This is a genomic window from Rhodanobacter glycinis (assembly GCF_900114325.1).
Lineage (GTDB): Bacteria > Pseudomonadota > Gammaproteobacteria > Xanthomonadales > Rhodanobacteraceae > Rhodanobacter_A > Rhodanobacter_A glycinis.
Window position 1 is genome coordinate 1 of the sequence record NZ_FOSR01000005.1, and the last position, 230,686, is coordinate 230,686.

Sequence of the window (230,686 nt, forward strand, 5' to 3'; positions counted from 1 at the left end):
AGGCGTTACGGATGGCGGCCATGGGTTTACGCCGCAGCCAGACCGCGCTCGGAGCGTATCACCGGCGCATGCTGGCGCGGGTGGAGAAAGCCAAAGCCATCACCGCGACGGCGCACAAGCTGGCGCGATTGATCTACACCCTGCTGACCAAGGGCGAGGCCTACGTCGATCAGGGGCAGACCTACTACGAGGAGCGGCATCAGCAGCGCGTGGTACATCAACTCCAAAAGCGCGCTGCCATGATGGGCTACAACCTCGTACCGATTCCGTCCGCCCCATGAAACAGACAAGCAAAACAAGGGGTTATTTTTCTGTTTCTGAAGAGCAACGAAGCTCAGCTAAAAAAGACCGTTCGCGCTGAGCGTAGCTTGCGGTGGCAAGCGGAGTCGAAGCGCTTGCAGGCCATCACCCTTCGACTCCGGCCCTGCGGGCCTACGCTCAGGGCGAACGGTGAGGCGTTGGCTGAACCTTGTCGCTAGTTTGGAGAGCTGGGAACCGGGGAGTCGGTCAGGTACCGTGGCAAGGGGTAACGGAGTGCGGGCTTTATCGATGGCGCAGGCGGCCCACGACGCTACGCGTGCGCAGCGAAGCCAGCCGGGCTATCGTGCCGCTCTGATCGCGAAGAAAAGCCATGGCGAAATGCTGCGACCCATCGCGACAGTGAATCCGAATGATCCTCTCTGCCGCATCGGTGAAGAGATCGGGGCAGTCCAGCAGCGGTTGGAGCCAACCATGTCTGACAAGGGGGCGGAGTGCACTTCCATGGAAAGTTGACCTTGATGCTTGCGCCCATGATCAGGACATGGCGCGGCATGACGGTCCGGCGTCTCGGCGTGGCCTTTCTTGCGGTTGGCCTGCTGGCCTTGGGTGGTTGCGCCACCGCGCCGCCTCGCGACAGCCAGAACATCTGCCAGGTCTTCGCCCAGTACCCGAGTTGGTATCGCGATGCGCGGGCGACGCAGAAGCGCTGGGGCACCCCGGTCAATGTGCTGATGGCGTTTGTGCGAAGGGAGTCCGACTTCCGTGCGAAGGCGCGTCCGGCCCGGCCATGGTTCCTGTTCATTCCGCTGCCGCGCCGGTCGAGTGCCTATGGCTATGCGCAGGCGCAGGACCCGGTGTGGAAGGAATATCGGAAGGAGAACGGCCACTGGTTCAAGAGCCGCAAGCGCATGGGCAGCTCGCTCGATTTCCTTGGCTGGTACACGGACCGCATCCATCGCGAGCTGGGTATCTCCAAGTGGGACCCGAAACACCTGTATCTGGCTTATCACGAAGGCATCGGTGGTTATCGCAGCGGCCAATGGCGGCATGATCGCCACTTGCTGCAGACTGCCGATGAAGTCGACCACCTGGCTCGCGAGTACGGCGCCCAACTGCGGCGCTGCAGATAGGCCGGCGAGTAACGACAACGCAGGTGCGCGGCGTGCTCAACCGGGCTATCGTGGCGCCCTGATCACGAAGAAAAACCATGACGAAAAGCTACGACCCGCCGCTGGCCACGAACCCGCATGATCCCCTTTACCGCGTCGACAAGGGGATTCGGGCAGCCCAGCAGCGACTGGATGCCGCTATCGACGCGAAGCGGCATCACACCAGCCAGAACCTGGCCCACGAAGTGATCAAGGAGGCCCGCGAAGGACTGAAAAAGTCCGAGCTGCTGCGCGTGCTCAGGATCAAGGAACTCGCGCGGAAGGCGGCGGAGATCGCGGCAGCTCGAAAGTAGGGAAGCGCAAAAGCGGGCGCAAGGCGGGAAAGAGCCTATGCTGCAAGGCATTGACCCGGAGGGACTTATGTCATGGCCGATGTTTCCGGTACGACAAGCAATGGCTTTGCGTACGAGGGGGAATACCAATTGCCGACGGCGGGCCGCGTCCTCTGGTCGGTGACGTTCCGCAAGGACGGTGATTTCGCCGGCATCCGACATGGGGTTGTGCGTGGCCTGCAGGATGCCGACGCGGCTGGGCTGGACGAAGCGGTGAGGCGCGATATCGAGTCGACGTGGACGATGTCGCGCTGACGCCGGGTGGTCATCACCGACTCGGGTCTGCTTATTTCAAGGCAGGGCTATCCTCGCACCCTGCACACTTTTTCGCGTAGAGCAGCTGCATGTCCCTCAAAGCCGATTTCGAACTGATGGCCCGCTACAACCAGTGGATGAATGCGCGCCTCTACGCGCAGGCCGCGGCACTGGACGAGACAGAGCTGCAGGCGGATCGCGGTGCGTTCTTCGGCTCGATCCTGGCCACGCTGGCGCATATCCATGCCGCCGACGCGCATTGGCTGCGGCGCTTCGCCAACGCAATGCCCGGGCTGGCTTCGCTGGACCCGGTACGCGCGATGCCGTTGCCCGAACTGGTTCGCGGCATCGTGTTTCCCGATTTCGCCACGTTGCGCGCGGACCGTGAAGCGCTGGATACGGCCATCATCGCGTTCACCGTCGAAGCCATCGACGACGTGTACGCGCAGCCGCTGAGCTATACCAACAGCGCCGGTGAGTCGCATACCAAGCCGGCCGGGCTGGTGCTGCGCCATGTCTTCAACCACCAGACCCATCATCGCGGACAGGTCACCACCTTGTTCAGCCAGTTGGGCATCGATGTCGGCGTCACCGACCTGTCGGCCCTGATTCCGGAATGCGCGGATTGGATCGGCCATGACAAGACTGGATCCGCTGGCCTGGCATCAGGTTAGCGGTAGCCGGTGGAGCGGACGCCAGGGGCTACCAAAGCGAGGGGTACAAGTTGTCTAATGCCCGCTGGCAACGGACACATGGATGGGGGAGTCATGTTCGGGCTATTTCGCAAGGGGCCGTTACTCGACACCGAATTGAGCCAATGGCAGTTCGACTGCTTTGAGTGGCTGCTTCAACACTCCACCGCCAGTGGTAGCTCTTGGCGGCGACCACTGATCTTGCCCACGCCGCAGTTCTTTCCTCACGATGGCTCGAGCGGGCATGCGTTTGCAGAAATGATTTTCAATCGGGTGAAGATGCATGCGGGCATGGCGGATTGGCCATGCGTGCTGCAGTACCAGCAAGCCGACCCCAACACCATAGTGTCATCACAGGCATTCGTGCAGGGAGCGCCGGCATCACCGGCCGGGACATTTCGTGCGTTGAAGGAAGGTGGGGCCCTGATTACCTATAACCCCGAGCAGTTACGCGATCCCATGTCGCTGGTCGCCACCTTGGCGCATGAGTTGGCGCATTACCGCACGGTGGGGCTTCCGGAGCCGCCACCCGGCGGTTGGGAGGTTTGGGAGCCAGCCACTGATCTTGCCGCCGTATTTCATGGCTTCGGGATCTTTCTCGCCAACTCGTGCTTCAACTTTCAGCACTTCCGTCACGGCAAGGCGGAAGGTTGGCGCTGGCGGCAACAAGGCTATCTGACAGATGTTGAGGTGCTGCACGCGCACGCCATTTTTTCCGTCCTGCAGGGTATCGATCCAAGCGAAACGTTATTTCATTTGAAATCGGCCCTACGCGGTATCTTCAAGCGTGTGTACCGGGACGTGAGGGCGAATGAAGACGCCGTGCGGCATTTGCTGGCCACCGTGACAGCCAAGGCAGGATTGGCCCCGGTTGGGGCGAGCCCGTTGACTCCGAACGAGCCCGCCGGAGCGACTTCGTCGTAGCGACGCCTACAGGCAATCGGATTCTCCATCGTCGCCGCGAATGACGCCAATACTATGGAGGGACGCCATTCGCGGCACAGCCTTGCGGTACGACCTTCCGGCATACTCAATGCTTGTGCTTTTTCTCCGCCTCGCGCTGCTTGTCGGCGGCCTTGCCCACGGCATGCTGCAGCTTGCCGGCATTCTTCTCGATGTTGCCTTCGACCTGCTTGCCGATATTGCCGGTGACCTTGCCCACCGTCTCCTTGATGGCGCCTTTGACTTCGTGCTTCGTGCCTTCGGTACGATTCTTGTCCACGCGTATTCTCCGGGGGTTCGACTGCGTCATCGCAGACGCTTTCCGTTTTACGCAGATACCGGTAGCCACCTCGTGATGCAGGTGTGCGCAGCACGTTGACATGTTGGCGTTCATCCGGCGCGTATTCATCGTGGAGGGGGACACGCATCGTCGCGACCATGGCTTTGGTCATGGGTCCCTCGCGCGTCAATTGGTTAGGATCGGGGTTCGCCTACCGACGAGTCCGCACTGATGAAACATTCCCTCGCTCTCGCCATGGTCATGGTCCTTGCCGGTTCCATGTCTGCCTGTACCGATGCCACCGACACGGATGCCGATGCCGGCAAAAGCCGCGCCACGCAACCGCTGGCGCAAGCCGGCGCCGCTGCCGCGGAAGCCGGCAATCCGTTCTTCGTGGAAAGTCCGCTGCCGCTGCATTACCCGCAGTTCGACAAGATCAAGGATGGCGATTTCGCGCCGGCCTTCGATCGCGGCATGGCCGATCACCTGAAGGAAGTGACCGCCATTGCCGACAACGATGCGGCGCCTAGCTTCGACAACACCATCCTGGCGCTGGAGAAATCCGGGCAGATCCTGCATCGCACGTCCACCGTGTTCTTCAACCAGGTGGGCGTGGATACCAACGATGCGCGCAAGGCGATTCAGGCCGAGTACGCACCGAAGCTGGCGGCGCATCGCGATGCGGTGATGCTGAATCCGCAGCTGTTCGCGCGCATCCAGACCTTGTACGACACGCGCAATCAGCTGGGCCTGGATGCCGAAAGCGTGCGTTTGATCGAGCGTTACCACACCGATTACGTGCGCGCCGGCGCCAGGCTTTCGGATGCCGACAAGACGCACTTGAAGGAGATCAACGGCACGCTTGCGAAACTGGGCGCTAGGTTCAGCCAGAACGTGCTGGCCGAGGTGAACGATTCGGCCGTGGTGGTGGATACGAAGGAACAGTTGGCCGGCCTGACCGACGAACAGATCGGCGCCGCCGCCGAAGCCGCCAAGGCGCGCGGGTTGGACGGCAAATACGTGATCGCGCTGCTCAACACCACCGGCCAGCCGCCCGAGGCGCAACTGCAGGATCGCGCCGTGCGCGAACGCCTGTACCGGGCTTCGGTGGCGCGCGGCAGCCGCGGCAACGCGTACGACAACACCGCCATCGTGTCGCAGGTACTGAAGCTGCGCGCGGAGAAGGCGAAGATGCTCGGCTATCCCACTTACGCGGCTTACGTGCTGGCGGATGAAACCGCCAAGACGCCGGAGGCGGTCAATGCCATGCTGACCCAGTTGGCACCGCCGGCCGTGGCCAATGCCAGGCGCGAAGGCGCCGTGCTGCAGGCGATGATCGACAAGGAACAGGCCGCCAAGAGCCAGCCCACGTTCCCGCTCGAAGCGTGGGATTGGGCGTATTACGCCGAGAAGGTACGCGCCGAGAAATACGATTTCGACGAAAGCCAGCTGAAGCCGTACTTCGAGATGAAGAACGTGCTGGAGAACGGCGTGTTCTACGCCGCCGGCCAGCTCTACGGGCTGAGTTTCAAGCAGCGCACCGACCTGCCGGTCTACAACCCCGACGTGCTGGTGTACGACGTCTACAACGCCGATGGCAGCCAACTGGCGATCTTCATCGCCGACATGTATGCGCGGCCATCCAAGCGCGGTGGCGCGTGGATGAATTCCTATGTCGAGCAATCCGCGCTGACCGGCAACCTGCCGATCGTGGCGAATCATCTCAACATCACCAAGCCAGCCAGTGGCCCGACCCTGCTGACCTGGGACGAAGTGACCACCGCGTTCCACGAATTCGGCCACGCGTTGCACGGCATGTTCTCCAACGTGAAGTACCCGTACTTCAGCGGCACCAGCGTGCCGCGCGACTTTGTCGAATTCCCCTCGCAGGTCAACGAAATGTGGGCCGACTGGCCGAGCGTGCTGGCCCATTACGCCAGGCATTACCAGACCGGTGAGGCGATGCCCAAGGCACTGCTGGACAAGGTGCTGGCCAGCTCGAAGTTCAACCAGGGCTTCGCCACCACCGAGTATCTCGGCTCGGCCATGCTCGACCAGAGCTGGCACCAGGTCGGTGCGGACAAGATCCCCGAAGCCGATGGCGTGATGGCGTTCGAGGCCGCTGCGCTGAAAGCCAACGGCACCGACTACGCCGCCGTGCCGCCGCGTTACCGCACGCCGTACTTCAGCCACATCATGGGCGGATACGCGGCCGGCTATTACGCCTACATCTGGTCCGAAGTGCTGGACGCGAACACGGTGGAATGGATCAAGGCCCACGGCGGCCTGACCCGCGCCAACGGCGACCGCTTCCGCCAGGCCTTGCTGTCGCAAGGCGGCAGCAAGGACGCGATGCAACTGTTCAGCGATTTCGCCGGCCACGAACCGCAAATCCAGCCGCTGCTGGAGCGCCGTGGACTGGATGCCGCGACGGTGGATTGATGGTTTCGCCACTCGCCGTCCGGTTCGGGTGGCGAGTGGCGGCACTGCGGAGCCGGAAAGACATCACGGAGCACTTTCAGATGGCCATTGCTGCAACGGCGAAGGGACCCGCATCCTATTTTCCTTCCATCGAGAAGACCTATGGAAAACCGGTGGCGCACTGGTTCAAGCTGCTGGACGGTGTTTCCGACAGGAAGCACATGGAGCAAGTCGCATTTCTCAAGACCGAGCACAAGATGGGCCATGGCCACGCCAATGCGCTGGTAGCCCACCATCGCGCGCAGCGCGACGGCTGACCAAAGTTCGTTGCGCGAGCCTGCCGGCAAAGACGTGACACCGAGGGGCCGTGCATCAAGGCGATGAATGTCGCCGAAAGTTATTGCGACTCGTTGCGCGCGCCCGTCACAATTCCGGCTTCGTCAGGGAGCGATGCCGCGCAGATCATGCAGCAGCTGATCAACCTATTCCTCGTGATCTTCGGTGTGATCGGCATCGGCATCGGTCTTGCCACATGGCGCGATGCTCCGGTGGTGGCATTGCTGTCGCTGGCGTCTGGTGTGGCAATGGTGGTGTTGGCGTATGTCAGCGACCGTCGCCGCGAGCAACGTCGGGATGCACGCAAGCGTGCCGTCATCCAGCGCAGCGTGGCCGAGATGTCCCGGCGTTCGTGGGGTGCGGGGGAGTCGTTGCAGGTGCGCGCAGGGGCTCGCCCCATACTGGCTGCTGTGCTTGTCACCGTGACGGGCGCCGGGTTGTTGTACGTGGGACTGACGGAAACAAAACTGGATGCGATGCCTTTCATCGGTATCGTGGCCCTTCCGCTTGGTTTGCTGCTGCTGGCACGCGCCGTGCCCAGTATTGGACATCCCGCGCTCGAGTTGACGGCACTCGGCTTTGCCACGCCACTGAATGGCAGGATCGCCTGGTGCCATGTTTCCGGTATCTGCCTGCACACGATCACCGGACGTGGTGGAACCGAAAGCTACTGGATCAGGTTCCGGGTGAACTCGTTCGCTCGTGCGGCACCGCGTATTCATTGGACCGATCGTCTGTTCGCGGCGTTCCATCAAGGTGCGCTGGCCAAGGGTGTGGTGAGTGTTGCATTGCCCAACGCGGAGCATCACCCGCAAGCGATATATGCCGCGGCACGACAGTTGTGGACCGAGGCGACGGGTCGCAACGATACGTGGAACCCGCTGCTGCCGGAGGCCTACAACAAGGCGCTGGGGCGGCTGGGCGAGATCAGCGAAAGGATGAGTGGGCAGACCTTGCGCGATCCACGAGAGGTGGCTCAGGATCAGGAACTGTTTGATCGCGATATGCAATTTTTGCAGCGTGAACAGAAGCGCCTGCTGAACCGTCATCGCTATGCCGTTGCCGTCATGCTGATGGCCATGGCGTTGCTGCTGGTGTGGCCATGGATAAGGACCTGGTTGCGCTTCTGATTCCGGAATGACGTTGCGAGGGCCACGTGCCTGCGCAAGCCGCGCCTGTTGTCCTGGCGGGCGCGCATGCTTCGCGGGATCCGGCAGCGTATTGGCGCGCCGGGGTCCGTGGTCAAGCGTGGATTTCGCGTTCGATCCGTTCCCGCTCGAAGATGCCGCAAATCACGCCGAGGTCCGTGCTGGCGTCAGCATCCAGCACGAGCAGATGGCCCATCGTCGAGCCTTCGAATGTCTTGCGGATATCGCCGATGCGCGAGCGCTGTACGTCGGAAAGACGCAGCGCCGGAACATGCTGGATGGGCGTCATGACATCGGCCACGGTGACGTTGCCGTGGCGACAGTTCAGATGGCAACCGGCGTCATGCAGAAATTGCACGGGGCGCGGCCCATGGATGTCGTGCAGCGTGATGATTCCGGCGATGTGCTCGCCTTCGGTCGCCAACAGGGTGTGGGTTGCCGCATGGTGCATTTCGATCAGGGCATCGCCCAGGCGTTTGCCGGATGCGATGGATGCAGGCGTGGTGTCGCGGAAGTCCGTCATGAGAAGCGTCGCGGAGTCCGATTCGGCCAACGCGTCGGGAAGCGGTCGAGGCCGGGAAGAAGCCGGCAGGGCAGCTTGCATCGGCAGAACCTGAAGTGGGCGATACATCATGGGTTTTCTCCATTGGCATGCGGCTGGCAAGACGGCGTCTTGCGGGGAGCAGCGGCCACCCCATTAGCCGGTCCGACCCCATCATTCGTCCAATGGATTGTCTCGATGAATTTTATAGGCGGAAGCTATGCATCGGCATGCTCTCGTGCGTAGCGCGACGGCGACAGGCCGACGTGGCGGGTGAAGGCGGTACTGAAGGTGCTGGCCGAGCTGTAGCCGACGCGTTCGGCGATGTCGGCGATGGCGTCTTCGCTCTTGCGCAGCAGTTGCTTGGCCAGCGCCATGCGCCAGGCGAGCAGGTAGGCCATCGGGGCGACGCCGACGGTGCGGCTGAAGCGCTCGAAGAAAGCCGAGCGCGACAGTGCGGCTTCCCGCGCCAGTTGCTCGACCGTCCATGCGCGGGTCGGCTGTTCGTGCATGGCACGCAACGCCAGCGCCAGTCGCGCGTCGGCCAGCCCGCGTACCAGTCCGGGTGAGGCGCTGGTACCGGCAGCGGAGCGCATGGCTTCGATCAGCAGCACTTCCAGCAGCCGCGCCAGTACCACGTCACGGGCCGGGCGTTGCGCGCGCGACTCCTCACCCACCAGCTTTACCAGCAACGCCAGCCGTCGCTCGCCGCGCACGTGGACGAGCTGCGGCAGCAGCGACACCAGCAGGTCGGCATCGGGCGAGTCGAAGCTGCAATGACCCACCAGCATGTGCATGTCGGTCGGGCCCTCCTGCGTGCCGATGCGGAACAGGCCATGGCCCTGTGCGACGGGCGTGGATTCGATGCCTGCCGCCGGCGGTTCGAGGCTGGACATCGCCACGCCGTGGGCGGCAGGGACCAGCGCGAAGTCGCCCGCCTGCAGTTCGATCGTCGCGTGTCCGTCGATCGTGGCGCGACAGCCGCCTTCCAGCACCACGCAGTAGAACGGTTGCCCCGCATCCGAACGACGGATGTGCCAGCGACCGGCGCCGACGACCGCTTTCGAAAACCGGGCGCTCGGCTGCAGCAGCGTGACCACGTCGGTCAGTGGATCAATCATGCCGGACTCTCGCCAAGGAAACATGGACGTTCGATTGTAGTGAGTACGGCGATGGCGGCCTATCGTCGGGTTTCCCCATCCACCCGTACCTGAGGAATCCCCATGCAGACCATCCTGATCACCGGTTGTTCGTCCGGCTTCGGCCTGGAGATCGCCCGCCATTTTCTCGACCGCGACTGGCGGGTGATCGCCACCATGCGCACGCCGCACGAGGACGTGTTGCCGTGTTCCGAGCGCCTGCGCGTGCTCGCGCTCGATGTCACCGATCCAGCGAGTATCCGGCAAGCCGTCGAGGCGGCAGGACCGATCGATGCGCTGGTGAACAACGCCGGCATCGGCGCCGGGGCACCCTTCGAGCTGACGCCGATGACGACGGCACGCGATGTGTTCGAAACCAACCTGTTCGGCACGATGGCGCTGACCCAGGCAGTGGTACCGCAGTTCCGGCAACGCAAGGCCGGCGTCGTGGTGAACGTGACGTCGAGCGTGACCCTGAAGACGCTGCCCCTGGTCGGCGTGTACACCGCGAGCAAGGCCGCGGTGAACGCCTTCACCGAATCCATGGCGCTGGAACTCGAACCCTTCGGCGTGCGCGTGCGGCTGGTGCTGCCGGGGCGTTCGCCCGAAACCCGCTTCGGCGACAACGCGCGATCGCACATGCATGGCATGGACCACCCGGCCTACGCCGAGTTGGTCGAAGACGTGCTGGCGCGGATGCGCGATACGTCCGGCCCGCTCACGTATTCGACGGATGTCGCGGAAGCCGTGTGGCGCGCGGTGACCGATCCGTCGTCGCCCATGCGCATTCCCGCCGGCGAAGACGCGATGGCCTGGGCTGCGAAAGGCTGATCGTCGCGGGCTCCGCTCCAACGCGAAACAGGGCAGGGCACGCGTGGCCCTGCCCTGTTCGAAAGCGGTTGCCGGAAGCTGGGCCATGCCATTCGACGGTTTCCGCCAGCAGCCCGGAAGACAGCGGTGCCTCAGCTTGCGGCGACGCCGGAGTAATCCATGTGCTTGAGGTCGGTGATCAGGTCCGGGCCGGTGGGATGCCAGCCGAGCACCTTGCGGGTCCATGCACTCGATGCGAGCAGGTCCATGGCGGCAAACATGCCCATCGAGCCGAAATGCCCAGCCGCGTCTTCGGCGGAAATCGATTTCACGGGTACGCCGAGGCCGGCGCCGATGACTTCGGCGATGGTGCGCACCGGAATGCCTTCTTCGGCAACGGCGTGATAGCGCGCCGGTTCGCGGCGCTCGATGGCCAGGCGATAGAGCCGCGCGACATCGAGCACATGCGCACTCGGCCAGCGGTTGCGTCCTTCGCCGACGTAGGCCGAGACGCCTTTCGCGCGGGCGATGGCCACCAACGGTGTGATGAGCCCCTGCTTGACCGTGTCGTGCACTTGCGGCAGTCGCATTACCGATACGGCGACACCGGCTGCCGACAGCTCTATCCCCGCCAACTCGGAGGCGGAGCGGGGATTCGGATTATCCGTGTTGACGACGCTTTCGGTGGCGGCCTGTCCGTCGCCAGGACTGCCCATGCCCGTGCCGGAAGTGATCAGCAATGGCCGGTTTGTGCCGATCAGCGCCGAGCCCAGCGCCTTGATCGCCTGGCGATCCTTTTCGCAGTTCGCGACGAAGTTCGAGAAGTCGTGATCGAAGGCGGTGTGGATCACCGCGTCTGCCTGCGCCGCACCGCTGCGCAGGCTTTCCAGGTCTTCGAGCTGGCCGCGATGCACCTCGGCACCGGCGGCGGCGAGCGCCCGGGCGCCGGCATCCGAGCGGGTCATGCCGAGAACCTGGTGACCGGCACCAAGCAGCTCGGGCACGATCCGCGAGCCGATGAAACCGGTTGCGCCGGTAAGGAAGATGCGCATGGGGAATCTCCGATGAGGGGTATTCCACGATGCGTCACGCCGTCACGCGGGAAAAGTAGTGGCGTTATCGGGGTATGGAAACCAACAGGATCGACATGCGATGCGGGCCGATATCGGGCTCAGAAAAAGTCCAGCATTACCTTGGAGCGTGGGCGCCAGCAGACAGATGTTGCACAGGGCGACATTGCGTACTCCGCGCTCGATGCCGCTGACGTAAGAGCGTGCCAGGCCGCTTTCCAGCGCGAGCTTTTCCTGCGACCAGCCGAGCGTTTTTCGCAGTCGGGCCAGGTGCTGGCCGAACAATTTCCGGGGGTCGTATTCCATGAATGCAACTATTTGATTATTTATGCGATTTTTAGGTATTTGCGCCCCTTCATGGGCGCGCATATAGTGGCTTGCCCAATAGTTACACGCTCTATGAGCTATGAGTTTCATTATGTGATGTAAGGCATTCCAGGCGAGGTGCATGGAATCAGGGGGTGGATCATGTTGACGGGATCACATGTGGCGCCGACGGCCAATGATGGCGCTTTCATTTCTGCAGAGATTTTTGGCGGCGATCACGCCGCGGCTACCAGCCTCGGCGAGTTGCTCGATCACTTGCTGGGCGGCGGGGCACGCATCCAGGCCGATGCCGGCTTGTCGCGCTTTTGCCAGCAACGGCTGGCGGTCATCAAGCATGGCGCCGAGGCGCAGTCGCTGGAATGCCTGCACGGCTTGCAGGCCATGTCGCTGGTACTGGGGGTCGCGCTGGAACACCCGCGGGACGAGCTGTCCATGCCGGTGCTGGCCGACGTGGCCTGGCATTTCCATGTCCAGTTGCACGCGGTCGAGCGCTGGAGGGAACTGGCCGAGAATGCCGCCGGCTTGCTCGAAAACCAGCGGGTGGCCGGCGATGTCGCCCATTGCTACGTGAGCTGGGCGCGCTCGATTGGCGAGTGGCCCGAGAGCGAGAACCCGGGGCCCGGGCAGTAGCCGGGGCCGGATCAGGATTCTGGCCATTCCGAGGGTGCCCGGAAGGGCGATGACGTGCCTGAACCATGGCTGCGCCGGGCATTCATCGGCGGCGCGCGCGCGAGTATGCTGGGGAACCGCCGCGCTTGCGTGCGGTCCACACCTACCATGTGCCCAGGAAATCGGAGTGTTCCCATGAATTTGCGTCGCCCCCTGCTTGTCGTCTCGCTGCTTGCCGCGGCCGGGCTTGCCGTTACTCCCGTGGCTCCGGTGCAGGCGGCGCCTGCGCAAGGTGCGGATGCGCTGGGCGGCAACCCGGTGCCGGGCGTATGCATGCTTTCGCGCGAGGCGGTGTTTGCCAACGCCAAGGTCGGCCAGGCTGCAAGCCGGCATTTGAAGCAATTGGCGGATCAGGCCAAATCGCAGTTGGATACCCAGCGCGCGCCGTTGCAGAAGGACGTGCAGGCTTTCCAGCAGAAGGCTCAGTCGCTCAGCGAAGCCCAGCGCAAGCAACAGGGTCAGGCCCTGCAGCAGCGGATGGAAGCGTTCCAGACCCAGGCGAGCGAACTCAATGACCGTATCCAGCTGACCCGTTCCAAGGTGATGGAGCGCATCGGCCAGGACGCCGAGCCGGTCGTCGCCAGCGCCTACAAGAGCCATCACTGCGGCTTGCTGCTGAACCGCGATTCGGTGCTGGGTGGCAACGTGCAGAACGATCTCACTGCGGAGGTCATCCAGGGCCTGGATCGCAAGATCACCACGATGAGCTTCAACCTGGAGCCGCTGCCGAAGCAGAGCGGCAAGTAAGCACTTCGCCGGGGCCTGACCAGCCTGGTGCCGGTCGGCCGGATAACCCCGGATACGAAAAAGCCGCGCCTCCCGGCGCGGCTTTTTCGTGGGCGGACAGCCGCCGCGTGTTGCTCAGAACTGATACGTGCCGGCCAGGCTGAGCACATCGCCATGGTCCTGAAATACGCCATCCATGGTGCCAGCGCCGAGCAGGTTCTGGTTCTTCATGTGCACCGGCGTGTCCTTCACGAACTGGTGCTGGTAGGCGAAGTCGAAGCTCATCGCCTTGCTGGCGCGATAGCCGACGCCCACGCCGACGATTCTGCGCGTGCCATCGGGAATGCGTGGATCGCGGCTGACGATGTTCGTCGGGGTCTGGTCATAACCGATACCTGCGCGCAACGTCCAGGCCGGGTTGATGTGGTATTCGCCGCCCAGCGAATAGAACCAGCTGTCCTTGTATTTCTGCGGCAGCGATACCAGCGTCTCGCTGCCGGACTTGAGCGTGAGCACGCCGAAGCTCGACCAGTCGGTCCATTGCGCGGTGGCGCTTAGGGTGAAGCGCGAGTTGACGACGTGGACCCAGTCCACGCTGGCGTAGGCCGGTGAATCCAGGCGCGCGCTGGCACTGGCGGGGCCGTCGGTCTTGATCGTCGGCAGCGAGGGATCCAGCACCGGGGCTAGCCCGATCAGGCTCTTGCCCTCGTCGCCGCCATAGATCTGGTAGTTGCCCGTCATGTTGTTCTTGACGCGCGAGTGATAGGTCAGGTCGAACGTGTCCCACTGCGTGGGCTTCCAGACCAGGCCGCCGAAATAGCCGAAGGCGAACTTCTTCTTGACGTTGACGTTGAGCTGCTCGTCGGCGGTCTGGGGGACGAACAGGGGCGCACCGACGATCGTATTGGCTGCGCCGGTGGTGTCGATGATCGAGTTCAGCTGCGCCTTGGTGCGCTGCCCCATGATGCCCAGGCCCAGCGAGAACTCGTCGTTGACCTTGAAGGCCGCGGAGAAGCTCAGCGCCACCGATTGCAGGCTGGTCTTGGTGCCGAAGTAGCGCCCTTGCCAGGTGGGGTTGTACTTGCTGACCAGCCCGTATGGCACGCTGAGGCTGGCACCCAGTGCGAAGCGGTCGTTGATCGGCGCGACGAAGGCGATGTTCGGGAACGGCTCGAACTTGCCGAAGCCGTTCGGATTGTTGCCGCTGACTGGCTTGCCCTGCTGGTCGCGGAAGCTGCCGCGGAATTCGGCGCTGGGCCGGATGCCGGTGGCGGTGACCTGCAGCGTCGGTGCGCCGAAGAACACCATGGCCGCGGGGTTGTTGAAGGCAGCGGTAGGATCGTTGGGATACAACGAGCCGCCGGCCGAGACGCGTCCCCAGCCGGCCGCCGAGGTGGTGGGCAACTGGAACGAGGCAGCGTGTGCCGTCAGCGGCACGGCCAGGGCGGTGGCGATGGAAAGTGCCAGACCGGCCTTGATCGAAGGATGGATGGTGGGGCGATGCTTCAGGCGTTTCATGGCAGTTCTCCTGGTAGGGCGGCGGTTCGCATGTCGGCCAGCGGCCATGAAGCCGGTGACCGTGACAACGTCGGGAACGTGGATGCTCCGAAAGGCGGCATGAGGTACGGCACCGTTCGGTGGCGGAGCGGTCGTTGGATCATGGGTCTTTCCCCCTGCGTGGTCGCCCGGTCCTTGCGGGCGACGGTGTGACAGCCTGCGTGTCTGCAACGGCAAGCACGCGTTCGATGGCATGGACCTGTTCGGCGGTACCGAAGGGACCTGCCAGGGTGGGCGTGATCAGTGAAATCAGTCGGGCCAGCAATTCGGCGTCGTCGATGTCCTGGCCCATGCTGAGCGTGGCGGCGAGCTGGTCGAAATCTTCGCCGGCAAGCATGCCGGCAAGGGCCTTCAGGCCGAAGTGCAGGCGCAGGCCCAGTTCATTGCGCGGCAAGCCCGGAAGCGCGGCCGAGAACGCTTCGAAAAAGCGCTCGAAAATGGGCCGGTAATGTTCCTGCAGATAGTTGCGGATGAACGGCGACGGATCGCTGTAGACGCGGCCCAGCAGGCGCATGAAACAGGGGCCGCCGGCGGGGTCACGGCTCAGCCGCAGCGCCGGCACGAACAGCGTGCCGAGGATGGACGCGGCATCGGGCCGCTCGTGCCATTCGCGTTCGCAAGCGGTGAGCAGCTTCAGCCGCGCCTCGTTGAGGCTGGACAGGCGCAGCGTGAGCAACTCGTGCATCAGCGCTTCCTTGCCGCCGTAGTGATAGTTCACTGCGGCAAGGTTGGCGTGAGCGAGGGCGGTGATCTGGCGCAGCGACATCGTGTCGTAGCCCTGTTCGACAAACAGGACTTCGGCCGCTTCGAGCAAGCGTTGCCGGGTGTGGCTGCTGGAAGACTGGCTGCCGCGCATGAAAAGCACCAGGTTCGCCCAAGGGACGCCGTGAGGCGCAAAACGGTTTCAAATGGATCTTTTCAAATCAACAGTTGAAACGCATGTATGAAGCTAGTGTTACATCCATGTGAGTGCAATCTGCAGCGCACGATCGATGCATCTGAAACACGCTGGATAAGCAAAAACGGCAGGTCTCGCGCGCAAAGCCGCTCCCTGCAAGGCATGGAAATACGGCATGTTTTCGGAGCGGCAACGGAAAAGCGCGGGTATTTGCGCTTTTTTGCTGCATGGCAATACGCAGGGGTGGCTGCGGGCGAGCGCGGATGCCCCGGCGTGAGCGGAGGCCGGTGTTAAAGTGCCACGTTTGATTGATGCCAAGACTCTGAAGCGAGGTGACACGATGACGACCCAAGCCCCCTATCCGATCGGCACGCCCGGTATTCCCTGGGGCGCGGCGGAAGTGGCCGCCTGGCGTTCGCGCCAGCACCGTCAACGCAGCTACGCCGACGATGTGCTGGGTGCGATCGACGGCCTGAGTGCGCGCTTCGACGTGGTGGAATACGGTCGTCTGGATTACGCGCCCGACAGCTACCCGCAATTCGCGCTGAAGAGCCGTCACTGGGACGACGCGTTGCCGATCATGCTGGTAACCGGCGGCGTACACGGTTACGAAACCAGTGGCGTGCACGGCGCGCTGCAGTTCATCGATCGGCATGCGGCCGACTATGCGGGCAAGGCGAATTTGCTGATGGTGCCGTGTGTGAGCCCATGGGGTTACGAGCGCGTCCACCGCTGGAATCCGGACGCGCTGGACCCGAACCGTTCGTTCCACGCCGACAGCCCGGCGCAGGAATCGGCATCACTGATGCGTCTGGTCGCCCCGTTCCGCGATCGCGTGCTGATGCATATCGACCTGCACGAGACCACCGATACCGACGAAACCGAATTCCGGCCGGCATTGGCTGCGCGCGATGGCGTGGCGTACGAGCCGGGCGAGATTCCCGACGGTTTCTACCTGGTCGACGACAGCGAACACCCGCAGCCGGCGTTCCAGCAGGCGGTGATCGAGGCGGTGGCGAAAGTCACCCACATCGCGCCAGCCGATGCGCATGGCGAGATCATCGGTTCGCCGGTGGTGGCACCGGGCGTGATCGAGTACGCGCTGACCTCACTTGGACTTTGCGCCAGCATCACCACGGCACGCTACAAGACCACCACCGAGGTCTATCCCGACAGCCCCCATGCCACGCCGGAACAATGCAACGCGGCGCAGGTGGCGGCGGTGTGTGCGGCGATCGACTTCGCGCTGGCGCATCGGCAGGCCTGACGGGGCCGGCGAAAGCCCCGCAGGGGCGGCCGCGCGCGACCGGTACTCAGCCGGCGCGCATTGCCGCCCAGTGTGCGAGCAAGCCCTCCACGCCGGCGTCGATCATGTCGAAGGCGGCAATGAAATCCTGCGTGCCGCCGTACCAGGGATCGGGCACGTCGATCGCCTCGTGGCCGTCGGCGTAGCGCATCAGCAGGTCGGCCTTGTCCGCATGCCGCGGCAACAGTTGCCTGAGTGCGCGCACATGGGTCGACGTCATGCCCAGCAGCAGGTCGAAGCGCAGGAAGTCGTCCGGCTTCACCTTGCGCGCACGATGCGGCGGCATGCTCACGCCGCGGCGGCGCAGTTCGGCCAGTGCACGCCGGTCCGGCGGGTTGCCCAGTTCCTCGTCGCTGATCGCCGCGCTGTCCGCGTGCACGTGCATGCCGCGCGCGGCAGCCTTGTGCAGCAGCAGCGCGTGGGCCGTCGGCGAGCGACAGATGTTGCCGGTGCAGACGAACAATACCGAGGGCGGGTGCGTGTCGATGGGCATGCGCATGGAGCCGTGCTGCGGAAAACCTGCACGCTAGCAGCAAGCCAGGGTTTTCTCGAAGCCCGGTTTCCAGCGGTCACATGTGCTTGCGTGCAGTTGCCGGCACGGTTAACCTGCGCATCCCGTTCACCCAGCCAGAAGGAGGAATACAGCCATGAATGTTGTAGCAGCCACCTCCGCCGGGTCGACGCGCGCCTGATCGCTCTGCCAGCTTCATGCTGGCGCGCTTCCTCAAGTTTGTCTCGCACCCCGGCGCCTTGTGCGGCCATGCATTGGCCGTCGCTTCACCGTCTGCATCCGGGTGTTTTCATGCCTTTTCCGATATGTTCCCTCCACCAGCTTGGCTGGCAGCCGCGCTATGCGCACGATCTGAACCTGGACGATTTCGAGGCCGGCTACCCGGCGCGGGTGGTAGCCGAGTACGGCGACCACTTCGTGGTGGCGTCCTCGTGCGGACGGCAGGACATGCCACGGCCACGGCATTCGCCCGGTGGCGAGATGCACGTGATCATCGGCGACTGGCTGTTGCTTGAACACCACAGTGGCCGCCTGCTGCGCGTACTGCCACGCCAGTCCCTGTTCGCCCATGCGTTGCTTGGCGATGCAGGCCCTGGTAATCCGGTGGTAGCGAACCTCGACACATTGTTCGTGGTCACTTCGTGCGATGAGGATTTCAATGTGACGCGCGTGGAACGCCATCTCGCGCGGGCGTTCGCCGCGGCCGTGACTCCGGTGGTGGTGATGACCAAGGCCGATCGCTGTCCCGATGCATCGGCCTGGCTGGCCACCGCGCAACGCCTGTTGCCCCAGGCGTGCGTGGTGCTGGTGAATGCCACCGTGCCGGCGAGCGTGGCCCAGCTCGATGCATGGCTGGTGCCGGGCAACACCTTGGCGATGGTCGGGTCGCCTGGCGTGGGCAAGGCGGCATTGATGCGCCACTGGCTTGACGATGCGACTGCGGCACTCCCGCAGCAGACGGCCCGGCAACGACACGCAGGTGTCGCGGCGTCGATGCTTTCCACCCGTTCGGGCGCATGGATCATCGACACCCTTGCCATGCACGCGCTTTGCCGGGCCGTGGATGCGCCCATGCAAACGGATGCGGCCGGTCTTGTCACGATGCGGGCCATGGATCGATGCTGAATGGTGATGCCGGGTGTGAACGTTTCTTCCATATTTGCGCCCTGCATGCGTGCGACCGCCTGCGTGCGTCGTATCCTAGGAGCTTGGGCGGCAGAAATCTTCCGGGCTGCAAAAGTGTCTGCGTGGTCCATATTTCCGTCGATTCTTGGCCCATAGAACCACTATGGGCCGGCTAATCGTCGAAAATCTGTCTTCACGCAGCCACTTTTTCGCCTCGAAAGTTTCTACCGCCCACGCTCCTAGGGGGCCCTCGGCGATTCTGTCGAGGCATTGCGGAGTATCGGGCAGAACGCTTTTCGTGCGAGGCAGGCAGACACCATGAAATTCCTGATGATGATCTACGTCGACGACAGTTTGCTGGAGGCGCTGCCTGCGGGTGAATTCGACACACGCATGCGCGGTTGCCTGGCGCATGCCGACGAGTTGCGCGGGCAGGGGCAATTGCACGATTCGCAGCAACTGGAGCCGGCGTCCACTGCGCGGTCCGTGCGCGTGCGCGGCGAACGCACCCAAATCACCGACGGGCCGTTCGCCGAGACCAAGGAATACCTGGCCGGCTTCAACCTGATCGAGGCGGCGGACATGGACGAAGCGATGCGCATGGCGCTGGAATTTCCGTGGGCACGCACCGGCTGCATCGAACTGCGGCCGATACGCGACATGGATGCGGTGCGCCAGCGCGTGGGCGCAGCCAGGTAACGACTCGCTGCAGGCGCTCAGCGCGTGCGCGGTCGCCGCGGACCGGGCGCGGATTGCCGGCCTTGCGTGGCGTCGATGGCGTCGATCCAGCCGGCGCGCGATTGCGGGAACGCATCGGCGTAGGGCACGTACGGTTTGATGTCGAGGATCGGCGTGCCGTCGAGCAGGTCCATGCCGCGCGCGCGCAGTGCACGCTCTTCCACCGCCACCAGTTCCACGGCGGACAGGCCGATGGCGTTGGGCCGGTGCGGTGAACGCGTGGCCAGCACGCTGCGCTTGCCGCCACCGCGCGGCGGTTTCACTTCGGCCTTCCAGCCTTCGCTGCGGTGGAAGGCGAACAGCAGCCAGATGCGCTCGAAACCGGCCAGGTCGCGGAAGGCTTCGGTCGGGATGCCGTCGACGAAAACGATCAGCGCATCGGCGGCGTGGCCGGTCTCCGTACCTTGCACCACCGTGGGTTGGTGTGGCGCATCGATGCGCCGCGCATAGGGCGAGCGGGCGAAGGCGATGGGGTGGCAGCTGAGGGCGTCGGCGGGATCGGGCATGGTATGCGGCGGTGGTTCGGAAGCCGTCATTGTCGCAGCGTCGCGTTGCGGCATGCGTTTATCGGGCCCCACCTGCGAGTGCGGCTGTGGCGGATCGTGAGCCGGCCTTCAGTGTTTCGCGGCATCTGCCGTCGGCAGCGCCGATTCCACTACCATGTCCAGCACGTAGGCGCTGCTCGGGGCGCCTGCTGCCGGATGCTTGATCGCATAGCGCTTCACGCGCAACACGTTGCGCACGCCGGCGTGGTGGGTATAGCCGTCGATGGGTTGTTCCAGCGGATGCCATGGGTCGGGCGTGCCGGCTTTCAGGCCATTGCTGGCGTAGTGGCGTTCGCGCACCGACAGGCACTGCTTGCCGGCCATGGCCTGGCTGGCGCACGGCACCGTCTGCGGCGCCACTTCCAGGAATTCGGTGGTGCCGCTGCTGCCGTAGCGGGTTTCCGGCGTGGGCTGGCCGGTGAACGACAGCGTGTCGCCAGCGGCAGTGGTCAGGTTCAATTGCGGTTGTGCGCCGGCGCGTTGCAGCTTGAACGAAAGCTCGCCGTGCAGGCGCTGGCTGGCATCGCGCTCCATCGCCATCAGCGGCTTGTCGGCGCAGAACATCATGGTGTGGGTGAGCGGGCCGATGTCGAGCTTGTTGCCGTCGACATGGTAGCTGCCGCTGATCGCGTTGCAGGCATGGCTGATGCGCATGCGGCCATCGGCGAAGTCCAGTTGCAGCGGTTTTTGCGGATGCGCGAACAAGGCGTCGAGGCGTTGGCCGGCGTGATCGGTGGCGGCGCTCAGTTGCCAGTGATACTGGCCAAGCGTGCGTGCGGGATCAGTGGCACGAGCAGCGTGGGCGAACATCGGCAGGCAGGCCAGCACGGCCAGCGGCAGCCAGGTCAGGCGACGGGTCATGGCACATCCTCCATTCGGCGCAGGCGAACAGCATACGCTGCCAACGTTGCTGCTGGCCGAACGCGAGGTGAGCGCGACGCATGAAAAAAAAGCCCCCACCGAGGTGGGGGCCAGTGCGTGCCCATGGGCATGCGGGGTGCCGATGGCGACTTTTGCGGGCGGGGTTCCCGGCAGGTCGACGATCGGCGGGACGGACCGGCGGGGGCCGGTCCGGTATCGCGGGAAGCCAAGGGAGGGGAGGGGGCTTCCCGTGATGCCGCGCGGGTTGCCCCGCGCGGGTCGAACATCGGGGCTTCCGATCAGAACCAGATGCCCAGGTTCACGCCGTAGGTACGCGGCGCGAGGTACTGCGAGACATAGACAAACTTGCCGTCGTTGCCGATGAACCGGGCGGCGTTGGTGCGCACCTTGTCGTTGGCGATGTTCTGCACGTACAGGCCCACCCACCACTTGTCCTGCGGCTCCTCGTAACGCAGCGTGAAATCGCCGCGGGTATATGCCTTCTGCTGGTCGCCTTCACCCAGGTTCAACGGGCTGAGCCAGCTCATGCTTTCATGGTGCACGCTCAGGCGTGGTGTCAGGGTGCCGCCGTTGCCGAGGCGGAAATCATGTTCGTACACCGCGGTCACGTCCACGCTCGGGGCGTGTGCCAGCGTGTTGCCGGTGATGTCGATGCAGTTGCTGATGCCCGATGCAGGCGCACAGGCAGGCAAGCCGGCGTAGTCGTTGCTGCCGGCGTAGAGCAGGGTGCCGAGCTTCTTCTTCGGGATCGCGGAGAACACCAGGTCGAAGCGGTCGTTGTCGCCGATCCGCGCGGCCAGCTCGGATTCGATGCCGAATACCTTGGTGGTGCCCTTGACGTTGGAGAAGCCCAGGCCCTGGTTGCCGTCCGGGTAGGTGATCGGCGCGGAGAGCTGGAAGTTCTTGAACCGCTCGTAGTAGATCGCGCTGTTCCAGGTGACGTGGCCGTCGAGGAACGAGAACTTCGAACCGACTTCGTAGTTGGTCAGTGTCTCGGCTGCATACGGCGTGCCACCATCCTGCAGACCGCCGGACTTGTAGCCGGTGGACACGCTGGCGTACAGCAGCCCGTGCTGGCCGACGTCGAGGTCCAGTCGGCCCAGCCAGGTGGCATGACCCTTGTTGTATTTGCCGTCGTTGTGCTGCGAGATGGCCCATGCCGGCGGTGCGGGAACGTCACCGGTGGAAATCGGCAATTGCGGCACGCTGGGGTCGTAGGCCCAGCCCCAGTTGACGCCGCCCTGGTTGGTTTTCTTGTCCTTGCTGTAACGCGCGCCGGCGGTGAAGCGCAGCGAATCGGTGATGTGCCAGGTGGCCTGCCCGAAGACGGCGTCGGACTTCACCGTTTCCTTCGGCTGGATGAACGAACCCTGCCAGTTCACGCTGCCGAGTTCGGTCCCGTGCATTTGCGGGATGTCGAAACGGATGTTGTTGTTTTCCTGCGCGTAGTACAGGCCCAGGATCCAGTCGATGGTGTGCTCGCCGCGCGACTTCAGGTCGATTTCCTGACTGCTGTTGCGGTAGTTGGACGAGTTGGTGCGGTCTTCCTGGAAGATGCCGCCACTGCTGAAACTGGTGGGCAGTACGGCGCCGGCATCCTGGTCATAGTCGCTCTTGCCGCTGTATTTGCTGTAGCCGGCCACGTAGCTGAGGGTCAGGTAGTCGCTGAGGTTCCAGTCGATGTGGCTGCGCACCGTGCTGGAGGTGCGATCGAGATACGGCGCGGTGTCGATCAGCGCCGACCAGAATTCCTGGCCGGGACGCGGATTCTGCATCAGGTTCATGCTGGGCGTGCCGCGATCACGGAAGTACTCGTACGAGAGGTTCCAGGTGAAGTCGGCATTGGGTTGCCACAACGCGCTGACGCGGGCTGCGGACTGGTTCTGCGCGCCGTACTTCTGGCCGCGGGTGATGTACAGGTTGGTGTTGATCGGCTGGAACGTCGCCGCACTGCCACCGCTGGCGATGTAGTTGGCCTGCTGCTGGGCTACCGACGGAATCTGCCCGACCGGGTTCTGGTAGTTCTCGTAACCGTCGTGCTGCTGCTGGGCCACCGCCACCCGCAGGGCGAAGGTGCTGCTGATCGGCAGGTTCACCGCGGCGCGCGTGCCGATCTGGTTGTAGTTGCCGGCACTCATTTCGGCATTGCCGTAGAAGCCGCCGGTGAGATCGGGTTTGGTGGTCACGAAGTTGATCGCGCCGACGGTGGAGTTGCGCCCCCACAAGGTGCCCTGCGGACCGCGCATCACGTCGACGTGGTCGATGTCCAGCAGCAGGCTGGCGGCGGCTTCGGCGCGTGGTGCGTAGACGCCGTCGACGAAGGTGGCCACTTCCGGATCGGCGTATTCAGTCTTGGCGCTGTCGTTGCCGATGCCGCGAAGGGTGAGCGTGATGACGCCATGGTCACCCTCGGTGGTGGCGGCCAGGCCGGGCACCATCTGGGTGATGTCCTGCACGGTCATCACGCGGCTCTTGTCCAGCGTGTCGGCGCCGATGGCGCTGATCGCGATGGGGGTTTTCTCGAGCGGAGTCGTGCGCTTGGTTGCGGTGACTTCGATCGCGCCGAGGTTCTTGATGGTCTTCTGGCCAGCCTGGGTGGCTGGCGCAGCAGGGTCCTGCTGGGCGGTCGTCGCCGGCTCGCCGGCAAGCACGTTGCCTGTCGCGAGCACAGCGAGAATGGCGCCGCAAAGCGCTGAGTAACGGTACTTCATTTCAGGTCTCTCCCCATGGAATGAAATTGGTAATGAAACTGGTGGTGCCGATGTTGGCACGTCGGAATCAGTTGCCGACGATGCCGGTTTACCGCAAGATGACAGCGCTGTCAATTTAAATTGATAGCGCTGTCATTTTCGTCAGCGATGGCGCGGGCCGGGCGCTGAGGATATTTGGGCATAAGTCCCGGCGTCAGTGCCGGATGTCGTGGACGCGGGTGACGGCGGGCCGGCGTGAAACCCCTCGCGGCGCCGAAGGGGCCCGGCCAGCGAGGCATTGATGATCATCGGCCCGGGCAGGGCCGGCAGGACAATACGGGAGTTCCATGAGGACACGCATCGAGGATGTGGCACGCCAGGCGGGGGTTTCGCCAAAGACGGTATCGCGGGTGCTCAACAACGAGCCGAACGTGCGCGAGGCCTTGCGCGAGCGGACCCTGGCCGCGGTGAGGGCGCTGGGTTACCGGCCCAATCCGTCGGCGCGCAGCCTGGCCAGCAATCGTTCGTTCCTGATCGCGCTGCTGTACGACAACCCGTCGCCGTACTACGTGATGGAGGTGCAGAACGGCGTGCTCGATGCGTGCGACGAGCATCGCTACAGCATGATGGTGCGACCGCTGTTGTCCAGCGCGCCGGACTTCCTGGAGCGGGTGGATGCACTGGTCTCGCAGTTCCGTCCGGATGGCCTGGTGCTGACGCCGCCGATCGCCGATCACGCGAAGTTGCTGGCGCTGCTGCAGTCACGCGGCACGCCGCATGCGCGCATCTCGCCGAAGAGCCGCAGCCGGGGCGTGGGCGCCACGCTGGACGAGCGTTCGGCGGCGCGCGAAATGGTGCGGCATCTGGTGACGTTGGGGCACCGGCGCATCGCGCACATCACCGGCCATCATTCGCACGGGGCCAGCAGCTGGCGTCTGCTGGGCTATCGCGACGGGCTGGAGCAGGCGGGGCTGCCGTTCGATCCGGCGTTGGTGGTCGAGGGCCTGTTCTCGTTCGACTCCGGCGTGGTCGCGGCGCGCCAGTTGTTCGCGCTGCGGCGTCGGCCCACGGCGGTGTTTGCCGGCAACGACGACACCGCGGCCGGCGTGATGTGGGCGGCGGCAGAGCATGGCCTGTCGATACCGGGCGACGTATCGATCTGCGGCTTCGATGACACGCCGCTGTCGCGCCAGGTCTGGCCGGCGCTGACCACGGTATGCCAGCCCAGTCAGGACATGGGGCGCATCGCCACGCAACAGTTGTTGCGCACGATCGACAACGATGCCGAGGGCGACATGGTGTCGGTGCCGTTCACCCTGCAATTGCGTCGCTCGACCGGCGCGGCGCCGCTGCGCGCCCGTGCACGCAAGGCATGACGACATGCGGTTGGCGTCCTTCGGTGATCGATTTCCCGTCAATTTGACAGCGCTGTCATTTTCTGCGAATACTCGATCATCACCCTTCGTATCGGCGCTCGCCTGCGCCGTCGTGCACAAGTTTGTGAGGAGAGTTGCCGTGCGGTTTGTCTTTCGTGATGCGGGCGTGCCGCTATGTGCCGTGGCGCTGGTCGTGGGTTTGTCGGCTGGCGTGCTGGGCCTGGCCCATGCCGATGCCGCGCGGCAGGTGGTCAGGTTCGATACCACGGTGCATCCGGCGCTGTGGCCGAAGGTGCGCTGGCCGCTGGCGCGCGATGCCGCGCTGGAGCAGCGGGTGCAAACGCTGCTTTCGAAGATGTCGTTGCGCGACAAGGTCGGCCAGGTGATCCAGGCCGACATCGGCAGCGTGACGCCGGACGACGTGCGCAAGTACCGGCTCGGTTCGATCCTCGCCGGTGGCAATTCCAAGCCTGGCGGCGGACGGCTGGCTGGCCCGGCGAAATGGCTGGCGCTGTCCGATGCGTACTATCGCGCCTCGATGGATACCAGCCACGGTGGCGTGGCCATCCCGGTGCTGTTCGGCGTCGATGCGGTGCATGGCGACAACGACGTGCTCGGCTCCACCATCTTCCCGCAGAACTCCGCGATGGGCGCCACGCGCGATCCCGAACTGGTGCGCGAGATCGGTGCGGCGACCGCGCAGGAAGCGCGCGCGGCAGGCATCAACTGGACCTTCGCGCCCACCATCACGGTGCCGCGGGATGACCGTTGGGGCCGCACCTACGAAGGCTATTCGGAGAGCCCGAAAGTCGTCGCCAGTTACGCCGGCGCGGCCGTCGAAGGCTTGCAGGGCAAGCCGGGCACGCCGCAGTTTCTGGACAGTTCGCATGTCATCGCCACCGCCAAACATTTTCTTGGCGATGGTTCCACCAAGGATGGCAAGGACCAGGGCGACGCCGAGATCAGCGAGAAGACCTTGCGCGATGTGGCCAACGCCGGTTATCCGCCGGCCATCGCTGCGGGCGTGCAGACGGTGATGGCGTCGTTCTCGAGCTGGAACGGCGTGAAGATGACCGGCAACAAGGCGCTGCTCACCGATGTGCTGAAGGATCGGATGGATTTCCAGGGCTTCGTCGTCGGTGACTGGAACGGCCATGGCCAGATTCCCGGTTGCAGCAACGTCGATTGTCCGCAGGCGATCAATGCCGGCCTGGACATGTACATGGCGCCGGACAGCTGGCGCGGCCTGTACGAACACACGCTGGCGGAAGTGAAGTCCGGCGTGATTCCGATGGCGCGGCTGGATGATGCGGTCGCGCGCATCCTGCGGGTGAAGTTCCGGCTCGGCCTGTTCGACCAGGGGGCGCCGTCGGCGCAGCCGCTGGGCGGCAAGTTCAACCTGATCGGCAGTGCGGCACATCGCGCGCTGGCGCGTCGCGCGGTGCGCGAGTCGCTGGTACTGCTGAAGAACGAACACCACCTGCTGCCGCTGGATCCGAAGCAGCACATCCTGGTGGCCGGCGATGGCGCGAACAGCATTCCCAAGCAAAGCGGCGGCTGGACGCTGACCTGGCAGGGCACCGGCACCACCAATGCCGACTTCCCGCATGGCGAATCGATCTGGAGCGGCATCGACGCCCAGGTCAAGGCCGCCGGAGGCAGCGCCGAGCTGTCGGTGGACGGCAAGTACACGCACAAGCCGGACGTGGCGATCGTGGTCTACGGCGAGAATCCCTACGCCGAATTCCAGGGCGACGTGCCGACGCTGGCGTTCGCGCCGGGCGATCCCACCGATCTCGATTTGATCCGCCGTCTGCGCGCGCAAGGCATTCCGGTGGTGTCGGTATTCCTGTCCGGGCGTCCGCTGTGGGTGAACCCGGAAATCAACGCCTCCAATGCGTTCGTCGCCGCATGGTTGCCCGGTTCCGAAGGCGCCGGGGTGGCCGACGTGTTGTTGCGCAATGCCAGTGGCAAGGTGCAGTACGACTTCCACGGCAAGCTGGCCTATTCCTGGCCGCGTACCGCGGTGCAGACGCCGCTCAACGTGGGTCAGAAGGATTACCACCCGCAGTTCGCGTTCGGCTATGGCCTGACCTACGAGGACAATGGTGACCTCGGCAAGCTGTCCGAAGTTTCCGGCCTGCCCGCCAACGTGGCCGCGCCTGGCGTGTACCTGCAACGCGGCAAGCCGGCAGGCGGATTGGCGCTGACGCTGTCGGGCGCCAGTGGTTCGCCTGTCGACGTGACGGCCATGCCCGCCGCCACGCCTGACGACAGCCTGAAAGTTGCCGCCGAGGACTACCAGCGGCAGGAAGATGCGCGACGCCTCGCCTGGTCCGGCACCGATGCGGCCACGTTCGCATTGCACGCTATCAAGCCGCTGAACCTTGATCGCCAGACCAATGGCGACGTGCAACTGGTGGCCACGATCAAGATCGATGCGCTGGCGCCAGGACGCGTCACGCTCGGCATGGATTGCGGCCGGACATGCGGCGCCAGTGTGCCGGTGGATGCCACGCTGGCCACGCTGCCGAAAGGCCAGTGGCTGCGCGTGGGCATGTCGCTGAAATGCTTCCACGACGCCGGTGCCAACATGGCCCGCATCGACGTGCCGTTCCGCCTGGAAACGGCCGCACGCGACACGATTTCGATCACGCATGTGGCACTGGGCACCAACGCGGATCACGTGCTGCCCTGTCCGAAGCCATGACGCGCGGACCTGCGTGAGCGCAACGAAGTGCGCCCCTCCCCCTTCGGGAGAGGGTGGCGGCAGCCGGGTGAGGGTACGGGCGGAGTGGGACGTGGCGGCGTTGCCGAACTCTCACCCCAACCCCTCTTCCTCGCTCCTCAAAGCGGGGCCATCCATGGCCCCTCTCCGCGTCCAAAGGGAGAGGGGCTTCACCGGCACAGCCATGCCGCAGCGGAAGCCCCATTCAACAATCGACATCCACCGGGGAGAATCCATGAACGCCATCGCTGCACCGCTTGTCGTGCCACGGCGCACCACCGTCGTCGTCACCTGCATCCTCGCTGCGCTGGCGGGGTTGATGTTCGGCCTCGACATCGGGGTGATTTCCGGCGCCACGCCGTTCATCCAGAAGGAGTTCGGCATCAGCGACCGGATGGTCGAGTGGATCGTCAGCTCGATGATGCTGGGGGCAGCCATCGGCGCACTCGGCGCCGGCTGGTTGTCGGCCACGCTGGGACGCAAGCGCTCGCTGATCCTGGGGGGCGTGCTGTTCGTGCTGGGCTCGTTGCTGTGCAGTCTGGCGTGGTCGCCGGACAGCCTGATCGCGGCGCGCGTGGTGCTGGGCCTGGCCATCGGCGTGGCGACGTTCACCGCGCCGCTGTATCTGGCCGAAGTGGCGCCGGAGAAGACCCGCGGCGCGATGATCTCGCTGTACCAGCTGATGATCACCAGCGGCATCCTGGTCGCGTTCCTGTCCGATACCGCACTCAGCTACAGCGGCAACTGGCGCTGGATGCTGGGCATCATCGCGATTCCCGGCGTGCTGTTCCTGCTGGGCCTGTTCCTGCTGCCGTGCAGCCCGCGCTGGCTGATGATGCGCGGCCGGCGCGACGAGGCCGTGGAGGTGCTGCGGCGCTTGCGTGGCGATGATGATCACGTGGCACGCGAAGTGGCCGACATCGAGGAGCAGCTGAAGAACCCGCAGCGCGGCTGGCACATGTTTTTCCAGAACGCCAATTTCCGCCGTTCCGTCGGCCTGGGCGTGTTGCTGCAAGTGGTGCAGCAGTTCACCGGCATGAACGTGGTGATGTACTACGCGCCACGGATTTTCCAGGGCATGGGTTACGACACCGAAGCGCAGATGTGGTTTACCGCGGTGGTGGGCCTGGTCAACGTGCTGGCCACCTTCATTGCCTTTGGCCTGGTCGACCGGCTGGGGCGCAAGCCGATTCTGTATGCGGGTTTCGCCACCATGGCGCTGGGGCTGGGCGTGGTCGGCACCATGATGCATCTGGGCATCGCCACGCACGGCGAGCAGTTGTTCACCGTGGCGATGCTGCTGGTATTCATCGCCGGCTTCGCGATGTCGGCCGGCCCGCTGATCTGGACGCTGTGCTCGGAAGTACAGCCGCTGAAGGGGCGCGACTTCGGCATCGCCGTCTCCACCTTCACCAACTGGGTGGCGAACATGATCGTGGGCGCCACCTTCCTGAGCCTGCTCAACGGCATTGGCGACGCGCGCACGTTCTGGCTGTATGCCGGCTTGAACGGGGTGTTCCTGGTGTTCACGTTCTGGCTGGTGCCGGAAACGCGCGGCGTCACGCTGGAGCAGATCGAGCGCAACCTGATGGCGGGGAAGCGCCTGCGGCGCATCGGGCGGTAGATCTTTTGGGCGGATCGCCTTGACTGAAATGCCTTCGGCTACGGGCCGTCACCTGTGGTGCCGAGGGTTCTGTCCACCAGTCGGCGGGCGGGTTCATTTCTGGTTTGGATTGTTGTACTGACTCGGGTCGGCTTCGAATTTGCGTAGTCGCAAACTGGCTCGCCTGCGGTGGACTTTCGAGCGCCTGCCGGCGCCCGAGTTACCTCTCTTTGCTGGCCCACGCCACTGCAGGAGCAGTGGCGAACAGCGAAGCTGGCCCGAAGGGCGAAGGGCAGGATGCCCGGAGTCAAGAGACGTAACCCAGAGAAATGGCCTATGGGACCCGCCGACCCTACAAGCCTGATCGGTCGAGGCTTTTTGGAATAGAGGTGGCTCTTCCTGTTACACCAGCGGCCACTCCGCGCCGTCACCGTTAACTGAGGGCTAGGAAGGGCAAGCTCGCGGGATTGAACTCGACGCTGCAGTGTGCGGTTTTCATCCCCCTTCGAGAAGCGGCGCGCGGCGTAGGATCAGGCCCGCAGGGTGGCCGGCAGGGATGCCGGCCAGTTCGCCGTCAGCACAGGATGTGCTGTCGGCGAACCCCCGTAGCCGGGCGCGGACCCGCCGGCTCGCAGAGCCGGTGGGCGCGAACGCAGGGTGCCTCTCTCTTGGGTTACTTTCTCTCGGGCAAGCGAGAGAAAGTGACTCGGCCGCCGGCAGGTGGGCGAAACCACGCCACCCTAGGTGGCGGCACGGAGCCGAAGGCATTTTCGGCCAAAGCGATTCCTGCCTGCGCAGGAATGACGAGCGCGAGAGCACCTACGCCAGGGCTTCGCCCACCCGCGCCGGCGGCGTAAGCACCAGCCGGAAGCAGCTGCCGCCGCCGGCGACGCGCACATATTCCAGTCCGGCCTGGTTGGCTTCGCTCATCTGGCGCGCCAGGTAGAGGCCCAGGCCGGTGCCGTATTCGTGGGTGGTGTAGAACGGTTCGAAGATCTGCGCGGCGACTTTTGGCGGGATGCCGGGGCCGCGGTCGATGACTTCCAGGATCGGCACGCCGTGTTCGCCCAGCCGGGCCACCACCATCACCCGCGCCGGTTCGCCCGGCATGCGGCCGTAACGCAACGCGTTCTGCACCAGGTTCCATGCCACCTGCTGCAGTTGCTGCGGGTCGGCCACGGCGATGACCTGACCGCTGCTGTTGATCGCGCGTAGCGAGTCGCTGCCGATGTCGTTGCCCTGCAGGTACTCGGCCACGAAGTCGCTGGCCCAGTGGCCCAGATCCAGCGTCTCCGGGCGAGAGCGCTCACGCCGTGACAGTTGCAGGATGTTCTCGATGATCTCGTTCAGTCGCACGCAGTGGTTGTTGATGATTTCCACCATGCGCTGGTCGGTGGCGTTCATGTCGTCCGATTCGGCGAGCAATTGCGCCGAATAGCGGATCGCCGCCAACGGGTTGCGGATTTCGTGGGCGATCGAGGCGGACAGCCGGCCCAGCGAGCTGAGCGTGAGCTCCTCGGCGCGGCGCGAGACCAGCGAGGTGTCGTCGAGGAAGATCAGCACCAGCGAGTCGTCGTTCGGCGCCAGCCGGGTGAAGCGCGGCACCACCTCGGGCACGCCGTCGGCCAGTTGGGTGGCGGTTTCGTCGAGCTTGCCCGAGGTCATCCAGTGGTACAGCCGGCGCGACAGCTCCGGCGCCAGCCGGCCCAGGTCGCGCTGGTCGGCGGAGGGGTTGCCCAGCAGCATCCAGGCCGATTCGTTGATCTGGTGAATGCGGTTGGCATCGTCCACCAGCAGCACGCCGGTCTTCATGCGGCGGATGATCAGCTCGTTGACCTGGGCCAGGTTGGCCAGGTCGATGCTGCGCTGCTCGGCCAGCGCCTCGGTGGCCTGCAACTGGCGACTGAGCACGTGGCAGAGCGCGACGATGGCGAAGTAGGCCAGCCCAAACAGGCTGGATTCAAGCAGGTGGAAGTCGTTGGTGCCGCTGCCGTGGGGCAGTTCCAGCAGGGTATGGCCGAGCAGCCCCAGCGTGGCGAGGGCAGCGAAGAACGCGGCCAGCCGCAGCGGCAGCAGCAGGGCGCCGGTGGCCAGGTTCACTGCCAGCATCATCTCGATGCCGATGCGCGCATTGCTCATGGTGCTCAGCGCCAGCAGCGCGGCGGCCACGTCCACCGCCAGCGCAACCGAGACCATCCATTGCATGCGCGGCGAGTTGCGGCGCGCCGACAGCAATGCCAGCACGGCAAAGCCGAGGTAGGCCAGCGCCACGATCCGCGCGATGCCCGGGGTTTCCAGGCGTGGCCAGCCCATGCCGGGCGGGCTGAAGGACAGGCCCACGTAGACCAGTGCCTGCGCCACCCGGAAATAGTTGAGGAACAGCCATTCGTGCCGGACCGTGCCGGTCATGGCGGGGCTGGTCGGGTCGGGCGGCGTGCGGCTGGACACGGATGGCGCACTCGGTGGCAAGGTCGTGGCCGAGTGTATCGGCAGCGGCGCCACGGCCGCCATGCGCCGGCCCGAAGCCATGGCGCAGGCCCGTTCCGGGGGCAAAACGGCGCTTTCGACCTATGGCCCCTTTCCATAACGGCCCACTTCCACGAAAATAGGCGGCCGTATTGCGCGGTTCCCGTCATGTTGACTCATGGCTGCGGCGCATTGCACGCCGGCAGCGCGTCTCGAACCGCCGTCCGATTTCCCAGCCCGCGCCGTGCGTCATTTGCGCGAGGCCGTCCCTTTCCCCCGTTCGCTCGAGGTATCGAATGAATTTCCACGAGTACCAGGCCAAAGAATTGTTCGCGCAGTACGGCATCACCGTACCGCCGGGCAAGGTCGCCAACTCCCCCGACGCCGCCGTCGACGCCGCCAAGGCGCTGGGCGGTTCCCAATGGATGGTCAAGGCGCAGATCCACGCCGGTGGCCGCGGCAAGGCCGGCGGCGTCAAGTTCTGCAAGAGCTTCGACGAAGTGCACGCCGCCGCCAAGGGCATGCTGGGCACCCGCATGGCCACCTACCAGTCGGCCGGCCGCGCGCTGCCGGTGAACCTGGTGCTGGTGACCGACGCCACCGACATCGCCAAGGAGCTGTACCTGTCGGTGCTGGTCGACCGCGATTCCAAGGCCGTCTCCTTCATCGCCTCCAAGCACGGCGGCGTGGACATCGAGCAGGTCGCCAAGGAAACCCCGGAAGACATCCACACCGTCGTGGTGGATTTCGTCGAAGGTTTGCAGCCGTACCAGTGCCGCCAACTCGGTTTCGCGATGGACCTGAACCCGAAGCAGGTCAACCAGCTGACCAAGATCATGCTGGGCCTGTACAAGCTGTTCAACGAGAAGGATCTGTCGCTGGTCGAGCTGAACCCGCTGGCGATCCTCGCCGACGGCAGCCTCGCCGCGCTGGACGGCAAGGTGAACTCCGACGATAACGCCGAGTACCGCCATGCCGACCTGGCCGCCATGCGCGACCTGACCCAGGAAGACGCGGCCGAAGCCGCGGCGGTGCAGAACAACCTGAACTACGTGACGATGGACGGTTCCATCGGCTGCATGGTCAACGGCGCGGGCCTGGCCATGGCCACCATGGACGTGATCAAGCTGGCGGGCGGCGAGCCGGCCAACTTCCTCGATGTGGGCGGCGGTGCCACCAAGGAGCGCGTGACCGAGGCGTTCAAGCTGATCCTGTCCTCGGACAAGGTGAAGTGCATTCTGGTGAACATCTTCGGTGGCATCGTGCGCTGCGACCTGATCGCCGAAGGCATCATCGCCGCGGTGAAGGAAGTGGGCCTGACCATTCCGGTGGTGGTGCGCCTGCAGGGCACCAATGTCGATCAGGGGCGCGAGCTGCTGGCCAATTCCGGCCTGGCGATCACGCCAGCCGACGATCTCAACGACGCGGCGCAGAAAGCCGTGGCCGCCGCGAAGTGAGGAGCTAGTAAGTCATGTCAGTTCTCATCAACAAGAACACCAAGGTGCTGGTGCAGGGCTTCACCGGCCAGCAGGGCACCTTCCACGCGCAGCAGGCGCTGGATTACGGCACCCAGGTCGTCGGTGGCGTCACGCCGGGCAAGGGCGGCAGCCAGCACATCGGCCTGCCGGTCTTCAACGAAGTCGCCGAAGCCGTCGCCGAGACCGGCGCCGACGCCTCGGTCATCTTCGTGCCGCCGCCGTTCGCGGCCGACTCCATCCTCGAAGCCATCGACGCCGGCATCAAGGTGATTGTGGCGATCACCGAGGGCATTCCGGTGCTGGATATGCTGCGCGTGAAGAACGTGCTGCAGCAGCATCCGGAAACCGTGCTGATCGGGCCGAACTGCCCCGGCGTGATCACCCCGGGCGAATGCAAGATCGGCATCATGCCGGGCCACATCCACAAGCCGGGCAAGGTCGGCATCGTGTCGCGTTCGGGCACGCTGACCTATGAAGCCGTGTTCCAGACCACCAACGAGGGCCTGGGCCAGTCCACCTGCATCGGCATCGGTGGCGATCCGATCAACGGCCTGAACTTCATCGACTGCCTGAAGCTGTTCCAGGACGACCCGCAGACCGAAGGCATCATCATGGTCGGCGAGATCGGCGGTTCGGCCGAGGAAGACGCGGCGGAATTCATTTCCGAGTACGTGAAGAAGCCGGTGGTTTCGTTCATCGCTGGAGCCTCGGCTCCGGCCGGCAAGCGCATGGGCCATGCCGGTGCGATCATCTCCGGTGGCAAGGGCACGGCGGAAGCCAAGTTCGCCGCGCTGGAGAAGGCCGGTGTCACCACGGTGAAGTCGCCTGCCGATCTCGGCAAGACGCTTGCCAAGCTGATGAAGTAAGCGGCGCGATTCATTGCGCTGGAGACAAAGGCCGCGCTCCGTCGCGGCCTTTGTTTGAAGCCCCTCTCCCTTTGGGAGAGGGGTTGGGGTGAGGGTTCGGGCTTGCGCCGACGTTCGTCGTGATCGCTTCGTCCGTACCCTCATCCGCCTGCCAGCACCTTCTCACCCACAAGGGGACTCCCAAGGTCGCCGGAGGGAGAAGGGAAAAGCTTGCCTGTGGTTGAGGAATATCGATGCTCACCGACCCCTTCGACCAAACTCATCTCTGGCACCCGTACAGCGCATTGCCCAACCCGGTGCCGGCGCTCAAGGTCACGCGTGCCGAGGGCGTGATGCTGGAACTGGCCGATGGCACCCGCCTGATCGATGGCATGGCCTCGTGGTGGTGCGCAATCCACGGCTACAACCATCCCGTGCTGAACCAGGCGGTGACCGACCAGCTTGGCAACATGTCGCACGTGATGTTCGGCGGGCTCACCCATGAGCCGGCGATCGCGCTGGGCAAGTTGTTGCTGGATATCGTGCCGCAGGGGCTGGATGCGGTCTTCTATGCCGATTCCGGTTCCGTATCGGTCGAAGTGGCGCTGAAGATGGCGGTCCAGTATTGGGTCGCCAAGGAGCGTCCGGGCAAAGGCAATATCGCCACCGTGCGCTCGGGTTATCACGGCGACACCTGGAACGCGATGTCGGTATGCGATCCGGTGACCGGCATGCATGGGCTGTTTGGCTCCGCACTGCCACAACGCCTGTTCGTGCCGGCGCCGCGCACGTCGTTTGGCACGGCGTGGGACGCGGCCGACATTGTCCCGCTGGAGCGCCTGTTCGCCGAGCGAGCCGACGAGTTGGCCGCCTTCATCATCGAGCCGGTGGTGCAGGGCGCGGGCGGCATGCGCTTCTACCATCCGCAATACCTGGCGGAGCTGGCGCGGCTGTGCCGCGAGTACGAGGTGCTGCTGATCTGCGACGAGATCGCCACCGGCTTCGGTCGCAGCGGCAAGCTGTTCGCCAGCGAGTGGGCCGGTATCACGCCGGACATCCTGTGCCTGGGCAAGGCGCTCACCGGCGGTTACATGACCCTGGCCGCCACGCTGACCCGGCGCGATATCGCCGAGACGATCGGTGCGGGCGAGCCCGGCGTGTTCATGCACGGTCCCACCTTCATGGCCAATCCGCTGGCTTGTGCGGTGGCGCTGGCCTCGACCCGCCTGTTGCTGGCTGGCGATTGGCAGCAGCAGGTTGGGCGGATCGAGCGCCTGCTGGCCGAGCGCCTCGCCCCGGCGCGCGAGCTGTCGCAGGTTGCCGACGTGCGCGTGCTCGGCGCCATCGGCGTGATCGAGCTGCGTGCGCCGGTGCGACTGGAACGCATCCAGCAACGCATGCTGGCGCAGGGGGTCTGGATTCGCCCGTTCGGCAAGCTGGTGTACGTGATGCCGCCGTATGTCATCAGCGATGACGAATTGCAACAGTTGTGCGACGGCATGCTCGCCGTGGTGGCCAGTCTGCAGCCCGACGACCTGCGCGTGCTGTAGGAAGCCCGCTTGCGAGCGATGCTTTGTGCTTTCTGCTCGCAGCAGCGCCATGGCAAAAGCCTCGCCCGCGGGCGGGCTCCTACACGCGCGATGGCGCGATTAGAATGGGCTTCCTCTTCCATCCCCCTTGTCTCCCATGGCAAACACCTTTCGCTTCGCGCTGGCACAACACGATTTCCCGGTCGGCGCCGTTGCCGCGAACGCGGCCAGGGCACGCGAATTGATGGACGAGGCACGCGCCGGTGGTGCGGCGCTGGTCGCCTTTCCCGAGCTGACCCTGAGTGGTTACCCGCCGGAAGACTTGCTGCTGCGGCCGAGCTTCCTCGCCGCCTGCGAGCAGGAACTCGATGGCCTGGCCGCGAGCACGAACGGTCTGGCTGCGCTGGTCGGTTTTCCGCACAGCGAAGGCGAGGTGTTCAACGCCGCCGCGCTGTTGCGCGAGGGGCGCGTGGCGCAGATTGCGCACAAGCAGGCGCTGCCCAATTACGGCGTGTTCGACGACAAGCGCTATTTCCGCCCGGGCCACGCCAGCGCGGTGACCACGTTGAATGACGTGCGCATCGGCCTGCTGATCTGCGAGGACGTGTGGCGTTCCGAGCCAGCTGCCGCAGTGGCGCGGGCCGGGGCGGAGTTGATCGTGGTCATCAATGCGTCGCCCTGGGACGATACCAAGCAGGACGAGCGCGAGGCGATCCTGAGCTCGCGCGCGAAGGAAACCGGTTGCGCGATCGCCTATCTCAACCTGGTCGGCGGTCAGGACGAGGTGGTCTACGACGGGGCTTCGCTGCTGGTGAATGGCGACGGCTCCATCGCCGCACGCGCGCCGGCCTTCGTCGATGCGCTGCTGTGGGCCAGCTTTGATCCGGCCACGCGCACGCTGCAGGCCGAGGGCTGGCCGGAGGCTGCCGATACGTCGCGCGAGGCGGTGCTGTACGCCGCACTGGTGCGCGGCACCCGCGACTACATCGACAAGAACGGTTTTCCCGGCGTGCTGCTGGGCCTGTCCGGCGGCATCGACTCGGCGCTGACCCTGGCGCTGGCGGTGGATGCACTGGGCGCCGAGCGTGTCACCGCGGTGATGATGCCGACGCGCTACACCTCGAAATTGTCGCTGGATGGCGCGCGCAAGCAGGCCGAGGATCTGGGCGTGGATTACCACGTCATTGACATCGAGCCGACCGTCGATGCCTTCATCGGTGCGCTGACCCCGGCTTTTGCCGGCAAGGGCGTGGACACCACCGAGGAAAACCTGCAGTCACGCACCCGCGGCACGATGCTGATGGCGCTGTCGAACAAGCACGGCAAGCTGCTGCTGGCCACCGGCAACAAGAGCGAGATGGCGGTGGGCTACTGCACGCTGTACGGCGACATGTGCGGTGCCTATGCACCGCTGAAGGATGTCTACAAGACCGCGGTATACCGGCTCTCACGCTGGCGTAATGCGCAGCCGGGCGGGGTGGAGGCGATTCCGGTCGCGGTGATCGAACGCCCGCCCTCGGCCGAACTGCGTGCCGACCAGACCGACCAGGACTCGCTGCCGCCCTACGACGAGCTGGACGCGATCCTCGGCCGTTTCATCGAAACCGAGCAGTCGCAGGCGGAGATCATCGCCGCCGGCTTTGCCGCCGAGACGGTGCATCGCGTGGTGCGGCTGGTGCTGGTCAACGAGTTCAAGCGCCGCCAGTCGGCGCCGGGCCCCCGCGTCACCACCCGCGCGTTCGGCCGCGAGCGGCGCTATCCCATCACCTCCGGCTGGCGCTAGCCGGGCAGCGGGGCAGGGCATCTCGAAAAACCTCTCGATCTACGTCATTCCGGCTTTCGCTCACTGCTGTCCGGAATAAAAATGCGCCATGCGTAGAAAGCCCCGAGCCGTACAACTTTGCAACCATTGAGTTCGCATGAGACTCAAATTTCAGAGTTATCGGCCACACCCCGTCTCGTCATCCCAGCGAAAGCTGGGATCCAGTTAAGATGCTGTGCGAAGCACACTCAACTTCTTGTTTTTGTGTGCTTCGCACGCATGTTCGACTGGATTCCAGCTTTCGCTGGAATGACGGATTCGGCTGCCGTCATGCCTTCGCAAAATTGTTCCGGACAGCAGTGAACTTTCGCCGGAATGACGTACCCCTGGAATTTTTCGAGATTCGCTACAGGGCCTTGTCGTGTGGAGGGATCCGATAAGCCACAAAAAAGCCGGCGATGTTTCGCCGGCTTTTTGTGGTTGATTCCTGAACGGAATGGAGCGTCAATGATGCCCGGAGAACGGAATCATCTTGCGCAGCGTGGACGGGGCATGCGGCCACTTCGGGTCCGTCAGGTACGGGTGATCCGGATAGTTCATCGCCAGCACCTTGCGCACCTGCTCGGCCTGCGCTTTCTGGCCCAGCATCAGGTAGCTGCGGCACAGGATGGCCAGGGCATCGCCGGCCTGCGGCGACTGCTGGTAATGCTCGATCACGTACTGGGCGCGGTCGGCCGAGGCCACGAAGGCCTTGTGGCGCAGGTAGAACTCGGCCACGTTGATTTCGAACTTCGCCAGCACGTTGCGCAGGTAGATCATGCGCTGACGGGCGTCGGCGGCGTAGGCGCTGTCGGGGAAACGGCGGGTCAACTCGGCGAAATCGTCGAACGACTTCAGGTTGTAGCCCTGGTCACGACGCGACTGCGCGCCGTTGCGGCCGAACCAGCGCTCGACCACGCCACCGGTGCGGTCGAAATTGATCAGGCCGCGCAGGTAATAGGCATAATCCACATGCTTGTGCATGGGGAAGGTCTTGATGAAGCGGTCGACCGTGGAATAGGCGTCGTCCGGCTGGTTGTCCTTGTACTGTGCATAGGCCAGGTCGAGCTGGGCCTGCTCGTTGTACGGGCCGGACGGGAAACGGGCGATCAGACGCTGGTAGTCTTTCTCGGCCGCGCCGTAGTCGCCGTGCTCAAGCGCATTGTGCGATTTGGCATAAAGCTGCGGCAGCGACATCGTGTCAATGGTCTGCTTGTGGCGGAACATCGCACATCCGCTCATTCCCATCACGAGAATGAGCATCACGAGCACTTTCAGGGCGGGCCGCAGAGTGGCCGACAGCTTGGTTACGCGCATGAGTAAGGTATTCAGATGTTTGATCGAAAAGGGATGATAGCCGAAACCGGCCGCGAGCCGGGGAGGCGGGCATGACCGCCATCCGTCACGAGGCAGAGGTGCCCCTGTCGGCCGCAGGTCGGAGATTCGACCAAACCCTGGCCGAGATGTTCCCCGATTACTCGCGCTCGCGCCTTACCGCGTGGGTCAAGGCCGGGGCGGTGACGCTGGATGGCGCGGTAGCCCCCCCCCGCCAGTTGCTGCACGGCGGCGAACAGGTGCGCCTGGAGGCGGAGCTGGAGGCCGAGGTGGCCAGCCAGCCGGAAGCCATCGCGTTGACCATCGTGCACGAGGACGAGCACGTGCTGGTGCTGGACAAGCCGGCCGGCCTGGTCGTGCACCCGGGCGCCGGCAACCCGACCGGTACCCTGCTCAACGCCCTGCTGCACCACGACCCGATACTGGCCGAACTGCCACGCGCCGGCATCGTGCATCGGCTCGACAAGGACACCTCCGGCCTGATGGTGGTGGCCAAGACGCTGCCGGCGATGACCGCGCTGGTCGACATGCTGTCGCGCCACGACGTGGAGCGGCAGTACGCGGCGGTGGTGCTGGGCACCCTGGTGGCCGGCGGCACGGTGGACGAACCGATCGGCCGTCACATGGGCGATCGGCTGCGCCAGGCCGTGCGCGACGAGGAGGACGGCAAGCGCGCCGTCACCCATTACCGGCTGCGCGAGCGTTTCCGGGCGCACACATTGCTCCAGTGCAATCTGGAAACCGGCCGAACCCACCAGATTCGCGTGCACATGGCGCATATCCACCACCCGCTGGTGGGCGATCCGCTGTACGGCGGCGGCTTGCGCCTGCCCAAACGCGCCACGCCGGAATTGACCGACGCGCTGCGTGGATTCCGTCGCCAGGCGTTGCATGCGGAGCGGTTGTCGTTCACCCATCCGGTGAGCGGCGAACTGCTGTCGTTCGAAGCGGCGCCTCCGGCCGATTTCGAGGCGTTGATGGTCGCCTTGCGCGACGACCTGGCCGCCAACGGCGCCGACGAGGATTGATGTGCCGATGCCTGCCATGACGGATGCCTGGCTGTTCCCCGACTGGCCCGCGCCACGCCAGGTGCACGCGGCGGTGACCACGCGCGATGGCCCCGGCGTATCGGACCCGCCATTCGGCCGCTTCAACCTCGGTCGCAACAGCGGCGATCGCCCGGACGCGGTGAGCAGCAATCGCGACGTGCTGCAGCAGGCACTGGGCCTGCCGGCTGCGCCACGCTGGCTGCAGCAGGTGCACGGCACCACGGTGGCCGAACTGGGCCCGCTGCCCAGCGCCGAACCGCCGCAAGCCGACGCCGCGGTCTCGCGCATCCCCGGCACGGTGCTGAGCATCCTCACTGCCGACTGCTTGCCGGTGCTGTTCTGCGCCGACGACGGCAGCACCATTGGTGCCGCGCATGCCGGCTGGCGCGGCTTGGCCGCCGGCGTACTGGAGGCCACCATCGAGCAGATGCAGGTGGCGCCCGCGCGATTGCTGGCGTGGCTGGGGCCGTGCATCGGCACGGCTTCGTATGAAGTGGGCGAGGAAGTGCGCGCCGCCTTCGTCGACCACGAAGCCGCCGCTTCCGCCTGTTTCGTGGCGACACGCCCGGGACACTGGCATTGCGACCTGGCTGCGCTGGCGCGGCAACGGCTGGCGGCGGCCGGCATCACGCGAATGCATGGCGGCGGCTTCGATACGCTGGCCGATGAACGGTTTTATTCATATCGGCGCGAGGGTGCGCGCAGTGGGCGGTTTGCCAGTTTGATCTGGCTGGCGGACGCATAGTCATCGCTTGATGCGGTTTTGTGTAGCCGTGGTGCATCACGAAAACAACGAGCCTGGCTCGTCCTTCCGGCGAAGACCGGAGAGGCGCGTAGAACGCCTGCGAAGCAGGCGGCCCCGAAGGGGCGGGCGCAGCGGGTCATCCAGTGACTTCGTGGTTTGAACTGGTTGGTACAGCTCGGACGCTTTCGCCAGCGGCAAAGCGGTTTCGTCCGCTTGCCGGTGGCCGAGCCATCTTTACTTTGCGTGGCCTTTCTGTGTGGTCCTGTCGTCCACGCTTCATGGCTGCTCATGGGGTTCAGCAGCAGTGCGCTTGCTGCCGGAAGGGCATAACCCCAGGTAGGTTGTGCTTGCGGCTAAGCCGCTACCGCGACCCATTGCCGTGAAAATTCGGGAGCAGGTTGCAGACCCTGACGGTGTTCTCGGCTCTTGTGCGTTTGCTCCGCTACATTCCATACGGTATCGACGGGCTCGCAGCAGGATCTTGCGTGCTCCGCCAAAGGCATGAATCCGAAGGGATCATTCATTCAGTGCTCGACGCATGGAGGCAAACACATGGCGCAAAAAAGCGGACGTTATTGGGTGGCGTGGGCCAACGCACATGCCACGAACAGCGCAGACGTCAATGCTCTCGATGCCGACTTCAAGGCGAAAGTCGAGGCTTTCATCCAGGCGTTGAAGGCTGCCGGCGCCACGGTAATCATCGCGGCCATCAGACGGAACCCGAAGCGGGCGTATCTGTTCCATTGGGCATGGATGATTTCCCAAGGGAAGTGCGCACCGGGCGATCCTGCCCCCATGCAAGGTGTGGACATCGAGTGGGATCACGGCGATTTGAAGCGCAGCAAGGCCGGTGCCAAGGAAATGGTCGATGGTTTCGGGTTGGCCGTTCCCCCGGCCAGTTTCAATCCGCCATCCTTGATCAGTAATCACATCAATGGTCAAGCGATCGATATGACCATCACCTGGACGGGGACGATCAGGATTCGGAAAAAGGACGGAACCGTGATCGATGTGCCTTATCAGTCAAATCCCGACACAAACACCCTGTTGCAGGAAGTGGGTGCATCCTGCGGGGTCAAAAAGCTGAAAACCGACCGGCCTCACTGGTCGTATAACGGGAAGTGACATGAAAAGCGTATTTTTGATCCTGGCTGCTGTTCTGCTCGCCTCTTGTGCGTGCCTGTCGCACGAAGCTCCTGCGGCCGAAGCCACACCCATATACGGGTGGCTTGTGGGGAACTGTCTTGCACTTCCTGACCATGGCGTCCACGCGCCGCGCGATTTTTCGCTGGTGGATTTCGAACATGGCCAGCAGCGTATCCATGGCATCGTGCTGCGCAAGGCCGTGGGTCAGGATCATTGCCCGGCGTTGCTGCCTGATCGGCGTGATGTGAATGCCGCAAGCGGCAATGCATTTTACGTCGTGAAGCTCGATTCGCCCTCCGATCTGGGCATTGGTATCGTCGGCAGGGTCCCGGCGGAGCCCCTTTCGTTCGGCCATTGCACGACCAGTGAAGGCATTCGTTTCACGGTGACGCGTGGCAGCCATTGGGTGTGGAGTGGCTACTACTATCTCGGGTATGACGTCGAAACGACTTGTGCCCAACCTGACAATCAATAGCGGAGGCAGGACCGTAGACGAGGCTGCAGCACATCGGTCGTGAGCCTTGCAAGAGCACGGCAATCAGCCTCCGCTCGTGATCTCGATGCTCACCAAAATGGCGCAGATTGAGGGATCTTCAAGGCGCCCTGCAAGCTGCGCAGGCTGTTCGCGCCGCTGAAACCGCTGCCTTGACATTTCAAGGTCACCCACTCTGCTTGAATCATCAGGCGTCGTCCGCATCTTTGCTGGCAGTGGCGGCGCGTCCGCCAAATCCATTGTGGGGATCGAAGACATGCGGATGGACAAACTTACCTCGCGTTTCCAGCAGGCGCTGGCCGACGCGCAGTCGCTGGCCGTGGGCCGCGACAACAACATGCTCGAACCGGTGCACGTGATGGCGGCGTTGCTGGCGCAGCAGGGCGGCTCCACCGGGCCGCTGCTGGCGCAGGCGCAGGTCAACGTGCCGATGCTGACGCAGCGCGTGAACGAGTTGCTTGAGCGCCTGCCGCGGGTCAGCGGGCAGGAGGGCAACATCAACCTGGGCAATGACCTCAATCGGCTGCTCAACCTCACCGACAAGCTGGCGCAGCAGCGCGGCGACCAGTTCATCGCCAGCGAGTTGTTCGTGCTGGCGGCGCTGGACGACAAGGGCGAGCTGGGCGCGGCGCTGAAGTCGGCGGGTGCGAACAAGGCAAACCTCGAAGCGGCCATCGACAAGCTGCGCGGCGGCGAGAAGGTGCAGAGCGAAGGTGCCGAGGAGCAGCGCCAGGCGCTGGAGAAATACTGCATCGACCTGACCGCACGCGCCGAGTCGAGCAAGCTCGATCCAGTGATCGGCCGCGACGAGGAAATCCGCCGCACCATCCAGGTGTTGCAGCGGCGCACCAAGAACAACCCGGTGTTGATCGGCGAGCCCGGCGTGGGCAAGACCGCCATCGTCGAGGGCCTGGCCCAGCGCATCGTCAAGGGCGAGGTGCCGGAAGGCCTGCGTGACCGCCGCGTGCTGGCGCTGGACATGGGCGCGCTGATCGCCGGCGCCAAGTTCCGTGGCGAGTTCGAGGAGCGCCTGAAGGCGGTGCTCAACGACCTTTCCAAGCAGGAAGGCCGGGTGATCCTGTTCATCGACGAACTGCACACCATGGTCGGTGCCGGCAAGGGCGAGGGCGCGATGGACGCGGGCAACATGCTCAAGCCGGCGCTGGCGCGTGGCGAGCTGCACTGCATCGGCGCTACCACGCTGGACGAGTACCGCCAGTACATCGAGAAGGATGCCGCGCTGGAACGCCGCTTCCAGAAGGTGTTCGTGGGCGAGCCGAGCGTGGAGGACACCATCGCCATCCTGCGCGGGCTGAAGGAACGCTACGCGTTGCATCACGGCGTGGAGATCACCGATCCGGCGATAGTCGCCGCGGCCACCTTGTCCAACCGCTACATCGCTGATCGCCAGTTGCCGGACAAGGCGATCGACCTGATGGACGAGGCCGCCTCGCGCATCCGCATGGAGATCGATTCCAAGCCGGAGGAACTCGATCGGCTGGAGCGCCGGCTGATCCAGCTGAAGATCCAGCGCGAGATGCTGAAGAAGGAAACCGACGAGGCGTCGAAAAAGCGCCTGGCCGACCTGGAAGCCGACATCGCCAAGCTGGAACGCGAGTTCTCCGACTTGAACGAGGTGTGGAAATCGGAGAAGGCCGCGCTGCAGGGCACCACCAAGGTGAAGGAGCAGATCGAGCAGGCGCGGCAGGACCTGGAAGCCGCGCAGCGCCGGCAGGACTACGCCAAGATGAGCGAGATCCAGTACGGCAAGTTGCCGGAACTGGAGAAGCAGCTCGCCGCGGCGCAGGCGGCCGAGACGCAGGATTTCAAGCTGGTGCAGACCCGCGTCACCGCCGAGGAAATTGCCGAGGTGGTCGCGCGCTGGACCGGTATTCCGGTCAGCAAGATGCTGGAAGGCGAGCGCGAGAAACTGCTGAAGATGGAGGACGAACTGCACAAGCGCGTGGTCGGCCAGGACGAGGCGGTGAAGGCCGTCTCCGACGCGATCCGCCGCTCGCGCGCGGGCCTGTCCGATCCGAACCGGCCCAACGGCTCGTTCCTGTTCCTCGGCCCCACCGGCGTGGGCAAGACCGAGCTGTGCAAGGCGCTGGCCGAATTCATGTTCGACACCACCGACGCGATGGTGCGCATCGACATGAGCGAATTCATGGAGAAGCACTCGGTGAGCCGTCTGGTCGGCGCGCCTCCGGGCTATGTCGGCTACGAGGAAGGCGGCTACCTGACCGAGGCCGTGCGTCGCCGGCCGTACAGCGTGATCCTGCTGGACGAGGTGGAGAAAGCACACCCGGACGTGTTCAACATCCTGCTGCAGGTGCTCGACGATGGCCGCCTCACCGACGGTCAGGGCCGCACGGTGGATTTCCGCAACACCGTCATCGTGATGACCTCCAACCTCGGCTCGCAGATGATCCAGGATGCCGCGGACAATGGCGAAAGCGCTGACGCGGAAGAGCAGTACACGCAGATGAAGGCCTCGGTGCTGGGCGTGGTGCAGGCGCACTTCCGGCCGGAATTCATCAACCGGCTGGACGAGCTGGTGGTGTTCCGCCCGCTGGACAAGGCGCAGATCCGTGCCATCGCGAAGATCCAGCTGGTCTATCTGGAGAAGCGGCTGGCCGAGCGCGAGATCGCGCTGGAGGTGGCCGACGATGCCCTGGCCCTGCTGGGCAACGTCGGTTTCGATCCGGTGTATGGCGCGCGGCCGCTGAAGCGGGCGATCCAGCAGCAACTGGAGAACCCGCTGGCGAAGGCGATTCTGGAGGGCCGCTTCGCACCCGGCAGCACGATCCGCGTGCATGCCGAGGGCGGCCACCTGGTGTTTGCCGAAAGCTGACCGAGGCCAGCAGCGCTGGCCGTGTTCCGGCGGCACCGGCGGCGACGGGCCCAAGCGCCAGTCGCCGCCTTCATTTCAATTTTTCCCGACTTGCGCGTCCAGGCTTGCAACCGGCTTGCTGTCGGGACACGCCATGAGCCGACGACCCGCGTATACCTGACCCAATGGAAGATCCCGACCACCGCGCCCCGGCCGATGCGGCCGCGCAACCTGGCCACGCCGAACAGGTGGCCGCGTTGTACCGCGAGCATCACGGTGTGCTGGTCGCCTTCCTGCAGTGCCGCCTGAACTCGCGCGCGGATGCGCAGGAGATCGCGCAAGAGGTCTACGTGAAGTTGCTGGCCATGAGTGGCATGGAGCACATCGATTCACCCAGGGCTTTCCTGTTTCGCATGGCAACCAATCTTTCCGTGGATTACCTGCGCAAGCGCGCAGTGCGCTCGAACCAGCCGCACGAGCCGCAGGACGAGGACTGGCAGGCCACGCCGCTGCCGGAACAGCATGCCTGGGCCATGCAGCAATGGAAGCGGGTGCAGATCGCGTTGCGCGAGCTGCCGGCCAAGACCAGTCGCGCCTTCGTGCTGCACGTGGTCGAGGGGCGCGACTTTGCCACCGTGGCGCGGGAGATGAAGTTGAGCGAACGCATGGTGCGCTACCACGTCAGTCATGCCCTGGCCCATTGCTGGGAACGTTGTTTCGCACCGGAGGTGTCGTGATGGAAAACAAGGCCGCCACCGAGCAGGAGGTTGCGCGGGAAGCCGCGGACTGGTGGACGCGCTTGCGCGAAACGGCGCCATCGGCCGAGACGCTGGCCCGCTGGGAGTCGTGGATGGCCCGGGACGAGCGCCATGCCCGCGCGTTCGATCAGCTCAACGCGCTGGGCGAGTGGTTGTGTGTGGCGTCCACGTCGCAACGGCAGGAATTACTGGATGAATTCGCCCCGCGCGTTACCTGGGCACGGCGGCGTCCCTATGCGCTGGCCGTGGCGGCTACTCTGGTGCTGGCCATGCTCGGCTGGTGGGGGGCGCGCTTTGTCGGTGGCCGCGGCATGCCGGCGCAGCATTACGCCAGCGCGGTAGGCCAGGATCGCGACATCCGCCTGCCGGACGGCACCGATATCGCGCTGGGAGCGGATTCGTCATTGACCGCCCGTTACGGCCGCGGCCGTCGCCGCATCGACCTGGCGGCGGGCGAGGCGTATTTCACCGTGGTCCACGACCGCAGCCGGCCATTCGTGGTGGATGCCGGTTCGCTGCGCATCGAGGACCTCGGTACGGCCTTCAACGTGCGACGCACCGGCCAGCGCGTCAGCGTGGCGGTGACCCAGGGGCGCGTGCGGGTCTCGTCGTCGACGGCAGCGGACGGTCAGTTGGAACTGGAGGCCGGCCAGCGTGCCGAATACGATCCGCGCAGCGGCATGGTGCGCGTGTCGCATCTGGCGGCGCAGCGTGCCACGGCCTGGCGCCATCACCAGTTGGAGTTTGTCGACGAGCCCCTGTCCATGGTGATTGCCAACGTCAACCGCTACAGTCGGCATCCGGTACAGCTGGCCGATCCGCAGCTGGGCCAGCTGATGTTCACCGGAACCGTGAACACCACTAACATCGACGGCTGGATCGGCGCGCTGCCACACGTTTTCCCGTTGCAGGTGAGCCGGTTTGCCGACCACGTGGTGCTTTCGAGCGCTGCGCACTGAAATCGCTGCGGAGCTAAGGCAGGCATGGCGGATGGGTACGAGCGTCGCGGCGGTCACTGCGCGGCGGCATGGCAGGGCCGTCATGGCCTCCGCGGGTCGTGGTAACGGCACGCCGGACACGACATGGACTTTGCGGTGCGGGCATGCTGCTCGCGCTGGCGTTGGCCAGTCCGCGGGTGCTTGCGGTGGCACCGCTGCTGTCGACGCAAACCACGCTTTCGATCCCCGCGCAGCCCTTGCCCGAAGCGCTGATGGCGCTGGGACGCCAGGCCGATGTGCAGATCCTGGCCGCCAGTGGTGCCGTGGAGGGGCGACACAGCCCCGGTGCCAGCGGTTCGCTGCCGCTGGCACAGGCCTTGACCCGGCTGTTGCAGGGCACTGATCTGGACTACGAAGTGGTCGGCGCACGCACGGTGGTGGTGCGCCGGCGTGCCTTCATGCCGGCGCTGTCGTTCGAAAGCCGCTTGCGCGGCGCCAAGCCCAGCGTACCGATCGTCAGCGCGCTGGATCCGGTGCAGGTGTCGGGCGTGATCCCGGGCGACATCGGCTTCAAGGCGGATGCCACCCGCGGCGCCACGCGCACCGATACCGACCTGGTCGACGTGCCGCAATCGGTCAGCGTGGTGACGCGTGACCTGATGGACTCGCAACAGGCCTTCGAGGTGGCTGACGTGGTGCGCCACGTGGCGGGCGTGGATTACGTCGATGGTTTCGGCGGCCCGCCGCTGTTCCGCATCCGCGGTTTCAACGCCGGCAACGGTCTCACCGACGGCATGCCCAATGGCGTGGCGCGGATCGAGGATTTGCCACCGCTGATCGGCGTGGAACGGGTGGAAGTGCTGAAAGGGCCGGAGGCGATCCTGGGCGAAGCCTCGGTCGACAACAACTTCGGCGGTGCGGTGAACATCGTGATGAAGCGCCCGCAGGCCGAGCCGGTGCGGCAGATGACGGTGTCCGCCGGGCGTTACGACGGCACGCGCCTGGGCTTCGATTTCGCCGGCGCGCTGGATGCGCAGGGGCAGTTCACCTATCGCCTGATCGCCGAAGGCAACGACGCCCATCGCACGGCCCAGGGCTACCGTGGCAAGCGCGGCAGTTACCTGGCGCCGTCGATCGCCTGGCGCAGTGGTGGCACGCGCCTGCTGCTGGGCGCCGAGTACATCGACAACCGCGTGCCGGTACCCGATCACGTGGTGCTGCTTGGCGACACGCTCGGCGCCTCGTCGCCGTTCGACGTGTTGCCGGGCAATGCCAGCGACCATGCGCGTTTCCGCACCCGTCGCGCCTACTACATGGCCGAACAGAGCCTGGGTAGTGGCTGGAGCCTGCGCAGTCGCGGCCAGTACGTGAGCCAGCACGACAGCGGCCAGGCGTGGGCCTTCGTCAACACGCAGCCCTCGGGCGAGGCGGGGGCACAGGCCAATGCCTACCGTTACTCCGATGCGTTCTACACGCTGCAGAACGAACTGGCAGGGCATTTCGAGCAGGGCGCGCTGACGCACGAGCTGCTGTTTGGTTTCGATTACGCGCGCACGCGCACCGGTACGGGTACGGGCAATGGCAGTGATGCCCTGGCCGATACGGCCAATACGGTGACGACCAGCCGGCTGCACAGCTTCAACCTGATGCTTGGCGGCCATCTGCCCTCGGCGCGTTCGAACGAATTGTCGATCGACGCGGTACGCCCGTTGGGTGGCTCCTGGTCGACCCAGACCGGCGTGTTTGCGCAGGACCAGATCGCGGTGGGCGAATCATGGGATGTGCTGGCGGCACTGCGGCGCACCACTTATGCGCTGCACGGCAACGGTACGGATACGGCGCCGACACAGCGCCGATCGATCTGGATCCCGCGCCTGGGCGTGGTCTACAAGCCGGCACCGGACGTGTCGTTGTACGCGTCCAGCGCCACCGGCTTCCAGGCCGATTCGCTGCTGGGCGAGGATGGTCGCCCGTTGCCGCCGTCGGTGTCGCGCCAGCTCGAGGCGGGGGCCCGCTTCGGCCTGTTCGACCAGCGGGCGCGGTTGACCGTGGCCACTTACCGGATCCGGCTCGATCACAGCGTCGACCTGATTTCGCCAGAGCCGCCGTACTTTGCCACGCCCGGGCCGGGACAGACCAACCGTGGCGTGGAGATCGAGTTCGAGGGCCAGCCGCTGCCGGGCCTGGATCTTTCCACCAGTTACACCCAGGCGCGCATCCGCAATCATGACGGCAGTTTGCCGGTCGCGTCGCCGCGGCGTCAGGCCAACGTGTGGGTCAATTACCGCTTCCAGCGCGCAGGGTGGCAGGCGTGGAGCGTGGCCGGCGGCATTTTCGCGCGCAGCCGCAGCCTCGGCCATGCCGGGGACAGCACGTATTTCGACATCCCCGGCCAGGCCAGCATGGAGCTTGGCATCACCTACCATGCCGATCGCTGGCGGATGACGCTGGGGGCGAAGAACCTGTTCGCACGCACGCTTTATGCGGTGGACGCCAACCAGTCGTTCGTGCCGTTGCGCGAAGGCCGCGTGGTACGGCTCAGCGCCGCGTTCGATCTCTGAGGTCCTGAGCGGGCTTGGATGACACTCACGGGCTGGTGGCCAGCAGGTGCCGGTCCCGTGCAGCGGGCTGCCGGTCGGGCGCCGGGCCGGCCGATTTCGCCAGCGACGACTGGCGTCGGGCGGAACCGTGGAATGCTGCAAGGAATGCGCCGCACGCGTCGCGGCAGAACATCTGTGCGGGCGTCGGCGCCGTGTCGCGGCATGGCGCCGGGTGGCGTGCCGCTTCGCCGCAACCTGCGTGCAGCGGGGTGACATGCACGCAGGTCAACTGGTGGAGTGTGGCCAGTTCGCGTGTCAGTAGGTGCAGCAATTCCCGGGGATGCACGCCGTGGCTGCTGCGCAGGAAAGCGCGCATGGTGGCATCGTCGGCCTGTGGTGGGGGAGAGGGCAGGGCCGCCACCAGCAGGCCATCGTCGCCGGCAAAGGTGAGCGCACAGGTGGCCAATACCGTCTTGTCGCCGGTCAACAGCAGCAAGGCCAGCTCGCCGGCTTCGGCACGCGCGGGCTTGCGCAGATGCAGGCTGACCGGAGCATGCCCTGCGGGGCGCAGCGTGGCCACGCGGATATCCTGGCCGTGCAGGACGCGCTGGCGCATGCGTGCGGGAAGGTGCTGCTGCACGAAGGCGTAGTGCGCGGCGACGATCCGGCAGCGCGCGTCGGGGCCGAAGCGTGACGAGATGAAGGGGGCGTGCCAGCGTTCGTACAGCCGCGGATCGGTGCGCGCGGCCTGACGCAGTGCCGGCGAGGCGTCCACTGTCTGCAGCCAGCGCGTCTGGCGCGGAAACACGCACAGCCAGCACAGCATCCGCCAGGCCAGCCACCATGCGCTCTCGCCCGCGGCCAGCCGCAGCGACCAGCGGCTGCGCACGGCTTCAAGCCACAACCGTGCTATCGCTTTCGATGGAGTGCTTTTCATGGAGGCGCCACGTCATGCCGGGTTATGGCCAAGACGTGTGGACGCCGCGTTTTTGAAATCCCGCCCGGAATGCCTCCGGGCGGGCCGGTTCATGCGCTCAGTAGCCGGCGGCCAGCCCGGCCGGTCGCCGGCGGTCGTTGGCGCCTTCCAGCAAGTGCGTCTTCGGGTTGACCAGGATCGCTTCGTCCGCACCCCAGGATTTGACTTCCTTGAAGTGATGGCCCATGGCTTCGAGCGTCTGCCGGGCCTTGGGCGTGAGCAGGCCGGGCTCGATCATGGTCAGCTCGGGCAGCCACTGCTGGTGCAGGCGCGGCGCATCCACCGCCTGCTGCATGTTCATGCCGAACGCCACCACGTTGAGGAAGCTTTCCACCGTGGTGGAAATGATGGTGGAACCGCCGGGGCTGCCGGTGACCATGAACAGCTTGCCGTTCTTCAGCACGATGGAGGGCGACATCGAACTCAGCGGGCGCTTGCCCGGCTGGATGTCGTTGATCTTGCCTTGCACCAGGCCGAAGGAATTGGGCACGCCCGGCTTGGAGGTGAAGTCGTCCATCTCGTTGTTGAGGAAGAAGCCGGTGTCGCCCGCGATCTGGCCCACGCCGAACAGGTAGTTGATGGTGTAGGTGACCGACACGGCGTTGCCCTTCGCGTCCACCACCGAATACTGGGTGGTGTTGGTGCCTTCCGTCGCACCCAGGCTGCCCTTGACCTCGGACGACGGCGTGGCCTTGTCCGGCTGGATGGTGTTGCGCAGTTTGTCGATGTGCGCTTTTGACAGCAGTCGGTCGAGCGGGTTGTGCACGAAGGCCGGGTCGCCCAGGTACGTGTTGCGATCGGCAAAGGCGCGCCGTTCGGCCTCGATGAAATAGTGCACGGCCTTGGGCGAACCGTAGCCCCACTGGCTCAACGAATACGGCTCGAGGATTTCCAGGATCTGACAAATGGTGGTGCCGCCGGAGCTGGGCGGCGGATCGGAAATATAGGTGTAGCCGTGATAGGTGCAGGTCACCGGCCTGGCCCAGTTCACGCTGTAGTCGGCGAAGTCGCGCATCGACAGGATGCCGCCGTCGGCCTTGCTCGCGGCCACCACCTTGCGGGCGATTTCGCCCTTGTAGAAGGCATTGGTGCCGCCGTGTTCGATCAGTCCCAGCGTATGCGCCAGCTGCGGCTGAACCAGGCGATCACCCACGACGTAGGGCTTGCCGTGGTTGAGGAAAATCGCCGCCACGTTGGGATGCTTGGCGAAGGTCTTCACCCGCTCATTGAGGATGTTGACGTCGCCCTGCTGCAGGACGAAACCGTCGCGCGCCAGCTTGATCGCCGGAGCGATGACCTGCTGCAGCGACATCGTGCCGTATTTCTTCAGCGCGCTGTCCAGTCCCATCACCGTGCCCGGCACGCCCACGCCCAGCCAGGTGCCGGTGCTCTTGCCGGGAATCACGTGGCCCTTGGCGTCCTGGTACATGGTCGGGCTGGCTTTCAGCGGTGCCTTTTCGCGGAAGTCCAGAAACAGGTTCTTGCCGTTGGCCAGGTGCACGGTCATGAAGCCGCCGCCGCCGATGTTGCCGCAACACGGATGCACCACGGCGAGTGCGTAGCCGACGGCCACCGCGGCGTCGACCGCATTGCCGCCTTGCTTGAGAATGTCCACGCCGACCATGGTGGCCAGATGCTGCGCGGACACGACCATGGCGTGCTTGGCGGTGACCGGTTTCACCTGCGCCAGCGATGCCATCGTGGTGGCCGGAGCCGAGACGTCCAGCGCCTGGCTGGAGATATCGTGCTGGCTGGGTGCAGCTTGGTGTGCCGAGGCGACGGGCGCCGTCATCCATGCAGCGATGACGATGCCGGCGATCAATGATTTGTGCATGTTGTTGCTCCGTCGGCGCCGGGTGTGAAGTCATGGGGCAAGCAGGTCTCGCCTCGCCGCCATCACCACGGTGGCGGCGAGAGAGGAACGCGTGCTCCGGTTATCTCTTCACGCCCATGCCTGCCAGTCGATGGCCACAGCATAGTGGTGGCTGTTGCGGGAAAGAAATTCGAGTCGCATCCAACAGGCAACCCCCGGTCTGGCCGGGGGTTGCCTGCCTCGTTTCACTGCAGGCGAATGCGACAACGCCATGCCCGGCCGGAATCACCAGCTGTAGCGCACCTTGCCGTACGCGTAGGCGCCGTTGTAACCGAATGGCGAGAACGTGGAGTAAGGCAGCGTGCCGGTGTTGGTGTTGGTGGCGATGTTCCGATCCGGGTAGGTGTCGGTGGCATTGTCCACGCCCAGGGTGAAGGTCCAGTTCTGCCAGCGGTAGCTGCCGGACAGATCCAGCACCCACTTCGGGCTGAAGGTCTGGTCGGTGACCAGGTTGCCGTATTTGTCGTGGGTGCCGTACTGGCTGATGTTGCTCAGGTAGCTGGTATAGCGGCCGTAGCGGGTCAACGTGCCATTGAAGCTCCAGTTGCCGATGGCGTATTGCTCGTTGAGGATCAACTTGCTGCGCGGCGAGGAGTTGGCGAGATAGCCCTTGATGTCCTGGCGGTTGAGGCGGGTGAGGTTGATTCCGAGATTGTCGAGCACGGCCGGGTTGGGCTTGACGCTGGTGACCACGTTCTGGTTGTAGTTCGCGCTCAGCGTGGTGGTGAACGTGCCGATGTTGCCGGCATCCTTCACCCACGTGCCCACGAAGTCCACGCCACGGGTACGCGTGTCGCCCGCATTGGTGAAGTAGTTGATGCTGCTGTAATCGAGGTTGGCGATGCCGTTTTTCGCCAGATAGTCGACGACGGTCGGCGAGGTGATGGCGAGAGCGCCGGACAACGCAATGCGATTGTCGATGTAGATCTGGTAGACATCCAGGCTCAGGTTCAGCGTGTCGGTAGGGCTCCACACTGCGCCAATGGTGTAGTTGCGCGACTTCTCCGGCTTCAGCGGCTCGCCGCCAAGCAAGGCACCGAGCTGGCTGGTCGGCGACACCAGTCCGCTGTTGTAGATGCCGGCCGGGAGGCAGGACGGTGGTGAGCCGGCGCATAGCGAGCCGGCGCCGGAGTAGAACGACGAGATCTGCGAGAAGTATCCCTGCGCCAGCGACGGTGCGCGGAAGCCGGTGGAGGCACTGCCGCGCAGGGCGAAGCTGTCGGTGAAGTCGTAGCGCGCCGACAGCGAGCCCGAGGTGGTGCCGCCGAAGTCGGAGTAGTTCTCGTGGCGCACGGCCAGCGAGGCGCCGAGCTTGTCGGTGAGGTTGGTTTCGAGGTCGATGTACTCGGCCACGTCATGACGCGCGGCATTCACCGTGTTGGCCGGTTGCCAGCCGGCAAAGCCCTGGGCGCCGCCGGAGACGCCCGAGGTACCCACGTACCAGGAGGCCAGTTCGCCCGGATTGATCTGGTAGCCCTGGCGCAGGTACTCGGTGCCGAAGGCCAGGGTCACCGGATTGGGCAGCCAGCCCGGATTGAGATCCTTGGCAATGTCGATGTCGAACGATTGCTGGCTGGACTTGAGTACGCCGTCCTGGAATACGCTGGGCGAGTAGCCGAAGTCGTTGAAGAAGGCGAAGTTCATGCTGTTGCGCGTTTCGTAGGAAACGCGATTGCCGCCGGCATTGGCCGAGACGTCCCAGCGCCAGCCGTTCACCTTGCCGCGCACGCCGGCCACCAGCGATTGATCGAAGGAGTCGGCGTTCTCCAGCGGCAGGAAGCCGTTGGGGTACATCGAGGCCATCAGCGGGCTTTTCGGTGAGGGCGAATTCAGGCCGTAGCGGTAGAACGCCGGCGAGATGCTGTTGCGGCGGCTGTAATGGCCGAAGGCGTAGAACTGCACGTCGGGCGTAATGTCGTATTGCGCATTGAGCAGCACGTTGTTGCTGTGCACCCAGGGGTCGCCCTGGCGGTAATTCACGCCGAGCGCTTCCCACGCCGGCGAACGGTTGTCCACGCCGGCACGGTTGGTGTTGTCCTCGTTGCCGCTTTCCAGGGAGAAGCGCAGCCAGCCCTTGTCGTTGTTGAGCGGGATGCCGAAGTTGGCCGTGCCCTGCCATTGGCGGCCGTCACCGGCGGAATACTGGCCGCCGGTGACTTCGATATCACCGCCCTTCGCACCGTGTTTCAGGATGATGTTGATGACGCCGGCGATGGCGTCGGAACCGTATTGCGCCGAGGCGCCATCGCGCAGCACTTCGATATGGTCGATCGCCGAAATCGGGATGGTGTTGAGATCCACCGGCTGCGAGCCGCGTCCGATCACGCCGTTGTTGAGCAGGATCGCGCCGGGATGCCAGCGCTTGCCGTCGACCAGCACCAGCACCTCATCGGGCGACAGTCCGCGCAACTGCGCCGGGCGCTGCGTGTCCGCCGTGTCGGCGGCGGAGGGGCGGGGGAAATTCAGTGACGGGATGATCCGCGCCAGCGCGGTGGGCAGGTCGTTGGTGCCGGTCTGCTGCAGCACCTTGGCCGAGACCACGTCGATCGGCGTGAGCGAGCTGCTTTCGGTGCGGTTGTCGGCGCGGGTGCCGGTGACGATCACCGTCTGCAGTTTCTTGGCGTTGGCGGAAGACGGCGTGTTGGTGTCCTGCGCGGCGACGCCAGTGGAGGCGAAGGCCAGCAACAGGGCGGCGGGAAGCAGGGCAATGCGCAACGGGACGATGGGTGAGTTCTTCTTTTTCATGGGGCTCTCCGAAGATATGTTGCATTGCAACGTAGGCAGGGTATTGCCTTGCCCTATACCGGTCAATAGACGTCTAGACGTCTATTGCGGCATAAGCAAATGACTCGACAGATCCAGGGCGGCAACCGCCGCCGATACTTCTCCCGCGGTCAGGCTACTCTTTACGCCTGGGCGGCACCAACCGCCGAAAGGCATGCCCGGAGCATCGTGCTCGTTGAAATGTGGCCCGCTGGATCGATAATGGCGGTCATTGTGAATCGGGCGATTGCGCCCGGAGAGATCGAATGCCCATCTACGAATTTGAGTGCACCCAGTGCGGCCATCACTTCGACCGCCTGCAGAAATTGTCCGATCCGGACCCGGCAGCCTGCCCCACGTGCGGGGCGCCGCAGGTGCATCGGCTGGTCAGCGCGCCCTCGTTCCGCCTGGCCGGCAGCGGCTGGTATGAAACCGACTTCAAGAAGGCCGGCGACAAGAAGCACAACCTGGCGGGTGATGCCGGCCAGTCCACTGCCGCTCCCGCGCCTTCTGCTGCCCCTGCGCCTTCTGCCGCGCCCGCGCCTGCGCCGACGACCTCATCAGGTTCTGCCACCACGAAGTGACGGTACAAGCTGAACACTGCCCTGATCAGGCGTCGGGCAGGGTGTACCGCTGGGGTGTCGTGTGGTTATCGTGGCGGTGTACGTCCATGTCCGAGGTCCGCATGAAGCCTGTCCGTGCCCCTGTCGTTGCCGTCGTCGCGTGGCTGACGATGTTTGCGGTCTTTGGCGGTTTTGCACACGCGCAGGGCCGGGCGGAGCGTGGGGGCGGTGGGCGCGAGGTGTACTGCGCCAGCAACGACAACCGTGGAACGCGTTGCCAGATGCCGTGGCGCGATTCGGTGCTGGCGCAACAGATGTCGCATGCGGCGTGTGTCGAAGGCGAAACCTGGGGGCGCGACCCGTACAGCGTCTGGGTGAAAGGCGGCTGTCGCGGCAATTTTCGTGACGCTCGCGCCTTTGGCTGGCCGGGCGGCGACCATCGTCGAGGCGACGATCGTGAGGTGTACTGCGCCAGCAACGACAGTCGCGGCGCGCGCTGCCAGGTACCATGGCGCCATGCCGAGTTGTCGAGGCAGATGTCCGATGCGCCGTGCATCGAGGGTCAGACCTGGGGCAGCGACCGCTATTCCGTGTGGGTGAAGAAGGGCTGCCGCGGCCAGTTCCGCGAAGCACGTGGTGGCTATCGGCATTGGTGATGCCGGCTCGGGCGAACGCGCCGGGCGGGGCGCTGGGCTGGGGCGCGGGGTGCTAAGATTGCAGGTCTTTCCTCCCGTTTCCCGAGGGCCACGGCCCGGAGTTCCAAGCGCATGCGCACGCATTACTGCGGTCTCATCGACGAGACGCTTATCGGCCAGACCGTCATCCTGTGCGGCTGGGTCAACAAGATCCGCCTGCAGGCCCACGTGGCCTTCGTCGACCTGCGCGACCACGAAGGCCTGGCACAGGTGGTGGTGGAGCGCGACAACGCCGATGCCTTCGCCGTGGCCGGCGAGCTGGGCTACGAGTATTGCGTGCGCGTCACCGGCACGTTGCGCAAGCGGCTTTCGGTCAACGACAAGCTGAAGACCGGCACGGTCGAGCTGGTCGCCGACAAGGTCGAGATCCTCAATGCCGCGAAGGACCTGCCGTTCGCGCTGCACGAGAATCCGAACGAAGACATGCGGATGACCTACCGCTACCTCGACCTGCGTCGCCCGGAAATGCAGGCGATGATGCGCAAGCGCACGGCGTTGGTGCGCAGCTTGCGCCGTTATCTGGACGAGCGCGGTTTCCAGGATATCGAGACGCCGATCCTGACCAAGGCCACGCCGGAAGGCGCGCGCGACTACCTGGTGCCCAGCCGCGTGCATGCCGGCCAGTTCTATGCGTTGCCGCAGTCGCCGCAGCTGTTCAAGCAGATCCTGATGATGGCCGGTTTCGATCGCTACTACCAGATCGCGCGCTGCTTCCGCGACGAGGACTTGCGCGCCGACCGCCAGCCCGAATTCACCCAGCTCGACCTGGAGTTCGCCTTCGTCGAGGAAAAGGACGTGCAGGACTTCGTGGAGGCATTGATCCGCCACGTGTTCAAGGAAGTGCAGGGCGTCGAGCTGGATCCCGCCTTCCCGCGCATGACCTGGGCTGAGGCGATGCGTCGCTTCGGCTCGGACAAGCCGGACCTGCGCATTGCGCTGGAGCTGGTCGATGTGGCCGATGCGCTGAAGCAGGTCGAATTCAAGGTGTTCGCCGAGCCGGCCAACGATCCGGCCGGTCGCGTCGCCGCCTTGCGCGTGCCGGGTGCAGCCACGTTGAGCCGCAAGGAGATCGACGGGCTGACCGAATACGTCGCCCGTTACGGCGCCAAGGGCCTGGCCTGGATCAAGGTGGACGATCTGGCCAAGGGCCGCGAAGGCGTCAGCTCGCCGGTGGCGAAGTTCCTCGACGATACGGCGCTGGATGCCGTGCTGAAGGCGACCGCCGCGCAGTCCGGCGACATCGTGTTCATCGGCGCCGGCAAGTGGAAGGCAGTCACCGATTTCATGGGCGCGTTGCGCCTGAAGGTGGCCAAGGATCGTGGCCTGGTCGAAGACGGCTGGAAGCCGCTGTGGGTCACTGACTTCCCGATGTTCGAGTACGACGAGGAAGAGCAGCGCTACGTCGCCCTGCATCATCCGTTCACCGCGCCGAAGATCGACGATATCGCCGACCTGAAGACCCATGCCGCCACCGCGGTCAGCCGCGGCTACGACATGGTGCTCAACGGCAACGAGATCGGCGGCGGCTCGATCCGTATCCATCGTCCGGAGATGCAGAGCGCGGTGTTCGAATTGCTCGGCATCGGCGCGGAAGAAGCCGAGGCGAAGTTCGGCTTCCTGCTGAAGGCGCTGAAGTTCGGCGCGCCGCCGCATGGTGGCCTGGCCTTCGGCATCGATCGCATCGCCGCGCTGATGGCGGGTACCGAGTCGATCCGCGACGTGATCGCCTTCCCCAAGACCACCAGCGCGCAGGACCTGATGACCGATGCGCCTTCGCCGGTAGGCAACGCACAACTCAAGGAGCTGCATGTGCGCGTGGCCGGGGAAACGCCGGAGCATTGAGGAAGCGGGTCTCATTCCGATCATTCATCGGAATGAGACTATGGTGATGTCGCCGGCTTCTTCCTGACCCTTTCCCATGACCGACCACATCATCCTGCTGCATGGCTTGTGGATGCGCGGTTTCGCGCTGTCGATGCTGCATCGGCGGTTGATCGAGGCCGATTTCCGCGTGCATCGCTTTGATTACCTCAGCGTGGCGGCGCAGCAGGAGCGCATCCTGCAGCGCCTGCAGGAGCAGATGGTCGAGCTGGCCGACGGCGGCCATGCGGTGCACCTGGTCGGTCACAGCCTGGGCGGCCTGCTGGCGCTGCGCGTCTGTGCCGAACATGCCGATGAACTGCCGCCGGGGCGCATCGTCTGCCTGGGCTCGCCGCTCAAGGGCAGTGCCGCCGCGCGCCGTTTTGCCGGGCTCGGGCGGGGTGGCGAGGTGTTGCTGGGGAACAATCGCGAGTTGCTGGAGCATGGCTTCGAACGCTGGGACGATCCGCGCGAACTGGGCGTGATCGCCGGCTGCACACCGCTCGGGCTGGGCGCCATGCTGGGCCAGGTGGAAGGCCAGCATGACGGCACCGTGGCGGTGGAGGAGACCCGCTTGCCCGGGTTGACCGACCACTGCGTGATGGATACCAGCCATACCGGCCTGTTGTTCTCGCAGGACGTGGCGCGGCAGGTGACGCGATTCCTGCACAGCGGCGGATTCGAGCACCCGGGCTCGATCTGAGCCCGGTTTGCCGTTGCGGGCCCGGATTGAAGTAAAATCGCCGGCTTGTCCCATAGCCAGCCGCAGGAATTCCCATGGGTAGAGGCCCGTCCATCGAAGGCCGCAAGAATGCCGAAGACGCCAAGCGCGCCAAGGTGTTCACCAAGCTGATCCGCGAGATCACCGTCGCGACCCGCTCCGGCGTGGCCGATCCGGCCGGCAATCCGCGCCTGCGCGCGGCCATGGACAAGGCCCTGGCCGCCAACATGACCAAGGACACCATCGAGCGCGCGATCAAGCGCGGCTCCGGTGCCGATGGCGGCGCCGACATGCAGGAACTGCGCTACGAGGGCTACGGCCCGGCCGGTATCGCGCTGATCATCGACTGCTTCACCGACAACCCCACCCGCACCGTGGCCGACGTGCGCCACGCGCTGACCCGGCATGGCGGCAATCTCGGCACCTCCGGCTCGGTGGCGTTCCAGTTCACCCGTTGTGGCGAGCTGGTATTCGCCACCCGCGGCGACGAGGCGGCCGAGGAGAAGGTGCTGGAAGCAGCCTTGGAGGCCGGTGCCGACGACGTCGTCAACGAACATGGCGAAAGCACGGTGCTGTGCGCGCCGGAAGATTTCGAGACGGTGCAGCAGGCGCTGTCCGCGGCGGGGCTGGAATCCGAACACGCCGGCGTGAGCATGCGTCCGAACAACCGCGTGGCCGTACCCGAGGATGCGCAGGAAACATTGGCCACGCTGCTCGAGAAGCTCGACGCGCTGGACGATGTCAGCGAGGTCTACCACAACGCCTTGCTGACGTGATGCAGGCACGCACGGGACTTCGGGTCTAGGATGCCGGGACGGAAAAGGTGGCTGCACGGCCCCGTTTCCCGTCACGCATCCGACTGGACCATGAAGATGTCGTCTCCCATCGCGCCCGCCGTGTCCATACCCCGGGCCGCACGCATCATCGGCATCGATCCCGGCAGCCAGCGCACCGGGGTGGGCATCCTCGACGTCGACGAGCGCGGCAAGCTGTCGCATGTCTTCCATACGGCGCTGGTCGTGGCTGGCGAAGCCAGCTTTCCGCTGCGCCTGAAACGCATTTTTGACGAACTGAGTGACATCATCGGCGCCCATCGGCCGGACGAGTGCGGCATCGAGCGCGTTTTCATGGCGCGCAATGCCGATTCGGCCCTGAAACTGGGGCAGGCACGCGGGGCCGCGATCTGCGCGGTGGTCAGCCAGGGGATCGTGGTGCACGAATACGCAGCGACGGAAGTGAAGCAGGCGGTGGTGGGCAGTGGTCGTGGCGACAAAAGCCAGGTGCAACACATGATCGGCGTGCTGCTCGGCCTGAAAGGCCCGTTGCAGGCCGACGCTGCCGACGCGCTCGCGATCGCGGTGACGCACGCGCATACGCGCGCCAGCCTGGGCCGCGTGGGCATTCCGCGCACGGCCTGGAGGCGTGGCCGATGATCGGCCGGCTGCGCGGTACGCTGCTGTCGAAGCAGCCACCGGCCTTGCTGGTGGAGGTGGGCGGCGTCGGCTACGAAGTGGAAGCGCCGATGTCCACCATCTACGACCTGCCGGGTATTGGCCAGGAAGTGATCCTGCTTACCCATCACGCGGTGAAGGAAGACAGCGTGGCGCTGTACGGCTTCCTGCGCGAGGGCGAGCGCGTGTTGTTCCGCAATCTGCTGAAGGTCTCGGGCATCGGCGCGAAGATCGCGCTGGCGGTGTTGTCCGGCGTGTCCACCGAGCATTTCGCGCGACTGGTGCAGGCCGGCGACGTGGTCGCGCTGACCAAGATCCCCGGGATCGGCAAGAAGACCGCCGAACGCATCGTGGTGGAATTGCGTGATCGCGTGGAGGGCATGGCCACGAGCCTGCCTGGCGCTTCCGGCATGCCCGGCGGCGCACCACTGGACGCCGCCGGCGAAGCCACCGTGGCATTGCAGCAACTCGGCTACAAGCCGGTCGAGGTCACCCGCTTGGTGCAGAAGGTCGCCGCCGATGGCGACAGCGCCGAAACCATCATTCGCAAGGCATTGCGTGCCGCACTCGGCACCTGAGCCACGGGATACCCATGAGCGAACAGGCAAAGACGGACCAGCCGGCGCAGGCCGCCAGTGATGGCGACGTCCTGCACGGCAGCAAGAAGGCATTGATTCTCGGCGCGGTCGGCGTGGTGTTCGGCGACATCGGCACCAGCCCGCTGTACACCATGCACGAAACCTTCCTGCCCGAGCACGGCCTGCATCCGTATCCGAGCACGGTGCTGGGCATTCTGTCGCTGGTCACCTGGTCGCTGATCATGGTGGTGGCGGTGAAGTACGTCAGCCTGGTGATGCGCGCCGACAACAAGGGCGAGGGCGGCATCATGGCCTTGATGGCCCTGGCCCAGCGCGCCAGCGGCAGTTCCGTGCACATGCGCCGGCTGGTGGTGCTGATGGCGGTGCTGGGCGCGGCGCTGTTCATTGGCGATGGCGTGATTACCCCATCCATTTCGGTGCTGTCGGCGGTGGAAGGCGTGAAGGTGGCTGCGCCACAGATGGAGCATCTGGTGGTGCCGGTCACGGTGGCCGTGCTGCTGGGATTGTTCTGGCTGCAGCGCCATGGCACCGCCAAGGTGGGCGCGCTGTTCGGCCCGGTGATGGTGTTGTGGTTCTTGAGCCTCGGTGCGATCGGCGTGTGGAACATCTTCCAGGCGCCGGGCGTGTTGCGGGCGCTGAACCCGTGGTACGCGGTGGAGTTCTTCATGACCCACGGCCGCACCTCGATCCTCGCGCTGGGTTCGGTAGTGCTGTGCGTCACCGGCGCCGAGGCGCTGTACACCGACATGGGCCATTTCGGCCGTTTCCCGATCCGTGCCGCGTGGTTCGGCTTCGTGATGCCGGCCTTGCTGCTCAATTACTACGGGCAGGGCGGGCTGCTGCTGGCGCATCCCGAGGCGATCGCCAATCCGTTCTATCACGCGGTGCCGGGCTGGGCTCTGTACCCGATGATCGCGCTGGCCACGCTGGCCACGGTGATCGCTTCGCAGGCGGTGATCTCCGGCGCGTTCACGGTGACGCGGCAGGCGATCCAGCTGGGTTTCGTGCCGCGCATGCAGGTGGTGCACACCTCGCGCGAGGCGATCGGGCAGATCTTCCTGCCGTGGGTGAACCGTTCGCTGATGATCACGGTGATCCTTACTGTCATCTTCTTCGGTTCGTCCAACGCGCTGGCCGGCGCCTATGGCATCGCGGTGACCGGCACGATGGCGATCGATACCACGCTGACCATGATCGTGGCGCGGCGCATGTGGCACTGGAACCGTGCGGTGGTGATCCTGACCGCGATCGTGCTGCTGACCATCGACCTCAGTTACTTTGGCGCCAATACGCTGAAGATTCCCGATGGCGGCTGGTTCCCGCTGGTACTGGGCGTGGCGATGTTCGTGATGATGACCACCTGGCGTCGCGGCCGCGAGCTGGTGGTGCGCGAGATCAAGCAGGGCGGTTTGGCGTTGGCGCCGTTCATCGAGAACATCAGCGAGCATCCGCCACTGCGCGTGCCGGGCACGGCGGTGTTTCTCACCGCCAACCAGGAGGCGGTGCCGCACGCATTGCTGCACAACCTCAAGCACAACAAGGTGTTGCACGAGCGTAACGTGCTGTTGACGGTGGAAGTACTGGAAACGCCGGTGGCCGATTCGGAGGAGCGCATCAAGATCGAGGATCTGGGTGGCGAGTTCTACGGCCTGGAGTTGCGCTTCGGCTTCGCCGAGGACCCGAACGTGCCCTTGGCGCTGTCGCAATGCGCGCGCGGCGGGCTGCCGTTCGACATGATGGACACCACCTTCTTCCTGTCGCGCGAGAATATCGTGGCCGATGCGCGGCGCCCCGGCATGGCGCTGTGGCGCGACAAGCTGTTCGCCTTCCTGTCGCGTAATGCTTTGCCCGCCACGGCTTTCTTCCAGATTCCAGGCAACCGGCTGATCGAGCTGGGTGCGCAGGTGGAAATCTAGAAGTCCAGAAGTGAGGTAAGAGGAGTGAGGAGTGAGAGAAAGCCTGCGGGATTTACCGCCTTCTCTCACTTCTCACTCCTCTTCACTCACTCCCCGCTTTTTCACGCGTCCCGCCAAGCCCGCCCCCATGTCCACTCTCGACAAGTCCGCCAGCCAGTCGCATCCGCGTCTTGCCGCGCTCGCTTTGGGCGCGATCGGCGTGGTTTACGGCGATATCGGCACCAGCCCGCTCTACACCTTGCAGACCACGTTGAGCCACGACGGCATGCGGCCAACGCCGGCGAGCATCTTCGGTGTGCTGTCGCTGATCTTCTGGGCACAGATCATCGTGGTGTCGCTGAAATACATGGTGTTCATCATGCGCGCCGACAACAAGGGCGAAGGCGGCATCATGGCGCTGATGGCGCTGGCGCAGCGCTGCGTACGCGAGCAGCCGCGCCTGCGCTGGGTGCTGCTGACGCTGGGCATCTTCGGCGCGGCATTGTTCTACGGTGACGGCGTGATCACGCCGGCGATCACCACGCTTGGCGCTGTCGAAGGCGTGAAGGTGGCAGCTCCGGGCATGGCGCACTGGGTGGTGCCGGTGACGGTCGTGGTATTGCTGCTGCTGTTCGCGATGCAGCGTTACGGTACGGCGCGGGTCGGCCGGATATTCGGCCCGGTGATGGTGCTCTGGTTCGTGGCGATCGCCGTATTCGGCGTGCGCATGATCGTGCGCAACCCGGAAGTACTGTGGGCGCTGGATCCCTGGTACGGGGTGCGCTTTTTCCACACGCATGGATTGCAGGCCTTCATTTCGCTGGGTGGCGTGGTGCTGGCGTTGACCGGCGCCGAGGCGTTGTATGCCGACATGGGCCATTTCGGGAAACGGCCGATCCGGCTGGCGTGGTTCGGCTTCGTGCTGCCGGCGCTGGTGCTCAACTATTTCGGCCAGGGCGCCATGCTGCTGGAACATCCGGCGGCGGTGGACAATCCGTTCTTCAAGATCGTGCCGCACGCGTTGTTGTACCCGATGATCGGGCTGGCCACGGCGGCGGCGGTGATCGCCTCGCAGGCGGTGATTTCCGGTGCGTTCTCGATGACGCGAGAAGCGATGTCGCTGGGTTATTCGATGCGTATGCCGGTGGTGCATACCTCGCGCGAAATGTCTGGCCAGGTATTCGTGCCCTGGGTCAACAGTTTCCTGCTGGTCATGGTGCTGCTGGCGGTGGTCGGCTTCCGCAGTTCGGACAGCCTCAGCGCGGCGTATGGCATTGCGGTGACCGGCACGATGGCGATCACCACCCTGCTGGCCCTGGTGGTGGCACGCCGCCAGTGGCACTGGAACGGCGTCGTGGTCGTGCTGGTGGGGGCGGTGCTGCTGACGATCGACCTGTCGTTCTTCGGCGCCAACCTGATCAAGATCGACCACGGCGGCTGGTTCCCGCTGGTGCTGGGACTGGGTGTGTTCGTGCTGATGACCACCTGGCGCAGGGGGCGCGAACTGGTGGTGCGCGGAATCCGGCAGGGTGGACTGGCACTGGCGCCGTTCATCGAGAACATCAGCGAGCACCCGCCGCTGCGCGTGCCGGGCACGGCCGTGTTCCTTACTGCCAACCAGGCGTCGGTGCCCCATTCCTTGCTGCACAATCTCAAGCACAACAAGGTGTTGCACGAGCGCAATGTGCTGCTGACGGTGGAAGTGCTGGATACGCCGATGGCCGACGCCACGGAACATCTGCGGGTCGAGTCGCTGGGTGGCGAGTTCTACCGTCTGGAGCTGCGCTTCGGCTTTGCCGAGGACCCGAACGTGCCGCTGTCGCTGTCGCAATGCGCGCGGGCCGGGTTGCCGTTCGACATGATGGATACCACGTTCTTCCTGTCGCGCGAGACTGTCGTTGCCGACAAGCGGCGCCCGGGCATGGCGCTGTGGCGCGACAAGCTGTTCGTGTTCATGGCGCGCAACGCGCTGCCGGCGACGGCCTTCTTCCAGATCCCCGGCAACCGGCTGATCGAGTTGGGCGCGCAGGTTGAGATCTGAGAAGTGAGTGGAGAGGAGTGAGAAGTGAGAGAAAAGCTTGCACCTGGCCAGGCTTTCGCGTTCTCTCACTCCTCACTTCTCTTCCCTCACTCCTCGCTCATGGCCTCATAATGGCGCCATGACCGACCACCGCATCATCACGCCGGACACCCAGCTCGACGACGAGGCGCTGGAAGCATCCATCCGTCCGAAGCGGCTGGCCGAATACCTGGGCCAGCAGGCCGTACGCGAGCAGCTGTCGATCTATATCGAGGCGGCGAAGAAACGCGGCGGGGCGCTCGATCACGTGTTGATCTTCGGGCCACCCGGACTGGGCAAGACCACGCTCAGCCACGTCATTGCCAATGAACTGGGCGTCAGCGTGCGCTCCACTTCCGGCCCAGTGCTGGAGCGCGCCGGCGATCTGGCCGCGTTGCTGACCAACCTGGAACCGCACGACGTGCTGTTCGTGGACGAGATCCACCGCCTGTCGCCAGTGGTCGAGGAGGTGCTCTATCCGGCGATGGAGGATTTCCAGATCGACATCATGATCGGCGAGGGCCCGGCCGCGCGCTCGATCAAGCTGGACTTGCCGCCGTTCACCCTGATCGGCGCGACCACCCGTGCCGGCCTGCTCACCGCGCCGCTGCGCGACCGTTTCGGCATCGTGCAGCGGCTGGAGTTCTATTCGACTGACGAACTGGCCGCGATCGTGCGCCGCTCGGCGCGTATCCTCGGCATCGATTGCGCGGCGGAAGGCGCCCAGGAAATCGCCCGTCGCTCGCGTGGTACGCCGCGCATCGCCAACCGCCTGTTGCGTCGGGTCCGTGATTACGCCGAAGTGCGCGCCGACGGCCGCATCACGCTGGAAGCCGCGCGGGCGGCCATGGGCATGTTGAAAGTGGACGCCGAGGGTTTCGACGAGCTGGATCGCCGCCTGCTGGCCATCATCATCGAGAATTTCGACGGCGGCCCGGTCGGCGTGGAGTCGCTGGCCGCCGCGCTCAGCGAGGATCGCGGTACGCTGGAAGACGTGGTCGAGCCGTACCTGATCCAGCAGGGCTTCCTGGTCCGTACCGCGCGGGGCCGCATGGCCAGCGCCAAGGCCTGGCGCCATCTGGGATTGACCCCACCGCCGCGCCAGCCGCAACCCGCCGATTTGTTTGAATCCAAGGAGTGAGTGGAGAGGAGTGAGGAGTGAGAGAAAGACCCTCACGTCGTAGCCTCACTTCTCACTTCTCACTTCTCACTCCTCATCTTTACCGGTTTCGCCATGTCCACCGCCGCCTCCGAAACGCCTTTCACCTGGCCCGTGCGGGTCTACTGGGAAGATACCGATGCCGGCGGCGTGGTCTATCACGCCAGCTACCTGTGCTTCCTGGAGCGGGCCCGCAGCGAGTGGCTGCGCGCCTTGGGCGTGAACCAGATGGCGCTGAAAGAGGCTACCGGACTAGCCTTCATGGTGCGCGAGATGCAGCTGGACTTCCTGCGCGCTGCCCTGCTGGACGATGAACTGCAGGTGACGGTGGAGGTCAAAGAACGGCGCGCTGCCAGTATCCTGTTCGCCCAGACGATCTTTCGGGCCGACGGTACGCCGCTGCTTCGCGCGCAAGTGCGGGTGGCATGCGTGGATGTTCGGCGCATGCAGCCGGTACGCATTCCGGCCGATGCGATCCCCGGGCTCGATCACTAGAACGGTTTTCCGAGTTTCTTTCGGGCCCTCAATTTTTTCTTGCGGCGGAGCACCCTCAGGCAATGAACAGTGGATTGAACATTTTCGCGTTGATCGCGGATTCGAGCTGGCCGGTAAAGCTGGTGCTGCTGGTATTGCTGGTGTTCTCCTTCATGTCGTGGGTCATCATCGTGCGCAAGTACTCGCAGATGAAGGCGGCGATGGAGAATGCCGAGTCGTTCGAGGAGCGTTTCTGGTCGGGCGCCGACCTGGCCCAGCTGTTCCGCGAGGTGAGCAACCGCGGCGCCGACAACGGCGGCATGGAGAACATCTTCGAGTCCGGTTTCCGCGAGTTCGCGCGCCAGCGCCAGCGCCGCACCCCCGATTCGCGACTGGTGATCGAGGGCGCCGAGCGGGCGATGCAGGTCACTGTGACCCGCGAGGTCGGCCTGCTGGAACGCAACCTGGAATTCCTCGCCAACGTCGGTTCGATCAGCCCCTACGTGGGCCTGTTCGGCACGGTGTGGGGCATCATGGGCGCGTTCCAGGGCCTGGGCGAGATCAAGAGCGTGACCATTGCCGTGGTCGCGCCGCACATCTCCGAGGCGCTGATCGCCACCGCCATGGGCCTGTTCGCCGCCATTCCCGCGCAGTGGGCCTACAACCGCTACGCCAACAAGGTGGAGCGCGTGGCTTCGCGTTACGACGTGTTCCAGGAGGAGTTCTCCTCCGTGCTGCAGCGGCAGATCCAGTCCGACGACGCGGCCTGAGCGGGGACGACCACCATGCGTACCCCGCGAACATCGCGGCGCCACAAGCGCTACAAGCTGAAGTCCGAGATCAACGTCGTGCCGTATATCGACGTGATGCTGGTGCTGCTGATCATCTTCATGGTCACCACGCCGATGATCAACGCCAGCGTCGACGTCAACCTGCCGCAGGCCGACGCCAAGGCCCTGCACACCAAGGACGAGCCGGTGATCGTGGAAGTCGATCACGACGGCAATTTCTTCCTGCGCAAGGGCAAGGACGACAAGGAGCCGGTCACGGCCGACCAGCTCAAGGTCGAGATCGGCGCCATCGTGAAGCAGAACCCGGACATCAGCGTACTGGTGGCCGGTGACCAGTCCGGCAAATACAACGGGGTCTACCAGGCCTTGACCGACCTGCAGCAGGCCGGCGTGTCCAAGGTCGGCCTGATGAGCACGCCGGAGTCGGGCAAGCCGAATGCGCGACCGTAGTTCGACTCCGATGGCGGTGGTGGTCTCCACCGTCCTGCATCTGGGCATCGTGGGGTTCCTGTTCCTCGCGATGCTGCCGTGTGCCAGTTATGAAAGTTTCTTCGATGCCCTGCACCTGCCGCGCTGGATGAACCCGATCACCTGTTCCCGGCCGCTGGAGCTGCAGGGCCCGGTGATCGAGGCCACGCTGATGGGGCCGACCGGCAGCCCGCCGCCGAAGGCCAGCAAGGCCAAGCCGATCCCGCATACCGTGCCGCCACCGCCCACGGTGAAGCCGCCGACCCCGCCGCCGACGCCCGCACCCAAGATCAAGACCTTGCCGCCGCCGCCCGAGCATCCGGACGTGAAGGACCAGGAGCGCGTGGTCGAGCAGGGCCTGCAGAAGGCCGAAGAGCAGCGCGTGCAGCAGCAGAAGGAGCGCCAGCGCCAAGCCGAGCTGGACGCCCAGGCGGCCAAGCGCAAGGCCGAGCTGAAGAAGGTGGACGAACTGTTCGCCAAGATGGATGCCGCCTCGCGCCAGACCCATCAGCTGGACAGCAAGGCGCGCCAGGCCAAGCAGCAGCTGGCGGACCTCAAGAACGCCAAGGACAACGGCCAGGCGGACCTGCCGAACGCCGCCCAGCGGCAGAGCGGCACCAACAGCGATCACACCGCGCTGCTGGACCAGTACGGTGCGGCGATTCAGAACGCAGTCACCCCGAACTGGTTACGTCCGGATAACATGCCCAATGTTCCGTGCAAGGTTCATATCGTGCAGTTACCGGGGGGCGAGGTGATGAGTGCTACTGTCGATTCCAGTTGCCCGTATGACGACGTGGGCAGGCGATCGATCGAAAATGCCGTGTTGCGCACCAAGACGCTGCCCTACAAGGGCTTCGAAAGTGTTTTCCGTCGCGACATAACCCTCACTTTCATGCCGCAATAATCAAGCCCATGCATAAACCCAGTTCACTATTTGCCTTCGTCCTGATGGCGGTGGCGGCGCTTCTTGCGGGTCCTGCGGCAGCGCAGTCGCTCAATGTCGATATCGTCGGCGGCCTGAAGACCGCCACGCCGATCGTGGTGGTGCCGTTCGCACAGCCCGCCGGCGCCGCGTTGCCGACCGATGTGGCCGACGTGATGCGCAACGATTTCAACCGCTCCGGCAAGTTCCGCTCGCTGGCCAAGAGCGAGATCGTCGAGCAGCCGACGCAGGGCTCGGAGATCAAGTTCGCCACCTGGCGCCTGCTCAAGCAGGACTACATCGTGGTCGGCCGCATCACCAATGCCGGCGACGGCAAGGTGCAGGTCGAGTACGAACTGTGGGACGTGAACAAGCAGCAAAGCCTGCTGCACCAGCAGATGCCGCCGGCTCCGGTGGGTGACCTGCGCAGCGTGGCGCACCAGATCGCCGACCAGATCTACCAGAAGATCACCGGCGTGCGCGGCGCCTTCTGGACGCGCATCGCCTACATCACGGCAGTCGGGCTGGGCAATCACACGACCTATTCGCTGATCGTGGCCGATTCGGATGGCTACAACCCCCAGGTGGTGGCCCGCTCGCACGAAGCGCTGCTGACCCCGCGCTGGTCGCCCGACGGCAACAAGATCGCCTACGTGTCCTTCGAAAGCGGCAATTCGGCGATCTACGTGCAGGACATCACCACCGGTGCACGCACCCTGGTATCCGGCCGCGCCAAGGGCATCAATGGCGCGCCGGCGTGGTCGCCGGATGGCACCAAACTGGCCATGTCGCTTTCCTACGTGGGCAATCCCGAGATCTTCGTGATGAACCTGGCCAACCACCAGGAAACCCGCCTGACCCATAATCTTGCGATCGACACCGAGCCGGTGTGGTCGCCGGACGGCCAGAGCATCTACTTCACCTCCGACCGTTCCGGCCGGCCGCAGATCTACAAGATGCCGGCGACCGGTGGCACGCCCACCCGGGTCACCTTCCAGGGCCAGAGCAACTACGATTGCGATGTCAGCTACGACGGCAAGCAGATCGCCATGGTGCAGGCCAACGGGAACGTGTATCGTATTGCGATAATGGACCAGAGTCTGGGCGGCCAGATCCGCTACATCTCGCCTGGTCCGCTGGACGAATCACCGAGTTTCGCGCCGAATGCAAGCATGCTGCTGTATGCCTCCAGCGAAGGCAATCATGGTGTGCTCTACGCCGTTTCGGACGACGGCATGGTCAGGCAGCGTCTCGTGCTTTCCGATGGCGACGTGCGCGAACCGGCCTGGGGACCATACCGGACGCATTGAATCAGGCTCGGTGACAGCGGTTGCAAGCTGTCGCCGGGTGACCTAAGGAGGGGCCCGAGGCCGTTCAAAGCGTCCCCGGTTGTCGGGCCACGGCGGTTTCGTCGTGGCCGGTCGTGCAGGTTGTGGCAAGACATCGCGCGATCTGCACAGTTAAAGGTGTCAAAATAAAACAACAGCCGGACCACCGGCGATGGTTGTCCCGTAACCGCAATCGTCATCGACTGTCGGATCTCAAACCCGTTTGAAGGAACGTCACCATGAATAAGACCGTTCGCGTCGCTCTGGTCGCCCTGCTTTGCGTTGGCGCGGCCGCATGTGCCAAGAAGCAGGAAGTCAAGCCGCAAGCACCTGCTCCCGAGCAGACTGCCCAGGCTCCGGCTCCCCAGAGCAATGGCAAGTACACCCCTGCCGATCTCAATACCGATGCCTGCCTGCGTCAGCGCGTCGTGTATTTCGATTTCGACAAGTCCGAGATCAAGCCGGAATTCCAGCAGATCATGGCGTGCCACGCCAAGTACCTGCAGGATCGCCCGACCGCTCGCATGCGCCTTGAAGGCAACACCGACGAGCGTGGCACCCGCGAGTACAACTTGGGCCTCGGCGAGCGTCGCGGCAATGCCGTGGGCAGCGCCCTGGAAGCCAATGGCGCGTCGTCCAGCCAGATCAACGTGATCAGCTACGGCAAGGAAAAGCCCGTGTGCCGCGAGCACAACGAGGATTGCTGGAGCAAGAACCGTCGCGTCGAGATCGTCTACACGGCTGAGTAATGAAGCAAATACTGGCTAAACGTTTCATGGCCAGGATCGGCACGGCGGGCGCGATAGCGTCCGCCGTGCTGTTTGTCGGGCCGCTCCATGCACAGAACTCGCCGCTGAGCCTCGCCGACCGGGTCGCCCGGCTTGAGCAGCAGGCGCAGAATCGCGACCAGAGCGGCACCAGCCTGGTCAATCGCCTGCAGCAGATGCAATCGCAGATGCAGCAGATGCAAGGCCAGATCGAGGAACTGCAGCATCAGTTGCAGGATCTCCAGGATAAGGGCAAGGCGCAATACGTGGATCTGGACTCCCGCATCGGGCGTCTTGAGCATGCGAGCGCCTCGCCAAACCCGGCGGGCCAACCCGCCCATGCTGCGTCGACCGGAGGAGCCGCTGCCGCGGCTACTGCCAGCCCGCCGCCCGCGGCGGGCAGCGCTTCCGCGGCCAGCCAAGGTACGCCCGCACCCACGCCCGCCAACGCCACCATGCAGGCCGCCTACGGCGCCGCATTCAAATCGTTGCGTGGCGGCGACTACGTGGCCGCTTCGCGCGGTTTCCGCGATTACATCCAGAAATACCCGGATACCTCGCTGACCCCGAATGCCTTCTACTGGCTGGGCGAGTCGTACTACGTCACCCAGAACTATCCGGTGGCACTGGAAGCGTTCCAGCACCTGCTGGCGCAATTCCCGGACAGCGAAAAGGCGCCCGATGCGCGGCTCAAGCTCGGCTATACCCAGCTTGAGCTCAAGCAGCATGCCGCGGCCGAGGCCACGCTGAAATCGGTCGTCGCCAAATACCCGGGCACCAAGGCCGCCAGCCTGGCCCAGGAACGCCTGCGTCGCCTCGACCAGGCGCATTGAGGGTCGGTCATGGTCGGTAGCAGTGAAACCATGGCGCCCGAGGCGCCGACATCCGCCGTGGGCGAACGCCTGCGCATCACCGAGATCTTCCACTCGATCCAGGGCGAGGCCGATGCGATCGGCTGGCGCACCGTGTTCGTGCGCCTTACCGGTTGCCCGTTGCGTTGTGTGTGGTGCGATACCGAATATGCCTTCCATGGCGGTGGCTGGCGCGATATCGACGACATCCTCGTCGAAGTGGCTTCGCACGGTGCGCCGCGTGTCTGCGTCACCGGCGGCGAGCCATTGGCGCAGAAACGCTGCCTGATCCTGCTGCAGCGCCTGTGCGACGCGGGCTACCGGGTGTCGCTGGAAACCTCCGGCGCGCTGGATGTTTCCGCCGTCGACCCGCGCGTGCACAAGGTGATGGACCTGAAGGCCCCCGATTCCGGCGAAAGCGCGCGCAACCTGTGGTCGAACCTTGAGCACCTGCTGCCGCACGACCAGGTGAAGGTGGTGATTGCCAGCCGCGCCGACTACGAGTGGGCGCGCGGCGTCGTTGCCGAACACGCGCTGGATCGTCGCTGCATGGTGCTGTTCTCGCCGGTCTGGGGCAAAGTGCAACCGCGCGAGCTGGCCGAATGGATCATCGAAGACAAGCTGCCCGTGCGCTTCCAGTTGCAGTTGCACAAGCTGCTGTGGGATGACGCGGCGGGGCATTGATGTTCTTCTCCTCCCCCTGCTTGCAGGGGGAGGTCGGGAGGGGGTAAAGCTTTTCCCGACCGGAAAGCACCCCTCCCCAACCCTCCCCTGCGAGCAGGGGAGGGAGCCTGACGCGCTGCGGCCTGTGTCGCCGCATGCGCTTTCCCGGCCGGTGACCGGCCGTACTGCAAGTGGATGCAAAATCATGTCTGAAACCACGCCTCGCAAGGCCGTCGTGCTCGTCTCCGGCGGCATGGACTCGGCCGTCGTCATCGCCATTGCGCGCGAACAGGGCTATCAGGTGCACGCGCTCAGCGTGGCCTATGGCCAACGCCACAGTTCCGAGCTGGAAGCCTCCGAGCGCGTCGCGCACCTGCTGGGCGCGGTCGAGCACAAGGTGGTGCAGGTGGACCTGCGCAGCATCGGCGGCTCGGCGCTTACCGCCGACATCGACGTGCCGCTGGATGCCGCCGGCCAGAGCGAGATTCCGGTGACCTATGTGCCGGCGCGCAACACCATCATGTTGTCCATCGCGCTGGGCTGGGCCGAAGTGCTGGGTTCAGCCGAGATCTGGTGCGGCGTCAACGCCGTGGATTATTCCGGTTATCCCGACTGCCGGCCGGCCTTCATCGAGGCCTTCGAAAAGCTCGCCAACCTCGCCACCAAGGCCGGCGTGGAAGGTGCGGGTATCCGTATCCGTGCACCGCTGATGGCGATGAGCAAGGCCGACATCGCACGCGAAGGCGCGCGGCTTGGCGTCGACTTCGCGCAGACCGTGAGTTGCTACCAGGCCGACGCGCAAGGCCGTGCCTGCGGTCATTGCGATGCCTGCCGCTTGCGCGCGCAGGGCTTCAGTGAAGCGGGCCTTGTCGATCCGACGCGCTACGTCTGAACATGTCCTGGCTTGTGCCATCGGCGCGCAACCCATAAAATCACCGGCTTGCCTTGATGCAAGGGCCGTTAGCTCAGTTGGTAGAGCAGTAGACTTTTAATCTATTGGTCCCGAGTTCGAGTCTCGGACGGCCCACCAAGACCTCACCCGCATGGTGCAAACCCTGCGGGTTTTTTATGGGCGCGACATGCGCTTTCTGCGCACGTGCGGGTACTGCGTCGTGATTCAGTGGTGCGTCGAGCGCCAACGGCGGGCGATATATTCGATCAGCAGCGGCAGCAGGGCGAGCAGGGCGATGGCAGCCAGCGGCCACAGCACATCGCTGTGCATCAGCATGTGCGGGCCGATTCGCTCGCCCTGGCTCAGCGCCTTGCCCAGCCCGGCACCGATCGAGGTTTCGAAGACCAGCATGGTGGTGCCGCCGAGCCAGGTGGCGCCGAGGAACAGCCATAGCCGACAGCGCAGCCACGCCAGGCTCACCGTCACCAGACCGAATGGCACCACCGGCACGAAGCGCAGGAACAGCGTGTAGCTGACCGGGTGGCGTTCGAAGCCGTGGTGCAGTTTCGCGACGATGGCCGGGGGGTGTTTGCTGCCGCTGCCGAAGGCGTAACGGCTGGCCAGATAGAGGATCAGTGACCCCATGGTCAGCCCCACCGAGGAGGTCAGGGTGCCGTCGACCACGCCAAAGGCGAAGCCACCGGCAAGGATCACCACGATGGTGCCCGGAACACCGGTGGCCGTGGCCAGGGTCAAGACGCCGACATAGACCAGTCGGCTCAGCCAGGGGTGTTCGATGATCTGCGTGTGCAGCTCGCGCTGATGGGCCACCAGATGTTCAGGATGCAGGCGCGCGAACGCCCCGGAGGCGAACAACACGATGCCGGCCAGTATCAGCAGCAGCAGCGGCAGCGCGGCGCGCAGGCGCTTCAATAGGGGGTTCCGCTGGCGCCGTATTCGGCCAGGACGGCGCGTGCCTCGTCGCGCAGGATGTCGCGACGCACCGCGATGCCGCGGCGCTCCAGTTCGCCGATCCAGTCTGCCGGCAGCGGACCTTCGTCGAACTCGGTGAGCTCTTCCACATCCTCTGAACGGGCGCCGATCAGCAACGCATCGACGCCGGCCCACACGGTGGCGCCATAGCACTGGCAACACGGCTGGGCGCTGGTGGCGAGGGTGTAGTGGCCGCCCTGTTCGTTGAGGCGGAAGCTGGACAACCGCTGCTGGGCGGCCATGTAGGCGAGCATTTCGGCATGCGCCACGGAACAGGTTTGCGGTACCACCCGGTTCGACGCGGCGGCGATCAGGCGGCCGTGTTCGTCGAACACCGCAGCCCCGAACGGGCCGCCGCTGCCATGGGCGATATTGCGCCGCGACAGCTCGATCGCCAACCCCACGCGCTCTTCGTCGGTGAGGTAGCGCTTGCGGGTGTCGGCCACCTCGCCGATCCAGGGTGGCAGGGTGAGATGGATCTGGGTCGGCAGCATCGACATCGCGTTACGCCCCGGCCTGTTTCGCCCAGGTGTCACGCAAGGTCACGATGCGATTGAACACCGGCGCGTCGGGGCGATGGTCGACGCGGTCGGCCACGAAGTAACCGATGCGCTCGAACTGGAAACGCTGCTCTGCTGCGGCGCCGGCGGCGGCCGGCTCCAGCCAGCCACGCGTGATGCGCTTGGCCTCGGGGTTGATGTGCGCCGTCCACGGTTGGCCGTCGCTCTCGTCGTCCGGTGCGGGTACGCTGAACAGGCGGTCGTACAGGCGCACTTCGGTGTCCACGGCGTGCTTCGCGCTGACCCAGTGGATGGTGCCCTTCACCTTGCGGTCGGCGCCGGGAAGGCCGTGGCGCGATTCCGGGTCCAGAGTGACGTGCAGCTCGGTGACGTGACCGTCGGCGTCCTTGATCACCTCTTCGCATTTCACGATGCCCACGCCGCGCAGGCGTACTTCGCCCCCCGGGATCAGGCGCTTGAAGCCCTTGGGCGGCACTTCCGCGAAATCCTCGCGCTCGATCCACACCTGTGGAGAGAACGGCACGTCGCGGGTGCCGAAGCTTTCATCCTTGGGATGGTTGGCGAAGGCCAGCGTTTCCTCGTGGTCGGCGGGCAGGTTGGTGACGACCAGCTTGAGCGGGTCGAGCACGGCCATGCGGCGAGGCGAGGTGGCGTCCAGGTCTTCGCGGATGCAGCCTTCGAGCACGGCGTAATCGATCACGCTGTTCTGCTTGGAGATGCCGACGCGCTCGATCAACAGGCGCAGGCCGGCCGGCGTGAAGCCGCGCCGACGCAGACCGCGCAAGGTGTTCATGCGCGGATCGTCCCAGCCGTCCACGTGCCCCTCGTTCACCAGTTGGGCCAGCTTGCGCTTGCTGGTGATGCAGTAGCTGAGATTGAGCCGCGAGAACTCGATCTGGCGCGGCTTGGCCGGCGTGGTCGGCAGGCCGGCGTCGATCAGCGGCTGCCACAGTTCGGGATGGTTCGGCAGGTCCACCTTGTCCACGCACCAGTCGTACAGCGGGCGATGGTCCTCGAACTCCAGTGTGCACAACGAATGGGTAATGCCTTCCAGTGCGTCGGACAGCGCATGGGCGAAGTCGTACATCGGATAGATCGGCCACGCATCGCCGGTGTTCTGGTGGGTCACCTTGCGGATGCGATAGAGTGCTGGGTCGCGCAGGTTGATGTTGCCGGCGGCCATGTCGATCTTCGCGCGCAGCGTCTTGCTGCCGTCGTCGAACTCGCCGGCGCGCATGCGTCGGAACAGGTCGAGATTCTCAGCTACCGAGCGGTCGCGGAACGGCGAATTGCGACCCGGCTCGGTGAGCGTGCCGCGATACGCGCGTACCTGTTCGGCATCGAGGTCGTCGACATAGGCCACGCCGTCCTCGATCAGCTTCACCGCAGCGCGATAGAACACCTCGAAGTAATCCGAGGCGTGGCGCAGCTCGTGCCAGTCGTAGCCCAGCCAGCGCACGTCTTCCTTGATGCCTTCGACGAACTCGGGGTTTTCCTTGCCCGGATTGGTGTCGTCCAGGCGCAGGTTGCACCAGCCACCGAACTCGCGCGCGATGCCAAAGCTCAGGCAGATCGCCTTGGCGTGGCCGATGTGCAGGTAGCCATTCGGCTCGGGCGGAAAGCGAGTACGGATGGCCGCCTGCCTGCCGCTGGCCAGGTCGTCGCGGACAATCTGGCGGACAAAGTCGCGCGGCTCGGCGGTGGCGTCGGCGGCGGGCTTGGCGGCGGAATCAGTGGACATCGGGAATTTGGCTGCACGTGAAGACTGAAGAATCGCAAGTTTACCCTGTCGCTGCGGGTTTCCGAAGGCGGGGACGAGGCCGGGGTACGAAGCCGAAGTTTTGGCTCCTCCCCCTGCAAGCAGGGGGAGGTTGGGAGGGGGTAGACGGGCTTGCCGCGAGGTTGGGTGACCCCTCCCCAACCCTCCCCTGCTCGCAGGGGAGGGAGCAGGGCGGCGGTGCGCTTTGTCTTCTCCAGCACGTATGAAGAGGGGCGAGCGTTTGCGTCAGTTACCCGTCGTCAGCGCCAGATAGCGCTCGTGCAAGGCCGCCACCTGTGCATCCAGCATGACTGGGTCACCACTGTTGTCGATCACGTCGTCGGCCACGGCCAATCGCTGTTCGCGGGTGGCCTGGTTGGCGAGGATGCGGCGGGCGAGGGTTTCGTCGATATCGTCGCGTGCCATCAGGCGCCGGATCTGGGTGGTTTCGTCCACGTCCACCAGCAGCACCCGATCAGTCCAGCGGTAATGGCCGATATGCTCGGCCAGCAACGGGATCGCCAGCATGCAATAGGGGCCGGTGTCGGCCAGTGCGCGTTGCTGCAGCCACAACCGCACGCGCGGGTGGACGATGCTTTCCAGGGTGTGGCGTGCCTCGCGGTCGGCGAAGATGCGCTGGCGCATCGCCGGGCGATCCAGTCGGCCATCCGCGCCGATGACCTCGTGGCCAAATGCCTCGACGATTTGCGCCAGGCCGTTCGTGCCCGGTTCGATCACTTCGCGAGCCGCCTGGTCGGCATCGTAGACGCAGATGCCATGGGCCCTGAAGCGCTGTTCCACTGTGCTCTTGCCCGCAGCAATGCCGCCAGTGAGGGCGATGACGGGACGACGCGTGGCGTTCATCGCAAGCCGGTGAGATGCATGTAGGCGTGCAGCAGTTGCGGCCCGGCGATAAACCAGACCCAGCCAGCGGCGGCAATGAACGGGCCGAACGGCATGGGGATCTCGCGCTCGTGCTTGCGCAGCGCGATCAGGCTGCCGCCGACCAGTGCGCCGATCAGCGACGACAGCAGGATGACGGGCAGCAAGGCCAGCGGTCCCATCCACGCACCCAGCGCCGCCAGCAGCTTGAAGTCGCCGTGACCCATCCCTTCCTTGCCAGTGAGCAGCTTGAACAGCCAGTACACGCTCCACAGGCTGAGGTAGCCGATCGCCGCGCCGATGATGGCCGAAGGCGCGGCCACGAACATCGGCAGCAAGGCCAGCAGCAGGCCCAGCCAGAGTAGCGGGAAGGTGATCTGGTCCGGCAGCAACTGGGTACGGAAATCGATCCCGGCCAGCGCGATCAGCGCCCAGGTAAACACCAGCCCGGCCAGCGCGGTCCAGGTGGGGCCGAACTTCCACACCACGATGGCGCTGAGCACGCCGCCCAGCAGTTCCACCAAGGGGTATTGAATCGAGATGCGCGTCTTGCAGTAGCGGCAGCGCCCACGCAGCAGCAACCAGCCGAACAACGGGATATTGTCCAGCGCCGACAGCGGATGCTTGCAATGCGGGCAATGCGACGGTTCGCGCACGATGCCCGGTGGCAGTGGCGTCGCATCCTCGTCGTCGCCGCCCAGCTCCAGCACGTCGCGGGCGTCGCGACGCCATTCGGCTGCCATGCGCTCGGGCAGGCGCAAAATCACCACGTTGAGGAAGCTGCCGACCAGCAGGCCGAGGATGCCGGCGAAGATGATCCAGACGGTAAGGGGCAGGTCGGGCATGCGGGAGCGCGTGGTGAGGTCGAAGAAGAGTCTAGCCGGAGATGCTGGGCTGCGAAGCCGGCGCCTCCCCTTCTTGCAGCAATGCCCCAAACTTTGGCGACACGGTTCAGAGCTCGTCATTCCAGCGAACGCTGGAATCCAGTGTCTTGAACAGTCCAGAGCCTGACGTCACTGGATCCCAGCGTTCGCTGGGATGACGCTTCTGTGAAGTTCGGAGTATTGGTGCAAGAAGGGGGGGCGCGTACTCAGAACGTACCCGCCAGCTTGAAGATGGGCAGGTACAACGCGATTACCATGCCGCCAACGATGGTGCCCAACACCACCATGATGATCGGTTCCAGCAGGGTCGACAGCGTATCGACGGCATTGCTGACCTCTTCCTCATAGAACTCGGCGACCTTGAACAGCATGTTGTCCAGCGCGCCCGACTCCTCGCCAATCGAGGTCATCTGCACCACCATGTTGGGGAACAGTCCGGTCTGGCGCATCGCCAATTGCAACTGATGGCCCACCGCGATGTCGTCACGCATCTGCTTCACCGCGTCGCCATAAACCACACTGCCAGTGGCGCCAGCCACGGCGTCCATCGCTTCGACCAGTGGCACGCCTGCCCTGAAGGTTACGCCGAGCGTGCGCGAGAAGCGCGCGACCGCCGAGTTGCGCACGATGTCGCCCATGACCGGCATCTTCAGTGCAACCCGATCCATGAAGTGAGCGAATTTTGGCGAGCGTTTCTTGCCGATGACCACCGCGGCGATGCCGCCGCCAATGACGCCGATGACGATGTACCAGCAGCTCTGCATGAAATGCGAGGCATCGACCAGAAACTGGGTCGGCGCTGGCAGCGAGGCACCGGCGCTCTGGAATGTCTGGGCAAACACCGGGACCACATATAACAGCATGATCAGGATGACGATGAACACCACGGCCAACACCATCATCGGGTAGAACAAGGCCTTCTTGATCTTCTTCTTGATTGCCTCGGTGCGCTCCTTGTAGGTGGCCACGGTATCGAGCACCGTATCCAGCACACCGGCCGATTCGCCTGCGCGCACCAGGTTGCGGTACAACTCATCGAACTGCACCGGGTAACGCCCCAGCGATTCATGCAGCGATTGGCCGCCTTCGATACCCTGCTTCACATCGTTGAGGATGTTCTTGAAACGCGGGTTCTTCTGGCCATCGGCGATGATGTCGAAGGCCTGGATCATCGGCACGCCGGAGGCCATCATCGTGGCGATCTGGCGGCTGAAGATGGCGACGTCACCGGGCTTGACCGTGCTGCCGGTGGAGCCGAACAGTGGCTTGGACTTCTCGCGCACGGTCTGCGGGTTCATGCCCTGGCGGCGCAGCTCGGCCTTCACCAGCGAGGCGTTCTTCGCCGGCATCGTGCCTTTCATGCGCTTGCCGCGCTTGTCCAGCGCGACCCAGTCGTACGGAGTCAGTTGGCTGACCTGGGCGCGTTGGGCGCCGACGGCGTGAGCGTTTTTTGCGGTAGCGGTAGCCGTGGCCATGCGCTTGTTCCCCCCCAGTGATCCGATCCGGCCCAGTCTTGATTGTCCGACGGGCAGGGCAAATGACAGCTTACGTTACAACCTGGCTTGGTTTCGTGCCCCTGAACGCAAGTTCAGTACGATCCCTGTCTCAGTTTGGCGATCCGTGGCCTTTATCGCTTTTCAATTTGATGCGAGCTTCCTCGTTGCCACCCAGGACGAGGAGCCCACGGGAAACCCGGCGAGGCCATGTAGGAGCGCACCTTGTGCGCGAAAAACGCTCATCTGAACCTCTGTGCTGAATCTTCGCGCACAGGGTGCGCTCCTACGCTCGATCGGGCGTCGTGTATCCGTCAATCCTTGGTTACCCGGTCGATCTCGGCCAGGCTGGTCATGCCGTCTTTCACTTTCTTGAGAGCTGATGCGCGCAAGTCGTTGATACCGGCCTTGCGCGCCACTTCGGAAATCTGCAGGGCGTTGCCGCCTTGCAGGATGATCTTCTGGATATCCTCCAGCATCGGCATCACCTGGTAGATGCCCACGCGGCCCTTGTAACCCTCATTGCATTCCTCGCAGCCGACCGCCTCGTAGATGGTAAGGCCGGCATCGATGTCTGCCTGGGTGAAGCCTGCATCCAGCAGCACCTGCGGTGGCAGTTGCATCGGCTTCTTGCAGCTATGCAGACGCCGGGCCAGGCGCTGGGCAATGATCAGGGTGACCGACGAGGTGATGTTGTACGGCGCGATACCCATGTTCATCAGGCGGGCGATGGTCTGCGCGGCATCGTTGGTGTGCAACGTGGACAGCACCATGTGGCCGGTCTGGGCTGCCTTGATCGCGATCTCGGCGGTTTCCAGGTCGCGGATTTCGCCGACCATGATCACGTCCGGGTCCTGGCGCAGGAACGAACGCAGGGCGGCGGCAAAGGTCATGCCGCGCTTCACGTTCTGCTGTACCTGGTTGATGCCTTCGACACGGATTTCCACCGGGTCTTCCACGGTGGAGATGTTGCGTTCGTCGGTGTTGAGGATATTCAACGCGGTGTACAGCGACACCGTCTTGCCCGAGCCGGTGGGGCCGGTGACCAGCACCATGCCGTAGGGCTTGGCGATGGCATCGAGATAAAGCTTCTTCTGGTCTTCCTCATAGCCCAGCTTGTCGATGCCGAGCTTGGCCGAGGAGCTGTCCAGGATACGCAGCACCAGCTTCTCGCCGAACAACGTAGGCAGCGAGCTGACGCGGAAGTCCATCGAGCGATTTTTGCCCAGGTTGAGCTTGATGCGCCCGTCCTGCGGTACGCGGCGCTCGGCGATATCGAGACCGGCCATCACCTTCAGCCGCGAGGAAATGCGGTTGGCCAGCTTCATCGGCGGGCTGGCCACGGCGCGCAGCATGCCGTCCATGCGCAGGCGCACGCGATACTGGGTCTCGAACGGTTCGAAGTGGATGTCCGAGGCACCGCGGCGGATGGCATCCACCAGGATCTTGTTGACGAACTTCACCACCGGCGCTTCGTCACCGGTGGCGTCAACACCTGTGGTCGATTCGGCGTCTTCGTCGCCTGCTTCCAGTGCCAGTTCGTCGAGCTCGTCACTGCCCATGTCGGGCATGACGTTGTTCATCGTGCTGATCGCGCTTTCGATCACGCGATTGAGCTGGCTGCGCTCGACCAGGATCGGCTCCACCATGCAATTGGAGTGGAACTTGATCTCGTCCAGGGCGTGCAACTGCATCGGGTCGGCAATGCCCACGTACAGACGCTTGCCACGCTTGAGCAGCGGCAGCGCGTGATGCTTGCTGAGCAAGGCCTCGCTGATCAGGTTCAGCGGCATGTTGGCCGGCGGAATGGCCGTGATGTCCAGCATCGGCATACCGAACTCGACTGACGCCAGTCGGGTCAGCACCATGCTGTCGACCAAGCCATGGTCCAGCAACCAGTTGGTCAGCGTGACCTTTTTCTGGCTGGAATCGGCTACGGCCTGGCGCACCTCGTTTTCCGGCATCATGCCTTCGGTCACCAGCCGTCTGGCCATGCCTGACAGGCCTACCAGCGTTGGTTGTACTTGCGACGACATGATGAAAGTGACCCAGCCCCCTGAATTATGGGGAAATCTACCGCACATTCCCTCCACAAGCCATGGGCGGCACGTTCCAGGTGCGACCTGCCGCACATACCAGTACATACTGGCAGTTGCTGTGTGGACCCGTCGTGCAGACGGAGATGCCTCATGGGTGCTTCGGAGGATATTTGGTCCTTGGATGGCCGCTCTTGTGTGGTCGTGTACCTGTGATTCCGGCGCAGGCCGGAGGTGCCTTTCAACAGGCGATTGCTTGGCCATCCGGTGCCCTTGCGGCATTCGGAGACTCAAAAACGCCAAGATGACGACTTTTCGAGATCTGATTGGCGACGAAACCCGGCCACGGATGCCGTTCACGCTGAGCGTAGCTTGCGATAGCCAGCGAAGTCGAAGCGCCCCTCTCGAAGTTACTCATCTCGAGGTTACTCACTGATTTCCTCGCTCCCCAACGCCGTGGCCATTCATGGCCGCTTCCCGTGTGTGGTCCAACGGACCCACGCTCAGAGTGAACAAGCTGGAGCTCAGCTGAGCTTCGTCGCTAACCAGGTTTCGATATCCCGCATCGAGTCGGCGACTTCCCGAATCTGCCACCCCCTTCCGTTCACAAGACGCCTGCCGCGTTATGATCACCGTTCTCATGGGGGAGTCACCGTTTGAGCCGTCTCAGCATCATTCTGCCTGCCAAAAACGAGGCCCAGGCGCTGGCCGACCTGCTGCCGCGCCTGCGCGAAGCCCAGCCAGAGGCCGAAATCATAGTGATCGACGATGGCTCCACGGACGACACCCGTGTGGTCTGTGCCACGGCTGGCGTGGAATGCCTGTCATCTCCATACTCCATGGGCAATGGCGCGGCGATCAAGCGCGGCGCACGCGCCGCCAGCGGCGATATTCTGGTGTTCATGGACGGTGATGGACAACACGATCCCGCCGATGTCGCCCACCTGCTGGCCAAGCTGGACGAAGGCTACGACATGGTCGTCGGCGCCCGCGATTGGGGTAGCCAGGCCGGTGTTGGTCGTGGTGTCGCCAACACCCTCTACAACTGGCTGGCCAGCCGTATGACCGGCCATCCTGTACTCGATTTGACTTCGGGCTTCCGTGCCGTGCGCGCGGGCAAGTTCCGCGAGTTCATCCACCTGTTGCCCAACGGCTTCAGCTACCCCACCACCAGCACCATGGCGTTTTTCCGTAGCGCCTATCCAGTGGCTTATCTGCCGATCAAAGCGGCGCAACGGGTAGGCAAGAGCCATATCCGGCCGTTGCGCGATGGTGTGCGGTTTTTGTTGATCATCTTCAAGATCGCGACGTTGTATTCGCCGTTGAAGTTGTTTGTGCCGGCGGCTGTGCTGTTCTTCTTGTTGGGCTGTGTCAACTACGCGTGGACCTTCATACACGAGGGTCGCCTCACCAACATGAGTACGTTGCTATGGAGCGCGGCCGTGATTGTATTCCTGATCGGGTTGGTGTCTGAGCAGATCACAGCATTGACGTATCGGCGCGATGCGTGACAACAACGACCCACGTCCGCTGGCGTTGCTGGTCACGCGCAATTTTCCACCGTTGCTCGGTGGCATGGAAAAGGTTAACCAGCACGTGCTGGGAGCATTGCAACTGGCTTGGCGAACGGCTCTATGTGGGCCGAGCGGATGCGCGGAGTATGTGACGTCACATACTAAAGTAATGCAGAGCAGGGTAAAGCCGCTGTCACTGTTTCTGGCCATAACTCTGTGGCGTGCGTTTTTTTTAGCTTTGCGACGAAAACCCGAGTGGGTCATTGCCGGCAGTGGCCTAACGGCACCAATCGCCTGGCTGGCAGCGCGATGTTCCGGGGGCAGGGGGGCCGTCTACCTGCATGGGCTCGATATCGTGGCGCCGAGCCACGTGTACCAATGGTTGTGGCTACCCTTCATCCGGCACTGCGACCTTGTCTTGGTGAACAGTGCAAACACAGCCAACCTGGCGCAGAGTCGTGGCGTGCGACCGGGAGCCACGCATGTACTGCATCCAGGCGTCGATCTTCCTGCAATCGATACTGAAGCCGCTCGCGACTTTCGCTTGCGTCAAGGGTTTGGGCAACGCCCACTGCTGCTTTCGGTTGGCCGGTTGACCCAACGCAAAGGGCTGGTTGAATTCGTCACGAAAGCACTGCCGGCGATAGCTGCGCGGTATCCCGACGTGCTACTGGTAGTGATCGGAGACGAAGCCAGCGATGCACTGCACGCGCGGGCCGGCTCGGAACGCGAACGTATTTTCGCTGCGGCACGAATGGCGGGTGTCGAACAAAATCTACGGTTCCTTGGTCGCTGCGATGAACCCACCCTCAGCGCCGCCTACCAAGCCGTCGACGTGCACATCTTTCCCGTGCTTGAGTTGCCAGGCGATGTCGAGGGTTTCGGTATGGTCGCGCTGGAATCCGCGGCGCACGGACTACCTACCGTTGCCTTTGCGGTGGGTGGCGTTCCTGATGCAGTGCTTGACGGGCAAACCGGCACACTGGTCGAGCCCGGCAACTATGTCGTGCTGGCGGAGAGTGTGATTCGGCAACTTGCCCACCCGCGCAAGAGTGCGGTAATTGACGCTTGTCGCGAGTTTGCTGCCGGCAAGGCTTGGCCTGTCTTTGGTGAGCGCCTGCGCAGCCTGTTGGATTTGCACCATGTCTGACACATCAAGTTCACACTTGCTCCGTGAGAGCAGGATGCTGCCAGCGCCGGAGAGTGCCAGCCACACGCCGTGCGAGACTTATCATCGCGGCGTTTCAAGGGTTTGAAGATTGAACGCCTGCGATCCATTGCCAATCGTGTGCTGCACAAGGTGCCTGACATTGTATTCACGCCATTGTGAGGCATCATTCCGACGCGGATCTACCGGTTTTGGCGAATAACGGACCTCAGGAGATAGTCGAGGCGCTCCGCCTGCATAGCCCAAGTCGTGCGAGGACCATATTCTGCACGGGGCACAGCGAGAAGATCGAGCACGCGTTGTGAAAACATGCTGGCGTCACCGATAGGGACAAGGTGTTCAGGTCGATTGCCAAGCATCCAGCGCACCGGATCCGTGGCGGTGGCCACTACTGGTACGCCACATGCCATTGCCTCGCACAACTTCGCTGGGTAGCTGTAGCGCCCAAAGCTGGTGTCTGCCGTGACGACACAGGCAATGTCGAGTGCGTTGATCAAAGTTGGCAGGGCATCGTCCGAGACATAGCCTGAGGCGATCACGCCCTGCTCGCGCAACGCATAATCTGGTGGGCGGCCACTGAGAACCATCCTCAAGGTTGGCTGCACCTTGCGTGCGCGTCGAAACGCATCCAGCAACATCGACGTGCCACGATTGTGCGCCCAGCTTCCGATGTATCCGATGAGCGGCACATGCTGCGGCAAGTTGAGCAGGTCACGACATTGAGATTTGTCCCTTGGCACAAATTCCGGATCGGCAGCCATTGACAAAACCTCAACGTCATGCCCGCCGCGACGATGAGACTGCAAGCGTTGCGCCAACTGTGGCCCGGCAGAAGTAACCAGGTCCGCCACCCGGATGGCACGTCGCCACAGCCAATGCATTGGAAGATTCCACGGCATGTACGCTTCGTAGTTGTCATAGGCGTCAATGGCCAAAGAGACATTTAGCTTTTTTGCCAAACGATAGGCAAGCCAGCCCGCCCAGCTATCAGATAGGCCGATGATCAAATCTGGAGAGAACTTTCTGGTTTCCTGGGTGAGCAATCGGTCCAGGAATAGTGGGCCGCGTCGACGTATGTCATGGCTGACCCAAGCAACGTCATCCATAACGCGATGCTCTGATACATGATTCTGGTGACTGACCAATAACACGGTCACTTCGTGGCCGAGTTTCGCCAATTCACGGGGTAGGTAATGAAATCGCCCATAGGGGCGATCCAGCAGATCGCGATTCTGTGGACACCGTTTGCATACGAAGATCAGGCGCATCAGGTGATCCTTGCCTGTGAAGGAGACGTAAGTGTTGGCCTGAGCGACGCCAGAGTGTCATGCAGCATCGAAGTTGTCCGGTGGCATTCTGTTATTTGCAGTGATCAGCCGAGGTGCTACGGAGCAGACATCAATGAGTGTTCTGCAGCGATCATCCGCTGAATGGTTTCGGCAAATCCCGTCTGTGCCTTCCAGCCCAGCAACCGCCGCGCCTTGTCCGGACATGCGTGGCTGCTTGCAAGATCCGTCGGCCGGTACAGTGAGGGGTCGATATCGACATGATCGGTCCACTCGAGTCCGACGCAGGCGAAGGCTTGTTCAACAAAGTCGCGCAGGCTGTGACTTTCTCCGGTTGCTATGACGAAGTCGTCAGCTGTCGGCTGTTGCAGGATCAACCACATCGCTTCCACATATTCCGGAGCCCATCCCCAGTCACGTACGATGTCGAGGTTGCCCAATCGCAATCGTTCGGATGAGCCAGTGACAATTCGGCATGCGGCGGAGATAATTTTGCGGGTAACAAACCTAGCTGGTCTCAACGGTGATTCATGATTGAACAAGATTCCTGAGCAGGCAAACAAGCCATAGGCCTCGCGATAGTTGGCAACCTGCCAAAACGCGGCGGCCTTGGCAATGGCATATGGGCTACGCGGTCGGAAGGCTGACAGTTCATCGGCCGGTATGAGGTTGCTCTCCCCAAAACTCTCGCTCGACGCGGCGTTGTAAAACCGGACTTCCGCGTTGGTCAGTTTGATCGCTTCAAGCAGATGCAAGGTCGCGACCGCGATGCTTTCCATCGTCTCCAATGGCTGCTCGAAGGACAGTCCCACCGAGGTTTGTCCGGAGAGGTTGTATATTTCGTCGGGTCTGATCTTGTCCAGCGCTTGGTGCACGCTTCGAAAGTCATTCGGGGCCATGGACAGTACTTGGATGCGTTCGAACACACCTGCCGCGTGGAGATTCGGGAAGGCAGACGCTTGTGCGTCGCGCGATGTGCCGAACACCTCGTAACCTTTCTCCAGCAACAGTTGAGACAGATACGCCCCATCCTGACCGCTGACGCCACAGATCAACGCCCGTTTCATCGCCTCATTCTCCGCAAATGCGTCGGTAAACTCCAAGTGTATCTTCGGCACACTTACGCCACGAGAAAAGTCGCGCGCGCTCCAGGCCTTGAGCGGCGAGCCATTGGGCGCGACCAGACGAAAACGTGACGCATTCCAGTGCAGCCACAATCTGCTCATCGCTTTCGGGGTCGAACAGCACCGCGGCTTCACCGACCACCTCAGGTAGCGAGCTGGAGTTGGTGCAGGCTACCGGGCAACCCATGGCCATCGCTTCAAGAGGTGGTATGCCAAAGCCTTCATACAGTGACGGATAGACAAAAAGTCGTGCCCGGCAATACAGGTCTGCCAGCACAGTGTCGGCTCCTGAGCGCCAGACGACCAGGGCAGGATCAAGGCCATATTCGCGCATGTAGGTGGTTTCACGAGTGCTCAGTGCGCCACCACCGAAACAAACCAACCTGATACCCTCAGCGGGCAATCGCGAGGCTGCGAACGCACGTACCAGTGCAGAGAAATTCTTGTAGCCTCCACGCTCCCCGACATACAGGACAAATGGTGCATCGCCATCGTATTGGCGTTGCTGAGAAGGTGTCGTCGCTTGCAACGAATGCCCAAGATACACAACTGAAGTCTTCTCAGGAGCGACTCCAAACTGCTCGAGAAGGTCGCGGCGGGTATGCTCTGAAATACAGATGACGTGATCGGCTCTACGGACGGCGTGAGCCTTCGCTTCGCTCGTTTTGTCCAGTGAGGAGAAGCTCTTAGGGTATTTCTCATGAATCATGTCGAAGACCGTTACTACGCGTTTGGCGGATCGCGGGCAACAGTCGAATTTTGAGTAGTACGTTTCATGGAATATATCAATATCTTGACGAGGCCTAATCGCAAGAGTCGCAAGTGCTGTGTTCAACAAGCCAACCGTCAATCCAAGTTTTGGTATGCGCGGAATCTTCAGTCCACGAGGGCGGATTGAGTCATTTTCTTTTATGTATTCGTTAACATAGATAGGCGCAAAAATCCCAACGCCGCCATTTTGGATATCATGAAGTTGCGAAGCAAGTTCATAAAAGTAACGGGAAATGCCGCCGTATTGTTGTGTACCAAACCGTTGGTGATCAAATAATATTTTCATGAACCTGACTTCATTTATCGAGTTTGTATCTATGAGTAAACGTTATAAGATGAGGCGATTATGTTTGCATAGTTCTTAACAGTCTTGATCGATTGCAACGAACTCAATACTTTTTGGCAAGGATGCTAGGGAAAATTTGATTTCGAAACCAGAGCAACGGAAGCACGTTCGCCAGGCAATACGCCACGACGGTGACCCACGGTATCCATGTGATTCCAATGTTGGCAACGACCCACACCTTGCCGCCGAAGCAAAGTACTGCGAACGTGCAGGAAGTGATGAGTTGGTAGCGCATGCAACTGGCTGCATTAAGAAACGTAGCGATCGCTGTGCCTGCTGCCTCAAATACGCACCAGAAGGCGAAGCCGGCCAACATTGTTCCGGCAACTGCAAGCGAGCGGTGGACCCATGCGCTGACGAACTGGTCGAAACCGATTGCGAGAATCGCGCTGCCTACTGCCGCAAAGGCTACTGCTAATATGAGTGAGTGATGAAGCGTGCGCATGACCCAATGTTGATCACCCGCTACAAGGGCCTGCCGGTAGATTGGCCACAGCGGTGCCCACACCAACGAGAGTGCAAGTGGAATCACCGAGAAGAGTCGTTGGACTATGGCATAGGTGCCTGCTTCTGCGGATCCACGGAAAATTGATATCAACGGCAAGTCTGCAGAGAACGCTAGAGCTACGCTTAACTGCAGAAGAAAGAACATCAATCCTTCGCGGCGGATCTGATGGCCGATTATTAGTCTTCGTTCAGGCGATGCCGCGAATGTAACCGTGAGCGAGGGGTCGTGCCACAGGCTGTAATTGTTGGCGAAGGATGCAAGCAATGGTGTGGCGACCGCCGCACCAGTCAGTAGGGCTAAGGAAGCGTGTACCGAGGCCAAGGATATGACGGCCGCCAACGCGGCTACCTGACCGATGGCTTGCCAGCGAAAGGCCCGGTCACCACGCCCCAATCCGAGCTGGACGCGATTGGCGATGTTAAGGGGTACGGCCAAGATCACCGAAAGCAGTACGATTGCAACTGCTATGCGGCTCTGCGTGGCCGCTGATTCAGGCATCCCCAAAAAGTGGTACCAAGGCACTAGCGGAATCGCGACAATTGCGACGACAGCAAGCCCTGAGGCGACACCGCGCAATACGCGGCGACTTTCATGCAGAATAGATGCAACATCTTCCTTTGACTGCCTGCTGTGCGCAGAGGCAATAAGGTTCATGGTGCCATTGCCAAAGCCGAAATCGAGGAATCCGGCGAGGGTGACGAGTGATACAAGGGTGACCCATGCGCCAAACTGTTCAGGGCCAAGTGCGTGCAGCGCGAATGGAACCGACATGAACAGGTTGCTTGCTGCACAACCCTTCGCAATCAGCGACCAGAACCCCGTATGGATGATCTTGCGTCCACGGTCTCCGATCCAGGAACCGAGCCCCATTGGGTGAGACGAGGGTGGTTCCGCGCTCATCAGAATGGCTCGACATGTCCGTCTGTGACATTTACGACTGGAAGGCCGCGAATCGTCGACTGGCTGCGTTCGTAGTTGAGGTGGTTCAAGCGATGACGAGGGTCACGGCTTTCGTGAAATGTCGGAATCGTGAAGGCATCCGCCACCGTCACTGCGCGCACGCAATCGTTCAGCAGATCTTTGCGCACGAAGTAAGCGTTGTTGCCGGCACTGTTTGTGCCGACTAAAGCGTAGCCCTTCGCCTCGGCAAGCGCTGTCAGGGCGGCTAGTGATGCCCCAAAATATTGACCGGAAAAGTGCGCATCGAACCGCCGGAAATCTGCAGCGTAAGGGATAGTGATTGCCCGATCCACGCCGAGGATGGCGTTGTACTCCATGATGCAGACGGCTGGTAATATGCACTGGATAGCATCCCATAGCCAGTAATCATTACCGTCGACGTCGATGTGAAGTAATCCAACTGCGTTCCCGCCCGCCCAGTCAGCGATCATGGAATCAACGTTCTCTCGCGTGACAAAGCATGGGAGTGCTGTTAGACCGTATCGCCAGAACCACTTTTGATGCCGCAGGCGATCGATATTTTCCAGAGAACCATCCATTACGAGGCCGCTCCAGTTGTTGTTGACCATCAGGAATCGGGTATTCGATTCTGAATAATCCTCGACGCCAAACTCGACAAATCGTCTTGGGATAGATGGCAAACGACTGACAAGCCACTGGATGATCCCGTCATCCCCCCACTGTGAGTGAACTCGGAATTCGACTTCGCGGAGCGATGATACGCGCTGCATGTGTGAGACTTGTTGCGCGAGCAAGGCACCGAGTAGTTCTCTCGTGCGATCGTGCGCGTCAGTTGCTTGCACCCAATCCCTAACGCGGCGATAGTAACTGATAGCACGGGCCAGATTCATTCGCACGTGCCTCTACCTGCGGGCAGTCGGAAGTCATTGCAGAATGAGCGATATGTCTCGGCTAGGCCGAAGGGTAAATCGATCTTCGCAGTCCAATTCCTTGCGGAGAGCCATGGCGTATCTAGCAGCTTGCGTTGGGTGCCGTCAGGCCGGCTGGTATCGAAATGCATATTCCCTTGGTAGTCGGTTGTCTCCGCTATGAGGCTGGCGAGTCGAGAAATGCTGACCTCTCGGCCAGTACCGACATTCACGATTGCTTCGTCATCGTAGTGTCGCATAAGCAACAATAGTGCGTCGGCAAGGTCGTCAACATGCAACAGTTCGCGGAGTGGTTCCCCGCTGCCCCAGATCACCACTTCTGGCGCGTTCTCAAGTTTGGCTTCGTGGAACCGGCGGATCAGACCAGGCACTACATGTGAGTTTTCCGGGTCGAAGTTGTCACCCGGACCGTACAAATTTGTAGGCATCGCGCATATCGTTTCAAAACCGTATTGTTTGCGGTACGCCTGACACATTTTCAGTCCAGCAATCTTCGCGATTGCATACGACTCGTTAGTTGGCTCCAATGGCCCAGTCATCAGATATTCTTCCTTGATAGGCTGCGGGCAGTCGCGCGGATAAATGCACGATGAGCCTAGGAATAGCAACTTTTTCGTGCCTTGTTTCCACGCGTTGTGGATCACGTTAGTCTGGATGGCTAAGTTGTCGTGGATGAAACGTGCCGGGTAGGTACTGTTGGCGTGAATGCCGCCAACTTGGGCAGCAGCCAGAAACACGTATTCCGGTTTTTCGGCATGAAAGAATTGCTCGACCTCGTTTTGATTGGTTAGCTCAAGTTCTTGGTGCGTACGCAGAATCAGGTTGTTGGCACCCTCGGCTTCAAGTCGTCGCACGAGGGCCGAACCAACCAGTCCGCGGTGACCGGCAACGTAGATGCGGGCGTTTATGTCCATGAGCTATTCGTGATGGTGTGGTGAATGAAAACCGGCTCGGTTGACCAAGGCATCGCGTTGAGCAAGTTGCAGGTCAGCCTGCATCATCTCGCTCACCAAGGCATCGAAGTCGGTTTCGGGCTGCCAGCCCAATTGTTGTTTGGCTTTGGTGGGGTCCCCGAGCAAGGTTTCGACTTCAGCGGAGCGGAAGTAGTGTGGGTCAATGGCTGCGATATGCTGCCCCGGACGCATGGCCGAATCAGCCGGTACTGTAGTGACCACGCCATGTTCGTCAACGCCCTCACCCCTCCAATCCAGCATGACACCTAGCTCGCGAGCTGCACAGGTTACGAATTCACGTACCGAATGTTGTACGCCAGTGGCGATGACGAAGTCTTCTGGGGCGTCCTGCTGCAGCATCAGCCATTGCGCTTTGACATAGTCGCGTGCGTGGCCCCAGTCACGTCGGGCGTCGAGGTTACCTAGGTACAGGCAATCCTGCAGGCCGAGGTGGATGCGGGAAAGCGCGCGAGTGATCTTGCGGGTCACAAAGGTTTCGCCGCGGCGGGGCGACTCATGGTTGAACAAAATGCCGTTGCAAGCGTATAGGCCGTAGGCCTCACGGTAGTTCACCACGATCCAGTACGCGTACAGCTTGGCCACACCGTAGGGCGATCGTGGATAGAACGGCGTGGTTTCGCTTTGTGGCGTTTGCTGCACCTTGCCGTAAAGCTCCGAAGTTGAAGCCTGATAAAAGCGCGTCTTGCGTTCCAGGCCCAGTATGCGAATTGCCTCGAGCAATCGAAGCGTGCCGATCGCATCGGTATCAGCAGTGTACTCGGGCATCTCGAACGAGACCTGCACGTGACTCTGGGCGCCCAAGTTGTAGATTTCGTCGGGTTGCACCTGCTGGATGATGCGGATCAGGTTGCTGGCGTCGGTCAGGTCACCGTAGTGCAGAAAAAACCTCTGGTCGGTTTCATGTGGGTCCTGATACAGGTGATCGACGCGCTCGGTGTTGAACGATGAGGCACGGCGCTTGATGCCATGCACCTCGTAGCCTTTGGCAAGCAGGAGCTCGGCAAGGTAGGCACCGTCCTGTCCGGTGATTCCAGAAATGAGTGCGCGTTTCACGGGGTTTCCGGTGGTTGAACGTATTCAGTCACGTTGCAGTTTAGCTGCTCAACGGTTGGGCGTGCGGTGCGGCTTCGACCGGTATTAGAGGTCGTGCGATCAGCAGTTTGCGCAGACCATCAAGGTCATTGTTCAAGCGCCCGCCCGTGTTCAGCTCCTGCAGGCGTTGCAGAGCCTGCGCTGCCTGGTGAACGTGACCCTGCACAATAAGCATGCGAATCAGGGTAATTTGGTAGGCGGGCTCGTTTGGGCTGGTTGTTACGGCCTGTTTGGTCATGCGTAACCCCAAGTCATGGTCTGCCAGCACATTCCAGGCGAAGTCGCCGTACATGGCAAGCAGTCGCGCGCTGGGATTTGGATGCGACAAAGCAGCCAGATAGGCGGCGATCATCCGGCTTGTTGGTAGATTGCAGTTGTGTTCGCGATCACATTGGGTCAGAGCACTCAGTGAACTCTCGTCCTGCACGCCGGGTTTGTGCGCCTTGAGCTTGCCAATCAAGCTATCCCACCATGCGTCCTTCAGTGGCAAGTGCATGCGCGAGTTCATGAAGATCAGCGCCTGTTCTGGCAGGATTGAGGCATCTGGTAGTGCCGCGGCCCGTTCCAGTGGCGCATAGGCCAGCTTGGTGAATGGCGATGCTGGATCGTAATGCGAGTAGATAATGTAGGTACGGCCCAACTCGTATTCTGCGCGGGGGGAATCGGGTGCACGGGCGGCAAGGGTTTCAGCCAGTAGTAGCGGGTTGCCCCATGCCATGGCTGACATGGCTGTTTCGCCAGTCCATAACAGCAACAGGCCACCGAGCAGTATGCGGCGTGGTAACGCAAAGGACGCTGATGTTGCGTTGGATGCGAAAGCCGCCAGCAACGGCACCAGCGCCAGCATCAACCCGAAACTGGCGAAGTAGTTACGGTGCTCATAGACTAGTTCCAACGGCAGGATGGTGCCAGTGAGTAGTTGGCAGCCGAGGAATAGTGCAATACCCAATGCCACGAGCGGGCGGCGCGGACGCAGCCATACTGCAAATGCCGCCAGGCTGGTCAGCGTTAGCATGCATACGAGTGTCGTCCATGGGGAGAGCAATCCGGTCGAGGTGTGGAAATTGTCGTGATAAAACGACAGGTCATGTGGTACCGGCAACAACGTCCAGACGATGTAATCCACCACGATGCGTGCTTCGCTGAGTAGCCGCGTATCAAGTGTGAAGTCGCGTGTGGCCCAATCTGCGTGGTTCAGCACGTTGGGAAGTAGCCATGTGAGTCCTCCGATCAATGGCAGCACCAGCACGAGCAGGAACAACGCGATTAGGCGGCGGTCGCGTGGACCCGCTGTTGTGCGAAAACCGAACAGTGCCCATTCGATCAGCAACGCATACAACGGCAACATCGCCGCTGTTTCCTTGGCCAGAATGCCGACAGCAGCAGGGACGGTGATGCTGATGACACAGAGCCAAAAGCCACCCCATCCTGACTTTCCTCTGTGAGCTAGAGATGGAATAAGAGCGTTGGTCGCGTCAGCGATGGATTCAAGCATGTGTCGTCGGCCGGCGACATAACCGATCAGGCCCAGCAAGACGAACAGGTTCGCCATGCTCTCCATGCGTTGCACCACATACAGCACGCCAGTCAGGTTGATGGGCAGGAGCATCCAGGCGGCGGCGATCAGTGCTGCAGTTACGCTGACTCGCTGTGCTTCACCAGCCCAGGCATACGTTGTCGTAGGTGCTTGCTCGTGAGCGATGCTCTTGGTGGGTTCCGGTTCCTGTTCGGATGTGTCAAAAGGGATCGCCCGCGAGCGGGTTCCTACGCGTATGCACGCGGATCGCAACAAACCCCGCGCCAGCAGAAACACGAGTAACCCATTCAGCAGGTGAATGACCAGATTGGTCAGCTTCATGCTATAGGGATTAAGTCCTCCGCTGGCGAGATAGTTGAGCGCAAAGCTCAACGACGCCAATGGGCGTTTGAATTCACTGGCTGGCGACGATAGCGCCGCATTCATCAGTGAAGCCAGATCAGCGTGTGCTGGCTGCACACCGTGGTTGTCGACGATGTTGGGGTAATCGTCGAACAGAAACCCGCCCGAGAGGCCTGGCCAGTATGCGACGGCCGTAACGATGATGGCGATGGCAAGAACCCACCGGTGCAGCGAACGGCGTATCAACGTGGTGTGCTCCGGGTAGAACCTGATGGTACAGTATTGGCGCTGTCGGTTTGTGCGTCGAGGCTTAATTGATGCCGCAGATGAGTAAATTCATGCGGCCAATAGTTTTCGCGAGCGAGCACCCACGCATGCACCATGGGCATGCCGAAGCCTGGTGGGGCGACATGATCTTGTACTTGCCGGTAGTGATTGAGAAGGAGCAAGCCTTGCAATGGGTAACCGTGGGCGCCCAGATTGGCCGCTGCCTCCAGCGCAAATCCTGGACGTACTTGCAAGTCAAGTGCATGGGTGAAGTCGGTTAGTGCTTCATTTGGCTGATGCTGCGCGATGGCAATTCTTCCGCGAAGATAAGTCAGGTCCTGTTGCGGCCCGGCAGCCGACAGCTTTGGGTTTTGCAAACCCGTATTGATCAAGTCCAGCAGACTTTTCAATGTCAACCCGGGGCAGTGACCGGACATCGCCGTCGGCAGCATGTTTTCGAACCAGTGGGTGAATAGTATTCCAGTGCTTGGGCTACCTGACATGGCCTGCTGTGCTGCGGCGAGGTCGGCATGACTCACACCACCGGTCATGCAGCGCGCACTGACCAAGTTGAACGCAAGTTGGGCTTGGTCGGGGCGCGCGGCGAGCAGCGTCTCCAGCCTGTGTATGGCGGCGCGAGGGTGATCGGTTTGCATCTCGATTTGCGCGACATTGGCCTGTGCACGCGGCGAATCGGGGTTGATTCTGGCCCATATCGAGGCTTGCGTCTGCACGTTGCCCCATACCTCGGTGCGTGCATGGGTCATCCATGTCAGGGTGAGCGGCAGGACAAGCATGAGAGCGTATTTGGGCAGGCGCATGGCGCGCGTATCGGCCAGCCACAAGCCGAGGGGCCAGAACATCAACAGCGCGGGTACGTAGTTGCGATGCTCAAAGTACAGCTCCAGTGGAATAGAGCTGGATTCGAGTAGTTGGCCGGCGAAATAGAACAGTATCGCCAACGCCAAGGCCGGGTGGCGTTTACGCCAGTGCCAAGCCGCCGCGATCAGTGCGAGCACCGCAAGTAACGCTGGCAGAGTCGTGTCTGGGTGGAGCCACGAGGTGGACGCAGCGTATTGATCATTGAACAGGCCGCTGGAAAGCGGTCGCGGTAGCCACAGCAGCTTGAGATAATCCATCAAGACCCGTGGCTCGGTGAGCAGTCGTTGACCGATACTCCATGGGCGAATACCCTCCGGGCCGCCTACCCACAAACCGTGCGCGCCGATATACAGCAGGTAGATGAGGATGGCGGTGGCGGGAACGATCCCGAAGACCAGCATGATGGCCCGGTGGAGACGTCGCGCAGTGGTGATCGTTGGCAGTTGGCGTGGTGCCAACACGATGACCTCGATCAGCAGTGCGTACAGCGGCAACAGTGCGCCGTTGGCCTTGGCCAGTACGCCAAGCAGGGTAAAACCGCCCAATCCAAGCACGCTCCACAATGTACCTGCTTTCAGCTGTCCCTTGATCAGCTGTTGGCGGCCATGTAGCCACAGCAGTAGTCCAGCCATCACGCAAGTGGCCGGCAGCATCGCTTCACGCTGAACGATATATAGCGTGGCCGACACCAGTAGTGGATGTAGCAACCACAGTGCGGCGCCAAGCAGCGCTGCCAACTTGCAGTGCCGTTCGTCGAGATCCAACAAGCGGCCGAGTTTGGTCAGCAGTGCGTATAGCAGCACACCATTGAGCAGGTGCAGGATCAGACTGGTGCGCTTGAACGGGTAGGGGGCGGCTGGCCAGTTATGAGCATCCAGCAGAAAAGTCAGCAGGGTGAGTGGTCGGCCGGTGGGGTCGGCAGTGCCCGACGTGAGGTAACGCCAGAAGGTGGGCCAATTGTCGATGGGGCCAGTCGCGCCCAGTGCCGGCAGGTTGGCGAAATCATCGAACAGAAATCCGCCATGCAAACCAGGCACGTAAGCCCACCCTGCTAACAGCAGCGTACAAACCAAAAGGATGGGAAACAGGAAGCGGTTGTGTACGGTCACATTGGACTTTTAGCGTGGTGAGCAACAAGAGAAAGGCCGCACTAGGCGGCCTTTCGAGGTACCTCAATGCCAGTCGTTGGGTATCAACGGCACGTTGCTGGCAGATACTTGGGCTGGACCGCATTCGTCTCGCCTTTGCAGGTCCACTTGACAACGCCATTGACGGTGGCCGCCGAGAGCGAAATGGTGGAGCCGGAAATCTTTGTGTTGGCCTTGTTACCAAAGGTGGCTGTGATCAGACCTCCGGAGACTGCGACGCCGGTCACATAGCTACCGGTGATGGAGCCGGAGGATGCAATACCAGCCGATCCATTCCCCGCTGGAAAACGATTGGTGTTGGCCGCGAACTCGGTAACGCCAATCTTGGCGCCGTCCATCAGGGTCACGCCTTCGGTAACCTGCGAACGGATGAGATAGTCCTGGTAGGCCGGGATGGCGATGGCAGCGAGGATGGCAATGATCGCAACCACGATCATCAGTTCGATCAGGGTGAAGCCTTTCTGCATGTTCTTCATGGTAATTCCTCTTGGTTGGTCAGCTGACCGGTTGTGATGCCCCCTGAGCCTAAGTCCCGGAATCCCCCTAGGCGGGATCAGACCCCATGCACGTGGTCAGGAACGACCAGGAAGCCCGCAAAATCGAAGCACTATGTATGCCATCGACGATGCAACGATACTTTGACATATCGCGCTACGCGTAGATTGTGCAGGTCATCACGAATGTTTGATGGATGGACGAAGGCAATGTGTGCCGTGCTTGGGTCTACCGGGGGTCGGAGGTAACTTGAACTCTGGTCAATCAGGTCACCAAGTGACACTTTTGGTCAGTCTTGTGAAATGGTGGCGTATGCAGATGGCGCTTGAATGCACGCTACTTACGACAGACGGACGGCAGATACTTGCCCTGCAGGGTCGTGTGCTGGCTGCAGTCCCACGTGATGCTTCCGCTTCGGGTGGCCGGTGATAGAACCAGAACCCGGTCGTGGATGGCTCCATTTGCTTTGGGGCCGGCGAAGGCAACGCTGATCATGCCGTCGGAGACGGTCACGCTGGATACATAGCTTCCGCTGATCGAGCTGTCGGTGGCCATGCCGGCCGACTGGTTGTTGTGTGGAAACCGACCAGTATTCGATACGAAATCCCATACCGCTGCCTTCGCTCCCGAGCCCAGGCTTACGCCCTCGGTGATCTGGGCGCGGACCATATAGTCCTGATAAGCCGGTATGGCGATGGCCGCAAGAATGGCGATGATCGCCACGACGATCATCAGCTCGATCAGGGTGAAACCCTGCGGCGAACGGTTGTTTGGCATGTGCTGGATCCCCCTGGAAACACAGGAGGGAATGCACGCCTCGTACCAATTTGACGGTCAAACGAGTGTGGCAATCAAATTGTGATGGATGTCACGTAAATGGTGCAGTAGTGGCCAATAGTTGGATTGGATAGCTGGCAATGGCGCGTTTTATGTCTCGCGTTGTTGCCGCCACGCGATGATCTTGGCGGCGGTAGTGGTGGCCAAAAGAATCTCGAGCGAGCGGAAGGGGATGGAGTAGCGTGGCTCCGACTGCAGCGCCGTATAAACCAGCGTAGCGAACGCTAGCAGACATGCCGAAGCGATAAGTGCGGCTTGGTTCGGTTGCTTGCATGGCAGGCTAGGTGAGTATCGCTTGACCATTGCGTAGAGCAAGCCTGCCAATGCAAGCAGCATCAGCAATGGATTGAACGTTCGGCAAATGATTTCTAGGGCGAGCCAGACTACGTTGGTCTGGAAGGGCGAGTTCAAGGTTGGGTAGGGGTATATGTCGCCTTGCCCAATCTGGATGTCCCAGTCCCATAGGTCATACGGTTTTTGCAGCAGATACCATGCGGCATAGCGTAGTGGGTGTATGCCAAGACGCTGCGCGATCTCCTTGGCGCCTTGGATGGGAGCTGCCCGTAGCGTTTCGTATTCTTTGTTGATGGCGCCCAGTGTGGTTCGGGCCCCTGCTTTTGCGGCCGTATTGCCAAGGATCGACTGTCGCCAAGCGGAGTGGTAGCTAGGCCAAGAGCCTTGGACGAGATTTTGTGCTGCACGATCTCGTGAGGAGCTGTCCAGGGCGCTGTTTTGAATATGGATGTTGCGGAAAGACCAGCTGGCCGGAAGGAGCAAGGAGGCTATCGTCAAGGTCAAGCAGATTTTTCTGAGAGCCGGCATTCGCCACGCCAGGAACGCTGCCAGGATGATGCCGAAAGGCAGCAATATCGCGTTGGTCAAGGCTGCCGCGCCAAAGGTCAATCCCGCTGCTGCCGCCAACCAATGATTCTTGTGTTGACATGCGTTTCCCCACAGAAGCAGACCTACGGTGCACAGAAAACCGAACAGAGTTTCAGTCAACAAGTAGCCGTCAATTGCGATGCTGTGTGGCCAAACAGCCATCAGAAGACCTGCGCCGATTGCCCAGCGTGTGGAAAGCCAATGTTTGCCCAGTTGAACGGCCGCGGTGACTGTTAGTGCGCCGAGGAGTGCTTGGCACAAAAGAACCGTTGCATACCATGCATTTCCTGCACCCAGTGCTTTCATCCAGATTGCCAGAAACAAAGGGTAGCCTGGGTCCCGGTAGTTGTCCGGCACGATGGAAACTGCACCAGGAGGACTCTTGGAGAATGTTCCGTGGTGTACGAGGTTCCATGCGTAGGCGAAGTATTGTCTGGCATCGCCACGCACGGGTTCGTAGATCACCGCAGTGCTGACGTAGTACCAGCGTAGTGCCAAGGCGAAAAATGTGATGATCAAAAGCGCCATTGGCCAGCGCCAACGGTTGCGTTCAGTAGGGTTGGCTGCGTGCATGTGTGATACGAGATGGCGTGGAAGCGTGTCGGAGTATGCCTGACTGCTCGCGTGCTTGGCAGGGGTGACTCGTACATTGCGAATGTGCCAAGTGCGTCTGATTGTCTCGCGACTGTGGTTTTCTCTGTTCGAGAATGTGTTCGCTGGTGCGTCGTGCCGGTGAATAGGATAGTGAGGCGCCGTGGCGTACGGTCACCAGATAACGTGGGCCGAGGAAGATGTGGGTTTCGCCGAACGCAATGTTGCTGCCGGTCAGTTGTGCCGTCTGCACCACGATGAACAACGAGTCGCCGTAGGATTCGATCTTGGTGCGCGGGTGGGCACCTCGTGCATCCTCGATGGCCAGATCATGCAGGTCGAATTCTTCCTGAAATTTCAGCAGCAGCGATTCGTCCGATTCGTGCAGGTCCACCCAGACGAAGGTGTCGGGTTCTTTCAGCACGTCGCTGATCGCATCGAGGCTGAGGTCGCCGATGCGTGTGCCGTCGTTGCGACAGGCGACACAGTTGACGACCATCCGGCTCGTGGCGGCGGTGTTTTTGATGCCCGCGTCGGCGCCGGTTGGAGGGTATTGTCCGCGGGATCCCACTGCCATTGGCGGTGGTTGCAGTACGGGTCATGGCCGTGCTGCGTGCGGGGATGCATGTTGACGGTTCATCTGGATGATCTTCTCGATGCTATCGCGAGCATCATTGCGCTTGTTTGGAGGGAGTAGCGGTAGGGCCGATGACAGCGCCTGTCTGGCTTGGCCCGCCTGTCCCTGCAGGGCGCGGGCAACCGAAAGCCCCTGCCAAGGCTGGGGATTGAGAGGGTTCAACCGAGTCGCGGCATGGAAAAGATTTTCGGCGTCTGGCAGGTGGCCCTGCAGAACCAATGCCTGACCAGTAACGAGCAAGTACTGGCTGAACAATGGCTTGTCTACGAGGATTTCCCTGGAACTTCTGACCTGCTCGAGTGCGATCAATGCGCGGTCGGGTTCGTTTATTGCATTGGCTAGAATGGCGGCATTCAGCATGCAGGGCGTGCATTGCACATGCTGCGATTGCAGCTTGTCGACGAGTCTTTGGGCAGCATCATAGTCTTTGCTCATGATGTAGGCACTGAGCAGGTTATTGTCGGCATCCAGCGATTTTGGGCTTACGATGAGGGCCCATCGCCACAGATTAATGCTGTTGGACCATAGTGGAATCGTGGTGCGTATGGCGATGGTCGCGAATAGAAACCAGGTCGCGCATATCGCTCCAATGGCCCAGCCTAGTGGTCGCTGGAGATGGTGATCTAGTGGAGGCCATTGAATGAGAGGGAGCATGCCGCATGCAACGGCCAAGCCCGTCATGACGTAGCGTTCGTGGTAAAGACTGCTGTCAAAAGCTACTGATGTTATGTGCAAAACGGGTATGAGTGCCGCGGTCATGGCGACAACGATGCAGCCGAAAGCAGACGCCCGTTTCACTGCGAAATAGAGCCCCACGGCGACAATGCTGAGGGCCACCGTGTCAGTAAGCAGGGGGTACAACGAAATCGGATCGAAACGGTGCACGTCAACAGGATGTACAGGCCCCATGCCGGACATGGGCAGGAACAGCATCCGCCAGTATTGCAGGTAGATGAAGCAGGCTTCCTGCAGCCGCCCGAAGCGTGACGACGGTCCGTTGGCGTATTGGCCGATCAAATGCCCAAGTGCCCAGTAGCGCACGACAAGGTAGACGAGCCCTGCGACGAGCATTGCTGCAAAGGTTCGCCAATTGCGCGAGGCAAAGGTGGCGAGGGCTTGGCGCAAGCCTGTTTCGCGGGGCTTGGCCAGAATCGCCCAGTCCGTGGCGGCCAGAATCAAAGGAAACGAAGCCGCGGATTCCTTGCAGCCTGCCGCCAGCAGGAACATCAATGCGACGACCGCGGCGCGGGTGAAGGGAGCCTTGATGCTGATGTTGGCAAGCAGCCCGAGCAGCATGAACAGGGTGGCGGCAAGGTCGAACTGGCAGCCAATCCACACCACCGGCTCGATCAGCACCGGGTGCAGCCCATAGAGCAGCATGCACAGACTGGCCATGAGTGTGGTCTGGCGGTCGTCGCGGCCGGCGGCACGGCAGGCGTGTCGTGCAAGCAGGCCGACCAGTGCCATGTTGATGAGGTGCATGCCGAGGTTCACAGCATGCATGGGGCCGGGTGTGACGTCGAACAGTCGGACCTGAAGGGTGAAGAGCGCGACTATCAGGGGGCGGAAATAGTTGGTCCAGTGATTAAAGTCGCGGAGAACGTAGTGCATCCATGCGTGGCCATGGGTCAGCCAGGCGTTGTCACGGAAGTCGACCAGGTCGTCCCAGACGAAATTGGCGTGAACCACCGGCCAATAAATGATGGCCGTGACCATCAAGGCCAAGCCGGTAGCTACTCGCATCGGCCACTGCCCCGGTTTGAAGGTTTTGCGGATGCCCGGTTCGTGCATGGGAAGAAATCGCGTATCGAGACGAGGCATCGAGCATATACGAATGCCGTGCGTTTACTTCGATCAGGGTGTTTGGGTTCGTTGCTATATCATCGCCGCTCAGTTACCGCGCGCGGAAGTTTGTTGCCGCATGCTCCACGCCAGTGCCAGCCAGATTGGCAGCGCGAACAGGATCCAGGGCTGGTTCTGTTGCACTACGCCGGGCAGCAGGTGCAGCAGTACGGCGGCGATGAGGGCAAGCAATTGCGGCGGCAGGATGACGTCGGCGAAGCGGGTCGGGGCGACATGGCGACGGGCACGCTAGAGTGCCGGCAGCAGTACGAAGGCGAGCAGGTTGAACAGCCGCAGGTTCAGCCGCGATGCTTTTGGCGGGACGTTCGAAAGGCTTGAAGAGCATCGCGGCTGAAGCCGCTCCTACCCCAAGGCTGAGCGCTCGCCAGAAAGATTTTGAGCAGGTAGGTACCGTTTCCACTGGGCACGTCTACCGGACGGGTGATGGCGGTTTCCAGATCGTCGCTCTGGGCGGGAAGGTTGAGCAGGCATGCGACCATGCTCCATGCAGGTCCAGTCCAGGTCAGGCTCCGATCAAGCTCTCGGCCGGAATCCCTAGGTGCCGATGCAGGTTGCGGACCATGTCGATCGTTAGGCCGCGCTTGCGGTTGAGTACCTCGTAAACGCGGTTGGTCCGACCGATGTAGGGCACGAGGTCCTTCACGGTCAGGCCCGCTTGCTCCATCCGAAACCGGATAGCCTCGATGGGGTCGGGGGCCTCGACAGGAAAGTGCTTCGCTTCGTAGGCTTCGACCAAGGTGGCGAGGATCTCGAAGCGATCGCCGTCCTCACTGCCCGGCTGTGGCTCGTTGTCGACATAGGTCGACAATTCACGCAGGACGGCCTTGTAGTCGCTCTCGGTATGGATAGGGCGGATATTCATGGAACCTCCACGGTCTCGGCGTCGGTCCGGTCGTACTCGGCGTGCGTGCCAATGAACTTGATATAGACGGTTTGGAAGCGATAAGCCACGGCGACGATGAGTCGGTAAGTGTTGCCCTTGATGTTGAAAACCACGCGGTTGTTGCCAACAAAGCTGGCGCTGGCATAGCGGGCCTTGATGTCTTGTGGTATCACCCAGGTCGTGTGTTTTGCTTCGTCGTACCACGCCCTGAGCGGTTGCTCGGCATCCGGATGGTGTGCCCAGAAGTCCTTGAGCGCGCTCACAGCGATGATCCTCATGTGCGCATGATAGTCCCATATTGGGACTAGTGCAAGCTGGACAATACGCACCTTATGCTTTTTGTCACAACGACACCGCTTCTTGAAGATGCGCTGGCGCAGGTAGGGATAGATGCCGTTTTCACTGACCACGTCCACCGGTCGGGCGATGGCGGTTCCCAGGTCGTCGGCGCAGGGTGGCAAGATCGAGCAGGCTGCGGCCACGCTCCGTTCCGAGTAGAAAATCCACGTCGCTGGTGACGGCGTCCTCGCGCGGGCAACGGAACCGAAGATACGCATGTCGGACGCCGCGCGACGGGCGGCAATAGTCAGCAGTTCGTCGCGGCGCTGGCGAAGGCTTTCCAGGGTGGCCATGGTCATGGTTCATACTCCTTGGAGCATAGAGTGGACCATGGTTTATCCATGACTTGCGTACATTATGGGGTGAGATGCTACCGCGTGACCCGGCTGTGGATTCGTGGTGGCCCGGCTTGCGCCGCCTTACGTGCCCGCTTACCGTCACAGCTTTCCACCCCGAGGGAGAATCCCATGAAACCTTTGCTTGCCGCCTTGCTGCTGGCGATGGCTTTGCCGGCTTCGGCGGCCTCCGTGTCCACGTCGGCTCGATCGCCATTCCCGGGCTTCGATTACAACGTGCCGCATCCGTTCAACGTGCGTGACCTGGTGATGTTGCGGCGGGTGAGTGATCCGCAGTTGTCGCCGAATGGCCGCTATGCGGCATTCGGGGTGCGCAGCACGGATTACGCGGCGAACAAGGGTGTGAATGCGATCGATGTGCTGGATTTGTCGCGTGACGGCAAGCCAGTGCAGGTGGTGGCCAAGGGGGCGTCGTCGCCGCGTTGGTCGGTGGATGGGCGCAGCCTTTATTACGTGGCCTCGGACAAGGGCGTGGCGCAGTTGTGGCGGCTGGATTTTGCCAAGGGCAAGAGCGGCCTGGATCTGGCGGCGGCAAAGGCACCGGTGCAGGTGAGCCACGGTCCGCTGGATATCCAGGATTACAAGCTGTCGCCGGATGGCCACAGCGTGCTGCTGTCGTATGCGGTGTACACCGACTGCAGCGACCTGGCTTGCACCAAGGCCAAGCTGGACAAGCGGGCGAAGGACAAGTCCACCGGCACGCTTTATCACAAGCTGTTCGTGCGGCATTGGGATACGTGGTCGGACGGCCGGCGCAACCAGCTTTATCTCGCGCATTTCGGGGCGGATGGTCAGTTGCCGGTAGAGCCGACCCTGCTTTCCCGCGGCATCGATGGCGACGTACCGAGCAAGCCGTTTGGCGATGCCAGCGAGTTCGCGTTCTCGCCGGATGGAAAGACGGTGTACTTCGATGTGCGCATTGCCGGAAACAGCGAGCCGTGGTCGACCAATTTCGACATCTACAAGGTGCCGGCCGATGGTTCGTCGGCCCCGACGAACCTTACCGCGAAGAACAAGGCGTGGGATGCCTATCCGGTACCGTCCCCGGACGGCAAGACGCTTTATTACCTGGCGATGAAAACGCCGGGCTTCGAAGCGGACCGTTTCGGCATCATGGCGATGGACCTGACCACTGGCGCTACGCACGAGATCGATCCGCAGTGGGATCGTTCGCCCGGCAGCATGGACATTTCCGCCGATGGCAAGACGCTGTTCGTCACCGCCGATGACGAGGGCCAGCACCCGCTGTTCACGGTGGATGCGGCCAGCGGCAAGGTGCGTCAGCTGGTAGGCGATGGCGAGGTGGATGGCTATTCGGTTGTCGGCAAGCGTGTGTTGCTGGCGCGCAATGACCTGAAGCAGCCGAGTGACCTGTACACCGTCGACACCGATGGCCGTGATCTGAAGCAGGTGACGCATGCCAATGCCGCGCGACTGAAGAACACGCAGGAAGGCGATTTCCAGTTCTTCACCTTCAAGGGTTGGAACAACGAAACCGTGCAGGGCTACGTGGTGAAGCCGGCGAATTTCCAGGCGGGCAAGAAGTACCCGGTGGCCTTCATCATCCACGGGGGCCCGCAGGGCGCGATGACCAACAGCTGGAGCTATCGCTGGAATCCGCAGACGTATGCGGGCCAGGGTTTCGCGGTGGTCACCATCAACTTCCACGGTTCCACCGGCTACGGCCAGAAATTCACCGATTCGATCTCGGGTGATTGGGGTGGCAAGCCGCTGGAGGATCTGAAGCTGGGCTGGAAGGCCGCGTTGTCGAAGTACAGCTTCCTTGACGCTGACCGTGCCTGCGCGCTGGGTGCCAGCTACGGCGGCTTCATGACGTACTGGATCGCCGGCGTGTGGAACTCGCCGTGGAAGTGTTTCGTCGACCACGACGGCGTGTTCGATTCACGCATGATGTATTACGCCACCGACGAGCTGTGGTTCGAGGAGCACGAGAATGGTGGCCCGCAATACGATGTGCCGAAGAACTACGAGAAATTCAACCCGCTCGACCACGTGAAGGATTGGCGCGTGCCGATGCTGGTGGTGCACTCGGGCCACGATTTCCGCATCCCGCTGAGCCAGGGCCTGGGCGCATTCACCGCGCTGCAGCGCCGCGGCATCCCCAGCGAATTCCTCACCTTCCCGAACGAAAGCCACTGGGTGCTCCAGCCGCACAACAGCGTGCTGTGGCATGACACGGTGAATGCGTGGCTGGAGAAGTGGACGGCGCCGTCCAAGCAGTAAGCCCATTGTAGGAGCGCACCCTGTGCGCGATGGCTCCTGGTTCGGTTAGCCACGAGGCATTCGCGCACAGGGTGCGCTCCTACAGCCAAATGCAGTTCCAGTACGGATAGTCTCCGACCCGTTCGGCGAGGCCGGCACGTAGTGGGTTGGCGATGATGTAGCGAGCCGTGGTGCGGATATCTTCGTCGTGGCGCAGGGCATGATCGTGGAATCCGTGCGCCCAGATACGAGCGTGCGGGCCGGTTTGGCGAAGCCGCTTGCTGACGAGTGATTTGAAGCGGTTCATGACCTGCGCCAGGTCATTCCGCTCGCCCAGTTCGACCAGCCCGTGCCAATGATCAGGCATCAGTATCCAGCACAGCAGACGAGCGTCACCCCAGGTTCGATCCTCAATGATGAGTCGGCAGATGGTTTTGGCCAGTTTTTCGTCGAGAAACCATGGCGTGCGGTCGACGGTTACCGTGGTTAGCAGATAGATCTGGCCCGGGATGGATGTGCGACCTTTGCGTAGCGCTTGATGGCCTGGGGAATTTTCCATGCGTCAACCATCGCGGTGCGAGTTGGTTGGCTCAATCGGGGAAGTGCTCCATCTTCTGTAGGAGCGCACCTTGTGCGCGAATGCCTCGCTGCTGGCCGAGCCAAGAGCCATCGCGTACAGGGTGCGCTCCTACAACCACTTCGCCCGCCTCAACCCGGTATAAATCCCGCCCACGACCCCAATCACGATCACGATGATCAGCGGGTAGGCCCATGGCCGACTAAGCTCGGGCATGTGGGTGAAGTTCATGCCGTACCAGCTGGTGATGAGGGTGGGGGCGGCGAGCATGGCGGCCCAGCCGGCGAGTTTCTTCATTACTTCGTTCTGGCCGAAGGTGACCAGCGAGAGGTTGACGTTGATCGCGGCGGTGAGCATTTCGCGCATCGCGCTGATCGACTCGTTGACGCGGAACACGTGGTCGTAGATGTCGCGGAAATAGGCGCGCAGGTCTTCGGGAATCAGTTGCGGGTGCAGTCGTACCAGCTGGCTGATGACATCCTGCATCGGCGCCACCGCCAGACGCAGCGTCATCAGGTCGCGCTGCATGTCGTACAGGCGGCGCACGGTGCTGCGGTTGAAGGTGGCGGCGAAGATGTCCTGTTCGAGTTCCTGCAACTCTTCACGGAAGTCGCGCACGATTGGCAGCAGGTTGTCGACCACGAAGTCGAGCACGCCATACAGCCCGTAGCTGGGGCCGAGCGCGAGCAACTCGGGCGCGTGCTCGCAGGTACGCCGCGCGGGCGAGTAGGACAGCGAGGCGCCGTGGCGCACGGTGACCAGGTAACGCGGGCCGAGGAAGATATGCGTTTCGCCGAAGGCGAGGTTGCCGTTTACCAGTTGTGCCGTCTGCACCACGATGAACAGCGAATCACCGTAGGCTTCGATCTTGGTGCGCTGGTGTGCGCTTTGCGCATCCTCGATGGCCAGGTCGTGCAGGTCGAACTCATCCTGCAGTTTCAGCAGCAGCGATTCGTCCGGTTCATGCAAACCCACCCAGACGAAGGTGTCGGGTTCTTTCAGCACGTCGCTGATCGCATCGATGCTGATGTCGCCGCTGCGCGTGCCGTCCGTGCGGTAGGCGACGCAGTTGACGACCATCGCGGTGTCGGCGGCCTCGGAGACGGAAGGTGCGATTGGATTCATGGGTGCATGATGCCGCGCGAGGCGGCATCGGACAATGCGAGGGCTTTCTCCTCCCCCTGCTTGCAGGGGGAGGTTGGGAGGGGGTGGGGCTTGTCGCGAAGGCGTTGAAGAGCACCCCTCCCCAGCCCTCCCCTGCAAGCAGGGGAGGGGGTCAGGCGGCGGGTTGGCGCAGACTCCACGCCAACGCCAGCCACACGGGCAGCGCGAAGAGTATCCAGGGCTGGTTCTGTTGCACGGCGCCGGGCAGCAGGTGCAATAGCACGGCGGCGATCAGGCCGAGGAGTTGCAGCAACAGGATGGCGTCGGCGAAGCGGGTGGGCGCCATGCGTCGGCGGGCGCGCCAGAGTGCTGGCAGCAGCACGAAGGCGAGTGGGTTGAACAGCAGCAGATTGGCGTTGGCCCAGGCCGAGTGGTGGGTGGTGAGCGTCCACAAGGCCAGCAGCAGCAGCCCGACCAGTCCGGCGAGGACCAGGAAAAGCGAGCCGAGCAGGGTGTAGCCGAGGCGCCAGTGGCGTGAAGTCACCAGCAGCAGGGCGGCGATCAGCAGGCCGGCGGCGCCCAGTGGCAGGCGCAGGTCGGGTGCTTGTGCCGGCGGTACGTCGAGGCGGTTGGGTGACAGTTCGCGCTCGCCTTCCACCAGCGGACGGGTGTTGCCGTGGACGTCTGTCGTGGTGACGGCGCGCAGGTTGGCCTGCAGCTCCATCGGCAGGAAGCTTTCATGCCACGCGTCGAGCGGCTGGTCGGCGTAGGGGCCGAGGCCCAGGTCCAGCGCCAGCATCAGCCAGGGTTGCGCACTCATCAGGCGATCGGTCTGCTGGCGATAGGTCATGCCACCGGGATGGCCGGCCAGCGCGGCCTTGATCGCGCCACCCAGCGCTTTGTTCAACGCATCGCGCACGCGGGTGGTGCAGTTGTCGATGTAGTAGTCGTAGTTGTAGCCGGCGTTTTCGGGACGCAGGTTCCAGAACAGGAAATCGCGCAACGCGGCGGCTTGTTGCGGGGTGAGCGCGAGCCGCTGGCGGGTGATGGAGCGGCCTTCCTGCACGTAGAACGCTTCTTCCGGGCCGGCCGGCTCGGCGTCCATCAGGTAGTGCATGCGGCCGCGGGCGAAATTGAGGAAGAAGTTCTTCTCGCTGAAGTCGAACACGCCGTAGTTGAAGTTGATCGACTGGCCGCTGACGGTGTCGCGCAGTTGCAGCGCGTCGTGGCCGAAGCGTTCCCAGTAGGTGGCGCCGGGGCCGTAGGTGATCAGCGAGACTTCGAGGTTGGCGCCCGGGGCATCGGTCACGTCCGCGTGTGCCGGGGCCGTGGCCAGAAGGATCAGGGCGAGCAGGGACAGCAGCTTGGTGATGGGGCGCATGGTCTTCGGCTTTGGCTCCTCCCCCTGCGTGCAGGGGGAGGTTGGGAGGGGGTGAAGGCTTGTCGCGAGGTTGGTTGACCCCTCCCCAGCCCTCCCCTGCGAGCAGGGGAGGGAGCGTGGAAGTCAATCGCTGTCGCGGCGAGTCACGCGGAACTGCTGCACGCGGCGATCATCGGCGGCGATGACGTGGAACAGGAACTCGCCCGCGGCGGTTTCCTCGCCCGCCTCGGGCAGGTGGCCGAATTCGGAGGTGATCAGGCCGCCGATGGTGTCGAATTCCTCGTCGGAAAAATCGCTGCCGATCTCCTCGTTGAAGTCCTCGATCGGGGTTAGTGCGCTGACCAGCCAGCTTCCGTCGGTCTGCGCGTGGATCAGCGCGGGCTCTTCCTCGTCGTCGTGCTCGTCGTCGATCTCGCCGACAATTTGCTCGAGTACGTCTTCGATGGTGATCAGGCCGGCGACGCCGCCGTATTCGTCCACCACTACAGCCATGTGATTGCGACTGCGGCGGAACTCGGCCAGCAGCACGTTCAAGCGCATCGACTCGGGGATCAGCACCGCCGGACGCAGGATTTCGTGGATGTCGAATTCGGCGCCGTTGCCGAAAAACTTCAGCAGGTCCTTGGCCAGCAGGATGCCGAGGATTTCGTCCTTGTCCTCGCCATGCACCGGAAAGCGCGAGTGGCCGGATTCGACCACGGCGGCGAGGATGTCCTCGAGCGGTGCGCTGGCGGCGATCATCACGATCTGCACGCGCGGCACCATCACGTCGTCCACGCTCAGCTCGGTGACCTTGAGCGCGCCCTCCAGCATGGGCAGGGTGTCGGCGCTGAGCAGGCCGTTGGCGTGCGCGGTGCGCAGCTCTTCGATCAGCTCCTCGCGGTTGCGCGGTTCGCCGGAAAACAGGTGGCCCAGTCGATCCCACCAGGTGCGGTGAGCCGGGCCGCTGGTACTGCCAGGGTCGTCGTTCATCAATCCGTTTGCATTCGGCCCGGAACGGGCGGAAACCCGAGTTTAGCGGAAATGATGTGACGATTCAGGGCGCAAGAGCACCCCTCCCTGACCCTCCCCTGCAAGCAGGGGAGAGGGAAAAGCATGGCTGATTCGGGATTTGGCTCCTCCCCCTGCGTGCCCCAAAGGGACTTCCTTCGGTCGCAGGGGGAGGTTGGGAGGGGGTCAGGCGGCGTAGGGATCGGCGATGCCCAAGTCGGCGAGCACGCGGGTTTCCAACGCCTCCATCACTTCGGCGTCGGCATCCTCGATGTGGTCGTAGCCAAGCAGGTGCAGTACGCCGTGTACGGTCAGGTGGGCCCAGTGATCGCGTTCGCGCTTGCCTTGTTCGGCCGCTTCGCGCGCCACCACGGGGGCGCAGATGGCCAGGTCGCCGATCAACGGCAGCTTCACATCGGGCGGCAGTTCGGCTTCGAAGGAAAGCACGTTGGTGGCGTAGTCCTTGCCGCGGTAGTCGCGGTTGAGCGCGCGACCTTCGGTGGTATCGACGATGCGGATGGACAGCTCCGTGGCCTTGCGTCGCTTGGCCCCGCGCAGCGCGGCGTCGACCCAGCGACGGAAGCTGGCCGCGGCAGGGATGCCGGTGCGTGGCACCGCGTAGCCCACGTGCACCGTCGTCGTGCTCACTTCGCGGCCTCGTCCTGCTGCTCGAACGCCTCGTAGGCGCGCACGATCTTCGCCACCAGCGGATGACGCACCACGTCGCGCGAAGTAAAGAAGGTGAAGCTGATGCCGTCCACGCCGCGCAGCACTTCCACCGCGTGGCGCAGGCCCGAGCGGGTGCTGCGGGGCAGGTCGACCTGGCTGACGTCGCCGGTGATCACCGCCACCGAGCCAAAACCGATCCGGGTGAGGAACATCTTCATCTGCTCGACGGTGGTGTTCTGCGCCTCGTCGAGAATCACGTAGGAATCGTTGAGGGTGCGCCCGCGCATGTAGGCCAGCGGGGCAATCTCGATCACGTTGCGCTCGATCAGCTTGGCCACCTTCTCGAAGCCGATCATCTCGTACAGCGCGTCATACAGCGGACGCAGGTAGGGGTCGACCTTCTGCGACAAGTCACCGGGCAGGAAGCCCAGTTTCTCGCCGGCTTCCACCGCCGGACGCACCAGCAGCACGCGCTGCACGCGGTTGGCTTCCAGCGCCTCGACCGCGCTGGCCACGGCCAGATACGTCTTGCCGGTGCCGGCCGGGCCCACGCCGAAATTGATGTCGTGGCGGGTGATGGCGTGCAGGTAGCGCGCCTGGTTGGGGCCGCGGCCCTTGATCACGCCACGCTTGACCCGGATGACGACTTCCTGCGCCTCGCCCTCGGCGTCTTCGGCAAGCGCGTCGACACCGGATTCGGCAAGGTGCAGGTTGATCTTCGCGCCGTTCAGGGGTTCGTTTTCGGCGGCGGCGTAGAGCGCGCGTATCACCTTCTCGGTGGCGCGCGTGGCGGCAGCCTCGCCGATCACCTGGAACAGGTTGCCGCGGTGATCGATTTCCACGCCCAGGCGCAATTCCACCTGGCGCAGATGCTCGTCGAACGGCCCGCACAGGTTGGCGAGGCGGGCGTTGTCCTCGGGGTCGAGGGCAAAATCGCGCTGGTTGGGATGGTCGGTCATGGGGCTCGGGAAAGGTTCAAGGGTGAGTCCTTCTCCCCTCGGGAGAAGGTGCCGGCAGGCGGATGAGGGTTCGGGCGGAGCGTGCACGATGAACGGTGGCGCAAGCCCCGGCCCCTCACCCCAACCCTCTCCCCGGAGGGGAGAGGGAGTCAACAGGCATCAGGCGGCTTCTTCGGCCAGCGCATGCACCCGCCCGCGCAGCGAGTTGCTCATCGCGTCGGTGATCAGCACGTCGACGAAGCGGCCGATCATGCGCGCATCGCCGGGGAAGTTCACGTAACGCATGTTCTCGGTGCGGCCGGCGAGTTCGTTCGGATTCTTGGTGCTCGGTTTTTCCACCAGCACGCGCTGCACGGTGCCCACCATCGCCTCGTTGATCTTCTTCGCGTTGGCGTTGATCGTGGCCTGCAGGCGTTCCAGGCGTTCGTGCTTCACCGCCATCGGGGTGTCGTCGGCCAGGCTCGCCGCCGGCGTGCCGGGGCGCGAGGAGAAGATGAAGCTGAAGCTCTGGTCGAAGCCGATGTCGTCGATCAGTTTCATGGTCTTCTCGAAGTCCGCGTCGGTTTCGCCGGGGAAGCCCACGATGAAATCCGAGCTGATGCAGATGTCCGGGCGCACCGCGCGCAGCTTGCGGATCTTCTGCTTGAATTCCAGTGCGGTGTAGCCGCGCTTCATCGCACTGAGGATGCGGTCGGAGCCGGCCTGCACCGGCAGATGCAGGAAGTTGGCCAGCTTCGGCACGCTGGCGTAGGCCTCGACCAGCGAATCGGAGAACTCCAGCGGGTGCGAGGTGGTGAAGCGAATGCGGCCGATGGATTCGATCTGCGCGATCGCGTGGATCAGCACCGCCAGGTCGGCGATGCCGCCGTCGTGCATCGGGCCGCGGTAGGCGTTGACGTTCTGGCCCAGCAGGTTCACTTCGCGCACACCCTGTTCGGCCAGCTGGGCCACTTCCACCAGCACGTCGTCGAACGGACGGCTGATCTCGGTGCCGCGGGTGTAGGGCACCACGCAATAGCTGCAGTACTTGGAACAACCTTCCATGATCGAGACGAAGGCGGTGGGGCCTTCGGCGCGCGGCTCGGGCAGCTTGTCGAACTTCTCGATCTCGGGGAAGGAGATGTCCACCTGCGGCTTGCCGGACGCGCGCTGTTTCTCGATCAGCTCGGGCAGGCGGTGCAGGGTCTGCGGGCCGAACACCAGGTCGACGTAGGGCGCGCGCTTGATGATGGCCTCGCCTTCCTGGCTGGCCACGCAGCCGCCCACGCCGATCAGCACCGGCTTGCCGTCCTTCTTGTGCTCGCGCCAGCGGCCGAGTTGGCTGAATACCTTCTCCTGCGCCTTCTCGCGAATCGAGCAGGTGTTGATCAGGATCACGTCCGCCTCGGACTCGTCCTGGGTCAGTTCCAGCCCGTGCGATGCCTTGAGCACGTCGGCCATCTTGGCCGAGTCGTACTCGTTCATCTGGCAGCCGTGGGTCTTGATGAAAAGTTTGCCGCTCATGCCATGGTCTTGTCGTGATTGCGTCGACGCTGTCGACGGCGTGTGTCGAACCCGACAGTTTACTCGCGCGGGTACCTGCTCGCCAGTCAAGTGCGCTGACGGATCAAGCACTTGCCGCGTGGCGTAGTGCACGAAAACAGCGTCGCGGGCTTGGCGCGGGCACGCCGTGGGGGCACACTGCGCCGCATGTTCGTTGCCGCACGCCATCGGGGAGGCGTGGGCCTGCCCAGCATGACCTTCCCAGTCCGATCGATCCTCACCCGGGTCGCGCTGGGCTGCGCCCTGCTGTTGGCCGGCTGGCTGGCGTGGTCACCGGCACAGGCCGGGGTGCTTTACCGCTGCACCGGAACGCATGGCGAGGCCGTATTCAGCAGCAGCCGCAACGGTTATCGCGATTGCCACCGGATGGGCGGGTATCAGGCACCTGCCGCACCACGTCGCGTGACGAAATTCGCGCCGAAGACATCGCTGGCTGGCGTGCGCGGATCGGTGACGACCACGGCACGCAAGGTCGAGAGGCCGGTGACTTCGCTGGCGTGGGTGCGCAGTTCGGTGAGCACCACCGCCAAGGTGCTGCCGCCGGCCGCGACAGGTACGCCGGGCCAATGGGCTTATCAGGATTCGCGCGATGCCGGCGCGGCCGCACTGGCGCAGGCCGATGCCGCGGCGCCGTCCACCGGTGCGCGGGTATTGCGTGGCTCGGTCTACCGGGTGGTGCATGCCGATGGCAGCGTGGAATACACCAATATCCACCCGGCCGGCCGGAACACGCATGCGGTAACCATGCTCTTCAGTTACATCGCCACCTGCGTGGCCTGCAACCTGCACTCGACCATCGACTGGATGCACGTGCCGCTGCATCTGCGCGAGTATGCCGACGTGATCCGTGCGGCCAGTCTGCGCTACGGCGTGGACGAAGCTTTCCTGCGCGCGATCATCCATGCCGAAAGTGCGTTCAACCCGCACGCGCTGTCGTCCAAGGGCGCGCAGGGGCTGATGCAGTTGATGCCGGGCACCGCCAACGACATGGGCGTGGCCGATGCCTTCAACGCCGACGACAACATCGAGGGCGGTGCCCGTTACCTGGGCCTGCTGCTGAAAACCTTCAATGGTGACGAGCGTCTGGCGGCGGCGGCCTACAACGCCGGCCCGGGTGCGGTGGAACGTTACAACGGCGTGCCGCCCTATGCGGAAACCGAGGTGTATGTCAGGCGCGTCGGCGAATTGCGCAAGCGCTACGTCAGCGTGTTGCACACCACGCTGGCGGCCAGCGGTCCGGGCTGAGCCGGTGGCGACACTTCGATTCCACTCGCTGCGAACGGTTCAAGCGCCGGTTCGACATCTTTCCTGACGAGCACGCTGCCTTGGAGTAGGAACCCGCTCGCGGGCGATGCTCTTCAGGTTTTTCCGATGTCCTGCCAAAAGGCATCGCCCGCGAGCGGACTCCTGCATGGGGGCGATGGTGGCATGCCGGGTGTACCGGGGTTTCAGGCAAGTGCGCTCATGACTGACCCTGCTGCAGCGATACGCTGGCCTGTGCCGGGCGGGCGATCAGGGTCACCTTGACGTGGAACGGGCTGCCGTTGCGCAGGCCGGAAACCTCCAGCGTGGTGCCGGGCTTGAGCGACGCTTCGTAGCGGCGCAGGTCGGCCGGATCGAGGATGCCGTGCGTGCCCATGCGCAGCAGGATGTCGTGTGGCTGGATGCCGGCAAGCGCGGCCGGGCTGCCGGGATAGACATCGGTCACCTGTACGCCGCGTGCCGCCGCCGGCAGGCCGCTGTCGGCCGCCACCGGTACGAAGGCGTAATCGGCGCCGAGCCAGCCGCGCACCACATGGCCGGTGGCGATCAGCTGCTTGAGCACTTCGGTGGCGGTGTTCACCGGAATCGCGAAACCGATGCCTTCGGCGTCGGCGGCCTTGCCGATCAGCAAGGTGTTGATGCCGACCAGTTCGCCCCGGGTGTTGACCAGCGCGCCGCCGGAATTGCCCAGGTTGATCGCCGCGTCGGTCTGGATGAAATCTTCCGGGCTGCCGCTGACCAGTTGGCGGCCGATCGTGCTGATGATGCCCATCGTCACCGTCTGGTTGAGGCCGAGCGGGTTGCCGATGGCCAGCACCACGTCGCCCACGCGCAGCTTTTTCTGGTCGGCCATGCGGATCGGCTGCAGGTTGCCGGCGTTGATCTTCAGCACGGCCAGATCGGTTTCCGGGTCGGCGCCGACCAGGGTGGCCTTGGCCACGCGGCCGTCGTACAGCAGCACCTGGATGTCGTTGGCATTGGCGATGACGTGGTTGTTGGTCAGCACGTAACCCTTGTCGCTGACGATCACGCCGGAGCCCAGGCTCTGCTCGGGATGCTGGTAGGTGCCGACCAGGTGACCGCCGAACAGGCGCTGCATCAGCGGGTCGCTGTACATGCGCACGGCTTGCTCGGTGACCACCTTGTTGGCGTAGATGTTCACCACCGACGGCTCGGCCCGTGCCACGGCATCGGCATAGGATGCCGGCGCGGGGGGCGCTTCGGGTGCGGCGGCAGTCGCGGCGGCGGGTTGGGCGACGGGCATGCCGAAGTGCGCGCGCAGGCGCGAGCCAACACCCGGCCAGAACAGCCCGATCACGAACGCCAGTGCCAGCCCCAACACGGCAAAGCGGGCGACGAAGGCGAGCAGGCCGGCGGCATGTTTCATGTCGTGGGGCGGTCCGTGACAAGAGCGGGCGGATTAAGGTAGCGTCGACAACAGGGGCGTTGCGTCTGCATGATGAGCTTGATTGTACGTGTCAAGCCCTGACGCTACACTAACGCGATTTTTGCAGGGTCCAAAAACCTGCATCTCAATGGCATGCGAGCATCCGGAGAGCCTGATGGCGAATGAAGTCGTCGATCATGGCCGCCGCCGATTCCTCACCGCGACCACGGCAGTGGTTGGCGGCGTGGGCGTGGTAGCGGCTGCGGTACCTTTCATCAAGTCGTGGGAACCCAGCGCGCGCGCCAAGGCCGCTGGAGCTCCGGTCACCCAGTCGTTGAAAAAAGTCGAATCGGGCCAGCAGCTGATCGTGGCGTGGCGCAGCCTGCCGGTCTTCATCGTCAACCGCACGCCGGCACAGCTGGCTGCGTTGCCGAAGCAGGATCCGCGGTTGGTGGACCCCAAGTCCAACGGCAGCTCTGCCGATCAGCAACCGAAATACGCACAGAACGAAACCCGCTCGATCAAGCCCGAGTGGCTGGTGATGATCGGCATCTGCACCCACCTGGGTTGCGTTCCGAACTACGTGGGCGAGATGAAGCCCGAGCCGTTCGATCCGGATTGGCAGGGCGGCTACTACTGCCCCTGCCACCATTCGCGTTACGACATGGCGGGCCGCGTCTACCAGGGCGTTCCGGCGCCGAAGAACATGCAGATTCCGCCTTACCACTACGTGGACGACACGACCGTCCAGATTGGTGTTGATCCGAAGGGGGCTGCGTAATGGCCAACGCATTCGTTCGCTGGTTCGACGAGCGGGCACCGGGCATGGCCCCGATGTACCGCAAGCACATGACCGAGTATTACGCGCCAAAGAATTTCAATCTCTGGTACTACTTCGGCTCGCTGGCGATCCTGGTGCTGGTCAACCAGATCGTCACCGGCATCTTCCTCACCATGAACTACGACCCGAGCGCGGCGGGAGCCTTCGACTCGGTGCAGTACATCATGCGTGACGTGGAGTGGGGCTGGCTGATCCGCTACATGCATACCACCGGCGCGTCGCTGTTCTTCGTGGTGGTGTTCCTGCACATGTTCCGCGGCATCATGTACGGCTCGTTCAAGAAGCCGCGCGAGCTGGTGTGGGTGCTCGGCATGCTGATCTTCCTGGTGCTGATGGCCGAGGCCTTCATGGGCTACGTGCTGCCGTGGGGCAACATGTCGTTCTGGGGCGCCAAGGTGATCGTCTCGCTGTTCGGCACGATCCCGGTGATCGGTGGCCATCTGGTCGAGTGGATCATGGGCGATTTCCTGCCCGCCGATTCCACCCTCAACCGCTTCTTCGCGCTGCACGTGATCGCGCTGCCGCTGGTGCTGCTGTTGCTGGTGGTGCTGCATCTGGCCGCGCTGCACGAAGTGGGCTCGAACAACCCGGACGGTGTGGACGTCAAGCACGGTCCCAAGGGCAACCGCTGGGATGCGCTGAAGCCCGCCGACGGGATTCCGTTCCATCCGTATTACACGCTGAAGGACCTGGTCGGCGTGGGCGTGTTCCTGATCGTGGCCGCCTTCATCATCTTCTTCGCACCGACCTTCGGTGGCTGGTTCCTGGAGCATGACAACTCGATCGCGGCGAACAACCTGCTGACCCCGGCACAGATCAAGCCGGTGTGGTACTTCACCGCGTTCTACGCGATCGTGCGCATGGTGCCCTCGTTCGCCGGCACCGCCGTGTGGGGCGTGATCGCCATGTTCGGTTCCATCGCGGTGCTGTTCGCGCTGCCGTGGATCGACGTGGGTCCGGTCAAGTCCATCCGTTATCGCGGCACCGGCTACAAGGTGGGGCTCACGGTTTTCGTGATCGCCTTCCTGAGCCTGATGCTGATCGGCACCGACCTCACCGACGTGCTGTTCCCGAAGCTGTTCGGGGCGGACATCGACCTGACCACGTGGGACAACGTGTTCGGCCGCATCATGACGCTGGCCTACTTCGGCTTCTTCGTGTTCCTGTGGCTGTACACGCATCTCGGCTGGGAGAAGACCAAACCGGTTCCGGAACGGGTGACGACGCATGACTAAGCGGCTTATCTCCACTCTTCTGCTGTCACTTGGCCTGCTGCTGGGCAGTGCATCGGCGTGGGCCGAAGGCCCCGAGTTGCCGGCTGCCGGCAACAACCTGCGCGACCAGGCGTCGCTGCAGCGTGGCGCGCACCTGTTCTTCAATTACTGCGTGGGTTGCCATTCGCTGAAGTACATGCGCTATTCGCGCATCGCGCAGGATCTGAATCTGTCCGAGAAGGACGTGATGCAGAACCTCAACTTCACCGGCGCCAAGTTCGACGATCCGGTGATCTCGCACATGCCGGCCGAGCTGGCGACCAAGGCCTTCGGCAAGGATCCGCCGGACCTTTCGCTGGAAGTCAGCGCCAAAGGTGCCGACTGGGTCTACGCCTACCTCAACTCGTTCTACCTCGATCCGAAGAGTCCGATCGGCTGGAACAACACCATCCTGCCCAATGCCGCCATGCCGTTCCCGCTATGGGAACTGCAGGGTGAGCAGACCGCGGTGATGGGCAAGGATGGACATGCCGTCGAGAAGCTGGAGCTGTCGCACCCGGGCACGATGACGCCGGCGCAGTACCAGCAGGCCACGCGTGACCTGGTCAACTTCCTTGACTACGTCTCCGAGCCGGCCGCCCTGCAGCGGCGCCACTATGGCGTCTGGGTGATCCTGTTCCTGGCGTTGTTCACCTTCCTGGCCTATCTGCTCAAGAAGGAATACTGGAAGGACGTTCACTAAAAGCGGTTCCGGCGTGCCGGCGGCAGCATGAAACTGTCGCCGGGCGCGTCTTCAGGGGAGATTGCGCATGGTTCCAAGCGCCCGTACACGCACCATACTCACCTTGTATACGACGGCCGATGACGTGCAATGCCATCGGGTGCGGCTGGTACTGGCCGCCAAGGGCGTCGGCTACGAGCGCGTGCTGGTCGATCCGGCCAAGCCTCCTGAAGACCTGTTCGACCTGAATCCCTATGGAAATACGCCGACCCTGGTCGATCGTGACCTCACGTTGTACGACGCCTCGGTGGTGTGCGAATACCTCGACGAACGTTATCCGCACCCGCCGCTGATGCCGATCGACCCGCTTTCGCGGGCGCGCCTGCGCGTGGCTGCCGTGCGGATCGAGCGCGACTGGCTGCCGGAGGTGGAACATATCCGTGCCGGTGGTCGACCGGCCGATGCGGCACGCAAGCGCTTGCGCGAACATTTGCTGGCTGCGCTGCCGCTGTTCCGGGCCTCGAAATTCTTCCTCAATCCCGAAATGAGCCTGCTTGATTGCCTGGTGGCTCCGGTGATCTGGCGCCTGCCGTGGCTGGGCGTGGAACTGGGACGCGACGGCAAGCCGGCTATCGATTATGGTGAGCGCCTGTTTCACAGTCAGGGCTACGCGCGTAGCCTGACCCCCGAAGAAAAGGCGATGCGGTGAGCGATACCCCTTCCGTTCCGATGACCTCGAACCGTCCGTACCTGCTGCGGGCGATCTACGACTGGATCACCGACAACGATTTGACCCCCTACGTGCTGATCGACGCTACCCGTGAGGGGGTGAAGGTGCCGCCGCAGGTGGTGAAGAACGGCCAGGTGGTGCTGAACCTGGCCATGCGTGCCGTGGCCAACCTCGACTTGGGCAACGACTGGGTCAGCTTCCAGGCGCGGTTCTCCGGCGTCAGCCACCACATCCATGTGCCGGTGCAGGCCGTGCTGGCGTTGTACGCGCAGGAAAACGGGCAGGGCATGATGTTCCCCGCCGACGGCAATGGCGACACGCCGCCGCCCGATGGCACCCCGCCTTCGCCGCCGTCGGATCCATCGCCGGACGAAGAGAAGCCGCGTCGCGGCGGTGCGCACCTGCGCGTGGTGAAGTAGCCGGGCCTGTCGGCGAAATGTTTTTCGGCCATGGCTCGGTCTGCCAGGCCTCTGTTCAACGCATCCCCAGCCGACGCGAGCCTTGCGGAAGGCAGGAATGCGGGCGCATGGCCTGCCCCGGACTATGCGCAAGCTCGAAGAGTCCCTTGCGTTGCAGGGAGGTATGCCGCGGCCCGGGTGGCGCGTGCAAAAGTGTGGCCGCTCAGTGCAACCGGTGCTGCCCATCGCGCGGCGGCAGCGGGATCACGTTGCTGGTGCTCGGTGGCGTAGCGGGACCATCGTGATCGTCGCGCATCCGCGCTTCGATGGTCGGCAGGCTGAGGCCGGTGAAATGGCTGCCGACCATCCACAGGCGGCCCGGCTCGCGGTCGTTGCCGTCGATGCTTACCTCGAAGCTGTAGCAGCGTTCCAGTCGGCGTTGTCCGTGGACGGGGCGGATGCGTACGCCGCTCAGGCCGACCGTTTCGTCCAGCAATTGCAGGCCATGCCGCTCGCATTGCCGGCGTGCCTCGGCCACCGCCATCTCGCGGGCGCGGCTCAGCTTCAGCCACAGGCCCACGATGGCCAGCAGGATCAACAGTGGCAGTAGTTCGAAAAGGCCGTCCATGCGCGAAGGGTGGGGGCGGGATCGGGCCGGCGCAAGCTCGGCGCCGCGCGCCTAGTCCAACTGCAGACGCAGGGACAGGTCGACTGCGTGCACGTGCTTGGTCAGCGCGCCCACCGAGATGAAGTCCACGCCGGTGCGTGCGAACTCGCCGATGGTGACCAGGTCGACGTTGCCGGACACTTCCAGCGGCACGCGGCCGGCGGTCAGTGCCACGGCCTCGCGCATCAGGGCCGGGGTGAAGTTGTCCAGCATGATGCGATCCACGCCCGCGACCAGGGCCTGGGTCAGTTCGTCGAGGTTCTCCACTTCCACTTCCAGCAGCAGGCCGGGGTGGCTGCCGCGCGCCGCGGCCACTGCCGCCGCCAGTCCGCCCGCGGCGATGATGTGGTTTTCCTTGATCAGGATGGCGTCGTAGAGACCGATCCGGTGATTGTGGCCACCGCCGCAGCGTACGGCGTACTTCTGCGCCAGGCGCAGGCCGGGGAGGGTCTTGCGAGTGTCCAGCACGCGCACGGCGGTGCCGGCCACGGCCTCGACATGCCGGGCCGTGGCGGTGGCCGTACCGGAGAGCAACTGCAGAAAATTCAGCGCCGAGCGTTCGGTGCTGACCAACGCGCGGGCGTTGCCCTGCAGCTGGCAGATCACGCTGCCTGGGGCTACGCGCTGGCCGTCGGTGGCCTGCCAGTCGATTTGCACGGCGGGGTCGAGTCGGCGAAAGCAGGCGTCGAACCACGGCGTGCCGGCGAGTACGGCGTCATCGCGGCAGGTCAGTCGGGCGCTGGCGCGGGCATCGGCTGGCAACAGGTCGGCGGTGGCATCGCCGCTGCCGAGGTCTTCGGCAAAGGCACGTTCGATATCGGCGGTGATCAGCTTGGCATCGGGCGGCGCGAAACGGGCGTCGGGCGTCATTCGGTATCCGTGGGGCGGTCGTCCGCGGACTGGCTGAGGCGGCCGACGATGGCGTCCATGGCGCGATCGAACAATGCGCTGGAGTCGAGCACCTGCACCTGGCCGGCAGCCAGGGCGCGGGCCAGTTCATGCGGCGAGTAGTCGGCGACCTTCAGGCCGCGGCGGTTGACGAACAGGTAGCGGCCGCTCATCGGGCTGATCCACGACAGCTTGGCGCGCTCGGGGGTTTCGTTGCGGGAGGTGAATTCCAGCCAGGTCCCGGGGCGCAGTTCGCCAACCAGTTGCAGTTCGGCACTGGCCTCGGGCGTCATCTCGATGGCGCCATCCTCTTCCTCGTCCAGTTCCTCGGCGCTGGTCGCCAGCGGCTGCACACTGTCGGGAATCGGCAGTGCGACGGGCTCGGCGAGCGCATCTGGCGGCGTGGCAGGCGCGGCGACTTCACCGAGTTGCTGGCGGTAGTAGTCGTGCAACTGCGCCAGCAGGCGTTCGATGTCGTTGTCCTGGAAGGCGACATTGGCCAACCCGCGGCGCAACGAGCGCTCGATGCCGGGCAGGATCTGCCGCAGCGTGCGCCGGGCTTCGTCGTCACGTGCGGGCTTGGTGCTGGCAATGAAATCGTTGACGAAGCGCAGAGCGTCCTTGTAGTCGTGCGATTCCTCGCCCTGGCGCAGGATGGTCAGCACCAGGTAGTTGGCCCATGCGCGCGACAGCACACCGTGGATCAAGGGCGGCAGGGTATGGCCGTCGATGCGGGTAAGGATTTCACGGGCAGCGCGTCGGCGCGCCTGTTCGAGCTTTTCGCGACCACGGGTGGATTCGGCCACGCGCTGCTCGGCCAGTTCGGCGCGACGGCCGGTGGTGTCCTGGAAGGACTGCAGCTCGGCGCACAGGCGCTCGAAAATGCCCAGGTCGTCGTCAAATTCCTGCAGCAGGCGCTCGACGATGGATTTCACCGTGTCGAGCAGGCGGCCGTCTCGGTCGGATTCGGTCGACCAGCCCTTGGCGGCGTCGGCAAGGCCGTCGAGCAGGCGTCGCGCCGGATGCTGGCGATGGGCGAACAGCTTGCGGTCGAGAATCGCGGCCTTGAGATAGGGGATCTGCAACCGGGCCAGCATGACCTGCATCTGCGCGGGCAGGTTGCGGTCCTCGAGGATGAACTCGAACAGCATGCCGACCAGGTCGATGGTGTCCTCGTCGATCGTCGCCACCTGGCCGGGGCGCTCGCCACGCAAGGCGCCAAGCTGGGACAGCAGCTGTTCCTTGAGGTGCAGCACTTCCTGGGTCAGGTCGAGCGTGCCGCGGTTGGCGATGCCCGGGGCCGGCACGGTGGCCGCCTGGTTCTGCAGCACGCTGAGCGCGCCGATCAATTCGTTCGCGGTCGGCAACGGACCGTGGCTCATCGCCGACAGCGGCACGTTGGGATGGGCGCGGCGGGCCTGGAACAGGCTGCGCAGGGTGTGCAGCAACTCCGTCGCGGCTTCGCTTTCGGCTGCATCGGCGGTGGGGTCGTCGCTCACGGCGGCGCTCGCCACGGTGCCGGTGGGCGAGGCGTCCGTTGCCGCCTGGCCGCGACGTACTTCGTGGCGCAATTGCGGGAGCACGCCGGCACGGATCAGCTCGGCATTGATTTCCTGGTACAGCTCGTCCAGCGTGGCCAGCACGTAGCGATCGAACAGCTTGTAGATGATCAGCTTCACGCGCATGTCGGCGCTGAGCTCGCGCACCGACTGGCGGAACGACTGGGACAGGGCCGCGGGGCCGAGCGGGTTGCCGGCGTCGTCGATCTTCATGCCGCCGCAGATCACCGACAGCCGCTGATTCACCGCGAACAGGTCGCGTGCCAGCCGGGTTTCGTTCTTGCCGATCATGCTGGTGATCGCAAGCGACTCCTCCAGCTCGTTGTCGGCCACCAGCGACAGCTCCGTCGGGCCGTTGGGCGGGGCAACCGGCGCATGGCCGGCAGACGGTCCCTTGCCGGCGAAATCGTCGAGATTGCGCGAAACCTGGGCAAGGAAGCTGCGCTCGACCAGCGGACGCCGCTTGCGCACCTCGCGCATGCCGTCGAAATAGTGCATCTGCGCGGCGTTGTTCTCGGCTTTTTCAGCCAGGTCGAAAAGGGCGTCGTCGACCTGCTCGAACAGGTTGCCCAGACACAGCTGCAGACGTCGCGTGGCAATGCCGCGAACCGCATTCAACAGCTCGCCGCCGCGCGGGCTGGACGGGTCCAGGCGCTGACTCAGGTCGACGATGTTGGATGGCTCACTCGCGTTCTGCATCGCCACACCCCTGTGTGTTGCTGGCGTTCCGGGACAACAGTCACGTCCGCAGGCCCTCACGATAAGCCAAATGCGTCGCGCTTGTCATGCGCAATCGGTCACGTTCCGGCGGGGAAATCCGCCAATTGCGCCGTGCCGACGCCTTCCTCGGGCAGCATTACCGGAATCCCGTCGTCGACCCGGTAGACCACCTTGCGATCGACCGTGACCAGGGCTTCGGCGAAATGCGTCTTCACGCCGGCGCCCGCCACGGTATCGAGCTGGCCGGCGTCGATGGCGCGATTCAGCGCATCCAGTTCGGCGGCATTGGCCGGGCGTACCGGCGTCTTGCTGACCGGGCAGCACAGGATGTCGAGCAGGCGCTTGTCCATGGGGGTTTCGTTGCACTACGTGAAAGCCCGTACAATAACCCCTTTTGGACGGCCGGACCATGACAGGAACTGCTGCAGCGCCGAAGGTCGGCGTGGTGATGGGCTCGCGTTCGGATTGGGAAACCATGACGCACGCGGTCGAAGTGCTGACCGAGCTGGGCGTGCCGCACGAAGTGCGTGTGGTATCGGCGCACCGTACCCCGGACCTGCTGTTCCGTTACGCCGAGGAAGCGCCTGCGCGCGGCATCGAAGTCATCATCGCCGGCGCCGGTGGCGCCGCCCACTTGCCTGGCATGCTGGCGGCCAAGACGCGGCTGCCGGTGTTTGGCGTGCCGGTACAGTCGAAGGCGCTCAATGGCATGGATTCGCTGCTGTCGATTGCGCAAATGCCGGCCGGCATTCCGGTGGGTACGCTGGCCATCGGCCGGGCCGGCGCGGTGAATGCCGGCCTGCTCGCCGCCGCGGTGCTGGCGCTGCATGATCCGCAACTGGCCGCCGCGCTGGATGCCTTCCGCGCCAAGCAGACGCAGGCCGTGCTCGACCAGCCGGACCCGCGCGCATGAGCAGCTATCGCCAACCCGTGCTTGGAATTCTCGGTGGTGGCCAGCTGGCGCGCATGCTGGCGTTGGCCGCCGCGCCGCTGGGCGTGAAAACGCAGGTGGTGGACAACGTCGCCGACGCCTGTGCGGGTCAGGTGGCGCCACTCATCCAGGCCGACTGGAACGATCAGGCCGCGCTGGATGCCTTTGCCGCGCAGGTCGACGTCGTAACCTTCGACTTCGAGAACGTGCCGGCTGAAGCTGCGCGCCGGCTGGCCGGCAAGGTGGCGGTGTATCCCAATCCCGATGCGCTGGCCGTGGCACAGGACCGGCTGACCGAGAAAACGATGTTCCGCGAATGCGGCATCGCCACGCCGGCCTTCATGCCGGTGGACGACCGTGCCGGTCTCGACCGCGCGCTGGCCGAAATCGGCGCGCCGGCGGTGCTCAAGACCCGTCGGTTCGGCTACGACGGCAAGGGGCAGTTTCGCCTGAAGACGCTGGCCGACGCCGACGCCGCTTGGGCTGCCCTGGGGGCATCGGCGGCGACGCACGGGTTGATCCTGGAAGCCTTCGTGCCGTTCCAGCGCGAGTTGTCGGTGCTGGCCGTGCGCGGCCGCGACGGCGAGTTCCGCACCTGGCCGTTGACCGGCAACTGGCATACCGATGGCGTGCTTTCGCTGAGCCTGGCGCCGGCACCGGATATCGACGACCTGCAGATACGTGCCGCCGCCCTGGCACGCACGCTGGCCGAGCAGCTCGATTACGTGGGCGTGTTCGCGCTGGAGCTGTTCGTGAAGGATGGCGAGCTGCTCGGCAACGAGATGGCGCCGCGCGTACACAACTCGGGCCACTGGTCGATCGAGGGCGCACACACCAGCCAGTTCGAGAATCATGTGCGCGCGGTGCTGGGCATGCCGCTGGGCGACACCGGCGTGCGCGGCTGCTCGGCCATGTTCAACTGGATTGGCGAATTGCCGGACATGGCGCCGGTACTCCGCGCCGTCGACGGTCACTGGCATGACTACGGCAAGCAACCGCGCCCCGGGCGCAAGGTCGGCCACGCCACCGTCTGCGCCCCCGACGCCGCCACGCTGGCGATACGCTTGCGGGACATCGCACAGGCACTGGGACGAGAGGAGCAGGCAGAGCCAGGTCTTCGCGCGCTGGGCGGCACGTCGGCGTGATCCACGGCAGGAGCCCGCTGGCGGGCGATGCTCTTGGCCAGGAGCCGGGAGAGCATCGCCCGCCAGCGGGCTCCTGCGGTTGCGCCCACAAGACAGGGCGGGCCGGGTTTTGCGAACAAAAAAACGGCGCCATGGGCGCCGCTTTTTTTTGGGTGACTTGCGGGATCAGGCGAGGTTCTTCGCCGCGAAGTCCCAATTCACCAGGTTCCAGAACGCTTCCAGGTACTTCGGACGGGCGTTGCGGTAGTCGATGTAATAAGCGTGTTCCCACACGTCGCAGGTCAGCAGCGGCTTGTCGCTGCCGGTGATCGGCGTGGCCGCGTTGGACGTGTTGACGATGCCGAGTGCGCCGTCCGGGCGCTGCACCAGCCAGGTCCAGCCCGAGCCGAAGTTGCCGGCGGCGGACTTGCTGAACTCTTCCTTGAATTTCTCGAACGAGCCGAACGCCTTGCTGATCGCGTCGGCCAGCTTGCCGCTGGGCGCACCGCCACCGTTGGGCTTCATCGAGTTCCAGTAGAAGGTGTGGTTCCAGGTTTGCGCGGCGTTGTTGAACATGCCGCCGGAAGACTTCTTGATGATGTCTTCGAGCGAGGCGTTCTCGAATCCCGTGCCCTCGATCTGCTTGTTGAGGTTGGTCACGTACGCCTGATGGTGCTTGCCGTAGTGGTACTCCAGCGTTTCGGCGGAGATGTGCGGCTCGAGGGCATTCTTTTCGAAGGGCAGGGCGGGAAGTTCGATCGCCATGATTTGAGACTCCTGGGCGTTGGCTGAGGGAGGGAGGTCGCGCCGACGCGCCGGTGGCGGCCGGTGTGCGACTGATACACTAGCGTTCTCCGTGCATTGTAATGATGAAATCCCTAGCTATGGACGTTAACGAGCGAATCAAGGCGGTACTGGCCGGGCATCCCGTCGTGCTTTTCATGAAAGGCACGCCGCAATTTCCGATGTGCGGGTTTTCCAGTCGTGCCGTCCGCGCACTGGAAGAGGCCGGTGCGCAGTTCCACGCGGTGAACGTGCTGGCCGATCCGGAAGTGCGTGCTGCGCTGCCGCATTACGCCAACTGGCCGACCTTTCCGCAGTTGTTCATCCAGGGTGAGCTGATTGGCGGCTGCGACATCGTCGAGGACCTGAAGGCGTCCGGCGAACTGGCGCGCATGGCGTGCGAGGTCAGGCAGGCCAATCAGGCGGACCAGGCATGAGCTTGCCCGTATCGCGGTTGCCTGCTGCATGGGCGCCTGCTGCCGATACGCTGGCCGGCCGCGTGGTGCTGGTCACCGGTGCCTACGGCGGTCTTGGCAGTGCGGTGGCCCGCGCCGCTGCGCGAGCCGGGGCCACGGTGGTCATTACCGGCAAGCGCAAGCGCCAGCTTGAACAGCTTTACGACGCGATGGTGGCCGAAGGGCTGCCCGAGCCGGTGATCCATCCGCTGGACATGGAGTCGGCCACGCCGCGTGACTACGAGGCGCTGGCCGAGGGGTTGCAGCGCGATCTCGGCCGCCTCGACGGCATCGTGCATTGCGCGACGAGCTTCGTCGGACTGACACCGATTGCCATGTACAAACCGGACGCGTGGCTGCGCGCCCTGCACGTGAATGTGTCGGCGCCGTTCGCCCTGACCCAGGCCTGCCTGCCGCTGCTCTCCGCCGCGCCGGACAGTGCCGTGGTCTTCGTGCTGGATGATCCCGAACTGGTAAGTCGTGCGCATTGGGGCGCCTACGGCGTGTCGAAGGCGGCACTCGAGCGCTTCGTGGCGATCCTGCACGAGGAACACGACGAGGGCACGTTGCGCGTCCACGCGCTGCTGCCCGCGCCGATGCGAACGACACTGCGGCGCCTGGCCTATTTCGGCGAGGACACCATGCAGCAGCCCACGCCGGATGCCACCGCCGAGGCGGCGGTATGGCTGCTGGGCGAGCAGGCGGTGGTGGCGCGAGGCCACATGCTCGACCTGCGCTCCGCATGAGCGCCGGACATTCCACGTTTTTTCGCATCACCGAACGACACGGCACACGCACAGGGGATTGAGATGGAAGCGCAGATGACCACGCTGTCGGCGGCGATCCTGCTGTTCCTGATCATGGATCCGCTGGGCAACATTCCGCTGTTCCTCAGCCTGCTCAAGGACGTGCCGCCGAAGCGCCGGCGCAAGGTCATGGTGCGCGAGTTGCTGATCGCGCTGGGTGTGCTGCTGGTGTTCCTGATCGGTGGGCAGCATATCCTTGGCCTGCTGCAACTGAAGACGGATTCGATCAGCATCGCCGGCGGCATCGTGCTGTTCCTGATCGGCATCCGCATGGTGTTTCCGCCGGCCGATGGCGGCGGCATTTTCGGCAAGACCGGCGAGGGCGAGCCCTTCATCGTGCCGATGGCGATTCCCGGCGTGGCCGGCCCGTCGGCGATGGCCGCATTGCTGCTGCTCACCAACAGCCAGCCGGGACGCACCGCCGATTGGGCGATCGCCTTGATCGGCGCGTGGCTGGCCACCGCCGTGATCCTGCTGTGCTCCACCTACCTGTTCCGCTGGCTGGGCGAAAGCGTGCTGACCGCGCTGGAACGCGTGATGGGCATGCTGCTGATCGCCCTGTCAGTGCAGATGTTCCTGGGCGGCATCGCGGCGTATCTGCACCTGGCGGTTTGAGAGGTGTTTTCGCGGATTACCGCCGTCACGCTGGAAATTGCGGTGGATGACATCGTTTTCGTGCGATAGCGCACGGAAAGCGTGAACTTGTTAGAAAACTGTCATACAATGACGTTAAAGTTCGCTTAACAATTGATTTGGCAGGCGGGGTGGCCCCGTCGCTGCGTCACACCACGAACTACCTACAACGTACTGGGGATTTACCACGTGCACCCTGCCTGGCCATCAGCCGGGCGGCGCGTTGTCTGGTTTCTTCTGCAAGAACTTTCGTTGCGAATCCATTAGGGCCCAAAATAATGAATAGCCGAATCCGAGCCAAGCTTCTGCCGTTTGCCATTGCTTCGCTGCTGGTGGCCGCGCCGGTCGTGGCGCAGAACGTCACCTCGTCCGCCGTGACCGGCCGCATCCTCGACAACGCCGGCCAGCCGGTGTCTGGCGCCACCGTGACGATCGTGCACGAACCTTCGGGCACCACGCGCGTGGTCACCACGGGTGCGGATGGCCGCTACACCGCGCAGGGTTTGCGCGTGGGTGGCCCGTTCGATATCACCGCGACCAAGTCCGGTTTCACCCAGGCCGAGCAGGGCAAGGTGTACTTGCAGTTGGGCAACGTCTCGGCGGTCAACCTGCAGCTGACCAGTGCCGCGGCCAACGCCCAGAACCTCGGCGCGGTGACCGTGAGTGCCACGGTGCTGAACCAGATCTTCACGCCGGACAACAAGGGCGTGGGTACCAATGTTTCGCAGCGTGAGCTGGAAACCACCCCGACCCCGGGACGCAGCATCCAGGATATCGCCCGCCTCGACCCGCGCGTGGTCATCAGTGATCGCGCGGAAGGCAAGATCACTGCGCTGGGCCAGAACTTCCGCTACAACAACATCACCGTCGATTCGGTGAGCGCCAACGACCCGTTCGGCCTGAATTCCAACGGTTTGGCCACCACCGGCACGCCGATTTCGCAGGACACCATCGCCGAGTACAACATCTCGGTGGCCAATTACGACGTGGACAACCGCCGCGGCCTGGGCGCGAACATCAACGCGGTGACCAAGAGCGGTACCAACCAGTTCCACGGTTCCACGTACTACGTGTTCCAGAACAACGACATGATCGGCGACGAAGTCGACGGCAAGAAGGAAAAGTACGCCGGCTTCGATCGCACCTGGACGGCCGGCGCCACGCTCGGCGGCCCGATCATCAAGGACAAGCTGTTCTTCTTCGCCTCGTTCGAGAAGAGCAAGCAGATCGGCAAGGGCACTAGCGCCTATGGTCCGGAGGATGTGTCGGCCACCAACCCGATCAATGGCCTGACCTCGGCCGACGTGCAGGCCGTGCGCAATGCGGCCGCGAAATACGGCCTGACCGATATCGGCAACTACACCGGCGGCAATTCGGATCTGGAAGACAAGCGCTATCTGGGCAAGCTGGACTGGAACATCACCAACAACCATCGTGCCAGCTTCACCTGGAGCCGTACCAAAGAAAGCCAGCCGTTCCCGAGTGGTGGCGCGTACAACAAGCTCGTGCTGTCGAGCAACTGGCACACCTCGGTGGTGGACAACCAGAGCTACGCGCTGCATTTCTATGACGACTGGAACGATGTGTTCTCGTCGAACGCCACCCTTTCGTACGCGCACTACAAGAAGGACAGCGGCCCGTACAGCGGCGGTTACATGCCGGATATCACCGTCCACACCACGGCTTACAACAGCCCGTCGGTGGAGTTCGGTACCAATTATTCGTATCAGGCCAACCAGATCGACACCAAGTCGCTGTACGCGTCCTGGGAAGGCATCCTGTTCCTGGGCGACCACACCGTGAAGGGCGGTTTCGACTATTCGCGCGACAAGAAGTACAACCTGTTCCTGCAGGATTACATGGGTTCGTACACGTTCGATTCGTTGGACGACTTCATCAACGGCGACTACTACTCGTATTACTACAACCGTCCGGCCGATGGCCTCAGCCTCAACCAGACGGCGGCATCCTTCACGCTCAAGCAGTGGGGACTGTTCCTGCAGGACACCTGGCAGGTCACCGATCGCCTGTCGTTGCAGTACGGCTTCCGCGTTGACATTCCGCAGACCAGCGACAAGCCGATGTACAACTCGGATTTCGCCGGGGCCGGCTTCACCACGCCCACGGGCGAAGTGCTGAATACCAACCAGTACACGGTCAGCGGCAAGCGCGTGGTGCAGCCACGCATGTCGTTCAACTATGCCTTCAACACCGAACGCATGATGCAGCTGCGTGGCGGTTTCGGCCTGTTCATCACCGAGCCGCCGACGGTGTGGCTGGGCAACATCTACACCAACTCGGGTCGGACGGTTACGGGTTTCAGCTGCGGCCAGAGCAAGTCGAATGCGCCGTGCAACGTCGACCTGCCGAAGTTCAGCGCAGATCCGTATCACCAGTACGACGGTGTGACCGGCAGCAGTCAGCAGACCGTCAACACGGTGGATCCGAACTTCCATCTGCCGTCGGCCTGGAAATTCAGCCTGGGCTACGACGCCGAGTTGCCGTGGTGGGGCCTGGTCGCCACAGCCGAGTTCGAGCACCTGAAAGCACGCGACGCGATCTGGTATCAGGACCTGAACCTGGGCGCTCCGACCGGCGTGCTGCCTGACGGCCGAGTGACCTACTACCAGTTGCCGGATGCCGATCCGCGCGCGAAGGGTCAGTCGAACCGGGCCAACGCCAACAAGGCGTTCAGCAGTGCCATCATCAATCTGGCCAACACCAGCCGCGGCGAATCGAACAACCTGACCCTGGCCTTGAAAAAGCCGTTCCAGGACAACTGGTCGGCCTCGGTCGGCTTCACCTGGAGTCGCGCCACGGACGTGAATCCGGGCCTGTCCAGCGTGGCGATGTCGAGCTACAAGGGCGTCTACGTCACCAACTCGAACGAGAACAAGCCCAGCATCTCCAACTACAACACCCCGCTGCGTGCGATCGCCTCGGTGTCGTGGCGTCACGCCTTCTTCGGCAACTACTACACCACCATCGGCGCGTTCTACGATGGCCACAGCGGCAGCCCGTACAGCTGGGCCTTCGGCAACGATGCCAATGGCGACAGCTTCTACAACGATCTGGCGTACATCCCGCGCCAGGGCGATGTGGAATTCAAGTCAGGCACCAGCCAGGCCGAGATCGACCAGTTCTACGCCTACATCAAGAACAACGATTACCTGCGCAAGCACCAGGGTCAGATCGCCCAACGCAACGGTACCAAGGCGCCGTGGATCAACCAGATCGACATGTCGATCTCGCAGGAAATCCCGGGTCTGTTCAAGGGCAACAAGGGCGTGGTTCGTCTCGATATCTACAATGTCGGCAACCTGCTGAACAAGCATTGGGGTATCGAGAAGCGCGCCGATTTCCCGGGCGTTCGCAACCTGGCTGATTTCTATGGTGTCGACCCGGCCACCGGCAAGTACATCTACGACATCAGCGGCTCAAGCTATACGGACGGCAAGGGCAACTACGCGCCGGAAACGTTGCCGATCTACGACGACTCGTATGGCACGGGCGACCTGATCCAGCGTTGGTCGGTGCAGCTGACCTTGCGTTACAAGTTCTGATCGTTATTGCAGCAAGTACTGGAACCGGCGCCTGCGAGGGCGCCGGTTTTTTGTTGTCTTGACCCCGTCACGTGCGAGGCAGGATGCTAGAGGACTGTCGCATCCAGGCGGGCGGGTGCCCGCCGGAAAGTGGCATGGAGAGTGTTTAGATGAATGATTCGAGTGTCGGCCAGGCCGGCAAGGCAGCTACCGTGAGCGCACGCATTTCCCCCGCCGGTGGCCTGGACATCCTTTCCCGCAATGAAGTCGCGCGCCTGCGCGACGTCAGTGGCTCGGGCCTGCATGGACTGTTGCGGCGTTGCGCACTGGCCGTGCTCACCTCGGGCAACATCAGCGATGACCCGGGCTCGATGTTCGAGCTGTTCCCCGATTTCGACATCCAGGTACTGCAGCAGGACCGCGGCATCAAGATCGAGCTGACCCACGCTCCGGCGCAGGCGTTCGTGGACGGGCAGATCATCCGTGGCATCAACGAGCTGCTGATGGCGGTGATGCGCGACATCGTCTATGTGTCCACGCAGCTGGAGCAGGGCGGTTTCGATCTCGACGATTCGGTGGGCATCACCCACGCAGTGTTCGAGATCCTGCGCAACGCGCGCACGCTCAGGCCGCACGTCGACCCGAACCTGGTGGTGTGCTGGGGCGGTCACTCCATCTCGCGCGAGGAGTACGACTACACCAAGGCGGTGGGTTACCAGCTTGGCCTGCGCGGCATGGACATTTGCACGGGCTGCGGCCCGGGTGCGATGAAGGGGCCGATGAAGGGCGCGACGATTGCGCACGCCAAGCAGCGCCGGCGCAACAACCGCTATATCGGCATCACCGAGCCGGGCATCATCGCGGCCGAGTCGCCGAATCCGATCGTCAACCAGCTGGTGATCATGCCGGACATCGAGAAGCGCCTGGAGGCCTTCGTACGCATGGGCCACGGCATCATCGTGTTCCCCGGCGGCGTGGGTACGGCCGAGGAGATTCTTTACCTGCTCGGCATCCTGCTGCATCCGGACAATGCCGGCATCCCGTTCCCGCTGATCTTCACCGGTCCGAAGCAGTCGGCCGCGTACTTCGAGCAGATCGACCGCTTCCTGCGCCTGACCCTGGGCGACGAGGTGGCGCAGCACTACCAGATCGTGGTGGACGACCCGGCGATGGTGGCGCGCGCGATGGTGCGTGGCATCGACAAGGTGCGCAACCACCGGCTGGACAACAAGGATGCGTTCTTCTTCAACTGGGCGTTGAATATCCCGCTGGCCTTCCAGCAGCCGTTCCGGCCGACCCATTCGGCGATGCGCGAGTTGAGCATCCGGCATGGTCGTCCGCGGCACGAGCTGGCCGCTGACCTGCGCCGCGCCTTCTCGGGCATCGTGGCGGGTAACGTGAAGGACGAGGGCGTACGCGCCATCCGCGAAGGTGGCCCGTTCGACATCGACGGCGACAAGGACATCATGCAGGCGCTGGACGCGCTGCTGCAGGCTTTCGTGGTGCAACACCGGATGAAGCTGCCGGGTGGCACGGCCTACGAGCCGTGTTATCGGGTCCGGGCCGGTTGAGGCCCAGTAACGCTTGCCGAGCTGCGAACCGGTAGCGGATGTGCCGCGAACGTCTTGACAGTTCGCGGCACGTTGCGCAAACTACGCAGCTCACCCCGCCCGAATAGCTCAGCTGGTTAGAGCACTTGACTGTTAATCAGGGGGTCGTTGGTTCGAGTCCAACTTCGGGCGCCAAATTTCGGTTCCAGGATGTGTGATTCCATCCGGATACCAATCAAAAACCCCGCCTTCGCGGGGTTTTTTGTGGCCGCCGTGCGGGCAGTGCGGATTTCCCCCGCGGCTGGATCTTGCAGGTGATTCTTTACTGTCATCCCGGGCGAGACCAGTGGCTCACGCTCGTACGGCTTCAGGTCTTGCGGGTCCACCTTCGGATTTCACGAAGAGGCCGGGGGTGGCCGATGGGCGTGCGCGGTTTTCCGTGCTCCGGGTGACACGATGTCGGCAGGCACCGGGACCCAGCCACAAAAAAGGCGAGCCCTTGCGGGCCCGCCTTTCCGGAAAGTCCGGCTCCGGAGAGCTTAGAACTTCTGGTTGTACGACACGTAGAAGTAACGGTCGATGTCGAACGACGGCAGGTACGGACCTTCGCCCTGACCAGCGTTGGTTACGGCGTAGTAGAACGGCCCCTTCTTGTTGAAGATGTTGTTCACGCCAACGCTGAACGACGCGTTCCACGGCAGCTTGTAACGGAACTGTGCGTCGTTGAACGCCACGGCGCCCTTGCTGCTGGCGCCGGTGGTGCCGATCCACGGGTTGGTGTAGTTCGGCTCGTTGCACTCCACGCCGACATCCCAGCAGTTGTCACGCAGGCCCGAGTAGTAACGCACGGTCCAGGTGGCGCCGAAGTTGCCGTAGCTCCAGTCCAGCGACGCGTTCGCGCGAATGCGGAACAGGCCGTTGGTACCGGCGACCATGCCGGCCTGACCTTCGGTGGGCTGGCCCGGGCCGTTGGTGATGTCGTACTTGGACAGGTAGGTGCTGTCCAACGACACCACGAACTGGCCGGCGGTCATCTGCGGCAGACGGTAATGCGCGGAGAAATCGTAACCTTCGGTCTTGAGCTCGCCGAGGTTGGCCAGGCTCTCGTTCAGGTTGGTGATGACACCGCTGCTGTTGCGGGTGAAGCGACCGCAGAAGCTCGGATCATTCTGGATGTAGCAGTAGTTCAGGATGTCCGACGCCAGCACCGACTGGATCGTGTTCTTGATCCGGATGTTGTAGTAGTCCAGCGAGAAGTCCAGGCCCTGCACGAAGTGCGGGCTGTACACCAGGCCCAGCGTGCGGGTGGTGGAGGTTTCCGGCTTCAGCTCGGCGTTGGAGCCCGACAGGAACGGCGTCGGGGTCTGGCCACCCTGGTTGTTGGCGATCTGCTTGCCGGAGGCGTCGACCTGGCGGTAGTTGGCCGGCACGCCTGCAGCCGAGCAAGCCTGAGCCACCGACGGGTTGGTCGATGCCGCACCGTAGGCGCTGTCACACGGATCGAGGAAGGTTTCGAAGCTCTGGCCGGTGCCACCGTACAAGTCGCTCAGGGTCGGCGCGCGGAAGCCCTCGGCATAGGTGCCGCGGACCAGCAGGTCGTTGATCGGCTTCCAGCGGAAGCTGTACTTGTTGTTGGTGGTGCTGCCGAAGTTGCTGTAGTGCGAGTAGCGGCTGGCGATGTTGACGGCCAGCTCCTGCGCACCCGGCAGGCCCTGCAGCAGCGGCACGTCGAGCTCGGCGTAGGCCTCGTTGGTGGTGTACTTGCCGACGGTCGGTGCGCTGGCCAGGTCGGTGGAGTAACCGGAGGAGGCGAACTGGTCCGGCGTGAACGAGCCGGCCAGGCGGCGGTGCTCGACGCCCACGGCCAGGTTCACGGTGCCGGCCGGCAGGTCGAACAGACCGCCGCTGACGTTGGCGGTGAAGTCACGCGTGGTGTTCTGGGCCGAAGCCTGCTCCACGGTATTGACGTAGTTCATCACCGCCTGCGAGGTGCCACCAGGGCCAGCCAGGATGTTCCACGGCAGGCAGCCAGCGGCGCGATCGTCGGCGTTGGCGCAGACCACTTGGCCGTCGACCATGGCGGTCGGGCCGAGTGCCTTGGCGGCGTTCACCAGGTTGATGTTGCCGGTGGTGCGCTGGTTGATGTCAGCCTTGGAGTAGCTGTAGTTCGCGTCCCAGCTCCACTCCTGGTCGCCGAGGCCGAAGAAGCCTTCCGCGCCGACGTCGAAGTGCGACAGCTTGGCGGTGCTGTTGGTGATACGCGGCATTTCCACCGTGCGGCGGAAGAATGACACGTCCTGGCCCGGGAACGGGTTGTAGGCGTTCTGGCCGGAGATCTTCACGATCTGGTTGCCGTTCGTCTGGAACGGATAGCCGGCCAGCTGCGAGGACGAGGTGCGCTCGCTGTAGCTGCCCGTGGCATGCAACGTGATGTTGTCGGTCAGGTTGTAGCGTTCCTGCGCGAACAGGTTCTTCAGGCGCGAGGGCGCGCGATACGTCATGTCCTGATTGGTGTTGTACTTGTCCGCGTTGCTGTTCGGATCGTACAGGTGGTAGTTCGCGAGGTTCGACGAGTCGGTGGCGCCATGGTTGATGACATAGCTCTTGGAGCTGTCGGTCGGATCAACCACACGACCCCACGGGCCGGTGTAGAAACCGTCTTCCGGGTGACGCGGGCCGTAACCGGTACGAGTCAGCTCGCGCTTGCTGTCCCAGATGGCGTCTTCGTTGCGGTAGCTGGCGGTGAAGACGGTGTTCGACTTGTCGGTGCTGGTGCCGAACGTGATGTCGTAGGCCTGCTGCTGGCCGTCGCCCTTCTGGTTCTGGCCGTAGTAGACGTTGGCTTCGGCGCCGTTGTAATGGTCGCGCGTGATGATGTTGACCACGCCGCCGATGGCGTCCGAACCGTAGATCGAGGAGGCGCCGTCCTTCAGGATCTCGATGCGCTCGATGATCGAGGTCGGGATCGTCGACAGATCGGTCAGGCCGTTGATGTCGGTGCTCCAGCGACGGCCGTTGACCAGCACCAGGGTGCGCTGCGAACCGAGGTTGCGCAGGCTGGTGTAGGTGCCGCCGACGGACGAGCCCGAGGACAGCGTGTCTTCCGGGGTGATGTCCGGCGTGTTGGCCGACACGATGCGCTGCAGCACGTCGCTGACGTTGGTCAGGCCGGTGGCTTCGATCTGCTTGCGGCTCATCGAGACGATGGGCTGTGCCGTTTCGACGTCCACGCTGCGAATGCGCGAACCGGTGACGGTGATTGTCTCGAGCTTCTTGGCCTTGGCGGCGCTGGGGGCGCTGCTGTCGGTGGTCTGGGCTGGCGCCGGGGACGCATCCTGCGCCGAAACCGCCCACGCTTGCAGCATGAGCGCCGCCGTGATGGCGGTAGCCAGCAAAGTCTTCTGCTTCATTGTTATGGAAACTCCGAACAAAAATGGCCCGAGCCAGCCGTTGGGCCGGGTATCAGGACACGTCTTTTGAGTGGCACGCAGCCCTTGGGGAAAGGAACATGCGTACATGGCATCGTCGAGCTTGGGGGAAAGACGATGTAATCCCGACGTTAAGGCAAAGTGATGCCGAAAAGCAACCGAGACCGAACGCACATACGTGCGGTCCGGAACTTTTGTTACGTGCTCAGCGCCACCGGGTGCGGGTTGCGAGGGCAAGGGCCAGCCGCGACATCATGCGGCTGGCCGGGAATTTCCTGCGTGAGAACAGGCTCAGTTGGCGGGCTCCGCGCCCGGGCCGATGTACTTGGCGAGGAAGGCCTGCAGGTGGTTGAGGAAATCCACGTTGTCTTTTTCGCTGTAGAAGCCGTGGCCCTCGCCGGGCTTGACCAGCCATTCGAAGGACTTGTGGGCGGCTTCCAGTGCATCGCGCATGGCCTTGGCCTGGGCAAACGGGGCGCGCTGGTCGTCCTTGCCGTGCACCAGCAGCACGGGTACGTCGATGCGGTCGGCCAGCTTGTCGGGCGAGTTGGCATCGAGATCGGCATCATTCCTGCCAATCACCGTGCGCAGGTAACTCCGACCTGCGGCGCGCTCGCGAATGTCGCCCTTCTTGTACATCATCGCCAGGTCGTAGATGCCGGCGTAACCCACCGCGCACTTGAACAGGCCCGGCGCGCGGATCACCGACATCATCGCCGAGTAGCCGCCGAAACTGGCGCCGTAGACGCACACCCGCTTGGGGTCGGCATAGTGCTGCGCCTCCGCCCACTTCACGCCGTCGATCAGGTCCTGCTGGATGCGCGTGCCCCACTTCAGGTAGCCGGCTTCCTTGAAGGCGTAGCCACGGCCGCCGGAGCCACGGTAGTTCACCTGCAATACCAGATAGCCGCGGCTGGCGAGGAACTGCGCATCCTCGTCGAAAAACCAGGTGTCGCTGATGCCGTGGGGACCACCGTGGGGCAGCAGCACCATCGGCAGGTTGTTCATGGGGACATGGTTGGGAACGGTGAGGATGGCTTCCAGTTCGAGGCCGTCATTGGCCTTGAAGTGCATCGGTACGCGTTCGGCCATCTGCGCAGGGTTGATCCATGGCGCCACGGAAAACAGCTTGAGGACCTTGTAGTGCTGCGTGTCGATCAGGTAATACGTGCCGGGATCGCGATCGCTGCTGACTGAAAACAGCAGCTCTTTGCCGTCTTCGCTGAAGTTGATGAAGTCGACGAACTCGCCGGGAAACTTCAGGCTCAGCGCCCGATACAACTTGGCGGCGGGCAGGTTTGGCTGGATGTAGGTGACTTGCGGCGTGCCGGTATCGCTGATGGCAGCGAAGGGCTGCAACGGCGGCGCCGTCCATTGCAGGTCGCCGATGCTGCCGAAACCGGCCTTGGCCAGTACCTTGCGATCGCCGCCATTTTCGTCTTGTTCGATCAGGTCGGCCGGGGCCCCGTGATCGCTGTCATAGGCGTAGATGTGCTGGTGGTCGGGCGCAAAGCGGATCGGGGCAAGGCTGTGCCCGGGTAGCTTCCCGGCATAGGGCGCCCAGCCGTCGGGTTGGCGGTGGTAGACCACGTAATCGAAGTCGTTGTTGGTGCCGTAGGCGAAGTGGGCCTTGCCGTCGGGGCCCACGGTGAAATCCAGCCCGTTCACGCCGATATCCCCGATCAGATGCCGGGTGTTCTTCACCGCATCGACGTCGTACAGCCAGCTGTGGTTGTCGCTGTTCCAGAGCTGGGCACCCATGTAGAAATGATTGTTGGCAGGCTCGGGCAGGCCGTCGATCGAGCCCCAGCCGTGGTCGCCATTGCGTGTGTCGGCGCGACTGCCGTAGCCGCCCTTGTAACCGAACAGGTAGTCCTGGTGCTTGCCGTCGACATCCGTGGCGAGGATTTCGCCGGTGCTTTCCGGTTTGCCGATCGAGCCGAATTCGCGCCCCTTGACCACGATCAATCGAGTCGATCCGACCCAGGCGATGTCGACGGGCAGCTGGAACTTGGGCATGCGCAGCATGCTCACCGGATGGCTCATGTCGCTGATCTGATAGACGACGAGTGCGTGTTCGTCGCCGTCATCCATGCGCAAGGCCACGTACTTTCCATCGGGCGACAGCCGCGGCATCAGCACGCTGGCGTGGCGGGCGAAAGTTTCTACGGGAATGAGCTGCGGCGTGGCCGCGACGGTCGTGGTGAACAGCAGCAGGCAACCCGCGGCCAGCATGGCTCGCATTGCGAAGGTGGACATCGATTTCCCCTGATGTGGTTGGGGCATGGCCATTCCGTGGCAATCGACTCCCCAGCCGAATGCGGCCAACCCGGCTCCAGTGTAACCAAGCCTGAGGCTTATGGTCGCTTGTGCCGCCGCAGGTAGGCCGCTGCGGCTAAACTGCGGTCTTTGCCTCGTCCGGATGGCCCATGTCGCAGCCTTACGTCGTTCACTTGAATCCGGTGGCTTTCCACCTCGGGCCGGTGCAGGTGCATTGGTACGGGTTGATGTACCTGCTGGGCTTCCTCTGCGCGATCGTGCTGGGCGAATACCGGCGCCGGCGCGGCCGCCTGCCGGTCACCCGGGATGCACTGAGCGACCTGTTCTTCTACGGCATGATGGGCGTGATCATCGGGGGTCGCATCTGGTACATGCTGTTCTATTACGCCGGCGGCCTGCACTGGATCTGGACCACGCCGCTGGCGCTGTTCAAGGTATGGGATGGTGGCATGAGTTTCCACGGCGGCCTGCTTGGCGTGCTGGTGGCCGCGCTGTGGTGGTCGCACAAGCAGAAGCTGCATTTCTTCGACACGATGGATTTCGTGGCGCCACTGGTACCGATCGGCCTGGGCCTCGGACGGCTGGGCAACTTCATCAACGGCGAACTCTGGGGCAAGCCCGGCACGGTGCCGTGGGCGATGATTTTCCCGGAGGCTCGTGGTGAAGATCTGCAATACGTTGCGGCGCATCCGGCCTGGTCGTCGCTGATGCAGCGCTACGGCGGCCTGCCGCGGCATCCGTCCGAGCTGTACGAGCTGGCGCTGGAGGGCGTGGCGATGTTCGCGGTGCTGTGGCTGGTGTCGATGAAGCCCAGGCCGCGTTACCTGATCTCCGGCCTGTTCGCCCTGATGTACGGCGTGTTCCGCTTCGCGGTGGAGTTCGTGCGCGTGCCCGATCCGCAACTCGGCTACCTGTACGGCACGCACTGGGTGACGATGGGACAGATGCAGTCGCTGCCGCTGATCGCGGTGGGACTGGTGCTGTTGTGGATGTCGCGGCGGGCGCCGACCTTGCCGTTGGCGAAGGTTGGCGGGTGATGCTTTGCGTCCTCTCCCCTTTGGGGAGAGGGTCGGGGCGAGGCTAGAAGTTGCGGTCGCCGCCGATCAGGTCGCCGAGACCACCGAGTATCGAGCCCTCACCGCGGCGCTGATCGCCGCCTTGCGGCGCGGCGGCCAGCATGCGTCCGGCCAGGCGCGAGAACGGCAGCGATTGCAACCAGACCTTGCCCGGTCCGCTGAGCGTGGCGAGGAACACACCTTCGCCGCCAAACAGCATGCTCTTGATGCCGCCGACCGGGCGCACGTCCATGCTGACCGTGTCGTGGAAGGCCACCACGCAACCGGTGTCGACATCCAGTCGTTCGCCGGGCGCCAGTTCGCGCTCCACCATGGTGCCGCCGGCGTGCACGAACACCCAGCCGTCGCCTTCCAGCTTCTGCATGATGAAGCCCTCGCCGCCGAACAGGCCGGTGAGGATCTTGCGCTGGAAGAAGATGCCCAGCCGCACGCCGCGCGCGCCGGCCAGGAACGAATCCTTCTGGCAGATCAGCCGGCCACCGTGGTCGGACAGCTTCATCGCCATCACCGTGCCGGGGTAGGGCGCGGCGAAGGCCACCTTGGCCTTGCCGCTGCCGGTGTGGGTGAACACCGTGGTGAACAGGCTTTCGCCGGTGATCACGCGCTTGCCGGCAGAAAGCAGCTTGTCCATCAGGCCGCTGCCGCTTTGGCCGCTGCTGCTGGAACCGTCGCCGAACACGGTGTCCATCTGGATGGCCGATTCCTTGTACATCAGCGCGCCGGCCTCGGCGACCGCGCTCTCGCCCGGGTCCAACTCGATCTCGACGAACTGCATGTCGTGGCCGACGATACGGTAATCGATCTCGTCGGCACTGCCGCCTGCGCCGGTCGGCATCGGTGGTGGCGCCAGCGTCGCACCAAGGTTCGTGCCCGCGGCGGACAGCTCGGAAGCATCGCGAATCGGGATCCATTCGGCGAAGCCCTCGCGCCAGCAGTAGCCGCCGGGCTGGCGCTGCGCCTGCGCGCGGGCGGCCGCGTCGTCGAGCGGGCCGATGCGATCGCTGTTCTTGCCGTAACTGAAGTACCACTGCGCCATGACGTGTGTCCCGTGCCTGGAAAAGCCCGAGTCTAGGACGGTGCCCGGCACGCCGCGAGTGACCGTTGTCATGTGCCTATCGGCTATCCTTGGCCCATGCGCGCCTATCTCGACCTGTTACGCCACGTCCTCGACCACGGCACCGAAAAATCCGATCGCACCGGCACTGGCACGAAGAGCGTGTTCGGCTGGCAGATGCGTTTCGACCTCAACGATGGCTTCCCGCTGGTCACCACCAAGAAGCTGCACCTGAAGTCGATCGTGCACGAGCTGATCTGGTTCCTGCGTGGCGATACCAACATCGCGTATCTGAAGGAACACGGCGTCAGCATCTGGGACGAATGGGCCGACGCGAACGGCGACCTCGGGCCGGTCTACGGCAAGCAGTGGCGCAGCTGGCCGACCGCCGATGGCGGCGCGGTGGACCAGATCCGCTGGGTGGTCGACGAGATCCGTAGCAACCCCGATTCGCGCCGCCTGATCGTCAGCGCCTGGAACGTGGGCGAATTGCCGAAGATGGCGCTGATGCCGTGCCACACGATGTTCCAGTTCTACGTCGCTGATGGAAAATTGAGCTGCCAGCTCTACCAGCGATCCGGCGACATTTTCCTCGGCGTGCCGTTCAACATCGCCAGCTATGCGCTGCTCACCCACATGGTGGCGCAGGTGTGCGGACTTGGCGTGGGCGATTTCGTGCACACGCTGGGCGATGCGCACCTGTACAACAACCACGTCGAGCAGGCGCGACTGCAACTGACGCGCGAGCCGCGACCGTTGCCGCGGCTGGTGCTGAACCCGGACGTGCGCGCGTTGGAAGATTTCCGTTACGAGGACATCGCCATCGAAGGCTACGACCCGTACCCCGCGATCAAGGCGCCGGTGGCGGTGTAGCGACGGCCTTGCAGCCGCGCACGCAGCGGAAATACGCCTTCTCGTGTGGGTAGTCCAGCGTCATCGAGAAATACCTGAACACGTTGCCGCCGACAGTGCCCTCCGTGGGCTTGTCCATCCATTGCGCCATGTATTTGTGGTAGGCGGCATCGGGCTGCTCGGTGAACCAGACCGGACCCACCGACCACCCGGCGATGTCGACCCTCGGTACCTCGATCAATCGCGACGGGCGCGCGGGACGTAGGTTGTCGCCATTTTCAACCACGGGCCAGTCCGGGTGCGCCTTGTGCCAGCGCTCCAGCATGCTGGTGGTGATGTAACTGGTGACGCCGTAGCCCTGTGCAGTCACCGGCGTGCCGCTGGCCTTCTCACCTGCGGTGGTGGGATGTGCGGTGGCGCCGGTGTCCAGCAGCATGTCCAGTGGTCGCCCGTCGACCCGGATGACGATGCGGGCGAAACCCGAGGCCTGTCGGCCCTTGGCGTCGTGCGGAAAGCCGAGCGGTGTCACGTGCGCAGCATGATCAGGACGCCAGCCACGGCCTTCAAGGGTAAGGCGGCGGGCAGGGTAATCGAAGGTCCACGTGCGGCCGGGCAGGTAGCCGGCCCCGAGCTGGCCGTCGCCGGAAATTTCGTCGGGAGGGATGTCCTGCACCAACACCACGGCGCCGCAGACGCCATCGTGCGGTGGCGGCAGTGCGTGGCCGGCGCGATAGTCGGGCAGCGGCGCCACTGCCATGTGGTCGCCATCTCGCGCACAGTCGGTGACAGGCAGGTGCAGCCGGTTCGCCGCAGCCTTGTTGATCCAGTACATGCCGCCGCCGCCACCGCCACCGGTATCGACCACCAGCTTCAGCCGCTGGCCGTCGCGGGTCTCCGGCACCACATAGAAATGTCCCGCCTCGTAGACTGTCGGCAGCACCTGCGCCGCGGTGGCCGGGGCGGCTTTCGGAGCGCCGACGGCCAGCATCATTACAGCAAGGAACCCCACTACTATGGCCATGCTCGTTCGTCCTCCTGACTCGCTATACAATACCCGGTCAGGATGAGGTGGCTGTGCTGCCGCCACATGTGCCGTTCGATCTACCCCACTTTCAGGTTTTACTGGAGCACCGATGGCCATTTCGTTGATCGCAGCGCTGGATGAGAATCTGGCCATAGGCCGCAAGGGCGAGCTGCCCTGGCATTTGCCGGATGACTTGCGTTGGTTCAAGCAGCTCACCACCGGCAAGTACGTCTTGATGGGTTACAACACGGCCGTGTCGATCGGCAAGGCGCTGCCCGACCGCACCAACCTGGTGTTGTCGCGCAAGCACGAGGCGCCGTTCCCCGGCCAGATCACCGTGCGTTCGATCGACGAGGCGCAGGCCCGCTGCGGCGGCACCGGCCTGATGGTGATCGGCGGCGGCCAGGTGTTCCGCGAAGCGCTGCCGTTCGCTCGCCGGCTGTACCTGACCTGGGTGAACGCCGCGATCGATGGCGCGGATACCTTCTTCCCGGGCGTGCATTTCAGCGAGTGGACCGAGGTCTCGCGCACGCACCACAAGAAGGATGCCGAGCACGCTTACGATTTCGACATGGTCGAATACGTCCACGGCTCCTGAGTCGTCTTTGCATGACGCCGCGCTTGCCGCCGATGCACGTGATGGCTGGCGCGCTGCGCGATACGGATGGCCGCGTGCTGTTGGCACAGCGGCCGCTCGGCAAGCATCTGGCCGGGTTGTGGGAATTTCCCGGCGGCAAACTCGAGCCCGGTGAAACCCCACTGATCGCCTTGGCGCGTGAATTGCGCGAGGAGCTGGGCATCGAGATCGACCCGCTCAGTTGCACACCGCTGACCCGGGTGCCGTGGGCTTACGGCGAACGTGGCCTGCACCTCGATGTCTGGCAGGTCACCCGCTGGCAGGGAGCGCCGGCCTCACTGGACAACCAGGCCTTGCAGTGGTGTGAGCCGCGGCAGGTGGATCCGACAATGCTGGCGCCCGCCGACCGCGCCATCCTGCAGACGCTACGCCTGCCGTCGCGCTACCCGATCACGCCGGCCGACCTGCCATCAACGGCTGCCGAATCCCTTTTCTGCCGGGTCAGTGAAGCTATCGAGCAAGGTGCCCGCTTGCTGCAACTGCGCTTGCCGGCATGGCCGGTAGCAGCGGTACGCGAACTGGCCGCCCGGTTGCTGCCGACGGCGCGTGCGCACGACGCGCAACTGCTGCTCAATGCCGATATCGAGGGCGCCCGCCAGCTGGGGCCGGGCGTGGGCGTACATCTGAAGACCGCCCAACTGTCGACGCTGGCCGAACGTCCGTTGCCGTGGAGTCAGCCGGTGGGCGCCAGTTGCCACGATGCGCCACAACTGGCGCAGGCGGTGCGGATTGGTGCCGACTTCGCCACCTTGTCGCCGCTGGCGGCCACGCGCAGTCATCCGCAGGCTTCACCGTTGGGCTGGGCACGCTTTGGCGAACTGGTCGAGGCGGCGGCATTGCCGGTCTACGCGCTGGGCGGTGTCGCGCCGGCTCAGATGGAGATCGCGCGGCAGGCTGGCGGACAGGGCGTGGCGGGGATTCGTGCGTTCTGGACCGGCTTGCTTGCGGAGCCCGGGTGGCCGGGGTAGCGTGCAGTCATGCGCATTGCCTATCGAGCCGAAAACCTGTTCGACGCCCATCTGGTGAAGGATGCACTGGAACGGGCGGAGATCCCGGCCTTCATCGGCGGCGAATACCTGATGGGTGCGGTTGGCCAGTTGCCGGCGCGCGACTACATGACGGTGCTGGTGCCCGAATCGAGCCTGCCTGCGGCCGAGGGCATCGTGCGCGAGATCGAGGCGATGCTGGTCGAGGCGCGCCAGGCGCTGGACGAAGCTGGCGACGCCCCGGACGATCTGCAGCCCGCCCCCTGCTGACCTGCCGATGACGATGACTTCCACGAGCGCGCCATCGCGCGCCGAGGCCTTGTCGGTGCCCGCTGCCGTGGTGCGCATGGGGCTGGGCGCGATGCTGCTGTCCACCACCAGCATCTTCGTGGTGCTGGCGCAGGTGGCGCCGACGGTGTCGGCGTTTTACCGCATGCTGTTCGGCGGCGTGATCCTGCTGGGCTGGGTGGTCTTGCGCGGGCAATGGCAGCGAGTCAGCCGGCGCGACTGGCTGCTGGCCCTGCTGCCGGCCGTGTGCTTTGCCGCCGACCTGGCGCAGTGGCACCACAGCATCCTGTGGGTGGGGCCGGGCGTGGCAACCCTGCTGACCAATGTGCAGGTATTCCTGCTGGCGCTGGTCGGCGTGGTTTTCTATCGGGAAAAATTGGCGCGCGGTTTTGTACCGGGCATGTTGCTGGCCGTGCTGGGGTTATGGCTGCTGGTGGGCGCGCACTGGTCGATGTTCGATGCCCGGCATCGACTCGGCGTGTGGCTGGGCCTGGGCAGCGCGTTGGCCTATACCGCTTATCTGCTCAGTTTCCGTCGAGCCCTGTCCGGGCATACGCAACTGTCGGCAGCGCAGCTTCTGGGCCTGATGAGCTTGCTCGCCGCGCTGCTGTTATGGCTGTGGGGCTGGCGGGAAGGCGACAGCTTTGCGTTGCACGGCTTGCGCAACTGGAGCGCACTGCTGGGCCTGGGTTTCTTTGGCCAGGTCGTGGCGTGGCTGCTGATGGTGCGTGCGATGCCGCGGCTGCCGGCGTCACTGGTGGGTTTGCTGCTGCTGTTGCAGCCGGCGCTGGCTTTCGTGCTGGATGTGTTGCTGTTCCATCGGGTCACCTCGGCGAGCGACTGGCTGGGCCTGCTGCTGGCACTGGCGGGTATCCTGCTGGGAACGTTGCGGCCGCGTCGTCGCGTGGCCTGATATTCCGCTGGAGGTTCCATGTCGCCCTTTGAACAACTGGTCACCGCCGTGCCCGATTTCCCGCGGCCCGGCGTGCTGTTCCGCGATGTGTCGCCCCTGTTGGCCGATGCCGAGGGGTTTGCCCGCTGCATCGACGCGCTGGCCGAGCCGTGGCAGGGGCATGGCGTACAAGCTGTCTGCGGGATCGAGTCGCGTGGCTTCATTTTCGGTGCCGCCCTGGCGCTGAAGCTGGGCGCCGGCTTCGTGCCGATCCGCAAGGCAGGCAAGCTGCCGCCGCCGGTACTGGGGACGGATTACCAGCTCGAATACGGCAGCGACCGTCTGGAAGTGGGAAGCAAGGCACTGTGCGCGGGCGAAAGAACGCTGATCATCGACGATGTACTGGCCACCGGCGGCACGCTGGCGGCGGCCCGGGAACTGGTGGCGCAACTGGGCGGCGAACTGATCGGTGCAGCCGTGGTTATCGAACTGGCCGCCCTGCACGGACGCGACCGCTGGCTGGGCGGTACACCGCTGCACGCCCTGCTGCGTTACTGACGGCGAGCGCACGATTGCGCAGGACTCAAGGAGATGTCCATGTTGGGAGTGGGAGCCTGGAAACAGCGGATGCCACGCCGCGATGACGCGCTGCCGGGGCGCGAACAAGCCATCTTGCCAAGGGAAGGCCACCATGTGCACGGCCGATCGTTGCTGTCCGAAGCATTTCCGGACAGCGAATCGGTGCTGTTCGGCATGGGCTGTTTCTGGGGCGCGGAACACCGGTTCTGGGATTTTCCCGGCGTGCTGACCACGGCGGCAGGTTATGCCGGCGGCTACACGCCCAATCCCACGTATCGCGAAGTTTGCACCGGCATGACCGGCCATGCGGAAGTGGTACGGGTGGTCTATGACCCGAAAGTGACCAGTCTGCCGGCGCTGTTGCGCGTGTTCTGGGAAAGCCATGACCCGACCCAGGGCATGCGCCAGGGCAATGACATGGGCACGCAGTACCGTTCGGCCATCTATACGTCCACCGTTGCGCAACTGGCGATAGCCGAGGATTCGGCGCGGCTCTATCAGTCGGAACTGCAGCGCGCGGGTTTCGACACCGTGACCACCGAGATTGCGCTGGCCGGCCCGTTCTATTTCGCCGAGGACGAACACCAGCAGTATCTGTCCGTGCATCCGCACGGCTATTGCGGGCTGGAAGGCACTGGCGTGACGTGCATGCCGGCGCCGAACCGGCTGAGCGCCTGACGTCGCGGGCAAGCGCGGCTCAGGCGAAGTCGGCGGCCAGCATGCAGCGCTGTTCGGGCGTGAGCGCGGCTTCCGCCGGTAACGCCGGCAGCGTCGAGGCCACGGTGACGGGGGCGCCGCCATTCCATGCCGTAATCATCGCGTCGTCCAGCTCGAAGCGCAGGAAGTGCACGGCGGAGGTCTTCTCGTCGTTGCTGCGTTCCATGTCCTCGTCGGCAATCGCGATGGAGGGAGCATGGCCCTGCACGGTCAATGCGATGGCGTGTTCGATGCCGCGCAGGCGCACCAGTTCGCGCTTGCGTTCCTCCGCGTCGGCGTATTCCACCATCAGGGTGGCCTTGAGGTTGCGGCCATCCGGGATCAGCGGATTGTAGGCCTCCAGTTCGTCGTCGATGCCCGCCGCTTCGAAGATGCGTTCGATGCGCAGCATCTCCTGCACCTGGTACTGGATGCTCAGGCGGTCTTCGAAGATCAGGGTGAGGTGCTCGCCCACATGCACGCTGCGTTTCTTCTTGTGTGCCATCACGCGGGCACGAAAATCGGCGCGCTGTTGCGCGTAGGTTTCGAGGGAGAGCAGATCGCTGCGGGTGAGTTTGTTCATAAGGCGAGTAGTGAGTGGAGAGAGGCAGGAAGCGAGGAGTGAGTGGAGAGGCGTGAGTAGTGAGATAGAGCCAGAAGTGGAGCGTGGCGTGGCGGATGGCGAGGGTTTTCTCTCACTCCTCACTCCTCTCCACTCACTCCTCAAATGCCATAGGCCACGCGCAACAGGCTCAGCGGATGCTCTGCCGCCGGCTTGTCGTCCAGGCCGTGCGCAATATGGCCGCCGGCCATCGGGCAGTCGCTGGTGAAGTGCGCGGGTTCGGCTTGCGCCACGCGGGTTTCCACCGGTTTGGCCAGCTTGCGCGATAGCGCGTAGGTTTTGTGTTTCACGCCGTAAGTGCCGTCGTGGCCGGAGCAGCGCTCGATGGTGACGACCTCGGTATTCGGCACCAGTTGCAGGATGTCGCGGGTCTTCGGGCCGATCTTCTGCACGCGTTGGTGGCAGGGTACCTGCCAGGCGACTTTGCCCAGCGAGGTCTTGAAGTCGGTTTGCAGCAGACCGGCCTTGTGCCGTTCGGCGAGGTATTCGAACGGGTCGAAGAAGCGGTCGCGCACCAGCGCCACGTCGGCATCGTCGGGAAACATCAGTGGCAGCTCCTGCTTGAACATCAGCACGCAGGAGGGAATGGCCGTCGTGAAATCCCAGCCTTCGCGGGCCATCTTCGCCAGCACGGGAATGTTGCGATCCTTGTATTTCCGCACCGTGTCGAGATCACCCAGCTCCAGCTTGGGCATGCCGCAGCAGCTTTCCTGTTCGACCAATTTGTTGGGGATGGCGTTGTGCGCGAGCACGGCGGCCAGGTCCTCGACTACGCCGGGCGCGGAGTGGTCGCAGTAGCAGGTGGCGAAGATCGCCAGCTTGCCGCGCGTGCGGCCGGCCGGTTGTGCCTCGCCGGCGCCGTCCAGTGCCTTCAGCCGCTTGCGCGCCGTGGGCGAGTGATAGGCCGGAACGCGCGCCTTGGCATCCACGCCCATGGTCTTTTCCAGCAGTTTGCGCGCAGTCGTGTTGCGGTTGGCGGCGTTGATGGTCTGCACCACCACCGGGATCGAAGCCAGCTTGCCGACGCCACGCGTGTTGGACAGGATCTTCGCCGACAGCGGCGCGCCGTGTTCACGGAAGTCGACTGCCTTGGCCCGTAGCATCAGGTGCGGAAAATCCACGTTCCACGGATGCGGCGGCGTGTACGGGCACTTGGTCTGGTAGCACAGGTCGCACAGATAGCACTGCTCGGTGACCTTGGGGTAGTCGGCCTTGTCGACCCCGTCGATCTCCATCGTCTTCGACTCGTCGATCAGGTCGAACAGGGTAGGAAACGCATGGCACAGACTGACGCAGCGTCGGCAGCCGTGGCAGATGTTGAACACGCGCTCCATTTCCGCTTCCAGCGCGGAAGCATCCCAGAAGGCGGGGTCGTCCTGGCCCAGCGGGTGCCGTGTGGGCGCTTCGAGATTGCCTTCGCGCGTTTCGTCGATGGGGTCGGCCATCATCGTCTCTCCGTGGCGAACCACGGGCAACGGCATCCCCACATCGGCGGGAACCCCGTGCCCGAACGATTTCCCCTGCGGCAGGAGCGCACCCTGTGCGCGATGCTCCGGGAACGGATCGAAGCAAGACCATCGCGCACAGGGTGCGCTCCTACCCGGTGATCCGGGGAAGTCAGCCCATTTCGCCCAATGCCTTGGTGAAACGGTTGGCGTGCGAGCGCTCGGCCTTGGCGAGGGTTTCGAACCAGTCGGCGATCTCGTCGAAACCTTCCTCGCGTGCGGCCTTGGCCATGCCCGGGTACATGTCGGTGTACTCGTGCGTTTCGCCAGCCACGGCGCTTTTCAGGTTCAGGTGGGTTTCGCCGAACGGCAGGCCGGTGGCGGGGTCGCCGACGGTTTCCAGATATTCCAGGTGGCCGTGGGCATGGCCGGTCTCACCTTCGGCGGTGGAGCGGAACACGGCGGAAACGTCGTTGTAGCCTTCCACGTCGGCCTTGGCGGCGAAGTAGAGGTAGCGACGGTTGGCCATCGATTCGCCGGCGAACGCGTCTTTCAGATTCTGCTCGGTCTTCGAGCCTTTCAGGTTGCTCATGACATCACCTCGTGGCGTTGGGCTGGGAGGGCAATGCTTGAGAGGGCGCGAAGCCCCGACTAACCGAGCGTAGCCATGCGCGAAGGCATAATGAAATTGATTGTCTCGATCATGACGATTGACTGCGACTATGGCCGGAAGCTTTGCTGGCGGACCGTTTGGCCGGTTTGGCCGATACCGGCGTTGACGCGGCACTGTGTGCGTCGAGCAGGTTTTTCGGCAGTTCCTTGAACACGTCGGCGAGCTGCTTGAGAAAGCCCGCCATGGCCGAACTCTTGCGCCACAGCATGGCGATGCGCCGACTCGGCGGATGCCCGCGGAACTCGATCAGGTGCACGTTCGGCGCCTGCGCCACCGGCGGCTTGACCGCCAGCGTGGGCAGCAGGGTGATGCCCACGTCGGCGGCCACCATCTGCCGTAACGTCTCCAGGCTGGTGGCGCGAAAACCGGTACGTTCACCGGCGCCGGCCAGGTGGCAGACCTCCAGCGCCTGGTCGCGCAGGCAGTGGCCGTCCTCCAGCAGCAACAGGCTTTGCGTGCTTAGGTCGGACAATTTTAGCGACGGTAGTTCCGCCAGCGCGTGCGATTGCGGCACGGCCAGCAGGAACGGTTCCTCGAACAGGAATTCCGCGTGCAGGCTGTCCTCGTGCACGGGCAGCGCGACGATGCCGGCGTCGAGCCGACCCTCGTGCAGGCGGTGCAGCACTTCCTCGGTCTTTTCCTCCACCAGCAGCAGTTCCAGTCGCGGGAAGCGCTTGCGCACCAGCGGCACCACGTGCGGCAGCAGGTAGGGCGCCAGGGTGGGAAAGATGCCCAGTCGCACGGTGCCCGATTCCGGGTCGAGCGTACGCCGGGCGATGCCCTTGATCTGCTCCACTTCGTTCAGCACATCGCGTGCGCGGGCGGCAATCTCGCGGCCGACGTCGGTCAGCAGCACCTTGCGCGGCGTGCGTTCCACCAGCGACACGCCCAGCTCGTCTTCCAGCTTGCGGATCTGCGTGGACAAGGTGGGCTGGCTGACGAAGCAGGCCTCGGCCGCATGGCCGAAATGGCGATGTTCGGCCAGGGCTACGAGGTAATGCAGATCGCGCAGGTTCATCGTCGGCTCCGGCCAGTGAATGGAATAGTTCCTATCTATGGCTTTTGCCGGAAATAATCAATCATGACAATGCATGGGCGATCCCCGGTACGCGCACCGGCTCCCATCTTCCACAGGCAAGGGAAAAGGTCGCAAGCGGGTTCCGGCCCTTGCAAGTGGCTTGGCACCGGATGGGGTAGCCATCGCTTGCATGGTGGGTCGTCTGCTGTCGGCGCCGGGGCGGGCATGCCTTTTGGCACTGTGTCCAAAGTCATGCCCGATCTAGCGTGCAAGGTCCTCCATCGTTGCCGGAAGTTCGCCATGCGTCACCTTGTCCGTCCCCTCCTGCTCACCGCGTTGGCTGCCTGTTGCGGTTCGGCGCTTGCTGCCTCTGCCGACCAGGCACCGAATGGGCGACTGCCGCGCTGGGCGATGCCCGAGTCGTACAACATCGCGTTCAAGGTCGATCCGTCGCAGGCGAATTTCTCCGGCGTCACCACCATCAAGCTGAACCTGAAGAAGGCCTCCGACCACCTTTGGCTGGATGGCGCCGACCTGAAGGTGAGCAAGGTGACGATCACCGATGCCGCCGGCAAGCTGCACACCGGCAAGTACATCGCGTCGCTGCCGAAGGCGGGCGTGGCGCGGGTCGATTTCGGCACCACGCTGAAGCCGCAGCAGCTCACCCTGACGTTCGACTACACCGCGCCGCTCAACCAGCAGTTGCAAGGCCTGTACAAGGTCAACTACGCCGGCAACGCGTACGCGATGACGCAGATGGAGCCGATCAGCGCGCGCTTCGCCTTCCCCAGTTTTGACGAGCCCTCGTTCAAGACGCCGTTCGACATCAGCCTGACCATTCCCGACAACCTGGTCGGCGTGGCCAACACCAAGCAGGTGAAGCAGGTCGCCGCCGGCAAGGGCTGGAAGACGCTGACCTTCTCCGAAACCAAGCCGCTGCCGACCTACCTGGTGGCCTTCGCGGTGGGTCCGTGGGATGTGGTGAAGGGCCCGGACATCTCGCCCGACGCCTACCGCAGCGAGCCGCTGCAATTGCGCGGTATCGCCGCCAAGGGCGAAGGCCATCGCATGAAGCACGTGCTCGACGAGACGCCGAGCATCATCCACGCGCTGGAGAACTACTACGGCTTCGGCTATCCGTGGGACAAGCTCGACCTGCTCGCCGCGCCGGATTTCTCCGCCGGTGCGATGGAGAACGCCGGCCTGGTCACCTTCCGCGACTGGCTGCTGCTGCTCGATCCGGATTCCCCCGCGCGCAACGTGCGCGGCTCGTTCAACGTCACCGCGCATGAGCTGGCCCACCAGTGGACCGGCGACACCGTCACCATGCCGTGGTGGAACGACATCTGGCTCAACGAGGCGTTCGCCACCTGGATGCAGCAGAAGGTGACGATGGAAGTGCATCCGGAATACCGCGCCGATCTGGATCGCGTGCGCGGCGCCGAGGGTGCGATGAACAACGACAGCCTGGTCAGCGCGCGCGAGATCCGCCAGCCGATCACCGGCAACGGCGACATCATGACCGCGTTCGACGGCATTACCTACCAGAAGGGTGCCGCGGTCATCGGCATGTTCGAAGGCTACGTCGGCGAGAAGACCTTCCAGAAGGGCATGCGCGCCTATATCCAGGCGCACAAGTTCGGCAACGTCACCGCCGACAATCTGGTCGATTCGATTGCCACCGCCGCCGGCAAGGGCGATGCCTTCAAGCATGCGTTCAAGAGCTTCCTCAACCAGTCCGGCGTGCCGTACGTGCAGACCAAGCTGGAGCAGAAGAACGGCAAGACCGTGCTGGAACTCAAGCAGAGCCGTTACCTGCCACTGGGCAGCACCGGCGACAGCCATCGTATCTGGGGCATCCCGGTATGCGTGCGTTATGGCGTAGTTGGCGGTAGCAAGGTCGCCTGCGACATGCTCGACAAGGCCACCGGTTCGATGGTGCTGGCCGATGCCAGCAAGCCGACCTGGGTGATGCCGAATGCCGACGGTCGTGGCTATTACCGCTTCAGCCTCGACAAGAACGCACTGGCTGCGCTCAGCAAGCAGGCGGACAAGCTCAGCGACACCGAGCAATTGGCCTATGCCGACGCGATCAGCGCCAGCTTCAAGCGCGGCGATCTGAATGCCGGCGACGTGCTGATGGCACTGAAGCCGCTGACCCATTCCAAGACCAGCGAAGTGGCCACCGCGCCGATCGGCCAGGTCGCGTGGATCTATCGCCACGAGGCCACCACCGACGCCCAGCGCGCGCATATCCGTTCGTGGATCGAATCGGCCTACCTGCCGCGGCTGGAGCAGCTCGGCTACGTGCGCAAGGCGGGCGAGTCCGATGCCGATGCGCTGCTGCGCGGCGCGCTGGCCAGTGCCCTGGCGTTCGACTTCGACGTGCCGCAGGTGCGTGCGGCCTTGCTCAAGCAGGGTGACGCGGCGCTGCAGAAGAAAGCCGATGGTCGCCTGAACCTGGCCGCGGCCGATCCGGACCTGCTCGGCGATGCGCTGGGCGTGGCGGTGCAGACGAATGGCAAGAGCGCCGTCGATGCCTTGATCGCCGAACTGCCCAAGACCACCGACCCGGCCTTGCGCAACGGCATCCTCGCCGGACTCAGTGCCGCGCAGACACCGGAATTGGCGAACGAGGCACGTGACTTCGCGCTGGACAAGTCGGTGAAGGTGGGCGAGATGGCATCGATCCTGCGCGGTGGTCGCGACACCCGGGCCCAGCGTGACGCGCTGTGGAGCTGGTTCACCGGCCACTACCCGCAGATCCTGGCGCGTACCGGCAGCTTCGCCGGCGGTCGCCTGCCGATGCTGGCCGCCGGCGGCAGCTGCTCGAAGGAAGAGGTTGATCGCCTGCAGGCGTTCTTCAAGACCCGCGTGAACGATGCCGCCGGTGCGGCGCGCGGCCTGGCCCAGACCAGCGAGTCGAGCCTGCTCTGCGCGGCACTGAAGGCCAAGCAGGACCCGAACACGATCATGCACTGATCGTTTCCGGTTGAGCTGAAAACGAACGCCGGGCGGCGCGAACCGCCCGGCGTTTTTCGTGTGGAGTCATGAAGGATCGCGGTGCAACGGGATCGCGCCAACCGGCCCAGGAGCGTGGGCGGTAGAAACTTTCGAGGCGAAAAAGTGGCTGCGTGAGGACAGATTTTCGACGATTCGCCGGCCCATAGTGGTTCTATGGGCCAAGAAGCGACGGAGATATGGACCACGCAGGCGCTTTTGCAGCCCGGAAGATTTCTGCCGCCCACGCTCCTAGGCCATGCGTCTGCGGTGCGGCGTCCCTGGTCAGCGAGTGACGTGGAGATGCAACGGCCCGCTTCGCGTCGCCACTGTCACCTGATCGACCTGGCCGGTGGCATGTGCGCGAATGAAAGCCACGCAATCCTGCAGCACCGGTGCCTTCCGGCGAAACGGCGAGGACAGCGCCAGCAGAATGGCCGCGTGGCCGATGCCGGGATACAGCTTCAGTTCGACCGGTTCGCCCAGTCGCTGCATCGCGCTGGCGAGTGAGCGCGCGTTTTGCGGTTTCACCACGCGGTCGGCCAGTCCTTGCAGCAACAGCATCGGCGGCTCGTTGCCGTCGACGAAGTTCACCGGCTGCGATTGCCGTTGTGCCTGCGGCGTATGGCCGAACATGTCGATGAACTTCGGGTCGGTCAGCGGCAGGAAATCGTACGGGCCGGCCAGGCCGATAAAGCCGTCCAGTTGCCCCGGATGCATGTCGACACCGGCCAGCCAGCGTTCGTCCGTGGCAAGCAATGCACCGATATGTGCGCCGGCTGAATGCCCCATCAGAAACAGTTGCTGCGCATCGCCGCCGTAGTCGGCGGCGTGGGCGTGCGTCCATGCCACGGCCTCGGCGGCATCCTGCATGAAACCGGCCATGCGCACCTGCGGCCATTTGCGATAGTCGGGAATCACCACCACCAAGCCCTGTTGCGCCAGTACGCGACCAAGCCAGCGATACCACCGGCGTTGGCCGGACATCCAGCTGCCGCCGTAGAAAAACACCACCACGGGTGCGTGGTGGGCATCGGCGGGTGCGTAGACATCCAGTGCGAGCCGCTTCGGCCGGTTGAAGACCATGCTGTGCCGGACTACGCCGGGCGGGTGGCCTTGCACGAGGTTCAATCCGCCGAAAAGCGTGGCCTGGCAGCCGCCGAGCAATACGCTGGCCAGTGCGGCCAGCAACAGGTTGCGCCGTTTGCGGCGCCGGGATGACGCGGGCGATGGCTGGGGGAATGGATGTTTGGACATGGGGAATCCGGAAACCGTGCGACGTGTTGATGGATACGCAAGCCGGCAGGGAAAGGATGCATCGACGCAGTGCATGCCGCGCGTGAGGCTTCCCTCTAAACTCGCTTCATCAACGTTCTTTCGGGAATTCTCCGATGCCGGTTCCTGCGCCGACGGATCTGCCGAGCCATGACTGATGTACGCGAGCTGCTTGCGACCGCCACGCGCACGCTGGGCGAGCGCGTCGACGCCGAGGTGCTGCTGCTGCATGCCCTCGGCAAGCCGCGCAGCTGGCTGTTCGCGCATGCGGAGGATGCGGTGGATGCAACGGTCGCCGCGGCTTACGCAGCGCTGGTCGAACGTCGCGCCGCGGGCGAGCCGGTGGCCTATCTCACCGGCCGTCGCGGGTTCTGGACACTGGAACTGGAGGTCAGCCCGGCGACGCTGATTCCGCGTCCGGAAACCGAGCGGCTGGTGGAACTGGCACTGGAACGGTTGCCGTCCGATGCGGTGGTGCGCGTGGCCGACCTGGGCACCGGCAGTGGCGCCATCGCGCTGGCGCTGGCCAGCGAGCGGCCGCAGGCCCGGGTTGTCGCCACCGATGCCAGTGCTGCGGCGCTGGCGGTCGCGCGCCGCAACGCGCAGCGACTGGGCATCCGCAACGTGCAATTCGCGCAAGGCGACTGGTTGGCTCCGCTGCAGGGCGAGCGCTTCGCGTTGGTCGTTTCCAATCCGCCGTATATCGAGGCGGGCGATGCGCATCTGGGACAGGGCGATTTGCGTTTCGAGCCCGCGTCCGCGCTGGCGTCCGGCAGCGATGGCCTCGACGATATCCGCCGCATCGTGCATGACGCACGCGAGGTGCTGCTCCCCGATGGCTGGCTGTTGTTCGAGCACGGCTGGAACCAGGGCGAGGCCGTGCGCGCCTTGCTGTGCGATGCCGGTTACGGAGAGGTATTCACCGCTCGGGACATTGAATCGCGCGACCGCGTCAGTGGCGGTTGCCGGCCCGGGTTGCAAGCGCCGTGCACATCAGCGTGACGGCGCGCGGGGTTACACTCGGGCGGTCCATTCGACTGACCGGGTGTGGGCATGGGCACGTCCTCTGCACGAGGTTCCATCGGGGCCGGGCACGACCATCATGACCGCCCCGGCGCCACCGACCGACGACCGCTGACACGGGCGATCTGCACGGCCCTGCTGCTGGCCCTGGCCGGAGCGGCGCCTGCATGGGCGGCTGCGCCAGTCAGCCAGCAGGTCATCGGGAAGGCATCAACCACGGCTGCATCCGGCACGTCGGTGCACCCGGCGCAAGACAAGGCCGCGACAAAGCATGCGGTGACGCTGGGCGAGGTGATGGTCACCGCCGATCGCCGCCGCGAGCCATCGCGTGAAGTGCCGATGCATGTGGACGAAGTGCCTGCCAGCCGTTTGCGCAGGCTGGGCGCGCAGTCGCTCGGCGATTACGTGTCGTACCAGCCGGGCGTGTTCTTCGCCAGCCAGGGCGGCGCGGGACAGGGCCAGCTGGTGATGCGCGGCGTGTCCACCGGCAACCAGACCAGCCCCACCGTGTCGGTCTACATCGATGACGTGCCGGTGGGCGGGAGTACGGTGTATGCCTCGGCCGCGACCTTCGTGTTCGATCCGGCGCTGCTGGACCTGGACCACATCGAGTTCCTGTTCGGCCCGCAAGGCACCTTGTACGGTGCCGGTTCCATGGGCGGGTTGATCAAGTACGTGACCCACCAGCCCGACACGGATCGCTTCGGCGGCAACGCCGGTGTCGACATCTCGCACACCCAGGGTGCCGGCATGGGCTACACCGAGCACGCCACGCTGAACTTGCCGCTGGTGGAGGGTGTGGCCGCGCTGCGGGCCTCGGTGTTCGACCGGCACAGTGCCGGCGTCTACCGGGCAGTGGGTGAAACGCCGGCCAGCGGCGCCGATCGCACGCATACCCGTGGCGCGCGCGTGCAATTGCAGGTGGATGCCAGCAGCCGGCTCAGCTTCAATCTCAGTGCGATGGCGCAGAAAATCGCCGCCGATGGCCTGTCGATGGCCGACTATTCGCTGGCCACCGGCCGGCCGGTTTCGGGCGGCCCGTACCATCGGCGACTCAACCATCGCGAACCGTTTTCGCAGACCTTGCAGCTGTATGCGTTCCGCGCCGGTTACGAATTCGGCTGGGCCCACCTGGACTGGATCAGCTCGTACCAGAACTTCGTCAATCGCAGCGTGCAGGATTATCCGGACGGTTTCCTGGCGCTGCTCAACGTGCTCGGCCCGGCTTTCGGTGTGGACCGCCAACTCAGTTCGCTTTATGTCGACTCGCGCTACGACGTGCACAAGACTTCGCAGGAAATGCGGCTGACCTCGCGCAAGGGCGAACACATCGACTGGCTGGCCGGGATGTGGTTCAACCGCGAAGAGGCGTGGGAGCAATACGCGCTGGAAGGCGCCAATCTGCCGCCACCGGGGAACAGCGTGTTGCTGACCCAGCGGGTCAACGCCCGCTTCGAGGAATACGCCGGCTACGGCAATGTCACCTGGCACGTCACGCCGACGATGGATGTATCCGCCGGCCTGCGCGCCAGCGGCAACGCCCAGCAATTGTCGAATGTCGAAAGTGGCGCGGTGGCGGGCAGCGCGGGCGGTTTTCGCGAGCACATGATCAGTGACGACATCACCAAGATGCTGACCTTCAGCTATCGCCCGGACAAGACGCACAGCTATTACCTGCGCGCCTCCACCGGCTATCGGCCCGGTGGGCTGCAGGCGCCGGTGACGAGCACCATCTTCGGCGCCAATCCCGGTGCGAAGAACAGCTTCGGCTCGGACACGCTGCAGAGTTACGAGCTGGGTTACAAGGGCAGCCATCTGGCGGGCGACTGAATATCGGCGCGGATGTCTACGACATCGAATGGCACCGCATGCAGCTGATCACCTACACCGTTGGCAATGCCATCATCGAGAACACCGGCGATGCGCGTATCGATGGTCTGGAGCTGCAGGCGACCTGGCGCGACGGGCCGTGGCTGTTGAGCGGTTCCGGCGCATGGACCGATGCCCGCACGCTCGAGGGCAATTCGCAACAGGGCATTGCCGCCCATGCACGCCTGCCGTACTCGGCGCGTATCGCGACCACGCTGGCCGCGAAATACACGGGTCGGTTTCATGGCCATGAGAGCTACGTCGGTGCGACCGTGCGTGTATCGAGTCGACGCCACGCCGGCTTTCCCGGCGATGCGAGCGATCCGGATTTCAAGCTGCCGGGTTACGGCATGCTGGACCTCGATGCCGGCGTGGTGTTGCGCCATGGCATCGATGTGGACGTCTATCTGCGCAACGCGCTCGATCGCCGCGTGCCGGTGGGCGCGCTCAACGACCAGTCGATCAATTTCCTGGCCAGCGTGGGCGGGCCGATGCTGGTGCATCTGACTACGCCACGCACGCTGGGGGTGTCGGTCGAGGTGCCGTTCTGAGCGCCTGGCGAGGGCGCACGTCCCCGAGCAAGAGTGGTTTGTAGGAGCCCGCTGGCGGGCGATGTTTTCAGGCTTTCCGCTCGCAGAAGCGCCAGAACAGGAGCATCGCCCGCGAGCGGGCTCCTACAAAAAGCGGGCCTGCCTGCGGAAGCAAGGCTTCGAACAGGCTCCGGGAATGCCGTGCGACGAGGCCCGGAGGGCCTCAGCCGGCGTTGGCAGCGAGGGCAGCCGCGCGTTGCGGGAAGCGCGCAAGGATCGCGTGGCGGATGCCGGGCAAATCGAGGCCGGCCATCGACAGCACTTCCTCGCGGCTGCCGTGTTCCAGATAGGTGTCGGGCAGGCCCAGGTGCAGGATCGGCAGGGTGACGCCGTGCGCGGCCAGGCATTCGGCCACGGCCGAGCCCGCGCCGCCGGCGACGGCATTGTCTTCCAGCGTGATGAAGGCATCGTGCGTGTGGGCCAGCTCCAGCACCATCGCTTCGTCCAGCGGCTTCACGAAGCGCATGTTGACCAGGGTGGCATCCAGTTCGGCGGCAATGACCGCCGCCGGCGCCAGCATCGCGCCAAAGCTGAGGATGGCCAGGCCGTGGCCGCGACGACGCAGGTCGGCCTTGCCGATCGGCAGGGTTTCCAGCTCATGGTGGATCGCGGTGCCGGGGCCGGTGCCACGCGGATAGCGGATCGCGGCCGGGCCGGCATGCCGGAAGCCGGTGCTGAGCATCATGCGGCATTCGTTCTCGTCGGCCGGCGCCATGATCACCATGTTCGGCAGGCAGCGCAGGAAGGTCAGGTCGAAGCTGCCCGAATGCGTGGCGCCGTCCGGCCCGACCACGCCGGCGCGGTCGATGGCGAAGGTGACGTCGAGATTCTGCAGCGCCACGTCGTGGATGGCCTGGTCGTAGGCGCGTTGCAGGAAGGTGGAGTAGATCGCCACCACCGGCTTGGCGCCTTCGCAGGCCATGCCGGCGGCCAGCGTCACCGCATGCTGCTCGGCGATGGCGACGTCGAAATAACGCTCCGGGTATTCCTTGGAGAAGCGCACCAGGCCGGAGCCTTCGCGCATCGCCGGGGTGATGCCGAGCAGGCGCTCGTCGGCGGCCGCCATGTCGCATAGCCAGTCGCCGAAGATGTCGGTGTAGGTGGGCTTGGCCGGCTTGGGCTTTTTCACCACGCCGGCATCGGGATCGAACGGGCCGACCGCGTGGTATTCGATCTGCGCCTGCTCGGCGGGCGCGTAGCCCTTGCCCTTGGTGGTGACCACATGCAGCAGTTGCGGGCCGGGCAGGCTTTTCACCGTGCGCAGCGCAGTCAGCAATTGCGGGATGTTGTGGCCGTCGATCGGGCCGGTGTAATGGAAGCCCAGTTCCTCGAACAGCGTCGAGGGCACGAACATGCCCTTGGCGTGCTCTTCCCAGCGCTTGAAGAAGCGGCCGGCGAAGGACTGTTTCGGGATCGCCCGCTTGGCCCGCTCGCGCACGGCATTGAGTCGGCGGCTGGCCATGGCGCGCGCCATCATCTTGGTCATCGCGCCCACGTTCTCGCTGATCGACATGCCGTTGTCGTTGAATACCACCAGCATGTCCGGTTCCACGTCGCCACCGTGGTTGAGCGCCTCGAACGCCATGCCGGCGGTGATGGCGCCGTCGCCGATCACCGCCACCACCTTGCGCTTGTCACCCTTGCGCTGTGCGGCAATGGCCATGCCCAGGGCGGCCGAGATCGAGGTGGACGAATGACCGACGCCGAAGGTGTCGTATTCGCTTTCCTCGCGGCGCGGGAACGGTGCCAGGCCGTCCTTTTTCTTGATCGTGGTGATGCGATCGCGGCGGCCGGTAAGGATCTTGTGCGGATAACACTGGTGCCCGACGTCCCACACCAGGCGGTCGTCCGGCGTGTTGAACACATGGTGCAGGGCCACGGTCAGTTCGACCACGCCGAGTCCGGCGCCGAAGTGCCCGCCGGAGCTGGCCACCGATTCGATCAGGTAGGCGCGCAGCTCGTCGGCGACCGCGGTCAGCTGGTCGTCGGGAATGCGGCGCAGGTCGGTAGGCGCCTCAATGGACGCCAGATGCGGGTAACGGACAGGATCGATCATCTGCGTATTGTTGGCCCAGCGGCGGGGCGGGGCAAGGGCAGCGGCATGGAAAGTGCGGGGCAGCGGGGCGCTGGCCGCTGTCCTGCGGGCTTTCAGGCGGCGTGGGCGGCGCGCCGGTCCCGCGGCAGATGGCTGACCAGGAACTCCATCTGGTCGGCCAGGATGTTGCGGTTGGACAGGATCAGGTGTTCCACCCAGCTCGGCCGATAGGGCACCGCCAGCAAGGGCATCTGGGCCTGCTGCGGGGTGCGGTTGCTCTTGCGCAGATTGCAGGCGAGGCAGGCGCTGACCACGTTCTCCCATTCGTCACGGCCGCCCTTGGACACCGGCAGCACATGATCGCGGGTGAGTCCGCCCCGGTTGAAATGCGCGCCGCAATACAGGCACAGGTGGCGGTCGCGGGCGAACAATGCGGTGTTGGTGAGCGCCGGAGCAGGGTCGATCGCGTACTCGCGGCAATGGCCGGTGCTGGCGATGATCGGATGCAGCTGCAGCGTGCTCTGTACGCCCAGGGCGCGATTCTGGCCGCCATGGACGGTGAGGCAGGGGTCGCCCAAGGTCCAGGCCACGGCGTCGCGGACGTAGAGGCATACCGCGTCCTGCCAGCTGATCCAGTCGAGGATCCTGCCGGCGGCGTCCAGCGACAGCACGCGGGTCGAATGGAGATCGGCCCGGATTGGCACTTCCATCAGCATGTGTTTCGTCCTTCAGCCTGAAGCGAAAGATCGGTCCAGCAATGCCCGAGTAAACGCAGCATAGAACAAACCTGTTGCAAAACGCATGCAAATCCCTTGCAGGACAGGTAGATGCCTGTTCAGGAAGCCCCGTTCGCCGAGGCGCCCGCGCGCTGATATAGTGCCTATTCATCTGTAGACCCGACGCCGGGTTTGGGAGGGGGAGCCGCTGGTGGCGACCCCGGCACGGCGGGGCAGAGGTAATAACGTGGCTGAAGTTCTTTTCTACGAGCGCCCGGTGCCGCTCAACCGTACCCAGCACAAGGACCTGCACCTGAAGCCGGTGCCGAGCCTGAAGTTCGCGCTCAACGTGCATTCGGTGCCGCTGACCTGCGTGGAGTTCCCGTCCGCTGCCCGCGACATGCCGATCCTGTTTGCCGGCAACGATATCGCCAGCGCCGGCCCGATGGCCCTGCTCGGCCTGCGTCAGAACGAAAATCTGTTCGTCGACGCGAATGGCCAGTGGCTGCCAAACACCTATATCCCGGCGTTCATCCGCCGCTATCCGTTCGTGTTGGCCGAGAAGCCGCCGGAAGTGGAAGGCGACGACTTCACCGTGTTCCTCGACGAGGCCTATGAAGGCTTTGGCGCCGAAGGCGAGCGCCTGTTCAAGGAAGACGGCACCGACAGCGAGCTGCTGACCAATGCCGTGAATTTCCTCGGCGAATTCCAGCAGCACGTGTCCCGCACCAAGTGGTTCATGGAGCAGCTGCGTGCGCATGACCTGCTGGAGCCGCGCAACATCACGCTGCAGAAGGATGGCGGCAACGCCATCAACCTCAACGGCCTGTTCGTGGTCAGCGAGGAGAAGCTCGGCAAGCTCGACGAGAAGACCACGCACGAGTTCCTGAAGAACGGTGTGCTTGGCTGGATCTACGCGCATCTGTTGTCGCTGGGCAACATCGACCGCGTGGCGCGTGAGCTCAGCTTGCGTGAAAACGCTGAAACGGCGAACACGGTCACCAACTGATCGCTGCCGCTCTGTGTCGTTGTCGAAGAAGCCGCCTGTGGGCGGCTTCTTCGCATCTGCAGCTCAGCGCACCGGCTTGGCCATGCGCAGCAGGTCGATGCCGTAGCCGGCGCTTTCGTACAGCGCGCGGGCGCGCTCGTTGCCGGGGAATACGGCCAGTGTCATCAGCTGGCAGTCATGCCCGCGCGCCCAATCCTCGGCATGCGCCAGCAGGGCGCGCGCCACGCCGCGCCTTTCATGCTGCGGCGCCACCGCCAGGTCGGAAACGTGGCAGTTGCCACGACCGGTGAAGAAATCCCGCGTCTTTTGCATATGGATGAAACCGGCGCGTTCGCCGTCGGCATCCTCGGCCACAAACAGGTAACTGTTGGCAGGCGATTCGTCGAGATGACGCGCCAGGTCGCTGTGGATACCTTCGATGCACGCTTGTCGCTTGCGCCATGCCGGCAGCGCGAAATTCACGAAGCGCGGCACCAGTCCCAGGATGAAGTCGTCGTCATCGTGAGCCAGTCGAATCAGGAAAGTGCTGTCGGCCATGCGGGTTGGTGATCGGTTGAACGGTGCCTTCGGTTCTACACCACCGGCGTGTTGCGGGGAAAGCCTTACGGTCGCTGGTGCCTGCGTCTATCCATGTAAACAAAAACGCCCGGGCAAGCCCGGGCGTCTGGTTTTGCCGTGGTTCGCAATGTCGCGTCAGGGCGCAGCGGAGGCCATGGCGCCGGTGCCGGTGGAGTCCACCGTCAGCGAGACGCGGCGGTTGTCGGCGCCGCGGTCGTGGCTGGCGCCCTTGGCCACCTGACGGTTGGCGTCCTCGCCATAGCTCACGGCGCGCACCATGTCGGCGTTGAGACCGCTGCTGACCAGGAAGTCGCGCACGGCCTTGGCGCGTTCCATGCCCAGGTGTTTGTTGTAACCGCGCGAACCGGCCGGATCGGTGAAGCCTTCCACGGTGATCATCGCGTTCGGGTGGTACTTGCTCATGGTCTCGGCGAAGTTCTGCAGCGCCGGCTTGTCCTGGTCGTTCAACGTGGCGCTGTTGAAGGCGAAGTGCGCCACGGTGTCGACGCTGACGCGGCCCTGCATCGCGGTGATCTGCGCGTCGTACTTGGAGAATTGCGACTGCATCTGCTGCTTGATCGAGTCGATCTGCTGCTGTTGGTCCTGCTGCTTCTGCTGCAACTGCTGGATGGCGGTGTTGAAGTCGGTCTTCTTCACGTATTGCGAGCAGCCCGCAAGGCCCAGCGCCATGAGGCTTGTCGCCAGCACGGTGGTTCGAAGGGTACGGATGGTCATGCGTGTCTCTCCTGGGTGCGTGCCTGCTTCGCGATGACGGCTTGCAGGTCGTTCGAGGATGTGGGGTGGATGCACCACCCTTTTGAACCTACCCCATGTGGACATGAGCGTGCGCATTTCGCGTGGCCGCTGCTGCGCTTCCATTCAGCTTTTTGCTCGCGTCGAGAAAAGCGTGTTGCGATGTCGTGTGCACGCATCACAAAAAGCGTGATTGAACGTGTGTTGCGACACCTTGAACAGGTGCGGTTCAGCCAGCAGGCATCAACGCAATGGTGTGCGAATCGCCGCGGAAAAATTCCCGACGGCCTTGCTGGCGCGTGCGCGTTCGGTGATGCGCGCACGCCGGTTCCATTCGTCCAGGGTCAGCCGGTGGTCCAGCGCGCCGATCTTGTACAGGTAGCCGGGCAGATAGCCGGTGACCAGCAGGCGTGCATCCCACGGCAGGCCGGGGTCGAGCTGGCGTGCCATGCGATAGACCATGGTGGTGCAGTTCGAGGTGATGGTGTTGTAGAACTCGGGGTGGTCCACCAGCCGGTTTGCGGTGGCCGTGTACGAGAGGAACAGTGCGCGCATCGCGTCGCGGCTCATGCTCAGCGGGTAGAGGTAGTCGTCCTCGCCGCGCACGTTGGTACGTACGCGCACGATGTCGCTTTCGGGCGAAGCGATCAGGATCGACTCGAAGTTCTTGAAGAAACCGCCGATGGAGGAGAATTTCTGGCCGCGTCGCTTGCGGATCTCCACCGAAAACACCAGATGCCGGCCGTCATCGAAGCCGAACGAGATCATCGCGTGGGCAATCGCCTGGCTGCCCCAGTGCGAAAGCACCGCATCAGCCGAAACCAGCTGGTCGAGGTCGTAGCTTTGCGTTACCCAATGCTCGTCGTAGTCATCGGCGCTGCGCCAGGTGAAGTCGCGCACGTTGTGCAAGGTCACCACGCTGCCATGCACCGTGCCGGTGAGCAGGCGCGAGACATCGTCGGCCCAGACCCGATGGTTCGTCGGCACGATGGTGGACCACCAGCCCAGCAGCAGCGCATACATCAGCACATAGCCACCGAGTGGCCACCAGGTGCGGCGCAGGATGACCACGGCGATCAACGCCAGCACGGCGGCAACCCACAGCGATGCACCGAGTGCTCGCGCGGCGTGGCTGCCGGGTAGCTGGTACCACAAGGCAAGTGCGCCCCAGGCGCCGGAGATGAGGGTGACCAGCGCGGCCAGCGCGAACGACAACAAGGCGCCGATTGCGCGCAAACCTTTCATCGTGTCCTGCCTGGGTCATCACTGGATGCGTGAAGCCTGCCGCGTCACGTCGTGGATGACAATGCCCGTGGCCCGTGCGGCTGGCTACAATCGTTGCAACACCGTGGGCGGGATCGAAAGCGGATGGAGCGGGCAAGCGGGATGCGAAGCAGGACCTGGTGGTTGGTGCGCCTTGTCGCACCGATCTTGCTGCTGTGCCTGCAGGCCTGCGCGATGGTAGGGGTGAGCCGGCTCAAACCGCATGACGTGGTGGCCGAAAGTCGCGCCGATGTGCTCGGTTCGGGCCGACTCAGCGACAGCACGGTGCAGGCGCTCAACGTGGTGGCGCTGACCACGAAGCAATGCACGCAATCCTTCGATGCGTGCACCGAGATCGTCGGGCGTTCGGGTGGGCTCGACGAGGAACAGCGGCTGTCCGCCCTGTCGGAACTGTGGCTGGGGCACGCGCTGCACGACGACCACGCCGCGACGATGGACAACGCCACCCTCGGCGCTTACCTGCAATCCGCACGCTACGCCTACGCCTATCTGTTCTACACACAGCGGACACCGGCCCAGCGCGTGTTCGACCAGCGCCAGGCGCGGGTGATCGCGTTCTACGATTACGCGGTGGAGCGCGTGGTGGGGCGCTGGTTCCAGGAGCTGCCGCGCTTGAACACAGACTGGTCGCAGACCGCGCTGGCAGGCTGGACCGTGTTGCGACCGAATACCGATTTGCATCTGCGCGCCACGCCGACGGAGTTGATCCCGGCCTCGGCACTGCGCTTCAAGGGTTTGCGCAACGTCTATCGACGCGATGGTTTCGGTTCGGATTTCGTGGCGGTGGCGCCGCCATCCACGCCGGATGCGCCCAGCGTGCCATGGCGCGAGCCGCGTTATGCGGCGATGACCGGCGTGCTGGTGTTCGGCGGGCAAACGCTGGACGAGGTGCTGGCGACGCGGCAGGTGCAATTGCTGGTGCGCGATCCCTATCGCGATGCGGACGTCACCATCGCGGGTCGCAGCGTGCCGCTGGGGGCGAATTTCACCGCACCCTATGGTCTGTGGTTGGCACGCTCGGGTTTCGCGATGCAGTCGATCCGTTCGCTGCTGGGACGGCAAGGCGGCCTGGCGGAGCCACGTGTGCTGTTGATGCAGCCCTACGATCCGAACCGATTGACGGTGGTGATGCTGCACGGCTTGGCCAGCAGTCCGGAAGCCTGGGTCAACGTGGCGAACGAAGTGCTGGGCGATGAAACGCTGCGCCATAACTATCAGGTGTGGCAGGTCTATTACCCCACCAACGCGCCGATTGCGGTGAACCTGCGGCAGATCCGCCAGGCGCTGGATGCCACCATCCGGCACTTCGATCCGAACGGTACCGCTCGCGCCACCCGGCACATGATGCTGGTGGGGCACAGCATGGGCGGCGTGATCGCGCGCCTGCTGGTGTCGTCCAGCGGCGACAAGCTGTGGAGCCTGGTGCCGGAAAGCCGCAAACTTTCCGCCGCGAAGCGCGCGCGGCTGCATCGGCAACTGGCGCCGTACCTGCAGTTCTCGCCGATACCGCAAGTGGACGAGGCCGTGTTCCTGTCGTCGCCGCATCGCGGCACGCCGATGGCGCGGCATCGACTGGCGCGCTGGGTTGCCGAACTGATCCGCCTGCCGTTCAGCGTGATCAAGGATGTGGCCAGCATTTCGGATCTGCTCAAGGACGATTCGGGCCAAGGTGGTACAGGCAAGGGCGCGCCGATCCATGTTTCCAACAGCGTGGGCAATCTCAGCGACACCGATCCCTTCATCGTCGCCACCGCAAACCTGCCGATCTCGCCGCAGGTGCACTACCACTCGATCATTGGTCTGTACAAACCGCATGGCACGCTGGCGCAGAGCAGCGACGGCGTGGTGCCGTACACCAGCGCGCATCTGGCCGGTGCCGAATCCGAGGTGGTGATCCCGTCGTGGCACAGCGTGCAGGAGACCCCGGCCGCGATCCTGGAATTGCGTCGCATCCTGCGGCTGCATCTGGCGCGGGTGGGGCAGAAGAAAGCGCCGATGCCGGTGCGCACATCGTCGGTGACGGCGCTCGACGCTGGCGCAGGCCGGCCCTGATCACGCCCTGTGGTGCCGGAGCATGCGCGAATCTTCAGTGCAGGAAATTGCGATTGACCTGCAGGAAGGCCGCATCGTCGCCGTGACGGAAAGCCATCGGCCGGCTGGCCAAGGTCCAAGTAATTGAACGCAAAAGGCGTGAGGCAACGCCGCGATTTTTGCGTCTTGCGCGTGGCATTCGCTGGTTATTGCGACCCCGTTTGCGGTGTGACTTCCGGCACTCCCGCCAAGGTCAGGGCGCGATCAGTGTCCCAGCCATCGACATCTGCCTTGGCGCCGGACTCATCCACGCGCCGGCGCATGTCGTGCCTCGTTTGTTGACCGATGGGCTCATTCGGTGCCGCGTCCGCCATGGTTTCCGCGGACGTCATCGCATGGCTTGCCCGTGCATGGACGCGTTGCCATTCCCCCACTGCATCCATCCTCACCTTCCCGTTACGCCTCGGCGAAACAGAAACCGATCCGGAGTCCCGATGAAAACCACTGTTCTTGCGGCCGCACTACTGGTTGCCACGTTCGGCCTTGCGCCGCTGGTGGCGCAAGCTTCTCCTTCCGATACCGCCACGGTCCCGCAAGACCAGTCACGTAGCGACAACGTGCCGCCGCCGCAGAACATCCCGTACCCGGGCACCATGAAGGTCCATGTCGATGCCACCGACGTCGACCATCGCATCTTCACCGTGCACGAGAGCATTCCGGTCAAGGCCGGCCCGATGTACCTGCTGTACCCGCAGTGGATTCCCGGCGACCACGAGCCCAGCGGCCCGATCGACAAGGTCGCCAGTTTGGTGATTCGCGCCAACGGCAAGGTGCTGACCTGGAAGCGCGACAAGTACAACGTCTACGCCTTCCATATCGACGTGCCCGCCGGCGCCAGCAGCATCGATGTCGACTTCCAGGTGCTCACGGCACAGAAGCGTAGCGAAGGGCCGATCCGGATGACCCCGGAAATGCTCGACCTGGCGTGGAGCAAGGTGTCGATGTATCCGGCCGGCTATTACACCCGCCAGATCATGACCGAACCCAGCGTCACCGTGCCGGCAGGCTGGAAGATCGGTTCGGCGCTGCGGCCGCAAAGCCAGCAGGGCGATACCACTAACTTCAAGCCGATCTCCTATGTCGACCTGGTCGACTCGCCGGTGATCGCCGGCAAGTATTTCAAGCGCATCGAGCTGGATCCCGGCAGCAAGCTCACGCCGATGTACCTGGACGTCATCGCCGACGCGCCCAAGGATCTGGTGATCTCGCCGGAAGCGATGAAGGCCTTGCACACCATTCCGGCCCAGTACCACAAGCTCTACGGCGCCTTCCACTTCAACCATTACGACTTCCTGCTCTGGTTGTCGGACAAGATGAGCGGCAAGGGTCTGGAACATCATCGTTCCAGTGAAGACGGTACCGGCGCCGATTTCTTTACCAAGTGGAATCTGAAGACGCCGCACGACCTGCTGACGCATGAGCTGAACCACTCCTGGGACGGCAAGTACCGTCGTCCGGCCGACTTGTGGACGCCGAACTTCAACGTTCCCATGGGCGACAGCCTGCTGTGGGTGTACGAAGGGCAGACCCAGTTCTGGGGCAACGTGATGGCGGTTCGCACCGGCCTGGAAAACACCCAGACCGGCCTGGACAAGCTGGCCTACGTGGCGGCGACCTACGACATGGGCCGTCCCGGCCTGCTGAGCTGGCGCACCATCGAAGACACCACCAACGATCCGGTCATGGCCCAGCGCGCGCCGCTGGCCTATCGCAACTACCAGGGCAGCGAGGATTACTACTCCGCCGGTCAGCTGATCTGGCTGGCGGTGGATGCCAAGCTGCGTGCGCTCAGCCACGACAAGCATTCGCTGGACGATTTCGCGCGTGGCTTCTTCGGCGTCGATCCCGGCGCATGGAACATCAATACCTACACCTTCCAGGACGTGGTCAGCGAGCTCAACAAGATCCAGCCGTACGACTGGAGCACGTTCCTGCGCACGCGTCTGGACGGCCATCAGAAAGTCACCGACGGCATCGCCGCCGAGGGCTGGAAGCTGGTGTATACCGACAAGCAGTCCGACGTCATCAAGGCGTTGATGGCGGAATACCACATCAAGGGGATCGACCTCACCTACTCGGTCGGCTTCAGCACGTCGGGCAAGGGCAGTTTGCGTGACGTGTTGTGGAACGGCCCCGCGTTCAAGGCCGGCCTCGCGCCGGGCATGACCATCGTTGCGGTCGACGGCCAGGAGTTCAACGCCGACAACATGAAGCAGGCCGTGAAGAACGCCCAGAACAGCTCGGCGCCGATCACCCTGATGGTGAAGAACTTCGACGAGTACAAGACCATCAAGATCGACTACCACGGCGGCCTGAAGTACCCGCACCTGGTACGCGTCAAGGGCACGCCCGACTACCTGTCGCAGTTGTACGCGGTCAAGAAGTGAGGTCGGGGGCCAGGCGCGCGCTGCGCGCCTGGCCCTGTCGTTGTCTGCTGCGCCGTTGTCCGCTGCCGGGTCAGAGCAGTTCGATCCCGAAAGGCTTTACCAGCAGCGCGAATGCGCCGAAGCAGACCACCGTGATGACGGCGCTTAACGCCAACGCCGGCCAGAACCCGAAGCGCGCGAAAAGCCGGGGGAAGACCAGGAACATCGGCAGCGTCGGAACCACATACCAGAACGTGTACCAGGCATGGTTGGCAATCTTCGATGCCGGTTGCTTTTCCAGATACAGCCAGGTGAGTGCCAGCAAGGTGACCAAGGGGAGCGAAGCGAGCAGTGCGCCCAGGCGATCACTGCGTTTGGCCAGCTCCGAGACGGCCACGACTATGGCGGACGTGATGAGGTACTTCGTGATGATCCAGGGCATGTCGATAACCATTCGGCAGAGCTGAGGTTTGTTGCTTGCTCCCCGGACGGAGCGAGGCAGGGAGACGTCAATTCGGCAACGGGTCGGGTGAAACAGCTGCCTTCCGGTCGATGCGGTCCATCGTCGGCAGCAGCCGCGCCGAGTTGAGGATGAAGGCCATCTCCGAGGCGACATGGATGAAGGCTGCCCCCAGCGGGTCGAGCACGCCGGAAGCGGCCAGTCCCACCCCGATCACGTCGACCACGATCGTTCCGATGAAGTTGGCCCAGATGATCCTGCGGGTGCGTTGCGCGATCACCAGCGTGTCGACGAAGCGCGACAGGTCGTTGCCCAGCAGCACGATGTCGGCGCTCTCGCGGGCGACGTCGGTGCCCGATCCCATCGCTACGCCGACGCTTGCGGCGGCCAGCGCTGGCGCATCGTTGATGCCGTCGCCCAGCATCGCCACCCGGCGTTTCGCCGCAACCAGCGTCGTCACGCGGGCGTGCTTGTCTTCCGGCAGCAGGTTCGCCTCGAACTCGGTGATGCCCAGTGAGTCGGCAACGGCTCTGGCCACGGGTTCGGTGTCGCCGGTCAGCAGGAGCGTGCGCATGCCCAACCGCGCCAGTGCATCCATAGCGGCGCGGGCTTCGGGGCGCACCTTGTCCGCCATTGCAATGGTGCCGAGTAGCCTGCCGTTGCGCGCGACATGCACTTCCGATGCCGCCGCGTTTCCGGCCCATTGCCGAGGGACGTCCACGCCAAGCTCGGCCATCAGCAAACGGTTGCCGGCCTGTAATGTCGAGCCACAGGCTTTTGCGACGATGCCGCGCCCCGGCGTGTAGTGGAAATCGTCCGGTTCGGCGACAGTGCGGCCTTGCGCCAGGACATGCGCGACGATCGCCTTGCCCAGCGGATGTTCGGAGCGTATTTCCGCCGTCGCGGCGGCATCGAGAAGATCCGCGGCCTGTATGCCTTCGACCGGAGTCACCTGCTGCACTTCGGGCTTTCCGAAGGTAAGCGTGCCGGTCTTGTCGACCACCACGGTGTCGACGCGTCCCAGCGTCTCCAGGTACAGGCCGCCCTTGACGATGGCGCCCAGGCGCGCGGCCCGGCCGATGGCGCCGAGGATGGCCAGCGGCGTGCCGGCCGCAATGCCGCATGCTCCTGCCACGATCACCACCGAAATGGTCGATCGCATGTCGCGGGTGATCAACCACGTGAGCACCGCCGCCGCCAGGGCGAAATACACGAGATAGCCGGCCAGTTGATCGGCCAGGCGCTGCACGGGAGCGCGCGAGCGCTCGGATTGCTCGACGGCTTCGATGATCTTGCCGTAGCTGGTATCGCGTCCCAATCGCTCGGCGCGAACCTCGATGGCACCAGACTGGTTGATCGATCCGGCGAAAACGCGGGAGCCTGCGACAGCCTCCACCGGCATCGACTCGCCGGTAATGCGCGATTGATCGAGGAACGAATGCCCGCCAGTCACCACACCGTCGACCGGCACGCGTCCGCCCGGATTGACCAGGACCGCGTCGCCCATCGCCAGATCGGCTGCATGGATCTCGGCGACGCCGTCGGCGCGGCGTACGGTGGCCGAGCGAGGCAGGAAATCCAGCAGGTCGCGAATCGCGCTGCGTCCGCGCGACACCGTCATGCCCTCCAGCACTTCGGCGACCAGCACGAACAAGGTAATGACCAGCGCGGTGAAGAATTCGCCGATCGCCGCGGCGGCGATCAACGCGATGCTCATGGAAAGCTCCATGGTCATGCGTCGCGCCAGCATGTTCCCGGCGGCTTCGCGGAAAACCGGCCAGCCACCGACCAGTACGCCGACGATGCCAATCACGCTCACATCGGCGAACGGTTCCCACACACGAAACCACACGGCCGCTGCGGCGCCGGCAACGAACGCGATGCGTGCGGCTTCCTTGAGGTCGAACGCGTGCTCGTGGCCGTGTTCGCCGTGGTCGTGTGCTTCGTGTGCGACGGTGCGATCCCGCGTGGCCTCCGCGAGGTCCTCGCCGTGCGGGGATAGTTCTGACGTCATGGAAATCCCCGCTGGCTATTTGAGGTAGGCGCGGACGACGTCGATCAGGTCGGCGGCGCCTCTGGACTTGTCCGGGTCGGCTTCGTGCCGTGGATCGACCACGTGAAAGCGGATGTGGTCTTCCAGCAGTTCGACCATCAGGCCGTTGGTGGCTCCGCGAACGGCGGCTACCAGGTGCAGGATCTGGCCGCAGTCTTTCTCGTCGTCCAGCGCCCGTTCGATGGCTTCGACCTGGCCTCGCAGGCGGCGCACGCGATTGAGCAGTCTGGTTTTGTCGCGAGTGGTGTGCGTCATGGCTCGGTTTCCCGTGGAAAGGCAAATATCATACCCACCTATGGTATATGAAGAAGGGCGATACATCCCGTGGCCGCGCCGGCCGACCGCCTGGCCCGACTCGGCGCGATGGTTCGCCAGCAGCCCGCTTGAACCCTCGTCCAGAGTTGTTCGGTCACGGCGCCGTGTCTATCCTGCCGGCATGATCCCCACGCTGCGCCGACTCACGCGTTCCCGTTGCCTTCGCGCAATGAGCGTGTTCGCGTGGCTGATGCTGGTGATCACTTCGGTTACGGCTGCGCCTGGAGGCATGCCTGCCCAGGATGCGTCTTCGGTGCATGCGGCCACCTCGATGGCCGGCGACCACGGTCACCACGATGGGCCTGCGACTCGCTCGGCGGCGGCAGTTCATCACCTGGCCGATTGCTGCGGTGGCCATGCGGCATCGGGTTGCCACTGTCCTGCGATGTGCGCCACCGTACTGCCTGCGGCGTTGGCGATGATTGCTCCCATGTCGTTGTCCGCCCGCTACGGCATGCCGTTGCAGGTCCTCGCGCCTTCACCGGACACGGCGCCGCCGCTTCGGCCACCATCCACCTGATGCTCCCTCGCTGACCATGCCCGCGGCCTGCACCAGGCCGTCGCGTGCTTTTGTCGAATCGCGATCGGCTTCCGTCGCGATGGCTTCCGTTGTGGAGACAGTCAATGAATTCCCCGTTTTCCCGCATGGCCGACCCGTCGCGGCGGCGCTTCGTGCAGGGCGTTGCCTTGGGTGGCGTCGCCGCTGGCTTGGGGCTGCTGCGCGCGCCCGGCGCCCTGGCCTCCGGTCGCCCGGCAGGCATCGTCGGTGCGAGCCATCCGCACGCCTTGAGCGGCACCGATTTTTCCCTCGCTGTCGGCGAAGCCCCGGTGAACTACACCGGCAGGGCGCGCATTGCCACCACCATCAACGGCGGCATTCCCGGCCCGATCCTGCGCTGGAAGGAAGGCAGCACCGTCACCTTGCGCGTGACCAATCACCTGAGCACGTCCACCTCGATTCATTGGCACGGCATCTTGCTCCCCTTCGAGATGGACGGCGTGCCCGGCATGAGCTACCGCGGCATCGCGCCGGGTGAAACCTTCGTCTACCGATTTCCGGTGAAGCAAAGCGGCACCTACTGGTACCACTCGCATACGCGTTTCCAGGAGCAGGTGGGCGTGTACGGACCGATCGTGATCGAGCCGGCCGACGCCGAGCGGTTTCCGAGTGATCGCGACTACGTGGTGATGCTCAACGACTGGAGCGATGACGACCCGGAGCACATCTACGCCACGCTGAAGCGACAGGGTGACTACTACAATTTCGCCGAACCCACCGCCCCGGAGTTCTTCCACGACGTGCGCGAACTGGGCTTGCAGAAGGCACTGGCGAAGCGGCGCATGTGGAATCGCATGCGCATGAGCCCGGCCGACCTCAGCGATGTTTCCGGTTACACCTATACCTACCTGATGAACGGGCATGCGCCGGCCGGCAACTGGACCGGACTGTTCTGCCCTGGCGAAAAGGTCCGGCTGCGCTTTATCAACGGCTCGGCCATGAGCATCTTCGACGTGCGTATCCCGGGCCTGAAGATGACGGTGGTCGCCGCCGATGGCCAGGATGTCGAGCCGGTGTCGGTCGACGAATTTCGCATCAGCGTGGCCGAGACCTGTGACGTGCTGGTCGAGCCACGGGGTGATTGCGCCTATACCATTTTCGCCGCCTCGATCGACCGCAGTGGCTACGCCCGCGGCACCCTGGCGCCACGCGGGGGCATGCAGGCCGAGGTGCCGTCGATGGATCCGCGCCAGCGGCTGACCATGGTCGACATGATGGGCGCGATGGCCATGGCGAGGCCGTCGGGTCATGGAGCGATGCATGGCATGGACATGCCGGGCGCGGCCATGCAGCCGATGATCATGGCCCATCACGCACGCACCGAATATGGCCCCGGTGTGGACATGCGTGTGGATATGCCACGCACCAACCTCGACGATCCCGGCGTGGGGCTGCGCGACAACGGCCGCAAGGTGCTCACCTATGCCGACCTGCATACCATCGGCGGACCGCTCGACCCGCGTGAACCTTCGCGCGACATCGAGCTGCATCTGACCGGCAACATGGAGCGCTACAGCTGGTCGTTCGACGGCGTGAAATTCGCCGATGCCAAGCCCGTGCACTTCCGCCATGGCGAGCGCCTGCGCATCGTGCTGGTCAACGACACGATGATGAATCACCCGATCCATCTGCACGGCATGTGGAGCGAACTGGAGAACCCGGATGGGCAATTCCAGGTGCGCAAACACACCCTCAACGTGCAGCCGGCGCAGCGCATCAGTTATGCCGTCAGCGCCAATGCGGCAGGGCGATGGGCCTATCACTGCCACATGCTGTATCACATGGAGGCGGGCATGATGCGCGAGGTGGTGGTGTCATGAGCGCGCGTCATCGCACCTTCGCCTCCAGCTTGTCACTTCTGTTGATCGCCTTGCTGACGTTGCCATGGGCCGTTGCCGCGCAGACCGCATCGGCCTCCACTAGCAGTTCGGCGACGGCACCAGCGATGCCGATGACTACGATGGGTCACGGCGACATGGCACACATGTCCATGGCAACGCCTGCCACCGACAAGAAAAAGGAAAAATCAGCCAAGGGAAAACCGGCTGCACACGCAGCGACAATGGATCACATGCACGGCATGAATCACTCTGCCAAGCCAAACGTGCGCGGCGAAGCCCCCATCGTTGGTATGTCCAACGGCGCCATGCAGAACATGGATTACCCGTCGCCTGCTGATGGCTCAATGGACGGCATGTCGATGGGTTCGATGCAAGGCGGCCGCGCACCGCAGGACGCACGCAGCCCGGATTATTCCGATGGCGTTGGCTACGGGTCGGTGCAAGCCCACATGGGCGGAAATGACGTCATCGGCAAGCTGCTGATCGACCAGTTGGAAGCCTTCGACGGTCGTGATGGCCACGGCCAGTCATGGGAGCTGGGGGGCTGGTACGGCACCGATGCGAACAAGCTGTGGTTGCGCAGCGAAGGCGAGCGCAGTGCCGGCAAGCTGCAGGACGGTGATGTCGAAGCCTTCTGGAGCCATGCCATTGCCGCGTATTGGGACAGTCAGCTGGGTGTTCGCCGCGACTTCGGGGCAGGCCCCGCTCGCACCTGGGCAGCGTTCGGTGTGCAGGGACTGGCGCCATACTGGTTCCAACTGGAAGCGACTGCTTATGCGGGTTCGTCCGGTCGTACCGCCGCGCGCCTGCGTGTCGACTACGATGTGTTGTTCACCCAGCGCCTGATCCTGACGCCCGAACTGGAAGCCAATTTCTACGGCAAGCGCGATCCGGCACGGGGTATCGGCAGCGGCTTGTCGGATGTCCGGTTCGGGCTGCGCCTGCGCTACGAAATCCGGCGTGAATTCGCGCCGTATGTCGGCATCAACTGGGTGCGCCGCTTGGGCCAAACCGCCGACTATGCCCGTGCCGCGGGCGAGCACACACTGGACCGGCAGATCGTTGCCGGTATCCGCGTCTGGTTCTGATCAGGAGAGCATCGTGAAAACACACATCAGGCATTACGGCATCACCGTGGTGGCCACGCTCGGGGTGCTCACCCTGGGCGCGGCCGCATTTGTCTATTCCGGCATGTACAACATCGGTGCCGACGACCATCACACCAAGCCCGTCTTCACGTTGCTGCAGACCTTGCGTGATCGCTCGATTCACCTGCGATCCGAAGACATCAAAGTGCCGAACCTCGATGATCCACAGCTGATCCTGAAAGGCGCAGGCCAGTACGCGGCGATGTGCACCAGCTGTCACCTTGAACCGGGAGTCGAAAATTCGGAATTGCGCAAAGGCATGTACCCGCAACCGCCGAACCTGTCCAAGGTGCGCGTTGATCCACGGGAGGCCTTCTGGGTGATCAAGCACGGCATCAAGATGAGCGCCATGCCGGCATGGGGAATGGCGGGCCACGACGATCCCACCATCTGGAGCATGGTGGCGTTCCTGCAGAAGCTGCCGGCGATGACGCCTGCACAATACAAGGACATCGTGGCGAAGGCTCCGCCGGACGATGACATGGATGAGGATGCCGGCGGACACCATCATTAGCTTCGGATCAGGCGGAGCCGGGACCATGGATCGGACAACAGTCCGGTGTGCAGAAGCGCGTGCGCACCCTCGCGGGTGCGCACGCCGGTAGCTGTACGTTGCTTACTGCTAGTCGTTGTCGTCGCCACGACGCCCATGGTGATGCCAGCCACCGTCATCGTGGTCATGCCAGTCGCGGTGCCAGCGATCGCGGTCCCAGTCACCGCGCCTGTCGTGGTCCCAGTCGCGGTGCCAGTGGTGGTAGTAGACGACTTGCGGTTCGCGGTAGATTACGCGCGGCTCGTAATAGGCCGAGCGCGTGTAGTAGACCGGCGGCGGATAGTACGCGGGTGCGGAGTAGACCTCGACCGGTGGCGGAGCGATCAAACCGCCGAGGTTGATACCCACGAAAACGTGCGTATGGGCAGATGCCGCCACCGGGATCATCATGGCAAGTGCCAGTGCAGAGCCAGCCAGAAGGCGGATGGTGCGTTTTGTCGTTTTCATGTGGTCCTCCTTGCTATGCAGCGGGCCTGTGGATTTGCCCGACGCAGACAGGTTGCGGCGAACGGCTTAGCGCACGCTTAGAGCCATGAACCACGTTCAGCGTACGGTTTGCCATCGATCTCCATTGACAGCGAGTGTCTGTCCTTGCGATGGCATCCCGAACGATAACGCTCGGCGGCCGGACAAACCGGCCACTTGCTTCGAGCGCCGGCGCCGCAGCCTTCCTCAGAACGTGTATTTCAGCGTGGCGCCCACGCCGTAGTCCGGGCTGCCGTTGGCGAATCCGCCCATCACGTAGGTTTGCAGGCGCAGGCTGTCGTTGAACTTGTGGTTCCAGTAACCGGTGAGTTCACTCTGCGCCCCGCCGCCGGTGGCGATCCGCTCGCGGTAGTAGTAGTACGCGCCAAAGCTGTCGTTCCGACTCAGCTTGTAGCTGGCACCCAGCGTCGCGTTGAAGCCGTTCTTCAGCTGGATGTATTGCGAGCTGCCGTACTTCATCCAGCCCACACCGCCGAATGCGGTCCAGTTGCCGTAGGCCTTGAAGGTGTCCAGCGAAAGGCCGTAGTCGTTCTTGCCGGTGCCCAGACCCTTTTCCGCGTCGGCGGTGCCGAATTTCACCTTGCCGGTGAGGTCGACGCCAAAGCTCTGGTCGTTGCTGGTGAACAGATGGTAGTCGGCCGAGGCCACAACGTCGCCCAGACCCGAGGCTGAGCCAGTGCTGGCCACCGGCGTGGTGCCGCCGCTATTGCCGTGGCCGTGACCACGCGACTTCGGGTTCTTGTTGTTCACGTGGCCCACACCCGGAATCACGTCGCTGGGACCGCTGACGTTGATGTAGGGCAAGACCAGCTTGAAGGTCCAGTTGCTGGTCTCGTACTCGGCGGTGACCGGCACCGACCAGATGTCGGTGGTGGTGGTGCTGCCGTACTTGCCGCTGCTGTAGTCGGCGCCTGCCGAAAGGCTGAACTGGCCGTTGTCCGTGGTGGCGGCGTGTGCCGCCGGTGCGCCGACAAGCAGCAGTCCGCCAGCCACCACCCAATAGGATTTGTTATGCATGCAATCGTTTCCCTTAAAACTCAAGAAAAGCGAGCCCGGCATCAGCCAGGCCCGCCGGAAGGAGAGACCAGACTCAGCCGCCTGGACGGCCGGCGTGATCGGGATGATCGGGGCGATCCGGACGCTCAGGGCGATCCGGACGCTCGGGGCGATTCGGGCGATCCACCTTGCTCACGCGGTCTGGATGGCTGGCCGTGTCATTATTGCGGCCATGCGCCAGCTCGACGCGCTCAACCTTGCTGTGCTCTTGATGATGCGCGTGTTCGGCGACTTCGCCAGCATGCTTTGGCGAACGCATCACGTCGCCCAGTTTGAAGCCCATGTTCTTGGAGATCTGGCCCCAGCCTTCACCAGCGGCACGCTCGGCCAGCACACCCTTCAGATCGATGCTGGTGCCATTGGCTAGTACAAGGGTGCCGCCGTTGAGCGCAGCAGCAAGTTCGGCCGAGGTGGGATCACTGATGCCGGCCTTGGTGAGACTGGCTTCGGCCAGCGACAGCGCAATCTTCACGTTGCCGTAGCCCATCTTGCCGGTGTCTGGCGTGAACGTGGTGGCGGTGGCGCTGCCGCCAACTGTGGTGGCTGGCTCGGTCAGCGTGATCGGGCTGCCGTTGCGCAGGCCGTGCACCAACGCCTGCGCGTTGTCGTCGGAGCCGGCGAACGAGGTGAACTCCGTGCCCAGCCGGGTCGCCTCCCGGCTGGTGGTGACACTGGTCGTCGTCGTGCTGCTGGTCTGTGCCAGCACCGGCGTGGCAGCGAGCGCGACGAGCACGCCAGCGCTGAGCAGCGCGAGCGTGAATGAGCGTGTTTTCATGGATGTCTCCCGGAACGAAGTGATGGCATATCCCCTGATTGCTTGGGCCACGAGCATCCTGCCTGGCTTCTCCATATCGCTCTTCAACGTCATGCGAACGACGGCGGTGTGGTCACCGTGTGGAACCGCCGGAATATGCTTCTGTATAACCCCTCACTCGCGCAAGGTCGCGAACGGATCGGATTCAGCGAGCATTCCCGCAAAAGTGTGTCCTGCATTCAGGTTGCAAGAACTTGCGTTAGTTGACGATCGTTTTGCGTGGCCCGTTCTGTGTCTTCACTGCTGCCGCTGGCGGAAACAGTCACTCCTTATGGCGGCATCCCGAATATCGGATATGTCATCGAATTGATGGGGTGGTGTTTGCCCTGAATCCCTATACTCAACCCCGAACGGGTTTCAACCCGCAAGACTGTGGTGTGAGGTTTATTCGTCCATGCTGCTGAGAGCCCTGTTGTTATTCGGCGCGGTCGCACCCGTCATGGCGCATCCCGTGACGCTACCGGCACGCGCGGTGAGCTACCAGCCGGAAACGCACGCTTGGGCGCAGGTGGAATCGATTGCTCCGCTGGTGCTTCGCAGTACCGTGCCGGCGCGTGTGTCGAGCGTGCATGTGACTCCAGGGCAGGTAGTGGCCGCGGGTGAACCACTGGTGAGCTTCGGCGGCCCTCAACTCGACGGTGAGCTGGCGGCGGCACGTGCGCGCCTGCGTGCCGCACAGGGCGAATTGACGGCGGCGCGGAATACGGCGGGATCGGCGGCGCGCACGTATCCGCTTGTAACCAACCGTCAGGCACTCGGATCGGCACAGTCCGCACTGGCTGCTGCGCAAAGCCGGCTCGTCGCAGCGCAAGCCGCTCTGGCGACGTTGCGTGCGCAAAAAACCGTGAGCAGCCCGCTGGCCGCCGTGGTCAGTGAAGTCAGTGTCGCGTCCGGAGCGGATTTGTCGGCAGGCGCGCCCGTGGTGACGCTGTTGCCGCGTGGGCAACTCTGGCTCAGGGCGGAATACTTCGACGCCGCGCCCATTCCTTCGACCATCACGGCGCATTTCACCCCGACGGGTGGCGCAGCGACGCAAACCGTTCACCTGGTGGCTGAATTGCCGGCACGTGCCGCCGATGGTGCGCGCATTCTGGACTTCGCGGCGATTTCTCCGGCTGCCTGGCAAGCAGGGGATACGGGAGATCTGGTCATGAGCGGTCCGCCGCGTGCTGCGGTCGCCGTTCCCGCAAGCGCGCTGATTCTCGATGCCGGCAAATGGTATGTATTGACCGATACAAGCGGAAAGCTGGCGCGACAGCCAGTGGTACCAGGACCTGCCCAAGGCACCGATGTCGTGATTACAACGGGCCTTCGGCCGGGCGTTCCGGTTGTGGTGCGCGAGGCTTACCTGCTTTATCACCGCAATTTCGCGGCCCAATACACGCCGCCCGACTGATGCAGTGGCTGACTTTCCTGCGGCGACCGCTGTTGTGGCTCATGCTGTTTGGCATGCTGCTGGCCTATGGCGTCTATGCGCTTTGGCGCATTCCTGCGGAGGTCTTGCCACGGTTTGATTTTCCACAGGTCAGTGTGGTCGTTCACGCCCCCGGTTACGCCACGCTCGAAATGGAATCGCTGGTCGCGCGCCCCCTGGAAGGGCAATTGATGGGCTTGCAAGACCTGCAAACCTTGCATGCGACGATTGCCCAGGGCACGGTGCAATTCACCGCGCGCTTCACCCAGGGCAGCAATTCGCAGCTTGATCTGCAAGCGGTCTACAGCGCCATTGATCGCGCGCGTTCCAGCCTGCCGCCCAGCGTGGCGCCGTATGCCGAGATCATGGGCAACGCGGTGAACGAGGTCGCCGATTACGGCGTGAAGCTTCCGCCCGATGTTCCTGCGTGGCAGGCCGAGGACGCCATTCGCACGCGCGTGCTGCCGACACTGCGCGCATTGCCGGGTGTCCAGCGCGTGGAACTGTTCGGGGCGGGCCCTCCGACGCTGTGGATCCAGCCTGACCCCGCTGCGCTGATTCAGCATCATGTGGGGGTGGATGCGCTGGCCCGCGCCATCAGTGGTGCGGCCGTGCTATCACCCGCCGGCCGCCTCGTGGCAGGGCATCAGGACGTACTGGTCGAGGTCCGCCATTTGCCGCTGGATGCGCGCGATGTGCTGGCCATTCCGGTGCCGGCACCGGGTGGCCCGGTTCCCGTGAGCGCACTGGCCAGGGTGGTGAACACGCCACCGGATGTTCATTACGGTCTGCAGGTCGACGGACAACCCGGCCTTGCGTTGATCGTCTTCAAACAGCCGGATGCCTCCACGATTCCCGTCGATGCGGCCGTTGCGCGCACGCTGGCGTCGCTGCAGGACCAGTTGCCCCGCGGTGTGCAATGGGTGCCCGTCTATCGTCAATCGCACCTGGTTTCGGTGATCGGCGTCGACCTGACCCGAAACCTGTTGATCGGCGGAGCGCTCGCCATTCTCGTGTTGGTGTGGCTGCTGGGACGCCATCATGGCGTGGGCGTGCTGGCATTGAGCATTCCGACCGTCGTGCTGCTGACCATCGGCGGGCTGTATGCCCTTGGGCAAAGCCTCAACCTGCTCACGTTGGGTGCGTTGACGCTTGCCGTGGGACTGCTGGTTGATGACGGCATCATCGTGCTGGAGGCGATCCAGCATCGCTGGGAACGCGGCTCTGCCGGCTGGGACGGGGTGCAGGCCGGCGTGACGGATATTGCCCTGGCCGACACCACCGGCACGCTGACGACGGTGGCCGCCTATCTGCCGTTGCTGGCGGTCACCGGATTGGCCGGGCTTTTCATGCGCCCGTTCGCGTTGACCATGAGCCTGGCGCTGCTTGTATCGCTGGTGGTCTCGCTGACGCTCGTTCCGCTGGTGCTCGGGCGACGTGGCGATTACACCGGGCACCGCTTCGCCAGCGGCCAGCGTTTCCTGGACTGGCTGGCCCGCGGAAATGAAAAGCTGCTCGACCTCACCTTGCGCCGTCCCGGTACGAGCCTGCTCGCCACGGCCATCGTTTTCATCATCGCCGTGGCCGTGCTGGCGATCATTCCGGTGAACTTCCTGCCACTGCCCAACGAAGGCGTATTGCTGGACAGCTTCACGTTGGCGCCTGGCACATCGCTGGATGAAGCCATCATCGCCTCGAAACGAATGAGTGCTGCACTGCAGGCAGATCCGGCTGTCGCCCATGTGTTCGCGCGTATCGGCTCGGCCGATGACACGGCTTATACGGAGCAAAGTTTCGCCGGAGAAATCCAGATAGTGCTCAAGGCCAACGTCAATGCGAACAGCCTTGATCAGCTGTCCGCTCACTTGCGCGATGTCGCGCGTCAGCCCGGGGTTGTGCAAAGCATCGACACGCCAACCATCGAACGTGTGGGCGAGAGCCTGTCAGGGTTGCCACAACCGTTCGAGATCACGATCTTCGGCAACCACATCGATACCCTGCGTCATGTGTCCGAGTCCGTTGCAACAAGATTGAGGAAGGTGCCTGCGCTTGCCGATGTCTTCAACGATGATGCCTATCCGGTCACCCAACTGCAGATCAGCCCGCGCACTCAGGTGCTGCGCAGCTTGCAGCTCACCCCGGCCGATCTCGGCAATCAACTCAATTTGCTGCTGAGTGGCAGGGTGCTGGCAAGCATGCCTGACGGTGCAAGCCATCTTGACCTGTATCTGCGCCAGGCGGATGCGCCCTATCTGGATTTCTCGCAACTGGGGCGCGAGCCGATCTCCACGCAGCAGGGACCCGTACCACTGTCGCACGTGGCGACACTGCAGTTGCAGGCACAACCCAACCAGATTGAACACTTCGATGGCGAGCGAGCCCTGACGATCATGGCCACGCCGCTGGGGCCGCTCGGCAGCACCATTGCACACGCCAGGGCGGCCTTGCGCGGTTTGCACCTGCCGCCCGGCTATCGCATCACGTTCGGCGGCATGTATCCCGAACTCATCCACACCGCCGAGGCCATGGGGGCGGCGGTGCTGGTGGCATTGTTTCTCACGCTGGGCATTCTTGCGTTGCAGTTCGGTGGCCTGCGCCTGCCGCTCATCCTGTTGCTGCAGGCACCGCTCGCTTTTACCGGCGGGGCGTTGGCGCTCGCCATCTCCGGCGTGGGGCTCAATGCCACCGGCTTGATCGGCCTGCTCACCCTCGTCGGCGTCAGCTTGAATCACGGCATCGTGTTGCTGGCGTATGTGCGTGCCCACGAGAAGCAAGGCATGGCGCCGCACGATGCGGTGCGTCGTGCCGTCCGCGAGCGCCTTCGCCCGATCGTGCTGACTACCTTGACGGCAGCGCTCGGCATGCTGCCCACGGCATTGGGTTTCGGGGCCGGTGCGGCACCGGAACAAGGATTGGCCATAGTGGTGCTCGGAGGCGTGCTGTGGAGTGCGTTGCTGTCCACCAATCTGCTGCCGGCGCTGTATCTGCGTTGGGGGCGCGCGTCATGAAGCGCTTCATGGGCGTCATCGCCATGGCGCTGATGTGCGCCGGTTGCGCCACTTACCAGCCGCTGCCGCTGGCGACGCAGGCACAGGCCCCGGATAACCCGGCGAGTATCAAGGTCGATGCAGCGAGTTTGTCGTTGCCGTTCCTGCATCCACACGTGTTCGATCCGGGCCGAGGCCTGGACATGACGGATGTCGCCATGCTGGCGGTGGCCAACAACCCTCAATTGAAACTTGCGCGCGATGATCGTGGCATCGTCAGCGCGCAGGCATTTGCCGCTGGCTTGCTGCCCGATCCGGTATTGGATTTCTCTCGTGGATATCCCACCAGCAGCTCCGCGCCAAGCAGCTCCTATAGCGCGGGCCTGTCCGGAAACCTCAGTGCGTTGCTGACCCATTCCCTCGGCAAGCGCGCAGCGCACGCAGCCGCGCGCGAGGTCGACCTGAGTCTGTTATGGAAGGAATGGCAAGTCATCGGCACATCGCGCCAGTTGTTTCTGCGCAGTTGGTATCAGCAGAAAATGCTCGATTTGCTGCGCGCCGAGTCAGCGCTGGTCGAGCATGGTCACGCCGAATTGCTTGAAGCGAATCGCCGCGGCGACGTATCACTGGCATCCGTGAATGCCGATCAGCTGACCGTGCAGGCGGTACAGACGCGTCGTTCCGATATGGAACTCAAGGTGCTGGCGACGCACCAGGCTCTGGATGCGTTGCTGGGCTTGTCGCCCGGTGCGCAGTTGCAGCTGATCGGGCCAGCCACGATTCCGCGAATCAGCGCGGCGGAAATCGCCCGTGATCTTGCCGCGCTTCCGCGCCGGCGTCCCGATCTGCGCGCACTTCAGGCCGGATATGCGAGCCAGGATGCGCGCTACCGCCAGGCCATCTGGCAGCAGTTTCCCGCCATCACCGTCGGCTTCGTGCGGGCACGTGATACCGACGCCATCAGTACGCGCGGATTTCAGCTCTCGATAACGCTGCCGGTCTTCAACCGAAACCGGGGCAACATCGCGATCGAAAAGGCGACACGCCAGAAGTTGCACGATGCATATGCCATTCGCCTGACCGACGCCCATGCCGATATCGAGCACATCCTGCAAGGCCAGAAGTGGCTCCAGCGACAGCACGACCAGCTCGCGCGGAGCGTGACGACTGCAGCGAAGGCAGTCGAAGCCTCGGGCGCTGCCTCGTTGCATGGAGACATATCGGGTCTGGACGAAGTGAAGCTGAAAACGGAGTGGCTGGACCAGCGCATCCAATTGCTGGCCATCGACCTGACCCTGCTCGAACAGCAGGCGATGTTGCAAACACTGCTTGGCACGTCATGACCGGAGCATGTGTCACCGGGGTTCACCTGTTGGCGCGTCGCTAACGACGGGCAGCACTGCGCGAAGCTATCGCGCACAAGCAAACGCCCGGGCATGGCCCGGGCGTTTGCTTTGCATCACGTGAGTACGAAGACTCAGTCGATGGCAGGCAACGTGGCGACGCCGGCTTCGATCGCGGCCTGGTGCATCAGCGTGCGCGGCAGGATGCGGGCGAAGTAGAACGCGGCGGTGTCGCGCTTGGCCTGCTTGAACGCGGCAGACTGCGTACTGGCTTCGGCGGCGGCGACGCTGCGCGCCCAGAAGTAGGCGAGGGTGACGTAGCCGGAGAACCACAGGTAATCCACGGCGGCGGCGCCGAGCTCTTCCGGGTTGGCCTGCACGCGTTGCGCCAGTTTCAGGGTGAGGTCGCCCCACTGCTTGGTGGCGATGGCCAGCGGGCCGATCAGCGTGCGCAGCGCGTCGTCCGCGGCGTGCTGCTTGCAGAACGCGCTGATCTCTTCCAGGAAATGCTTGAAGCCCACGCCTTGCAACTGGAGGATTTTGCGGCCCAGCAGATCGGCAGCCTGGATGCCGGTGGTGCCTTCGTACAAGGTGATGATGCGGGCATCGCGCACGAACTGTTCCATGCCGTTTTCGGCGATGAAGCCGTGGCCGCCGTACACCTGCAGCGCTTCCTTGGTGCACTCCTGCGCCAGTTCGGTGACCACGCCCTTGGCAATCGGGATCATGAAGGCGACCAGTTCGCCGGCCTGCTTGCGCTCGGCCTCGTCACCGCTGCGCGACTCGATGTCGGTCTGCAGCGCGGTGTACAGCAGCAGCGCGCGGGAACCTTCCACGAAAGCGCGCTGGGTCAGCAGCATGCGCCGCACGTCCGGCTGCACCAGCAGGTTGTCGGCAACCTTGTCGGGGAACTTGGCGCCGGACAGGGCGCGACCCTGCAGGCGCTCGCGCGCGTAGTTCAGGCTGTTCTGCCACGCGCGTTCGGCCAGCGCCAGACCCTGCACGCCGACGGAGAGGCGCGCGGCATTCATCATGGTGAACATCGCGGCCAGACCCTTGTGCGGTTTGCCGATCAGGTAGCCCTCGGCGCCGTCGAAGTTCATCACGCAGGTGGAGCAGGCGTGGATGCCCATCTTGTGCTCGATGGCGCCGGCGGCGGCGCCGTTGCGTGCGCCCAACGAACCGTCCGCATTCAGCTTGAACTTCGGCACGATGAACATGGAAATGCCGCGGCTGCCGGCCGGCGCATCGGGCAGGCGCGCCAGCACCAGGTGCACGATGTTCTCGGCCAGGTCGTGTTCGCCGGCGCTGATGAAAATCTTGGTGCCGGTGATGGCGTAGCTGCCGTCGGCGTTCGGCTCGGCGCGGGTCTTCAGCAGGCCGAGGTCGGAGCCGGCCTGCGGTTCGGTCAGACACATGGTGCCGGTCCAGCGGCCTTCGACGATCGGCTTCATGTAGTTGTTCTGCTGCTCCTCGGTGCCGTGAAGCTCCATCGCGTGGCAGGCGCCTTCGGACAGCAGCGGGTACAGGCTCCACGCCAGGTTGCCGCTCTGGATCAGCTCGGTGGTGGCGGTGCCGATGACGCCCGGCAAGGCCTGTCCGCCGAACTTCTCCTTCGCGGTGAGGCCGGCCCAGCCGCCCTCGGCGAAGGCGTTGAAGGCTTCCTTGAAGCCCTTCGGCGTGGTCACCGTCTGGGTGGCCTTGTCGTAGTGGCAACCTTCCGCGTCGCCCGGGCCATTGGTCGGCGCGAGCACCTGTTCGCTGAGCTTGCCGGCCTCCTCCAGCACCGCGTCGAGCAGGTCGCGCGTGTGCTCGCTGCCACCTTGCAGCCGGGTCAGGATGGCTTCGGCGCCGAGCACGTCGAAGAGGGCGAAGCGCTGGTCGTCAAGCGGAGCCTTGTAGAGGGTCATGTCGGTTTCCTTCGGTGTGCTGCGTGTTCAGCGGTAAGTATTGGGAATGCCCGGTACCGGCGAGAGCCAGTCGTTGCCATGGAAGTCGAAATCGCGCGGCTTTTCCTTCGTCTCTTTTTCCCGCTCGGGCGTGGCATTGGTGCTGCCGCTGATGCGGTAGGCCAGCGAGCCGGCGCTGCCCTTGGCGGCGACGGCGGCGAGTGCCTTGGCCATGGCCGGGGTGGGCAGGATGTCGAGCGTGGTCACGTCGCCGGAAAGCGCCGGGATGTCGCGCTTGAAGTCGGCATGCAAGCGCACCGGGATGCCGTCGGCCACCTGCAAGGTGCCGTCGATCGAATGGAAGGTCATGCCGGTGTAGCTGTTGTTCTGGATGCGCAGGACCAGGTGCCATTGCCCGTCGGGGCGCACGCTCATCTGCTGGATGGTGACGGTGGGCGGAAACACGCTCTTGCGCGGCGGTCCGCAGGCGGCCAGGCCGGCGGCCAGTGCGACAAGGGCGATGCAGCGAAGCAGTCGTTTCATGGATAGGCCTCAAACGATTGTTTGAATCTTGGCGGGAGCCGCGGCGCGCGTCAATGCCGGGAACGTGGACGGTTCCCATCCGGACGGGCTGCGGGCATGATGCTAGGTCCCTCTCAGTCAGCGTTGAACACCATGACCCGTCGCATCGCCGCCCGTCGCTCGCCCATCCACGGCAATGGCGTTTTCGCCGTCGCCCCGATCAGGAAGGGCGAGGAAGTCATCGAGTACAAGGGCACGCTGATGACCCACGACGAAGCCGACGAGATGTACGGCGACGGCGGCGAAACCGGCCACACCTTCCTGTTCACGCTGAACGAGCACTACCTGATCGACGCCAACCGCAAGGGCAATACCGCGCGCTGGATCAACCACAGCTGCGCGCCGAACTGCCGCGCGCTGGTCGAGGAAAGCACCAGCGGCGACCCGCGCAAGGACAAGGTGGTGATCGAGGCGATCCGTGCAATCAAGCCGGGCGAGGAGCTCACCTACGACTACGGCATCACCTTGGACGTGCCGCACACGGCGCGGTTGAAAAAGCTGTGGAAGTGCCTGTGCGGCGCGCCGAACTGCACGGGTACGCTGCTCAAGCCCAAGCGTTAGCTGCAAGGCCGTGCGTCACGGCACGGCCGCAAGCGGTACCCTGGCTTGCGTGGCCGGCATCATCGGCTGCTGTCAGCGTGAGGCGTTCCGCTGGCTGGCGCATGGAGGGCGGGCGCACTGGTTTTCTGCAGCGTGCCGATCGTCACCGTGCCGTACCACTGGGCATCCCGTGCGGCAAAGTAATTGCGCGGATCCAGCAGCGCCGGATCGTAAGTGCCGCAGCCTTCCCGGGGTACTTCCATGCCGCCCAGGAACAGCGATATGCCATTGCAGTTCGGTCGATCCAGTGGCGTTGCGGCAACCGTCCGGATACCGAAGTCGAAACCGGTATGCGAGCCGGTAACCCCGCGCCTGGCGTCCAGCAGCGCCTGTTTCATCCGCGGCTTGGCGATAGCGTCGCCATAGGTGCGCGAAAGCGCCTCCAGCTGCGTTCTTGCCGCGTCGGCCTGTGCGCCGGAAAGGCTGTTGCAGACCGCATCACGGGCGCGTACGAAGGTGGGGTAGTGCCGCTCGGATGCAAGCGTCATCCAGGCGCATGCCATGACGGGATCCCTGGCAACGCCGCGGCCGTTCATATACATCATGCCGATGCTCAATTGCGACAGCTTGTCGGCGTAGCGTGCGCCGTACTTGAAGTACTTCAACGCCTTGGCGTAATTGCCTGCAAACAGGTTGCGCATGCCGGCGAACTGGCCGAACAGGTCTGGATGTCCCCAGGTGGAAGCATGATCCATGGCATCGAGAACGCCCTGGAGTTTGGGGGTGACGCGTGGCGGCGGCACGCTACCCGCATGGGCGATGGGCGCAGGCGGCGAGGTGGTGTCGGCCGGGTCGGCGTGAGCCGGAATGGCCGTTGCAGGCAGCAGCAGGCACATTGTCGCGGCAAGCAGGATGGACTGCCTCATGGCCTTGTTTCTCCCTTGTTCGGAACGTGAGCTCCGCACCCGGCGCACTGGCGGAGCAGGTGATCGATCATCGCATATCCCCCAGGCGGACAGCGATGCGCCAGCCGGATGCTGCCGCTTTCACACCCGAAACCCCAGCGTGGCCTGCACCGCCTGCCGCCAGCCGGCGCACAGCGCCTCGCGTCGCTGCGCCGGCATCGACGGCTCGAAGCGGCGATCGATCGCCCATTGCCGGGCAATCTCCCCGCGGCTGGACCAGAAGCCGGTGGCCAGGCCGGCCAGGCAGGCGGCGCCCAGGGCGGTGGTTTCGGCGACCTGCGGGCGCAGCACCGGCACGCCCAGAATGTCGCTCTGGAACTGGCCAAGGAAATCGTTGGCGATGGCGCCGCCATCGGCGCGCAGCTCCTTCAGGCGGATACCGGCGTCGTTTTCCATCGCGGCCAGCACGTCGCGGGTCTGGTAGGCCATCGATTCCAGCGCGGCGCGCACCAGGTGGTCGCGGCCGGTGCCGCGGGTGAGTCCGAACACCGCACCGCGCACGTCGCTGCGCCAGTACGGCGCGCCCAGACCGACGAAGGCGGGCACCACGTAGACGCCGCCGTTGTCGTCGACGCGCTCGGCGCAGGCCTGTGAGTCGGCGGCGGTGTCCAGCAGTCCCAGGCCGTCGCGCAGCCACTGGATCACCGAGCCGGCGACGAAGACGCTGCCTTCCAGCGCGTATTCCACTTTTTCATCGAGCCCCCACGCGATGGTGGTTAGCAAGCCGTTTTTCGAGACGACAGCCTTGTCGCCGGTATTCATCAGCAGGAAGCAACCGGTGCCGTAGGTGTTCTTGGCCATGCCCGGCTCGAAGCAGGCCTGGCCGAACAGCGCGGCTTGCTGGTCGCCGGCCACGCCGGCGATGGGGACTTCGTGGCCGAAGAAATGCCGGCCCAGCGTGGTGCCGTAGATCTCGCTGCTGGAACGTACTTCCGGCAGCATCGCGCGTGGCACGTCGAGCATGGCCAGCAGCTCATCGTCCCAGCATTGCGCGTGGATGTCGTACATCAGCGTGCGCGAGGCGTTGCTGGGATCGGTGACGTGGGCCTTGCCGCCGGTGAGGTTCCAGATCAGCCAGGTGTCGATGGTGCCGAACAGCAGCTCGCCGCGTTCGGCGCGTGCGCGTGCACCGTCCACATGGTCGAGTATCCACTTCACCTTGGTGCCGGAGAAGTAGGCGTCGATCAGCAGGCCGGTCTTGGCGCGCACCATCGGGTCGAAGCCGTCGGCCTTGAGCCGGTCGCAAATCTCGCGGGTCTGCCGCGACTGCCACACGATGGCGTTGTGAATCGGCTGGCCGGTGGCTTTGTCCCAGACCACCGTGGTTTCGCGCTGGTTGGTGATGCCGATGCCGGCGATGGCGCGTGCGTCGACCTGGGCGTTGGCCATCACCTCGGTGATGGTGGTCAGCACGCTGGTCATGATTTCGCGCGGGTTGTGTTCGACCCAGCCCGGCTGCGGGAAGATCTGTCCGAACTCGCGCTGTGCCACGCCGATGATGCGGCCGGCGCGATCGAACAGCATCGCGCGCGAGCTGGTGGTGCCCTGGTCGATCGCCAGGATGCAGGATTTATCCATGCCGCCGTTTCCGTGAGAGTCGAGGGTGGCCGTGCGCATGTGCGCTGCAGAGAGTGCAGCACAGGCATGTCGTCACCGATTGCCGTCGGATGGTCACGACATGCACGCCTCGGCCTTCGCGAGATCGGCCTGTTCGAGATAGGCCTTGAGTCGCGCCACGTCGTCGTCGCCAACCTGCAGGCCGAGTTTGCTGCGGCGCCAGAGCACATCGGTGGTGTCGATGGCCCACTCCTGCTCGCGCAGGTAATCCACCTCGGCCTGGTACAGGTCGGCGCCGAAACACGGGCCAAGCTCGTCGAGATTGCGCGCCTTGCCGAGAATCTGCGCGCTACGGGTGCCGTAGCTGTGTGCCAGGCGCCATGCCAGCGCTGGCGGCAACCATGGATGGGCTTGCTGCAGTTCGCGCTGATACCCGTCGATATCGTGGCGTTCGCCGCCGGGCAGCGGATGGCCCTTGGCCGTCCACGCCGCTGACGTCACCGGCAGCAGGGGTGACAGGCGATCCAGCGCTTCCTCGGCCAGTTTGCGCGCCGTGGTCAGCTTGCCGCCGAACACGTTGAGCAACGGCGCGCCGTGCGTGTCGAGTTCCAGCAGGTAGTCGCGACTGACTTCCGAGGCGTTGTCCTCTTCGTCTTCCAGCAAAGGGCGCACGCCGCTGTAGTTCCACACCACGTCAGCGGGGGTGATGTTGCGCTTGAAATAGCGGTTGGCGGCCTCGCACAGGTAGCGCGTTTCCACGCCGTCGATGTGCGGGGCGGCGGGGTCGGCGTGATAGTCGACGTCGGTGGTGCCGATCAGGGTGAAGTCGTGCTCGTAGGGAATGGCGAACACGATGCGCCGATCCGGCTGCTGGAAGATGTAGGCGTGGTCGTGCTCGAACAGTCGCGGCACCACGATGTGGCTGCCTTTCACCAGGCGCAACGTGTGATCGTGGCCGACGCTGGCGACCTGGTCGAGGAATTGCACGGCCCACGGGCCGGTGGCATTGACCAGGGCCCTGGCGCGCACGGAAGTGGATTCGCCCTTTGATGATTGCAGCTGGGCGTTCCAGCCATCGCCATCGCGCCGTGCGCTGATGCAACGCGTATGCGTGAGGATGGTCGCGCCACGGTCGCGCGCATCCATCGCGTTCAGCACCACCAGCCGCGCGTCCTGCACCCAGGCATCGGAGTAGACGAAGCCGGTGTGGAACTCGTCGCGCAACGCGGGTCCCGCCACATGCTTGCGCAGCGAGACGCGGCGCGAGCCGGGCAGGGTGCGGCGGCCACCGCCGAGGTGATCGTACAGAAACAGGCCCAGCCGGATCATCCATGCCGGACGCAGATGCGACTGGTGCGGCAGTACGAAGCGCAGCGGCCAGATGATGTGCGGCGCGGTCTTCAGCATCACCTCGCGCTCGGCCAGCGCCTTGCCGACCAGCGCGAACTCGAACTGCTCCAGGTAGCGCAGGCCGCCGTGAATGAGCTTGGTGCTGGCGCTGGAGGTATGCGCGGCCAGATCGTCGCGTTCGCACAGGCAGACCGACAGCCCGCGCCCGGCCGCATCACGCGCGATGCTGGCGCCGTTGATGCCGCCCCCGACCACCAGCAGGTCGAACTGTTCAGTCATCGTCTGCTCCGTGGGCGGCGTCGTTGCAAACGATGGTAGCGGCAGCGGCGGTTTCCGTGGTGGAAGGGCCGGTTCGGTATCCATCCGCGATGAGCGCACAGCCTTCGGTAGGAGCCCGCTGGCGGGCGATGCTCTTGCTTTCCGTTTCGGGAAGCGCCAGAGCAAGAGCATCGCCCGCGAGCGGGCTCCTACCGGTCGCTCTCGCCGCGGGTATCAATCTTCGTCGGCGCGTGGTCGCCATGCCTCGCTCAGCTGTTTCTGCACCGGGGCCGGCACCGGCTCGTAGTGGCTGAGGTCGAGGCTGTAGCGGCCGCGGCCGCCGGTCATGGATTTCAGTTCGGTGGCGTAGTCGATGAGTTCGGCCAGCGGCGCCTGGGCCTTGAGCAGCAGCTCGCCGCCGTGTTGCGCATCGGTGCCCAGGATGCGCGCGCGTTTGCCGGCCAGGCCGCCAGTGACGTCGCCCACGCTGGTTTCGGGAATCGATACCTCCATGTCCACGATGGGTTCGAGCACGATCGGCCGCGCCTTGACCACCGCGTCGAGGAAGGCCTTGCGGCCGGCGCTGACGAAGGCGACTTCCTTCGAGTCCACCGGGTGGTGCTTGCCGTCGTACACCGTCACGCGCAGGTCCTGCATCGGATAGCCGGCCACCGCGCCGGCATCCATCGCCTGGCGCACGCCCTTCTCGACGGAGGGCAGGAACTGGCCGGGAATCACGCCGCCCTTCACCGCGTCGACGAACTCGAAGCCGGTACCGCGCTCCAGCGGTTCCACGCGCAGGAACACTTCGCCGAACTGGCCGGCACCACCGGTCTGCTTCTTGTGGCGGTAATGGCCTTCGGCCTGGCTGGCGATGGTCTCGCGGTAGGCGATGCGCGGCGGGTGCGTGGTCACCTCCACGCCGTAGCGCTCCTTCATGCGCTCCAGCACGGTTTTCAGGTGCAGGTCGGACAGGCCGCGCACCACCGTCTCGTTGAGTTCCTTGTGATGTTCCACGCGCAGGCAGGGGTCTTCCTCGGACAGCCGCAGCAGCGCCAGCGACAGCTTTTGTTCCTGGCCTTTATGCTTCGGTTCCAGGGCCAGGCCGAACATCGGCTGCGGGAAGCGCAGCGGGGCCAGGTGGATGCGGTCCTCATCGTGCGAGTCGTGCAGCACCGCGTCGAAGTGGATGTCTTCCACCTTGGCCACGGCAGCGATATCGCCCGGAATCGCGTGCTCGATCTCTTCGTGCGCCTTCGCGTTCATGCGGAACAGATGGCCCACCTTGAACGGCTTGTGCACGTCGTCGACGAACAGTTGCGAGTCGCGCCGCACCGTGCCTTGCCAGACCCGGAAAATGCCGAGCTTGCCCACGAATGGATCGTTGATGATCTTGAACACGTCGGCGATGACGTGATCGTCGGCCGCGCCGCTGACGGCGATCGGGGTGTTGTCTGCGTTCCGGAACGGTGGTGCATTGCCTTCGCCGGGATGCGGCAGCATGCGCTCGATCAGCTCCAGCAATTCGGCCACGCCGGTGCCGTTGCGCGCGCTGAGGAAACAGATCGGCACCAGATGGCCTTCGCGCAGGCATTGCTCGAACGCGTCGTGCAATTGCCTGGGGCCGAGTGCGGATTCACCCTTGTCGAGATAGGCGCCCATCGTCGCCTCGTCGATCTCCACCACCTGGTCGAGGATCTGCTGGTGCGCCTCGGCCAGCGTGGAGAAATCGGTGGCGCCGCTGGTGTGGAAGAAGCAGTCGAGTACCCGCTTGCCGCCTTGCGCGGGCAGGTTTACCGGCAGGCATTCGGCACCGAACGCTTCGCGCAGCTTTTCCACCAGCGTGCCAAGCCGGGCGCCTTCGAAGTCGATCTTGTTCACCACCAGCACGCGCGCCAGCCCGCGTTCGCGCGCATGTTCCATCATGCGTCGCGTGCCGTGCTCGATGCCGTTGATGGCATTCACCACCACCATCGCGGTCTCCACCGCGGCAAGCGCGGACAGCGTGCCGCCGCGGAAATCGTGGTAGCCGGCGGTGTCGATCAGATTGATGTGGCAGCCGCCGTGGTCGATGCCGGCGATGCAACTGTCGATGGAGTGGCCGCGTGCCTTCTCCTGCGCGTCGGTATCCGACTGGGTGGTGCCGCGCTCGATCGAGCCCTGCACCTGGATCGTGCCTCCGGCGTGCAGCAAGGCTTCGAACAGCGTGGTCTTGCCGGTGCCGGAATGGCCGGTCATGGCGATGTTGCGGATGCTTTCCGTGGTGTACGACACGATGCGACCCTCCTCTGGAACGGGTTTTCCGGAGCGCGGGGTCGTGTCGGCATGATCGGCGCCGCACGAGGCCGCGCGTGGCGGCAACCGGCCTGCGAACAGGCTTCTGCATGGCGGGCCGTCATGGTCGTCCGGGGCGCGGGACGCGAGGGGCGGTCATGGCGGGATACGGCGTCAGACACTGTCTTCGCGCCGTCTGCATAGACTTGTGCCATCGACGGGCCCGGTCAAGCTGCACTGCGGGGCGGAACCCGGGCGGGTATGCCATGGTCTGTGATAGCGCGGACCATGGGCGCCGCATTCGGCGCACCACCGGACATGACGAGGACGAGTCATCGAACACCCCGACCAGGTCGAACATCACCGCTGGGCTTCGCCAGCCGCAGACGCCACGCGCGGGCTGGCGCCGCTGGACGGCGACACCCGCGCGCTGCTGCACGAGTTGCGCTGGCGCGAGCCGCCGCGCGACCGCCGCCGCCTGTGGGGCGTGCTGGCGCTCACGGTGCTGCTGCATGCACTGTTCGGTGCGTTGACCTGGTACGAGATGCGGCCGCATGCCTTGCCGGCGACCTCTGTGCGGGCAGACGACGTGTTGCAGGTGCGGTTCATCACCAGCGCACCTGCACCTTCGCCCACGGCGGTACCGCCTCCGCCGGCGTTGCCCGCGCTGGGGTCACCCGCGTCGAAAGCCCGGCCGCCGGCCCGCGTCACCCGCGAACCGCTCGACAAGCATGCGATGACCGTCAGCCTGCCCGCCGCCTCGCCGCCGCAGTTGTACCGGCCCGACGGCGCGGTGCGCGTGGCACCGGCCACGGCGGCCAGCGCGGCGATCCCAGCCTATCGATCCGGCGTGCTGCAAGGTGGCGACAAACAGATATTGCGACACGATGCCGGCGACAAGTACCGCGGCACGGACACGCGTTTCGCACAGTACTTTCCGCCACCGGGCGAAAGCTCGGTGGATACCGCGCTGCGCAAGGTCATCGAAAAGACCACCAAGACCGGCACCATCCACCTGCCCAAGGGCGTGCGTATCCACTGTTCCACGGTGTTGTTCATCCTGCCGGCCGGTTGTGGCGGCGATCCGCCCGCGCCGCCGCCGCCCAACGACGGCGATGAACGCCTGAGCATGGCACCCGCGCCGTTGACCAAATCGCCACACGCACCCAAGCCACCCAGTGTCGATCAGTGCATCGCGATCTACCGTGCCAACAAGCCGCTGCCCTACGGTTGCCCAGTGGATACCCCCAGTCGTGCGGTGGACGCCCAGATGCGCGAACGCGAGCGTCAATCGTCCGGTCATTAGGACGCCTCTGATTTTGCCCGTCATCCCGGCGAAAGCTCACTGCTGTCCGGAATAATTTTGAACCCTGTGGTTCCGCATGACTTGTACCGATACCGCACCCTCGCTCGTCATTCCGGCGCAGGCCGGAGGCGCCTTTCAACAGACGGCTGTCTGGTCATCCAGTAGCCGTATGGCTTGGACAGGCGTGATCGCTACTGGATCCCGGCCTGCGCCGGGATGACGAGCCGGAGAGGTGGTCGCTGCCAGAAATGGAGTCGTCCCCTTGTTGCATCTCGCGCAAGCGGCGCGGGTAGTCACTCTTGAAGGACATCCCAGGAATATTTCGGACAGCAGTGAGCGAAAGCTTGGATCCAGTGACTGTAATCTCTTGAATGCAAGGACGCTGGATTCCAGCTTGACCGGCCCTTCGGCCGTTGAGAGCCGCTGGAATGACAAGCAAGAAGCTGATGGTTCAGATCCTCACTTGGATACGTGGCGCGGGCACAAGAAATCCCGCCGCGCCCGCTACACTGCGCTGCATGCCGCTGCCGCCTCTGCGCCAATCTGACTGGCCGCCCGCCCGCGTGACGATCGAATCGCCGCGCGAGGCGGCGCTGCGGGCGATCGTCTACCGCAACCAGCTGCGCGAGAAGCCGCGCGAACGCGGGTTGCGCATCGCGGGTCTGGTCGGCACGTTGCTGGTGCACCTGATCTTCCTGTTCGGTGCCATCCTCGGCCCGGCTTACCAACCCGATGCGTTGCCGTCCGAACCGCTGGGTGTGCTGCATGTGCGCCTGATCGACAACAAACCCGAACCGCCGCCCCCGCCGCCGGTGCGCGGCACGCCGCCGAAGCGGCACGGACCGGTCCATCACGGACACGTGGCGCAGGCCACCCCGGCGCACCGCGTCACACCCGCGCGCCGGCAGAGTGCGATGACGGCCCCGTCGGCCCAGCCGCTGCCCGCGGTGCCGGCGCCACCGATCGATCGTCCAGTGATTGCGGTGAAACCGGTGCCGAGTGCGCCGGCGCCGAAAATCGTCGCCGCGCCCTTGCCGCCGGTAAGCGTGCCCAAGCCCGCCCCGGCCCCGGCGCCGCAGTTGCAGCCCATCGCGGTCAGTCCGCCGCCGCCCGCCGTCACCTTGCAGGCGCCCCAGGCGATCAAGCCGGTCCCGCCGCGCTTCCAGCCCGAGCCGGTGCGCAAGGCGCAAGCCGAAGGTACGCGGGCGATGCCGCCACCGCCATCGTTGGCGATGCCGGCGCTGCCTGCGCAATCGGCTCCGACCATCCAGGCGCCTGCCATCGCCATGGACAAGGTCGTGCCGACTATCGCCACGCCGCCGGCCGTGACGGCGGTGACCCGCGCTGACGTATCCGCTGCGCCGCCGGCGCCGGAGATGGAAGCCGTGCCGTTGTCCGCGCCGGCTGCGCCCACGGTGAATCTGCAATCGACGCTGAAGGAGCCGAGTCCGGTCGTCGCACGCGAGCAGCCGCAGATCCAGTCGCCAACCATCCATGTGGCGCCGGCCCAGCTTGCCGCCGTGCCGCTGCCCCCGGCCGAAGCGGCCCCGGCTACGCCGCGCGTGCAGGCGCCTTCGGTCACCTTCCTGCCGTCGGTGGTGCCGCCGGCCCAGTTGGCGATCCAGCCGCCGGTGGCGAAGGTCGACATCACGCCGGCCAAGCTGCCGACGCCCGCAGCCGAGCTGGCGCCCGCGTCGAAGGCCGCCACCGAAGCTCCGTCCAAGTCGGCGCCGACACCTGCGACGACACCCGAGATGGCTGCTGCGCCAACCGCGCAGAAGACCTCGGAATCCTCATCGCCGGCTCCGGCGGGACAGGATGTCAGCAGCGCGCCCGATGCCACGCCGCAAGGCAGCGACACCGCCACGCCGGGTCAACCGCAGGGCACGACGCGGACGGTGCCGCCGTCCGCCACCACGCGGGCCGGCGATCTCGCCTCGACCACGGCGGGGCAGGGCCACGTGACCGGTTCGCAGGGCCACGGCATGCAAGGCAGTCCCGACGGCACCTACATCCAGTTGTTGCCGCATGGCGACACCAAGATCATGCATCACCGCACCACCGGCATTCACTACCAGCCCACCCGTTTCGACAAGTACTGGACGCCCGAGGGCGAAAGCTCGATCGACACCGCCTTGCGCCATGCGGTGGAGAAGACCACCGTCAGCCACACCTTCCACCTGCCGCGCGGTGTGCGCGTCAAATGCGTGGCGATGCCGCTATTGCCGGTGCTGATGCTCGGCTGCGGCAATCCCGATCCACCGGCGGCGCCGCTGAATTCGAAAATCTACAAGAAGCTCAACCAGCCCACGCTCAACAGTTCGATTCCGAAGATCGCGCCGCCCGCCAGCACCGTCGCGCCACCCGCACCGGTGCAGTTGAACAATCGCGTGCAGTGTGCCGAAGCGCGTGTCGCCGGTGGCCCACTTCCGCCTGGCTGCGATACCGAGCTGACGCCGAAGCGGCCGGTGAGCCTGCCGGCAAGCTCCGGCAGTTCGTGGGTGCCGGCCAGCGACCAGTTTCATTAGAGCCTGTTCGACATCTTTCCGTGGTGAGCGCATGCCCTTGCGTCGGAACGATTCCGATCACGATGCTTTGCGGGCCATTCGAATGCCGTGCTCAGGGCATCGCCTGCGAGCAGGCTATGCGCGAATGGCGGTTTCGAGGTCGTGCCCCAACGCCGATTCTTTCGCGCTTGAGGCGGCGCTGTGATCGCATGGATTTATTCCGGACAGCGGTGGGCTTGTGCCGGAATGAGTTGCCGCAGCCATGACCGCGCGAATCACAGCAAGCGCAACAGTTCCTTCATCAGCGGCAGCCGCCGTACGCGCACGGCGCTGACGCGGAAGACCGCGTTGGCGAGGGCGGGGGCGGCGCTGGGCATGGCCAGGAAACTGGCGCCGGTGGGTGGGCGGTTGTCGCCGGGGACGGTGATCACTTCCACGTCGTCGGGCAACTGCGCCATGCTGGCCAGTGGGTAGTCCTTCCAGTCGTGCTGCTGGGGCTGGCCGTTCTTGAAGGTGATGGCCAGGTTGAGCGCGGTGCCGAGCGCGTCGAGCGTGGCGCCGGCGATCTGGCCTTCCAGGCCCTTGGGATTGATGACGCGGCCGACGTCCACCGCGCACACGGCGCGTTCGATGCCCAGCGTGTTGCCCTTGAGCGAGACTTCGACCGCGTGCGCCACGTAGGCGCCGCCGATGTGCCAGCAGGCGATGCCGAGGCCGTTGACGCTGCGCAGCCAGTTCTGCTTCCAGTCGATGCGATCGGCGACCAGCGACAACACGTTGCGCAGCCGGCCGATGTCCAGCGTGCCGCCGCCTTGCAGCGGAACCTGCCGCGCTTCACCAAGCAGGCGCAGCTTGGTGTCCAGCGGGTTTTCGCGCAGCAGGTGGGCCAGTTCGTCGATGAAGCTTTCCACCGCGAAGGCGTTGGTGAGTTGCGGCATGCCGCGGTGCGGGCCGCGCGGCAGCGCGCTGGCCAGGTTGTACCAATCGCTGCGGTAGTTGGGGACGAGGCCGGCGGGAATCTGGCCGGCTTCCAGTTCGCTCGTCCACAGCCGGTCGTCCGGTACGCCGCGGCCCACAAGCGCGGAGGCGCTGGCGAGCTTCTGGTCCCAGGCGATGACGTGGCGATGGTGGTCGATGACGGCACTGATGCGGTGTGTGCTGGCCGGGCGATACCAGTCGTGCGACATGTCCTCGTCGCGCGTCCACAACAGGCGCACCGGCTTGTTGACGGACTTGGCCACGATCACCGCTTCGGCCACGTAGTCGTGGTCGAGCCGGCGGCCGTAACCACCGCCGACGCGCGGCACGTTGATCTCGATCTGGTCGGGTGTGAGGCCGGTGAGTGATTGCACCACGGCCCACGCGCGCTGCGGTGCCTGGGTGGGCACGATCAGGTGGGCGTGGTCCTTGTCGATGCGCGCCATGCAGCACATCGTCTCGGCGGTGGCGTGGGCCAGCCACGGCTGGTGATAGGTGGCTTCCAGCCGGCGCGCGGCATGCTTGCCGGCCTTGTCCACGTCGCCGTCGTCGCGTACGCGGGTAGTCGGCGGTGTCTTGTCGGCAGAGGCCTTGCTGTCGAGCAGGGCAGCGGCTTGTTGCTCCAGCGCGGCGCTGCTTTCGCTGCCGCTGGGGCCGGGCTGCCATTCGATCTTGAGTTGGCGGCGGCCTTGCAGCGCGGCCCAGGTGCTGTCGGCAACCACGGCCACGGCCGGGGCGATCGGCGTCTGGCCCGGTGGGCGTTTCGGATCGGGCTTGAGCTGCACCACCTTCTGCACGCCTTTCACGGCCAAGGTAGCAGTGGTGTCGATGCTCTTGAGTTGGCCGTCGCGCCAGGGGCAGTGCGCGAGCACCGCGACCACCGCGTCGCCGAAGTGGTGGTCGAGCGTGTACGGGGTTTGTCCGGCGACGATGCGGCGTGCGTCGACGTCGCCGGCGGGTTGGCCGATCAGCGTGTAGCGGTCGGGCGTCTTCGGTGCCGGCGGGTTTTTCGGCGGGCTGATCTGCGCGGCGGCGGTGGCCAGCGCGCCATAACCGACGCGGCGACCGTCCGGTGCGATCACCATGCCTTTCTCGCAACGCAGGCGGTCGGCGGACACACCGAGCGTCTGGGCGCCGGCCTGCAGCAGCAGCCAGCGCGCGAGCGCGCCGGCCTGGCGCAGGTCGTTCCAGGCGGCGGGAATCGAGCTGCCGGTACCGCCGAGTTGGTGGCCATAGGTCCAGCTCGGTGCGCCGTTGTTGTTGGTCACGCCGAGGCCGAGCGACACCACGCTGACGCGGCTCCAGTCGGCATCGAGTTCGTCGGCGATGATGCGCGGCAGCGAGGTGGCCACGCCGGTGCCGGTGTCGGGATCGCGTGCGCCGATCACCACGTTGCCATCGGTGTCGATGCGCACATAGGTGCCCATGCCGTACAGCGTGTCGCCCAGGAACCCCGGGGGAATCGGTGCGTCGGCCATGGCGGCGAACGGTACGCCCACCACCAGCGCGCCGGCAGCGCCGGCCAGCACCTTGAGGAAGCCGCGGCGCGAAAGTGCGATCTGCTCGCTCATGCCTTGGCTCCCTTCATCGCCGCGGCCGCACGCTTGATCGCACGGCGCACGCGCGTCTGGCAGCCGCAGCGGCACAGGTTGGGCAAGGTGTCGATATCGCTGTCGCTGGGGTCGCGATGGCGGTGCAGCAAGTCCATCGAGGCGATCAGCCAGCCGGAGGTGCAATAGCCGCAGCCGATCGCGTCCTCGTCGACAAAGGCTTGCTGCAGCGGATGCAGCGAACCATCGGCCTGGGCCAGGCCTTCCACCGTGGTGATCGGGTGGCCGGTCAGCTTGTGCATGGGCAGGGTGATGGCCGAGCGTGCCTTGCCGTTGACCAGCACCAGGTCGGCGCCACCTTCGCCATGCTCGCCGCCGTAGCGGGTGCCATCCAGTTTCAGCACGTCGCGCAGGTACCACAGCAGCGGCATGTCCGGGTCGCCGGTGTGGTGGAAATGCTCGCCGTTGATCTGCACGTCGATGCCCGCGCGTGCCGGCTCGGGCGTGACGTTGCCGGGGTCAGCGTGCGGCGGAACATGGGCTTGCAGCATCGGATCACGTCTCCTTGGACCTATCTGCGCATTGTGGCATCGCAGCGCCCGTTTAGGGCTGGTCGCGGCTGAACAGACGACGCCAGACGAAGTACACCGGTGCGCCGGCGGCGATGATCAGCAGGCCGATGCCGGTGTTGCGCGGGCTGTCGTGCAGGCTTTGCGCCACTACCAGCGCCACCGTGGCGATGAACAGCAGCGGCAGCCACGGATAGCCCGGCACGCGGAAACTCACCGTGTCGTCGCGGTGCCGGCGGTACCAGAACAGCGTGGCCACGCCGACCGCGCAGGCCAGCCAGTCGCCGAAGGTAGCGTAATCCAGCAACTGCCCGTAGCTGCCCGACACCGCCAGCAGGATGGCCCAGCCGGAAAGCAGCAGCAGCGCCACGTTCGGCGTGCGGTAACGCGGATGCAGGCGGCCGACTGAGCGGAAGAACAGCCCGTCCTCGCCCATCACCTGCAGCACGCGCGCGCCGGCCACCAGGGTGATGTTGCAGAAACCCAGCGTGGAAATGGCGATGCCCAGCGCGATCAGTCGCGCGCCGATCGGGCCGAACACCCGCTGCATCACCTCGGCCGCAGGCGTGGTGCTGGCGGCCAGCCCGGCATGGCCGAGCACCGCCAGATAGGCCACGTTGACCAGTGCATAGGCGGCGATCACGCCAAGCATGCCCAACACCAATGCACGGGGCAGCGTGCGTTGCGGCTCGCGCACTTCGCCGGCCAGGTTGTTGAGGTAGGTGAAGCCGGAATAGGCGAACAGCACCGGCAAGGCCGCGCCCATGAAGCCTACGTGCGCGCGGGCCGGATCGGGCGCCAGCACATGGCCGCCACCAGCTCCGGCCAGGAACAGCCCGCACGCCACCAGTACCGCCACCGCCAGCAATTTCAGCACGGTGAACAGGTTCTGCACCTGCACGCCCAGGCGCAGGCCGAACAGGTTGATGCCGGCCACGAACACCAGCGCGGCTACGGTCAGCGGCAATGTGGCCGACGCCGGCAGGCCGAACACCGCCGCCGCATAGCTGGCAAAGATTGTCGCCACCGCCGCGCTGGAACCGGAGTAGATCACCAGCAGCATGGTCCAGCCGAACAGGAAGCCGGCCAGTGGCCCGAACGCCTCGCGCAGGTATACATAGCTGCCGCCGGCCTGCGGCCGGCGCGCGCCCAGTTCCGCGTAGCACAGCGCGCCGATCAGGGTCAGTACGCCCGCGCCCACCCACATCAGCAGCAGCGTGACGCTGGAACCGGTGCGCTGCGCCACGATGTACGGGTTGAGGAAGATACCGCCGCCAATGATGCCGCCGATCACGATCAGCGCGGCATCCCACAGGCGCAAGCGGCGGACGTAGCCGGGGTTGGGATCGGACATGGGGCCATGCATTGGCAAAGGATGCGGAAGCATGGCGGCAGGGCGCCTCGCCGGCAAGCGTCGGCGAGGCGCTGTTTTGCACATCCCGGCGCGAGGCGTCGGGATGTGCGTGCGTCGATCAGAATCCGCCCTTCAGGAACAGTGCGAGGTTGGCCACGTCCAGCGTGCCGATGCCGGCGCCGGGCGTGTAGTGCGGTTTGCCCTCGTAGAACCAGTTGTCGCCGGCACGCACGGCGTGGAACGGCGACCATGCGCCGTAGCCGAACACGTTCTGCAACAGGTACACCTGCGGATTCCAGAAGCCCACGCGATGCCCGGAACTCTGCGTCAGCAGGGCGCTGATGCCGTTGAGCTGCGGCGCCACGAAGCTGGTACCGCCTTCGGAAATGATGCCGCCGTCTGAACTGGAGACCACGATGTAGCCGGTCTGCGGATCGGCATTTAGCGAGATGTCGGGTACGTTGCGGCCGCGAAAATGCGCCGGCAGCTTCAGATACGTATACGGACCGCTGGCGGGGTCGTTGTAGACCAGCGTCTGCTTCGGCTGGCTGCGCCGGATGCCCTGAGTGAACGCCTGGTAGAACGGCGTGTGCCAGTACACGCTGACGCCGCCACCGCCGCCCACCGAGTACAGGTACTGGTGCCAGCCGCCATCAGTCGGTTCGTTGGCATCGAGGTAGGTTTCCAGGTAATCCCAGCCCCACACGCTTTCCTTCGCGATCGTGGCGGTGGGGCCGCCGGTGACGCTGAAGCTGTAGGGCACGGTGGTGCCGCCGGCGGCGGTGATGTACGGGTCGGAGGCGGGCGAATCCACCGTCAGGGGCGCGTTGAACTGGCCCGGGCCACCGCCGAAGCCGAGTCCGCGCACGGTGTCGTAGGCACCGGAGTCGCCGGAGGCGGCGAACACCGATTGCCCTTGCGCGGCGGCTTCCATCAGCACTTCGTCGAAGGCCACCAGGTCGCCGACGTCGGTAGTGTCGGTATCGCTGGCGCCGTTCACGTTGAGGGCGGCGAAGTTGTAGATCTCCGGGCCGCCCCAACTGGTGGAAATACTGTCGGCGGTGTTGTCCGAGACGGCTTGCGCGAAGGCGTCGATGAAGCCGTTGCCCGCGTTCGGCGCGTCGTAGACGACGATGTTCGCATCGGGCGCCAGGCCGCCGGCCTGTTCCACGTCCAGCGCGGTTTCGCCGCTGCCGCCGTCGATCGCGCCACCGCCATCCACATGCACCTGGGTGATGCGGTTCGGCTTGGTGGTCAGGCCGATGTCGTTCCAGTAGGCGGTGGCATCGGCCGGATCGAAGTTGGACAGGGTGACGATGGCCACCGTCGAGCCCTTGCCGGTGATGCCATGCTGGTACAGCGGGTTGATGTGGTAGAAATCGGCGACGTCGCCCACGGTGTAGCTGCCCGGGATGCCGGTGGCGGTGGGGTTGCCGGTCTTGGCGGTGCGCAGCATCGGCAGCACGGTGTGCTGGCCGGACAGCGGCAGGGTACGGATGCGGTGCGACTGGAACGTACGCTGCGTATCGAGCCCGGTGGTGGTGGCGATCAGGTTGGCGATGTCCGCCGGAAATGCCGGCTGCGCGACTGGGCGGCGGAATGACCGTCCGCCGCTGCGCGACGCGTAATCGTGGATGGACGTACGGAAGGCCGTTTCGAACTGGCGCAGCGTGCCGGTGGTGCGGATGGCCAGGTGGTTCGCCATCACCGTGCTGGCCAGGCCTTGCTGGCGCAGCCACGCCTGCACCCTGGCGATATCCGTGGCGCTGGCGCCGTATTGGCTGGCGAACTGGCGGGTGCTCAGGAATTGCTGGAAATGCGGACTGCCCGGGGTCACGGTGTCGCGAATGTACTGCGCCAGCGCATCGCGGTTGCGCAGTTTCAGGACCAGGGTGACGTGCGCCGATTGGCTGGCGTTGGCCGCGCCCATGTCGACGCTGGCCTGCATCTGCGGGGCGGCCGCCGCCGTGGCGGAAAAGCCTGCGAGTGCCAGCGCCATCGAGCAGGCGAGGCTGCGGGGGTGAAGACGGGTGGACATGATCGGGATTCCTTGAGTTGACGAGGTATCGCTGGCCATCCATGCGGCGCGTGCGTCGGCATGCCGACGACGGATCGTCGCGGCCAGAGTGTGTGAGTGCTCTTTCTCTTTCCCCGTCGGCGTGCAGGCCCCCCGAGCATCTGCAATGCCGACACCTCGACGTTAGCCCGGGCCGCGAGACGCTACCGGTTCCCATGTCGCAGTTTTTCGCGCCGGGGCGGCCCTGCGGCGAGGGCTGGGCCCGTTCGCTACAATAGGCAGTTTGGTGCCGCGGCAAGCTGTGCGCGGCAACCTGCCTTTCCATCCAAAAGCCATCGCCATGACAGCCATCAAGCAAGCCGACCTGATCCAGTCCGTCGCGGACGCCCTGCAGTACATCAGCTACTACCACCCGGTCGATTACATCAAGAGCCTCGCCGCTGCGTATGAGCGTGAGGAATCGCCGGCGGCGAAAGACGCGATGGCGCAGATCCTGATCAACTCGCGCATGGCGGCCGAGGGCCACCGGCCGCTGTGCCAGGACACCGGCATCGTCACCGTGTTCCTGAAGATCGGCATGAACGTACGCTGGGACGACGCCACCATGGGCGTGGAGGACATGGCCAACGAAGGCGTGCGCCGCGCCTATCTCGATCCGGACAACAAATTGCGCGCCAGCGTGCTGGCCGATCCGGCCGGCAAGCGCGTCAACACCAGGGACAACACGCCGTCGGTAGTGAATGTGTCGGTGGTGCCGGGCGACACCGTGGAAGTGATCGTGGCGGCCAAGGGCGGCGGCTCGGAGGCGAAGTCGAAATTCGTCATGCTCAATCCGTCCGATTCCATTGTCGATTGGGTGTTGAAGACCGTGCCGACCATGGGCGCCGGCTGGTGCCCGCCCGGCATGCTCGGCATCGGCATCGGTGGCACTGCCGAGAAGGCGATGCTGATGGCGAAGGAAGCGCTGATGGAGTCGATCGACATCCAGGAGCTGATCGCCCGCGGTCCGGCCAATCGTGCCGAGGAACTGCGCATCGAGTTGTTCGAGAAGGTCAACGCGCTGGGTATCGGCGCGCAGGGCCTGGGCGGCCTTACCACCGTGCTCGACGTCAAGGTGAGGGATTACCCCACCCACGCGGCCAACCTGCCGGTGGCGATGATTCCGAACTGCGCCGCCACGCGCCACGCGCACTTCGTGCTCGACGGCAGCGGCCCGGTGACGCTGGATCCGCCGTCGCTGGACGACTGGCCCAAGCTCACCTACAGCCCGCAGAACGCGCGCCGGGTGAACCTGGACACCATCACCAAGGAAGAAGTCGCCAGCTTCAAGCCGGGCGAGGTGGTGTTGCTCAACGGCAAGCTGCTGACTGGCCGCGACGCCGCGCACAAGCGCATCGTCGGCATGCTTGATCGCGGCGAGCCGTTGCCGGTCGATTTCAAGGGCCGCTTCATCTATTACGTCGGCCCGGTCGATCCGGTGCGCGAGGAAGTGGTCGGCCCGGCCGGCCCCACCACCGCCACGCGCATGGACAAGTTCACCGAACAGGTGCTGGCGCAGACCGGCCTGCTCGGCATGGTTGGCAAGGCCGAGCGCGGTCCGGCCGCGATCGAGGCGATCAGGAAGCACCAGTCGGTCTATCTGATGGCCGTAGGCGGCGCCGCCTACCTGGTGTCCAAGGCGATCAAATCCTCGAAAGTGCTGGCTTTCGAGGACCTGGGCATGGAAGCGATCTACGAGTTCGAGGTGAAGGACATGCCGGTGACCGTGGCGGTGGACAGCGCCGGCACCTCGGTGCACCAGACCGGCCCGAAGGAATGGCGCACGAAGATCGGCAAGATTCCCCTCGCTGTTATCGAATAAAAGCCTGCGCATGGCGCACGCCTTCGCCTCCTCCCCTGCAGGCAGGGGAGGATTGAGGAGGGGTCAACCACCCTCGCGCAACGCGTGTATCCCGTCATCCCGGCGAAAGCCGGGATCCAGTGCCTTTGCGCTTGGAAATGGCCTGAAGTCACTGGATTCCGGCTTTCGCTGGAATGACGATAGGGACAGGGTCCTCGCAAGATTGGCCCCTCACCCCAGCCCTTTCCCCGGAGCGGAGAGGGAGTGCTCTAAAAGATGGACATCTAGACGTCCAAATGCCGAAAAGGCATATCCCGTTGCATTTCGGCTGCTGCGGCGCAACACTGGGGGATCCATTCCCAACCACTGACTCAAGCCCGTGACCTCGAATGCCCTTGCGCCGCTTTCCGCCGGCGCACCCTGGATCGTGATGAAGTTCGGCGGCACCAGTGTCGCCACCCTGCCGCGCTGGCAGAACATCATGGAGCTGGCTGCCTCCCGTCGTGCCGAAGGCGCGCGCGTGGTGATCGTCGTCTCCGCGCTGTCCGGCATCACCGATGCGCTCAAACAACTGTGCGCACAGGGCGACAAGGGCAAACGCATCGAATCCGCGCGGGCCATCGAGCAGCGCCATTACGAGTTGCTGGACCATATGGGACTGGCCGTGCCGGCCACCTTGGAGGCTCGCCTCAAGGATTTGCTGGCGCTGGCCGAGACCGGTTCGGCGAAGCTGGGCGAACTGGCCTGGCAGGCGCAGGTGCAGGCGCACGGCGAGCTGCTTTCCAGCACGCTGGGCGCGGCCTTCCTCACCCATAGCGGCTTGCCCACGCAGTGGGTGGACGCGCGCGACTGCCTGTCCGCCATCGCGCTGCCCAACCAGAACGAGCGCACCAAGCTGCTTTCGGCGATGGTCGAGACCAAGCCCGATCCGGCACTCAGTGACCGCCTCGCTGCGCTGGGCGACGTGTTCATCACCCAGGGTTTCATCGCCCGCGAGAGCGAAGGACGCACGGTGCTGCTCGGTCGCGGCGGCTCGGATACCTCGGCGTCCTACTTCGGCGCCTTGCTGCGGGCGCTGCGGGTGGAGATCTGGACCGACGTGGCCGGCATGTTCACCGCCAATCCGCGCCAGGTATCCGGTGCGCGGCTGCTGCAGAAACTGGATTACGAGGAGGCCCAGGAAATCGCCTCCACCGGCGCCAAGGTGCTGCATCCGCGTTGCCTGTCGCCATTGCGCGAGTCGCGCGTGCCGCTGCTGGTGAAGGACACTAACCGGCCCGAGCTGGAAGGCACGGTGATCGGCCCGCAGGTGCGCGAGCACGCGCCCAGCGTCAAGGCGGTCAGCGCGCGCAAGGGCATCACCCTGATCTCGATGGAATCGGTGGGCATGTGGCAGCAGGTCGGCTTCCTGGCCGACGTGTTCGCGCAGTTCAAGCAGCACGGCCTGTCGGTGGACCTGATCGGTTCGGCCGAAACCAACGTCACCGTGTCGCTCGATCCCACCGAAAACCTGCTCGATTCCGACGCCATTGCGGCCCTGGCCGGCGACCTGGCCAAGGTGTGCCGGGTCAAGGTGATCGCGCCGTGCGCGGCGATCACCCTGGTCGGGCGCGGCATGCGTTCGATGCTGCATACCTTGTCCAGCGTGCTGGCCGAGTTCGACCAGTTGCGCGTGCACCTGATCTCGCAGTCGTCCAACAACCTCAACCTCACCTTCGTGGTGGACGAGGATGTGGTCGACACGCTGATCCCGCATCTGCACGAATTGCTGATTTCCGCCGGTGCACTGCGCACCGACGACAGCGCGCTGTTCGGGCCTAGCTGGCAGAGTCTGTACGGCAGCGGCGACGTGGTCCCGTCGACTGCGTGGTGGCGTGACGGTGCGCAGCGCCAGCGCCTGCTCGACATCGCCGCCGAAGCCACGCCGCGCTATGTCTACCACCTGCCGACGGTGTGCAGGCAGGCGCGGGCACTGAAGTCGCTGGGCGCGGTCGATCGCGTGCACTACGCGGTGAAGGCAAACACGCATCCGGCGATCCTGCGTGCCCTGGTGGACGAAGGCTTCGCCTTTGAATGCGTGTCGCCGGGCGAGCTGGATGCGGTGACGGCGGTGGTGCCGGAAAGCGTGCCGCTGTTGTTCACGCCCAACTTCGCCTCGCGCGGGGATTTCGAGCGTGGGCTGGCCACGCGCGCCACCATCACGCTGGATGCGTTGCATCCGATCGAGCACTGGGGCGAACTGTTCCGTGGTCGCGAAATTTCCTTGCGGGTCGACCTCGGCCGCGGCCTGGGTCATCACGAAAAGGTTCGCACCGGTGGCAGCGGCAGCAAGTTCGGCCTGCCGATCGAGCAGCTTGACAGCTTTCTGCGCCACGCCGACGCGCATGGCGTGATCGTGCGTGGCCTGCACGCGCACCTGGGCTCGGGCGTGCTCGATGCCAACCATTGGGGCGAGGTCTATGGTCAGCTCGCCAGTCTGGCCGAGCGCATCGGCAGCATCGCCTTCCTCAATATCGGTGGTGGACTTGGCGTGCCATCGCACCCGGGCGAGTCCAGCCTGGACATCGGCGAACTGGACGCGGTGCTGCGCCAGGTCAAGGCGGCCTATCCGCACTACCAGTTGTGGATGGAACCGGGCCGCTACCTGGTGGCCGATGCCGGCGTGCTGCTGACCCACGTCACCCAGACCAAGGGCAAGGGCAGTTGGCGTTATCTGGGTGTGGACACCGGCATGAATAGCCTGATCCGCCCCGCGCTGTACGACGCCTGGCACGAAATCGCCAATCTCACCCGTCTCGACGAGCCGGCCACCGCGTTGTTCCAGGTGGTGGGACCGATCTGCGAAAGCGGCGACGTGCTGGGCAGCGACCGCCGCCTGCCGGAGCCGCAGGAAGGCGACGTGATCCTGGTCGCCCAGGCCGGTGCCTACGGCAAGGTGATGTCCTCGCCGTACAACCTGCGTGGTGATACCGAGGAAATCGTGCTGGACGACTGAGCCCGCGATTTTCTCCCTCTCCCCTCTGGGACGCGGGGAAGGGCCATGGATGGCCCTGCTCTGAGGAGCGAGGAAGAGGGTTGGGGTGAGGGGCGGGTGCTCGCAACGGAGTAACCAAGAAAGCGAGGCTTCAAGGATGAAGCGCCTGAACGTGGAGCGGGCACGAGATTTACGGGTGAGTCAGACGAATGCCGAGCAGCGTCTCTGGCACCACCTGCGCAACCGTCGCCTGCAAGGTTGAAAATTCCGCCGCCAGCAAGAAATCGACCGCTACATCGCCGATTTTGTCTGTCCGGATGCGGGCTTGATCGTTGAACTGGACGGCAGCCAGCATGACGAACAGGTGGCATATGACGAGGCGCGCACCCGAAAGCTGCACACCATGGACTACCGAGTGCTGCGTTTCTGGGACAATGAAGCACTGACTAATATCGAGGGCGTGCTCGAGGTGATTCTGGAGGCCTTGGCAAGTCCGGCCCCTCACCCCAGCCCTCTCCCCGGAGGGGAGAGGGAGTAGGGCATGCGGAGTATCGAGAGTGACAATGACCATCCAACCGCGCCTGACCCAGGTGTTTCGTTTCCTGCATGCACGCTACGCCGATGGCGTGGCCGAGCTGGCTTACGCCTTCGACGACGGCGAGCCGCTGGTGGAACGCATCCGCTTTCCGAACGCGCCGGCTGTGCCGGCTGCGCGGCAGGGGGCGTTCGATGCCGCGCTGAAACTGCTGCACCTGGTCGCCGGCGTCAGCTATTACAAGGCCGGCGTGCCACCGAAGATCGAGCTGGCCGACGGTCCGCTGGACGGCGCCACGGCCCATCTGGTCGAGGCGCTCTACTTGCACGGTCTGGCCGAGTTCGCTTATCGCAACGGCCTTGACCTGCGTGGCCGCATCAATTTCCCGCGAAGCACAATATCTTCCTCTCTCCTCCGGGGAGAGGGTCGGGGTGAGGGGTCAACCTCGCCGGGCGTTGAAAAGAACGCGGCCCCGGTTCTGGGCCTGCCCAAGCGCACCCTCGTCCCCATCGGCGGCGGCAAGGATTCCCTCGTCGCAGTGGAGGCGATCAAAGCCATCGGCGGCGAAGCCACGGCGGTATGGATCGGCAATTCGCCGCTGATCGCTGCCTGCGCCGAGCGCACCGGCCTGCCCATGCTGAACATCCAGCGCGAGCTGGCACCGGAATTGTTCGAGCTGAACCGGCTGGGCGCGTGGAACGGACATATCCCGGTGACGGCGGTGAATTCGGCGATTCTTGCCGTGGCCGCGATTCTGTACGGCTACGACTCCATCACCTTCGCCAACGAGCGCTCCGCTTCGGCCGCCACGCTGGAGTACGAAGGCCAGCAGGTGAATCACCAGTGGAGCAAGGGCTACGCGTTCGAGCAACTGCTGGGCGATTGGCTGCACTCGCACGTGGCCGCCGACCTCGATTACTGCTCGCTGCTGCGGCCGTACTCGGAGCTGGCGATCACCCGCGCGTTCGCCAGGTTGACGCCATACTTCGACGCGTTCTCCAGCTGCAACCGCAACTTCCGCATCCTCGGCCCGAAGCCTGCTGACCGCTGGTGCGGCCAATGCCCGAAATGCCACTTCGTGTTCCTGGCGCTGGCGCCGTTCCTGCCCAAGCCGCGGCTGTTGTCGATCTTCGGTCGCAACCTGCTGGATGACGAATCGCAGGCCGCCGGTTTCGACGCGTTGCTGGAATACCAGGACCACAAGCCGTTCGAATGCGTGGGCGAGGGTGCCGAGGCGCGTGCGGCCATGTACACGCTGAGCCAGCGGCCGGAATGGCAGGAAGACGCATTGGTCGCACGCTTCCGTGACGAGATCCTGCCGCAGCTCGATGCCGCGCAGCTGGCGCTGGAACCGTGGCTGGAGCCGTCTGCCGAACATCGCGTGCCGGCACGGTTGCAGGCGGCGCTCAAGGCCATCGACGCATGAGCGTATCTGTCTGTACGAGCGCACCCTGTGCGCGATGCTCTTGCACGGTTATCGAGGCAAAAAGCCATCGCGCACAGGGTGCGCTCCTACGGGTGAGGCGGGTCGATGCGCATCACTGAACTGGCGGGTCGACGTATCGCTGTCTGGGGCTTCGGTCGTGAGGGGCGTGCAGCGATCCGCGCGATTCACCAGCGGCTTCCGGAGCTGCCGCTGGCACTCTATTGTCGCGAAGACGAGGTCGCCGCTGCGCGCGACTTCGATCCCGCGCTCACGGTCTACGGCCACGAGCCGGAAGCGGTGGCGCTGTCGGCCTATGACGTGGTGGTGAAATCGCCGGGCATTTCCGCTTACAAACCCGCTATCGTTACCGCGCAGGCACAGGGCACTGCGTTCACTTCCGGCACCGCGCTGTGGTTCGCGGAAAACCCGGATGCACGCGTGATCGCGATCACCGGCACCAAGGGCAAAAGCACCACCACTGCCTTCGTTGCGCATCTGGCGCGCTCGCTTGGCGTGCGCACGGCGTTGGCCGGCAATATCGGCCTGCCGCTGCTGGAGTTGCAGGGCCAAAACGCGGAGTTGTGGGCGGTGGAATTGTCCAGTTTCCAGACCGGCGAAGCCGGTCCGCTGGAATTGGGCGTGGTCACCAGCCTGTACGAGGAACATCTCGATTGGCACGGCTCGCGCGAACGCTACGTGGCCGACAAGCTAAAGCTCGCCGACGTGTCTCGCACGCTGCTGGTCAACGGCCTGCAGCCGACGCTGCTCGCGCACACCGCGGCGCACTCGCATCGGCTGCTGTTCGGCACGCCTGAGGGCTGGCACGTGGCCGACGGTGCGATCCGTCGTGGCGAAGAGGTCGTGTTCGATCTTGCATCGATGGCGGCGCCCGGCCTGCACAATGCCCTGAACGCCTGCGCCGCGCTGGCTGCGCTGGAAACCATGGGTTTCGACGCCGTGAAGGCTGCGCCCGCGCTGGCGACCTTCCAGGCGTTGCCGCACCGCCTGCAGTCGCTGGGCGAGCGCGACGGGGTGAGCTGGATCAACGACTCGATCAGCACCACCCCGCAAGCCACGCTGGCCGCGCTGGACAGCTTGGGCGAACGCGAAGTCACGGTGATCGTGGGTGGCCATGATCGCGGGCTGGACTGGTCGGATTTCGTGCGGGCGACGAAGAATCGCGCGCACCTGCGCATCGTCGCCCAGGGCGCCAACGGCCCGCGCATCGCGCAGGCGTTGCGACAGGCGAAAACCGAATTGCCCCTGGGCGAAGCCGAGGATTTCACCGACGCGGTGGCGATGGCCCGCATCGTCACCCCGGAAGGCGGCGTGGTGCTGCTGTCACCCGGCGCGCCCAGCTTCGACCAGTTCAAGGACTACGCCGCGCGCGGCCGCCGTTTCGCCGAGCTGGCGGGGTTCGATCCGGCCGCTATCACCAGCATCGACGGCATGGGCATCGAAGGCGCTTCCCAACAGTAACCGTCGCCCCGATCCGCCTGGGATCGGCCGCGTTCGGACTGTTTTTCGGGTTGCGAGTACCCAAATCGGTCTCCGTTAATGGGTCGGTGAACGGGAAGTCGTCTTCCACGCTCGACCTGACTGGCTTTCACCGCGAGCACCCGCGTCATGGCAGCCACGGTCAATGCGTCGATCGCCGAGCGTCCGCAGCGCAGCCACATCGGTGCCATCGATGTGGTGGTTTACTCGATGGACGCCAAGAATGTGGTCACCATGGCCGGCTCCATGCCGTAGAGGAGACGCCGAAAGCACTGACCGTCGCGCAGATCAACGCGGCGATTCGCAAGCATCTGGACCCGAAGAAGCTGGTGATGGTGAAGGCGGGGACATTCGCGGACGAGTGATTCCGCTGCGCGTTGCCTGACGCAAAACCGAAGGCCGCTGTCCGGAAGGATGGCGGCCTTTCTCGTGCGCGATGATGTGGCGGGTCATGGTCGTGCAAGCCACGGCGGCGGTTGTCGTGCGGTTCATTCCGCAGCTCCCGGATGCGGGTTGTCCGTCCACCCGTTAACCGGGTGTGGAGTCGTCAGGTCGGCGCGGGGACCGCAGGTTCACGGCGGGGCCGCCACGCTGTCAGCACCCCCAACAGCACGGTCATCGATACACGCCGTGCGTTCCCACAAGGAGATGCCATGACTACCGCACCCCGTTTCCTTTCCGCGTCCACTCTTTCCGGCGATGCCATCAAGAATCCCCAGGGCGATTCGCTGGGCGACCTGAAGGACATCATGATCGAGACCTCCACCGGCAAGGTGGCTTATGCGGTGTTGTCGTACGGCGGCATCCTGGGCATGGGCGACAAGCTGTTTGCCGTGCCGTGGGAATCGCTGGCGATCGATGGCGAAAACAAGTGCCTGATCCTCAACGTCAGCAAGGAACGCCTGAAGGATGCACCCGGTTTCGACAAGGATCGCTGGCCGAATTTCGCCGACCCGGCTTTCGCCGACCAGTTGCGCGGCTATTACCGTTGAAGTGACGCTGGCGCGGATCCGCGCCAGCTCTTCACGCGCCGATGAGGGCGGATCGACTGCAATGTGGCACACCTCGGCGCGCCGATCTGGCGCGTCGACTTGCACAGGAGCCATCGATGTCTTCCTTCGCCATCTACCTGATCGGCATCATCATCGTGATCGGCGGCCTCGCCTACATCGCCGTATTGGCCCATGTACCCAACCAGTGGATCGTGGGTGGCGTGGTGGTGTTGCTCGGCCTGGGCATCCTGGGCGCGGTCACCAAGACCCGCCGCAAGGATCCGCCGGAGTGACTGGTGATCGCGTCGAATGACTGATCAACCCATGGGGCCGCGCGGCCCCATGGGTTTTCCACCTTTCAGGCTTCAGCCCGTTTCCCGATCCGCCGCGCGCTCCACCTTGCTGTCGCGCCGCAGTGCGTTGAGCAGCAGGCTGCCGCCGAGAACCACGGCCACGGCCAGAAAAATCACCGCGAGGTAAGGCAGGCCGAACCAGCGGCCGCTGTCTGCCGTGCCCTTCACCAGTGCCGCGCCCACCACCAGCGCCGCGATGATGATGCCGCTGGCCACGCGATTGGCGATCTTCTGCATGCTTTCCATCATGCGCGACTCTTCCAGCCCGTCGATGCGTACGCGCAGGCGGTTCTCCGCCAGCGTGCGCAGGATCGCCGCCATGTGCTGCGGCGTGTGTCGCGCCAGTTCCTGCATGTCCAGCCATTCGCTGGCCAGGTTGGCTGGTGACATCGAGCTGATGGCTTGCTGGCGCAAGACCTGCTGCAGGTGTTGCTCCACCAGCGCGCGCACATCGAGGTTCGGATCCAGCGCATCGGTGACCGCTTCCAGGTTGAGCAGGGTCTTGCCCAGAATGCTCATCTCCGGCGGTGGACGCAGTCCGCAGGCCGCACCGATGCGGGCCAGTTCCAGCACCAGCCGCCCTTCGGAGAAGCCGCGTTTGGCGCCCTGGAATCCCACATAGCTGGATACCAGCTGGTCGAGCTGTCGCCGATAGGTGCCATGCTGGAAATCCTCCAGCTGGGTGCCCATCGCCTCGCTGATCTCGCCGACCTGGTCGGCATTGCCGCCGATCGCGCCCAGCAGCAGCTTGAGCAGGTTGCGGCGGGTGCGCGGGGTCAGTCGCGCGACCATGCCCAGATCGAACAGCGCCAGCCGCCGGTCGTCCATCAACAGCACGTTGCCCGGGTGCGGGTCGGCATGCACCAGACCGTGCACGAACACTTGGTCGAGATAGGCGCGCATCAGCTCGGCCGCTTCGGCACCCATCGGCTGCTCGATCCGCCGCACCGGTGGTATGTGAGTCACCTTGACCCCGTGCACGCGATCCATGGTCAGCACGCGGGTGGTGGTGAAACCCTCCACCGGCTGCGGCACGTACAGCCGCGGATAACATTCCAGATTGGCCGCGAAGCATCGCAGGTTGTCCGCTTCCAGCTCGAAGTCGATCTCGTTGGCGAGGCTGTGGCGCAGCTCGCTGACCCAGTCGACGAAGCCGTAGCGACGACCCATCTCGGTCATCCGCTCGGCCGCACCGGCCAGCTTGTCCAGGATCGCCAGGTCCTCGCGCAGGGTCTGCGCGATGTGCGGCCGCTGCACCTTGACCACCACCGCACGGCCATCGCGCAGCGTCGCGGCATGCACCTGCGCCATCGAGCCGGTCGCCAGCGGTTCGTCATCGAAGCTGCTGAACAAGGTGGTGATGCGCGCGTCCAGTTCTTCCTCGATCACCGCGCGCACGGCCGCGACCGGCACCGGCGTCACATCGTCCTGCATGCGCTCCAGCGCACTCATGTAGGCCGGCGGCACCATGTCCGGGCGGGTCGACAGCGCCTGGCCGATCTTGATGAAGGTGGGGCCGAGCGCTTCTAGGTCATTGACGAACTGTTCGGGCCGGCCTGCGGGAACCTGGTCGGCCTGGTCCGCCAGGGTGCTTTCCTGCACATCAAGATCAAGCCCGTCGAACAATCCGGCCTTGCGATAGCGCAGCAGGAACGCGCCGATCTGCGCGTAGCGGGAAAGGCTGCCGTAGTCACTCATGCGTGGGATCCCCATCCGGTCGAGTCCGGTACGTTGGACGATCCTGACGGTTGTTGCGGCAATGCCGCGTCAAGACCCGGGTCTTGACGCGGTGGGGCCATCATTCGCTGGCCGGCACCTTTGTGTTGAAGCCCGCCGCCTCCAGTTCACGGGCGGCCGCTTCCATGTCGTGGCGCATGGCGGGGCTGGACAGGAAATCGCGCCCGAGTGCCTGGCCCAGCACGCGGCCGGCGAAGATGTCCTGCGGCGTGTGCACGCCACGCACGACCCGGCGCCAACCCACTTCCCGCGCGTAGCGGTCAAGCGCCGCCGCGCGCTGCGGGAGCAGGTGGCCGAGCAGCAGCGCGAATACGGTCGCCCGCGTGCTGTGTCCGCTGGGGTAGCCGTAATCGCGGTTCTTCCAGTCGGCGGCATCGCCTTCCGGGTCCCACTGGCACGAGTTGACCGGGCACGGTCGCTCGCGATGCCAGGTTTGCTTGGCTTCGTTCTTGGCGCGGTTGGTTTCCTTCTTCACTTCGGCAAACAGGGCGGCGGTGGCGGGCAGCCGCTGTGCGGTGAAGTCCGGACCCAGCACGGCCGCGAACGAGAACACGCCGAATTTTTCTTCCTGCTTCGCACGCGTGGCCTGTGCGGCGGTCCGTGTGGTGTAGGCCTCGAAGGTGACGGTGCGGTCGGCGGCGTCTTCGGCGGTTCCCAATGCCGAGGGTGCCGGCAGCACCGCGACGGAGGCGTGCAACTGGGCGTCGCTGAGGTAAGGCCTGGTCGTGTGCGCGTGGCCGATGTTCAGCATCGCCAGACCAAGCACGGCAACACATGCGCGGGCGGAATTCAGGGTCATGCGGGTGCTCCGGTGCATGTCAGAGTGCCAGCGACACGGAGGCGAACCAGCTCCGTCCGGGCAGCACGAGGTAGTAGGTGTCGCCCTTCTTCACCGAGTCGGCGACCTGTTGCCTGGCATCGAACAGGTTCTCCACCTGCAGCTTCAGCTTGTAGCTCTTGATGAACGAGCCGGTGAGGTTCTGGCCGTAGCCTAGGCTGAGCGCGGCACGCCAGAAGCCGCCGCTGTTGCTGGTGGCGGTGACCGAGGTCGCTTCGTCGGGATTGAAGTCGCCGTTGTAGACCTTCTGTGCGCCGATGTATTTGCCGGCCAGCGCGGCGAAGAAGCCGCCCTGCGCGTAATTCACGCCCAGTGCCGCGGTGCTGTCGGGGATGTTGGGAATGTCCAGGCTGGAGCGCTTGAAGCGCGCATCGAGCAGCGAGCCGTTGGCGAACACGCTCACCCCGCTGCCGACGTAGTAGGTGGCTTCCGCTTCAACGCCGTGCATGCGTGCACCCTTGGCGGTGGCGTAGATGTCGTCGTGGGTGACCGGGTCGACCGCGCTGAGCGGGTAGTGGTTGTAGTCGATGAAGAAGACGTCGGCGTCGGCGTTGAAGCGGTCGGTCTTGTATACCGTGCCGAACTGGTAGTTCATCGTCTGCTGGGGACGTGCGCGGTTGAGGCGCGGGTCGGGCACGTAGAACTGGTTGAGGTTCGGCGCGAGGAAACCCTGTGCCGCCTGTCCGTAGATGCTCCAGTCGTTGCCGAGGCGGTAGTTGGCGCTGAGGTAGCCCAGCGTCTTGCGCCAGGTCTGGTGGTACTTCAATGGCAGCTTGGTGCCCTGGTTGTACGGCGTGTCGATGTAACGGGTAAAGGCGACGTTCTTCACGCCGGGCGTGATGGTCAGCGCCTCGCTGGCCTGCCAGGCGTATTCGGCGTACAGCTGGGTGGTGCGCAAGCGATCATTCATCGTGTACTTGTAGGGCGCGTAGGGATTGCTTTCGCCGGGCATGATGTCGATCGCGCCACCACGGCCATAGTCCACCGCCACGCTGGAGCGGTCGTTGGAGGTGTATTCAAACCAGCCACCGACGCGGAGCTGGCCATGATCGTCGGTATGCGCCAGGTTGAACGTGTCGCCCCAGGCACGGTAGTTGTTGACCTTGTAATAGCCGCCCATCGCCGTCTTCGAACTCTTGGTGCCGACGTAGGCGCTTTCGTGGCTGCCATTGGTGTAGGCATAGGTGTACAGCTTGTTGTCGAGCTGCCAGGTTTCGGTGAGGTCGCTGCGGACGCCCAGGTATTCCATGTCGGTGTTCTTGTCCTGGTAGTTGTAGCAGTCGCAATCGGTGCTGGTCGGGTCGGTGTTCAGCCCGAAGTTGCGGCCCAGCGTGTCGATCTGCTGCTGGGTCAACTTGCCCTTGTCCGGCTTGTTGAAGTGGATCGTGTTGTAGTTGCTGAGGAAGGTGATCTCGGTGCGTTCGCCAACCGGCTGCACATATTTCAGGTAACCGGTGGTGCGCCGCATCGGCGAATGCGTGTTCGCGGTGTCGGTGTCGTTGTATTGCACGCTGGCGATCAGCTTGCCGCCGTTGAGGCTGTCGATGCGCCCGGTATCGAGCTCCAGGTGGGTCAGCGAAGTGCCATAGCTGCCAACGCTGTAGGTCGGGATGAACGAGAACGTATCGCGCGCATCCTTCGAGCGCAGCGCCACGGTGCCGCCGAACGTCGCTGCGCCCAACGTGCTGGCACTGCCGGGACCACGGTCGACGCTGATCTCGCCGATCATCTTGGCCGGGAAGTAGCTGCTGGTGTGGTGGCTGAAATCGTTGGTGTCGCCGAACGGAATGCCGTCATAGCTGACGTTGTACTGGTTGTCGCTGAAGCCGCGCAGGGTCATCTGCTTGGATTCGCCCAGCCCCGGTCCGGCCGGACTGATGTTGCTCACGGCCGGTGCAATGTTGGCGATGCTGGCGTAGTCGGCGGTGGGCGCCGAGTAGTTGTTGATGTAGTCCAGGCCGATCACCGACTGCGGTTGCGTCGCGTCCAGCTCACTTTGCACCGGGGCCTGGGTGATCGCGGAGGCGGTGATGGCGCGCACCTCCACTTCCTCCAGTTGCTTCGTGTTGGTGATGTTCGCCGAGCTGCTGCTCGGCATCGCCGTGCCTGGCTGGCCATTCGTGGTTGCGGCATTGGCCACGCCGGCAAACGACAGCGATGTGGCACACCAGAATGCCATGCGACGGGATTGTCGGATGGCCACGACCAGCGGGCGCCTGGAAAAACGCGCACGGCCAATGGCACGGCCTGTCAGCATGCATGACGTCATGATCATAGTGTCCCGGGGCGAAGCGAGGAGGAAAGCCGTCGAGAGTAGGGGGGCTTTTTGACTTTTTTGTTGCGCTGGGGATGCAGGGAAAAGTCATGCATCGATGGAAGTCCGCGCCATGGCGAGCGGGCTGCCAGCGGCGGGCCCGGGATGAGCGGTCGTGGCATGGGCGCTGGATCGGCCGGATGGCTTTCGCCGCACGCTCGATCTCGGTTTCGTCACGCAACAGGTCGCACGATGCTGCTGCTCTTTCCGGTGCACGGAGTTCGAGACATGTTTGATCCGAAGAGTTTTCGAATCGATGGTCAGGTGGCGGTGATCACCGGCGCCGGCGCGGGAATTGGTCGCGCCATTGCCGAAACTTTCGGCGCCGCGGGTGCCGCGGTGGTGGTCAGCGACCGCGACGTGGATGCGGCGAAGTCGGTGGCCGAGGCCATCGTGACGGCGGGTGGCAAGGCGGCAAGCATGCCTTGTGATGTAACGAAGGAAGAGGATCTGGCCGCGCTGGTCAGCGGTACGGTGACGAAGTTCGGCAAGCTCACCATCCTGGTCAGCAATGCCGGCGGTGGCGGCCCGAAACCGTTCGACATGCCGATGGCGGAGTTTCGCCGGGCGTTCGATCTCAACGTGTTTTCGCTGTTCCGTCTGGCGCAACTGGTCGCGCCGGAGATGGCGAAGGCCGGCGGCGGGGCGATCCTGGCGATCACCTCGATGGCGGGCGAGAACAAGAACAAGCGCATGGCGTCGTACAGCGCATCGAAAGCGGCAACGAATCACCTGATTCACAACATCGCATTCGATCTGGGCCCGATGGGCATCCGCATCAACGGCATCGCGCCGGGCGCCACGCGTACGGCAGCGCTGGAGTCGGTGCTGAACGACGATATCGAGAAGGCGATGCTGATGCACACGCCGATCCATCGGCTTGGCGAGCCGCAGGACATGGCGAACGCCGCGCTGTTCCTGTGCTCACCCGCGGCGGGCTGGGTCAGCGGGCAGATCCTGACGGTGTCGGGTGGTGGCGTGCAGGAACTGGATTGAGTTGCCGGCTGTGCAGTGGCTGATCGACGTGGTCATTGGCCGGACTCGTCGTTCGGCCGGGGGAGAAATGACAGTCAGTCATGATCGCCATTTCGGTGCCGTCAGCGACCATACGAGGCGGCGGCTTCATTCACGCGCTTGTCGTCGTCGAGACGGATATGCACGCGCAGCCAGCTGGCGAACTCGGCCTCGGACAGGCTGCCTTCGGCGAGGGCGACGTAGTGTGGATACAGATCGAGATCGTCTGCATCCAGAACGGCATCGTTGAGCATGATGAAGGTTTCGCAGGTCACCGCGGCCGTGCGCTTGTTGCCATCGACGAAAGGGTGATTCCGGGCCAGGCCGAAGGCGAGGCTGGCAGCGAGATCGGCGAGGTCGGGCGGTGGATCGCCGTAGCTATGCAATTGTTGTGGGCGTGCCAGCGCCGAATCCAGCAGGCTTTCGTCGCGCACGCCGGTGCCGCCACCATGTTCGGCGAGTTGGCGCTCATGGATGGCGATGGCGAGCGGCCGTTCGATCCAGATGATCATGGTCATCACCTACTGCGCCAGTTTGTGCAGAAGCGTACGTCGCTTGCGCATGACCTCCTCGGCCACTTCCATCTGCTTGGCCAGGGTGGGGTCGTAGGTGGTGAGGCGGATGCCGTCGGGGGTTTCCAGTGCGAACAGTTCGTCGCCTTTTTCCAGGCGCAGGCGGGCCAGCAGCTCGCGCGGCAGGATGACCCCGGCGGAGTTGCCGATGGTGGTGATCTTGAGTTTCATGGTGGCCTCCAACGGATTGTTATAACGTATGTTATACGTCGATGCCGAGCCAAGTGCAATGCATCCCGGATGCCTTGGTGGAGTGGCGGGCCAGCTTCATGGGCGTTACCGGGCGAGCCCAAAAACAAGGGGCCGCATTCGCATGCGGCCCCTTGGTCTTTTCAGTGCGTGAATCGGCTTACCAGATCTTCACGCGCTGATCGGGCTTCAGATACAGCTTCTGGCCCGGCTTCACCTTGAACGCGGGGTACCACGCGTCGAGGTTGCGCACGGTCAGCGCGCGGAACTGCGCGGGCGCGTGCACGTCGGTGCTGAGGCGCTGGCGCAGCGCGGCATCGCGGATCTTCGAACGCCAGGCCTGGCCGAAGGCGAGGAAAAAGCGTTGGTCGCCGGTAAGGCCGTCGATCACCGGCGCCGGCTTGCCGTCCAGCGACTTGTGATAGGCGATGTAGGCGATGGTGAGGCCGGAAACGTCGGCGATGTCCTCGCCCAGGGTCAGCTCGCCGTTGACGTGCACGCCGGGCAGCGCTTCGTACTGGTCGAACTGCTTGGCCAACTGCTGGGTGGCCGCCTTGAAGTGGGCCAGGTCGGCCGGCGTCCACCAGTTCTCCATTTTGCCTGGCGCATCGAACTCGGAACCGGTGTTGTCGAAGCTGTGGCTGATCTCGTGGCCGATGATGGCGCCGATGGCACCGTAGTTGGCGGCGGCGTCGGACTTCGGATCGAAGAACGGCGGTTGCAGGATCGCGGCGGGGAAGTTCAGCGCGTTCTGCAGCGGCAGGTTCACCGCGTTGACCGTCTGCGGCGTCATCCACCATTCGCCACGATCCACCGGCTGGCCGAGCTTGGCCTTCTGGTGTTCGTATTCGAACTTCACTGCGCGCAGGTGGTTGCCGAGCGGATCATCGGGCTTGATCTCCAGCGAGGCGTAGTTGCGCCAGGTTTCCGGATAGCCCACGCCAACCTTCAGCGTGGTGAGCTTTTCCTTGGCCCTGGCGCGCGTGGCCGGAGTCATCCAGCTCAGCGTGTCGATGCGTTCACCGAACGCGGCGATCAGGTTCTGCACCAGCTGCTGCACTTCGGCCTTGGACGAGGCGGGGAAGTATTTCTTCACGTACAGCTCGCCCACGGCATCGCCGAGGTCGGTGTTGGTGGCGCCCACGGCAAGCTTCCAGCGCGGCTGCTGTTGCGGCGTGCCCTGCAGGTTCTTGCCGTAGAAGTCGAAGCTGAGGTCGGCAAAGGCCTTGGGCAGCAGCGGCGCCCCGGCGTTGATGGTGTGGAAGGTCAGCAGGTCCTTCCAGGCGTCCAGCGGCTCGCTGGCCACCAGCGCGGACAGGCCGGTGATGGCGCTGGGCTGCCACACGTCGATCTGTTTCTGATCGCTGAGGCCGGCGGCGGCGAAGTAGGCGGTCCAGTTCAGGCCTGGCGCCTTCTTGGCGAAATCGGCCATGTTCCACAGGTTGTTCGCCTTGTGCACGTTCTCGCTGTCGAGCAGGCTTTCCTGCGCCTTGGCGATCTTCGTCTCCAGGTCGAGGATGGTCTTGGCCTTGGCGTCCGCATCCTTGATGCCGGCCTGCTTCAGCAGCGCCACGACATAGGTCTGGTACTTGCCGCGGGCCTCGACCATGTGCGGGTCGGTGGACAGGTAATAGTCGCGGCTGGGCATGCCCAGGCCGCCTTGCAGCAGGTAGGCGACGTGCTGCGACGGATCTTCCAGGCCCTGCGTGACGAACAGGCCGAACAGGTGCTGGGTGTGGAAGTGGGTGGCGTTGATCGGATCGACGTCGGCGCGCAGACGGCTGCCCAGCACGCGGGCCAGATCGTTCTTCGAGTCGATGTCGTGGATGGCCGACAGCTCGTGCTTGAGCGGCTTCAGGCCCAGCTTCTCGATGTTCGCCTCGTTCATGTACGCGGCGTAATAGTCGGCGATCTTGCGCTCGTTGCTGCCCGGGGCGGCGTGGTCGCCGCGCGTGCTGCGAATCAGGTCGGCGGTGTGCTTCTCGGTCTGCTCGTAGATCTTGAGAAAGGTGCCGGTGCTGGAGCGATCATCGGGGATCTTCGCCGTCTTCAGCCAGTCGCCGTTGGCGTAGTCGAAGAAATTGTCACCCGGCTTTACCGCGTGGTCGATGCCGGACAGATCGATGCCGATATTGCCCTGCTGCGCAGGCGTGGCCGCCCAGACCGAGGAACCACAAAGCGCGGCGGCGACAGCCGCGGCCAGAATCCATCGTGTGCGTTGCATGTGAGTCACCTCGTGAACTTGGGAGGCTCGCGTCACATGGCAACGCGAGCGACAGGAAAAAGTCGCGCAAGCATGCCACCAGGACGCGCGAAGGGCACGCCGCGACGCGGAAAGCGTTCACGTTGCCGCGAGGGGGACTTCGCTCGTGTACCCGGCTCGGGCCGCTTTTCCAAGGCGGGTTGTCGGAAGCCAGGATGGCGTGCCGGCGGGGACGAGGCCGTCCGTGGCCCCGACGCCGGGATCAATGCCCGTGATCGTCTTTCCTGTCGTCTTTCCCGTGCGGCTCGGCCTTGCGCTGTGGCTGTGGACGGGCGGAAGGGCGTGCGTTTTCGTGGCGGACCGGCGCGGCCTGCTCGCGCACGACGGGGCGCACGGGTTCCGGCCTCGGTTCGGCGCGGAACGATTGGGCCGCGGGGTGTGGACGCTCCATCACCGGGGCGGGCCGCTGCGGGGCGCGCGGCAGGGAGTGCGTCGCTTCCGGCATCGCCCGTGGCGCGGTATGACGGACTGGCGGCTCGCGCGGCGCGACTGGCACGGTGGTGTGGCTGTTCACCACCCGCGGCATGGGTTGCAGGTGTCCGCGGGTGGGCCCGGTCACCGGGCGCGCATGAGCGGTCGTCACGGCAGGGCGCATGTCGTAGCTGCCGCGTGTGGTCGGCAGCCTGGCGGCCTCCGGCCTTGGCGCGATCGCTCGCTGGCGCGCGGAGGATTCCGCTGGACGGGTGGCGACGGCGTCGCTGCGCGGGCCTGGCACATGACTTCCACGCGCGCCAAAGTCGGGCATGCTCATCGGCTTGTGCGCAACTTGCGTCGGCGTGCGGGCGATGGCGGCGCGGGGCTCGCCCGGCTTCATCGCGAACGCTTGCGCGTTGGCTTCGCCGCGGTTGTCGATGCGTCGATTGTCGATGCGGCGGTTGTCGTTGTGCTGATTGTTGTTGATCGTGGTGTTGCGCTGGTTGTTGCTGTTGACGTTGCTGTGGTTATAGATGACGTTGCGGCTGTTGTTGATGTTGTTGGTGACGTAATGGTTCACCACGGTGGTGGAACGCGAGATGTAGGTGGTGTTGTTGTGGATCACCGCCGGGCGTTGCCAGTCACCGTAGTGGCCGCCGCGCTCGCCATCGCGTCCGCGCGCACCCCAGTTCATGCCCCAGCTTTGCCAACCGTAGTTCGAGCGGGCCTCATCGTGATGGTGTTCGAGCAGCGCGCCTACCAGGATGCCCACGCCAAAGCTCACGGCGCCGACGGTCACCATCTGGCCCGTGCTGTATTCGCGCGGACGCTCATAGACGTAACCGGGGTAGCTGGGCAGCTCTTCGCCGTACACGGTTTGTGCGTCGTACTGCGGCACGTAGACGGTATCGGGCTGGGCCGGCTGAATCTCGATGATCTGCTCGGGCGCGGGGACCACGGCCGGGCCGTTGTAGACGGGATAGCTGTTGTCGCCACTGACGTTGTCGACCGGTTGCACAGGCTCGGCCTGGGTGACGACGCGCATCTGCGCCGAGCTGCGCAAGCTGCCGTGTTGCGTGGCGCGCCGGCGCATGACCTGGATCGCGTTCATCACGTCGGTGGGGTCGTTGACGTAGGCTTCGCCCAGCGCCGTCGTCCAGTCGATGTTCCTGGCCATCTGGTCGAGCACGGAGGGAAACGCGGTGAGGCCCTTCACGCTCGGGTCCCACGGTTGCTGGGCAATCGCGGTCTGCAGGTCGGCGCCTTTCAGGTTCGGATTCTGCACCAGCACGTTGTCGGCACGGGTGATCTGGTCGGGATAGGTCGAGCCGGCCAGTACCTGAGCGATCAACTTGTCCGGGAACAGCGCGATGGGCGCGACCATCTGATAGAGCTGGTCGGCACTGGGCGGTGTGTATGGCGTGGCAGCCGGTGCCGCGGTCGAGCTCGATGCGGCCGGTTGAGCGGGAGAGGATGGCTGGTTGCTGTTGCATCCGACCATTGCCACGACGCTGGCACAGAGCAGTGTGCCGGCGGTCTTGCGTATCCAGGGTTGGCGGTTCACGGGTGTCTCCCGCACTGCGATTGAGTGGTGCAGTCCGTGGTCGACAGAGTCGTGCAACGGCTGCCGCATGCCTGCTGACATGGGGTAGCAGGCGCGCTCAGTATCCGGCGACGAATTGAACGGCGGCTGTCGAATTCAAGGGCGGCCACGGTGCCGCGCGCGGCGGCGTGGTGACCGTTCAGCAGCCTGGCAAAAAGGCGTTAAGGCAGGCTTGCGCGGTCCTGTCGGAAACCTATTTCTCGATGCGGTAATTGAAGCTGGCGCGGCTGAAATCGGTGGCGTTCTCGGCCTCGAAATTCCAGCGGTGGCTGAGGCGGAAGCGCAGCGTGATGACCTGGCCCGGGTCGAACAGGCCGACGCCGTAGCTGAGGTACAGCCGCGGCGACAGGTACTTGCCGACGGTGAAGGCGGCGCTGCCACCCAGCGCATCGCTGCTGGACACGCCCATGTCCAGGCCGGTCTTCGCACCGATGCTCTTGGCCAGCAGGTCGCCGGTGGCCGAGCCCAGTGCCTGTGCGGCGGCGCCAACCATGTTGCCTTCGCCACCCTTCACCTGCGACAGCGGCTTGCCGGTGACCAGGTAGGACAGGGCATCGGACTGTTCCATCACCGGGTTGGAGAACACCGTAAGCACGGGACGCCGTGCGGTGCCGGTGATCAGCAGGCCGACTTCCTGGCCCTCGTCGATGGTGGCGTTCGGGTTGAGCTTGCGCACGGCCTTGATGTTGAGGCCGGGGTTGTCCACGGGCGTGCTGGCGAACAGCAGCTGGCCGCGCTCGATGTGCAGGTTCTGGCCGTAGGCCTTGTAGGTGCCGCTCACGCTGACCTGGCCCTGGCCGGTGGTGGCGCGGCCCGGGCGGTCGTTGACGGTGAGTACGCCGCCAAGGCGACCATTCAAGCCCATTCCGACCACATGCGTGCGATGGCCAAGATCCACTTTCACCGAGGCGGTGATCGGCACCGGCGAGCTGGCCGTGGGTTGCTGCGGCTGGTCCACGATCACCACGTCGGGCGAGGCCTGGCTGGCACCGCCGCCGGGCAGCTTCTCCACGTTCACGTCGGCACTGTCGATGCTGACGCCGCCGCCGACGTTGATGCCGGCGGCATCCTGCTTCACCACCAGGTCGGGCGAGATCACCACCTTGGCGGCGGGGATGTCGGCGGCGGTGAAGCGACTGCCCTTGAGGGTGATCGAGGTAGGTGCCGCGGCACCTATGCCGGTGGTGCCGGCGACGGTGAGCGTGCCTTCGCCGGACTGCACGCTGCCGTCGATACGAAACTGCTTCGCATCGGTGGTCTGCACCGTCATGTGGCCCTTGACCAGCTTGAGCCCGGCATCGGGCACTTCCGCCGCGAAGCCGTCGAGCGTGGCGTTGCCGGTGATCGCGGGTTGCGCCAGCGTGCCGCCAAGCTGGAAGCTGCCATCCAGCTTGCCCTTCACGTCGGCGACGGTATCGGTGAGCAGTTCGACGAAACCGAGCTGGTTGAGGTGAAGCTCGATCTGGCCCCCCAGTGCCTGCTGCTTCCCGGTGATGTTTATCTGGCCATCCAGACGGCCATCACCATCCAGCTTCGCATGTGCCTGGATTTGCTGCGAGGCAGGCGCCAGCGTGGCATTCACGGCGAGATCGTCGTAGCTCAACAACGGTTGGCTTGGATGATCGGTATAGGTGATGCTGCCGTGCGCGGAAGTAATGCTGGCGTTGCCGCTGAGTGCGCCGGCGGCATTGCGGTGCAGCTTGCCGTTGCCGTCCAGTTTGCCATCGGCGCGCATCGGCACATTGGCGATGCCTGCGGCATCCACCAGCAGCGCCAAAGGCAGTGCATGCAGGCGGTAGCTGGCGTCGAGATTGCCACCCTTGTCCTGCTTCGCGGCCACGCAAAGCAGGGGATCGCCGGCGGTCAGACACAACTCGGACAGGCTTGCCGCGCCATCGTTCCAGGCCAGGCGCGCCGGTTGCTGCAGGCGCCATTCGGGCATGCCCTGCGGGCGCAGGTTGAGCGTGGACAGCGTGCCGTTCCACGCCGAGCCTTTCAGGCCGCCGCGCAGGATCAGTTGTGCGGAAAGTTGCTGGCCTTGCGCGTCGAGCTTCAACTGATGCGTGGCCTGGCTGCCTTCAGCCAGCAGATTCACCTTCTGGAAGGCCAGGCCGCCGGCCTGCACGCTGGTCGTATCCAGCTCCAGCTTGCCGGCGGGATGGCTGATGTCGGGCACGCCGACTACCAACAGCAACTGGTCGGCTTTCTGCTGTTGCCACACCAGCGACTTGCCGCGCACGTGGCCATTGACGCTCAGCGAAGGCCACAAGCCCTGCACGCGGAAACCGCCGTCGAGCTGGCCACCGGAAGCCGGCAACCAGTCGCCGAGCGAAGCGACCGAGAGCGTCAGCTGGATGTCGTTGCGGTTGCCCGGCTTCGCGTCGATCTGCACGTGGCTTTGGCCGGCATTCAAGGCCAGCTTGCCGTCGACCACCTTGCTCGGCGACAGGTGCAGCTTGCCGCTGCCCTCCACCTTGCGCTGGCGCAATTCGCCGACGAGCTTGTGCAGGTCGAGCGTGGCCTCGGGACCTTGCGGTGTCAGCGTGCCCTGGCTGTCCAGCGCCAGATCCAGCGCGCCGTTCCAGCCGGCGAACAACTGGCCGGGATCGAGCTTCTGCGCGCTGGCCTTGACGTTCCATGCCAGTGCCGGCTGCAGGGTCAGCGTGCCGCTGGCATCGAGGCCGCCTTGCGCCTGCTTGAGTTGCAGCGTGTGCAGGGTGACGAGTTTCGGCGTGCCGTCCAGGTTCAGCGCCAGCTTGGCGAGCTTGCCCGGCGGTCCGATGTCCACGTCGCCTTCGGCATGGTATTGCTCGGCGCTGCCATGCGCGGTGAGGCTGCCGTGGCTGGCCAGCGCCTGGCCGACCAGTTCCGCCGGCAATTGCAGGTTTTTCCATGTGATGGCGAGGTTGCCACTCATCGGCTTCGCGTCGAGCTGCAGTGTGCCACTGACGTTGAGCGTGCCGGGAACCTGTGGCGAGGACAACTGCACCTGCTGCAGTTGCAGGGTTTTGTAGTCGCTGTCGAAATGCGCGCTCAACGGTTGCAGGCGCACCGTGTAATGGTTGAGGTCGAGCTGGCCGTTCAACGTGCCGCCGAGCTTGTCGCCGCTGCCGCTGAGGTGTGCTGCCAGCGTCTGCAGCGAGCTGGCGCCGAGCAGTGGCTTGGGGTCGAAGGACGGCAGGTCCAGCTTGGCCGTCCACGGCCATTGGCTGGATTGGGTGAGGTCCAGCGTGAGCGCGGCGGTGGTGGGCTTGGTCAGGGCGATTTGTGCATGTGCTTGCTTGCCGTCGCTGGTGGCGGTCAGCGTACCGGCGTATTCGGTGTCACCCACGCGCCAGGCAAAGCCGGCCTTGCCGTCACCCTTGTAGCGCCGGCCAACGGCAAGCTGGCCCACCAGTTCGGCGTGGCCGTCGGGCGCCTGCAGTCCGAGCTGTTTCACCGCGATGCCGGCGTTGGTCCAGCTCGCAGCAAGATCAAGTTGGTTGGCGGCAAACAGCGGTTGCCTGCCCTGGCTGATTTTCGCGTTGGCGACGTGCACGCGATCCAGCACCAGCGCAATCGGCGGCTTCAGCGAAAAGCCGCCGGAACTGGGCGGTGTTTCTTCGCTCGCCTTGGGCAGCGCCACATCGACGCCATCCACGTCGAGATTGATCACATGCAGCCGTTTGCCCAGCAGCGGCCAGAAGCGCCATTCGAGATGCGCTTTCGCCAGCATCACCACCGTGCCGTTGCCGTCGTCGTAATGCACGCCGGACACATCCAGCGGACCGAGCAGGCGGCCCTGCGCATGATTCACCGTCAACGCACCATGCATCGCACCTTGTGCCCGCGCCAGCGCAAAACGCAGCCCCGCGCCGGTGTCCAGCAACCACCACAGCAGCACCGTCACGAGCAGCAGCAACGCGGCGAAGGCGATGGCGATGCGCTTGAGCCACTTCATGCGTGGGCTTCCATGGGAGGAGCGTGCTTCGCACGAGTATTCGACTGGATTCCGGCCTGCGCCGGAATGACGGTGAGGGGTGTGGTGCGTGAATCGAGATTGGAGCGGTTCGGCTGCACGGAGAAAAGCTGGGAGTGGCAGCTGACGGCAGCCCCTCTCTTGCCTCGGTTATCGGTGACGGCGCGGTGTGGCCGTCGGTGTAACAAGAGGAGCCGCGCCATTTCCAAAAAACCTTGACCGTCAAGGCTTGTAGGGTCGGCGGGTTCCATCAGGCCATTTCTCTGGGTTACTTCTCTTGACTCCGGGCATCCTGCCCTTCGCCCTTCGGGCCAGTTTCGCTGTTTGCTACCGCTCCAGGCGGTAGCGTGGGCCAGCAAAGAAAGGTGGCTCGCTGGCCGGCAGGGCAGCGAAAGCCCGCCGCAGGCGAGCAATCTAGCGTCCACGCCAAAGCCAGCAAAACAAGTCATAAATCCGGCCCGATCACGATATGCAACTCCACCCCATGCCGATTCCTGTCATGGATCGGCGTGCCCAGGTCAACCCGGATCAACCCTACCGGTGAGCGCCAGCGCAAACCCAGGCCAGTACCGACCTTCGGCCGATAGTCGAAGCCGTCGAAGGCGTTGCCGGCATCGACGAAGGCGGCAATGCCCCAGTTGCGGGTGAAGTAGTGCTCCACCGTGGCGCTGGTCACCAGCAGGTTGTGGCCGCCGATCACGCGGCCGTAGCTGTTCTTCGGACCGATGGTCTGGAAGCCGTAGCCGCGCACCGAGCGGTCGCCGCCGGCGAAGTAGCGCAGTTGTGGTGGCAGCGCCGCGAAGTCGCTGGTCCAGGTGGTGCCGATGGCGCCACGCAGGATCAACCGGTCGCGCCGGGTAAAGGCCTGGATCCATTTTGCGTCGGCAGTCACCTGGCTGAAGCGGGCACTGGAGAGCAGGGTGCCGGCGGTGCTGCGCGCGTACAGGCTGAGTGACCAGCCATGGCGCACGAAATCCGGATTGTCCGCGTGCTTGCGGGTGAGCGAGGCTTCGGCGAACACCAGCTTGCTGCGGCCGTGCTCGACGCCGGGTGCGTTGTCCGGTTCGTTGCCTTGCTTGCCCACGGTGAAGGTGCCGATCAGCGCGTGCACGCCCAGCGTGCGCACCCAGCCATGCCATTGCCGGGTTTCGTTGCCAACCAGTTCCAGCGTGCGTGATTGCGAGGTGTCGGTATTGGCGTCGCGGTAATTGGCGCCGAAGTTGTAGCTGCGCTGATTCGGCCCGGGCATCGGAATGGAGTAGAGCGTGGACAGCGTCTTCAGCCGCTGCGCCACCACGATCTCGTTCTTCCATTTGTGGCCGCGATTGTTGACCCAGCGCCGCTCGACGCCGCCACGCAGGCCGAAGCCGGTATCCGTGCCGAAGAACGGGCCGCCGGTGTAGACGGTGCGCTTGGCCGGCGCCAGCTGCACGTTGACGTCCACGGTACCGTGCTTCGCCGTGTCCACGTCGGGCAGCACGTTGACCACCGAGAAATAATCGGCGCCGTTCAAGGCCTGCTGCAACGTGAGCAACTGGTTCTGCGAGAAATAGTCACCGGACTTGAACGGCACGTAGCGTTGCAGGAAACCTTTGCGGAATTGCGAGCCCTCGAAGTGCACGCTGCCGTAGTGATAGCGCGTGCCTGCTTCCCAGGCCAGCTTCACCACGGCGCTGCGCTCGGCACGATTCACTTCCACCCGGTGCACCTTCAGTTTGGCATCGAGGAAACCGTCGGCGGTAAGCGCGCCGCTGAGCGCATCGCGATCGGCATCGTAGGTGGCGTCGTCCAGGCGCTGGCCTTTGAGGCGTTCGATCTTGTGTGCTGCATGGCGGATCGAGGGAATCGCCAGCGCGGTCTTGTCGAGCTGGATGTCCACGGCGGTCACCCTGACTGGCTCGCCCGGCTTCACGTGCAAGGTGACCTGCCAGTCCTTGCCGACGCGCTTCAGGTCGGCGGTGACGGTGGCGTCGTAATACCCATACGGTTGCAGCGCTTTGCTCGCCTGGTCGGGCGCTCGCTCGTAGAGTCGACGAACCTGGGCGTCGCTGACCTCGCGCGTGGCGTATTGCGAGAGATCCACGCCGGCAACCACGGCGCCCTTCAGCGGATCCTCGACACCATCCACCACCAGCAACACGCCCGCGTGCGCGAACAGCGGAAGCAGCAGGAGCAGGGCAAGGCCCCAACGGGCGAGACCCGGGCGTCGGGAACGGCGGCGCATGTGAGGGGATCCGTCCTCATTCGGGGGTGTGGGCAGGCGTAGCTTACCCCAGCGTTCGTTGGGTTCTTATGAAAGCAGGTGCGGCCGATGGCTCAGCCGGCTGCATCGCCCGAGCGATGTGCGATCCACGCACCGATCACCGCCGAGAAATAGGGGATCGACTGCGCGGCCAGGATGAAGATCCACAGCTCGCCCTCGATGTAGCGCGTGCCGAAGCCCTTGATCATGCCGATGATGCACAACACCAGCGCGCAGGCCATCAGGCCTTCTTCGCGTACGGGGGCAAACGCGGCGAGGCTGCTCTCGCCGAGGCGACGGCTCTTCGCCGTCACCACGAACGAGGTCTTTTCGCGAGTCAGTCCGTGCAGGATGCCGC

188 protein-coding genes, 2 tRNA genes and 4 pseudogenes (1 of these 194 cut by a window edge) are annotated in these 230,686 nt (G+C 64.3%); 101 read left to right on the plus strand and 93 right to left on the minus strand.

All coding sequences use genetic code 11. From position 1 onward, the window contains the following. From BMY90_RS06865 to BMY90_RS06895, 6 genes and pseudogenes are all read left to right on the plus strand, one after another. Positions 1-281 (plus strand): annotated as a pseudogene (locus tag BMY90_RS06865) (IS110 family transposase); the annotation flags it as partial. A 531-nt stretch (positions 282-812) separates the two neighbouring features. Further along, complete coding sequence (locus tag BMY90_RS06875) at positions 813-1,391, plus strand: transglycosylase SLT domain-containing protein (RefSeq protein WP_037099089.1); 579 nt, start codon at positions 813-815, stop codon at positions 1,389-1,391. A gap of 77 nt (positions 1,392-1,468) precedes the next feature. Then, complete coding sequence (locus BMY90_RS06880; protein ID WP_008209922.1) at positions 1,469-1,723, plus strand: hypothetical protein; 255 nt, start codon at positions 1,469-1,471, stop codon at positions 1,721-1,723. Between the two features lie 72 nt (positions 1,724-1,795). Next, positions 1,796-2,017 carry a hypothetical protein gene (locus BMY90_RS06885; protein WP_008209920.1) on the plus strand — a complete coding sequence of 74 codons (222 nt, stop codon included), beginning with the start codon at positions 1,796-1,798 and terminating at the stop codon, positions 2,015-2,017. 89 nt (positions 2,018-2,106) lie between these two features. Continuing rightward, on the plus strand, positions 2,107-2,691 hold the full coding sequence (locus BMY90_RS06890) for a DinB family protein (RefSeq protein WP_092702752.1): 585 nt from the start codon (positions 2,107-2,109) through the stop codon (positions 2,689-2,691). A gap of 93 nt (positions 2,692-2,784) precedes the next feature. Beyond that, positions 2,785-3,633 (plus strand): hypothetical protein, encoded by an 849-nt coding sequence (locus BMY90_RS06895; RefSeq protein WP_139201706.1) that lies wholly within the window; start codon positions 2,785-2,787, stop codon positions 3,631-3,633. 106 nt (positions 3,634-3,739) lie between these two features. On the opposite strand, the gene BMY90_RS06900 is transcribed toward BMY90_RS06895, so the two are convergent. Next, on the minus strand, positions 3,740-3,931 hold the full coding sequence (locus BMY90_RS06900; RefSeq protein WP_008207441.1) for a CsbD family protein: 192 nt from the start codon (positions 3,929-3,931) through the stop codon (positions 3,740-3,742). Positions 3,932-4,162: 231 nt separating this feature from the next. Between BMY90_RS06900 and BMY90_RS06905 the strand changes: the two genes are divergently transcribed. The 3 genes from BMY90_RS06905 to BMY90_RS06915 all read left to right on the plus strand — a co-directional run bounded on the left by BMY90_RS06905 (position 4,163) and on the right by BMY90_RS06915 (position 7,818). After that, positions 4,163-6,373: a M3 family metallopeptidase gene (locus BMY90_RS06905; RefSeq protein ID WP_092702754.1), complete on the plus strand. Its 2,211-nt coding sequence runs from the start codon at positions 4,163-4,165 to the stop codon at positions 6,371-6,373. 80 nt (positions 6,374-6,453) lie between these two features. Beyond that, the gene (locus BMY90_RS06910) at positions 6,454-6,669 is read left to right on the plus strand and encodes a DUF4287 domain-containing protein (RefSeq protein ID WP_092702756.1); all 216 of its coding nucleotides are present in this window, start codon (positions 6,454-6,456) and stop codon (positions 6,667-6,669) included. A 63-nt stretch (positions 6,670-6,732) separates the two neighbouring features. Next, on the plus strand, positions 6,733-7,818 hold the full coding sequence (locus tag BMY90_RS06915; protein ID WP_139201707.1) for a hypothetical protein: 1,086 nt from the start codon (positions 6,733-6,735) through the stop codon (positions 7,816-7,818). A 112-nt stretch (positions 7,819-7,930) separates the two neighbouring features. Here the strand turns inward: BMY90_RS06915 and BMY90_RS06920 are convergent, their stop codons facing one another. Both BMY90_RS06920 and BMY90_RS06925 read right to left on the minus strand, forming a co-directional pair. Further along, complete coding sequence (locus BMY90_RS06920) at positions 7,931-8,470, minus strand: CBS domain-containing protein (RefSeq protein ID WP_139201708.1); 540 nt, start codon at positions 8,468-8,470, stop codon at positions 7,931-7,933. Between the two features lie 125 nt (positions 8,471-8,595). Continuing rightward, a complete protein-coding gene (locus BMY90_RS06925) occupies positions 8,596-9,498 on the minus strand; it encodes an AraC family transcriptional regulator (RefSeq protein ID WP_092702762.1) in 903 nt (300 codons plus the stop codon). 102 nt (positions 9,499-9,600) lie between these two features. Here BMY90_RS06925 and BMY90_RS06930 point away from each other — a divergent pair, with 102 nt between their 5' ends. Continuing rightward, on the plus strand, positions 9,601-10,347 hold the full coding sequence (locus BMY90_RS06930; RefSeq protein WP_092702764.1) for an SDR family oxidoreductase: 747 nt from the start codon (positions 9,601-9,603) through the stop codon (positions 10,345-10,347). Positions 10,348-10,478: 131 nt separating this feature from the next. On the opposite strand, the gene BMY90_RS06935 is transcribed toward BMY90_RS06930, so the two are convergent. Further along, positions 10,479-11,378 (minus strand): SDR family oxidoreductase, encoded by a 900-nt coding sequence (locus BMY90_RS06935; RefSeq protein ID WP_092702766.1) that lies wholly within the window; start codon positions 11,376-11,378, stop codon positions 10,479-10,481. A 42-nt stretch (positions 11,379-11,420) separates the two neighbouring features. Continuing rightward, entirely contained in the window at positions 11,421-11,702 is a 282-nt protein-coding gene (locus BMY90_RS06940; RefSeq protein ID WP_008207462.1) for a helix-turn-helix domain-containing protein, read from the minus strand. 162 nt (positions 11,703-11,864) lie between these two features. On the opposite strand from BMY90_RS06940, the gene BMY90_RS06945 reads away from it, so the two are divergent. Together BMY90_RS06945 and BMY90_RS06950 are read left to right on the plus strand one after the other, a co-directional pair. Beyond that, positions 11,865-12,353 (plus strand): hypothetical protein, encoded by a 489-nt coding sequence (locus BMY90_RS06945; RefSeq protein WP_037097833.1) that lies wholly within the window; start codon positions 11,865-11,867, stop codon positions 12,351-12,353. A 174-nt stretch (positions 12,354-12,527) separates the two neighbouring features. After that, positions 12,528-13,139 carry an OmpH/Skp family outer membrane protein gene (locus BMY90_RS06950; protein WP_008207467.1) on the plus strand — a complete coding sequence of 204 codons (612 nt, stop codon included), beginning with the start codon at positions 12,528-12,530 and terminating at the stop codon, positions 13,137-13,139. 114 nt (positions 13,140-13,253) lie between these two features. Here the strand turns inward: BMY90_RS06950 and BMY90_RS06955 are convergent, their stop codons facing one another. Continuing rightward, positions 13,254-14,636: an outer membrane protein transport protein gene (locus BMY90_RS06955; protein ID WP_008207469.1), complete on the minus strand. Its 1,383-nt coding sequence runs from the start codon at positions 14,634-14,636 to the stop codon at positions 13,254-13,256. A gap of 139 nt (positions 14,637-14,775) precedes the next feature. Then, positions 14,776-15,531 carry a TetR/AcrR family transcriptional regulator gene (locus BMY90_RS06960; protein WP_008207471.1) on the minus strand — a complete coding sequence of 252 codons (756 nt, stop codon included), beginning with the start codon at positions 15,529-15,531 and terminating at the stop codon, positions 14,776-14,778. A 382-nt stretch (positions 15,532-15,913) separates the two neighbouring features. On the opposite strand from BMY90_RS06960, the gene BMY90_RS06965 reads away from it, so the two are divergent. Further along, positions 15,914-16,840, plus strand: a complete 927-nt coding sequence (locus tag BMY90_RS06965; RefSeq protein WP_092702768.1) for a M14 family metallopeptidase — start codon at positions 15,914-15,916, stop codon at positions 16,838-16,840. Between the two features lie 46 nt (positions 16,841-16,886). On the opposite strand, the gene BMY90_RS06970 is transcribed toward BMY90_RS06965, so the two are convergent. Then, positions 16,887-17,378, minus strand: coding sequence for a low molecular weight protein-tyrosine-phosphatase (locus BMY90_RS06970; protein WP_092702770.1), 492 nt, complete (start codon positions 17,376-17,378; stop codon positions 16,887-16,889). Positions 17,379-17,681: 303 nt separating this feature from the next. Here BMY90_RS06970 and rsgA point away from each other — a divergent pair, with 303 nt between their 5' ends. Together rsgA and BMY90_RS06980 are read left to right on the plus strand one after the other, a co-directional pair. Next, complete coding sequence (gene rsgA / locus BMY90_RS06975; RefSeq protein WP_175481518.1) at positions 17,682-18,515, plus strand: GTPase RsgA; 834 nt, start codon at positions 17,682-17,684, stop codon at positions 18,513-18,515. Positions 18,516-18,833: 318 nt separating this feature from the next. Beyond that, positions 18,834-19,214 (plus strand): YciI family protein, encoded by a 381-nt coding sequence (locus BMY90_RS06980; RefSeq protein WP_008210401.1) that lies wholly within the window; start codon positions 18,834-18,836, stop codon positions 19,212-19,214. Between the two features lie 17 nt (positions 19,215-19,231). Here the strand turns inward: BMY90_RS06980 and tsaA are convergent, their stop codons facing one another. The 3 genes from tsaA to BMY90_RS06995 all read right to left on the minus strand — a co-directional run bounded on the left by tsaA (position 19,232) and on the right by BMY90_RS06995 (position 23,391). After that, the gene (tsaA, locus tag BMY90_RS06985) at positions 19,232-19,813 is read right to left on the minus strand and encodes a tRNA (N6-threonylcarbamoyladenosine(37)-N6)-methyltransferase TrmO (RefSeq protein ID WP_245734968.1); all 582 of its coding nucleotides are present in this window, start codon (positions 19,811-19,813) and stop codon (positions 19,232-19,234) included. A 54-nt stretch (positions 19,814-19,867) separates the two neighbouring features. Beyond that, a complete protein-coding gene (locus tag BMY90_RS06990) occupies positions 19,868-20,659 on the minus strand; it encodes an META and DUF4377 domain-containing protein (protein WP_092702774.1) in 792 nt (263 codons plus the stop codon). A 299-nt stretch (positions 20,660-20,958) separates the two neighbouring features. Continuing rightward, positions 20,959-23,391, minus strand: coding sequence for a TonB-dependent receptor (locus BMY90_RS06995; RefSeq protein WP_092702776.1), 2,433 nt, complete (start codon positions 23,389-23,391; stop codon positions 20,959-20,961). A 326-nt stretch (positions 23,392-23,717) separates the two neighbouring features. Between BMY90_RS06995 and BMY90_RS07000 the strand changes: the two genes are divergently transcribed. The 3 genes from BMY90_RS07000 (at position 23,718) to BMY90_RS07010 (ending at position 29,098) form a co-directional block, all read left to right on the plus strand. Next, complete coding sequence (locus BMY90_RS07000) at positions 23,718-24,746, plus strand: LacI family DNA-binding transcriptional regulator (RefSeq protein WP_092702778.1); 1,029 nt, start codon at positions 23,718-23,720, stop codon at positions 24,744-24,746. A 139-nt stretch (positions 24,747-24,885) separates the two neighbouring features. Next, on the plus strand, positions 24,886-27,456 hold the full coding sequence (locus BMY90_RS07005) for a glycoside hydrolase family 3 protein (RefSeq protein WP_092702780.1): 2,571 nt from the start codon (positions 24,886-24,888) through the stop codon (positions 27,454-27,456). Between the two features lie 253 nt (positions 27,457-27,709). After that, positions 27,710-29,098, plus strand: coding sequence for a sugar porter family MFS transporter (locus BMY90_RS07010; protein WP_092702782.1), 1,389 nt, complete (start codon positions 27,710-27,712; stop codon positions 29,096-29,098). 798 nt (positions 29,099-29,896) lie between these two features. Here the strand turns inward: BMY90_RS07010 and BMY90_RS07015 are convergent. After that, complete coding sequence (locus tag BMY90_RS07015) at positions 29,897-31,486, minus strand: sensor histidine kinase (RefSeq protein WP_092703043.1); 1,590 nt, start codon at positions 31,484-31,486, stop codon at positions 29,897-29,899. On the opposite strand from BMY90_RS07015, the gene BMY90_RS17330 reads away from it, so the two are divergent. The 5 genes from BMY90_RS17330 to BMY90_RS07040 all read left to right on the plus strand — a co-directional run bounded on the left by BMY90_RS17330 (position 31,485) and on the right by BMY90_RS07040 (position 37,178). Then, positions 31,485-31,664, plus strand: a complete 180-nt coding sequence (locus BMY90_RS17330; RefSeq protein ID WP_092702784.1) for a hypothetical protein — start codon at positions 31,485-31,487, stop codon at positions 31,662-31,664. The genes BMY90_RS07015 and BMY90_RS17330 overlap by 2 nt on opposite strands. 175 nt (positions 31,665-31,839) lie before the next feature. After that, positions 31,840-33,000: an ADP-forming succinate--CoA ligase subunit beta gene (gene sucC, locus BMY90_RS07025; RefSeq protein WP_092702786.1), complete on the plus strand. Its 1,161-nt coding sequence runs from the start codon at positions 31,840-31,842 to the stop codon at positions 32,998-33,000. 14 nt (positions 33,001-33,014) lie between these two features. Then, positions 33,015-33,887: a succinate--CoA ligase subunit alpha gene (gene sucD, locus BMY90_RS07030; protein WP_008211359.1), complete on the plus strand. Its 873-nt coding sequence runs from the start codon at positions 33,015-33,017 to the stop codon at positions 33,885-33,887. A 233-nt stretch (positions 33,888-34,120) separates the two neighbouring features. Beyond that, positions 34,121-35,416 carry an adenosylmethionine--8-amino-7-oxononanoate transaminase gene (gene bioA, locus BMY90_RS07035; protein ID WP_092702788.1) on the plus strand — a complete coding sequence of 432 codons (1,296 nt, stop codon included), beginning with the start codon at positions 34,121-34,123 and terminating at the stop codon, positions 35,414-35,416. A gap of 136 nt (positions 35,417-35,552) precedes the next feature. Then, complete coding sequence (locus tag BMY90_RS07040) at positions 35,553-37,178, plus strand: NAD+ synthase (protein WP_092702790.1); 1,626 nt, start codon at positions 35,553-35,555, stop codon at positions 37,176-37,178. A 483-nt stretch (positions 37,179-37,661) separates the two neighbouring features. Here BMY90_RS07040 and BMY90_RS07045 read toward each other — a convergent pair whose 3' ends face one another. Continuing rightward, positions 37,662-38,513, minus strand: a complete 852-nt coding sequence (locus BMY90_RS07045; protein WP_092702792.1) for an outer membrane protein assembly factor BamD — start codon at positions 38,511-38,513, stop codon at positions 37,662-37,664. A gap of 71 nt (positions 38,514-38,584) precedes the next feature. On the opposite strand from BMY90_RS07045, the gene rluD reads away from it, so the two are divergent. From rluD to BMY90_RS07090, 8 genes are all read left to right on the plus strand, one after another. Beyond that, a complete protein-coding gene (gene rluD / locus BMY90_RS07050; RefSeq protein ID WP_092702793.1) occupies positions 38,585-39,559 on the plus strand; it encodes a 23S rRNA pseudouridine(1911/1915/1917) synthase RluD in 975 nt (324 codons plus the stop codon). A gap of 16 nt (positions 39,560-39,575) precedes the next feature. Then, entirely contained in the window at positions 39,576-40,325 is a 750-nt protein-coding gene (gene pgeF, locus BMY90_RS07055) for a peptidoglycan editing factor PgeF (RefSeq protein ID WP_092702795.1), read from the plus strand. Positions 40,326-40,877: 552 nt separating this feature from the next. Then, complete coding sequence (locus BMY90_RS07060; RefSeq protein ID WP_092702797.1) at positions 40,878-41,450, plus strand: hypothetical protein; 573 nt, start codon at positions 40,878-40,880, stop codon at positions 41,448-41,450. A gap of 1 nt (position 41,451) precedes the next feature. Next, entirely contained in the window at positions 41,452-41,946 is a 495-nt protein-coding gene (locus tag BMY90_RS07065) for a hypothetical protein (RefSeq protein ID WP_139201710.1), read from the plus strand. Positions 41,947-42,220: 274 nt separating this feature from the next. Continuing rightward, a complete protein-coding gene (gene clpB, locus BMY90_RS07075; protein WP_092703045.1) occupies positions 42,221-44,818 on the plus strand; it encodes an ATP-dependent chaperone ClpB in 2,598 nt (865 codons plus the stop codon). Positions 44,819-44,982: 164 nt separating this feature from the next. Next, positions 44,983-45,534 carry an RNA polymerase sigma factor gene (locus BMY90_RS07080; RefSeq protein ID WP_008210999.1) on the plus strand — a complete coding sequence of 184 codons (552 nt, stop codon included), beginning with the start codon at positions 44,983-44,985 and terminating at the stop codon, positions 45,532-45,534. Then, positions 45,534-46,514 (plus strand): FecR family protein, encoded by a 981-nt coding sequence (locus BMY90_RS07085; RefSeq protein ID WP_092702802.1) that lies wholly within the window; start codon positions 45,534-45,536, stop codon positions 46,512-46,514. Before BMY90_RS07080 ends, BMY90_RS07085 begins: the two co-directional genes overlap by 1 nt. A gap of 143 nt (positions 46,515-46,657) precedes the next feature. Next, positions 46,658-49,054, plus strand: a complete 2,397-nt coding sequence (locus BMY90_RS07090) for a TonB-dependent siderophore receptor (protein ID WP_092702804.1) — start codon at positions 46,658-46,660, stop codon at positions 49,052-49,054. Positions 49,055-49,079: 25 nt separating this feature from the next. Here the strand turns inward: BMY90_RS07090 and BMY90_RS07095 are convergent, their stop codons facing one another. From BMY90_RS07095 to BMY90_RS07105, 3 genes are all read right to left on the minus strand, one after another. Then, on the minus strand, positions 49,080-49,970 hold the full coding sequence (locus BMY90_RS07095) for a DUF535 family protein (protein WP_092702807.1): 891 nt from the start codon (positions 49,968-49,970) through the stop codon (positions 49,080-49,082). Between the two features lie 97 nt (positions 49,971-50,067). Continuing rightward, the gene (ggt, locus tag BMY90_RS07100; RefSeq protein WP_092702809.1) at positions 50,068-51,843 is read right to left on the minus strand and encodes a gamma-glutamyltransferase; all 1,776 of its coding nucleotides are present in this window, start codon (positions 51,841-51,843) and stop codon (positions 50,068-50,070) included. Between the two features lie 264 nt (positions 51,844-52,107). Further along, positions 52,108-54,627 (minus strand): TonB-dependent receptor plug domain-containing protein, encoded by a 2,520-nt coding sequence (locus BMY90_RS07105; RefSeq protein ID WP_092702811.1) that lies wholly within the window; start codon positions 54,625-54,627, stop codon positions 52,108-52,110. 284 nt (positions 54,628-54,911) lie between these two features. On the opposite strand from BMY90_RS07105, the gene BMY90_RS07110 reads away from it, so the two are divergent. The 20 genes from BMY90_RS07110 to BMY90_RS07205 all read left to right on the plus strand — a co-directional run bounded on the left by BMY90_RS07110 (position 54,912) and on the right by BMY90_RS07205 (position 72,944). Then, positions 54,912-55,229 (plus strand): FmdB family zinc ribbon protein, encoded by a 318-nt coding sequence (locus BMY90_RS07110; protein WP_008211010.1) that lies wholly within the window; start codon positions 54,912-54,914, stop codon positions 55,227-55,229. 101 nt (positions 55,230-55,330) lie between these two features. Next, positions 55,331-55,864 carry a DUF3011 domain-containing protein gene (locus tag BMY90_RS07115; protein ID WP_175481519.1) on the plus strand — a complete coding sequence of 178 codons (534 nt, stop codon included), beginning with the start codon at positions 55,331-55,333 and terminating at the stop codon, positions 55,862-55,864. A gap of 111 nt (positions 55,865-55,975) precedes the next feature. Further along, complete coding sequence (gene aspS, locus BMY90_RS07120) at positions 55,976-57,745, plus strand: aspartate--tRNA ligase (RefSeq protein ID WP_092702815.1); 1,770 nt, start codon at positions 55,976-55,978, stop codon at positions 57,743-57,745. 76 nt (positions 57,746-57,821) lie between these two features. Beyond that, on the plus strand, positions 57,822-58,466 hold the full coding sequence (locus tag BMY90_RS07125) for an alpha/beta fold hydrolase (protein ID WP_008211014.1): 645 nt from the start codon (positions 57,822-57,824) through the stop codon (positions 58,464-58,466). A 74-nt stretch (positions 58,467-58,540) separates the two neighbouring features. Continuing rightward, positions 58,541-59,260 (plus strand): YebC/PmpR family DNA-binding transcriptional regulator, encoded by a 720-nt coding sequence (locus BMY90_RS07130; protein ID WP_008211015.1) that lies wholly within the window; start codon positions 58,541-58,543, stop codon positions 59,258-59,260. A 96-nt stretch (positions 59,261-59,356) separates the two neighbouring features. Continuing rightward, on the plus strand, positions 59,357-59,917 hold the full coding sequence (gene ruvC, locus BMY90_RS07135; RefSeq protein ID WP_092703047.1) for a crossover junction endodeoxyribonuclease RuvC: 561 nt from the start codon (positions 59,357-59,359) through the stop codon (positions 59,915-59,917). Beyond that, on the plus strand, positions 59,914-60,513 hold the full coding sequence (gene ruvA, locus BMY90_RS07140) for a Holliday junction branch migration protein RuvA (protein ID WP_092702817.1): 600 nt from the start codon (positions 59,914-59,916) through the stop codon (positions 60,511-60,513). Before ruvC ends, ruvA begins: the two co-directional genes overlap by 4 nt. Before the next feature lie 14 nt (positions 60,514-60,527). Beyond that, entirely contained in the window at positions 60,528-62,450 is a 1,923-nt protein-coding gene (locus tag BMY90_RS07145) for a potassium transporter Kup (protein ID WP_092702819.1), read from the plus strand. Positions 62,451-62,577: 127 nt separating this feature from the next. Beyond that, a complete protein-coding gene (locus tag BMY90_RS07150; protein WP_092702821.1) occupies positions 62,578-64,470 on the plus strand; it encodes a potassium transporter Kup in 1,893 nt (630 codons plus the stop codon). Between the two features lie 118 nt (positions 64,471-64,588). Next, entirely contained in the window at positions 64,589-65,629 is a 1,041-nt protein-coding gene (gene ruvB, locus BMY90_RS07155) for a Holliday junction branch migration DNA helicase RuvB (RefSeq protein ID WP_092702823.1), read from the plus strand. Positions 65,630-65,722: 93 nt separating this feature from the next. After that, positions 65,723-66,142, plus strand: a complete 420-nt coding sequence (ybgC, locus tag BMY90_RS07160) for a tol-pal system-associated acyl-CoA thioesterase (protein WP_092702825.1) — start codon at positions 65,723-65,725, stop codon at positions 66,140-66,142. 62 nt (positions 66,143-66,204) lie between these two features. Further along, a complete protein-coding gene (gene tolQ / locus BMY90_RS07165; protein ID WP_008211294.1) occupies positions 66,205-66,891 on the plus strand; it encodes a protein TolQ in 687 nt (228 codons plus the stop codon). Positions 66,892-66,906: 15 nt separating this feature from the next. Then, positions 66,907-67,362 (plus strand): protein TolR, encoded by a 456-nt coding sequence (gene tolR / locus BMY90_RS07170; RefSeq protein WP_092702827.1) that lies wholly within the window; start codon positions 66,907-66,909, stop codon positions 67,360-67,362. Further along, positions 67,349-68,287 (plus strand): cell envelope integrity protein TolA, encoded by a 939-nt coding sequence (gene tolA / locus BMY90_RS07175; protein ID WP_092702829.1) that lies wholly within the window; start codon positions 67,349-67,351, stop codon positions 68,285-68,287. The genes tolR and tolA overlap by 14 nt, the downstream gene beginning before the upstream one ends. Positions 68,288-68,295: 8 nt before the next feature. After that, positions 68,296-69,615: a Tol-Pal system beta propeller repeat protein TolB gene (gene tolB / locus BMY90_RS07180; RefSeq protein ID WP_037099727.1), complete on the plus strand. Its 1,320-nt coding sequence runs from the start codon at positions 68,296-68,298 to the stop codon at positions 69,613-69,615. Between the two features lie 257 nt (positions 69,616-69,872). Further along, a complete protein-coding gene (gene pal / locus BMY90_RS07185; RefSeq protein WP_008211303.1) occupies positions 69,873-70,382 on the plus strand; it encodes a peptidoglycan-associated lipoprotein Pal in 510 nt (169 codons plus the stop codon). 26 nt (positions 70,383-70,408) lie between these two features. Next, positions 70,409-71,233 (plus strand): tol-pal system protein YbgF, encoded by an 825-nt coding sequence (ybgF, locus tag BMY90_RS07190; protein ID WP_245734970.1) that lies wholly within the window; start codon positions 70,409-70,411, stop codon positions 71,231-71,233. 30 nt (positions 71,234-71,263) lie between these two features. Next, positions 71,264-71,935, plus strand: a complete 672-nt coding sequence (queE, locus tag BMY90_RS07195) for a 7-carboxy-7-deazaguanine synthase QueE (protein ID WP_092703049.1) — start codon at positions 71,264-71,266, stop codon at positions 71,933-71,935. Between the two features lie 184 nt (positions 71,936-72,119). Further along, the gene (gene queC / locus BMY90_RS07200; protein WP_092702833.1) at positions 72,120-72,806 is read left to right on the plus strand and encodes a 7-cyano-7-deazaguanine synthase QueC; all 687 of its coding nucleotides are present in this window, start codon (positions 72,120-72,122) and stop codon (positions 72,804-72,806) included. A gap of 62 nt (positions 72,807-72,868) precedes the next feature. Then, positions 72,869-72,944 (plus strand) — tRNA-Lys (locus tag BMY90_RS07205). A gap of 87 nt (positions 72,945-73,031) precedes the next feature. On the opposite strand, the gene BMY90_RS07210 is transcribed toward BMY90_RS07205, so the two are convergent. The 7 genes from BMY90_RS07210 to pilB all read right to left on the minus strand — a co-directional run bounded on the left by BMY90_RS07210 (position 73,032) and on the right by pilB (position 81,374). Continuing rightward, positions 73,032-73,739 (minus strand): TVP38/TMEM64 family protein, encoded by a 708-nt coding sequence (locus BMY90_RS07210; protein ID WP_092702835.1) that lies wholly within the window; start codon positions 73,737-73,739, stop codon positions 73,032-73,034. Next, the gene (locus tag BMY90_RS07215; protein WP_092702837.1) at positions 73,736-74,293 is read right to left on the minus strand and encodes a nucleoside deaminase; all 558 of its coding nucleotides are present in this window, start codon (positions 74,291-74,293) and stop codon (positions 73,736-73,738) included. The genes BMY90_RS07210 and BMY90_RS07215 overlap by 4 nt, the downstream gene beginning before the upstream one ends. 10 nt (positions 74,294-74,303) lie before the next feature. After that, the gene (locus tag BMY90_RS07220; RefSeq protein ID WP_092702839.1) at positions 74,304-76,061 is read right to left on the minus strand and encodes a glutamine--tRNA ligase/YqeY domain fusion protein; all 1,758 of its coding nucleotides are present in this window, start codon (positions 76,059-76,061) and stop codon (positions 74,304-74,306) included. A gap of 264 nt (positions 76,062-76,325) precedes the next feature. Continuing rightward, the gene (gene coaE, locus BMY90_RS07225; protein WP_092702841.1) at positions 76,326-76,943 is read right to left on the minus strand and encodes a dephospho-CoA kinase; all 618 of its coding nucleotides are present in this window, start codon (positions 76,941-76,943) and stop codon (positions 76,326-76,328) included. Continuing rightward, positions 76,940-77,806: a prepilin peptidase gene (locus BMY90_RS07230; protein WP_092702843.1), complete on the minus strand. Its 867-nt coding sequence runs from the start codon at positions 77,804-77,806 to the stop codon at positions 76,940-76,942. Before BMY90_RS07230 ends, coaE begins: the two co-directional genes overlap by 4 nt. Positions 77,807-78,051: 245 nt before the next feature. Next, on the minus strand, positions 78,052-79,320 hold the full coding sequence (locus BMY90_RS07235) for a type II secretion system F family protein (RefSeq protein ID WP_092702845.1): 1,269 nt from the start codon (positions 79,318-79,320) through the stop codon (positions 78,052-78,054). 332 nt (positions 79,321-79,652) lie between these two features. Continuing rightward, a complete protein-coding gene (gene pilB / locus BMY90_RS07240) occupies positions 79,653-81,374 on the minus strand; it encodes a type IV-A pilus assembly ATPase PilB (RefSeq protein WP_092702847.1) in 1,722 nt (573 codons plus the stop codon). Between the two features lie 656 nt (positions 81,375-82,030). On the opposite strand from pilB, the gene BMY90_RS07245 reads away from it, so the two are divergent. Together BMY90_RS07245 and BMY90_RS07250 are read left to right on the plus strand one after the other, a co-directional pair. After that, a complete protein-coding gene (locus BMY90_RS07245; protein WP_092702849.1) occupies positions 82,031-82,885 on the plus strand; it encodes a glycosyltransferase family 2 protein in 855 nt (284 codons plus the stop codon). Continuing rightward, on the plus strand, positions 82,878-84,038 hold the full coding sequence (locus BMY90_RS07250; RefSeq protein ID WP_092702851.1) for a glycosyltransferase family 4 protein: 1,161 nt from the start codon (positions 82,878-82,880) through the stop codon (positions 84,036-84,038). The genes BMY90_RS07245 and BMY90_RS07250 overlap by 8 nt, the downstream gene beginning before the upstream one ends. Positions 84,039-84,238: 200 nt before the next feature. Here BMY90_RS07250 and BMY90_RS07255 read toward each other — a convergent pair whose 3' ends face one another. From BMY90_RS07255 to BMY90_RS17400, 17 genes and pseudogenes are all read right to left on the minus strand, one after another. Beyond that, complete coding sequence (locus tag BMY90_RS07255) at positions 84,239-85,324, minus strand: glycosyltransferase family 4 protein (RefSeq protein WP_092702853.1); 1,086 nt, start codon at positions 85,322-85,324, stop codon at positions 84,239-84,241. A 116-nt stretch (positions 85,325-85,440) separates the two neighbouring features. Beyond that, positions 85,441-86,445: a GDP-mannose 4,6-dehydratase gene (locus tag BMY90_RS07260; protein ID WP_217638558.1), complete on the minus strand. Its 1,005-nt coding sequence runs from the start codon at positions 86,443-86,445 to the stop codon at positions 85,441-85,443. Continuing rightward, positions 86,414-87,523, minus strand: coding sequence for a glycosyltransferase family 4 protein (locus BMY90_RS07265; RefSeq protein WP_092702857.1), 1,110 nt, complete (start codon positions 87,521-87,523; stop codon positions 86,414-86,416). Before BMY90_RS07265 ends, BMY90_RS07260 begins: the two co-directional genes overlap by 32 nt. A gap of 103 nt (positions 87,524-87,626) precedes the next feature. Next, positions 87,627-88,991, minus strand: a complete 1,365-nt coding sequence (locus BMY90_RS07270; RefSeq protein ID WP_139201711.1) for a lipopolysaccharide biosynthesis protein — start codon at positions 88,989-88,991, stop codon at positions 87,627-87,629. Continuing rightward, on the minus strand, positions 88,991-89,902 hold the full coding sequence (locus BMY90_RS07275; RefSeq protein WP_175481520.1) for a hypothetical protein: 912 nt from the start codon (positions 89,900-89,902) through the stop codon (positions 88,991-88,993). Before BMY90_RS07275 ends, BMY90_RS07270 begins: the two co-directional genes overlap by 1 nt. After that, entirely contained in the window at positions 89,899-90,855 is a 957-nt protein-coding gene (locus BMY90_RS07280) for a GDP-L-fucose synthase family protein (protein ID WP_092702861.1), read from the minus strand. The genes BMY90_RS07275 and BMY90_RS07280 overlap by 4 nt, the downstream gene beginning before the upstream one ends. 3 nt (positions 90,856-90,858) lie before the next feature. Continuing rightward, positions 90,859-91,968: a GDP-mannose 4,6-dehydratase gene (gene gmd / locus BMY90_RS07285; protein ID WP_092702863.1), complete on the minus strand. Its 1,110-nt coding sequence runs from the start codon at positions 91,966-91,968 to the stop codon at positions 90,859-90,861. 40 nt (positions 91,969-92,008) lie between these two features. Next, positions 92,009-94,132, minus strand: a complete 2,124-nt coding sequence (locus BMY90_RS07290; protein WP_245734972.1) for a hypothetical protein — start codon at positions 94,130-94,132, stop codon at positions 92,009-92,011. Continuing rightward, positions 94,129-96,144, minus strand: a complete 2,016-nt coding sequence (locus BMY90_RS07295) for a tetratricopeptide repeat protein (RefSeq protein WP_245734973.1) — start codon at positions 96,142-96,144, stop codon at positions 94,129-94,131. Before BMY90_RS07295 ends, BMY90_RS07290 begins: the two co-directional genes overlap by 4 nt. An 83-nt stretch (positions 96,145-96,227) precedes the next feature. Further along, positions 96,228-96,659: a pilin gene (locus tag BMY90_RS07300; RefSeq protein ID WP_092702865.1), complete on the minus strand. Its 432-nt coding sequence runs from the start codon at positions 96,657-96,659 to the stop codon at positions 96,228-96,230. Between the two features lie 355 nt (positions 96,660-97,014). After that, on the minus strand, positions 97,015-97,455 hold the full coding sequence (locus BMY90_RS07305; protein ID WP_092702867.1) for a pilin: 441 nt from the start codon (positions 97,453-97,455) through the stop codon (positions 97,015-97,017). Between the two features lie 150 nt (positions 97,456-97,605). Continuing rightward, the gene (locus BMY90_RS07310) at positions 97,606-98,925 is read right to left on the minus strand and encodes a glycosyltransferase family 39 protein (protein ID WP_217638559.1); all 1,320 of its coding nucleotides are present in this window, start codon (positions 98,923-98,925) and stop codon (positions 97,606-97,608) included. A gap of 172 nt (positions 98,926-99,097) precedes the next feature. Next, positions 99,098-99,487 (minus strand): annotated as a pseudogene (locus tag BMY90_RS07315) (CorA family divalent cation transporter); the annotation flags it as partial. A 99-nt stretch (positions 99,488-99,586) separates the two neighbouring features. Continuing rightward, entirely contained in the window at positions 99,587-101,416 is a 1,830-nt protein-coding gene (locus BMY90_RS07320) for a tetratricopeptide repeat protein (RefSeq protein WP_092702871.1), read from the minus strand. A gap of 99 nt (positions 101,417-101,515) precedes the next feature. After that, positions 101,516-101,659, minus strand: coding sequence for a hypothetical protein (locus BMY90_RS17395; RefSeq protein ID WP_245734974.1), 144 nt, complete (start codon positions 101,657-101,659; stop codon positions 101,516-101,518). Positions 101,660-101,990: 331 nt separating this feature from the next. Next, complete coding sequence (locus BMY90_RS07330) at positions 101,991-102,350, minus strand: helix-turn-helix domain-containing protein (protein WP_092702875.1); 360 nt, start codon at positions 102,348-102,350, stop codon at positions 101,991-101,993. After that, positions 102,347-103,009, minus strand: a complete 663-nt coding sequence (locus tag BMY90_RS17400) for a type II toxin-antitoxin system HigB family toxin (protein WP_245734975.1) — start codon at positions 103,007-103,009, stop codon at positions 102,347-102,349. The genes BMY90_RS07330 and BMY90_RS17400 overlap by 4 nt, the downstream gene beginning before the upstream one ends. A gap of 168 nt (positions 103,010-103,177) precedes the next feature. On the opposite strand from BMY90_RS17400, the gene BMY90_RS07340 reads away from it, so the two are divergent. Continuing rightward, positions 103,178-105,310, plus strand: coding sequence for a S9 family peptidase (locus BMY90_RS07340; protein WP_092702877.1), 2,133 nt, complete (start codon positions 103,178-103,180; stop codon positions 105,308-105,310). A 79-nt stretch (positions 105,311-105,389) separates the two neighbouring features. On the opposite strand, the gene BMY90_RS07345 is transcribed toward BMY90_RS07340, so the two are convergent. From BMY90_RS07345 to miaB, 7 genes are all read right to left on the minus strand, one after another. Next, entirely contained in the window at positions 105,390-105,848 is a 459-nt protein-coding gene (locus BMY90_RS07345; protein ID WP_092702879.1) for an REP-associated tyrosine transposase, read from the minus strand. A 129-nt stretch (positions 105,849-105,977) separates the two neighbouring features. After that, positions 105,978-106,991, minus strand: a complete 1,014-nt coding sequence (locus BMY90_RS07350; protein ID WP_092702881.1) for a magnesium and cobalt transport protein CorA — start codon at positions 106,989-106,991, stop codon at positions 105,978-105,980. 151 nt (positions 106,992-107,142) lie between these two features. Beyond that, positions 107,143-108,351: a lipoprotein N-acyltransferase Lnb domain-containing protein gene (locus tag BMY90_RS07355; RefSeq protein ID WP_092702883.1), complete on the minus strand. Its 1,209-nt coding sequence runs from the start codon at positions 108,349-108,351 to the stop codon at positions 107,143-107,145. A gap of 123 nt (positions 108,352-108,474) precedes the next feature. After that, positions 108,475-109,323, minus strand: a complete 849-nt coding sequence (locus BMY90_RS07360; protein ID WP_092702885.1) for a CorC family transporter — start codon at positions 109,321-109,323, stop codon at positions 108,475-108,477. 204 nt (positions 109,324-109,527) lie between these two features. Beyond that, a complete protein-coding gene (ybeY, locus tag BMY90_RS07365) occupies positions 109,528-109,989 on the minus strand; it encodes an rRNA maturation RNase YbeY (protein WP_092702887.1) in 462 nt (153 codons plus the stop codon). Further along, positions 109,986-110,969, minus strand: a complete 984-nt coding sequence (locus BMY90_RS07370; protein WP_092702889.1) for a PhoH family protein — start codon at positions 110,967-110,969, stop codon at positions 109,986-109,988. The genes ybeY and BMY90_RS07370 overlap by 4 nt, the downstream gene beginning before the upstream one ends. 159 nt (positions 110,970-111,128) lie before the next feature. After that, positions 111,129-112,472: a tRNA (N6-isopentenyl adenosine(37)-C2)-methylthiotransferase MiaB gene (gene miaB / locus BMY90_RS07375; protein ID WP_092702891.1), complete on the minus strand. Its 1,344-nt coding sequence runs from the start codon at positions 112,470-112,472 to the stop codon at positions 111,129-111,131. Positions 112,473-112,703: 231 nt separating this feature from the next. Between miaB and BMY90_RS07380 the strand changes: the two genes are divergently transcribed. Continuing rightward, entirely contained in the window at positions 112,704-113,756 is a 1,053-nt protein-coding gene (locus tag BMY90_RS07380) for a lytic transglycosylase domain-containing protein (RefSeq protein ID WP_245734976.1), read from the plus strand. 217 nt (positions 113,757-113,973) lie between these two features. Here the strand turns inward: BMY90_RS07380 and BMY90_RS07385 are convergent, their stop codons facing one another. Continuing rightward, complete coding sequence (locus BMY90_RS07385; protein ID WP_092702893.1) at positions 113,974-115,161, minus strand: S1C family serine protease; 1,188 nt, start codon at positions 115,159-115,161, stop codon at positions 113,974-113,976. A gap of 175 nt (positions 115,162-115,336) precedes the next feature. Here BMY90_RS07385 and petA point away from each other — a divergent pair, with 175 nt between their 5' ends. The 5 genes from petA to BMY90_RS07410 all read left to right on the plus strand — a co-directional run bounded on the left by petA (position 115,337) and on the right by BMY90_RS07410 (position 119,086). After that, positions 115,337-115,942: a ubiquinol-cytochrome c reductase iron-sulfur subunit gene (gene petA, locus BMY90_RS07390; protein ID WP_092703059.1), complete on the plus strand. Its 606-nt coding sequence runs from the start codon at positions 115,337-115,339 to the stop codon at positions 115,940-115,942. Continuing rightward, positions 115,942-117,237 carry a cytochrome b gene (locus tag BMY90_RS07395; protein WP_092702895.1) on the plus strand — a complete coding sequence of 432 codons (1,296 nt, stop codon included), beginning with the start codon at positions 115,942-115,944 and terminating at the stop codon, positions 117,235-117,237. The genes petA and BMY90_RS07395 overlap by 1 nt, the downstream gene beginning before the upstream one ends. Continuing rightward, positions 117,230-117,958, plus strand: a complete 729-nt coding sequence (locus BMY90_RS07400) for a cytochrome c1 (protein WP_008212575.1) — start codon at positions 117,230-117,232, stop codon at positions 117,956-117,958. Before BMY90_RS07395 ends, BMY90_RS07400 begins: the two co-directional genes overlap by 8 nt. A 67-nt stretch (positions 117,959-118,025) precedes the next feature. Continuing rightward, a complete protein-coding gene (locus BMY90_RS07405; RefSeq protein ID WP_008212576.1) occupies positions 118,026-118,646 on the plus strand; it encodes a glutathione S-transferase N-terminal domain-containing protein in 621 nt (206 codons plus the stop codon). Positions 118,647-118,666: 20 nt separating this feature from the next. Next, on the plus strand, positions 118,667-119,086 hold the full coding sequence (locus BMY90_RS07410) for a ClpXP protease specificity-enhancing factor (protein ID WP_008212577.1): 420 nt from the start codon (positions 118,667-118,669) through the stop codon (positions 119,084-119,086). Between the two features lie 202 nt (positions 119,087-119,288). Here the strand turns inward: BMY90_RS07410 and BMY90_RS07415 are convergent, their stop codons facing one another. The 4 genes from BMY90_RS07415 to BMY90_RS07430 form a co-directional block, all read right to left on the minus strand. Continuing rightward, positions 119,289-119,693, minus strand: coding sequence for a DUF3301 domain-containing protein (locus BMY90_RS07415; protein ID WP_092702897.1), 405 nt, complete (start codon positions 119,691-119,693; stop codon positions 119,289-119,291). A gap of 51 nt (positions 119,694-119,744) precedes the next feature. Continuing rightward, positions 119,745-120,602, minus strand: a complete 858-nt coding sequence (gene nadC, locus BMY90_RS07420) for a carboxylating nicotinate-nucleotide diphosphorylase (protein ID WP_092702899.1) — start codon at positions 120,600-120,602, stop codon at positions 119,745-119,747. Further along, positions 120,599-122,878, minus strand: a complete 2,280-nt coding sequence (locus tag BMY90_RS07425; RefSeq protein ID WP_092702901.1) for a DUF1631 domain-containing protein — start codon at positions 122,876-122,878, stop codon at positions 120,599-120,601. The genes nadC and BMY90_RS07425 overlap by 4 nt, the downstream gene beginning before the upstream one ends. Before the next feature lie 98 nt (positions 122,879-122,976). Further along, positions 122,977-123,249, minus strand: coding sequence for a Trm112 family protein (locus tag BMY90_RS07430; protein WP_008212941.1), 273 nt, complete (start codon positions 123,247-123,249; stop codon positions 122,977-122,979). A 59-nt stretch (positions 123,250-123,308) separates the two neighbouring features. Between BMY90_RS07430 and purE the strand changes: the two genes are divergently transcribed. Together purE and BMY90_RS07440 are read left to right on the plus strand one after the other, a co-directional pair. After that, positions 123,309-123,812 (plus strand): 5-(carboxyamino)imidazole ribonucleotide mutase, encoded by a 504-nt coding sequence (gene purE / locus BMY90_RS07435; RefSeq protein WP_037100480.1) that lies wholly within the window; start codon positions 123,309-123,311, stop codon positions 123,810-123,812. Then, positions 123,809-124,975 carry a 5-(carboxyamino)imidazole ribonucleotide synthase gene (locus BMY90_RS07440; RefSeq protein WP_092702903.1) on the plus strand — a complete coding sequence of 389 codons (1,167 nt, stop codon included), beginning with the start codon at positions 123,809-123,811 and terminating at the stop codon, positions 124,973-124,975. Before purE ends, BMY90_RS07440 begins: the two co-directional genes overlap by 4 nt. Before the next feature lie 165 nt (positions 124,976-125,140). Here BMY90_RS07440 and BMY90_RS07445 read toward each other — a convergent pair whose 3' ends face one another. Next, the gene (locus tag BMY90_RS07445) at positions 125,141-125,719 is read right to left on the minus strand and encodes a superoxide dismutase (protein WP_092702905.1); all 579 of its coding nucleotides are present in this window, start codon (positions 125,717-125,719) and stop codon (positions 125,141-125,143) included. A 119-nt stretch (positions 125,720-125,838) separates the two neighbouring features. On the opposite strand from BMY90_RS07445, the gene grxD reads away from it, so the two are divergent. From grxD to BMY90_RS07475, 6 genes are all read left to right on the plus strand, one after another. Further along, positions 125,839-126,174: a Grx4 family monothiol glutaredoxin gene (gene grxD / locus BMY90_RS07450; RefSeq protein ID WP_092702907.1), complete on the plus strand. Its 336-nt coding sequence runs from the start codon at positions 125,839-125,841 to the stop codon at positions 126,172-126,174. Continuing rightward, entirely contained in the window at positions 126,171-126,938 is a 768-nt protein-coding gene (locus BMY90_RS07455; protein ID WP_008212935.1) for an SDR family NAD(P)-dependent oxidoreductase, read from the plus strand. The genes grxD and BMY90_RS07455 overlap by 4 nt, the downstream gene beginning before the upstream one ends. 75 nt (positions 126,939-127,013) lie before the next feature. Next, entirely contained in the window at positions 127,014-127,613 is a 600-nt protein-coding gene (locus BMY90_RS07460) for a YhgN family NAAT transporter (RefSeq protein WP_008212932.1), read from the plus strand. A 296-nt stretch (positions 127,614-127,909) separates the two neighbouring features. Continuing rightward, positions 127,910-131,194 (plus strand): TonB-dependent receptor, encoded by a 3,285-nt coding sequence (locus BMY90_RS07465; protein ID WP_092702909.1) that lies wholly within the window; start codon positions 127,910-127,912, stop codon positions 131,192-131,194. A gap of 149 nt (positions 131,195-131,343) precedes the next feature. Next, positions 131,344-132,744 carry a nucleotide 5'-monophosphate nucleosidase PpnN gene (gene ppnN, locus BMY90_RS07470; RefSeq protein ID WP_092702911.1) on the plus strand — a complete coding sequence of 467 codons (1,401 nt, stop codon included), beginning with the start codon at positions 131,344-131,346 and terminating at the stop codon, positions 132,742-132,744. Between the two features lie 97 nt (positions 132,745-132,841). Continuing rightward, positions 132,842-132,918: transfer RNA gene (locus tag BMY90_RS07475), tRNA-Asn, on the plus strand. Positions 132,919-133,262: 344 nt separating this feature from the next. On the opposite strand, the gene BMY90_RS07480 is transcribed toward BMY90_RS07475, so the two are convergent. Together BMY90_RS07480 and BMY90_RS07485 are read right to left on the minus strand one after the other, a co-directional pair. Then, the gene (locus tag BMY90_RS07480; RefSeq protein WP_092702913.1) at positions 133,263-136,133 is read right to left on the minus strand and encodes a TonB-dependent receptor plug domain-containing protein; all 2,871 of its coding nucleotides are present in this window, start codon (positions 136,131-136,133) and stop codon (positions 133,263-133,265) included. Between the two features lie 309 nt (positions 136,134-136,442). Then, a complete protein-coding gene (locus tag BMY90_RS07485; RefSeq protein ID WP_245734977.1) occupies positions 136,443-138,410 on the minus strand; it encodes an alpha/beta hydrolase family protein in 1,968 nt (655 codons plus the stop codon). A 170-nt stretch (positions 138,411-138,580) separates the two neighbouring features. Between BMY90_RS07485 and lgt the strand changes: the two genes are divergently transcribed. Continuing rightward, the gene (gene lgt / locus BMY90_RS07490; RefSeq protein WP_092702915.1) at positions 138,581-139,468 is read left to right on the plus strand and encodes a prolipoprotein diacylglyceryl transferase; all 888 of its coding nucleotides are present in this window, start codon (positions 138,581-138,583) and stop codon (positions 139,466-139,468) included. Between the two features lie 43 nt (positions 139,469-139,511). On the opposite strand, the gene BMY90_RS07495 is transcribed toward lgt, so the two are convergent. Next, positions 139,512-140,543, minus strand: a complete 1,032-nt coding sequence (locus BMY90_RS07495; RefSeq protein WP_092702917.1) for a TIGR00266 family protein — start codon at positions 140,541-140,543, stop codon at positions 139,512-139,514. 96 nt (positions 140,544-140,639) lie between these two features. Here BMY90_RS07495 and BMY90_RS07500 point away from each other — a divergent pair, with 96 nt between their 5' ends. Then, positions 140,640-141,434, plus strand: coding sequence for a thymidylate synthase (locus BMY90_RS07500; protein WP_092702919.1), 795 nt, complete (start codon positions 140,640-140,642; stop codon positions 141,432-141,434). Here BMY90_RS07500 and BMY90_RS07505 read toward each other — a convergent pair. Further along, entirely contained in the window at positions 141,412-142,434 is a 1,023-nt protein-coding gene (locus BMY90_RS07505; RefSeq protein ID WP_092702921.1) for a hypothetical protein, read from the minus strand. The two genes, BMY90_RS07500 and BMY90_RS07505, sit on opposite strands and share 23 nt — an antisense overlap. Before the next feature lie 112 nt (positions 142,435-142,546). On the opposite strand from BMY90_RS07505, the gene BMY90_RS07510 reads away from it, so the two are divergent. The 6 genes from BMY90_RS07510 to msrA are packed head-to-tail and all read left to right on the plus strand — an operon-like array spanning position 142,547 to position 146,497. Beyond that, positions 142,547-143,035 (plus strand): dihydrofolate reductase, encoded by a 489-nt coding sequence (locus tag BMY90_RS07510; RefSeq protein WP_008212903.1) that lies wholly within the window; start codon positions 142,547-142,549, stop codon positions 143,033-143,035. 11 nt (positions 143,036-143,046) lie between these two features. Then, positions 143,047-144,042, plus strand: coding sequence for a Nudix family hydrolase (locus BMY90_RS07515; protein ID WP_092702923.1), 996 nt, complete (start codon positions 143,047-143,049; stop codon positions 144,040-144,042). Between the two features lie 9 nt (positions 144,043-144,051). Beyond that, complete coding sequence (locus tag BMY90_RS07520) at positions 144,052-144,330, plus strand: putative signal transducing protein (protein WP_008212898.1); 279 nt, start codon at positions 144,052-144,054, stop codon at positions 144,328-144,330. Between the two features lie 13 nt (positions 144,331-144,343). Continuing rightward, positions 144,344-145,261, plus strand: a complete 918-nt coding sequence (locus BMY90_RS07525) for a DMT family transporter (protein ID WP_245734978.1) — start codon at positions 144,344-144,346, stop codon at positions 145,259-145,261. 18 nt (positions 145,262-145,279) lie between these two features. After that, positions 145,280-145,798 (plus strand): adenine phosphoribosyltransferase, encoded by a 519-nt coding sequence (locus BMY90_RS07530; RefSeq protein ID WP_092702927.1) that lies wholly within the window; start codon positions 145,280-145,282, stop codon positions 145,796-145,798. A gap of 39 nt (positions 145,799-145,837) precedes the next feature. After that, positions 145,838-146,497, plus strand: coding sequence for a peptide-methionine (S)-S-oxide reductase MsrA (gene msrA / locus BMY90_RS07535; protein WP_175481521.1), 660 nt, complete (start codon positions 145,838-145,840; stop codon positions 146,495-146,497). Positions 146,498-146,516: 19 nt separating this feature from the next. Here msrA and BMY90_RS07540 read toward each other — a convergent pair whose 3' ends face one another. From BMY90_RS07540 to oxyR, 4 genes are all read right to left on the minus strand, one after another. Next, positions 146,517-147,098: a DUF3501 family protein gene (locus BMY90_RS07540; protein WP_092702932.1), complete on the minus strand. Its 582-nt coding sequence runs from the start codon at positions 147,096-147,098 to the stop codon at positions 146,517-146,519. A gap of 140 nt (positions 147,099-147,238) precedes the next feature. Further along, positions 147,239-148,582 carry a (Fe-S)-binding protein gene (locus BMY90_RS07545; protein WP_092703063.1) on the minus strand — a complete coding sequence of 448 codons (1,344 nt, stop codon included), beginning with the start codon at positions 148,580-148,582 and terminating at the stop codon, positions 147,239-147,241. 172 nt (positions 148,583-148,754) lie between these two features. Continuing rightward, the gene (locus tag BMY90_RS07550; RefSeq protein ID WP_008212885.1) at positions 148,755-149,174 is read right to left on the minus strand and encodes a rubrerythrin family protein; all 420 of its coding nucleotides are present in this window, start codon (positions 149,172-149,174) and stop codon (positions 148,755-148,757) included. 109 nt (positions 149,175-149,283) lie between these two features. After that, the gene (oxyR, locus tag BMY90_RS07555; protein WP_092702934.1) at positions 149,284-150,273 is read right to left on the minus strand and encodes a DNA-binding transcriptional regulator OxyR; all 990 of its coding nucleotides are present in this window, start codon (positions 150,271-150,273) and stop codon (positions 149,284-149,286) included. A gap of 300 nt (positions 150,274-150,573) precedes the next feature. Here oxyR and BMY90_RS07560 point away from each other — a divergent pair, with 300 nt between their 5' ends. Continuing rightward, positions 150,574-153,255 carry a M1 family metallopeptidase gene (locus BMY90_RS07560; protein WP_092702936.1) on the plus strand — a complete coding sequence of 894 codons (2,682 nt, stop codon included), beginning with the start codon at positions 150,574-150,576 and terminating at the stop codon, positions 153,253-153,255. Between the two features lie 303 nt (positions 153,256-153,558). On the opposite strand, the gene BMY90_RS07565 is transcribed toward BMY90_RS07560, so the two are convergent. Then, positions 153,559-154,530, minus strand: coding sequence for an alpha/beta hydrolase (locus tag BMY90_RS07565; protein ID WP_342741504.1), 972 nt, complete (start codon positions 154,528-154,530; stop codon positions 153,559-153,561). Positions 154,531-154,698: 168 nt separating this feature from the next. Here BMY90_RS07565 and prmC point away from each other — a divergent pair, with 168 nt between their 5' ends. From prmC to BMY90_RS17485, 3 genes are read left to right on the plus strand one after another with little or no spacing between them, the layout of a single operon-like run. Then, positions 154,699-155,550, plus strand: a complete 852-nt coding sequence (prmC, locus tag BMY90_RS07570; protein ID WP_092702940.1) for a peptide chain release factor N(5)-glutamine methyltransferase — start codon at positions 154,699-154,701, stop codon at positions 155,548-155,550. Between the two features lie 51 nt (positions 155,551-155,601). Beyond that, complete coding sequence (locus tag BMY90_RS17405; RefSeq protein ID WP_092702942.1) at positions 155,602-157,401, plus strand: TonB-dependent receptor; 1,800 nt, start codon at positions 155,602-155,604, stop codon at positions 157,399-157,401. A gap of 23 nt (positions 157,402-157,424) precedes the next feature. Beyond that, entirely contained in the window at positions 157,425-157,991 is a 567-nt protein-coding gene (locus tag BMY90_RS17485) for a TonB-dependent receptor domain-containing protein (protein ID WP_342741506.1), read from the plus strand. A gap of 202 nt (positions 157,992-158,193) precedes the next feature. Here the strand turns inward: BMY90_RS17485 and dxs are convergent, their stop codons facing one another. Further along, positions 158,194-160,086, minus strand: a complete 1,893-nt coding sequence (gene dxs, locus BMY90_RS07585; RefSeq protein WP_092702946.1) for a 1-deoxy-D-xylulose-5-phosphate synthase — start codon at positions 160,084-160,086, stop codon at positions 158,194-158,196. Between the two features lie 92 nt (positions 160,087-160,178). Then, a complete protein-coding gene (locus BMY90_RS07590) occupies positions 160,179-160,781 on the minus strand; it encodes an HNH endonuclease (protein WP_008208571.1) in 603 nt (200 codons plus the stop codon). A 247-nt stretch (positions 160,782-161,028) separates the two neighbouring features. On the opposite strand from BMY90_RS07590, the gene BMY90_RS07595 reads away from it, so the two are divergent. Next, positions 161,029-161,790 carry a SapC family protein gene (locus BMY90_RS07595; RefSeq protein ID WP_092702948.1) on the plus strand — a complete coding sequence of 254 codons (762 nt, stop codon included), beginning with the start codon at positions 161,029-161,031 and terminating at the stop codon, positions 161,788-161,790. Positions 161,791-161,853: 63 nt separating this feature from the next. On the opposite strand, the gene BMY90_RS07600 is transcribed toward BMY90_RS07595, so the two are convergent. The 3 genes from BMY90_RS07600 to BMY90_RS07610 form a co-directional block, all read right to left on the minus strand. Next, complete coding sequence (locus BMY90_RS07600; protein ID WP_092702950.1) at positions 161,854-162,327, minus strand: GNAT family N-acetyltransferase; 474 nt, start codon at positions 162,325-162,327, stop codon at positions 161,854-161,856. Between the two features lie 156 nt (positions 162,328-162,483). Continuing rightward, a complete protein-coding gene (locus tag BMY90_RS07605; protein WP_008208567.1) occupies positions 162,484-163,083 on the minus strand; it encodes an OmpA family protein in 600 nt (199 codons plus the stop codon). Between the two features lie 261 nt (positions 163,084-163,344). Continuing rightward, positions 163,345-164,346: an Lnb N-terminal periplasmic domain-containing protein gene (locus BMY90_RS07610; RefSeq protein ID WP_092702952.1), complete on the minus strand. Its 1,002-nt coding sequence runs from the start codon at positions 164,344-164,346 to the stop codon at positions 163,345-163,347. Positions 164,347-164,487: 141 nt separating this feature from the next. On the opposite strand from BMY90_RS07610, the gene BMY90_RS07615 reads away from it, so the two are divergent. Continuing rightward, positions 164,488-166,437 carry an esterase/lipase family protein gene (locus tag BMY90_RS07615; protein WP_175481522.1) on the plus strand — a complete coding sequence of 650 codons (1,950 nt, stop codon included), beginning with the start codon at positions 164,488-164,490 and terminating at the stop codon, positions 166,435-166,437. Positions 166,438-166,910: 473 nt separating this feature from the next. After that, positions 166,911-168,863 carry a M61 family metallopeptidase gene (locus BMY90_RS07625; protein ID WP_008208560.1) on the plus strand — a complete coding sequence of 651 codons (1,953 nt, stop codon included), beginning with the start codon at positions 166,911-166,913 and terminating at the stop codon, positions 168,861-168,863. 70 nt (positions 168,864-168,933) lie between these two features. On the opposite strand, the gene BMY90_RS07630 is transcribed toward BMY90_RS07625, so the two are convergent. The 3 genes from BMY90_RS07630 to BMY90_RS07640 form a co-directional block, all read right to left on the minus strand. Then, complete coding sequence (locus BMY90_RS07630) at positions 168,934-169,284, minus strand: DUF3147 family protein (protein WP_008208558.1); 351 nt, start codon at positions 169,282-169,284, stop codon at positions 168,934-168,936. Between the two features lie 67 nt (positions 169,285-169,351). Continuing rightward, a complete protein-coding gene (locus BMY90_RS07635) occupies positions 169,352-171,316 on the minus strand; it encodes a heavy metal translocating P-type ATPase (protein ID WP_092702958.1) in 1,965 nt (654 codons plus the stop codon). Positions 171,317-171,331: 15 nt separating this feature from the next. Beyond that, positions 171,332-171,610, minus strand: a complete 279-nt coding sequence (locus BMY90_RS07640) for a metal/formaldehyde-sensitive transcriptional repressor (RefSeq protein WP_092702960.1) — start codon at positions 171,608-171,610, stop codon at positions 171,332-171,334. 684 nt (positions 171,611-172,294) lie between these two features. Here BMY90_RS07640 and BMY90_RS07650 point away from each other — a divergent pair. The 3 genes and pseudogenes from BMY90_RS07650 to BMY90_RS07660 all read left to right on the plus strand — a co-directional run. Next, positions 172,295-174,049: a copper resistance system multicopper oxidase gene (locus BMY90_RS07650; RefSeq protein ID WP_092702964.1), complete on the plus strand. Its 1,755-nt coding sequence runs from the start codon at positions 172,295-172,297 to the stop codon at positions 174,047-174,049. Further along, on the plus strand, positions 174,046-175,158 hold the full coding sequence (locus tag BMY90_RS07655) for a copper resistance protein B (protein WP_092702966.1): 1,113 nt from the start codon (positions 174,046-174,048) through the stop codon (positions 175,156-175,158). Before BMY90_RS07650 ends, BMY90_RS07655 begins: the two co-directional genes overlap by 4 nt. A 13-nt stretch (positions 175,159-175,171) precedes the next feature. Beyond that, a pseudogene (locus tag BMY90_RS07660) lies at positions 175,172-175,729 on the plus strand (c-type cytochrome); the annotation flags it as partial. A gap of 111 nt (positions 175,730-175,840) precedes the next feature. Here the strand turns inward: BMY90_RS07660 and BMY90_RS07665 are convergent. The 3 genes from BMY90_RS07665 to BMY90_RS07675 form a co-directional block, all read right to left on the minus strand. Next, positions 175,841-176,218: a hypothetical protein gene (locus BMY90_RS07665; protein ID WP_139201714.1), complete on the minus strand. Its 378-nt coding sequence runs from the start codon at positions 176,216-176,218 to the stop codon at positions 175,841-175,843. 225 nt (positions 176,219-176,443) lie between these two features. Next, positions 176,444-177,274 carry a transporter family protein gene (locus BMY90_RS07670; RefSeq protein WP_008208529.1) on the minus strand — a complete coding sequence of 277 codons (831 nt, stop codon included), beginning with the start codon at positions 177,272-177,274 and terminating at the stop codon, positions 176,444-176,446. A gap of 73 nt (positions 177,275-177,347) precedes the next feature. Continuing rightward, positions 177,348-178,088 (minus strand): hypothetical protein, encoded by a 741-nt coding sequence (locus BMY90_RS07675; protein WP_008208531.1) that lies wholly within the window; start codon positions 178,086-178,088, stop codon positions 177,348-177,350. 433 nt (positions 178,089-178,521) lie between these two features. Between BMY90_RS07675 and BMY90_RS07680 the strand changes: the two genes are divergently transcribed. From BMY90_RS07680 to BMY90_RS07690, 3 genes are read left to right on the plus strand one after another with little or no spacing between them, the layout of a single operon-like run. Further along, positions 178,522-179,523, plus strand: a complete 1,002-nt coding sequence (locus BMY90_RS07680; RefSeq protein ID WP_008208532.1) for an efflux RND transporter periplasmic adaptor subunit — start codon at positions 178,522-178,524, stop codon at positions 179,521-179,523. After that, the gene (locus tag BMY90_RS07685) at positions 179,523-182,549 is read left to right on the plus strand and encodes an efflux RND transporter permease subunit (RefSeq protein ID WP_092702972.1); all 3,027 of its coding nucleotides are present in this window, start codon (positions 179,523-179,525) and stop codon (positions 182,547-182,549) included. The genes BMY90_RS07680 and BMY90_RS07685 overlap by 1 nt, the downstream gene beginning before the upstream one ends. Then, the gene (locus tag BMY90_RS07690; protein ID WP_008208536.1) at positions 182,546-183,871 is read left to right on the plus strand and encodes a TolC family protein; all 1,326 of its coding nucleotides are present in this window, start codon (positions 182,546-182,548) and stop codon (positions 183,869-183,871) included. The genes BMY90_RS07685 and BMY90_RS07690 overlap by 4 nt, the downstream gene beginning before the upstream one ends. Positions 183,872-184,005: 134 nt before the next feature. On the opposite strand, the gene BMY90_RS07695 is transcribed toward BMY90_RS07690, so the two are convergent. Continuing rightward, positions 184,006-185,781: an acyl-CoA dehydrogenase C-terminal domain-containing protein gene (locus BMY90_RS07695; RefSeq protein ID WP_092702974.1), complete on the minus strand. Its 1,776-nt coding sequence runs from the start codon at positions 185,779-185,781 to the stop codon at positions 184,006-184,008. A 27-nt stretch (positions 185,782-185,808) separates the two neighbouring features. Further along, complete coding sequence (locus BMY90_RS07700) at positions 185,809-186,303, minus strand: hypothetical protein (protein ID WP_008208540.1); 495 nt, start codon at positions 186,301-186,303, stop codon at positions 185,809-185,811. Positions 186,304-186,435: 132 nt separating this feature from the next. On the opposite strand from BMY90_RS07700, the gene BMY90_RS07705 reads away from it, so the two are divergent. Beyond that, on the plus strand, positions 186,436-186,903 hold the full coding sequence (locus BMY90_RS07705) for an SET domain-containing protein (protein ID WP_092703065.1): 468 nt from the start codon (positions 186,436-186,438) through the stop codon (positions 186,901-186,903). Positions 186,904-186,962: 59 nt separating this feature from the next. Here BMY90_RS07705 and BMY90_RS07710 read toward each other — a convergent pair whose 3' ends face one another. The 4 genes from BMY90_RS07710 to fusA form a co-directional block, all read right to left on the minus strand. Further along, entirely contained in the window at positions 186,963-187,778 is an 816-nt protein-coding gene (locus tag BMY90_RS07710; protein WP_217638560.1) for an SEL1-like repeat protein, read from the minus strand. A 150-nt stretch (positions 187,779-187,928) separates the two neighbouring features. Then, entirely contained in the window at positions 187,929-189,425 is a 1,497-nt protein-coding gene (gene glpK, locus BMY90_RS07715; RefSeq protein WP_092703067.1) for a glycerol kinase GlpK, read from the minus strand. A 93-nt stretch (positions 189,426-189,518) separates the two neighbouring features. Next, entirely contained in the window at positions 189,519-191,033 is a 1,515-nt protein-coding gene (gene glpD, locus BMY90_RS07720; protein WP_092702976.1) for a glycerol-3-phosphate dehydrogenase, read from the minus strand. A 213-nt stretch (positions 191,034-191,246) separates the two neighbouring features. Beyond that, the gene (gene fusA / locus BMY90_RS07725; RefSeq protein ID WP_092703069.1) at positions 191,247-193,286 is read right to left on the minus strand and encodes an elongation factor G; all 2,040 of its coding nucleotides are present in this window, start codon (positions 193,284-193,286) and stop codon (positions 191,247-191,249) included. Positions 193,287-193,728: 442 nt separating this feature from the next. Between fusA and BMY90_RS07730 the strand changes: the two genes are divergently transcribed. Together BMY90_RS07730 and BMY90_RS07735 are read left to right on the plus strand one after the other, a co-directional pair. Next, complete coding sequence (locus tag BMY90_RS07730) at positions 193,729-194,592, plus strand: hypothetical protein (RefSeq protein WP_245734979.1); 864 nt, start codon at positions 193,729-193,731, stop codon at positions 194,590-194,592. A 518-nt stretch (positions 194,593-195,110) separates the two neighbouring features. After that, a complete protein-coding gene (locus BMY90_RS07735) occupies positions 195,111-197,120 on the plus strand; it encodes a hypothetical protein (RefSeq protein WP_245734980.1) in 2,010 nt (669 codons plus the stop codon). 254 nt (positions 197,121-197,374) lie between these two features. Here BMY90_RS07735 and BMY90_RS07740 read toward each other — a convergent pair whose 3' ends face one another. The 4 genes from BMY90_RS07740 to BMY90_RS07755 form a co-directional block, all read right to left on the minus strand. Beyond that, complete coding sequence (locus tag BMY90_RS07740; protein WP_092702980.1) at positions 197,375-199,648, minus strand: xanthine dehydrogenase family protein molybdopterin-binding subunit; 2,274 nt, start codon at positions 199,646-199,648, stop codon at positions 197,375-197,377. Next, the gene (locus BMY90_RS07745) at positions 199,645-200,178 is read right to left on the minus strand and encodes a (2Fe-2S)-binding protein (protein ID WP_008210437.1); all 534 of its coding nucleotides are present in this window, start codon (positions 200,176-200,178) and stop codon (positions 199,645-199,647) included. The genes BMY90_RS07740 and BMY90_RS07745 overlap by 4 nt, the downstream gene beginning before the upstream one ends. Positions 200,179-200,230: 52 nt before the next feature. Next, complete coding sequence (locus BMY90_RS07750) at positions 200,231-201,550, minus strand: APC family permease (protein WP_092703073.1); 1,320 nt, start codon at positions 201,548-201,550, stop codon at positions 200,231-200,233. 118 nt (positions 201,551-201,668) lie between these two features. Then, positions 201,669-203,588, minus strand: coding sequence for a S53 family peptidase (locus BMY90_RS07755; RefSeq protein ID WP_245734981.1), 1,920 nt, complete (start codon positions 203,586-203,588; stop codon positions 201,669-201,671). Positions 203,589-203,907: 319 nt separating this feature from the next. Here BMY90_RS07755 and BMY90_RS07760 point away from each other — a divergent pair, with 319 nt between their 5' ends. The 8 genes and pseudogenes from BMY90_RS07760 (at position 203,908) to BMY90_RS17210 (ending at position 213,124) form a co-directional block, all read left to right on the plus strand. Further along, complete coding sequence (locus BMY90_RS07760; RefSeq protein ID WP_092702984.1) at positions 203,908-205,428, plus strand: fumarate hydratase; 1,521 nt, start codon at positions 203,908-203,910, stop codon at positions 205,426-205,428. A gap of 358 nt (positions 205,429-205,786) precedes the next feature. Beyond that, on the plus strand, positions 205,787-208,402 hold the full coding sequence (locus BMY90_RS07765) for a bifunctional aspartate kinase/diaminopimelate decarboxylase (RefSeq protein WP_281244047.1): 2,616 nt from the start codon (positions 205,787-205,789) through the stop codon (positions 208,400-208,402). Between the two features lie 136 nt (positions 208,403-208,538). After that, a pseudogene (locus BMY90_RS07770) lies at positions 208,539-208,919 on the plus strand (endonuclease domain-containing protein). Between the two features lie 19 nt (positions 208,920-208,938). Beyond that, positions 208,939-210,342 (plus strand): UDP-N-acetyl-alpha-D-muramoyl-L-alanyl-L-glutamate epimerase, encoded by a 1,404-nt coding sequence (murL, locus tag BMY90_RS07775; RefSeq protein WP_092702986.1) that lies wholly within the window; start codon positions 208,939-208,941, stop codon positions 210,340-210,342. 105 nt (positions 210,343-210,447) lie between these two features. Beyond that, the gene (gene murD / locus BMY90_RS07780; RefSeq protein ID WP_092702988.1) at positions 210,448-211,821 is read left to right on the plus strand and encodes a UDP-N-acetylmuramoyl-L-alanine--D-glutamate ligase; all 1,374 of its coding nucleotides are present in this window, start codon (positions 210,448-210,450) and stop codon (positions 211,819-211,821) included. A gap of 147 nt (positions 211,822-211,968) precedes the next feature. Then, positions 211,969-212,094, plus strand: a complete 126-nt coding sequence (locus tag BMY90_RS17490; protein WP_256364896.1) for a hypothetical protein — start codon at positions 211,969-211,971, stop codon at positions 212,092-212,094. A 398-nt stretch (positions 212,095-212,492) separates the two neighbouring features. Continuing rightward, complete coding sequence (locus BMY90_RS07785; protein WP_092702990.1) at positions 212,493-212,831, plus strand: PRC-barrel domain-containing protein; 339 nt, start codon at positions 212,493-212,495, stop codon at positions 212,829-212,831. 116 nt (positions 212,832-212,947) lie between these two features. Next, complete coding sequence (locus BMY90_RS17210; protein WP_008210460.1) at positions 212,948-213,124, plus strand: hypothetical protein; 177 nt, start codon at positions 212,948-212,950, stop codon at positions 213,122-213,124. Between the two features lie 72 nt (positions 213,125-213,196). Here the strand turns inward: BMY90_RS17210 and BMY90_RS07790 are convergent, their stop codons facing one another. The 3 genes from BMY90_RS07790 to BMY90_RS07800 all read right to left on the minus strand — a co-directional run bounded on the left by BMY90_RS07790 (position 213,197) and on the right by BMY90_RS07800 (position 217,938). After that, a complete protein-coding gene (locus tag BMY90_RS07790) occupies positions 213,197-214,882 on the minus strand; it encodes an ABC1 kinase family protein (protein WP_092702992.1) in 1,686 nt (561 codons plus the stop codon). Positions 214,883-214,982: 100 nt separating this feature from the next. Next, the gene (locus BMY90_RS07795) at positions 214,983-215,720 is read right to left on the minus strand and encodes a phosphatase PAP2 family protein (RefSeq protein WP_175481523.1); all 738 of its coding nucleotides are present in this window, start codon (positions 215,718-215,720) and stop codon (positions 214,983-214,985) included. 19 nt (positions 215,721-215,739) lie between these two features. After that, positions 215,740-217,938 (minus strand): TonB-dependent receptor, encoded by a 2,199-nt coding sequence (locus tag BMY90_RS07800; RefSeq protein WP_245734982.1) that lies wholly within the window; start codon positions 217,936-217,938, stop codon positions 215,740-215,742. Between the two features lie 363 nt (positions 217,939-218,301). On the opposite strand from BMY90_RS07800, the gene hdhA reads away from it, so the two are divergent. Continuing rightward, entirely contained in the window at positions 218,302-219,069 is a 768-nt protein-coding gene (gene hdhA, locus BMY90_RS07805) for a 7-alpha-hydroxysteroid dehydrogenase (protein ID WP_092702998.1), read from the plus strand. A gap of 101 nt (positions 219,070-219,170) precedes the next feature. Here the strand turns inward: hdhA and BMY90_RS07810 are convergent, their stop codons facing one another. The 7 genes from BMY90_RS07810 to BMY90_RS07840 all read right to left on the minus strand — a co-directional run. After that, positions 219,171-219,599 (minus strand): type II toxin-antitoxin system death-on-curing family toxin, encoded by a 429-nt coding sequence (locus BMY90_RS07810; protein ID WP_092703077.1) that lies wholly within the window; start codon positions 219,597-219,599, stop codon positions 219,171-219,173. A 9-nt stretch (positions 219,600-219,608) separates the two neighbouring features. Beyond that, on the minus strand, positions 219,609-219,830 hold the full coding sequence (locus BMY90_RS07815; protein ID WP_008210470.1) for an AbrB/MazE/SpoVT family DNA-binding domain-containing protein: 222 nt from the start codon (positions 219,828-219,830) through the stop codon (positions 219,609-219,611). 178 nt (positions 219,831-220,008) lie between these two features. After that, positions 220,009-222,072 carry a M13 family metallopeptidase gene (locus BMY90_RS07820; protein WP_092703000.1) on the minus strand — a complete coding sequence of 688 codons (2,064 nt, stop codon included), beginning with the start codon at positions 222,070-222,072 and terminating at the stop codon, positions 220,009-220,011. Between the two features lie 241 nt (positions 222,073-222,313). Further along, positions 222,314-224,089: a DUF3300 domain-containing protein gene (locus tag BMY90_RS07825; protein WP_217638561.1), complete on the minus strand. Its 1,776-nt coding sequence runs from the start codon at positions 224,087-224,089 to the stop codon at positions 222,314-222,316. A 232-nt stretch (positions 224,090-224,321) separates the two neighbouring features. After that, positions 224,322-228,068 (minus strand): translocation/assembly module TamB domain-containing protein, encoded by a 3,747-nt coding sequence (locus tag BMY90_RS07830; RefSeq protein ID WP_092703003.1) that lies wholly within the window; start codon positions 228,066-228,068, stop codon positions 224,322-224,324. Between the two features lie 463 nt (positions 228,069-228,531). Beyond that, positions 228,532-230,310, minus strand: coding sequence for an autotransporter assembly complex protein TamA (locus BMY90_RS07835; protein ID WP_092703005.1), 1,779 nt, complete (start codon positions 230,308-230,310; stop codon positions 228,532-228,534). A 92-nt stretch (positions 230,311-230,402) separates the two neighbouring features. Then, positions 230,403-230,686 carry the 3' portion of a glycosyltransferase family 2 protein gene (locus BMY90_RS07840; RefSeq protein ID WP_425438651.1) on the minus strand. Its footprint extends 2,236 nt past the window's final position, so 284 of the gene's 2,520 nt are visible here — the last part of the coding sequence; its start codon lies off the right edge, out of view; it ends in the stop codon at positions 230,403-230,405.

Coding starts and splice junctions, on each gene's coding strand:
- BMY90_RS06875 (WP_037099089.1), top strand. CDS start 813: ATGACGGTCCGGCGTCTCGGCGTGGCCTTTCTTGCGGTTGGCCTGCTG.
- BMY90_RS06880 (WP_008209922.1), top strand. CDS start 1,469: ATGACGAAAAGCTACGACCCGCCGCTGGCCACGAACCCGCATGATCCC.
- BMY90_RS06885 (WP_008209920.1), top strand. CDS start 1,796: ATGGCCGATGTTTCCGGTACGACAAGCAATGGCTTTGCGTACGAGGGG.
- BMY90_RS06890 (WP_092702752.1), top strand. CDS start 2,107: ATGTCCCTCAAAGCCGATTTCGAACTGATGGCCCGCTACAACCAGTGG.
- BMY90_RS06895 (WP_139201706.1), top strand. CDS start 2,785: ATGTTCGGGCTATTTCGCAAGGGGCCGTTACTCGACACCGAATTGAGC.
- BMY90_RS06905 (WP_092702754.1), top strand. CDS start 4,163: ATGAAACATTCCCTCGCTCTCGCCATGGTCATGGTCCTTGCCGGTTCC.
- BMY90_RS06910 (WP_092702756.1), top strand. CDS start 6,454: ATGGCCATTGCTGCAACGGCGAAGGGACCCGCATCCTATTTTCCTTCC.
- BMY90_RS06915 (WP_139201707.1), top strand. CDS start 6,733: ATGAATGTCGCCGAAAGTTATTGCGACTCGTTGCGCGCGCCCGTCACA.
- BMY90_RS06920 (WP_139201708.1), bottom strand. CDS start 8,470: ATGATGTATCGCCCACTTCAGGTTCTGCCGATGCAAGCTGCCCTGCCG.
- BMY90_RS06925 (WP_092702762.1), bottom strand. CDS start 9,498: ATGATTGATCCACTGACCGACGTGGTCACGCTGCTGCAGCCGAGCGCC.
- BMY90_RS06930 (WP_092702764.1), top strand. CDS start 9,601: ATGCAGACCATCCTGATCACCGGTTGTTCGTCCGGCTTCGGCCTGGAG.
- BMY90_RS06935 (WP_092702766.1), bottom strand. CDS start 11,378: ATGCGCATCTTCCTTACCGGCGCAACCGGTTTCATCGGCTCGCGGATC.
- BMY90_RS06940 (WP_008207462.1), bottom strand. CDS start 11,702: ATGGAATACGACCCCCGGAAATTGTTCGGCCAGCACCTGGCCCGACTG.
- BMY90_RS06945 (WP_037097833.1), top strand. CDS start 11,865: ATGTTGACGGGATCACATGTGGCGCCGACGGCCAATGATGGCGCTTTC.
- BMY90_RS06950 (WP_008207467.1), top strand. CDS start 12,528: ATGAATTTGCGTCGCCCCCTGCTTGTCGTCTCGCTGCTTGCCGCGGCC.
- BMY90_RS06955 (WP_008207469.1), bottom strand. CDS start 14,636: ATGAAACGCCTGAAGCATCGCCCCACCATCCATCCTTCGATCAAGGCC.
- BMY90_RS06960 (WP_008207471.1), bottom strand. CDS start 15,531: ATGCGCGGCAGCCAGTCTTCCAGCAGCCACACCCGGCAACGCTTGCTC.
- BMY90_RS06965 (WP_092702768.1), top strand. CDS start 15,914: ATGACGACCCAAGCCCCCTATCCGATCGGCACGCCCGGTATTCCCTGG.
- BMY90_RS06970 (WP_092702770.1), bottom strand. CDS start 17,378: ATGCGCATGCCCATCGACACGCACCCGCCCTCGGTATTGTTCGTCTGC.
- rsgA (WP_175481518.1), top strand. CDS start 17,682: ATGCCTTTTCCGATATGTTCCCTCCACCAGCTTGGCTGGCAGCCGCGC.
- BMY90_RS06980 (WP_008210401.1), top strand. CDS start 18,834: ATGAAATTCCTGATGATGATCTACGTCGACGACAGTTTGCTGGAGGCG.
- tsaA (WP_245734968.1), bottom strand. CDS start 19,813: ATGCCGCAACGCGACGCTGCGACAATGACGGCTTCCGAACCACCGCCG.
- BMY90_RS06990 (WP_092702774.1), bottom strand. CDS start 20,659: ATGACCCGTCGCCTGACCTGGCTGCCGCTGGCCGTGCTGGCCTGCCTG.
- BMY90_RS06995 (WP_092702776.1), bottom strand. CDS start 23,391: ATGAAGTACCGTTACTCAGCGCTTTGCGGCGCCATTCTCGCTGTGCTC.
- BMY90_RS07000 (WP_092702778.1), top strand. CDS start 23,718: ATGAGGACACGCATCGAGGATGTGGCACGCCAGGCGGGGGTTTCGCCA.
- BMY90_RS07010 (WP_092702782.1), top strand. CDS start 27,710: ATGAACGCCATCGCTGCACCGCTTGTCGTGCCACGGCGCACCACCGTC.
- BMY90_RS17330 (WP_092702784.1), top strand. CDS start 31,485: ATGGCGGGGCTGGTCGGGTCGGGCGGCGTGCGGCTGGACACGGATGGC.
- BMY90_RS07015 (WP_092703043.1), bottom strand. CDS start 31,486: ATGACCGGCACGGTCCGGCACGAATGGCTGTTCCTCAACTATTTCCGG.
- sucC (WP_092702786.1), top strand. CDS start 31,840: ATGAATTTCCACGAGTACCAGGCCAAAGAATTGTTCGCGCAGTACGGC.
- sucD (WP_008211359.1), top strand. CDS start 33,015: ATGTCAGTTCTCATCAACAAGAACACCAAGGTGCTGGTGCAGGGCTTC.
- bioA (WP_092702788.1), top strand. CDS start 34,121: ATGCTCACCGACCCCTTCGACCAAACTCATCTCTGGCACCCGTACAGC.
- BMY90_RS07040 (WP_092702790.1), top strand. CDS start 35,553: ATGGCAAACACCTTTCGCTTCGCGCTGGCACAACACGATTTCCCGGTC.
- BMY90_RS07045 (WP_092702792.1), bottom strand. CDS start 38,513: ATGCGCGTAACCAAGCTGTCGGCCACTCTGCGGCCCGCCCTGAAAGTG.
- rluD (WP_092702793.1), top strand. CDS start 38,585: ATGACCGCCATCCGTCACGAGGCAGAGGTGCCCCTGTCGGCCGCAGGT.
- pgeF (WP_092702795.1), top strand. CDS start 39,576: ATGACGGATGCCTGGCTGTTCCCCGACTGGCCCGCGCCACGCCAGGTG.
- BMY90_RS07060 (WP_092702797.1), top strand. CDS start 40,878: ATGGCGCAAAAAAGCGGACGTTATTGGGTGGCGTGGGCCAACGCACAT.
- BMY90_RS07065 (WP_139201710.1), top strand. CDS start 41,452: ATGAAAAGCGTATTTTTGATCCTGGCTGCTGTTCTGCTCGCCTCTTGT.
- clpB (WP_092703045.1), top strand. CDS start 42,221: ATGCGGATGGACAAACTTACCTCGCGTTTCCAGCAGGCGCTGGCCGAC.
- BMY90_RS07080 (WP_008210999.1), top strand. CDS start 44,983: ATGGAAGATCCCGACCACCGCGCCCCGGCCGATGCGGCCGCGCAACCT.
- BMY90_RS07085 (WP_092702802.1), top strand. CDS start 45,534: ATGGAAAACAAGGCCGCCACCGAGCAGGAGGTTGCGCGGGAAGCCGCG.
- BMY90_RS07090 (WP_092702804.1), top strand. CDS start 46,658: ATGCTGCTCGCGCTGGCGTTGGCCAGTCCGCGGGTGCTTGCGGTGGCA.
- BMY90_RS07095 (WP_092702807.1), bottom strand. CDS start 49,970: ATGAAAAGCACTCCATCGAAAGCGATAGCACGGTTGTGGCTTGAAGCC.
- ggt (WP_092702809.1), bottom strand. CDS start 51,843: ATGCACAAATCATTGATCGCCGGCATCGTCATCGCTGCATGGATGACG.
- BMY90_RS07105 (WP_092702811.1), bottom strand. CDS start 54,627: ATGAAAAAGAAGAACTCACCCATCGTCCCGTTGCGCATTGCCCTGCTT.
- BMY90_RS07110 (WP_008211010.1), top strand. CDS start 54,912: ATGCCCATCTACGAATTTGAGTGCACCCAGTGCGGCCATCACTTCGAC.
- BMY90_RS07115 (WP_175481519.1), top strand. CDS start 55,331: ATGAAGCCTGTCCGTGCCCCTGTCGTTGCCGTCGTCGCGTGGCTGACG.
- aspS (WP_092702815.1), top strand. CDS start 55,976: ATGCGCACGCATTACTGCGGTCTCATCGACGAGACGCTTATCGGCCAG.
- BMY90_RS07125 (WP_008211014.1), top strand. CDS start 57,822: ATGACCGACCACATCATCCTGCTGCATGGCTTGTGGATGCGCGGTTTC.
- BMY90_RS07130 (WP_008211015.1), top strand. CDS start 58,541: ATGGGTAGAGGCCCGTCCATCGAAGGCCGCAAGAATGCCGAAGACGCC.
- ruvC (WP_092703047.1), top strand. CDS start 59,357: ATGTCGTCTCCCATCGCGCCCGCCGTGTCCATACCCCGGGCCGCACGC.
- ruvA (WP_092702817.1), top strand. CDS start 59,914: ATGATCGGCCGGCTGCGCGGTACGCTGCTGTCGAAGCAGCCACCGGCC.
- BMY90_RS07145 (WP_092702819.1), top strand. CDS start 60,528: ATGAGCGAACAGGCAAAGACGGACCAGCCGGCGCAGGCCGCCAGTGAT.
- BMY90_RS07150 (WP_092702821.1), top strand. CDS start 62,578: ATGTCCACTCTCGACAAGTCCGCCAGCCAGTCGCATCCGCGTCTTGCC.
- ruvB (WP_092702823.1), top strand. CDS start 64,589: ATGACCGACCACCGCATCATCACGCCGGACACCCAGCTCGACGACGAG.
- ybgC (WP_092702825.1), top strand. CDS start 65,723: ATGTCCACCGCCGCCTCCGAAACGCCTTTCACCTGGCCCGTGCGGGTC.
- tolQ (WP_008211294.1), top strand. CDS start 66,205: ATGAACAGTGGATTGAACATTTTCGCGTTGATCGCGGATTCGAGCTGG.
- tolR (WP_092702827.1), top strand. CDS start 66,907: ATGCGTACCCCGCGAACATCGCGGCGCCACAAGCGCTACAAGCTGAAG.
- tolA (WP_092702829.1), top strand. CDS start 67,349: ATGCGCGACCGTAGTTCGACTCCGATGGCGGTGGTGGTCTCCACCGTC.
- tolB (WP_037099727.1), top strand. CDS start 68,296: ATGCATAAACCCAGTTCACTATTTGCCTTCGTCCTGATGGCGGTGGCG.
- pal (WP_008211303.1), top strand. CDS start 69,873: ATGAATAAGACCGTTCGCGTCGCTCTGGTCGCCCTGCTTTGCGTTGGC.
- ybgF (WP_245734970.1), top strand. CDS start 70,409: ATGGCCAGGATCGGCACGGCGGGCGCGATAGCGTCCGCCGTGCTGTTT.
- queE (WP_092703049.1), top strand. CDS start 71,264: ATGGCGCCCGAGGCGCCGACATCCGCCGTGGGCGAACGCCTGCGCATC.
- queC (WP_092702833.1), top strand. CDS start 72,120: ATGTCTGAAACCACGCCTCGCAAGGCCGTCGTGCTCGTCTCCGGCGGC.
- BMY90_RS07215 (WP_092702837.1), bottom strand. CDS start 74,293: ATGCTGCCGACCCAGATCCATCTCACCCTGCCACCCTGGATCGGCGAG.
- BMY90_RS07220 (WP_092702839.1), bottom strand. CDS start 76,061: ATGTCCACTGATTCCGCCGCCAAGCCCGCCGCCGACGCCACCGCCGAG.
- coaE (WP_092702841.1), bottom strand. CDS start 76,943: ATGAACGCCACGCGTCGTCCCGTCATCGCCCTCACTGGCGGCATTGCT.
- BMY90_RS07230 (WP_092702843.1), bottom strand. CDS start 77,806: ATGCCCGACCTGCCCCTTACCGTCTGGATCATCTTCGCCGGCATCCTC.
- BMY90_RS07235 (WP_092702845.1), bottom strand. CDS start 79,320: ATGGCCACGGCTACCGCTACCGCAAAAAACGCTCACGCCGTCGGCGCC.
- pilB (WP_092702847.1), bottom strand. CDS start 81,374: ATGTCGTCGCAAGTACAACCAACGCTGGTAGGCCTGTCAGGCATGGCC.
- BMY90_RS07250 (WP_092702851.1), top strand. CDS start 82,878: ATGCGTGACAACAACGACCCACGTCCGCTGGCGTTGCTGGTCACGCGC.
- BMY90_RS07255 (WP_092702853.1), bottom strand. CDS start 85,324: ATGCGCCTGATCTTCGTATGCAAACGGTGTCCACAGAATCGCGATCTG.
- BMY90_RS07265 (WP_092702857.1), bottom strand. CDS start 87,523: ATGAAAATATTATTTGATCACCAACGGTTTGGTACACAACAATACGGC.
- BMY90_RS07270 (WP_139201711.1), bottom strand. CDS start 88,991: ATGAGCGCGGAACCACCCTCGTCTCACCCAATGGGGCTCGGTTCCTGG.
- BMY90_RS07275 (WP_175481520.1), bottom strand. CDS start 89,902: ATGAATCTGGCCCGTGCTATCAGTTACTATCGCCGCGTTAGGGATTGG.
- BMY90_RS07280 (WP_092702861.1), bottom strand. CDS start 90,855: ATGGACATAAACGCCCGCATCTACGTTGCCGGTCACCGCGGACTGGTT.
- BMY90_RS07300 (WP_092702865.1), bottom strand. CDS start 96,659: ATGAAGAACATGCAGAAAGGCTTCACCCTGATCGAACTGATGATCGTG.
- BMY90_RS07305 (WP_092702867.1), bottom strand. CDS start 97,455: ATGCCAAACAACCGTTCGCCGCAGGGTTTCACCCTGATCGAGCTGATG.
- BMY90_RS07310 (WP_217638559.1), bottom strand. CDS start 98,925: ATGGCGCTTTTGATCATCACATTTTTCGCCTTGGCACTACGCTGGTAC.
- BMY90_RS07320 (WP_092702871.1), bottom strand. CDS start 101,416: ATGCACGAACCGGGCATCCGCAAAACCTTCAAACCGGGGCAGTGGCCG.
- BMY90_RS07330 (WP_092702875.1), bottom strand. CDS start 102,350: ATGAATATCCGCCCTATCCATACCGAGAGCGACTACAAGGCCGTCCTG.
- BMY90_RS17400 (WP_245734975.1), bottom strand. CDS start 103,009: ATGACCATGGCCACCCTGGAAAGCCTTCGCCAGCGCCGCGACGAACTG.
- BMY90_RS07340 (WP_092702877.1), top strand. CDS start 103,178: ATGAAACCTTTGCTTGCCGCCTTGCTGCTGGCGATGGCTTTGCCGGCT.
- BMY90_RS07345 (WP_092702879.1), bottom strand. CDS start 105,848: ATGGAAAATTCCCCAGGCCATCAAGCGCTACGCAAAGGTCGCACATCC.
- BMY90_RS07350 (WP_092702881.1), bottom strand. CDS start 106,991: ATGAATCCAATCGCACCTTCCGTCTCCGAGGCCGCCGACACCGCGATG.
- BMY90_RS07355 (WP_092702883.1), bottom strand. CDS start 108,351: ATGCGCCCCATCACCAAGCTGCTGTCCCTGCTCGCCCTGATCCTTCTG.
- BMY90_RS07360 (WP_092702885.1), bottom strand. CDS start 109,323: ATGAACGACGACCCTGGCAGTACCAGCGGCCCGGCTCACCGCACCTGG.
- BMY90_RS07370 (WP_092702889.1), bottom strand. CDS start 110,969: ATGACCGACCATCCCAACCAGCGCGATTTTGCCCTCGACCCCGAGGAC.
- miaB (WP_092702891.1), bottom strand. CDS start 112,472: ATGAGCGGCAAACTTTTCATCAAGACCCACGGCTGCCAGATGAACGAG.
- BMY90_RS07380 (WP_245734976.1), top strand. CDS start 112,704: ATGACCTTCCCAGTCCGATCGATCCTCACCCGGGTCGCGCTGGGCTGC.
- BMY90_RS07385 (WP_092702893.1), bottom strand. CDS start 115,161: ATGAAACATGCCGCCGGCCTGCTCGCCTTCGTCGCCCGCTTTGCCGTG.
- petA (WP_092703059.1), top strand. CDS start 115,337: ATGGCGAATGAAGTCGTCGATCATGGCCGCCGCCGATTCCTCACCGCG.
- BMY90_RS07395 (WP_092702895.1), top strand. CDS start 115,942: ATGGCCAACGCATTCGTTCGCTGGTTCGACGAGCGGGCACCGGGCATG.
- BMY90_RS07400 (WP_008212575.1), top strand. CDS start 117,230: ATGACTAAGCGGCTTATCTCCACTCTTCTGCTGTCACTTGGCCTGCTG.
- BMY90_RS07405 (WP_008212576.1), top strand. CDS start 118,026: ATGGTTCCAAGCGCCCGTACACGCACCATACTCACCTTGTATACGACG.
- BMY90_RS07410 (WP_008212577.1), top strand. CDS start 118,667: ATGACCTCGAACCGTCCGTACCTGCTGCGGGCGATCTACGACTGGATC.
- BMY90_RS07415 (WP_092702897.1), bottom strand. CDS start 119,693: ATGGACGGCCTTTTCGAACTACTGCCACTGTTGATCCTGCTGGCCATC.
- nadC (WP_092702899.1), bottom strand. CDS start 120,602: ATGACGCCCGACGCCCGTTTCGCGCCGCCCGATGCCAAGCTGATCACC.
- BMY90_RS07425 (WP_092702901.1), bottom strand. CDS start 122,878: ATGCAGAACGCGAGTGAGCCATCCAACATCGTCGACCTGAGTCAGCGC.
- BMY90_RS07430 (WP_008212941.1), bottom strand. CDS start 123,249: ATGGACAAGCGCCTGCTCGACATCCTGTGCTGCCCGGTCAGCAAGACG.
- purE (WP_037100480.1), top strand. CDS start 123,309: ATGACAGGAACTGCTGCAGCGCCGAAGGTCGGCGTGGTGATGGGCTCG.
- BMY90_RS07440 (WP_092702903.1), top strand. CDS start 123,809: ATGAGCAGCTATCGCCAACCCGTGCTTGGAATTCTCGGTGGTGGCCAG.
- BMY90_RS07445 (WP_092702905.1), bottom strand. CDS start 125,719: ATGGCGATCGAACTTCCCGCCCTGCCCTTCGAAAAGAATGCCCTCGAG.
- grxD (WP_092702907.1), top strand. CDS start 125,839: ATGGACGTTAACGAGCGAATCAAGGCGGTACTGGCCGGGCATCCCGTC.
- BMY90_RS07455 (WP_008212935.1), top strand. CDS start 126,171: ATGAGCTTGCCCGTATCGCGGTTGCCTGCTGCATGGGCGCCTGCTGCC.
- BMY90_RS07460 (WP_008212932.1), top strand. CDS start 127,014: ATGACCACGCTGTCGGCGGCGATCCTGCTGTTCCTGATCATGGATCCG.
- BMY90_RS07465 (WP_092702909.1), top strand. CDS start 127,910: ATGAATAGCCGAATCCGAGCCAAGCTTCTGCCGTTTGCCATTGCTTCG.
- ppnN (WP_092702911.1), top strand. CDS start 131,344: ATGAATGATTCGAGTGTCGGCCAGGCCGGCAAGGCAGCTACCGTGAGC.
- BMY90_RS07480 (WP_092702913.1), bottom strand. CDS start 136,133: ATGAAGCAGAAGACTTTGCTGGCTACCGCCATCACGGCGGCGCTCATG.
- BMY90_RS07485 (WP_245734977.1), bottom strand. CDS start 138,410: ATGTCCACCTTCGCAATGCGAGCCATGCTGGCCGCGGGTTGCCTGCTG.
- lgt (WP_092702915.1), top strand. CDS start 138,581: ATGTCGCAGCCTTACGTCGTTCACTTGAATCCGGTGGCTTTCCACCTC.
- BMY90_RS07495 (WP_092702917.1), bottom strand. CDS start 140,543: ATGGCGCAGTGGTACTTCAGTTACGGCAAGAACAGCGATCGCATCGGC.
- BMY90_RS07500 (WP_092702919.1), top strand. CDS start 140,640: ATGCGCGCCTATCTCGACCTGTTACGCCACGTCCTCGACCACGGCACC.
- BMY90_RS07505 (WP_092702921.1), bottom strand. CDS start 142,434: ATGGCCATAGTAGTGGGGTTCCTTGCTGTAATGATGCTGGCCGTCGGC.
- BMY90_RS07510 (WP_008212903.1), top strand. CDS start 142,547: ATGGCCATTTCGTTGATCGCAGCGCTGGATGAGAATCTGGCCATAGGC.
- BMY90_RS07515 (WP_092702923.1), top strand. CDS start 143,047: ATGACGCCGCGCTTGCCGCCGATGCACGTGATGGCTGGCGCGCTGCGC.
- BMY90_RS07520 (WP_008212898.1), top strand. CDS start 144,052: ATGCGCATTGCCTATCGAGCCGAAAACCTGTTCGACGCCCATCTGGTG.
- BMY90_RS07525 (WP_245734978.1), top strand. CDS start 144,344: ATGACTTCCACGAGCGCGCCATCGCGCGCCGAGGCCTTGTCGGTGCCC.
- BMY90_RS07530 (WP_092702927.1), top strand. CDS start 145,280: ATGTCGCCCTTTGAACAACTGGTCACCGCCGTGCCCGATTTCCCGCGG.
- msrA (WP_175481521.1), top strand. CDS start 145,838: ATGTTGGGAGTGGGAGCCTGGAAACAGCGGATGCCACGCCGCGATGAC.
- BMY90_RS07540 (WP_092702932.1), bottom strand. CDS start 147,098: ATGAACAAACTCACCCGCAGCGATCTGCTCTCCCTCGAAACCTACGCG.
- BMY90_RS07545 (WP_092703063.1), bottom strand. CDS start 148,582: ATGGCCGACCCCATCGACGAAACGCGCGAAGGCAATCTCGAAGCGCCC.
- BMY90_RS07550 (WP_008212885.1), bottom strand. CDS start 149,174: ATGAGCAACCTGAAAGGCTCGAAGACCGAGCAGAATCTGAAAGACGCG.
- oxyR (WP_092702934.1), bottom strand. CDS start 150,273: ATGAACCTGCGCGATCTGCATTACCTCGTAGCCCTGGCCGAACATCGC.
- BMY90_RS07560 (WP_092702936.1), top strand. CDS start 150,574: ATGCGTCACCTTGTCCGTCCCCTCCTGCTCACCGCGTTGGCTGCCTGT.
- BMY90_RS07565 (WP_342741504.1), bottom strand. CDS start 154,530: ATGTCCAAACATCCATTCCCCCAGCCATCGCCCGCGTCATCCCGGCGC.
- prmC (WP_092702940.1), top strand. CDS start 154,699: ATGACTGATGTACGCGAGCTGCTTGCGACCGCCACGCGCACGCTGGGC.
- BMY90_RS17405 (WP_092702942.1), top strand. CDS start 155,602: ATGGGCACGTCCTCTGCACGAGGTTCCATCGGGGCCGGGCACGACCAT.
- dxs (WP_092702946.1), bottom strand. CDS start 160,086: ATGATCGATCCTGTCCGTTACCCGCATCTGGCGTCCATTGAGGCGCCT.
- BMY90_RS07590 (WP_008208571.1), bottom strand. CDS start 160,781: ATGCTGATGGAAGTGCCAATCCGGGCCGATCTCCATTCGACCCGCGTG.
- BMY90_RS07600 (WP_092702950.1), bottom strand. CDS start 162,327: ATGGCCGACAGCACTTTCCTGATTCGACTGGCTCACGATGACGACGAC.
- BMY90_RS07605 (WP_008208567.1), bottom strand. CDS start 163,083: ATGACCATCCGTACCCTTCGAACCACCGTGCTGGCGACAAGCCTCATG.
- BMY90_RS07610 (WP_092702952.1), bottom strand. CDS start 164,346: ATGAAAGGTTTGCGCGCAATCGGCGCCTTGTTGTCGTTCGCGCTGGCC.
- BMY90_RS07615 (WP_175481522.1), top strand. CDS start 164,488: ATGCGAAGCAGGACCTGGTGGTTGGTGCGCCTTGTCGCACCGATCTTG.
- BMY90_RS07625 (WP_008208560.1), top strand. CDS start 166,911: ATGAAAACCACTGTTCTTGCGGCCGCACTACTGGTTGCCACGTTCGGC.
- BMY90_RS07630 (WP_008208558.1), bottom strand. CDS start 169,284: ATGCCCTGGATCATCACGAAGTACCTCATCACGTCCGCCATAGTCGTG.
- BMY90_RS07635 (WP_092702958.1), bottom strand. CDS start 171,316: ATGACGTCAGAACTATCCCCGCACGGCGAGGACCTCGCGGAGGCCACG.
- BMY90_RS07640 (WP_092702960.1), bottom strand. CDS start 171,610: ATGACGCACACCACTCGCGACAAAACCAGACTGCTCAATCGCGTGCGC.
- BMY90_RS07650 (WP_092702964.1), top strand. CDS start 172,295: ATGAATTCCCCGTTTTCCCGCATGGCCGACCCGTCGCGGCGGCGCTTC.
- BMY90_RS07655 (WP_092702966.1), top strand. CDS start 174,046: ATGAGCGCGCGTCATCGCACCTTCGCCTCCAGCTTGTCACTTCTGTTG.
- BMY90_RS07665 (WP_139201714.1), bottom strand. CDS start 176,218: ATGAAAACGACAAAACGCACCATCCGCCTTCTGGCTGGCTCTGCACTG.
- BMY90_RS07670 (WP_008208529.1), bottom strand. CDS start 177,274: ATGCATAACAAATCCTATTGGGTGGTGGCTGGCGGACTGCTGCTTGTC.
- BMY90_RS07675 (WP_008208531.1), bottom strand. CDS start 178,088: ATGAAAACACGCTCATTCACGCTCGCGCTGCTCAGCGCTGGCGTGCTC.
- BMY90_RS07680 (WP_008208532.1), top strand. CDS start 178,522: ATGCTGCTGAGAGCCCTGTTGTTATTCGGCGCGGTCGCACCCGTCATG.
- BMY90_RS07685 (WP_092702972.1), top strand. CDS start 179,523: ATGCAGTGGCTGACTTTCCTGCGGCGACCGCTGTTGTGGCTCATGCTG.
- BMY90_RS07690 (WP_008208536.1), top strand. CDS start 182,546: ATGAAGCGCTTCATGGGCGTCATCGCCATGGCGCTGATGTGCGCCGGT.
- BMY90_RS07695 (WP_092702974.1), bottom strand. CDS start 185,781: ATGACCCTCTACAAGGCTCCGCTTGACGACCAGCGCTTCGCCCTCTTC.
- BMY90_RS07700 (WP_008208540.1), bottom strand. CDS start 186,303: ATGAAACGACTGCTTCGCTGCATCGCCCTTGTCGCACTGGCCGCCGGC.
- BMY90_RS07705 (WP_092703065.1), top strand. CDS start 186,436: ATGACCCGTCGCATCGCCGCCCGTCGCTCGCCCATCCACGGCAATGGC.
- BMY90_RS07710 (WP_217638560.1), bottom strand. CDS start 187,778: ATGTGCCTGCTGCTGCCTGCAACGGCCATTCCGGCTCACGCCGACCCG.
- glpK (WP_092703067.1), bottom strand. CDS start 189,425: ATGGATAAATCCTGCATCCTGGCGATCGACCAGGGCACCACCAGCTCG.
- glpD (WP_092702976.1), bottom strand. CDS start 191,033: ATGACTGAACAGTTCGACCTGCTGGTGGTCGGGGGCGGCATCAACGGC.
- BMY90_RS07735 (WP_245734980.1), top strand. CDS start 195,111: ATGCCGCTGCCGCCTCTGCGCCAATCTGACTGGCCGCCCGCCCGCGTG.
- BMY90_RS07740 (WP_092702980.1), bottom strand. CDS start 199,648: ATGAGCGAGCAGATCGCACTTTCGCGCCGCGGCTTCCTCAAGGTGCTG.
- BMY90_RS07745 (WP_008210437.1), bottom strand. CDS start 200,178: ATGCTGCAAGCCCATGTTCCGCCGCACGCTGACCCCGGCAACGTCACG.
- BMY90_RS07750 (WP_092703073.1), bottom strand. CDS start 201,550: ATGTCCGATCCCAACCCCGGCTACGTCCGCCGCTTGCGCCTGTGGGAT.
- BMY90_RS07755 (WP_245734981.1), bottom strand. CDS start 203,588: ATGTCCACCCGTCTTCACCCCCGCAGCCTCGCCTGCTCGATGGCGCTG.
- BMY90_RS07760 (WP_092702984.1), top strand. CDS start 203,908: ATGACAGCCATCAAGCAAGCCGACCTGATCCAGTCCGTCGCGGACGCC.
- murD (WP_092702988.1), top strand. CDS start 210,448: ATGCGCATCACTGAACTGGCGGGTCGACGTATCGCTGTCTGGGGCTTC.
- BMY90_RS17490 (WP_256364896.1), top strand. CDS start 211,969: ATGGCAGCCACGGTCAATGCGTCGATCGCCGAGCGTCCGCAGCGCAGC.
- BMY90_RS07785 (WP_092702990.1), top strand. CDS start 212,493: ATGACTACCGCACCCCGTTTCCTTTCCGCGTCCACTCTTTCCGGCGAT.
- BMY90_RS17210 (WP_008210460.1), top strand. CDS start 212,948: ATGTCTTCCTTCGCCATCTACCTGATCGGCATCATCATCGTGATCGGC.
- BMY90_RS07790 (WP_092702992.1), bottom strand. CDS start 214,882: ATGAGTGACTACGGCAGCCTTTCCCGCTACGCGCAGATCGGCGCGTTC.
- BMY90_RS07795 (WP_175481523.1), bottom strand. CDS start 215,720: ATGACCCTGAATTCCGCCCGCGCATGTGTTGCCGTGCTTGGTCTGGCG.
- BMY90_RS07800 (WP_245734982.1), bottom strand. CDS start 217,938: ATGGCATTCTGGTGTGCCACATCGCTGTCGTTTGCCGGCGTGGCCAAT.
- hdhA (WP_092702998.1), top strand. CDS start 218,302: ATGTTTGATCCGAAGAGTTTTCGAATCGATGGTCAGGTGGCGGTGATC.
- BMY90_RS07810 (WP_092703077.1), bottom strand. CDS start 219,599: ATGATCATCTGGATCGAACGGCCGCTCGCCATCGCCATCCATGAGCGC.
- BMY90_RS07815 (WP_008210470.1), bottom strand. CDS start 219,830: ATGAAACTCAAGATCACCACCATCGGCAACTCCGCCGGGGTCATCCTG.
- BMY90_RS07820 (WP_092703000.1), bottom strand. CDS start 222,072: ATGCAACGCACACGATGGATTCTGGCCGCGGCTGTCGCCGCCGCGCTT.
- BMY90_RS07830 (WP_092703003.1), bottom strand. CDS start 228,068: ATGAAGTGGCTCAAGCGCATCGCCATCGCCTTCGCCGCGTTGCTGCTG.
- BMY90_RS07835 (WP_092703005.1), bottom strand. CDS start 230,310: ATGCGCCGCCGTTCCCGACGCCCGGGTCTCGCCCGTTGGGGCCTTGCC.